154 protein-coding genes, 1 tRNA gene and 2 pseudogenes (2 of these 157 cut by a window edge) are annotated in these 230686 nt (G+C 74.1%); 69 read left to right on the top strand and 88 right to left on the bottom strand.

Translation table 11 applies throughout. The features are described 5' to 3' along the window. Positions 1-866, bottom strand: the 5' portion of a protein-coding gene (locus ACRAKJ_RS24595) for a carbohydrate-binding protein (RefSeq protein ID WP_438924776.1). The gene continues 103 nt to the left of window position 1, outside the view; only the first 866 of its 969 coding nucleotides appear in the window; it begins with the start codon at positions 864-866; its stop codon lies beyond the left edge, outside the window. A gap of 238 nt (positions 867-1104) precedes the next feature. Here ACRAKJ_RS24595 and ACRAKJ_RS24600 point away from each other — a divergent pair, with 238 nt between their 5' ends. From ACRAKJ_RS24600 to ACRAKJ_RS24630, 7 genes are all read left to right on the top strand, one after another. Further along, a complete protein-coding gene (locus ACRAKJ_RS24600) occupies positions 1105-2148 on the top strand; it encodes a methyltransferase (RefSeq protein WP_438924777.1) in 1044 nt (347 codons plus the stop codon). Between the two features lie 154 nt (positions 2149-2302). Beyond that, on the top strand, positions 2303-2941 hold the full coding sequence (locus tag ACRAKJ_RS24605) for a chemotaxis protein CheB (protein ID WP_438924778.1): 639 nt from the start codon (positions 2303-2305) through the stop codon (positions 2939-2941). Positions 2942-3045: 104 nt separating this feature from the next. Beyond that, on the top strand, positions 3046-3180 hold the full coding sequence (locus ACRAKJ_RS24610) for a hypothetical protein (RefSeq protein ID WP_447008680.1): 135 nt from the start codon (positions 3046-3048) through the stop codon (positions 3178-3180). Beyond that, entirely contained in the window at positions 3177-3923 is a 747-nt protein-coding gene (locus ACRAKJ_RS24615) for a hypothetical protein (protein WP_438924779.1), read from the top strand. The genes ACRAKJ_RS24610 and ACRAKJ_RS24615 overlap by 4 nt, the downstream gene beginning before the upstream one ends. A gap of 235 nt (positions 3924-4158) precedes the next feature. Continuing rightward, complete coding sequence (locus ACRAKJ_RS24620) at positions 4159-4707, top strand: galactose-binding domain-containing protein (protein WP_438924780.1); 549 nt, start codon at positions 4159-4161, stop codon at positions 4705-4707. A 111-nt stretch (positions 4708-4818) separates the two neighbouring features. Beyond that, the gene (locus tag ACRAKJ_RS24625) at positions 4819-5751 is read left to right on the top strand and encodes a DUF6461 domain-containing protein (protein WP_438924781.1); all 933 of its coding nucleotides are present in this window, start codon (positions 4819-4821) and stop codon (positions 5749-5751) included. 165 nt (positions 5752-5916) lie between these two features. Next, positions 5917-6933: a substrate-binding domain-containing protein gene (locus ACRAKJ_RS24630; RefSeq protein ID WP_438924782.1), complete on the top strand. Its 1017-nt coding sequence runs from the start codon at positions 5917-5919 to the stop codon at positions 6931-6933. A gap of 7 nt (positions 6934-6940) precedes the next feature. Here the strand turns inward: ACRAKJ_RS24630 and ACRAKJ_RS24635 are convergent, their stop codons facing one another. Next, positions 6941-9337 (bottom strand): glycoside hydrolase family 9 protein, encoded by a 2397-nt coding sequence (locus tag ACRAKJ_RS24635; RefSeq protein WP_438924783.1) that lies wholly within the window; start codon positions 9335-9337, stop codon positions 6941-6943. Positions 9338-9602: 265 nt separating this feature from the next. Here ACRAKJ_RS24635 and ACRAKJ_RS24640 point away from each other — a divergent pair, with 265 nt between their 5' ends. Then, positions 9603-12893, top strand: coding sequence for a S8 family serine peptidase (locus ACRAKJ_RS24640; RefSeq protein ID WP_447008681.1), 3291 nt, complete (start codon positions 9603-9605; stop codon positions 12891-12893). Positions 12894-13004: 111 nt separating this feature from the next. Here the strand turns inward: ACRAKJ_RS24640 and ACRAKJ_RS24645 are convergent, their stop codons facing one another. Together ACRAKJ_RS24645 and ACRAKJ_RS24650 are read right to left on the bottom strand one after the other, a co-directional pair. Further along, on the bottom strand, positions 13005-15695 hold the full coding sequence (locus tag ACRAKJ_RS24645) for an nSTAND1 domain-containing NTPase (protein WP_447008682.1): 2691 nt from the start codon (positions 15693-15695) through the stop codon (positions 13005-13007). Between the two features lie 121 nt (positions 15696-15816). Beyond that, positions 15817-16857 (bottom strand): substrate-binding domain-containing protein, encoded by a 1041-nt coding sequence (locus ACRAKJ_RS24650; RefSeq protein ID WP_438926780.1) that lies wholly within the window; start codon positions 16855-16857, stop codon positions 15817-15819. A 224-nt stretch (positions 16858-17081) separates the two neighbouring features. Here ACRAKJ_RS24650 and ACRAKJ_RS24655 point away from each other — a divergent pair, with 224 nt between their 5' ends. From ACRAKJ_RS24655 to ACRAKJ_RS24665, 3 genes are read left to right on the top strand one after another with little or no spacing between them, the layout of a single operon-like run. After that, on the top strand, positions 17082-18140 hold the full coding sequence (locus ACRAKJ_RS24655; RefSeq protein WP_438926781.1) for a substrate-binding domain-containing protein: 1059 nt from the start codon (positions 17082-17084) through the stop codon (positions 18138-18140). Between the two features lie 3 nt (positions 18141-18143). Next, entirely contained in the window at positions 18144-19169 is a 1026-nt protein-coding gene (locus ACRAKJ_RS24660) for an ABC transporter permease subunit (protein WP_438926782.1), read from the top strand. Further along, entirely contained in the window at positions 19166-19930 is a 765-nt protein-coding gene (locus ACRAKJ_RS24665; protein WP_438926783.1) for an ATP-binding cassette domain-containing protein, read from the top strand. Before ACRAKJ_RS24660 ends, ACRAKJ_RS24665 begins: the two co-directional genes overlap by 4 nt. A 497-nt stretch (positions 19931-20427) precedes the next feature. Here ACRAKJ_RS24665 and ACRAKJ_RS24670 read toward each other — a convergent pair. Together ACRAKJ_RS24670 and ACRAKJ_RS24675 are read right to left on the bottom strand one after the other, a co-directional pair. After that, positions 20428-20616, bottom strand: a pseudogene (locus ACRAKJ_RS24670) (hypothetical protein); the annotation flags it as partial. A 295-nt stretch (positions 20617-20911) separates the two neighbouring features. After that, entirely contained in the window at positions 20912-22420 is a 1509-nt protein-coding gene (locus ACRAKJ_RS24675; RefSeq protein WP_438923548.1) for an RICIN domain-containing protein, read from the bottom strand. A 410-nt stretch (positions 22421-22830) separates the two neighbouring features. Here ACRAKJ_RS24675 and ACRAKJ_RS24680 point away from each other — a divergent pair, with 410 nt between their 5' ends. The 6 genes from ACRAKJ_RS24680 (at position 22831) to ACRAKJ_RS24705 (ending at position 27963) form a co-directional block, all read left to right on the top strand. Next, the gene (locus ACRAKJ_RS24680) at positions 22831-23304 is read left to right on the top strand and encodes a GNAT family N-acetyltransferase (protein WP_438923549.1); all 474 of its coding nucleotides are present in this window, start codon (positions 22831-22833) and stop codon (positions 23302-23304) included. 29 nt (positions 23305-23333) lie between these two features. Continuing rightward, entirely contained in the window at positions 23334-23882 is a 549-nt protein-coding gene (locus ACRAKJ_RS24685; RefSeq protein ID WP_438923550.1) for a dihydrofolate reductase family protein, read from the top strand. A 4-nt stretch (positions 23883-23886) separates the two neighbouring features. Next, on the top strand, positions 23887-24696 hold the full coding sequence (locus ACRAKJ_RS24690) for an alpha/beta fold hydrolase (protein WP_438923551.1): 810 nt from the start codon (positions 23887-23889) through the stop codon (positions 24694-24696). Positions 24697-24887: 191 nt separating this feature from the next. Continuing rightward, positions 24888-25661 (top strand): IclR family transcriptional regulator domain-containing protein, encoded by a 774-nt coding sequence (locus tag ACRAKJ_RS24695; protein ID WP_438923552.1) that lies wholly within the window; start codon positions 24888-24890, stop codon positions 25659-25661. A gap of 88 nt (positions 25662-25749) precedes the next feature. Continuing rightward, positions 25750-26712: a 2Fe-2S iron-sulfur cluster-binding protein gene (locus ACRAKJ_RS24700; RefSeq protein ID WP_438923553.1), complete on the top strand. Its 963-nt coding sequence runs from the start codon at positions 25750-25752 to the stop codon at positions 26710-26712. An 18-nt stretch (positions 26713-26730) separates the two neighbouring features. Next, entirely contained in the window at positions 26731-27963 is a 1233-nt protein-coding gene (locus tag ACRAKJ_RS24705) for a cytochrome P450 (RefSeq protein ID WP_438923554.1), read from the top strand. A 119-nt stretch (positions 27964-28082) separates the two neighbouring features. On the opposite strand, the gene ACRAKJ_RS24710 is transcribed toward ACRAKJ_RS24705, so the two are convergent. The 3 genes from ACRAKJ_RS24710 to ACRAKJ_RS24720 all read right to left on the bottom strand — a co-directional run bounded on the left by ACRAKJ_RS24710 (position 28083) and on the right by ACRAKJ_RS24720 (position 31396). Continuing rightward, on the bottom strand, positions 28083-30392 hold the full coding sequence (locus ACRAKJ_RS24710) for a hypothetical protein (RefSeq protein WP_438923555.1): 2310 nt from the start codon (positions 30390-30392) through the stop codon (positions 28083-28085). Positions 30393-30414: 22 nt separating this feature from the next. After that, positions 30415-30486: transfer RNA gene (locus tag ACRAKJ_RS24715), tRNA-Arg, on the bottom strand. Positions 30487-30529: 43 nt separating this feature from the next. After that, positions 30530-31396 (bottom strand): MmyB family transcriptional regulator, encoded by an 867-nt coding sequence (locus ACRAKJ_RS24720; protein ID WP_438923556.1) that lies wholly within the window; start codon positions 31394-31396, stop codon positions 30530-30532. A gap of 192 nt (positions 31397-31588) precedes the next feature. On the opposite strand from ACRAKJ_RS24720, the gene ACRAKJ_RS24725 reads away from it, so the two are divergent. The 4 genes from ACRAKJ_RS24725 to ACRAKJ_RS24740 all read left to right on the top strand — a co-directional run bounded on the left by ACRAKJ_RS24725 (position 31589) and on the right by ACRAKJ_RS24740 (position 37324). After that, positions 31589-32590 (top strand): SDR family oxidoreductase, encoded by a 1002-nt coding sequence (locus tag ACRAKJ_RS24725; RefSeq protein ID WP_438923557.1) that lies wholly within the window; start codon positions 31589-31591, stop codon positions 32588-32590. A 446-nt stretch (positions 32591-33036) separates the two neighbouring features. After that, positions 33037-34437 (top strand): endo-1,4-beta-xylanase, encoded by a 1401-nt coding sequence (locus ACRAKJ_RS24730; protein WP_438923558.1) that lies wholly within the window; start codon positions 33037-33039, stop codon positions 34435-34437. A 142-nt stretch (positions 34438-34579) separates the two neighbouring features. Beyond that, positions 34580-34798: a hypothetical protein gene (locus ACRAKJ_RS24735; RefSeq protein WP_438923559.1), complete on the top strand. Its 219-nt coding sequence runs from the start codon at positions 34580-34582 to the stop codon at positions 34796-34798. 216 nt (positions 34799-35014) lie between these two features. After that, positions 35015-37324, top strand: a complete 2310-nt coding sequence (locus tag ACRAKJ_RS24740; protein ID WP_438923560.1) for an Orn/Lys/Arg family decarboxylase — start codon at positions 35015-35017, stop codon at positions 37322-37324. 70 nt (positions 37325-37394) lie between these two features. Here the strand turns inward: ACRAKJ_RS24740 and ACRAKJ_RS24745 are convergent, their stop codons facing one another. Continuing rightward, positions 37395-38780 carry a SpoIIE family protein phosphatase gene (locus ACRAKJ_RS24745; protein WP_438923561.1) on the bottom strand — a complete coding sequence of 462 codons (1386 nt, stop codon included), beginning with the start codon at positions 38778-38780 and terminating at the stop codon, positions 37395-37397. Between the two features lie 108 nt (positions 38781-38888). Further along, positions 38889-39593 carry a TetR family transcriptional regulator gene (locus tag ACRAKJ_RS24750; protein WP_438923562.1) on the bottom strand — a complete coding sequence of 235 codons (705 nt, stop codon included), beginning with the start codon at positions 39591-39593 and terminating at the stop codon, positions 38889-38891. A gap of 107 nt (positions 39594-39700) precedes the next feature. Here ACRAKJ_RS24750 and ACRAKJ_RS24755 point away from each other — a divergent pair, with 107 nt between their 5' ends. Further along, the gene (locus ACRAKJ_RS24755; RefSeq protein WP_438923563.1) at positions 39701-40078 is read left to right on the top strand and encodes a DUF4267 domain-containing protein; all 378 of its coding nucleotides are present in this window, start codon (positions 39701-39703) and stop codon (positions 40076-40078) included. Between the two features lie 17 nt (positions 40079-40095). Here the strand turns inward: ACRAKJ_RS24755 and ACRAKJ_RS24760 are convergent, their stop codons facing one another. The 15 genes from ACRAKJ_RS24760 to ACRAKJ_RS24830 all read right to left on the bottom strand — a co-directional run bounded on the left by ACRAKJ_RS24760 (position 40096) and on the right by ACRAKJ_RS24830 (position 55659). After that, complete coding sequence (locus ACRAKJ_RS24760) at positions 40096-41352, bottom strand: 3-deoxy-7-phosphoheptulonate synthase (RefSeq protein WP_438923582.1); 1257 nt, start codon at positions 41350-41352, stop codon at positions 40096-40098. Further along, positions 41352-42335, bottom strand: a complete 984-nt coding sequence (locus ACRAKJ_RS24765) for a TauD/TfdA family dioxygenase (RefSeq protein WP_438923564.1) — start codon at positions 42333-42335, stop codon at positions 41352-41354. The genes ACRAKJ_RS24760 and ACRAKJ_RS24765 overlap by 1 nt, the downstream gene beginning before the upstream one ends. A gap of 20 nt (positions 42336-42355) precedes the next feature. After that, on the bottom strand, positions 42356-43561 hold the full coding sequence (locus tag ACRAKJ_RS24770) for an ATP-grasp domain-containing protein (protein WP_438923565.1): 1206 nt from the start codon (positions 43559-43561) through the stop codon (positions 42356-42358). Positions 43562-43575: 14 nt separating this feature from the next. Then, the gene (locus tag ACRAKJ_RS24775; RefSeq protein ID WP_438923566.1) at positions 43576-44550 is read right to left on the bottom strand and encodes an EamA family transporter; all 975 of its coding nucleotides are present in this window, start codon (positions 44548-44550) and stop codon (positions 43576-43578) included. Continuing rightward, on the bottom strand, positions 44547-44714 hold the full coding sequence (locus tag ACRAKJ_RS24780; RefSeq protein ID WP_438923567.1) for a hypothetical protein: 168 nt from the start codon (positions 44712-44714) through the stop codon (positions 44547-44549). Before ACRAKJ_RS24780 ends, ACRAKJ_RS24775 begins: the two co-directional genes overlap by 4 nt. A 4-nt stretch (positions 44715-44718) precedes the next feature. Continuing rightward, on the bottom strand, positions 44719-45972 hold the full coding sequence (locus ACRAKJ_RS24785) for a DUF6421 family protein (RefSeq protein ID WP_438923568.1): 1254 nt from the start codon (positions 45970-45972) through the stop codon (positions 44719-44721). A gap of 23 nt (positions 45973-45995) precedes the next feature. Next, positions 45996-46886, bottom strand: coding sequence for a branched-chain amino acid aminotransferase (locus tag ACRAKJ_RS24790; protein ID WP_438923569.1), 891 nt, complete (start codon positions 46884-46886; stop codon positions 45996-45998). Next, positions 46883-47437: a hypothetical protein gene (locus tag ACRAKJ_RS24795; protein ID WP_438923570.1), complete on the bottom strand. Its 555-nt coding sequence runs from the start codon at positions 47435-47437 to the stop codon at positions 46883-46885. The genes ACRAKJ_RS24790 and ACRAKJ_RS24795 overlap by 4 nt, the downstream gene beginning before the upstream one ends. Before the next feature lie 947 nt (positions 47438-48384). Then, positions 48385-50607, bottom strand: coding sequence for a SpoIIE family protein phosphatase (locus tag ACRAKJ_RS24800; RefSeq protein ID WP_438923571.1), 2223 nt, complete (start codon positions 50605-50607; stop codon positions 48385-48387). A 248-nt stretch (positions 50608-50855) separates the two neighbouring features. Further along, entirely contained in the window at positions 50856-51584 is a 729-nt protein-coding gene (locus ACRAKJ_RS24805) for an ANTAR domain-containing protein (protein WP_438923572.1), read from the bottom strand. A gap of 53 nt (positions 51585-51637) precedes the next feature. Next, on the bottom strand, positions 51638-52366 hold the full coding sequence (locus tag ACRAKJ_RS24810; protein WP_438923573.1) for an ANTAR domain-containing protein: 729 nt from the start codon (positions 52364-52366) through the stop codon (positions 51638-51640). Positions 52367-52649: 283 nt separating this feature from the next. Beyond that, positions 52650-52880: a hypothetical protein gene (locus ACRAKJ_RS24815; protein WP_438923574.1), complete on the bottom strand. Its 231-nt coding sequence runs from the start codon at positions 52878-52880 to the stop codon at positions 52650-52652. A 283-nt stretch (positions 52881-53163) separates the two neighbouring features. Continuing rightward, positions 53164-53394, bottom strand: a complete 231-nt coding sequence (locus ACRAKJ_RS24820) for an RGCVC family protein (RefSeq protein ID WP_438923575.1) — start codon at positions 53392-53394, stop codon at positions 53164-53166. A 114-nt stretch (positions 53395-53508) separates the two neighbouring features. Beyond that, on the bottom strand, positions 53509-54537 hold the full coding sequence (locus ACRAKJ_RS24825) for a zinc-binding dehydrogenase (RefSeq protein WP_438923576.1): 1029 nt from the start codon (positions 54535-54537) through the stop codon (positions 53509-53511). Between the two features lie 126 nt (positions 54538-54663). Then, positions 54664-55659: a tetratricopeptide repeat protein gene (locus tag ACRAKJ_RS24830; RefSeq protein ID WP_438923577.1), complete on the bottom strand. Its 996-nt coding sequence runs from the start codon at positions 55657-55659 to the stop codon at positions 54664-54666. A gap of 316 nt (positions 55660-55975) precedes the next feature. Here ACRAKJ_RS24830 and ACRAKJ_RS24835 point away from each other — a divergent pair, with 316 nt between their 5' ends. Beyond that, the gene (locus ACRAKJ_RS24835; protein WP_438923578.1) at positions 55976-57181 is read left to right on the top strand and encodes a SpoIIE family protein phosphatase; all 1206 of its coding nucleotides are present in this window, start codon (positions 55976-55978) and stop codon (positions 57179-57181) included. A gap of 222 nt (positions 57182-57403) precedes the next feature. Continuing rightward, on the top strand, positions 57404-58177 hold the full coding sequence (locus ACRAKJ_RS24840) for a hypothetical protein (protein WP_438923579.1): 774 nt from the start codon (positions 57404-57406) through the stop codon (positions 58175-58177). A 113-nt stretch (positions 58178-58290) separates the two neighbouring features. Here ACRAKJ_RS24840 and ACRAKJ_RS24845 read toward each other — a convergent pair whose 3' ends face one another. Then, entirely contained in the window at positions 58291-58497 is a 207-nt protein-coding gene (locus tag ACRAKJ_RS24845) for a hypothetical protein (protein ID WP_447008683.1), read from the bottom strand. Next, positions 58494-61373 (bottom strand): nSTAND1 domain-containing NTPase, encoded by a 2880-nt coding sequence (locus ACRAKJ_RS24850; RefSeq protein ID WP_438923580.1) that lies wholly within the window; start codon positions 61371-61373, stop codon positions 58494-58496. Before ACRAKJ_RS24850 ends, ACRAKJ_RS24845 begins: the two co-directional genes overlap by 4 nt. 179 nt (positions 61374-61552) lie before the next feature. On the opposite strand from ACRAKJ_RS24850, the gene ACRAKJ_RS24855 reads away from it, so the two are divergent. From ACRAKJ_RS24855 to ACRAKJ_RS24865, 3 genes are all read left to right on the top strand, one after another. Further along, complete coding sequence (locus tag ACRAKJ_RS24855) at positions 61553-61948, top strand: hypothetical protein (RefSeq protein WP_447008684.1); 396 nt, start codon at positions 61553-61555, stop codon at positions 61946-61948. Positions 61949-62193: 245 nt separating this feature from the next. Beyond that, complete coding sequence (locus tag ACRAKJ_RS24860) at positions 62194-62751, top strand: AAA family ATPase (protein WP_438927008.1); 558 nt, start codon at positions 62194-62196, stop codon at positions 62749-62751. 447 nt (positions 62752-63198) lie between these two features. After that, complete coding sequence (locus ACRAKJ_RS24865) at positions 63199-63606, top strand: lipocalin-like domain-containing protein (protein ID WP_438927007.1); 408 nt, start codon at positions 63199-63201, stop codon at positions 63604-63606. Here ACRAKJ_RS24865 and ACRAKJ_RS24870 read toward each other — a convergent pair. Then, positions 63573-64790, bottom strand: a complete 1218-nt coding sequence (locus ACRAKJ_RS24870) for a pentapeptide repeat-containing protein (protein ID WP_438927006.1) — start codon at positions 64788-64790, stop codon at positions 63573-63575. The genes ACRAKJ_RS24865 and ACRAKJ_RS24870 overlap by 34 nt on opposite strands. Before the next feature lie 286 nt (positions 64791-65076). On the opposite strand from ACRAKJ_RS24870, the gene ACRAKJ_RS24875 reads away from it, so the two are divergent. Further along, positions 65077-66258 (top strand): PQQ-dependent sugar dehydrogenase, encoded by a 1182-nt coding sequence (locus ACRAKJ_RS24875; protein WP_447008685.1) that lies wholly within the window; start codon positions 65077-65079, stop codon positions 66256-66258. A gap of 176 nt (positions 66259-66434) precedes the next feature. Here ACRAKJ_RS24875 and ACRAKJ_RS24880 read toward each other — a convergent pair whose 3' ends face one another. From ACRAKJ_RS24880 to ACRAKJ_RS24940, 13 genes are all read right to left on the bottom strand, one after another. Next, a complete protein-coding gene (locus tag ACRAKJ_RS24880) occupies positions 66435-67418 on the bottom strand; it encodes a LysR family transcriptional regulator (protein ID WP_447008686.1) in 984 nt (327 codons plus the stop codon). 47 nt (positions 67419-67465) lie between these two features. Next, positions 67466-67921 carry a hypothetical protein gene (locus tag ACRAKJ_RS24885; protein ID WP_447008687.1) on the bottom strand — a complete coding sequence of 152 codons (456 nt, stop codon included), beginning with the start codon at positions 67919-67921 and terminating at the stop codon, positions 67466-67468. Between the two features lie 37 nt (positions 67922-67958). After that, complete coding sequence (locus tag ACRAKJ_RS24890) at positions 67959-68504, bottom strand: CGNR zinc finger domain-containing protein (RefSeq protein ID WP_447009108.1); 546 nt, start codon at positions 68502-68504, stop codon at positions 67959-67961. 67 nt (positions 68505-68571) lie between these two features. Beyond that, positions 68572-69867 (bottom strand): MFS transporter, encoded by a 1296-nt coding sequence (locus tag ACRAKJ_RS24895; protein WP_447008688.1) that lies wholly within the window; start codon positions 69865-69867, stop codon positions 68572-68574. A 163-nt stretch (positions 69868-70030) separates the two neighbouring features. After that, positions 70031-70456: a cupin domain-containing protein gene (locus ACRAKJ_RS24900; RefSeq protein ID WP_438919360.1), complete on the bottom strand. Its 426-nt coding sequence runs from the start codon at positions 70454-70456 to the stop codon at positions 70031-70033. Positions 70457-70517: 61 nt separating this feature from the next. Further along, positions 70518-72224 carry an AMP-binding protein gene (locus tag ACRAKJ_RS24905; protein ID WP_438919361.1) on the bottom strand — a complete coding sequence of 569 codons (1707 nt, stop codon included), beginning with the start codon at positions 72222-72224 and terminating at the stop codon, positions 70518-70520. 20 nt (positions 72225-72244) lie between these two features. Further along, positions 72245-74179 (bottom strand): FAD/NAD(P)-binding protein, encoded by a 1935-nt coding sequence (locus ACRAKJ_RS24910; RefSeq protein WP_438919362.1) that lies wholly within the window; start codon positions 74177-74179, stop codon positions 72245-72247. 163 nt (positions 74180-74342) lie between these two features. Beyond that, positions 74343-76583, bottom strand: a complete 2241-nt coding sequence (locus ACRAKJ_RS24915; RefSeq protein ID WP_438919363.1) for a hypothetical protein — start codon at positions 76581-76583, stop codon at positions 74343-74345. Next, positions 76580-77641 carry a TRAFAC clade GTPase domain-containing protein gene (locus ACRAKJ_RS24920; protein ID WP_438919364.1) on the bottom strand — a complete coding sequence of 354 codons (1062 nt, stop codon included), beginning with the start codon at positions 77639-77641 and terminating at the stop codon, positions 76580-76582. The genes ACRAKJ_RS24915 and ACRAKJ_RS24920 overlap by 4 nt, the downstream gene beginning before the upstream one ends. Positions 77642-77673: 32 nt before the next feature. Beyond that, positions 77674-78663: a hypothetical protein gene (locus ACRAKJ_RS24925; RefSeq protein ID WP_438919365.1), complete on the bottom strand. Its 990-nt coding sequence runs from the start codon at positions 78661-78663 to the stop codon at positions 77674-77676. Positions 78664-78672: 9 nt separating this feature from the next. Then, complete coding sequence (locus ACRAKJ_RS24930) at positions 78673-80868, bottom strand: hypothetical protein (protein ID WP_438919366.1); 2196 nt, start codon at positions 80866-80868, stop codon at positions 78673-78675. Next, positions 80865-84002, bottom strand: coding sequence for a tubulin-like doman-containing protein (locus ACRAKJ_RS24935; RefSeq protein WP_447008689.1), 3138 nt, complete (start codon positions 84000-84002; stop codon positions 80865-80867). Before ACRAKJ_RS24935 ends, ACRAKJ_RS24930 begins: the two co-directional genes overlap by 4 nt. A 107-nt stretch (positions 84003-84109) precedes the next feature. Further along, positions 84110-86491 (bottom strand): VWA domain-containing protein, encoded by a 2382-nt coding sequence (locus tag ACRAKJ_RS24940; protein ID WP_438919368.1) that lies wholly within the window; start codon positions 86489-86491, stop codon positions 84110-84112. A 433-nt stretch (positions 86492-86924) separates the two neighbouring features. On the opposite strand from ACRAKJ_RS24940, the gene ACRAKJ_RS24945 reads away from it, so the two are divergent. Beyond that, a complete protein-coding gene (locus ACRAKJ_RS24945; protein WP_438919369.1) occupies positions 86925-88109 on the top strand; it encodes a cytochrome P450 in 1185 nt (394 codons plus the stop codon). 27 nt (positions 88110-88136) lie between these two features. On the opposite strand, the gene ACRAKJ_RS24950 is transcribed toward ACRAKJ_RS24945, so the two are convergent. The 7 genes from ACRAKJ_RS24950 to ACRAKJ_RS24980 all read right to left on the bottom strand — a co-directional run bounded on the left by ACRAKJ_RS24950 (position 88137) and on the right by ACRAKJ_RS24980 (position 135621). After that, entirely contained in the window at positions 88137-90107 is a 1971-nt protein-coding gene (locus tag ACRAKJ_RS24950; protein WP_438919370.1) for a carbamoyltransferase C-terminal domain-containing protein, read from the bottom strand. Between the two features lie 82 nt (positions 90108-90189). Next, complete coding sequence (locus ACRAKJ_RS24955; protein WP_438919371.1) at positions 90190-91350, bottom strand: macrolide family glycosyltransferase; 1161 nt, start codon at positions 91348-91350, stop codon at positions 90190-90192. Position 91351: 1 nt separating this feature from the next. Beyond that, positions 91352-93595 carry a cytochrome P450 gene (locus ACRAKJ_RS24960; RefSeq protein WP_438919372.1) on the bottom strand — a complete coding sequence of 748 codons (2244 nt, stop codon included), beginning with the start codon at positions 93593-93595 and terminating at the stop codon, positions 91352-91354. Next, positions 93582-110726: an SDR family NAD(P)-dependent oxidoreductase gene (locus ACRAKJ_RS24965; RefSeq protein WP_438919373.1), complete on the bottom strand. Its 17145-nt coding sequence runs from the start codon at positions 110724-110726 to the stop codon at positions 93582-93584. Before ACRAKJ_RS24965 ends, ACRAKJ_RS24960 begins: the two co-directional genes overlap by 14 nt. 4 nt (positions 110727-110730) lie before the next feature. Beyond that, on the bottom strand, positions 110731-132924 hold the full coding sequence (locus tag ACRAKJ_RS24970; RefSeq protein WP_438919374.1) for an SDR family NAD(P)-dependent oxidoreductase: 22194 nt from the start codon (positions 132922-132924) through the stop codon (positions 110731-110733). Positions 132925-133211: 287 nt separating this feature from the next. After that, positions 133212-134243 (bottom strand): glycosyltransferase, encoded by a 1032-nt coding sequence (locus ACRAKJ_RS24975; RefSeq protein WP_438919375.1) that lies wholly within the window; start codon positions 134241-134243, stop codon positions 133212-133214. A 508-nt stretch (positions 134244-134751) separates the two neighbouring features. Continuing rightward, positions 134752-135621, bottom strand: coding sequence for a hypothetical protein (locus ACRAKJ_RS24980; RefSeq protein ID WP_438919376.1), 870 nt, complete (start codon positions 135619-135621; stop codon positions 134752-134754). Positions 135622-137271: 1650 nt separating this feature from the next. On the opposite strand from ACRAKJ_RS24980, the gene ACRAKJ_RS24985 reads away from it, so the two are divergent. Next, entirely contained in the window at positions 137272-138174 is a 903-nt protein-coding gene (locus ACRAKJ_RS24985; protein ID WP_438919437.1) for a fatty acid desaturase, read from the top strand. 71 nt (positions 138175-138245) lie between these two features. After that, the gene (locus tag ACRAKJ_RS24990) at positions 138246-138632 is read left to right on the top strand and encodes an HPF/RaiA family ribosome-associated protein (protein WP_438919377.1); all 387 of its coding nucleotides are present in this window, start codon (positions 138246-138248) and stop codon (positions 138630-138632) included. 66 nt (positions 138633-138698) lie between these two features. On the opposite strand, the gene ACRAKJ_RS24995 is transcribed toward ACRAKJ_RS24990, so the two are convergent. Next, entirely contained in the window at positions 138699-139025 is a 327-nt protein-coding gene (locus tag ACRAKJ_RS24995; RefSeq protein WP_438919378.1) for a hypothetical protein, read from the bottom strand. Between the two features lie 235 nt (positions 139026-139260). Here ACRAKJ_RS24995 and ACRAKJ_RS25000 point away from each other — a divergent pair, with 235 nt between their 5' ends. The 3 genes from ACRAKJ_RS25000 to ACRAKJ_RS25010 all read left to right on the top strand — a co-directional run bounded on the left by ACRAKJ_RS25000 (position 139261) and on the right by ACRAKJ_RS25010 (position 142325). After that, positions 139261-139635, top strand: coding sequence for a hypothetical protein (locus ACRAKJ_RS25000; RefSeq protein WP_438919379.1), 375 nt, complete (start codon positions 139261-139263; stop codon positions 139633-139635). Positions 139636-139861: 226 nt separating this feature from the next. After that, positions 139862-140890, top strand: coding sequence for an HflX-like GTP-binding protein (locus ACRAKJ_RS25005; protein ID WP_438919380.1), 1029 nt, complete (start codon positions 139862-139864; stop codon positions 140888-140890). Next, the gene (locus ACRAKJ_RS25010) at positions 140883-142325 is read left to right on the top strand and encodes a M20/M25/M40 family metallo-hydrolase (protein ID WP_438919381.1); all 1443 of its coding nucleotides are present in this window, start codon (positions 140883-140885) and stop codon (positions 142323-142325) included. The genes ACRAKJ_RS25005 and ACRAKJ_RS25010 overlap by 8 nt, the downstream gene beginning before the upstream one ends. Positions 142326-142675: 350 nt before the next feature. Here ACRAKJ_RS25010 and ACRAKJ_RS25015 read toward each other — a convergent pair whose 3' ends face one another. Beyond that, positions 142676-143449 carry an ANTAR domain-containing protein gene (locus ACRAKJ_RS25015; RefSeq protein ID WP_438919382.1) on the bottom strand — a complete coding sequence of 258 codons (774 nt, stop codon included), beginning with the start codon at positions 143447-143449 and terminating at the stop codon, positions 142676-142678. A 213-nt stretch (positions 143450-143662) separates the two neighbouring features. Here ACRAKJ_RS25015 and ACRAKJ_RS25020 point away from each other — a divergent pair, with 213 nt between their 5' ends. The 8 genes from ACRAKJ_RS25020 (at position 143663) to ACRAKJ_RS25055 (ending at position 150651) form a co-directional block, all read left to right on the top strand. Next, positions 143663-144094, top strand: coding sequence for a DUF6292 family protein (locus tag ACRAKJ_RS25020; protein ID WP_438919383.1), 432 nt, complete (start codon positions 143663-143665; stop codon positions 144092-144094). Between the two features lie 222 nt (positions 144095-144316). Beyond that, positions 144317-144541, top strand: a complete 225-nt coding sequence (locus ACRAKJ_RS25025; RefSeq protein WP_438919384.1) for a DUF2795 domain-containing protein — start codon at positions 144317-144319, stop codon at positions 144539-144541. A 245-nt stretch (positions 144542-144786) separates the two neighbouring features. Next, on the top strand, positions 144787-145317 hold the full coding sequence (locus tag ACRAKJ_RS25030; RefSeq protein ID WP_438919438.1) for a YbhB/YbcL family Raf kinase inhibitor-like protein: 531 nt from the start codon (positions 144787-144789) through the stop codon (positions 145315-145317). A 25-nt stretch (positions 145318-145342) separates the two neighbouring features. Next, positions 145343-145534 carry a hypothetical protein gene (locus ACRAKJ_RS25035; protein WP_438919385.1) on the top strand — a complete coding sequence of 64 codons (192 nt, stop codon included), beginning with the start codon at positions 145343-145345 and terminating at the stop codon, positions 145532-145534. Between the two features lie 109 nt (positions 145535-145643). Further along, entirely contained in the window at positions 145644-145883 is a 240-nt protein-coding gene (locus ACRAKJ_RS25040; RefSeq protein WP_438919386.1) for a hypothetical protein, read from the top strand. 264 nt (positions 145884-146147) lie between these two features. After that, positions 146148-148874: an AAA family ATPase gene (locus ACRAKJ_RS25045; protein WP_438919387.1), complete on the top strand. Its 2727-nt coding sequence runs from the start codon at positions 146148-146150 to the stop codon at positions 148872-148874. A 62-nt stretch (positions 148875-148936) separates the two neighbouring features. Next, the gene (locus ACRAKJ_RS25050) at positions 148937-149809 is read left to right on the top strand and encodes an alpha/beta fold hydrolase (RefSeq protein WP_438919388.1); all 873 of its coding nucleotides are present in this window, start codon (positions 148937-148939) and stop codon (positions 149807-149809) included. A gap of 8 nt (positions 149810-149817) precedes the next feature. Next, positions 149818-150651 (top strand): alpha/beta fold hydrolase, encoded by an 834-nt coding sequence (locus ACRAKJ_RS25055; RefSeq protein WP_438919389.1) that lies wholly within the window; start codon positions 149818-149820, stop codon positions 150649-150651. A 112-nt stretch (positions 150652-150763) separates the two neighbouring features. Here the strand turns inward: ACRAKJ_RS25055 and ACRAKJ_RS25060 are convergent, their stop codons facing one another. Together ACRAKJ_RS25060 and ACRAKJ_RS25065 are read right to left on the bottom strand one after the other, a co-directional pair. Continuing rightward, the gene (locus tag ACRAKJ_RS25060) at positions 150764-151024 is read right to left on the bottom strand and encodes an EF-hand domain-containing protein (RefSeq protein ID WP_438919390.1); all 261 of its coding nucleotides are present in this window, start codon (positions 151022-151024) and stop codon (positions 150764-150766) included. 602 nt (positions 151025-151626) lie between these two features. After that, entirely contained in the window at positions 151627-151860 is a 234-nt protein-coding gene (locus ACRAKJ_RS25065; RefSeq protein ID WP_438919391.1) for an MbtH family protein, read from the bottom strand. Positions 151861-152026: 166 nt separating this feature from the next. On the opposite strand from ACRAKJ_RS25065, the gene ACRAKJ_RS25070 reads away from it, so the two are divergent. From ACRAKJ_RS25070 to ACRAKJ_RS25120, 11 genes are all read left to right on the top strand, one after another. After that, a complete protein-coding gene (locus ACRAKJ_RS25070; RefSeq protein ID WP_438919392.1) occupies positions 152027-152593 on the top strand; it encodes an ATP-binding protein in 567 nt (188 codons plus the stop codon). Between the two features lie 238 nt (positions 152594-152831). After that, positions 152832-153542, top strand: coding sequence for a hypothetical protein (locus ACRAKJ_RS25075; protein ID WP_438919393.1), 711 nt, complete (start codon positions 152832-152834; stop codon positions 153540-153542). Positions 153543-153723: 181 nt separating this feature from the next. Beyond that, positions 153724-155571: a RiPP maturation radical SAM C-methyltransferase gene (locus ACRAKJ_RS25080; protein WP_438919394.1), complete on the top strand. Its 1848-nt coding sequence runs from the start codon at positions 153724-153726 to the stop codon at positions 155569-155571. Between the two features lie 29 nt (positions 155572-155600). Continuing rightward, entirely contained in the window at positions 155601-156179 is a 579-nt protein-coding gene (locus tag ACRAKJ_RS25085) for a DUF5825 family protein (protein WP_438919395.1), read from the top strand. A 24-nt stretch (positions 156180-156203) separates the two neighbouring features. Beyond that, positions 156204-157454 carry an MFS transporter gene (locus ACRAKJ_RS25090; RefSeq protein ID WP_438919396.1) on the top strand — a complete coding sequence of 417 codons (1251 nt, stop codon included), beginning with the start codon at positions 156204-156206 and terminating at the stop codon, positions 157452-157454. Then, positions 157441-158199, top strand: coding sequence for an SDR family oxidoreductase (locus ACRAKJ_RS25095; protein WP_438919397.1), 759 nt, complete (start codon positions 157441-157443; stop codon positions 158197-158199). The genes ACRAKJ_RS25090 and ACRAKJ_RS25095 overlap by 14 nt, the downstream gene beginning before the upstream one ends. A gap of 396 nt (positions 158200-158595) precedes the next feature. After that, positions 158596-159216 carry an ATP-binding cassette domain-containing protein gene (locus ACRAKJ_RS25100; RefSeq protein ID WP_438919398.1) on the top strand — a complete coding sequence of 207 codons (621 nt, stop codon included), beginning with the start codon at positions 158596-158598 and terminating at the stop codon, positions 159214-159216. After that, positions 159213-160634 (top strand): DUF6297 family protein, encoded by a 1422-nt coding sequence (locus tag ACRAKJ_RS25105; RefSeq protein ID WP_438919399.1) that lies wholly within the window; start codon positions 159213-159215, stop codon positions 160632-160634. Before ACRAKJ_RS25100 ends, ACRAKJ_RS25105 begins: the two co-directional genes overlap by 4 nt. A 735-nt stretch (positions 160635-161369) precedes the next feature. Further along, entirely contained in the window at positions 161370-161918 is a 549-nt protein-coding gene (locus tag ACRAKJ_RS25110) for a LuxR C-terminal-related transcriptional regulator (RefSeq protein ID WP_438919400.1), read from the top strand. Positions 161919-161921: 3 nt separating this feature from the next. Then, positions 161922-162815, top strand: a complete 894-nt coding sequence (locus ACRAKJ_RS25115; RefSeq protein ID WP_438919401.1) for an EamA family transporter — start codon at positions 161922-161924, stop codon at positions 162813-162815. Between the two features lie 11 nt (positions 162816-162826). After that, entirely contained in the window at positions 162827-164017 is a 1191-nt protein-coding gene (locus ACRAKJ_RS25120) for a cation:proton antiporter domain-containing protein (protein WP_438919402.1), read from the top strand. Here ACRAKJ_RS25120 and ACRAKJ_RS25125 read toward each other — a convergent pair. From ACRAKJ_RS25125 to ACRAKJ_RS25150, 6 genes are read right to left on the bottom strand one after another with little or no spacing between them, the layout of a single operon-like run. Then, the gene (locus ACRAKJ_RS25125; RefSeq protein ID WP_438919403.1) at positions 163995-164456 is read right to left on the bottom strand and encodes an aminoacyl-tRNA deacylase; all 462 of its coding nucleotides are present in this window, start codon (positions 164454-164456) and stop codon (positions 163995-163997) included. The two genes, ACRAKJ_RS25120 and ACRAKJ_RS25125, sit on opposite strands and share 23 nt — an antisense overlap. Next, complete coding sequence (locus tag ACRAKJ_RS25130; RefSeq protein ID WP_438919404.1) at positions 164453-164917, bottom strand: MaoC/PaaZ C-terminal domain-containing protein; 465 nt, start codon at positions 164915-164917, stop codon at positions 164453-164455. The genes ACRAKJ_RS25125 and ACRAKJ_RS25130 overlap by 4 nt, the downstream gene beginning before the upstream one ends. A 1-nt stretch (position 164918) precedes the next feature. Next, positions 164919-165863 (bottom strand): amidohydrolase family protein, encoded by a 945-nt coding sequence (locus ACRAKJ_RS25135; RefSeq protein ID WP_438919405.1) that lies wholly within the window; start codon positions 165861-165863, stop codon positions 164919-164921. Positions 165864-165872: 9 nt separating this feature from the next. Next, positions 165873-167240: a TrpB-like pyridoxal phosphate-dependent enzyme gene (locus ACRAKJ_RS25140; protein WP_438919406.1), complete on the bottom strand. Its 1368-nt coding sequence runs from the start codon at positions 167238-167240 to the stop codon at positions 165873-165875. A gap of 13 nt (positions 167241-167253) precedes the next feature. Beyond that, entirely contained in the window at positions 167254-168600 is a 1347-nt protein-coding gene (locus tag ACRAKJ_RS25145) for a tryptophan 7-halogenase (protein ID WP_438919407.1), read from the bottom strand. A 12-nt stretch (positions 168601-168612) separates the two neighbouring features. Beyond that, positions 168613-168879 (bottom strand): phosphopantetheine-binding protein, encoded by a 267-nt coding sequence (locus ACRAKJ_RS25150; protein WP_438919408.1) that lies wholly within the window; start codon positions 168877-168879, stop codon positions 168613-168615. 190 nt (positions 168880-169069) lie between these two features. Between ACRAKJ_RS25150 and ACRAKJ_RS25155 the strand changes: the two genes are divergently transcribed. Together ACRAKJ_RS25155 and ACRAKJ_RS25160 are read left to right on the top strand one after the other, a co-directional pair. After that, positions 169070-170194, top strand: a complete 1125-nt coding sequence (locus tag ACRAKJ_RS25155; RefSeq protein ID WP_438919409.1) for an acyl-CoA dehydrogenase family protein — start codon at positions 169070-169072, stop codon at positions 170192-170194. Further along, positions 170191-171648 carry an amino acid adenylation domain-containing protein gene (locus ACRAKJ_RS25160; protein ID WP_438919410.1) on the top strand — a complete coding sequence of 486 codons (1458 nt, stop codon included), beginning with the start codon at positions 170191-170193 and terminating at the stop codon, positions 171646-171648. Before ACRAKJ_RS25155 ends, ACRAKJ_RS25160 begins: the two co-directional genes overlap by 4 nt. A gap of 55 nt (positions 171649-171703) precedes the next feature. Here ACRAKJ_RS25160 and ACRAKJ_RS25165 read toward each other — a convergent pair whose 3' ends face one another. From ACRAKJ_RS25165 to ACRAKJ_RS25190, 6 genes are all read right to left on the bottom strand, one after another. Continuing rightward, positions 171704-172258, bottom strand: a complete 555-nt coding sequence (locus ACRAKJ_RS25165; protein WP_438919411.1) for a LuxR C-terminal-related transcriptional regulator — start codon at positions 172256-172258, stop codon at positions 171704-171706. Between the two features lie 59 nt (positions 172259-172317). Then, on the bottom strand, positions 172318-173481 hold the full coding sequence (locus tag ACRAKJ_RS25170) for a pyridoxal-phosphate dependent enzyme (RefSeq protein WP_438919412.1): 1164 nt from the start codon (positions 173479-173481) through the stop codon (positions 172318-172320). A gap of 102 nt (positions 173482-173583) precedes the next feature. Further along, positions 173584-175164: a tyrosine 2,3-aminomutase gene (gene cmdF, locus ACRAKJ_RS25175; protein ID WP_438919413.1), complete on the bottom strand. Its 1581-nt coding sequence runs from the start codon at positions 175162-175164 to the stop codon at positions 173584-173586. Continuing rightward, the gene (locus tag ACRAKJ_RS25180; RefSeq protein WP_438919414.1) at positions 175161-176831 is read right to left on the bottom strand and encodes an AMP-binding protein; all 1671 of its coding nucleotides are present in this window, start codon (positions 176829-176831) and stop codon (positions 175161-175163) included. Before ACRAKJ_RS25180 ends, cmdF begins: the two co-directional genes overlap by 4 nt. Continuing rightward, a complete protein-coding gene (locus ACRAKJ_RS25185) occupies positions 176828-177823 on the bottom strand; it encodes a ketoacyl-ACP synthase III family protein (RefSeq protein ID WP_438919415.1) in 996 nt (331 codons plus the stop codon). Before ACRAKJ_RS25185 ends, ACRAKJ_RS25180 begins: the two co-directional genes overlap by 4 nt. A gap of 10 nt (positions 177824-177833) precedes the next feature. Next, positions 177834-191306 (bottom strand): amino acid adenylation domain-containing protein, encoded by a 13473-nt coding sequence (locus ACRAKJ_RS25190; RefSeq protein ID WP_438919416.1) that lies wholly within the window; start codon positions 191304-191306, stop codon positions 177834-177836. Positions 191307-191542: 236 nt separating this feature from the next. Here ACRAKJ_RS25190 and ACRAKJ_RS25195 point away from each other — a divergent pair, with 236 nt between their 5' ends. From ACRAKJ_RS25195 to ACRAKJ_RS25210, 4 genes are read left to right on the top strand one after another with little or no spacing between them, the layout of a single operon-like run. Beyond that, positions 191543-193324, top strand: coding sequence for an amino acid adenylation domain-containing protein (locus ACRAKJ_RS25195; RefSeq protein ID WP_438919417.1), 1782 nt, complete (start codon positions 191543-191545; stop codon positions 193322-193324). Next, entirely contained in the window at positions 193321-195216 is a 1896-nt protein-coding gene (locus ACRAKJ_RS25200; protein WP_438919418.1) for a radical SAM protein, read from the top strand. Before ACRAKJ_RS25195 ends, ACRAKJ_RS25200 begins: the two co-directional genes overlap by 4 nt. Next, complete coding sequence (locus ACRAKJ_RS25205; protein ID WP_438919419.1) at positions 195216-196355, top strand: acyl-CoA dehydrogenase family protein; 1140 nt, start codon at positions 195216-195218, stop codon at positions 196353-196355. The genes ACRAKJ_RS25200 and ACRAKJ_RS25205 overlap by 1 nt, the downstream gene beginning before the upstream one ends. A 15-nt stretch (positions 196356-196370) precedes the next feature. Next, positions 196371-197324 carry an ornithine cyclodeaminase family protein gene (locus ACRAKJ_RS25210; protein ID WP_438919420.1) on the top strand — a complete coding sequence of 318 codons (954 nt, stop codon included), beginning with the start codon at positions 196371-196373 and terminating at the stop codon, positions 197322-197324. Positions 197325-197331: 7 nt separating this feature from the next. Here ACRAKJ_RS25210 and ACRAKJ_RS25215 read toward each other — a convergent pair whose 3' ends face one another. The 3 genes from ACRAKJ_RS25215 to ACRAKJ_RS25225 are packed head-to-tail and all read right to left on the bottom strand — an operon-like array spanning position 197332 to position 200223. Next, positions 197332-198180: a hypothetical protein gene (locus tag ACRAKJ_RS25215; protein ID WP_438919421.1), complete on the bottom strand. Its 849-nt coding sequence runs from the start codon at positions 198178-198180 to the stop codon at positions 197332-197334. Beyond that, positions 198177-199133 (bottom strand): fatty acid desaturase, encoded by a 957-nt coding sequence (locus ACRAKJ_RS25220; RefSeq protein WP_438919422.1) that lies wholly within the window; start codon positions 199131-199133, stop codon positions 198177-198179. The genes ACRAKJ_RS25215 and ACRAKJ_RS25220 overlap by 4 nt, the downstream gene beginning before the upstream one ends. A gap of 49 nt (positions 199134-199182) precedes the next feature. Continuing rightward, complete coding sequence (locus tag ACRAKJ_RS25225) at positions 199183-200223, bottom strand: amidinotransferase (RefSeq protein WP_438919423.1); 1041 nt, start codon at positions 200221-200223, stop codon at positions 199183-199185. 135 nt (positions 200224-200358) lie between these two features. Here ACRAKJ_RS25225 and ACRAKJ_RS25230 point away from each other — a divergent pair, with 135 nt between their 5' ends. Further along, entirely contained in the window at positions 200359-201243 is an 885-nt protein-coding gene (locus ACRAKJ_RS25230; protein ID WP_438919424.1) for a GNAT family N-acetyltransferase, read from the top strand. Then, positions 201240-201464: an MbtH family protein gene (locus ACRAKJ_RS25235; RefSeq protein ID WP_438919425.1), complete on the top strand. Its 225-nt coding sequence runs from the start codon at positions 201240-201242 to the stop codon at positions 201462-201464. Before ACRAKJ_RS25230 ends, ACRAKJ_RS25235 begins: the two co-directional genes overlap by 4 nt. 6 nt (positions 201465-201470) lie before the next feature. On the opposite strand, the gene ACRAKJ_RS25240 is transcribed toward ACRAKJ_RS25235, so the two are convergent. Genes ACRAKJ_RS25240 through ACRAKJ_RS25250 form a run of 3 tightly spaced genes read right to left on the bottom strand, consistent with a single transcriptional unit; the run spans position 201471 to position 203677 of the window. Next, on the bottom strand, positions 201471-202985 hold the full coding sequence (locus ACRAKJ_RS25240) for an AMP-binding protein (RefSeq protein WP_438919426.1): 1515 nt from the start codon (positions 202983-202985) through the stop codon (positions 201471-201473). A 43-nt stretch (positions 202986-203028) separates the two neighbouring features. After that, positions 203029-203328, bottom strand: coding sequence for a YciI family protein (locus tag ACRAKJ_RS25245; protein ID WP_438919427.1), 300 nt, complete (start codon positions 203326-203328; stop codon positions 203029-203031). A gap of 34 nt (positions 203329-203362) precedes the next feature. Continuing rightward, positions 203363-203677, bottom strand: a complete 315-nt coding sequence (locus ACRAKJ_RS25250; protein WP_438919428.1) for a hypothetical protein — start codon at positions 203675-203677, stop codon at positions 203363-203365. Between the two features lie 295 nt (positions 203678-203972). Between ACRAKJ_RS25250 and ACRAKJ_RS25255 the strand changes: the two genes are divergently transcribed. Beyond that, positions 203973-204779: a helix-turn-helix domain-containing protein gene (locus ACRAKJ_RS25255; protein ID WP_438919429.1), complete on the top strand. Its 807-nt coding sequence runs from the start codon at positions 203973-203975 to the stop codon at positions 204777-204779. Positions 204780-204807: 28 nt separating this feature from the next. Here ACRAKJ_RS25255 and ACRAKJ_RS25260 read toward each other — a convergent pair whose 3' ends face one another. From ACRAKJ_RS25260 to ACRAKJ_RS25280, 5 genes are all read right to left on the bottom strand, one after another. Further along, on the bottom strand, positions 204808-205371 hold the full coding sequence (locus ACRAKJ_RS25260) for a hypothetical protein (RefSeq protein WP_438919430.1): 564 nt from the start codon (positions 205369-205371) through the stop codon (positions 204808-204810). Between the two features lie 91 nt (positions 205372-205462). Then, positions 205463-207436: a hypothetical protein gene (locus ACRAKJ_RS25265; protein WP_438919431.1), complete on the bottom strand. Its 1974-nt coding sequence runs from the start codon at positions 207434-207436 to the stop codon at positions 205463-205465. Then, a complete protein-coding gene (locus ACRAKJ_RS25270) occupies positions 207433-208296 on the bottom strand; it encodes a phosphorylase family protein (RefSeq protein ID WP_438919432.1) in 864 nt (287 codons plus the stop codon). The genes ACRAKJ_RS25265 and ACRAKJ_RS25270 overlap by 4 nt, the downstream gene beginning before the upstream one ends. A gap of 128 nt (positions 208297-208424) precedes the next feature. After that, positions 208425-210449, bottom strand: coding sequence for a hypothetical protein (locus tag ACRAKJ_RS25275; protein ID WP_438919433.1), 2025 nt, complete (start codon positions 210447-210449; stop codon positions 208425-208427). After that, positions 210446-210568: a hypothetical protein gene (locus ACRAKJ_RS25280; RefSeq protein WP_438919434.1), complete on the bottom strand. Its 123-nt coding sequence runs from the start codon at positions 210566-210568 to the stop codon at positions 210446-210448. The genes ACRAKJ_RS25275 and ACRAKJ_RS25280 overlap by 4 nt, the downstream gene beginning before the upstream one ends. Before the next feature lie 306 nt (positions 210569-210874). Between ACRAKJ_RS25280 and ACRAKJ_RS25285 the strand changes: the two genes are divergently transcribed. Beyond that, a complete protein-coding gene (locus ACRAKJ_RS25285) occupies positions 210875-211609 on the top strand; it encodes an NUDIX domain-containing protein (protein ID WP_438919435.1) in 735 nt (244 codons plus the stop codon). Between the two features lie 19 nt (positions 211610-211628). Here ACRAKJ_RS25285 and ACRAKJ_RS25290 read toward each other — a convergent pair. From ACRAKJ_RS25290 to wecB, 8 genes and pseudogenes are all read right to left on the bottom strand, one after another. Next, a pseudogene (locus ACRAKJ_RS25290) lies at positions 211629-212048 on the bottom strand (NUDIX domain-containing protein); the annotation flags it as partial. A 107-nt stretch (positions 212049-212155) separates the two neighbouring features. Next, the gene (locus tag ACRAKJ_RS25295) at positions 212156-212857 is read right to left on the bottom strand and encodes an NUDIX domain-containing protein (RefSeq protein ID WP_438919436.1); all 702 of its coding nucleotides are present in this window, start codon (positions 212855-212857) and stop codon (positions 212156-212158) included. A 460-nt stretch (positions 212858-213317) separates the two neighbouring features. Next, positions 213318-214493 (bottom strand): zinc-dependent alcohol dehydrogenase, encoded by a 1176-nt coding sequence (locus ACRAKJ_RS25300; RefSeq protein WP_447008690.1) that lies wholly within the window; start codon positions 214491-214493, stop codon positions 213318-213320. Beyond that, complete coding sequence (locus tag ACRAKJ_RS25305; RefSeq protein WP_438926746.1) at positions 214490-215488, bottom strand: SRPBCC family protein; 999 nt, start codon at positions 215486-215488, stop codon at positions 214490-214492. Before ACRAKJ_RS25305 ends, ACRAKJ_RS25300 begins: the two co-directional genes overlap by 4 nt. Positions 215489-215745: 257 nt before the next feature. Further along, positions 215746-216972, bottom strand: coding sequence for an acyltransferase family protein (locus ACRAKJ_RS25310; RefSeq protein WP_438926745.1), 1227 nt, complete (start codon positions 216970-216972; stop codon positions 215746-215748). Between the two features lie 2 nt (positions 216973-216974). Then, complete coding sequence (locus tag ACRAKJ_RS25315) at positions 216975-218189, bottom strand: FG-GAP repeat domain-containing protein (RefSeq protein WP_438926744.1); 1215 nt, start codon at positions 218187-218189, stop codon at positions 216975-216977. Further along, complete coding sequence (locus tag ACRAKJ_RS25320; protein ID WP_438926743.1) at positions 218189-219004, bottom strand: hypothetical protein; 816 nt, start codon at positions 219002-219004, stop codon at positions 218189-218191. The genes ACRAKJ_RS25315 and ACRAKJ_RS25320 overlap by 1 nt, the downstream gene beginning before the upstream one ends. Then, a complete protein-coding gene (gene wecB, locus ACRAKJ_RS25325) occupies positions 219004-220173 on the bottom strand; it encodes a non-hydrolyzing UDP-N-acetylglucosamine 2-epimerase (RefSeq protein ID WP_438926742.1) in 1170 nt (389 codons plus the stop codon). The genes ACRAKJ_RS25320 and wecB overlap by 1 nt, the downstream gene beginning before the upstream one ends. Positions 220174-220428: 255 nt before the next feature. On the opposite strand from wecB, the gene ACRAKJ_RS25330 reads away from it, so the two are divergent. After that, a complete protein-coding gene (locus ACRAKJ_RS25330) occupies positions 220429-221322 on the top strand; it encodes an MmyB family transcriptional regulator (protein ID WP_438926741.1) in 894 nt (297 codons plus the stop codon). Between the two features lie 85 nt (positions 221323-221407). On the opposite strand, the gene ACRAKJ_RS25335 is transcribed toward ACRAKJ_RS25330, so the two are convergent. From ACRAKJ_RS25335 to ACRAKJ_RS25350, 4 genes are all read right to left on the bottom strand, one after another. Next, a complete protein-coding gene (locus tag ACRAKJ_RS25335) occupies positions 221408-222106 on the bottom strand; it encodes a hypothetical protein (RefSeq protein ID WP_438920827.1) in 699 nt (232 codons plus the stop codon). Further along, entirely contained in the window at positions 222103-223701 is a 1599-nt protein-coding gene (locus tag ACRAKJ_RS25340; protein ID WP_438920826.1) for an FAD-dependent oxidoreductase, read from the bottom strand. Before ACRAKJ_RS25340 ends, ACRAKJ_RS25335 begins: the two co-directional genes overlap by 4 nt. A 255-nt stretch (positions 223702-223956) precedes the next feature. Beyond that, positions 223957-225147: an MFS transporter gene (locus ACRAKJ_RS25345; RefSeq protein WP_438920825.1), complete on the bottom strand. Its 1191-nt coding sequence runs from the start codon at positions 225145-225147 to the stop codon at positions 223957-223959. Positions 225148-225259: 112 nt separating this feature from the next. Then, positions 225260-226057 (bottom strand): SDR family oxidoreductase, encoded by a 798-nt coding sequence (locus ACRAKJ_RS25350; RefSeq protein ID WP_438920824.1) that lies wholly within the window; start codon positions 226055-226057, stop codon positions 225260-225262. Positions 226058-226194: 137 nt separating this feature from the next. Here ACRAKJ_RS25350 and ACRAKJ_RS25355 point away from each other — a divergent pair, with 137 nt between their 5' ends. From ACRAKJ_RS25355 to ACRAKJ_RS25375, 5 genes are all read left to right on the top strand, one after another. Further along, on the top strand, positions 226195-227643 hold the full coding sequence (locus ACRAKJ_RS25355; RefSeq protein ID WP_438920823.1) for an MFS transporter: 1449 nt from the start codon (positions 226195-226197) through the stop codon (positions 227641-227643). After that, complete coding sequence (locus ACRAKJ_RS25360) at positions 227640-228443, top strand: alpha/beta hydrolase fold domain-containing protein (RefSeq protein WP_438920822.1); 804 nt, start codon at positions 227640-227642, stop codon at positions 228441-228443. The genes ACRAKJ_RS25355 and ACRAKJ_RS25360 overlap by 4 nt, the downstream gene beginning before the upstream one ends. Next, positions 228440-228931: a hypothetical protein gene (locus tag ACRAKJ_RS25365; protein WP_438920821.1), complete on the top strand. Its 492-nt coding sequence runs from the start codon at positions 228440-228442 to the stop codon at positions 228929-228931. The genes ACRAKJ_RS25360 and ACRAKJ_RS25365 overlap by 4 nt, the downstream gene beginning before the upstream one ends. Positions 228932-228936: 5 nt before the next feature. Further along, a complete protein-coding gene (locus tag ACRAKJ_RS25370) occupies positions 228937-229830 on the top strand; it encodes an MsnO8 family LLM class oxidoreductase (RefSeq protein ID WP_438920820.1) in 894 nt (297 codons plus the stop codon). Between the two features lie 209 nt (positions 229831-230039). Continuing rightward, positions 230040-230686, top strand: partial view of an ATP-binding cassette domain-containing protein gene (locus ACRAKJ_RS25375; RefSeq protein WP_438920819.1) — the 5' portion only. 283 nt of this gene lie beyond the right edge of the window; only the first 647 of its 930 coding nucleotides appear in the window; the start codon lies at positions 230040-230042; its stop codon lies beyond the right edge, outside the window.

Here is a 230686-nt window from a genome sequence, read left to right on the forward strand (position 1 = left end):
GAGTTGCTCGTGGTCAGCGCGCTCCACGTGCCGCCGACCTTGATCTGCATGTTGGCCGCGTGGTACTGGGTGCCGTAGGTCTCGGTGCAGTAGTGGCCCTGCCCCGTGGCGGCGTTGTACTCGGTGTAGACCTCGAACATGTTCCAGCCGCCGTGCGTCTCGCTCAGCTTGGCGGTGTCGGCGCTGGTGAACAGCGCGTCCCAGGACGAGGTCGTGTAGTTGTAGAGGTAGGCGGTCCACGAGTTGGTCACCGCGTTGGTCTGCACGTCGAGCACCGTGTAGGCGGGCAGGCCCTGGAACGGCGTGGTGTACGTGCTGGTGAAGCCGGAGTTGATCCAGGCGACCGCGGCGAAGCCGGGCGAGGCGGCGCACCAGTCCCACGCGCCGACGCCGTTGCCGCCCTGCCAGTAGAACGTGGTCACCTCGATGCAGGACTTCCCGCTCGGGACCAGCGTCGGGGCGTACACCACGTCGGGGTTGCCCGCCGGGATGCTGATGCCCGGGTTGACGGTGTGGGTGGCCTGCGCCCCGTCGGACGAGACGTTCGGGAACGCGCCCCAGACGACGTGCAGCGAACCGCTCCACGGCGTGATGGTCGAGGCGTCGGCGCCACCGCTCGGCACGAGGGCCCGGGACTCGCCGCGCTGGAGCACCTTCTCGCTGACCACCGGACCGGCCGCGGCCCGCGCGGCGTCACCGCGCAGCGCGGGCACGGCCCGGCCGCTGACCGGCGAGTCCGGCGACGGGGCCGCGACGACCGGTTCGTCCACTGTGGACGCGGAGGCGGGGTGGACCGGCGCGAGCAGCGCGCCGGCGGCGAGCAGCGCGACGGCTGCCCGGCGCAACAGGGGTGTTGCGGACGACATGGCCACGGTTTCCCTCTCATAAGGAGAACTGGCTCACCGCAGCAAGAAGCACGCGAGTGACGCACGTAAGTGCCCCCCAGGACACTGCGGTAACCGAAGCCTGCCGGGCCACCCGTGACCGCGGCTAGAGGTCAATCGGCCGCTTGTGACGGGCCGCCGCGGCACCGCGTCCGTACATGAGGGTGAACCTGGGGCACACCCCTCGCCATCACGGCGCGTGATCAATACGGTACTCCGGGTGGCGACCACCGAGCACTCCCCCGACCCCGCCGCACGCCCCGCGGAGAGCGACCCCCGCTTCGCCCTGATGGACCTCGCGCTGAGCTACCTGGTCCCCGCCGCGCTGCGCGCCGTCACGGCGCTGGGCGTGGCCGACCACCTGGCCGCGGGCCCGCTGCCCGTCGCCGACCTGGCCCGCGCGGCCGGCACCCACCCGCTCAACCTGCACCGGGCGTTGCGGCTGCTGGCCGCGCACGGGATCTTCACCGAGGACGACGCAGGCCGGTTCGCGCTCACCCCGGCGGCGGAGCTGCTGCGCACCGACGTGCCGGACTCGTTCGCCCCGGCCGTCCTGATGATCACCGACACGACGTTCTGGCGGCCCGCGGGCGAGCTGGAGGAGGCCGTGCGCACCGGCACGTCGGCGTTCGACCGGCTGTTCGGGGTGCCGTTCTTCGAGCACTTCGCCCGGGACCCCGCCACCGCCGCCGTCTTCCACGACGGCATGGCCTCGATGTCCGACCCGGAGAACCCCCTGGTGGCGCGGGCCTGCGACTTCCCGCCGGGCGCGGTGGTGGTCGACGTGGGCGGCGGCCACGGCGGACTGCTGCGAGCGGTGCTGCACGAGCACCCCACCGTGCGCGGCGTGCTGTTCGACCAGCCGCACGTGCTGGCGGGCCACCGGCTGACCGCCCTCGGCGCGGACCACCGCTGGGACCTGGCCGCGGGCGACTTCTTCACCGGGGCCCCGCCCGGCGACGCCTACCTGCTCAAGCGGGTCCTGCACGACTGGGACGACGAGCAGTGCGTCCGCATCCTCCGGCAGTGCCGGCGGGCGATGTCCGACGACGGCCGCGTCCTGGTGGTCGACGCGGTGGTCCCGCCCGGCAACGACCCCGACCCGGGCAAGGTCATCGACCTGCTCATGATGAGCGCGCTCACCGGGCGCGAACGCACCCGGGCCGACTTCGACGCCCTGTTCGCCCGCGCGGGCCTCCGCCTGACCCGCGTGCTGCCGACCGACACCAGGCTGTCGATCGTCGAGGGCGTGGCCGCGCCCTGAACCGCCCGTCCCCTGGCCCGACCACCGCGGGAGCGGCCGGCCCGCCGCCCGCGAACACCGGCACCCGCTCCACGTCACCCGTGCGGGCGATCCGGACACCGGTAGGGTGGGCGGATCGCGGAAAACCCGCGCCCGACCCGCGGCGGTGCCCCGGATGACCTTCGACGACACCGGACCCCCGGCGTGGTTCCCGGTGGTCGCCCTGGTCGCCTCGTCGGGCGGCCTGGACGCCCTGACGCGGGTGGTGGCGCCCCTGCCGGCCGACCTGCCCGCCGCGGTGCTCGTCGTGCAGCACCTGCACCCCGAGCGCACCAGCCTGCTCTCCCAGCTGCTCGACCGGCGCACCGCCCTCACCGTCGCCGCGGCCCGCGACGGCGACCTCCTCGTCCCCGGTCGGGTGCTGGTGGCGCCGGCGGGCCGGCACCTGCTGGTCACCTCCCCCACCAGGGTCGGCCTCATCGACTCCGGCGCGCTGCCGCCCGCCCGCCCCTCCGCCGACCTGTTCCTGGCCACCCTCGCGGTGACCTGCGGACCGCGCGTGCTCGCGGTCGTCCTCACCGGCACGGGCACCGACGCCCAGGCCGGCATCCGCGCCGTCGCCCACCGCGGGGGCACCGTGTACGCGCAGGACGAGGCGACCTCCGCGCACTTCGGCATGCCCTCCGCCGCCACCGCGACCGGGCTCGTCCACGCGGTGCTCCCGCTGGCCGCCATCGCCCCCGCCGTCGTGGCCCACGTGGACCGCCACCGGCACGGCGCCCCGCACCCGCTGGAACCGGACAGGGCGAACTGACCGTCCAGCACGAAAAATGCGGCCGAGCAGCCGCAGCGGTTCACCTGTTCGGGCGACAGATAGGGACCTTTGGCCCTCCACCACGCCTCCGCCGCGGCGGAAGCATGGGACCCGACACAGCCTACGAACGGTCGATCATGACGCTCACCGCCGCACCCGCCAGTCCCGCCCCCGTCACCCCGCCGCACCCGACGACGGGCGCGGCGGCGGTGGGTGCGCCGTCGTCGGGTGCCGCGTGATCGGCCGCCGCGCGTCGCTCCTGCGCCTGAAGTCGGCCCGGATCGGCGACGCCGTGCTGGTGCGCCCCGTCGGCAGGCTCGACCTGTCCACCTACGCGCACCTGCGCGACGGGCTGCTCAAGCACGCGGCGGACCAGCCGGCGGCCCTCCTCGTGGTGCTGGACGAGGACTTCGAGATCGGCAGCGACCCCCTCGCCACCGTGTTCGCCACCACGTGGATGCGGGTCGCCCGGTGGCCCGCCGTGCCGTTCGTGCTCGTGGCCCGGGAACGGGTCCACCGCGAGGTGCTGACCCGCACCGGCGTCGCCCGCTTCGTGCCGTACCACGAGGGGCTCGACCGGGCGCTGGCCGCCGTCAGGCAACTGCCGCTGCGGCACCGCGACGAGATCCAGCTCCCCGCCGCGCCGCTGGCGCGAGTGCTGGCGCGGTCGTTCGTCCGCGAGCGGTGCGGCGCGTGGCACCTGCCGCGCCTCACCACGTCCGCCGTCGCGCTGGCCGACGAACTCGTGGCCAACGCGCTGCTCCACACCGACAGCGCCCCGGTGCTGCGGATCGACCTGTTCCCCCGCCGGCTCACCGTGGCCGTGCACGACACCAGCCCGGTCCTGCCGCCCGCACCCGGGCCGGGCGCGGGCGCACGCGGCCTGGCGGTGGTCGAGGCGCTGAGCACCGCGTGGGGCAGCAACCACACCCTCGACGGCGGCAAGGTGGTGTGGGCGTCCCTGGCGGTACCGCCGAGGTGACGAACGGCGTCCCCACCCGCGCGGTGGGGAACCGGGCCGGCGGGCGCCGTTCGACGGGGCGCGTTCACCCGTCCACTCCGGACACCGCCGGAATACGGTTCCGCGACGGGCAACGGGCTGAGCGGGTGGTCGATCCGGCGGGCACCGAAACAGCGGTTGGCACCGGGTGATCGACGGAGAAGCGTTTGCCGGACCCGGCACCCACCGGTGCCGGCACGACCACGAGAGGAACCTCGTGAACGCGAAATCCGGTCTGTTCACCCGAAGAGTCGCCCGATCGGCCGCGACCGCCCTGAGCGCGGTGCTCGCGCTCTGCCTCGTCCCCGCCGCGACGGCCACCGCCGCCCCGGAGGGCACCAACTACGCCTGCGCCGGCACGACCGCCGCGTCGTCCACGTTCTCCGGCTACTCCACCGCCCGGGTCAACGACTGCGACACCAGCACCGCCCTCGGCGGCGCGCACAGCTGGGCGAACGCCAACGGTGCCGCCTACTACCCGCCGAACTACGCCCAGTGGGTGTTCGTGGCCCTGCCCACCGCGCAGACGATCAGCCGGGTCGTGGTCCACACGACGGCCGGCTACCCGCTGCGCGACTTCGACGTCCAGGTCCAGAACGAGCACGTGTTCGACACGTTGGCGACGATCAACTACAACACCGACACGGTCGTCACCGTCACCTTCCCGCCGCGCAGCGCGCGCGTCATCCGCATCCTCGGCAAGACCGGCCCGATCCACCAGCCCGGCTTCGTCCGGATCAACGAGCTCCAGGTCTTCGACTTCTGACCGGGCCGGGTCGGGCACCTCCACCGTCGCTGCTCGACCCGGCACCACCGCCCGCCGCGCGACCCGCGTGGGCTCGCACGCCTCCCGTCCGCGACCCGAGGGGTGTTCCGCGTGACCGGTGTCGACGACCTCTCCTGGGCGGACGCGCACCTCGGCCAGGAGCCGGGGCTCGGTGACATCTTCTGCCTGACCTTCATCCGGGGCGTCGACGGCCCCGAGGCGCTGCGGCGGATGGGCGGTCTGCCCGACACCGCGGCGGTCCGCACGCTGTCCGACCTCCACGAGCTGCACGACTTCGACACGGGCTACCCCACCGCGGCCTCGGCGCTGCCGCTGGGCACGTGGACCGTCGTGGTCGAGCCGAACGGCTTCGAGGGCTCGCACCGGCTCGACGGGCTGTCGCACGGGACCGAGGCGGTGTCCGTGCTGCGCCACGACTACGCCTCCGACTCGTTCGGGTACGCCGTGGACGGGGAGCTGGTCAGCGGGTTCGACCCGGTCGTCCCCGCGTACCGCCACGGCAGCGACCCCGACCTCCTGCTCCCCCACCTGCTCGACGCCGGGTTCGGCGCGGCGCACGAGGACGACGTCGACGACCCCATCGCCCGCTGCCCGCGGATCGCCGAGCTCATCACCGGCGTCCTGCCCTCGTTCGAGGCGCTCACCGGCCCGCTGCTCAGCGCGCACGTCGAGCCGTGGTTCGGCGACGCGCGCAGGCCCCCGGCGGGCCGCCCCGGTCACGACGGCCCCGTCGACGCCGTCGCCGAGGTGCGGCGGCTCACGACCCTGCACGACCTGACCGGCACGCCGGGCCTCGCCGACGCGCTCGCGGCGGCCTCGCGCGGCGAGCGCGTCGAGGTCTCGCCGGAGAGCCCGCTCGGCCTGCACGTCCGCGCCTGGGGCACCGAGTCCAGGCGGGCGAGCTGGTCGCTCAACGACCACCGGGCGCGGCACCGGATGACCGAGGCCGATGTCCGCCGTGCCCACGACCTCGGGTGGCTCGCGCAGGCCCTGGGCGACGCCCTCCAGCCTCCCCGGGACTGACCGCGGCGGACGGCCCCTTTCCGTCCGGTGTGGACTCACCACCCGGCCCGGACGTGGTCCGGCTCGCCCGGTCCCCTCGGCCGACCGCTGCGCCCCGGACCCGCCGGTGGACGGGCCGCCGGGCCATGATCCGTTGACCGGGTCGTTTCGCGTAGGCTGCCGTCCGTGGCGGTGGACGGGCGCGCGGGCGGTGAGGTGCGGGTCTCCTGGATCGCGGACCTGGCCGGGGTGTCCGCCTCGACCGTGTCGAAGGTGATCCACGGGCGACCGGGCGTGTCGGACGGGACGCGCCGGCGCATCGAGGAGCTGATCCGCGAGCACGGCTTCCAGAAGAACGAGAAGGTCGAGTCGGTCCCGATCGTCGAGGTGGTCTTCCAGTCCCTGGACAGCCTGTGGGCGTTGGAGATCATCCGCGGCGTCGAGGAGGCGGTCCGCCCGGACGGGCTGGCGGTGACGCTGACCGAGATGCAGGGCGGTCACACGCCGGAGAGCGCGTGGGCGCGGCAGATGCTGGCCCGCCGGCCGGTCGGCGTCATCGCGGTCTCCGCCGAGTTCAGCGAGGCCCAGTTGGCGCAGCTCGGCAGCCGCGCCATCCCGCTGGTCGCGCTCGACCCCACCGGGGAGCCGACCCACTCCATCCCGTCGGTGGGCGCGACGAACTGGAACGGCGGCCTGGTCGCCACCCGTCACCTGATCGGGCTGGGCCACCGCCGCATCGCCATGGTCAACGGCCCGTCGGAGTTCCTGTGCTGCCGGGCCCGCCTGGACGGCCACCGCGCCGCCCTCGACGCGGCCGGCGTGCCGCAGGACCGCAAGCTCGTGCGGACCGCGCCCCTCTACCACGACGGCGGGCGCGACGCGGCGCGCGAGCTGCTGCGCCTGCCCGACCGGCCCACCGCCGTGTTCGCCGCCAACGACCTGCAGGCCCTGGGCGTCTACGACGCCGCGCGCGAGGCGGGGTTGCGCGTCCCGCACGACCTGAGCGTGGTCGGCTTCGACGACCTGGCGTTCACCCAGTGGTCCGATCCACCGTTGACCACCGTGCGGCAGCCGCTGCGGCGGATGGGCGCGGAGGCCGCCGGGATGCTGCTGACCCTGGCGGCGGGCGGTGAGCCGGACAACGACCGCGTCGAACTGCCGACGAAGCTCGTCGTCCGGGGCAGCACCGCGCCGCCGCCGTGACGGGCGCTCAGCCCGCGCAGGTGTAGCCCGAGGGCAGCGCGGTGCTCCCGTCGGGGCGCGACGCCTGGAACCCGAACTCGGCCGTCGCCCCCGGTGCCAGCGACCGGGTGGCCCGCGCGGTCACGGCCTGGCCGCTCGTGGTCACCGCCGCGTTCCACGACCCAGTGACCGAGTGCCCGGACGGCAGGGTGAACGCCACCGACCACGTGATCGCCGACGCCCCGGTGTTGGTGACCCGCACCGGTTGCACGACGTAGCCGGTGCCCCACTGGCTCTGGGTCGTGGCGGTCACCGAGCACCCGGCCCCGCCCTGCACGGTGACCGAGACCTCGGCCGACGAGGGGGACGTGTTGCCCGCCGCGTCCCGCGCCCGCACCCGGTACCGGTGGGTGCCCGCGCCCGGGCCGCTGTCGGTGTAGGAGGTACCCGGCACCGCGGCGACCTGGGTGAACGCGCCGGACGTGCCGGTGGCGCGCAGGACGTCGTAGCCGGTCACGCCGACGTCGTCGGTCGAGGCGCCCCACGCCAGGGACACCGAGCCGCCCGAGACCGACGCGGTCAGGCCCGCCGGCGCGCCGGGCGGGGTGGTGTCCGCGGGCGAGCCTGCCCCGGCCTTCTCCGCCGCCCACGCCGACAGCCAGGCCAGCGCGGCGTTCCAGTTCAGCGCCACCTCGTTGACCGACCAGGCGTTGATGTCGTCCAGGTAGCACTTCTGGGGCTTGCAGCCCGCCAGCTGCTGCTGCGCGACCGGGTCCTGCAGGTCGGTGTTGGGGCCGCCCGCCAGCAGCCCCGGCGGCGGGGTCGGCAGCGACGCGTCCAGCTGGTTGGCCCAGAACCGGTGGTGCGAGTTGCGGGTGGCGCGCTCGCCGTAGCCGGTCACGTAGGAGTGGTTGAACGGGTTGCGCCCGAACAGGTAGTCCAGCGCCTGGTACACGCCCGCCCGGTACTCGGCCCGGCCGGTGAAGTCGTGCGCCAGCGCCAGCACGTTCGCCGCGTTGGCGACCACGCCGTTGGACCCCCAGTAGTAGCCGCTCGCCGGCGCCGGGTAGCCCTGGGTCGCCGCCTGGCCCAGCAGCCGGTCGCCGTAGGAGGCGAACGCCGCGCGGGTGGCCGCCACGTCCTGGGCGGGCAGGCCGTTGGGCACCAGGGCCAACGTCGTGTCCCCCAGCCCGGCGGTCCACCACCAGTCGAACCCGCCCTGCTCGAAGCCCCGGCCGCGGAACAGCGGCGACCCGGTCACGTCACCGCGGTAGCCACCGGCACCGGTGGTGGTGAACAGCTCGGCCGCGGCCCAGTAGAACTCGTCGGTCACGTTGTTGTCGACGTACGTGCCGCCGCCGTTGCCGTCGTTCGGGTCGGCGTAGCGCGCGGGGTCGGCCTTGGCCGCCGCGTAGGCGCGCTGCGCGGCGGTCAGGGCGCGGGAGGCGAAGTCGGCGTCGACGTCGCGCCACACCCGCGCGGCCTGCGCGGCCACGGCGGCCAGGTTCAGCGTCGAGGCGGTGGTGACGGCCGACAGCAGCCGGGGCTGCGGGTCCTGGTCGGGGCGCATCGGCAGGGCGGTCCAGTTCTCGTCGCTGACCTTGTGCCGCACCATGCCCGCGTCCGCGCGCCCCTGCGGCACCTGCATCCGCATCAGGAACTCGACGCCCCACCGTGCCTCGTCGAGGATGTCGGGCACGCCGTTGCCGCGTTCGGGGATCGCGAGCCTGCCGTCGCCGAGGGCCGCCCGGTCCGCGCCGGTCACGTGCAGGGTGCGCTCGTACTCGTTGATCAGCTGCCAGGCGGCGATGCCGGTGTCCACGCCGTACTTGCCGTGGTCGCCCGCGTCGTACCAGCCGCCCCGCACGTCGGAGGTGTAGCCGCACGACACCCGGCACGGCACCCCGTCGTCGCCCCTGTTCGGGGCGACGTTGAGGTGCCCGGCGGGCCGCGCGTACCGCGCGCCGACGTACTGCGCCTGGATCGGCGTGCCGCTGCGCTGGTGGTAGAAGAACGCCAGGGCGTCGTAGCGCAGGCGCTTGAGCGGGTCGGCCGAGATGTCGAACGGGGCGCTGTCCGCGCCCGCCACCGACAGCACGTAGCCGGCGCCGGGCACGTCGAACGACGAGAAGTCGACGACGTGCACGGTGTCGCCCGACAACTGGTCCGCGCCGCGCACGACGGTCCGCCCCGAGGCCACGGTCGCCCCGGAGGCGTTGCGCAGCGCCCAGGACGCGGGCGAGCCCGAGCTGGTGACCACCGTGGCCTGCTTCGGCAGGCCGGGCACGTAGGCCACCTGGTTGACCTTGACCGCGGGGCCGGCGTCGGGGGCCGCCAGGGCGGTGGGCGGGGCCAGGGCGGCGGCGGTCAGCGCCAGGGCCGCCGCGACCGCCACCCCCCGGCGGAGCTGGTGATGAGTGCGCACGGGCTGATCCTCCTTGGACCACGCCGCCACCCTGGCCGAAATGTTCTCGATCCAGAACGACAGTGTTGCGGACCGGGAGCGCTCCCAGAGGAGCGCCTTCGGCTTTGCATGGTGGCCTACCGGGAGCGTTCTGGTCAACGTTCTCTGCGGAGCGAGAAATTTTCGTGCGGTCGTGTTCACAAACCGGTGTTCAGTTCACGGAGACCGAACCTGAACACGCGCCGCACCGCTTGGCTGGGGACCGGACAGCGGACAGGGAGGTCCCGTGGCACGAAGATCGGTGGTGCTGGTGCTGACCGCGGTGCTGGCGGGTGCGGCGGCGCCGGGCACGGCGGCAGCGGGTATGGCGGCAGTGGGTATGGCGGCAGTGGGCACGACAGCGGAGTGGGCGGCGGCGGGCACGGCGGCGGCGGGCACGGCGGCGGCGGGCACGGCGGCGGCGGGCACGGCGGCGGCGGGCACGGCGGCGGCGGGCACGGCGGCGGCGGGCACGGCGGGCCGCGAGGCGTCGCCGGGCGACCGGAAGACCGTCACGCTCGTCACCGGCGACCGGGTCGTCCTCGACGGCGACCGGCTCGTCTCCATCACCCCCGGCCCGGCGCGGGAGGGCGTCCCGTTCCAGGTCACCCGGCACGCGGGCCGGCTGCGCGTGGTCCCCGCCGACGTGATCGGGCCACTGGCCGCGGGCCGGGTGGACCAGCGGCTGTTCGACGTCACCGGGCTGGTCGAGGCCGGGTACGACGACGGCCTGCGCGACACCGTGCCGGTGATCGTCACCGGCGGTCCCCCGCCGCCGGGCGCGCGGGTCGCCGGGGCGCTGCCCGCGGTGGACGCGGTGGCGGCCGAGGTGCCGAAGTCGACCGGGTGGCCGGAGCTGCCCGACGACGCCGGCAGGGTGTGGCTGGACGGGGTGGCCCGTCCGCTGCTGGACCGCAGCACCGCGCAGGTCGGGGCACCGGTGGCGTGGGCGGCGGCGCTGACCGGCGCGGGCGTGACCGTCGCGGTGGTCGACACGGGGGTGGAGGGCGACCACCCCGACCTGGTCGGGCGGGAGGTCGCCGCGCGGGACTTCACCCACGAGCAGGACGGCGTCGACCACTTCGGCCACGGCACGCACGTCGCGGCCACGATCGCGGGGCACCGCGCCCCCTACCGGGGTGTCGCGCCGGACGCGCGGCTGCTCGACGCCAAGGTGTGCGACCGCCGGGGGGCCTGCCCGGAGTCGGCGATCATCGAGGGGATGCGCTGGGCCGCGGAGCGGGGCGCGGCCGTGGTGAACATCAGCCTGGGCCTGACCGCGAGCGACGACGTCGACCCGGTGGAGGCCGCCGTGGACGCCCTGTCGGCGAGCCACGGCACGCTGTTCGTCGTCTCGGCGGGCAACGCCGGGGACGGCGCGGGCACCGTGCTCTCCCCCGGCACCGCCGACGCCGCGCTGACCGTGGGCGCGGTGGGGCGCGACGACTCGGCGGCGGAGTTCTCCAGCCGGGGGCCGAGGCCGGCCGACGGCGCGGTCAAGCCCGACATCACCGCGCCGGGCGTGGACGTCGTCGCGGCCAGGGCGGGCACCGGCGAACCGCTCGGCACACCGGTCGGTGAGCGGCACGCGGCCCTGTCCGGCACGTCGATGGCCTCGCCGCACGTGGCCGGCGCCGCCGCGCTGCTGGCGCAGCGGCACCCCGGGTGGAGCGGCGCGCGGCTCAAGGCGGCGCTGACCGCCTCGGCGCGGCCGAACCCGGCGCTGGGCGTGCACGTGCAGGGCTCGGGCCGGTTGGACATCGCGGCGGCGCTGACCGCGACGGTCACCAGCGAGCCGACGTCGGTCGTCCTCGGCCGGCAGGAGTGGCCGCACGACGACGACGTGCCCCTCGCGAAACCCCTGGTCTACCGCAACGACGGCGCGCAGCCGACCACGCTGGACCTGGCGGTGCGGGCGCACGGCCCGGACGGCGCGGAGCGCCCGGTGCTCTCGGTGTCCCCGGCGCGCGTCACAGTGCCGGCGGTCGGCACCGCCGAGGTCGTGGTGACGGGCGACGCGCGCCGGGAGGCCGCGGACGGCGCGTACTCGGGCTCGGTGGTGGCGACCGCGGGCGGCGCGGAGGTGCTGCGGACGCCGGTCGGGCTGGTCCGGGAGGCGGAGAGCCACCCGGTCACCTTCGAGCACCCCGGCGCGCCCGGCGACCGGCGGCCCACGACCCTGGTGAACGTGGTCACCGGCGCGCACACCTACGTGCGGGACGGCACCGCGCGGCTGCCCGGGGGCGACTACCTGGTGCAGTCGCTGCTCGGTCCGGAGGAGGGCCCGCACACCATCGTGACCCGCCCCGACCTGCGGGTGGAGGGGCCGGCGCACGTGGTCCTCGACGCGCGTCCGGCGGGGCCGCTGGAGGTCGTCGCGCCCGACCCGGCGGCGGTGCCCGGCGAGCACAGCGTGGTCGTCGAGCGCAGGCTCGGCACGGCCACCGCGAGCGCGGGCGTGCACCACCCCGGCGGTTTCCCGGCCGGGACGCGGATCGGCCACGCGGGACCGCCGCTGCCCGCCGGCGAGCTGGACGTGTTCGTGTCCGCGCGCTCCGAGGGCCCGTCCGGCTCCTACTGGCTGGGGTGGGCCGAGCGGGGCCGGGTGCCGGACGGGTTCGCGCGCGCACCGCGCGCGTCGGACCTGGCGAGGGTGCGCACGACGATCGCCGCGCGGCCCGCGGGCGGGCAGCGGGGTCTGCTCGGTCACGTGGTCTCGCCGTCCGGGACGGCGGGCCCGAGCTTCTTCGCGGACGTGACCTCCACGTCCGCGTTCACGAGGTACACGACACCGGACACCGCCTGGCGGGCGGTGTACTTCGACGACGGGGGCCTGATGAGCGCCGACGAGGAGCGGTACGGCGCGGGCCGGACCTACGACCGGTCGTTCGGCGCGCCCGTGATCGGCCCGGTGATGTACCCGGGCGCCTACCCGAACCTGACGCGCAGCGGGAACGAGGTGGCGGTGTCGCTGTCGCTGTTCGGCGACCGGGAGGGCAACGAGGGCTACTCCAGGACCACGTCCGCGCGGACCGCGCTGTACCGCGACGGGGAGCTGGTGGGCGAGAACGACAGCAGCGGGCACGGCGCGTTCGCGGTCCCGCCGGGTCCCGCCGTGTTCCGGGCGGTGACCGAGGTGACGCGCGCGCGGGAGGTCTCGGAGTTCAGCACGCGCATCTCGGTGGACTGGACGTTCCGCGCGGGCACGACCACCCGTGAGCGGCGGCTGCCGATGTCGGTGGTGCGGTTCACCCCGGAGCTGGACGGCACGGGCGGCGCGCCCGCGCACCGGCCGCTGCTGCTGCCCCTGGTGGTGGACCAGCAGCGGGGCGTGGACAACCCGCCGCTGCGCCGCCTGCACGTGGAGGTGTCCTACGACGACGGGGCGAGCTGGGGGCCGGTCCCGGTGCTGGGCCGGGCGGCGCTGGTGGGCAACCGGGCCGCGCCGGGGGCGTTCGCCTCGCTGCGCGTGCACGCCGCCGACGACCGGGGCGGCGAGCTGCGGCAGACCGTGATCCGCGCCTACCGGCTCGGCTGACGGCCGGCGGCAGGCGGTTGGCGGCAGGCGGTTGGCGGCAGGCGGTTGGCGACCTGCGGCAGGCGGGTCCGTGACGGGCGTCGGGCGGGGCGAGGGCCCGCCCGACGCCCGTCACGGGCACAGCGGTCGTTCGGGCACGTCGGGGAAGTGCTCCCCCCAGTCGACGCCGACCGGGTCGGCGCACACGTCGCGCACCGCGCGGTCGACGTCCACCGCGAGCCGCCACAGCGCGCCGTCGCGCAGGGTCAGCAGCAGCAGCTCACCGCTCGCGGCGTCGTAGCGCGCCCCGGCGAACTCCACCCCGGGCGCGCGCAGCGACAGCGGTTCCCGGTCACCGGTCAGGTCCCACAGCCGCACCGCGTCGCGGTGCACGGCGGTGAGGCTCCGCCCGTCGCGCGAGAACTCCACCACGGCCCCCTCCGGCACCTCGTCCGCCTCCACCGGCGTCCCGGCCCCGCCGTCGAGCACGGTGAGGCGCCCGCCGTCGAGGTCGGAGACGGCGAGCCGCCCGCCCGGCCCGACCGCGACCCCCAGGCGGGTGGAACGGCTCAGCACCGGCGTGGTCCGCCCGTCCAGGAACCGCACCTCCACGTCGCGGCGGTCGCCGTCGCGGCGCACCACGACCACGCCGGTCCCGTCGTCCAGCGGCACGGCGACCTCCACGCCGTCACCGGGCAGGCGGGTGCGGGTGGCGTCGCCGGGGCGCCAGTGGACCGCGGCGCCGTCCTCGACGGCGGCCATCAGGGTGCCCGCCGCGTCGATGCCGCCGGGGAACGGCGAGTCGGTCATGGCGGCGGTCCGGCGCGGCGCGTCGAGGTCGCCGAGGTCCCACACCTGGAACTCGCCGGGGCGGACCACGGCCAGCGCGGTGCGCTCGTCGGCGCTGAACAGCCCCAGGAAGCTCCCGGCCGGCAGCACGACCCGCCCCGCCGGCCGGTCCCCGTCCCAGAGGCGGTAGGCGGCGGCCCCGGCACCGGGTGCGAGCTCGTGGGTCACGGTGATCCCGCCGGGCACGCGCGCGTAGCCGTCGCCCAGGACGGTGGCGGTGCCCGCCGCGCGGGCCAGCAGGAGCGCGTCCCGCGCCTCGGTGGTGGGGGCGACGCGGTAGGCGGCCAGGGCGAGCGCCGCCGCCTCGCGCGGCCGGCCCAGCAGGGCCAGGGCGGTGTCGGCGGCGCGCAGCGACAGCGCCTGGTTGCGCTCGCGGGTGGCGGCGCGCTGCGCGGTGACCGCGTACGCGGCGGTGGCGGCGAGCAGCAGGACGAGCGCGGCGAGGCAGGCGACGAGCCGCCGCAGCCTGCGCACGCCCCGCCGGCGCGACGCCTCGCGGTCGCGGTCGGCGGCGAGGCCCGCCTCGACGAACTCGCGCTCGACCTCGTTGAGCCGGGGCAGCAGGCGGCGCGCCTGGTCGAGGTGCGCGCCGCGGTAGAGCGCGTCGGGGTCGCGGTCGTGGGCGCGCCAGGCGTCGGCGGCGCCGGTGAGCCTGCGGTGGGCGCGCAGCGCGTCGCGGTCCTCGGCGAGCCAGCCCGCCAGCCGGGGCCACGCGTGCAGCAGCGCCTCGTGGGTCAGCTCTACGGTGTCGCGGTCGACGGTGACCAGCCTGGCCGCCGCGAGCCGGTCGAGCAGCGCGTCGCCCGCGTCGAGTTCGGCGCGGACGACGCGGCGACGGGTGTCCTCGGTGCCGTCGCCGGGCGCCACCAGGCGCAGGAACACCTGCCGCGCCGCCTGCCTGTCCCGCTCGGGCAGCGCGTCGTGGACCTGCTCGGCGGTGCGCGCCAGGGCGTGCTCGACCCCGCCCGCGTCCTCGTAGCCGGCCAGCGTGAGCACCGCGCCGCGCCGCCGCCGCCACGTCTCCACCAGCACGTGCGAGACCAGCGGCAGCGCGCCCTGCCGGCCGGCGACGTCGGCGATCAGGCGCGCCACCAACGCGTTCTCCAGCGAGGCGCCCCGCCGGGCCGCGGGTTCGACGACCGCGCGGCGCAGCTGCTCGGCGGTCATCGGGCCGACGAGCGACTGCGAGCGGTGCAGCGCGTCGAGCAGCTCGGGGTGGCGGGCGCAGTGCCCGTAGAAGTCGGCCCGCACGCCGACGACGACCCGGGCGGCCCCGGCGGCGTGGGTGAGCGCCCGCACCAACCAGCGGCGGTCGTCCTCCCCGCAGAGGGTGAAGACCTCCTCGAACTGGTCGACCACGAGCAGCAGGTCGTCGGCGGCGTGGCGCAGCAGCACGCGCAGGTGGGCGGGGTCGGCGGCGAGTTCGGCGCGCACGTCGACCGGTGACCGGTCGCGGGCGAACGCCGCCGCCAGCTCGGTGATCGGGTCCGGGCCGGGCGTGACGACCACGTGCTCGCCCCACCGCGCCGCCAGGCCCGCGCGCAGCAGCGAGGACTTGCCCGCGCCGGACGCGCCGAACACCCCGACGAACGGCCGTTCCCGCACCAGTTCGAGCAGCCCGCCCACCTCGGCCTCGCGCCCGAAGAACCGCTCGGCGTCGGCGACCTGGTAGGCGGCCAGCCCCGCGTACGGGGCGTCGCCCCGGTCGGGTCCCCCGGCGGCCAGCTCCCGCCAGCGGGCGGTCCACTCCTCGACGTCTCCCCCGCAGGCCCGGACGAACGCCCGGGTCACCGCGAGGCTGGGCACCCTGCGCCCGGCCGCCGCCTCGGACAGCGCGGCGGGCGAGTAGTTCGCCAGGCGGCCGAGTTCGCGGTAGGACGGCGACCCGGCGACGTGCCGCAGCCGCCGCAGGTCCCCGGCGAACCGCAGCACCGGCGTGTCGTCCTCGACCAGCGGGCGTTCCAGGCGCGGCAACTCGGCTCTCCCTTCGACACCCCGATTCTCCCGGCGCGGATCGCGCGCGAGGGCCGCCGTACGGACGAGGCGGGTGCGGCACGTGGCCGTGCGGGTGTCCTCCGGGGAGAACGGCGACCCGTCACGCGCCCGCCCCGCGCGGGGGCAGTTCGCCCGAGCCGCGGCGGACGAGGGCGGCCGGGACGACGGCGTGCGTCGGCGGCGATTGGTCGCCCCCGATCCGGGCGAAGACGAGTTCCGCGGCCTTCCGCCCGAGCGCCGGGACGTCCTGGCGCAGGACGGTGACGCCGGGGTCGAGCATGTCGGCCAGCGGGAAGTCGTCGAAGCCGATCAGCGCGACCCGGCGGTGCAGGTCGCGGGCGCGCAGGGCGCGCATCGCGCCGACGGTGACCAGGTTCTGCGCGGTGAACAGCGCGGTCGGCGGCTCGTCGAGGTCGAACAGGGCGGCGGTGGCGGCGTCGGCGGCGTCGGGGCCGTGCAGGTCGGTGCGGACGAGTTCCCCGCGCAGCGTCAGACCCGCGTGGGCGATCCCCTCGACGTAGCCGGCGTGGCGCTCGCGGCTGGTCCACAGGGTCTGCCGGTCGCCGAGGAAGGCGATGTGCCGGTGGCCGTGACCGGCCAGGTGGAGCACGGCCTCCCGGGAGCTGCCGCGGTTGGTGGTGGTGACGCTGTCCGTGCCGTCGAACGTCGGCGGGCGGTCGACCAGCACCATCGGCGTGCCGCGCTCCCGTTCCTGCTGCAACGCGTCCTGGTGGCCGCCGGCGGCCATGACGACCATGCCGTCCACGCGGCGGGTGGCCAGGGAGGTGAGCAGTTCGCGCTGGAGGTCCGGGTCGTCCTCGCTGCTGCCGGCCAGCACCAGCACGCCGTCCTGCCGGGCCCGGTCCTCGACCGCGCGCAGCAGGGCGGCGTCGAACGGGTTGGACAGGTCCTCGAACAGCACGCCGATGGTGGCGCTGCGCCTGTCGGAGCGGCGCAGGCTGCTGGCGGTCAGGTTGGGCCGGTAGCCGAGGGCGCGCGCGGCGTCGCGGACGCGCTCGACGACCTCGGGACCGGCGCCGGGCAGGTCGTTGATCACCCGCGACACCGTCTTCGTGCTGACCCCCGCGAGCGCGGCGACGTCCCGCATGGTCGGCTCGCGCCGAGCACCCCGTGCATCCATGACCCTGCTCCATCCCGAGTAACGCTTGCGTAACGGCGGCTTGTCGTGACTTGGAGCACGAAGCTAGCGTCAACGATGACTCGGCAAAAGTCCTCCGCCCTCCCTCTACTCCTACCGAGGGCGAAAGCATGAGTTTTTCTGCTCGCGATAGAGCGTAATCGGGCCCGACGAGAAGCACGTCCCCGTCGAACACCCGTTACGTCAACGTTGACGTAGGAGGAGACATGACCGGAGGGGCGCGCAGGGGCGCCACGCGCACGGCCACGGCCCTGGTGTCGGTGTCGCTGCTGGCGCTGGTCACCGGGTGCGGGGACGGCGGCGACGCGGCCGGCGGCGGCACGCTCGTCGGGTTGGTGACCAAGACCGACACGAACCCGTTCTTCGTGAAGATGAAGGAGGGCGCGCAGCAGGCCGCGGACAGCACCGGCGTGACGGTGCAGTCGTTCGCGGGCAGGCAGGACGGCGACAACCAGTCGCAGGTCGACGCGATCGAGAACCTGGTCGGCGCGGGCGCGAAGGGCATCCTGATCACGCCCAACGACTCGAAGGGGATCGTGCCCTCGGTGGACAAGGCCCGCGCGGCCGGCCTGCTGGTCATCGCCCTGGACACCCAGCTCGAACCGGCCGACGCCGCCGACGCCACGTTCGCCACCGACAACTACCAGGCGGGCCGGCTGATCGGGCAGTGGGCGAAGGCGAAGTTCGAGGACGAGGGCAGGCAGGCGAAGATCGGGCTGCTGGACCTCAACCCCAACCAGGTGTCCGTGGACGTGCAGCGCGACCAGGGCTTCCTGGAGGGCTTCGGCGTGGACGTGGCGGACAGGACCCGCATCGGCGACGAGAGCGACCCGCGGATCGTGGGCCACGACGTCACCGACGGCGCGCCCGAGGGCGGCCGGACCGCGATGGAGAACCTGCTCCAGAAGGACCCCGGCATCAACCTCGTCTACACCGTCAACGAGCCCGCGGCGGCCGGCGCGCACGAGGCGCTGAAGGCGGCGGGCAAGGAGGAGGACGTCGTGGTCGTGTCGGTGGACGGCGGCTGCCCCGGCGTGGAGGACGTCGGGACCGGCGTCATCGGCGCCACCGCGCAGCAGTACCCGCTGAAGATGGCGCAGCTCGGCGTGGAGGCGATCGCGAAGTTCGCCCAGGACGGCACGAAACCGGAGAACACCGCCGGCAAGGACTTCGTGGACACCGGCGTCACGCTGATCACCGACCAGCCCGCGGCCGGGGTCGAGTCGAAGGACTCCGCCTGGGGCCTGCGGAACTGCTGGGGCTGAGCCATGTCCACCACGCTGCCCGGAGCACGCCCGCCGGTCGGTGGCGGGACCCGCCCGTCACCCCTGACCCGCCTCCAGCACCTGCTGCACGCCCGGGCCACCATCGGTCCCGCCGTGGTGCTGCTGGTCGCCGTCGTCGTGTTCGCCGTGCTCTCGCCCCGGTTCCTCACGCCGGGCAACATCTCCCTGGTGCTGCAACAGGTCGCGGTCATCGGCACCCTCGCCGTCGGCCAGACGATCGTCATCCTCACCGCGGGCATCGACCTGTCCTGCGGGGCGATCATGGTGCTCACCTCGATCGTGATGGCCAAGGTCGCCGCCGACACCGGGCTGCCCGGCCTGCCCGCGCTGCTGCTCGGCTTCGTCGTCGGCACGCTGTGCGGCCTGCTCAACGGGCTGCTGGTCACGCGGCTGAAGCTGCCGCCGTTCATCGTCACCCTGGGCACGCTCAACGTGTTCTTCGCGCTGAACCTCTGGTACTCCGGGAGCGCCACCACCCGCGGCACCGACATGCCCCCGCTGCTGCTGTGGACCGGTGAAACGATCACCGTCGGCGGCACCCGCGTCACCTACGGCTCCGTCATGGTGGTCGTCCTGGTCGCGGCGATGGCGTTCGCGCTGAAGAACACCGCCTGGGGCCGCCACGTCTACGCCACCGGCGACGACCTCGAAGCCGCCCGCCTGTCCGGCATCCGCACCGGCCGCGTGCTGCTGAGCGCGTACGCGACGGCGGGTCTGGTGTACGCACTGGCGGCGTGGGTGCTGATCGGCCGCATCGCCTCGGCCAGCCCGCAGGCCGGGCAGATGGACAACCTCGACTCGATCACCGCCGTGGTGATCGGCGGGACCAGCCTGTTCGGCGGCCGGGGCGCGATCGTCGGCTCGCTGATCGGCGCGCTGATCGTCGGCGTGTTCCGCAACGGCCTCGCGCTGGCCGGCGTGGACGTGCTGTGGCAGACCCTGGCCGTGGGCGTGCTGATCATCGTCGCGGTGTCGCTGGACCAGTGGATCAGGAAGGTGCAGCCGTGACGACACCGGTGGTGCAGGCCCGCGGCCTGGTCAAGCGCTACGGCCGGGTGACCGCCCTGGCGGGCTCCGACCTGGAGCTGCTGCCCGGCGAGGTCCTCGCCGTCATCGGCGACAACGGCGCGGGCAAGTCCAGCCTGATCAAGGCGCTGTCCGGGGCCCTCGTGCCGGACGAGGGCGAGATCCTGCTCGACGGCGAACCGGTGTCGTTCAGCTCGCCGATCGACGCGCGCGACGCGGGCATCGAGACCGTGCACCAGTCGCTCGCGGTCTCGCCGTCGCTGGACATCGCGGCCAACCTGTTCCTGGGCCGCGAACTCCGCCGCAAGGGCGTGCTCGGCACGGTGTTCCGGGTGCTCGACCGCAACGGGATGCGCGAGGAGGCGCGGCGGCAGCTCGACGCGCTGGGCATCATGACCATCCAGAACCCCGGTCAGGCGGTGGAGACGCTGTCCGGCGGGCAGCGCCAGGCCGTCGCCGTGGCCCGCGCCGCCGCGTTCGGCAGCCGGGTCGTGATCATGGACGAACCCACGGCGGCGCTGGGCGTGCGCGAGTCCCGCGCCGTGCTCGACCTCGTGCTCCGGGTGCGCGAGCGCGGCCTGCCGGTGATCCTGATCAGCCACAACATGCCGCACGTGTTCGAGGTCGCCGACCGCATCCACATCCAGCGCCTCGGCCGCCGCAGGGCCGTGGTCGACCCGAAGACCATCTCCATGTCCGACGCCGTCGCGATCATGACCGGCGCCGCGGAACCACCCGGGTAGGCCCCGTCCGTCCGGCGCACCGCGCGGTGCGCCGGACGAAGGCGCTCACGCCCCCCGGACCGACCCGGCGGCCTGTTCGAGCACCTGGAGCCGAGCACCGCCGCGCGGGGCAGCGTGCCGGGGTCCCGACCCTGCTCCACGCAGACCCGGTCCAGCAGCTCGACCTGGCGCCGGACCTCGGCGTGGGGCGTGCCCGCACAGGCGGCCGGGCCCTGGGCGACGTCCTGGGTGATCCACAGGTCGGCGAAGCGCGCCGTGCGCGGCCTTGGCGGAGGTGACGGGGTGGCGGAGGTGACGGGGTGGCGGAGGTGACGGGGTGGCGGAGGTGACGGGGTGGCGGAGGTGACGGGGTGGCGGAGGTGACGGGGTGGCGGAGGTGACGGGGTGGCGGAGGTGACGGGGTGGCGGAGGTGACGGGGTGGCGGAGGTGACGGGGTGGCGGAGGTGACGGGGTGGCGGAAGTTCGGCGCGGTCACCATGGCGCCCACCCCGATGCGCGAGGTGGCCGCCGCGACGGCCGCGAGCGTCGTGCACGCCTCGTGCCACACCGGTCGGCCGGCCAGGTTCAGGTGGTCGTACAGCCAACCCCGGCCGAGCCCCAGCTCCTCGGCCCGCAGCCACTCCTGCCGCATCACCGGCCACGGCGAGTCGGGCCACATGATCACATCGAGTTCCAGGCGGGGCATCGTCGCACGATCGGGTGATCCCACGGCGGTGGCCGCACCCGCCCCGTCCCGGCGGTGGGCGGTGTGGCGTGGACGGCGTCGCCCGGCGCGGTGACCCGACCCGCGGGCCACGGCGCGAGGTCCTCCGCGCGGGCGGGCATCCTCGCCACCTTCGACACCGAGCTCACCGACCTGCGCCCGCCGGAGCCGGTCCGGGCGTGCCACCGCCTCGCGCACCGGCGGGCCGGCACGCCGCCGGCACCGGGCACGGGCCCGGTGCCGGGGGCGTGGGACCGCGGTCGCCCCGGGAAGACCGTCAGACGGTCGTGCGCGACCACTGCTGGTTGGTGCCGGTGTTGCACGGGTACTGCTTGAGGACCGCGCCGTCCGCGGTCGAGGCGGCCGGCACGTCCACGCACTTGCCGCTGTGCCGGGCCCGGAGCTGGAAGTAGGAGCCGTTCGCGACCATCTGGAACTGCTGGTTGGCGCCGGTTCCGCAGGTGTACTGGACGAGTTCGGCGCCGTCCGCCGTCGAGGCGCTCACCACGTCGAGGCACTTGCCGCTGTGGCGGCTGACGACGCGCCAGTAGCCGCCGCCGGCGTCCTGGAACTGCCACTGCTGCCACGCGTTGCCGCCGTACGCGTACTGGACGACGCGCGCGCCGTTGTCGGCGTTGGGCTGCTGGACGTCCATGGCCTTGCCGCTGTGCCGCGCGTCGACCCGGTAGAACGTGACCGGCGGGTTCGTGGAGCCGTCACCCCAGGCGTACCGGAGCCGGTCGGCGCCGGAGGCGTTGCGGACGGTCAGGTTCAGGTCGGTGCCGCTGCCGCTCAGGGCGTACATCGAGTACCAGTCGTACCCGATGGTGCCCGGCTTGCCGCCGAGGGCGGGCCAGTAGGTGCCGCCCATCCGGTTGTCGCGCATGACCTGGGCCATCGCGCGGATGTGGCGCACGAAGTTGTCGGCGCTGTTCGCGTCGCCGTAGTCGAGGCCGGTGGACATCGGCGCGCCGAACTCGGTCGCCACCGCCCGGGACGCGCAGTTGCCCAGGCGCGCCTGGATGTGGGAGCGGAAGGCGTCGTAGGTCATCGGGCCGTAGAAGAAGGCGTAGTGGTGGAAGGACAGCAGCGTCGCGGCGAAGCGGCTGTCGTTGCAGACGTCCCGCAGGTCCTGGCTGAAGCCGGTGCCGCCGATGAGCACCCGGCCAGGCACCGCCGAGGTGTGCTGGGCCAGCCAGTTCGCCGCGACGGTGCGCCAGTCCGCCGAGCTGTAGCCGTGCGGCTCGTTCATCGGCTCGAAGTAGACGTTGCCGTTCGAGCCGTAGGCACCCACCACTGCGGCCCACATCGCGTTCCACGCGGCGGGGTTCGTGATCCTGCCGCCGGAGGCGGCACCGTCCTCCCAGTAGGCGAGGATGACCTTGAACCCCCGCTCGGTCGCGGCGTCGACGGCGCCCCGGTAGGCGTTCCACCAGGTCGTGTCGGCCACGGTGTGGGTGTTGACGGGCAGCCGGACGGTGTTGACCCCCAGGGTGGCGGCCATGTCGTCGTAGAGGGCGTTGGCCTTGGCCCGCACCGTCGCGTAGCTGTCGGACCGGTTCAGGCCCTGCACGACGAGCGCACCGGTGCTGAAGTTGTCGCCCAGCACGGCCCAGTTCATGCCGCGGAACTGGCTGGTGGCGGCGTTCGCGGGCGGCGCGGGGGCGACGAGCGCCGCCGCCGCGGCGAGCGCGGTCACCGCGAGGGCGAGGAGCGACCGGCGCGACGACCGGGTTCTCCCCGGTGACTCCGACGGGCGACCGCCGGGTGCCGTGATCAGTGTCATGGAACGTCCCATCACTGGGTTGCGCTGGAGTGTGAACGTGCACATGCGTCGGCGACCGCCCGGCGGGGGAGCCGTCGACGGCCGATCGGGACTTGTGTGTCCATTGAGGACGGAGTCGGTGGTCCTACCTCGGCGGCGGTTCATTCACGCCGCGGATCGACCCGGATCTCCCGTCGGGATCTCGCACGGGGACGTTCGCGAGAGGGTGAAGAGTTCATCGTTGATCTCCTCGGCAACCACAGATGTTTGCGTTAACATTCGCGGCCGTCCCAGTGTGCGAGCAAGTGCCGGCGGTGTCAAGGGCGCGGTCGAGGGCGCGGTCGAGGGCGCACCGGCCGGCCACGGCGGACCTGTCGGTCGCCACTGGTACGTTCCCGCGAGCCCGGGCGGACGAGGTCGAGGAGGACACCGTGGCAGAGGTGGCACTGCGGCCGGTCGAGGACGCCGACCTCGACGCGCTGTTCGAGCAGATGCGCGACCCCGAGTCGGTCCGGATGGCGGCCTTCACCGCCGAGGACCCCGACGACCGCGCCGCGTTCGACGCGCACATGGCCAAGGTGCGCGCCCTGCCCGACGGCGTGCTGCGCGCGGTGACCCTCGACGGCCGCCTCGTCGGCAGCATCGCCTCCTTCGTCGTGGACGGCGACACCGAGATCACCTACTGGGTCGACCGCGCGGTCTGGGGCCGGGGGGTCGCCGGCCGGGCGCTGGCCCTGTTCCTCGACGCGCTCGCGACCCGCCCCCTGCACGCCCGCGCCGCCAGTGACAACCTCGGGTCGCTCAAGGTCCTGCGCAGGGCGGGCTTCGCGGTCGTCGGCACCGAGACCTCCTACGCCTCCGCCCGGAACGCGGAGATCGAGGAAACCGTCCTGCGCCTCGACTGACACCGGCAGGTCACCCGTACCCTTGCCGGATGCGACCCCTCCGGTACTCCGTCAACGTCACCTTGGACGGGTGCTGCGACCACGAGGCGATCCCCGCGGACGAAGAGCTGCACCGCCACCACACCGCGAACCTCGACCGGGCCGACGCGCTCCTCTTCGGACGGGTGACCTACGGGATGATGGAGGCGGCGTGGCGACCGGCCGCGCCGGCGGGGACGAGGCCCGGGTGGGCGGAGCCCTTCGCCCGGACGATCGACGCGGCGCGGAAGCACGTCGTGTCGAGCACCCTGGAGCGGGTCGACTGGAACGCGGAACTCGTGCGCGGGGACCTGGGCGAGGCCGTCGAGCGGCTCAAGCGGGAACCGGGCAGGGGGTTGTTCGTCGGCGGCGTGCGACTCCCGCTGGCGTTGGCGGAGCTGGGGCTGATCGACGAGTACGAGTTCGTGGTGCACCCCCGGATCGCGGGACGCGGGCCGACGGTGTTCGCGGGGCTGTCGGAGCTGGTCGACCTGGCGCTCGTGGACCGGCTGGAGTTCGCCTCGGGGGCGGTGGCACTGCGGTACGAGCCGAGGAGGTAACCCGGTGACCGACTCCCCGACCGCAGCCGCGCCGGCGCGGACCGCCACCCTCGTCGTCGACGACGGCACCGTGATCGCCCACCACCACTGGGACCCCGACCCCGGTACCTCACCGCACCCCGTGCCGGTGGTGCTCCAGCACGGCTTCGCCGCCGACACGCTGGTCGACTGGGCCGGGCGCGGCACGGTCGCCGCCCTCACCGCCGCCGGGCGCACCGTCGTGGGGGTCGACGCGCGCGGCCACGGCCGGTCCGGGAAGTCGCCCGACCCCGGCCGCTACGGCGAACGGCGCATGGCCCGCGACCTGCGCGCCGTCATCGCCACCCTCGACGCCCCCGCCGTGGACCTCGTCGGCTACTCGATGGGCGCGGTCGTCGCGCTCCTCACGGCCGCCGGGGAACCCGCCGTGCGCAGGCTGGTCGTCGGCGGCGTCGGCGCCGCGGTCGTCGAACTCGGCGGCGTCGACACCCGGGTCCTGCCCGACACCGTCCTCGCCGAAGCGCTCCTCGCCGACGACCCCGCCGCCCTGCCGCCCGAGGTCGCGGGTGTGCGCGCGTTCGCCGAGGCGCTGGGGGCGGACCTGCCGTCCCTCGCCGCGCAGGCCCGTTCCGTGCACCGGGGCGTCATCAACCTCGCCGCCGTCACCGCCCCGACGCTCGTCCTCGCCGGCGACGACGACCCGCTCGCCGCACGTCCCCGGGTGCTCGCCGACGCCGTTCCCGACGCCCGGCTCCGCCTGGTGGCGGGCGACCACGGCAGCACGGGCGGCCACCCCGACTTCCGGGCGGCGATCGTCGACTTCCTGCGCGGCTGACGAACGGCACCGCCCGCCACCGCGCGGACCCGGCGACGCCCTCCACCATCGACGCGGTGGATACCCGGGGTCAGCAGAAGTGATTTCCGCGCGGCGGCGGTGATCCCGAGACTGGGGGTCAGTGGTGCCGGTCGCCGAGGACCGGCAGGCGCACCGGTCCCGCCGGTGCTCCCCGACCCGGGAGGACCGCCGTGAGGGGTGCCGACGGGGGGTCCGTGCTCTCCCGCGTGGTGCGGATCTTCGAGGCGTTCGACCAGGACCACCCCACCCTGCGGGTCACCGACGTCGCCCGCCGCGGCGGCCTGCACCTGGCGACCGCGTCCCGGCTGGTCGAGGAGCTGGTCCGCCTCGGTTGGCTGAGCCGCGACGAGCACCGCCGGGTCGGCGTCGGCGTGCGGATGTGGGAGCTGGCGGTCCGCGCCTGCCCCGCGTCGGGCCTGCGCGAGGCGGCGATGCCGTTCCTGGAGGACCTGCACGCCGTGGTCGGGCACCACGCGCAGCTGGCGGTGCCGGCCGACGGCGAGGCGTTGTTCGTCGAACGCCTGTCCGCGCCCGGCGCGGTCGCCGCGGTCACCCGGATCGCCGGCCGGCTGCCCCCGCACGCCTCGTCGGCGGGCCTGGTGCTGCTCGCCTTCGGACCGGTCGAGCGGCAGGAGCGGGTGCTGGCCGGTCCCCTGCGCCGCTACACCCCGCACACCGTGGTCGACCCGCGCCGGCTGCGCGCCCTGCTGGCGGCCGTGCGCCGCGACGGGTATGCCTTCTGCCCCGGGTTCATCGACGAGCACGCCACCGGCGCCGCCGTGCCGGTGCGGGACGCGACGGGCGCGGTCGTCGCCGCGCTGTCGGTGGTCGTGCCCAACGACGACGACGCCCGCACGGCCGTCCCGGTGCTGCGCGCGGCGGCGCGCGGGGTGTCGCGGGCGCTGGGCCAGCGGGCCCGCGGGAGGTTCCCTCTCGACCAGTGAGAGCGCCGTGGTGCCGCGGACCGCCGCGGCGGCACCCTCGGACCCCACCGGCAACCCCGAGCAGCCCGGGAACCCCCGAGGAGCATCGATGACGATGAACCCCGCCGAGAACGCGCTGGTCGAACTGGTCGTGGTGGACAAGTCGCCGGTCGCCGACGACGTCGTGGCGCTCACCCTGCGCGGCCCCGCGCGGGACCGCCTGCCGGAGTGGGCGCCGGGGGCGCACGTCGACCTGGTGCTGCCGGGCGGGCTGGTCCGCCAGTACTCGCTGTGCGGTGACCGGTGGGACCCGTACGACTACCGGGTGGCGGTGCTGCGCGACCCCGCGGGTCGCGGCGGTTCGGTGTTCGTGCACGACGGGCTGCGCGTCGGCGACCGGGTGTCGCTCGGCGGTCCCCGCAACAACTTCCGCCTGGTCCCGTCCCCGTCCTACCTGTTCGTCGCGGGCGGCATCGGCATCACCCCGCTGCTGCCGATGGTCCGGCAGGCCGAGCTGGTCGGCGCCGACTGGCGCCTGCTCTACGGCGGGCGCAGCCTGCGCGGCATGGCGTTCCTGCCCGAGCTGGCCGCCTACGGCGACAAGGTCGTCGTCGTGCCGCAGGACGTGCGCGGCCTGCCGGACCTGGCCGCCTGGCTGCCCTCCCCCGGTTCGGCCACCAAGGTCTACTGCTGCGGCCCGGCCGCGCTGCTGCGGGCGGTGGAGGGGTTGTGCGCCGAGCACCCGCCGGGTCAGGTGCGCACGGAGCGGTTCGTGCCCGAGGACCGGGGCGCGCCGGCGCGGGACGAGCCGTTCGAGGTCGAGCTGCGCCGCTCCGGCCGCAGCGTGGTCGTCGCGCCGGGGCAGTCGGTGCTCGACGCCCTGAACGGCGTCGGGGTCGCCGTGCTGTCCTCCTGCCGCCGGGGGACGTGCGGGACCTGCGAGACCACCGTCCTGGGCGGTGAGCCGGACCACCGCGACTCGATCCTCGACGACGCCGAGCGCGCCTCGGGCGACTGCCTGTTCCCGTGCGTGTCGCGGTCGCGCTCCGACCGCCTGGTCCTCGACCTCTGACCACGAAGGAGTGGTTCCGTGTCGACCTCCCCGACCTCCCCGACCTCCCCGCGCGTGCCGCACGCCCCGACCGTGCCGACCACCGACGCGGACCCGTTCTCCCCCGACGTGCTGGAGGAACCGACGGCGTTCCAGGCGTGGCTGCGCGACGCCGGGCCCGTCGTCCACCTCGACCGGTACGGCGTGCACGCGATGGGCCGCTACGAGCAGGTGCGCGCCGCGCTGGTCGACTGGCAGGGCTTCCGGTCCGCCGCCGGGGTCGGGTTGGGCGACTTCCGCCACGAGGGGCCGTGGCGCCCGCCGAGCCCGCTGCTGGAGGCCGACCCGCCGCACCACGACGCGCCCCGGGCGGTGCTGTCGGGGGTGCTGGGGCCGCGTGCGCTGCGGCGGTTGCGCGCCGAGTGGTTCGCCGACGCCCGGGACCTGGTCGACGAGGTCGTGGCCGAGGGCGAGTTCGACGCGGTCACGGGGCTGGCCCGGGCGTTCCCGCTGCGGGTGTTCCCGGACGCGGTCGGCATCCCGCGCGAGGGCCGGGAGAACCTGCTGCCCTACGGCGACCACCTGTTCAACGCCTTCGGGCCCCGCAACGACCTCGTGCTCGCGGGACTGCCGCGCATCGGCGGGCTCGCCGGCTGGGTCGACGCGCGGTGCGCCCGCGAGGTGCTGTCCGACGACGGGTTCGGCGCCGCGATCTGGGCCGCCGCCGACCACGGCGACATCACCCACGAGCAGGCCCCGCTGGTGGTGCGCTCGCTGCTCTCCGCCGGGGTCGACACCACGGTCCACGGGCTGGCGGCGGTGCTGCACGCCTTCGCGACGCACCCGGAGCAGTGGCGGCGGTTGCGCGCCGAACCGCACCTGACGCGGGTGGCGTTCGACGAGGCGGTGCGCTGGGGGTCGCCGGTGCAGACGTTCTTCCGCACGGCCACCCGGGACGTCGAGGTCGCGGGGACCGTCGTCCCCGAGGGCGGGAAGATCCTGTTGTCCCTCGGCGCGGCCAACCGCGACCCGCGCAGGTGGGCCGACCCGGACGCCTTCGACCTCTCCCGCGACCCGTCCGGCCACGTCGGTTTCGGCACGGGCCTGCACCAGTGCGTCGGGCAGCACGTCGCCCGCCTGGAGGCCGAAGCGCTGCTGACCGCGCTGGCGGCCCGGGTCGAGCGCCTGGAGGTCGCCGGGCCGACCAGGCGGCACCACAACAACACCCTGCGGGCTTGGGACTCCCTGCCCGTGCGGGTCCACCCCGCGTAGTGCGGCTCTGTGCCAGGACGCGCGCCGGTCGGGAGGCGCGGCGCGAGGAGGCGAAGAACCCCTTCGAGTGATCCCCGGGCGCCTGGGGACCCCGCGGTCGGGGTCAGCGGCGGTCGGGGTCAGCGGCGGTCGGGACGGGTCAGGAACGGGCTCGTGCCGTCGGTCCAGCCGAGGAACCGCACGCCCGTCCCGCCCAGTGCCGTCCCGTCCGCCGTGAAGCGGCCACCGCCGAGCACGTGCAGCAGACCGTCGACCGCCGGTTCGAGCACGGTGCCGCGCGCCTCGCCCGCCAGCCTCTCCGCGTGGGCGAGCCGCACGGCGGGCTCGCAGAAGCTGAGCAGGAACAGGGCCTGCCGCCACGCGTACGCCGCGTTCTTCACCTGGATGAGCGCCGCGTGCCGGTGGTCCGGGCGCTGGGCCAGCCTGCGGAGGGTCCACCCGAACGCCTGCCACGCCGACCGCGGCGCGTGCTCGCGCAGTTCGTCGGTCAGGTCCAGGCCGTCGACCAGCACGGCGAGGTTGTGCGTGGTGAGGACCTGGCTCTGCTCCAGCACCATGCCGTTCGCCGCGGTGGAGCCACCGGGGGTGCCCGCCCGCCGCCGGCACAGCGCGGTGAAGTCCTCGGCGGTCCGCTTGCCCCAGCGCAGGACCGCGCGCCGGGGTTCGGGCCAGTCCGCCGGCAGGTCGTAGTAGTCCGCGTAGGGCGTGCCGGCCAGCAGGCGGCTCGCCACCACGCCGGCGTCGCGCCACTTGGTGGTGAACGTGCCGGTGAAGATGTCCGCGGCCACCTCCTCCACGAGCGGCAGCGCCAGCCCGGCCTGCTCCGCCTGCGCCCTCAGCTCGGTCACCAGCGGGTTCGGCAGCAGGGCGTGCGGGAACGCGGTGAGGGCCAGCACGACGGTCTGCCGCAGGGCCCGGTGGGCGGCCTTGGTGTTGCTCGGTTCGGGCGAGCGGTAAAGGGCGAGCGCGTCCACCCAGGGCAGCTCGGTGAACCGCACCTGGTGCTCCAGGTTGAGCAGCAGCAGGCCGCGGCGACGCCGGAACGCGGTGTAGGTCCGCTCGTGCAGCCCCGCCACGACCGGGTCGTCGATCGCCGCGCTCAGCAGCCGCGCGGTGAGCTGCGGCAGCACCTTCGCGAGCGTCTCCCCCGACGTGAGCACGCCGAGGCGCACCAGCTCGTCCGCCGGCGCTTCGAGCGCCCGCGCCGCCTTGCGCACCAGGTGGTCGGGCATCGCGGTGCCGCCGGGGACCTCGGCGGTCGCCTCGGTCCCGGACACCGCGGCCGTCACGACGTCGAGCGACGGCAGGCCGCCGTCCGCCGGGTACCGGTCCAGCCTCGTGGCCAGCACGCCGGCGAGCGCGGCGTTCGTCGGCGCGGCGACGGTCGCCACGTGGGTGGCGCGCCACGCGGCGCGCCGCGCGGTCCCGGGGACGCCGCGGCGGCTCACCGTGCCCGCGATGACGCGGCGGACCCAGCCGGCCTCCCGCGCGGTGAGCGCGTCGCCGCCTTCCGGGCAGGACTCCAGCGCGCGGTGCAGCCGCGCGAAGTTGCTCTTCGGGTTGGTCTGCCTGCCCGAGGGCGCGTGGGTGCGGCACGTCTCGGCGAAGTCCGCGAGCCACTCGGCCCGGGACGCCGCCCAGTCGGCGGGCCACACCCGGCACGGCCGGCCGCCGCGCACGTCCCCGTCCTCCCCGAGGTGCGGCAGCTCGCCGTCGACGGTGCGGCACCACAGCGCGACCAGCCGCTCGTAGAGCGGGTCCCACACGGTCAGCGCGTCGCGCATCGCGGCGAGCTGCGCCGGCACCCGCACGGAGCGCAGCGACCCGACGACGTCCGCCACCGAACCGAGGCGGACGGCGGAGCCGGAGGGCCGGGCGACCGGTTCGAAGGGCGGCACCAGTCGCAGCCGGTGCATCAGCGGGCGCAGTTCGGCGACCAGGTCGAGGGCCTGTTCCGGGAAGCCCTTGTCCAGCAGCAGCGCCACGACGGGCAGTGCCGCGTCCTCCGGCACCTCGACCCGGTAGTGGCCGCGGCGGAGCACGTCCAGCAGCTCGGCCTGGCCGGCGTCCCCGAGGTACCAGAGGTTGAGCCGCTCCCGCCCGTTCCCGCCGGGCACGTCGTCCGGGAGGGAGGCGACGCGGGCCGCCTCGTCCTCGGACAGCGGCACCTCGGCCAGGTGGCGGCCGGTCGCGAACCCGCCGTGCGCGACCTCCGGCGTCACCCACGCCGGGGTGTCCGCGACCGGGGTGCGGGAGCCGATCGCGAGCGTGCCGTCGGCCATCCCGGTGACGACGTCCTCCCAGCGCCGCAGCGTGCGCAGCGCCCGCTCGCGGTCGGCCCCGGTGCTCGCCGAGGCCACCGCGTCCAGCGCCCGCGCCAGTCGGCCGGTCGCGTAGCCGGGTGAGGCGGTGCGGAACTCTTCGGGCATCACGGACTCCACGGTCGGTCGGCCGTGGAGGCGGGATTCGAACCCGCACCCTCCCCGACCGAAGCGGGGCGATCTGCCGTTGATCCACTCCACGAGTAGCCGGATCGTATCGACCGCGCGCCCCGGCCGCCCCCGGTTTACCGGTGGGGTTCGCCCAGCCGGTCCTCGTCGGGGTGCCGGGGGCCGAGGACGGAGAGGAGTTGCAGCTTGTCGTAGCTCTCACTGCCCGGGACGGCGGTGTGGACGAGGAGCAGGTGCCCCTGGACGGGGTCGAGGAGCGTCTGGCAGTTCAGTTCGAGGAAGCCGAGGTCGGGGTGCACGTAGCGCTTGACCTCGTTGTAGTGGATGCCGATCTCGTGCTCGTCCCAGACGGCGCGGAACTCCTCGCTCTCGGCGAGCAGCAGTTCCTGGAGGTAGGCGGCCCGTGAGCCGGGCCCGCCGAGCGTGACCATCTTGCGCAGCCCGGCGACGAAGACGCGCGAGTGCAGCGGGTGGTCGTCGGGGTGGTACAGCGCCCGGGTGGCCGGGTCGGTGAACCACCGGTAGCAGATGCTGCGGGCCGGGCCGGTGTAGCGGGTGGTGTCGCCGGTGAGCGCGACGCCGAGCCGGGTCTGCCGGAGCGTCTCGCCGAGTTCGGTGACGATCTCGGCGGGGGTGTCGGCGAGCCGGTCGAGGATGCGGAGCAGGCCGGGGCTGATGTGCTCGCTGGTCGTGCCCCGCGCGGGCGGGTTGTGGCCGGCGAGGCGGAACAGGTGGTCGCGTTCGTCGAGGGACAGGTGCAGCCCCTGCGCGATCGAGGCGATCATCTCCTCGGACGGGCGCGGTCCGCGTTCCCGCTCGATCCGGCTGTAGTAGTCGGTGGAGATGTGGCAGAGCACGGCGACCTCCTCCCGGCGCAGCCCCGCGGTCCTGCGCCGCGGTCCGCGCGGGAGACCGACGTCCTCCGGTTGGAGCGACTCGCGGCGGCGGCGCAGGAACCCGGCCAGCCCGGCTCGGTCGATCACGACTGCTCCCCCTCCGGCTCCGGTGCTGGTCACCATCCTGGCACCCGCGCCGGGCGGCTGCCTCGGACTGCCGATCCCCCCTTCCGGGGACGTGGCGGGGCCCGGTGGGCCTGGGATCGACAGGCCGTGGATGTCCCCCGCCGACCGGGCGCAACCTGGTCGCACCCCTCCCCGACGAACCAGGAGCCGCACGTGGCACGCACTCGACCGGACATCACCGTTCCCGACCTCTCCGGGAAGCTCGCCGTCGTCACCGGCGCCAGCGACGGCGTCGGACTGGCGCTGACGGCCCGCCTCGCCGCCGCCGGGGCGGAGGTCGTCATGCCCGTCCGCAACCCCCGCAAGGGCGAGGCGGCTATCGCCCGGATCACGCGGCAGCACCCCGGGGCGGTCCTGTCCCTGCGGGAGCTGGACCTGTCGTCGCTGGGCTCGGTCGCCGCGCTGGGGGCCGTGCTGCGCGCCGAGGACCGCCCGATCCACGTCCTCGTCAACAACGCCGGTGTGATGACCCCGCCCCAGCGGCAGACCACCGCCGACGGGTTCGAGCTCCAGTTCGGCAGCAACCACCTGGGGCACTTCGCCCTCGTCGCCCACCTGCTGCCCCTGCTGCGCGCGGGACGTGCGCGGGTGACATCGCAGCTCAGCATCGCCGCGAACCACTACGCCGTCAACTGGGACGACCTGAACTGGGAGCGGTCCTACCGGGGTGGCCGCGCGTACAGCCAGTCCAAGATCGCGCTCGGCCTGTTCGGGCTCGAACTGGACCGCCGCAGCCGGGCCGGCGGCTGGGGCGTCACGAGCAACCTCGCCCACCCCGGCATCGCCCCCACCAACCTCCTGGCCGCGCGACCCGAGGTCGACCGGGCGCGGGACACCGCCGGCGTGCTCCTCATCCGCGCCCTCTCCCGGCGCGGCATCCTGGTCGGGACGGTCGAGACCGCGCTGCTCCCGGCCCTGCTGGCCGCCACCTCGCCGGACGCGCGCGGTGCGCGCCTGTACGGCCCCGGCGGTCCCGGGCACCTGTCCGGCGCGCCGGCCGAACAGGCCCTGTACTCCCGGCTGCGCGGCGAGGAGGACGCCGAGCGGATCTGGCGGATCTCCGAGGAGCTGACCGGTGTCACCTTCCCCGCGGACGAGCCGACCCACCCCGCCGCGGGGGTGCCGTCCGGTCCGCGGGGCGACCTCGGCGCGTGATCGACGCGCCGGACCCGGGCACGGGCACGGGGCGCTGACGACCGCCCGGCCGGCAGCACCTCGTCCTGCCCGGGGCGGCGCGAACGACGACGTGGCGGCCGGGGCAGTCCGCCCGGGCGGCGTGCGCCGCGTCGTGCCGCCCCGGACGTGTTCGGCCGCCGCCCTGCCACCCCGGACCGCCGGCTGCCGCCGACGCGCCCCCGCACCGCTCTTTCATCCACATGCGACAGTGGAAGCTAAAGCTACCGCAAGGACTTTTAGCACCCGCGCGCGTTGACTGGCCGAACGGGGCGTGACTACATTGACTCGCTGATCAAAGTCTATCGGTCCCACTATCGAAACTTTCGACCTTCGGTGGACGTCCACCGCAGCGGCACCCGTCGCCACCGACGCCGGAGCCCCCGTGCGACGCGGCCGGTCCCGACACCGATGTCAGGAGACGACACATGTCAGCACCAGCAGGGCGTGCGCGCCGCGTCCTCGCCGTGACGGCCGCCGCCGTCGCGGGCACGCTCGCCGTCGGCCTGGCGGTCGCCGCGCCGTCCACCGCCGGGCCGGGTTCGACGCTCGGGCAGCTCGCCGCCGCCAAGGGCCGCTACTTCGGCTCGGCCACGGACAACCCGACGTTGACCAACGCCCCCTACACCGCGGTGCTGGGCAGCGAGTTCAACCAGATCACCGTCGGCAACACCCAGAAGTGGCAGTACACCGAACCCAGCCGCGGGCGGTTCGACTACACCCAGGCCGACCAGATCGTCGCCTTCGCCCAGGCGCACGACCAGATCGTGCGCGGCCACACCCTCGTGTGGCACAACCAGCTCCCCGACTGGGTCGCCGGCGTGCCCGCCGGCGAGCTGCTCGGCGTGATGCGCAACCACATCGCCAACGTGGCCGGCCACTACCGGGGCAAGGTCGTGCACTGGGACGTGGTCAACGAGGCGTTCGAGGAGGACGGCACCCGGCGGCAGTCGGTGTTCCAGCAGAAGCTCGGCGACGGCTACCTCGCCGAGGCGTTCAAGGCCGCCCGCGCCGCCGACCCGAACGCCAAGCTCTACTACAACGACTACAACATCGAGGGCATCGGCGCCAAGAGCGACGCCGTGTACGAGCTGGTGAAGTCGTTCAAGCAGCAGGGCGTCCCCATCGACGGCGTCGGCATGCAGGCCCACCTCGTCCTCGGCCAGGTGCCCGCCACCCTCCAGCAGAACATCAAGCGCTTCGCCGACCTCGGCGTCGACGTGGCCATCACCGAGCTCGACATCCGCATGCGCACGCCCCGCGACGCCGCCAAGGACGCCCAGCAGGCGCGGGACTACCGGGCCGTGGTCGACGCCTGCCTGGCCGTGACCCGCTGCGTCGGCATCACGGTGTGGGACTTCTCCGACGGCCACTCCTGGATCCCCTCGGTCTTCCCGGGCGAGGGCGCGGCCCTGATCTACGACGAGGGCTTCGCCAAGAAGCCCTCCTACTGGGCCGTTCACGAAGCACTCGGCGGCACCACGACCACCACCACGACGACGACCACCACGACCGGCGGGAACGGCAGCGGCTGCACCGCCACCTACCGCGTGACCGGCCAGTGGCACGGCGGCTACCAGGTTGAGGTCACCGTCCGCAACACCGGCACCACCGCCACGACCGGGTGGACCGTCAGGTGGGCCCTGGCCCCGGGGCAGACCGTGGGCAACGCGTGGAACGGCGTGGCCACCGTCACCGGCCAGGACGTGACCGTGCGCAACGCCGCCTACAACGGCAGGATCGCCGTCAACGCCACCACCGCGTTCGGCTTCACCGGCACCTCCACCGGCGCCAACCCCGTGCCCACCGTCACCTGCGCCACGACCTGACCGCTCGCGGACGACGCGACACCGTCCTTTCCGTCGATCGCGTGGAATGCCAAGCGATGCCCAAGTCCCTGTCGGACGGGCCCACCCCGGCGCACACTGGTGCCCCACCCGGACATCGACCGACGACGGCGAGGTGATGGCTGTGCCGACCTGGACCTGCGTCGTGGTCTTCTGCGCGGTCCTGCTGCTGGTGGCGCACCTGGTCCAACGGCGCGACCGCGCTCGACGGGCGGGGTTGGTGGCACCGGCCGACACCACGGGGCGGTCCGGTGCCGACACGACGGCACGGGCCCGGCTCGGCCCGCACGGTGCCGGCGACGGCTCCACGGCCGGCTCCCACGGCGGTGACGGCGGCAACTGACCCGCGTCCCGCGGGCTGCTCGCGATCAGGTGGAACCGGTCCGCCGCCGGGGGCACGTCGCCCCCGGTGGCGGCGGTCGCGAGTGGACGCACGCCGTCCCGATCGCGGCCGTCACACGGTCGGGTAAGGGGGGCTCCCCGTTCCGGTGACAGTGCGGTGGTGGGCCGCCGCGGCTTCCTACGCTCGACGGACACGCCGCGCGAGGGAGCTGATCCTGTGACCCGGTCCACCATCCTCATCGCCACCGAGCGACCGACCGAGGACAGCACCGTGCCGGCGGCGAAGGTCGCGCAGGTCTGCGCGCACCTGCGCGACTGCGGGTACGAGGTGATGGTCGTGCACTCCACCGCCGACGCCGCCTCCGCGATCACCGCCCAGGCCGACCTCACCGCCGCCGTGGTGAGCTGGGAACTGGTCGGCGGCCCGCTCCAGCCCCCCGCCGGCGGCCCGGCCGTCCCGGGCGGCGTGCTGCGGATGCTGCTGGACCGGTTCTCCTCGCGGCTGCCCGTGTTCCTGCTGACCACCGGCGACTACAGCGACGAGACGCCGCTGTGGGTCTCCGAGGTCGTCAACGGCTGGATCTGGCTGCTGGAGGACACGCCCGACTTCATCGCGGGCCGCGTCGACTTCGCCGCGCGCCAGTACCTCGACCACGTCCTGCCGCCGTTCTTCCGCGAACTGCGCCGGTTCGACGACACCCACCCGTACTCGTGGCACACCCCGGCCCACGCGGGCGGCATCGCGTTCCTCAAGTCGCCGGTCGGTCGGGCGTTCTTCGACTACTTCGGCGAACGCCTGTTCCGCACCGACATCTCGGTGTCCGTCGGCGAACTCGGCTCGCTGTTCGAGCACACCGGCCCGGTCGGCGAGGCCGAGCGCAACGCCGCGCGGATCTTCGGCGCCGACGAGACCTACTTCGTGCTGCACGGCACGTCGACGTCCAACCGGATGATCATCCACAGCGCGGTCGCCAACGACGAGATCACCCTGCTCGACCGCAACTGCCACAAGGCGATCAACCACGGCGTCGTCCTCACCGGCGCGCGCCCCGTCTACCTGGTGCCCACCCGCAACGGCTACGGGATCACCGGGCCCGTCCCGCCGCACCGGTTGACCGCGGACGCGGTGCGCGAGCAGGTCGGGCGCACCCCGATCGCGGCGGGCGCGGTGCGCCCGGACCCGTCGTACGCGGTCATCACGAACTCCACCTACGACGGCCTCTGCTACGACACCACCCGGGTGGCCGAACTGCTGGGCGCGTCCACCCGCACCCTGCACTTCGACGAGGCGTGGTTCGCCTACGGCCGGTTCAACCCGCTCTACGCGCGCCGCTACGGGATGGCGGTCGACGGCGACGGGACGCCGGACGGGCAGCGCCCGACCGTGTTCGCCACCCACTCGTCGCACAAGCTGCTGGCCGCGCTGTCCCAGTCCGCGATGATCCACGTGAAGTCCGGCGGGAAGGCGCCGTTCGACCGGTCCCGGTTCAACGAGACGTACATGATGCACGGCACCACGTCGCCGCTGTACCCGATGATCGCCTCGTGCGACGTGGCGGCGGGCATGATGGACGGCCCGGCCGGGAACTGGCTGACCACCGAGGCGATCACCGAGGCGGTCCGGTTCCGGCAGGCGATGATCCGGCTCGGCAGGCGGCTGGCCGAGGCGGGCGACCGGCCGCCGTGGTTCTTCGGCGTGTGGCAGCCGACCGAGGTCACCGACGAGCGCGTCCCGTTCCACGAGGCCCCGCTCGACCTGCTGCGCACCGACCCGGGCTGCTGGGCGCTGGAGCCGGGTGCCGAGTGGCACGGCTTCCCCGACCTGGAACCCGGTTTCTGCCTGCTCGACCCGGTCAAGGTGACCGTCACCTGCCCCGGCGTCGACGCGCTCGGCGGGGTGTCGGCGTTCGGCGTCCCGGCCCGGGTGGTGACGGCGTACCTGGAGACCCGGCGGATCGTGGTGGAGAAGACCGACGTCTACACGTTCCTGGTGCTGTTCTCCATGGGCATCACGAAGGGCAAGTGGGGCACGCTGCTCGACGCGCTCACCGACTTCAAGCAGCTCCACGACGACGGCGCCCCGCTGGGCGAGGTGCTGCCGGACCTGGTGAAGGCCCACCCCGCGCGGTACCGGGGGCTGACGCTGCCGCAGCTGTGCGCCGAGATGCACCACACCCTCGCCGACGCCAAGGTCGTGCAGCTGCTCAACGAGGCGTTCACCAGCCCCACGCCGCCCACGGCGGTGATGACGCCCGCCGAGGCGCACCAGCGCTTCATCCGCGGCGAGACCGAACTCGTCGCCCTGGACGCCCTGGCCGACCGCGTGGTCGCCACCCAGGTCACGACCACGCCGCCCGGCATCCCGGTGCTGGTGCCCGGCGAGCGCGTCGGCTCGCCCGACGGCGCGCTCCTCCGCTACCTGCGCGTGCTGGAGGCGTTCGACCGGCGGTTCCCGGGGTTCGCCAGCGAGACCCACGGCGTGCGCCACCAGGACGGCGGCTACTGGATCTCGTGCGTGACCGGGTAGCGGCGTCGGCGGAGGCCGTTCCGGGCGCGGCGGCGAGGCGGCGGTCGCGGTCCGCCGGTCGCCGGGCCGTTCACGGCGTGCGGTGACCGGGGTCCGGCGGGACGCGCAGCGCCAGCAGGGCGGTGTCGTCGTCGGGGCGGCCTCGGTCGTGCTCGGTGATGGCGTCGCCGAGGCGGGTGACGGTCTGCCGGGCGTCCATCCCGCGGCACTCGGCCAGGACCCGGGCGAGGGTGTCCTCGCCGAACTGGGGGCGTTCGCCGTCGCCGTCGCCGTCGACGGGTGGGCGGGCCTCGGTGGCGCCGTCGGTGTAGAGCAGCAGGGTGTCGCCGGGGGCGAGGCGGAAGCGGGTGTCGGTGAGGGTGGTCTCGCGCACGACGCCGAGCAGGGTGCCGGTGCGCCCGGCGGGCTGGACGCGGCCGTCGGCGCGGCGGATCAGCGCGGGCGGGTGCCCGGCGAGGGCCAGGCGGCCGGCGATGCCGCCGCGGGTGGCGTGGAAGGTGGCGTAGACGGCGGTGAGGAACCGGTCGCTGCGCTGGTCGAGCATGGCGGTGTTGAGCTTGGTGAGCACGGTGGCCGGGGACGCGTGCCGGGTGGCCTCGGCGCGCAGGGTGTAGCGGGCCAGCGCGGTGACCTTGGCGGCCTCGGTGCCGTGCCCGCACACGTCGCCCATCACGGTGGCCCACCACCGCCCGGTGGTGGGGAACAGGTCGTAGAAGTCGCCCACGACCCGGTCGCCGTACGCGGGCAGGTAGGAGGCGGCGACCTCCAGCCCCGGCACGGGGGTGAGGGTCGGGGGCAGCAGGCTGTCCTGGAGGCTGCGCGCGAGGTGGCTGGAGGCGGTCAGCGCGGTCCGGGCGGTGTCCAGGGCGGTACGGGCGGTGATCAGCGACTGGCGCAGGTTGAGCTCGTTGCCCACCGCCCGCGCGAGCGTGGCCAGGGTCTTGAGCTCCTCGGGCCGCCACCGGCGGGGCTCGTCGTCGATCACGCACATGCTGCCCAGCACCTCGCCGCCCGGTCCGAGCACCGGGTAGCCGGCCCACGCGCCGATGCTCATCGGCACCACCGAGGGGTGGTCGCGGGTGCGCGGGTCGGTCGCCGCGTCGTCGACCACGAACCGCTCACCGGCCAGGCCGACGAGGAAGTAGCAGAAGCTGTCCCGCACCGGGGTGTGGCGCTGCGCGGGGTCGCGCGGGGTCACCCCGACGCAGGACTTCCAGAACGAGCGCTGGTCGTCCACCAGCGTGATGAACGCCCGCGCGCAGCCGGTGGTGGCCGCCGCGATCTGCGCGAGGTCGTCGAACGCCTCCTCCGCCGCGGTGTCGAGCAGGCCGGTGGCCCGCACCGCGGCCAGCCGCGCCGGGTCCGACAGCGCCGCCGGCAAGCCGTCCTCCCGCAACCCCCCGGGGAAGCGCACACCGTTGACCACAGCCACGACGAACCCCTTCGTGACGACCACCGGTCATCCGTCCGGGGCACCCCTCGCCGGACCCGTGAAGACCGGCAGGTGCCCACCGTAGTCTCCCCGCCGGGCGAGGCGGTCCTCCCGCCCGGTCGGGTTCGGTCCCTACGGCGTGGCGGTTTCCGCCGGGGGGTCGGCGAACCGGGTGACGAGGAGGTCGATCCGCCCCTCCTGGCCGTCCGGGGGGATGCGGCCGCCGTCGGCCAGGACGGCCATGCCGTGCAGCGCGCTCCAGGTGACCTCGGCGAACAGTTCGCGCCGCGCGCCCGGCGGGAAGCAGTGGACGAACTCGTCGAACCCGGCCCGCATCGCGGGCGGCGTCCCGGCGCTCGCGAACCGCAGGTCGGTGGGCAGGACGAACATGGCCTGGTACAGGGCGGGGTGCCCGGTCGCGAACTCCAGGTAGGCGCGGCAGACGGCGCGCAGGGCCCGTCCGGCGTCTGCGGCGTCTAGGTCTGCGGGGTCGGCGTCTGGGGGGTCGGCGTCTGCGGCGGCGGAGTCGGGGTCGGCGTCTGCGGCGGCGGGGTCGGGGTCGGGGTCGGCGGGGTCGGGGTGGGCGGCGGCCTGCCGCGCGCGGCGCAGGTGGGCGGCGAGTTCGGCGAACCCCTCCAGCGCGACGGCGCCCACGATGGCGTCCTTGCCGCTGAAGTGGCTGTAGAGCACCGGCTGGCTGTACTCGACGCGGTCGGCCAACCGCCGGGTCGTCACCGACTCCCAGCCCTCGGTCTCCGCGAGTTCGCGCGCGGCCGTGACGATCAGCCGGTGGCGGTGGGCGCGTTCGCGTTCGCGGCGCTCGCTGATGGCGGACATGGCGGCATCATAGCAACGCTAGACATCCTGTCGGCGACAACGTAGCGTTGCTGTCGTTGCTAGCGCCGCTAGGAAGCGGTGCCGCCGTCCAGGGGGAGGACCCACTCGTGCTCACCACCACCGCCACCGCGCTCGCCTTGCTGATCGGCGCGGGCATCATCGTCATCGGCGTGCGCGCCCTCGTCGCGCCGCGGGCCGCGGCGGGCTTCGGCATCCCCGGCACGCCGACCGAGGACCGCACCTTCCGGGCGTGGCTGTCCGTCAAGGCGGTGCGCGACATCGCCTCGGGCGTCTTCGTCCTCGTCCTGGTGCTCGCGGCGACACCGCAGGTGCTGGGCTGGTTCATGCTGGCTGCCACCGGCATCCCCGTCGGCGACGCGCTGATCGTGCTGCGCAGCAAGGGACCGAGGGCGGTGGCCTACGGCGTCCACGGGGGCACCGCCGCCGTGATGCTGGTGATCGGCGTGCTGCTGCTCGTCGCGTGACCGGGCCCCGGTCGGCCTCAGCCCATCAGCACCTCCCCCGTCAGGAACGCCAGGTCCAGGGCTTGCGGGGTGTCCGGGTCACCACCGCGGTCGGTCGCGCCGGTCAGCTCGACGTGGATGCCGCCGGGGTGCGTGCCGAGGCGTCGGTGGACCTCGAAGAAGCCCTGCACCTCGTCCACGACCCGGTCGAAGCGGCTCGCGCCGGGCGCGTTGCGGCGCAGCGGGTCGCACTGCCACACCACGTCGTGCCCGGACGCGGTCACCGCCTCCACGATCGGCGGCAGGGCGGTGCGGACGCGGTCGCTGCCCATCCCGACCATCAGCGTCACCCTGCCCGCCCGGAACCGGGGGTCGAGGCGGGCGACGTACTCCGCGACCAGGTCCGGCGTCGCGGTCGGGCCGATCCCCACGCCGATCGGGTTCGCCAGCAGCTCGACGAAGGCGATGTGCGCGCCGTCGGGCCGGGCGGTGCGCTCCCCGATCCACAGGAAGTGCCCGGACAGGTCGTAGAGCCCCGTGCCCGTGCGCAGCATGGCGCGCTCGTAGTCCAGCACCAGCGCCTCGTGCGAGGTGTGGACCTCGGCCCCGCGCAGCGCCCCGGTGTCGACGCGGCACGCGCGCACGAACCCCAGGCCCGCGTCGACCTCGTCCGCCAGCGCCCCGTAGCGCACCCCCCAGCGGGAGGTGCGGACGAACTCGCGGTTCCACTCGTTCACCCGCGCCAGGTCGGCGAAGCCCGACCGGGTCAGGTCGCGCACGAGGGTCGTCGTGGAGCAGGCGTCCAGGTAGGTCCGGGCCATGCGCGCGGGGTCGGGTGACCGGTCCGCCGCCTGCCCGGCCGGGTCGGCGAGGGGTGGTCGCGGCCCGGCGTGCCGCCCCGCGAACCGGCCGACCTGCACCACGGGGAGACCCGACGCGTAGGTCAGGACCAGCGCCGCCTGCGCCAGGGTCCGCAGGTTCGCCGTGACCCGGGCTTCGGGGTCACCGGCACCGGGGTCACCGGCACCGGGGTCGGGTGCCTCCGCGCGGTCCTCGCCCTGGAGCAGGAACGCCTCGCCACGCGCCACCCGGGCGAGGTGCGCGCCGAGCCGGTCGACCTCGGCGGCCGGGACGACGGGCGGTGCGCTCGCCGGCATGTCGTGGACGGACCTGGCGTGCTCGTCGTCCGACCACCGGGGCTGCCGGGCGGCGGGCTTCGCCAACGCCGCCGACACGCCGGGGAACCCGGGCGCGTCCCGGTCCGGCAGGTCGACCAGCGTGCCCTGGTCCCGCATCACGTCAGCACGTTCCCGTTGCCCGGCCGCACGGCGCGCGAGCGGCGCAGGTCCAGGTGCACGAAGCCGCGCTGCAACCAGCGGTCCCGGCCGTCGTAGCGCGGGGTGAACGCCGACCGCCCGTGCAGGGTGATCCGGTTGTCCACCAGGGCCATCGTGCCGGGGGTCAGCACCAGGGAGGTGCTGACGGCGGCCAGCGCGTCCGCGAGGGCGTCCAGCGCGGTGCCGGCGGCCTGGTCGAGCGGGTGGGTGCTCGCGAAGTCGACCCGCACGTCCGGGTCCTCGACGTCGCCGACGAGCACCGCGTGGGCCTTGGCCGCGGCGCCGGCCGCGCCGAACGAGGCGGGCGCCTCGGTGACGTAGCGGTCCTCGGCGAGTACGGCCAGGGTCGCCTCGGGGAGCAGCCGGACCGCCTGCCGCACGCAGGCCGTTGCCAGCGCGGCGACGTTGTCGTGGTCGTTGCGCAGGCAGAACAGCGAGAGGTAGTCCGGCCGGAACGGGTGGAAGGCGTTCTCCACGTGCATCTGGAGCCGGGTCGACCCGGCGTTGCCCTGGAACTCCTCCCGACCGGGCACCGGGACGACGTCCTGGAGCAGCGCGCCGAACTTCTCCTCGCGGAACGAGACCAGCTCGCCGAGGTAGAGGTCGACCATGACGCTGACGGCCGCCGCTCCGGTCGCCTGCCGCTGCACGGAGTTCATCACGGTCGGCGTCGGCGGCAGCAGGTCGTCCGCCGCGATCGGCAGGTTGCCGATCACCAGGACCCCCGTGTCGCCGGGGTCGTTGCGGAAGGCCCGCAGCGCCTCCCGCAGGGCCGCCGGCAGGCGCGCCGACGTCCGGCGCGCGGCGGCCACCCACTCCGGCGCGTCGACGAGGCGGGGTTCGACCCGGCTCAGCCCGTCGGCCAGCTCCCCCACGAGTGCGCGGTCGGCCGCGGTCAGCACGATGCCGCGCACCGAGGACGCGTGCAGGTTCAACGTCATGATTTCCCCCCGGGTGTGGTTCAGTCGTGGTAGTGGATCGAGATCTTCTCGTCGAGGTGGTCGTCGAACGCGATCATCTCGGCCTCGCTGCCGTGCACCGACATCACGAACGCGGGCCTGCCGGAGAACTCCGGGTAGGGCCGGACGAGGTCGCCGGGGAACAGGAACCTGGGCGTCAGCTCGACGCAGTCCAGCTCCGCGACCTCGTCGAGACCGGCGATCTCCCGGATCACCCCGGCGCCGCCGCACGGCACGATGTAGTTGCTGGCGTAGCCGGTGATCCGCGGTTCGTCGGTGAGCCCCACCGGTTCCCGCCCCAGGGCGACGCGCAGCGCGTTGCCGATGAAGTCGATCCCGGTGCTGTGCCGGACGATGAAGTGCGACACCCCGGAGCCGCCGATCCTGGCGCCGACGTCGAACACGAACGGCGTCCCGTCGGAGCGGAGGCGCAGCTCGGAGTGCACCGGTCCGCTCTCGATCCCGAGCGCCTCGTTCACCAGGCCGATCTGCTCCACGACGGTCGACCGGACGTCCGGGGGCAGGTTCGCCGGGGCGCGGTAGACGCCTTCCTCGAAGTACGGTCCGCGCGGTTCGCCCTTGTAGCCGATGGAGTGGACGTAGGTCCGGCCCCGCCGGACGAAGCTCTCCACCGCGAACTCGGGGCCGTCGACGTACTCCTGGACGAGCAGGCCGCGCGCGGCGGACTCGGGCGGCAGGTCCCGCCGGGCCACCTCCTCCACCCGGAGCAGCTCCTCGGCGAGGTCGGCCGGGTCGTCCACCCGGACCACGCCCATGCTGCCGTACGCCGACGCGGGTTTGACCACCACGGGGAACCGGAGGTCCCCCAGCGGCGGGGGTTGGGCCGCGACGGGCACGGCGACCGACGCGGGCGTGTGGGCCCCCGCCGCGCGCAGGAGCCGGTGCACGCCCCGCTTGTCGGTGGCGTTCACCGCGGCCTCGGGCGAGATGCCCGGCAGCCCGAGCTCCGCCGCGATCACCGCGGTGATCGGCACCGCCGGGTCGTCCATCGTGAACACGCCGTCGAGCCGGTGCTCGTCGCGGTAGGACCGCAGCGCCCGCAGCGCGTCGGCCGGGTCGCCGAGCACGTCGCAGCGGAGGACGTCGACGACGCCGTCCGGCACGTCGTCGACGACCTCGCCGGGGCGGGGCACGAGGACGAATTCACAGCCGACCCGGTCGTGCGCCTCGAACACCCACGGCAGCACGGGCCGCGCGTGGATCAGTCCGATCCTCGGTCTGTCGATGACTTCTCCCCTTTCAGCGCACGGCCCTCGTCCGGCCGTCGAGTCGGGTCCCCCGAGCGGACCACGAGCAGCACGCCCGCGGCGGCGAGCGCGAACAGCGTCACCTCGAACACGGTGAACACCGGGGCCACGCCCAGGACCCATTCGGTGCTGCGCACCAGGAAGGGCAGGCACACGGCCGCCGACGCGGTGAACAGCGGCCCGCGCACCAGCACCAGTTCGTGCGAGAGGACGTACACGGGCGCGGTGAAGACCGCCCCGAGCAGGAACAGCGCCCCGAGCTGCGCCAGGGACAGGGACCAGAGGTCCTCGCCGATCAGCAGCGCGGTGGGGACCAGCATCAGGGTCGCCACCCCGGCGATCCCCGGCAGGGACGCGAGCGAGGGCAGGTCCCCCATCTCGGCCCGGTAGGCGAACCCGTAGAGCGAGTAGAAGAACGTCCCCGCCAGCGCCAGGCCGACGCCGAGCGCGATCGTCCAGCCGGTGGCCTGCGCCAGGCCGACCGGGACGCCGTGGCGCAGGCCGTAGACGACGGACGCCGCGACGGCGAGGACCGTCCCGACCCACTTGGTGGGCGTGGACCGCTCCCGGAACGCGGCCACGCCGATGACCAGGGTGAGGCAGGGCATGAGGCCGACCAGGATGCCGCTCGCGGACGCCCCGATCATCGTGATGGCGAAGACGGTGCACACCGAGTAGAGGAAGAACCCCAGCAGCGCCAGCTTGGCCAGCGCCACCGGTCGCCGCAGCGCGACGACGGACGCCTTCCGGTACCTGGCCTTGACCAGCACCAGGCCGATGACCACCGGCAGGGTGAACAGCGTGCGGACGCCGGCGACCGTCAACGGCGGCAGCTGCGCCAGCAGCCGTCCGGACATCACCCAGCCGCCGGTCAGCAGGGCCACCATGCCCACCGCCATGACCGGCACCCGGAGGGCCCGCCAGCTCACGACGCCCCGCGCCACTGGCCGCGGCACCACTGCCCGCCGTGCCGCGGCCCGCCCTGCCACTGGCCGCCGTGCCACTGCCCGCCCTGCCGCTGCCCGTCCTGCCGCCGGCCACCGCGCCGACACCGGACCCGCGCCGGGTCGGCCGCGCACCGTTCCACGCGCACCGGGTCAGAGCTCCCCTACGCCGAAGCTCAGCGCCGGGACCCGCTCGGCGGTGCCCCGGTAGCGCCGCAGCACCTCCTGCTCCTCGGTGAAGGCGAACTTGTCCTTGTCCGCGCCGGGTCGGAGGTAGCGCCGCACGAACTCCGTCGCCGTCGCCCGGTAGTCGTCGTCGTCCGTGACGGTCGCCTCGATCGACTCGATGGCGTCGACCAGGGCGCGCAGCGCCGCGTACACGTCGGGCATCGACATCCGGAGCTTCCCGTCGCCGGCCGGGGTGATCGCGCCGTGCTCGCTGAGCCAGGAGTACAGCAGCACCCCGGTGCCGGAGTCGAAGACCCGCTCCGCCTTGGGGTCGAGCGGGTAGCGGAACAGCCGTTCCAGCAGGATCATCTCGATCACCGCGTCACCGAACGGGACACCGCCCTCGGCGCAGGTGAGCAGGCTCTGGCTGTCGACCTTGATCTCCTCCAGCAGGCCGACGAACCAGTTGATCTTCACCTGGATGTGCTCGTCGAACGGCTTGAGGCCCTGGTGGTGGAAGTAGTCGTGCAGGTACCCCCACAGCGACCGGGCCTCGTAGACCTCCTCCGGCGTCAGCGCCCCGGACACCATCGGCAGCGAGTCGGCGGTGAGCAGCGCGCGGGCCGCGGGCACCGAGAACGCCTGGTAGATGCGGCGGAACTTGTTGAAGAAGAACATCGCGAACTCCTGCTTGTCCGGCTTGACCGCGGCCGGGATGTTCTCCGGGAAGAACACGATGCAGTTGCCCCTGCTGATGCCGTCGCTGCCGACGAGCAGCTGCACGGACTGGCAGATGTTCTTCGGGTGCGGGAACCGCTGCGACATCAGGGCCAGCGCCTCGGGTTCCTGCCGGCGCACGGCGAACGCCTCGAACCCGCGGCGGACGGGCGGTTCGGAGTTGGTCATCAGCAGCGGGCCGATGAACACGCCCAGCGCGCCGTCCGGCGCGGGCACGACGGCGTCGCGCACGCGGTCGAACAGGGGAACGGTGCCCAGCCCGGCGTCGAGCCACGCCCGCGTGTCCGCGGCGAACGCGGCGGCGGACCCGTCGTCGCCGATCCGGTCCAGCACGTCCACGGCGACGTCGAGCAGCTCCTCCACCAGCACGCGGTCGTGGTCGGTCGGGTCGGCGATCCGGCCGTCGAGCTTCTGGCGGACGCGGATCTCGTTGCAGAGCGGGATGACCCGCTGGGACAGCAGCTTGACGGCCTCGCGTTCGGCCGCCGACATCTCGATCATGCGTTCCCCCTGGGGTCGCTGGGTCAGACCGCCCCGGCGGTGACCCGCCGGTGGACGAGGTCGTCGTAGGCGTCGAGCAGGCGCGAGGCGACGGGCCCGACGCCGTACTCGCGGTGGTCCACCGACCGGACCGGCTGCACCTCGTAGGCGGTGCCGGTGACGAACACCTCGCTCGCCCGGTCGAGCGCCTCGGGCAGCAGGTGCCCGACCACGACCTCGATGCCCAGTCGCCGCGCGAGCGCCAGCACGGTCTGGCGGGTGATGCCGTCGAGCAGGCAGTCGCACGTCGGGGTGTGCAGGGCGCCGTCGACGACGAGGAACAGGTTGGCCCCCGTCGCCTCGGCGAGGTAGCCGCGGTAGTCCAGCAGCAGCGCGTCGTCGTACCCGGCGGCCTCCGCGGCCCGCCTGGCGAGCGTGCAGATCTGGTAGAGCCCGGCGGTCTTGGCCGCGGTGGGCGCCATCCTGGGCGACGGGCGCACCCACTCGCTGGTGCCGAGGGTGATGCCGTGCCGCTTGGCGTCCGGGGAGAACACGTGCGGCCACTCCCAGGCGGCGACGGCCACGTGCGCGGTCGCCCGCGGGGCGGTGATGCCCAGGCTGTCGCTCCCCAGCCAGGCGATCGGCCGGACGTAGCCCTGCTCGATGCCGTTGGCCTCGACGACCTGCGCCGTCGCCGCGTCCAGCTCGGGGACGCCGACGGGCAGGGTCAGGCCGATCTCGCGGGCGGAGGCGAGCAGTCGGGTGCTGTGCTCGGTGAGGCGGAAGACGACGCCGTCGTAGACGCGTTCGCCCTCGAACACGCTGCTGGCGTAGTGCAGGCCGTGGCTGAGCACGTGCAGCCGGGCGTCGCGCCACGGCACCAGGGCGCCGTCGAGCCAGATCCACCCGTCGCGGTCGTCGAGGCCGCCGCTCATCCCGCCGTCCCGACCGGGACGTGGATGGTGAAGCCCATCGGCACGGGGCCGTAGTCGCGCAGGACCACCAGGTCGTGCTCGCGCGCGGCGGGCAGGGTGGTGATGCAGCCGTCCGTGAGGCCGTTCGCGCAGTCCGAGGCGGCCTGGGCGTTGCTCGTGGTGATCACCCTCGTCATGCCCTCCGGCACCAGGTGCTGCGGCGCGGGGTGGGTGGAGACGGTGGCCGGTTCCCGCTGCTCGCGGGCGGCGAGGAGCATGTTGAACGTCGGCATGATGAACATGTCGGCGAGCACGAGCCGGTGCAGGTTGCTGAACACGAGCGTGTGCAGGTCCGGGTAGACGACGCAGCCGAGCAGCGCGTGCGTGCCGTCGTAGGACATCTCCTCGACGGCGGTCTCCAGGGTGCGGTGCAGCCGGACCTCGCCCTCCACCCCGCGGTTGGCCAGCCACACCCTGGCGGCCTGCTCGCAGTTCGTGCCCGCCGGGCCGAGCGTGTGGACTTCCGTGATCCTGGTCAGGGCGTTCTCCGTCGTGGTGGCCACAGACGTCATCGGCATTCCTTAGGGTGATTTAGCGCGGTACGCGCGGCGATCGGCCGCGTCGGACCACGGGTGCTCGATTCATCGACCGCTTTTCGGGCATACCGATCCGCCGCGCCCACGGAATCGCGGACAACGGCAATGGAGAGGGAAATGTCGGTTTTGCCCGGGAACTGTTCCGGCGCGTGCGCGCGAAACCGGGAAGCGGCACGGCGATCACCGCCGAACAGTTCGTGAACCGACACAACCCCGATGCGCGGGTCGTCCGGTCAGGATCGCGGAATACCTGCGGAAATCCGCACCCGGGAGCGCACGCGACCACCCGCGACGAGCTGACCAGGCACTACCCGACGCGCGGGCTGACCTCGACCTCGTCCGGGAAGGGCGCAGCACCCCGTTCGCAGGACCGGTATTCCGGCGACGAACGCACTCATCTGGTCTGACATGGACAACCGATACCCCCCAGGCCCGCCACCGCGGGCTGCCTCACACGAAAACGCCGGGAGATCGCGTCCACCCGGGGAAGGCGATCTCCGCTATTCACCGACTCGAACCGGACAACGAAGAGGATCGGACGCGGCCCCCGTACCGGTCCATGACGAACTCCCCCGCGACCCACTCTCCCAAAAGTTTCACACGAAGCCAATAGGCAATCGGGTGAACGCCGACCGGCCGCCCGATCACGGGCGGTGCCGTTGCGTGGTCGTGCGCGAGCGCCACCCTCGGGCTCGACGTCGCCCGGCCCGCCGCCGTTGCCGGTCGCGGGACGACGCACCCCTCACCGCGTGAATGGATCGCCGCCGGCCGGGTAGGCCTTTGCTCACCGCGGGGGCGTGCCGCCCGCGCGGGAGGGTCGTCCACGGGCGGCCCGGTCGAACCGGGCCGGATCGTTGAGCAGACAGCGCCGGCCCGGTTCGGTCCCGTCCCCGCCGGTCGGCCGGGCCGCGGGACCGGCGGCGTCAGGCCCCGGTAGCGGTGTCGGCCGGGACGGCGGGCTGCGCGGTCAGCACCAGGGCGGCCTGGTCGTCCTCGCCGACGTTGCCGGCGGTGAAGCGGGCGACCGCGTCGATCAGGCGGCCGAGGGTGTCGCCGGCGGTGGGGCGGGCGCAGCGGGCGAGGGCGGTGTCGAGCCCCTCGTCGTCGAACTGGGAGCCGTCGGGGGCGCGGGCCTCGGTGATGCCGTCGGTGACCAGGACCAGGCTGTCGCCGGGGTGCAGGTCGACCCGGTGCACGTGGAAGACGGGGTCGGGGTCGACGCCCAGCAGCATGCCGCGGGTGATCGAGGCGGTCACGGTGCCGTCGGCGCGCAGGACGCGGGGCGCGACGTGCCCGGCGCGGATGAGTTCCACGGCCAGGTGGCCGCCGCGGTTGGCCAGGTGGCCGTGGACGAGGGTGACGAAACCGGTGCCGTGCGCGCGGGGGCGTTCGACCAGGGCGGTGTTGACCGCCCGCACGACCTGGAGGGGGTCGGGCAGCACGCGGGCGATGGCGCGGGCGGTGTTGCGCACCAGGGCGGTGGTGGTGGCGGCCCGCGCGCCGCGCCCGCACACGTCGCCGATGAGGAACGCCCACCGCCCGTCCGGCAGCGGGAACACGTCGTAGAAGTCGCCGCCGACCTCCAGGCCCTCGCCCGCCGGGTGGTAGTGGGTGGCCACGTCGGCGCCCGGCACGGCGGGCAGCTCGGGCAGCAGCAGCCCGGCCTGGAGGTCGTGGGCGAGGCGGGCGCGCTGGGTGTACTGGCGGGCGTTGCGCGCGGCCAGCGAGGCGCGGGAGGCCAGCTCCCCGGCCAGGTGGACGGCGTGGCCGTCGAGCGCGGCCGTGCCGGTGGTGAACAGGGTCAGCGTGCCGAACGGGCGACCGCGGTCGGTCAGCGGGATGCACAGGTAGCCGGTGACGCCCAGTTCGGCCCACGGTCCCGGGCCGGTGGGCGCGCGGCGGGCGACCTCGGTGGTCGCGAGCGCCAGCACCCGGACCACCGCGTCGTCCCCGTCGTCGTGCACGGGCACGTGGGTGGCCAGCAGGTCGGCCTGCGCCGGGTCGACCGCGGCGGTGGCCAGCCGCCGGACGCGCCCGGACTCGACCACGTCGACCGCGCACAGCGGCGCGAGCTTCGGCACGCACAGCTCCGCCAGGCAGCGCAGGGTCTGGGTGTGGTCCAGGTCGCGCGACAGCGCGGTGCCGGCCTCCAGCAGGAAGGCCAGGTCGTCGCGGGCGGCCTTCTCCTTGGCCTCGGCGGCGGCCTTGGCCTGCTCGATGCGGTGGCGCTCGACGGCCAGCGCGGCGGTGTCGGCGAAGATGCGGGCCAGCGCCAGGTCGGAGTCCTGCGGGCGGCGCGGTGTGCGGTGGTACATCGCGAAGGTGCCCAGCAGGCGGCCGTCGCGGGCCAGGATCGGGGTGGACCAGCACGCCGCCAGCGAGGCGCGCGCGGCCAGCTCGCGGAAGTCGTCCCAGAACGGGTCGCTCGCGATGTCGGCGACGACGACCGGGCTGCGCCGGTGGGCCGCGGTGCCGCAGGAGCCCACGCCCTCGCCGGTGGCGATGCCGTCGATGGCCTCGTTGTAGAAGTCGGGCAGGCTCGGCGCGGCCCCGTGCCGCAGGCGCCGGCCGTCCTCGTCCGCCAGCAGCACCGACACCAGCGTGTCCGGGGTCAGCGCCTCGATCACCCGCGCCATGCCGTCGAGCACCTCGGACAGCGGGGCGTCGCGCGCGATCTGCTCCAGCAGCGCCCGGTGCTCGGCGGTCAGCCGCTGCGCGTGCTTGACCTGGGTGATCTCCACGCCCAGCACCGTCACGCCGGTGACGAGGCCGCCCTGGTCCAGCCGCGGCTCGTAGACGAAGTCGAAGAACGCCTCGCGCTCGCGGCCCGCCTGCCCGAGCACGATCCGCGCGTCGCGCGCCGAGTAGGGGCGCCCGGTGCGGTAGACGCCGTCGAGCAGCGCCAGGAAGCCCTGTTCGGCCAGCTCCGGCACCAACCGCCCGATGGGGACGCCGGTGCGCGCCCGGTCGCCGCCGCCGATGGCCTCGAAGAACGCGGCGTTGGCCGCCTCCACCATGTGCGCGGGTCCCGACAGCAGCGCGAACACGGCGGCGGACTGCCCGAACAGCGCCCGCACGTCGGAGGTGTCGCGTGGTCGGTCCCGCGCCGGGCCCGAACCGGCAACCGGATCGTTCTCGTGGACCATCGCCGTCTCCGCCCGTCCTCGCGCCCACGTCGTCGGTCCGGGCGGCCGTGCACCGACCATCATCCCCCACCCGGGGGACGGCGTCAGCGCGCGAGGCGCCGGCCACGTCGACGAAAACCGGGATGACCTGGTCCGACCCGGTGGCGGACAACGTCCTGGCCGGTCCCGGCGACACCCCCGACAGCCCCGGGGCGGCCCCGACAGCCCTGGGGCGGCCCCGCGAGCGCCGCGTTCGGCGCGCCCCCCGCTCAGCGCGACGAACGCGGCCGCGCGGCCGCGAGGTCGATGGTGCCCGCGATGACCTCCTGGGCGACGTGGCCGAGCTTGAGGTTGTGCCCGCGGGCGTGGCCGCGCAGCGCGGCGAAGGCGGCGTCCATGTCGACCCCGAGGCGTTCGGCGACCAGCCCCTTGGCCTGCTCCACGACCACCCGGCTGTTCAAGGCCGCCTGGAGCTGCTCGGTGAGCACCTGGTGGTGGTGGATCGAACGCTGTTGCAGCAGGCCGACGGTGGCGACGTCGACCAGCGCCGTGGCGGTCCGCAGGGCGGTGGCGTCCAGCTCGCCCACCCGGTCGCGGAACAGGTTCAGCGCGCCGATCACCTCGTTGCGCAGGCGCATGGGCACCGCGTCCACCGCGACGAACCCGGCGTCGGTCGCCGCCGCGGTGAACCTCGGCCACCGCTCCCCCGCGTTGAGCAGGTCGGGGTGGCCCACCCTGGTCCCCGTCGCGAACGCGTCGAGGCACGGTCCCTCGTCGTTCTGCAGCTGGAAGAGCTCCAGCAGCCGGACCTGCTCGTTGGACGTCGCGATCAGCTGGAGCCTGCCCCGCTGGTCGGCCAGCAGCAGCCCCGCCGCGTGCACGTCGAGCAGTTCCACGCACCGGTCCACGAGCATGTGCAGGAAGTCGATGACGTCGAAGTCGTCGACCAGGGTGTCGGCCAACTCGACGAACGTTTCGACGAGACGATCGCCGTCCATCGCAGCCACCTCCATCGGTGTGTTCGGGGTGCGGGGCCGCGCCCCACCCGTTGTCACGGTCGTCCGCCGTCGCGGTGGAACCGGCGCCGGCGCGCCACCACGTCGGCGGCCAGGTCGCTCAACGGCACCTGCTCGACGAACGCCCTGGCCCGCAGGGAGGCGAACGCGTCCGCCATGCCCACGCCCAGCTGCGCCGCCACCATGCCGGTGGCCTGGTGCACCTGCGGGTTGTGCAGCGGCAGGACGTCCCCGGCGGCACCGCCGGCCGCGCCCAGGCCGGCGTGCTCGTCCAGCAGCAGCCGCAGGGCCAGTTCCCCGAACGCCAGGGAGTCGGTCAGCGTCGCGGCGTCGAGGTGACCCCCCTCGACGCGGTACAGCAGCAGCACACCGACCCGGATCGCGCCCACGCACAACGGCAGGGCGAACAGCGACGCCGCCCCCGCGTCGACGGCCAGCGGCGCGAACACCGGCCACCGGGTCCGGCCGGACGGGGCGTCGAGGTCGGAGACGAGCGCCGGACCGCCCCCGCGCCAGACGTCCACGGCCGGTCCCTCCCCCACCGTCACCTGCAACTCGGCCAGCCTCTCCCCCAGGGCGTCCGTGGCGCACAGGACCTCCGGCCAGCCGGAGGTGTCCACGGTCAGCACGGCGCCGCTGACACCCAGCCGCTCCACCGCCGACCGGCAGAGAACGCCGACCGACACGGGCACGTCCAGTTCGGCGGCCCTCTCCGCGATCCAGCGGCTCACCAGCGCCAGGCGACTGGTGGTGTACCGGGCCATCCGGGGACCTCCCGTCACCTCGTCGCGCGGTGCGACCCGGACACCCCCGCACCGCGATCGGCCCACCCCGCGCACCGGGGACGCCGCGCCGGTCCGGTGACGTCCCCGATCCGCCGCGAGCGGTCCGGGGGTCAGCGGTGGACGGGTCAGCGGTGGACGGGACCCGGCCGCCGGCGGCGACTCGTGTCGAGCCGGACGCGCCTGCGCCACAGCGGGCCGCGGGGCACGGCGGTCGGCGGGTCGGGCGGGGGCGTGCCCGGTGACCGCGACCGGTCGGCGGCCGTCACGCGGGCGAGGTGGCGGTGGCGGCGCCCCGGTCGGGGGTCCGTGCCAGGAGGTCCTCGACGGTGGCGGTCGAGTCGGGGTCGGCGGCGGCGTGCATCGCGGTCGACCGCGGCCACCAGCCGCCGTCGACGCGGCCCCGCGCACCGGTGAGCGGTTTCACCGCCCACCGGCACGCGTGATCGCGTGCCGCGGTGGGACCGGTGGTGGAACCGGACTGGTTCGGGATCATCTCGGCGCTCCCGCCTCCGACCGGACCGGCCGGTCGGACTTCGTGGTGCGCCCAAGGCGACGCCGACTCGGACATCGGCGTTCAACGCGCCCTCGGTAATGCCACATTACACCGGAAATCCACCGGAAAACGCGCACGGCGGATTTCCGTGAATTCCCGCCGACGCGGTGGCGACTTCACCGGAGGCCCGTCGGGGCGGGATCGGGACGACGTCGCGCGGCGGCCCGGCGGACGTCCGTTCGGTCCGGCGGGCGGTCCGCGCCGGTCCCGTCGGTCCGCGGTGTCAGGCGCCGCCCGCGCGGTCGCTGATGTTGCCCACGACCGTCTTGCCGTAGGTCGCGCCGCTCGACTCGCCCGAGCACAGGCAGCCCCGGGACAGTCCACCCGCCTCGGTCGCGGAGCAGAACCGCCGCGCGAGCGGGTCGTGCGCGTCCACCGGGTGGTGGCACGCGGAGCAGGGCACCGGGGTGCCCGGCGTGGAGAGGTCGTCCGTCAGCAGTTCGGTCGTCGACATCGATCCGTCCTTCTCGTGGTCGGTACCACTGTTGTCCGGGACCCGGCAGGTCCACGCGTTCCCCTGGCGGGCCGGACGGGTTGGGCGGGCCGGCCGGCTGGCGGGCCCGCGGTCTCACACCACGACGACGGTCTTACCCCGGGAATGGCCGTCGACCACGTGCTGGACGGCCGCGGGGGTGTCGCTGAGCGGGTAGGTCCGGTCGACCGCGGGGGTGACCGCGCCGGACTCGACGAGCCCGGTGAGCGCGAGCAGGTCGCGGGCGTTCTCCGAGTTGACCAGACCGCGCAGCGTCTGGCCGGTGAACAGGGACAGCACGGGTGCGCGCAGGGTGCGGTCGAAACCGCCGAGCCACCGCCCACCGGTCTCGGAGCCGACGATGACCAGTCTCCCACGCGGGGTGAGGACGCGCCGGAGGTGGGTCAGCGAGCGGTGCCCGCCGATGTCGAGGACGACGTCGTAGCGCTTCCCGCCGGCGGTGATGTCCTCACGGGTGTGGTCGATGACGTGGTCCGCGCCCAGGGAGCGGACCAGGTCGGTCTTCGCCGTGCCGCACACGCCCGTGACGTGCGCGCCGAGCGCCTTGGCGATCTGCACGGCGAACGTGCCCACACCCCCCGAGGCGCCGATGACCAGCACGTCCTGCCCGGCCCGCACCCGCCCCGCGTCGCGCACGCCCTGCAGGGCCGTGAGCCCGGAGATGGGCGCGGCGGCGGCCTGCGCGAAGTCGAGGTTGGCCGGTTTCGGGGCGATCCTGTCCTGCCGCGCGACGGCGTACTCGGCGAAGCAGCCCTCGCCGATGCCGTAGACCTCCTGGCCCGGCCGCACGGCGGTCACGTCCGCGCCGACGGCCTCGACCAGCCCGGCGACCTCCCGGCCCCGCACCCGCGTCCTCGGCCTGCGGAACCCGTAGCCGAACAGCCGGATCGGGTAGGGCAGGCCCGCCATGATGTGCCAGGCGCCCCGGTCGACCCCGGCCGCGCGCACCCGCACCAGCACCTCGCCGGCGGCGATCCGGGGCCGGTCGACCTCCTCCGACCGCAGGACGTCCAGCGCCTCGCCGTACTCGTCCTGCACGATCGCGCGCATCCTCCGCGCCCCCGGTGGCGGTTGCGCCGGTCCGCCGTTCTGCTCGACTCCCATGATTTCCCCTTAAAATCGCGAGCGTACGCCTCTGCTCACGAATTCACACCGTTTCCTTGATCGCGGACAAATACCGCGCGAATGCGCGCTTTCCACGGGAATCACGCCGGGACGGTCGGGGCGCGGTCACCAGGGTCCCGAGGTCGGCTGCCGGAACGCGCGGATGCGGTCGGCCAGTGCGCGGGCACCGCGGTGGGAACGCCGCCGCTCGGCCTCGTTGCGCAGCGGCCGCAACCGCTCGGCGGTGCGGGCGGACACCAACCGCTCGCACAGGTCGACCGCGCGCCCGCCCGCCTCCACCGCGTCGTCCACCCGGTCGTCGAGCAGGTGGCACACGGCCAACGAGATCAGGCCGAACGCCCGGCCACGCGCCCTGTCGCCCCCGTAACCCGCCACCGCCGCGGCCAGCAGCGGCACCGCGAGGCGCGCGTACCGGGGGTCGACCACCACCGCCAGCTCGGTGCGCACCATCCCCGCCACCACCGAGAGGTCCGCGGAGGCGGCGGACAGCGGCCCCGTCGCACCCGGCGCCCCGGCGAGGTCGCCCTCGACCTCCGCGAGCAGGGCCACCGCCTTCGCCTCCTGCCCCAACCGCGCCCACGCCCACGCCGTGTTCACCCCGAGCAGGGCCGCCACCCGCGACGAACCGCCCGCCTGCGACGAGCCACCCGCCTCCGCCGCCAACCCGCCGAGCCGGAACTCCGCCAACGCCCGGGACGGCTCGCGGTGGTGCAACCACAACCGGCCCACCCGGCAGTACACCTCGGCCGTCAACGCCCCGTCCCCCACCGACGCCGCCAACGTCACCGCGGTGTTGAAGTACCCCAGGGCCGCGCCCACCATCCCGGTGTCGAACGCCGCCCACCCGGCCGCGCTGTGCAGGTCCGCCACCGCCGTGCGCAACCGCACCCCGTCGAGCCCGGGGGCGGAGAAGTCCAACAGCCCCAACGCGGAAGGCAGACGACCCACCGCCGCGTCCCGGGCGAGAGCGCCGCCGTACCGGCGGTCCAGGGCCCGCACCTCACCGGTGAACGCCTCCAGGCCCGCGACGGACGAGACGTCCGGTCCCGCCGGCGGCGCGCGGTGGGGACCACCGACGGCCTCGTGTGCGCGGTCGGGCACCTGCCACCTCCGGACGCCGAAGAAACGCGGTCTGCCGGGGGCCGGGGCAACCGCGACGATCCTGTCACGCTTCCCCGATCGGGGAAGCGCCGGGACCCGGGTGCCGCGACGGCGCGACCGTCTCCGGACCGGGGGTCGGCGTGCTCCCCGTGCCGGTCGACGCGGCCGGGCCGGAAGTACGCCGCCGGGCCGGGAACGCGCGATCCGCGACCCACCGGCGGCCCCGTCGTGCCCGGTCGGCGCGGGACGTGTGGTTGGGTGGACCCCCGAGTGGTCGGAGGTCGCCGTGGACGGTGACGTGGTCGGAGCGGATGACGTGCTAGCAGCAGCCGAGAGCGCACCCCCGGTGGAGTCGGTCGAGGTCGTCGCACGCGACCTCGCCAAGCGGTACGGCGCCTTCGACGTGTCGTTCCTGCTGGTCGACCTCGTCGACGAACAACTCGTGCGGCTGACCTCGACCGCACAGGCCCCCGACGGGCGGAGCGCGGAACGGGTCGACCTGCGCGGCAGCGCCTACGAGGAGGTCCTGCGCACCCAGCGGCCGTGGCAGGAGCACGACAGCGACGGGGCCCGGGTGGTGCTGCCGGTGACCAACCGCGGCGACTGCGTCGGCGTGCTGGAGGTGACCGTGCCCTCCCTGGACGAGAAGATGCTGGAACAGCTGGCCGAGGCCGCGCACGCACTGGCCTACGTCATCGTCACCGACCGCCGCTTCACCGACTACTACCACTCCGGCCGGCGCACCACGACCATGAGCCTGGCCGCCGAGATCCAGCACCAGCTGCTGCCCTCGGCCTCGTGCTGCGAAGCGGGCCAGTTCACCGTCGCCGCCGCCCTGGTGCCCGCCGACGACATCGGCGGCGACACCTACGACTACTCCCTGGACCGCGACACCCTGCACCTGTCGATCACCGACGCGGTCGGCCACGACGTCGCCTCGGCGCTGACCGCGACGCTGCTGGTCGGCGCGCTGCGCGGGGCCCGCCGGGCGGGCTGCGACCTGGCCGAGCAGGCCGAACGGGCCAACCAGGCGCTGCTGGACCACGGCCACGGGTCCTTGGCGACCGGGATGCTGCTGCGCGTGGACCTGCGCGGGGGCGAGGTGGACCTGGTCAACGCCGGCCACCCCGCCCCGCTGCTGCTGCGCGACGGCGTGGTGGAGCCGGTCGAGCTGGAGGTCGACCTGCTCTTCGGCGTCATCCCGTACCGGTACCGGGTGCAGCGGCTGGAGCTGCGCCCCGGCGACCGGCTGGTGCTGATCACCGACGGCATGTTCGAGCGCGACGCCGTCGACGCGGACCTGCCCGCGCTGATCCGCGACACCGGGGAACTGCACTCCCGGGAGGTCGTGCGCGCGGTGACCAGGGCGGTGCGGCGAGCCTGCGGCGACCACCTCCAGGACGACGCCACCGTGCTCTGCCTGGACTGGCACGGGACCGGCCGCACCGAACGCCAAGCGGACAACGGGGCCGACACCGACACCGCCTCGCCCGCCCGGGACGGCGAGGACGGAACTCGCTGACAGCCCGCACGGGCACGTCCGGCACGGGCACGTCCCGATCCGCCACCGCCCGCTCCCGGCTTAGCGCCGCCCGTTCCCGCTCCCGGCCCAGTGCCGCCCCCTCCCGGCCCGGTGCCGGTGGGTTCCGATCCGGCACTGCCGGGTTCCGACAATCGGGTGGGGTTCGCCGGAGTCCGCCGACGCGCCGTGCGCACGGCGGTCGGATGCGGTAGCGATGACGAGGTGGACCCGCCCCCTCCCGCCCAGAACGGCCCGCCCGTTCCCCGCGCGGGCCTGTCGTTGTCGGCCCGGTCGCACGGTGACGCGGTGTTGCTCTCCCCCACCGGCCGACTCGACCTGTCGACCTACGCACGGCTGCGCGACGGGCTGCTCAAGCACCTGGTCGACCAGCCACGCGCGGTGGTCGTCGGTCTCGGCCCCGAGCTCGACATCGGCAGCGACAGCCTGACCAGCGTGTTCGTCTCGGTCTGGACGCGCAGCCGGCCCTGGTCCGACACCCCGCTGCTGCTGGTCGCCACCACCGCCGGACACCGCAGCACGCTCGCCCGCAACGGCGTCCCCCGGTTCCTGCCCTGCTTCGACCGGTTGACCGCGGCCCTGGACGCCGTGGAGAACCCGCCACCGCGGCAACGGGACCAGGCGCAACTCCCCCTCGACGCCGACACCGAACACCTCGCCCGCGACTTCACCCGGCGCACCTGCCACCGGTGGCGGGGCCTGCACGACATCACGCCGCGCGCCGTGCTGCTGGCCGGCGAACTGACCGGCCTGGCACGGTCCACCGCGGCCTCCGGCACCACGCTGGTCCTGCTGCTGGAACGCCGACCCGCGCACCTCTCCATCACCGTGCGCTGCGTCGGCGCCACGTCGACCCACCCCGTCACCGCACCAGACCTGACCAGGGCACAACGGCTGAGCACCGCCCACGGCACGGTCCGCACCCCCGACGGCGCCGTCATCTGGGCCACCATCGGCCTCGACCGCCACCGGATCTGAACGCCGGCGCGAGCCGCGCGACAAGAGGGGGACGCGCCCCCGGTCAGCCCGTGCCGAAGACCGCGAAGGAGGCCCAGGGTGCCCGACGACCACCGTCCTCTGCCGCGGCCGGGTCAACTCGTCGGTGAGGATCGCCCCCGCCGTCTGCCGCACAACCGCTGCGCCACACCGAGATCGACCCCGACCACGTGTCGCTGCGTCTGCTGCCACAGCCCGTAGAACCCCAGCGCGCGGTAGTCGTCGCGGAACAACGGCACGCACCCGCGCCACACCCCGCGTTCATCGGTCGACCACACCTGCCGGATGCGCACCCGGATCACGCGCAGCCGGTCACCTTCGCCAACTCCGGCCGCGCGCACAGTTCCCCGACGACGCGTTCGGCGTCGGTGTCGAAGACGTGGAAGTAGCGGTACCGGCCGTCGGTCAGCACGACCGCCCTGCGGCTGTCGGTGGTGAACGACAGATCACGCACCCGGTCCGCGGAGAAGAGGTCCAGGGTCGAGGTCGCCGCGGCGTGGAGCCCGGTCAGGTCCCAGAAGGTCACCTCGCGGTCGTGCTGGACGGCCAGCACGCTCCCGTCACCGCTCAACGCGATCCTGTTGGTCACCTGGCTCAAGCCGGGAACCCTGGCCACCTCGCGCCCGTCGGCGACCCGGTAGACGGAAGCGTGGTCGCCGGCGTCGTCGTGCAGAGCCAGGAACCCGCCGTCCTGGCTGAACACCGGCGGCACGCCGGTGTGGAAGTGCGGGAACGCGACGCGTTCCCTCAGCGATCCGTCACCGCCGAGGTCCAGCAGTCGAGTGGTCGAACCAACGGGTCGCACCTCCTCTACGAGCACCACCGGGTCGGTCGGGCTGAACACCGCGTACCGGGCGGCGGGCAGGTCGGTCGACACCGGCCGGGCCGGGTCGGTGAGGTCCCACAGCGTGATCCGGTCCGTCTCCCGCCACTCCGGCAGCACGGCGGCACTCAGCGGCGTACCCAGCTCCAGGCCCCGGGTGAGCAGGAAACGACCGCTGTGGTCCAGGCCGATGGGCGACAACGGGCGCGGCAGCACCCCGACCTCGTGCGGCGCTTTCAGGTCGGTGAGGTCCCAGAGCCTGGTGCGACCGTCTTCGTCCGCGGTGACCAGGAGGCGTCCATCGCCGCTGAGGCTCCCGGTGCGGACCTCCGCGTCGAGGTGGCCCAGGCCGGTGAACGGCGTGGTCGAGGTGTCCCAGAGCCTGCGCCGGTCGTCCGCGTCCACGTGCAGGACCAACGACGAACTGAGGATCTTGCCGGTCTGGAAGACCCCGCCCTGCTCTTCGAGCGCCGTCAGCGCGCCCCGGCCGAGGTGGAACGCGGTCAACGCGGTGTAGGCGGTGAACAGGCCGGCCCTCGTCTCCAGGGTCTGGGCACCCAGGTAGGCGCGCACGCCCAGGCGCGCGGCTCCCGCCGGGTCATCGGGGGCCAGCGCCGACGCCATGGCCGCGTCGGTGAGCGCCTTGGCGTACGTCTCCCGCTCCCGGGCGGTCTGCTGCGCCCGCAGCGCCCACGTCGTCGTACCGGCCAGCACGAGCGTCACCGCGGTGAGCACCGCGGTGAGCCGCTGCAGTTGGCGCGCACGGCGCAGTTGCCCGGCACGCGCGGCGCGGTCCGCGGTGACGCCGGCGTCGAGGAACTCCTGTTCCAGCGCGCTGGGCAGACCACCCCGCTCGCGCCAGGCGACCGCCGCGTCGAGCTGGACACCACGCAGCAGCGCGCCGGGGTCCCGCCCCAACCCCGACCACGTGCGCGCGGCCTCGGCAAGCCTGCCGCGCAGGCGGATGTCCTCGCGGTCGTCGTCGAGCCAGGCCCGCAGCCTCGGCCAGGACCGGATCAGCGCCTCGTGCGCCATCTCCGCGGTGCCGCCGTCGCGGACGAGCAACCGCGCGGAGGTGAACGCGGTCAGCACCGCCACCAGGTCCGGGTCGTGCTCGACCTCGGCCACGTCGAGCCGCCGCCGGGTGTCCTCGGTGCCCTCGCCGAGCGCGACCAGCCTGCCGAACAAGGCGCGGGCGGCGGCCTGCCGGGCAGGGGACAGACTGCCGTGCACGTCCTCCGCGGTGCGGGCCACCGCACCGTCCAAGCCGCCCACCGACCGGAACCCCGCCAGCGTCAACAGGTGCCCGCTGCGACGCGCCCAGGTCTGCCGCAGCACGTGCGACAGCAGCGGCAGCACGGCGGGACGCCCGTGCGCCTGGGCCACCAGCTCGGCCAGCAGCGCCCCCTCCACCGCGCAGTCCCGCCGCTTGGCCGGGTGCACGATCGCCCGGCGCAGCTCGTCGGTGCTCATCGGCCCGACCACGACCTGACCGCCGGGCAGCGCCTCCAACAACGACGGGTGGGCGGCGCAGTGGGCGAAGAAGTCCGACCGCAGGCCCAGCACGACCCGGCACACGCTGTTCGCGGCCGACGCCGCGGTGATCAACCCCCCGACGAACACGTCGCGCTCCGCCGGGTCCGCGCAGAGGGTGAACACCTCCTCGAACTGGTCGACGACGACCACGACCTCGGCATCACCGTCTCGCGCGGCGGCCTGCAGGAGCAGGCGGTGCAGTCCGCGCCGGTCCTGCGCCCACTCCCGCGCGACCTGCCCCGCGGGCACCCCCAACAGCGGGGCGAGCGCCGCCGACGCCTGCTCGACCGGGTGCGGGCCCGGGGTGAGCACCAGCACCGGACGCCCGTCGAGCGCCGGCAGCACCCCGGCGCGCAACAACGAGGACTTCCCCGAACCGGACGCCCCGAAGACCACGACCACCCGCTGCCCGCGCAGTCGCTCCAAGGTCTGCGACACGAGCCGTTCACGACCGGCGAAAAGATCCGCCTCGTCCGGGGTGAACGCCCTCAGCCCGGGATAAGGAGCGACATCCGCGACATCAGGTGATTCGACGGGCAACGCCGGACGCGCGTTCAACTCCGCCGCGACGGAGTGCCACCGACGTTCCCACTCCTCTTCCTCCCCACCACACGCCCGCACGAAAGCGAGCGTCACCTCCAGGCTCGGCAACTTCCGCCCACCCGCCGCCTCGGAAAGCGTCGTGGCCGAGTAGTGCGCGACACGACCGAGTTTCCGATAAGAGGGCGACCCGGCGCGCACGCGAAGAAGGCGCAGGTCGACAGCGAATTGAGTCAGCGCGGAACCATCAGGCGACAACGGTTGTTCGACACGCGGCACGGCACATCCCCCATGACGTCGACCGCGGCCATTGTGCGGAGCTTTTTGTCAGGTGTCCAGTCGCCCGGCGCCTGACAACGCGCACGCCCTACACAGGTGGTGCGGACGTCCCGCAGATCGGGGGCGGGACGTCCGCACCACGATCGGAACCCGATTCGGAGGATCGAGTGACAACGAGGATGACCACCACCATCACGGCCCTCGCACTGGCGGCAGCCGGCGCGCTGGCCGCCGCCACGCCCGCGTCCGCGGCGGCGGAGGTGCCCACCCCGCTGCCCGGCGGCGTGCTGAGCATCTACGTCGACAACGTGAACACCACCGGCGTCATCCAGGTGCGGTTCCGGCGCACCGCGGTGGGCAACGTCACCGACCGGATCAACCTCGGGTGGGTGAGCCCCACCGGCCAGATGCACCTGGGACCGGCGTTCGTCAGGGTCGAGGTGGGGCAGGAGGCCGTCCACACCTGGCCGACGTGGATCGGCCCGGGGTGCAGCAAGCCCGTCATGGAGGTGAACACCGACAGCGACCCGGAACGGGAGTACCTGGTCGACAACACGAAATTCGCCTGCGTCTGACCGCAGTCGTCCGGTGGGGCGGTCGGGTGATTCCCACCCGACCGCCCCACCGGCTTCCGCACCTCTTCCACCCGACCGTCCGGGCACTCACCTGTTCGAGGATGGGCACAACCGGACGTCCTTGAACCAAGTGTGCATTTTTCGGTATACGATGAAGTTGCAGGATCAACAGCTGCAAGGAACAACGACCTCGGCCCACCCACGCGATCGGTGATGATGGGGCTTTCGCTCGATCGGGGAACGGGATGGGTCGACCAACGCTCTTCCTGATGGTGGGACTGCCGGCCACCGGGAAGACCAGCGCCGCGCGGCGCGTGGAGGTCGAGCGCAACGCGCTCCGCCTCACGAAGGACGAGTGGGTGAAGGCCCTCTACGGGCACGAGAACCCGCGATCGGCCTCCGACGTGATCGAGGGACGGCTCATCGGGATCGGGCTGCGCACCCTCGAACTCGGCGGCAACGTGGTGATCGACTACGGGCTGTGGGGTCGGGACGAGCGCTCTGCGCTGCGGCAGGCGGCGGCCGACCGCGGCGCGGACGTGGAGATGCACTACTTCGAGGTGTCCCCGGCCGAACAACGCAGACGACTCGACCGGCGTCAGGCCGACGAACCCGACACCACGTGGCCCATGTCCGACGAGGAACTCGCCGAGTGGGCCGGTGTCATCCAGGTCCCGACGCGGGGTGAGCTCGACGGCAGCGAACCCGTCGACGACCCACCGGCCGGGTTCGCGTCGTGGGACGACTGGCGCGCGCACCGCTGGCCGCCGACGCTCTCCCCTGGGGGCACCACCAGGGGATGACATCGTTTGCAACCCGAACCACCACGAACTTGTCGGGGTTGCAAACCAACTGAGGCTCCGTCGATCGACACCACCGGGCGAACGACGCCCCGCCCTCGGCACCAGCCGCCCACTCCGCCACGTCGGGCATCCCGGCCCTGGTCGATCCCGCGACCGACCTGGGCCGGCACGCGCCCGGCCCCCAGCCCACCTGGTTCGACTCGATCTACTTCACCGGCTCGGTGCGGGCGAACGGCCAGGAGTTCGGCCCCCAGGTCCACACGCGCATCCTCCCGAACAGGGACGAGGCCGCGTACCGCTGGACGTTCTCGGTGATCGACAAGACCACCGGGTGGTACCGGGACCACGACGCGATGGTCGAGCCGGAGGACTACCGGTGGAGCGAGGGGCAAGCTCGACATCGGGACACCGTGGCCGAGCTGGACAGGCGACGCCGTCCACCAGTCGGTGCGGGTCGAAACGCCTTGGGGTTCCCTCGACGTCCGGCTGACGCCCACCGGCCCCGCCCTGAACCACGCGTCGACCGGTGCCTTCGTCCTGGTCGACGGCGTGCCGAACCACGAGTTCGCGCTCCGGGAGGTCCGGACGTCCGGAACGCTCGTCCTCGACGGCCGGGAGCACCGCGTCGGGGGCACCTCCTGGCTGGACCGGCAGTGGGGCGAGATGCCGACTTCGCTCGCCCGGTGGACGTGGATGAACCTCGCCATGTGCTGTCACCGGGAACCCGGACCAGGAGATCGAGACCCCGACGGGAGCGGCTACCTGGAGGCCGCGGCGTCCTTCACCGGCAAGTACGACGGCAAGGACGTCCGCGGCGAGAACTACGTCGAGATGACCGGCGAGTGGAACTCCTGACCGCCGGGGGCACGCAGGCCGGTGGGCGGCGGGGTCGCCGGTGACCGGAGTCCGTGGATCTCCGGTGGTTGTGCCGGGTCGACCCTCGACAGGTCGACGACACCTCCGGCGAACACGGCGTCGTTGAGGGAGATACCGCCCCCGACGAACCGGGCACCGTCGAACGAGACGGTCCCACCGGCGAACGTCGCACCGTCGAACGACAAGCGCCCGATGATCGTGGCGTCGGCGAAGGTGACCAAGCCGGCGCCGGTGAACGTCGCGCCGGCGAAGTCGCCGCCGTCGAGAACGGCGCCGGTGAAGTCGAAGTCGTGGCCGCGCCAGGTACGCGGATCGTTGTCGGGCAGGTGGAGGTTGTCCCGGATGAGCCGGATGACGGCGAGCCGGACCTGCCGCTCCTGCCCCGTGGTCCTCTCTTCGTCGCGCGCGGCAGGAAGGGCATCGTGCGCGACACCGGCACCGGACGTGGGCGACCAGGGCTGCTGCCGCAGGTAGGCGCACAGCACGTCGATGCAGCCCTGCCGCCCCTCGGGCGCGTCGTTGGCCAGGGCCGCGAGCGCGTAGACACCGGCGGTGCGGACCGCGGCGCCGGGCGCTCCGAGCAACTCGGCGGCCTTGCCGAAGCGGTCGAGCAGCACCTTGGCGTCCTCGCGGTAGACCTCCACCTCGTTGAGGCGTTGCCGCCGGTAGGCGACGGCCAACGCCACCACCGCCCCGAGACCGCCCACGACCGCCAGCACGACCTTCACCGCGTCGAGCCGATCCTGGACGCTCCACCCCGCCGACGCACCGGGCGGCGGCGACTGGCCGGGCGCGCCGACGGGCGACCCTCCCAGCACACCCCACAGGAGCAGACCCACGACACCGGTCACCGCCACGGCCGATGCCAGCAGCAGCACCACGTGGACCGAAAGCGGAATCCCGGGCGCACGTGGACGACGCCCGAGGGTCATCCTCACCGTCCGACGCCGGCCACCCACCACCGATGCCACTGCCGCCAGCGCCAGGACCACCGTCGGCCAGAACCGGACGACGTGCCGTGCCGCCGACACCACCGCACCCGCCCACCAGCCGGGCGCCACGCTCACCACGGCGGCGACCAGCAGAACCGCCGTCAACGCCCGCCGCACGCGCGACGCCCGCGGGGACCCCAGCACCGCACGACTCACCTGCAATGAATCCATGCGGGACATCGTCGACCACCGGGGCTCTCGGCGGACCGGCGTTCTGCTGCTCCGACCGGAGGAGGGGTGAGACGGCGGCTGGTCGTCCTCGGGAAGCCGTTGTACGTTGGGAGCGCTCCCAGAACGTGTCTCCCACACCCTGCTCGAGGAGCCGACCATGTCGCGACAGCGTTGTCGCCCAGTAGTAAATGACCCAGTAGTAAATGACCCAGCAGTCAACGACTCGGCCGTCAACCGCCCGGCCGTCAACCGCCCGGCTGCCGGACCAGCCGCCAGACCGGCCAGGTTGCTCGTCCTGGCACTGGCCGCGGTCCTGTTGCCCTCGGTGTTGGTGAGCGGCAGCGCCGCGGCCGGCGCGTCCCCCACCCCTCCGGTGCCGCTCGCCGAGCTGACCGTGGTGTCCGAGCAGGTGGCGTCCGGTCTGCGGCGTCCCATCGCGGTCACCGGGCTGCCGGACGGCCGGATGCTCATCGCGGAGAAGGAGGGCACCGTCCGCGCCTACCACCCCGACACCGGGCTGGCGGCCGAGCCGGTGCTCGACCTGACCGGTCGGGTCGACCCGTCGGACAACGAGCGCGGCCTGCTCGGCATCACGCCCGCGCCGGACTTCGCCCGGACCGGAATCCTCTACGTGGCCTACACGAGCCTGCCGGCGGGCGCGCTGACCCTGGCGCGGGTGCCCCTCGGCGCGCCCGAGCGGCTGCGGGTGCTGCTGACCCAGGAGCACGCCGAGTACGGCAACCACAACGGCGGCCAGGTGGCGTTCGGCCGCGACGGCTACCTCTACTGGTCCCTCGGCGACGGCGGGCACGCGTACGACCCGTTCAAGGCCGGCCAGGACCTCGGCACCCTGCTCGGCAAGATCGTGCGGATCGACGTGAACCGCGCCTGCGGGACGAAGCCCTACTGCGTGCCCCCCACCAACCCGTTCGTCCGCGTGCCGGGCGCGCGGCCGGAGATCTGGCTCTACGGCCTGCGCAACCCGTGGCGGTTCTCCGTCGACCCGGTCGACGGCTCGCTGTGGATCGGCGACGTCGGGCAGGGCCTGGTCGAGGAGGTCAACCACATCCGCCCGTGGCAGGGCGGGGCGAACCTCGGCTGGTCCTGCCGGGAGGGCACCCCGGTGTTCGACCCGCAGCAGTGCCGGGAGGGCGGGCGGTACACCGACCCGGTCTTCGAGTACGACCACTACAACGACAACTGCTCGGTGACCGGCGGCGTGGTGTACCGGGGGTCCCGGACGCCGCAGGCGTGGGGCACCTACGTCGCGAGCGACTACTGCTCGACCCGGGTGTTCGCCGTGCGGCCCAGGTCCGGCGGCGGCTACGACTCCGCCGTGATCGGCCACCTCCCCACCCAGCCGAGCGCGATCGGCACCGACGCGCGCGGCGAGCTGTACGTGCTCAGCGACCTCCCGGGATACCTGAACCGGGTGCGGTTCGAGTGGGTCGCGCCGGCCTCCGGCTGAGCCCGTTCGAACCGCTGAACCCCCGGAAAAAACCGACAACCGCACGATTTCCGGGGACGGCCGCGTCCGGGCGGCCGTCCCCGGACGCCCGCGCCATCCCGGGCGAGGGCGATCCCGGGCGAGGGCGATCCCGGGCGAGGGCGATCCCGGCCTGGACGGACGCGTGCGCACCGCGGTCAGTGCACGGTGACGCGCAGGTCCGCCGGTTCGGCCGTGCCCCACTCGACGGCCACGCGGGTGAGCACGTCGTCCAGCGCCGTCGCCAGCGGCGAGTCGGCGCGGTCCTCGGGCCAGAGCACGTAGCTGCCGACGCCGACGGCGGGGGTCCAGCGCAGTTCGACCACGCTGCCCTGGTCGAGGAGGTCGGCCACGGCCACGCGCGGCAGCAGGGCGATGCCGAGGCCGGAGCGCACGGCGTTCTTCACGGCCTCGATCGTGCCGAACTGGAGCAGCACCGCGGCCTCGTCGGGCAGCGACGTGCGCAGCGCCGCGTGGTAGACGCAGTTCGCCTGGACGATCAGCACGGTGGCGCCGCGCAGGTCGTCGCCGGTGACCGCGTCGCGCCCGGCCAGCGGGTGGTCCGGCGGTGCCACCAGCACCACCGACTCGGACGCCAGCCGGCGCGCCGGGCCGCCGGGCGGGCCGGGGTCGAGCGCGTGCGTGAGGGCCACGTCGATGTCGCCCTTCGCCAGGGCCTCCACCATGCGGCCCGGCCCCTCGTGGAAGGCGCGCAGCACGAGCCGGACGTCGGGGTGGGCGGCGTGGAAGCGGCGGATGACGTCGGGCAGCCGGTAGGTGGTCATCGACTCGCTGGCGCCGATGGCGAACCGCCCGGTCAGCGGCGCCTCGGGGGCCAGCGCGGACAGGGCCTCCTCGGACAGGCGCAGCAGCCGGGTCGCGTAGGGCAGGAACCGCTCGCCGCCGGGCGTCAGGTGCACGCCGTCGCGCCGGCGCTCGAACAGGCGGGTGCGCAGCGCGGTTTCCAGGCTCTTGATCTGAGCGGTCACGGCCGATTGCGAGTAACCGAGCGCGACGGCCGCCCGGGTTATGCTCCCTAATTGCGAAACGGTCCGGAAGGCGTTCAGCTGCCTGATGTCCACGTCGGTCCCCCAGAAACCATTCGCGCACGTCTGCCGCCGCGTCGTGGAGCACATGATCATACAACCGCGCGGGCACCGGATGGGCCGGACGGGTGATTCGTTACACGTCACCGTGGGAATCCGAATCGGTATTGTCCTTCGCGATTGCCGTCGTCCTCGCCGCTTAGCCCCGGTGCACCGAACGGCGGTACCACCGGCCGCATCCCGCGTGCCGCCGCGGCGGCGACCAGCGGCGGGTCCGCGCAGGCGAAGGCGGTCACCGCGGTGCCGAGGCTGAGCGCGGTGGCGAGGTGGACGGCGCCGGCGGCGTCCACCTCGTCGGCCAGCGACGCGGCCACCTCGCGGATCAGGTCGGACACCTCCACGTCCACCACGGCGGGTGCGTCCAGCACGGCCCGCGCGCGGGCCAGGACGGTGGCGGACGGGGCCACCGCGTCGAGTTCGACCCTGGTCAGCTCGCTGGACAGGGCGATCCCGTCGTCGGCCTCCCGCAGCAGGGTCGCCACCGGGTCGCTCTCCCCGGCGGCGAGCCGGACGAGTGCCGAGGTGTGCAGGTAGATCACGGTCCCCCTTCTGCGGGTCGCCGGCGCGGTGTGCCGGTCACGGCCGGGTCGCGCGGTTCCGGTGCGCCGCGACGCGGGCGCGGTTGCCGCAGGTGGCCGACGAGCACCAGCGGCGTCGGCCGGCCCGCGAGGTGTCGACGAAGAACGTCCCGCAGACCTCGGCCTCGCACTGGTGCAGCTGGTGCCGCTCGGGGCCGGTGAGCAGGTCGACCAGGTCGCGCGCCAGCACGCCGACCACCTGGTCCGCCGTGCCCGGCGGGCGCACCCGGCGCGGGCCGTCGGCGCCGTAGTCGAGGGCGACCGGGACGGGTGGCCGGGCCGCGCACCGGTTGACCAGCTCCACGTCGGCGGTGCGGGGCGCGCCGCCGTTCGTGGCGTGCTCCAGCAGCCGGTAGGCGGCTTCGCGCAGCGCCCGGAACTCGCGCAGGTGCGCCTCGTCGGGGTCCGGCGCGCACGCCAGGTCGTGCCGGGCGAGCCAGCCGGCCAGGGCCGCCGGGTCGGCCAGGTCGTCCCGGGGCTCGCCGAGCCTGCTGCGCACGGTGCCGACGAGGGCGAGGGCGGGCCGGGGTGCTGTGCTGTTCAGGGTGGTGCCTTTCGTGGAGACGGTCGCGGCGCGCGACGTACCGTCGCGCGCCGTCCTGGCGTCCCGCTCAGCCGACCGGCTGCTCGCGGGGCATCAGCAGCGCCGAGGCTACCGCCGGCAGCGCGCCGACCAGCAGCATCACCACCGGCCACGACGAGACCGACAGCACCAGCGGGATGATCAGGGGCGTCACGAACGCGCCGCCGAAGACCATCGTGTTCTCCAGCCCGAGGGCCGTGCCGGAGCGCTCGGCGCCCGCCATCGTGGCGATCTCGGCGTAGTGCACGCCGTGCCAGCCGCAGGCGAGGAACCCGGCGGCGATGAACAGCCCGACGACCAGCCAGGTGGGCGTGATCTCGTGCAGCGCCACGCCGGCGAACGCCGCCGCGATGAGCCAGCTGTAGACGCGCACGAGGGTCCGGCGGTACCGGCCGCCGTGCTTGTCGGTCCACCGGCCGCTCCACACGCGTGACGCGCCGCCGAGGACCTGGACGACGACGAGCGCGACGACGACGCCGCCGATCGACAGGTCCAGCACGGAGGTGAGGAAGACGGTGCCGAAGGTCAGGACGGTGAACTGCGGCAGGTCGAGCAGGAACGCGGTGATGGCGACGCGCCAGATGTCCCAGCGCACCAGCGGGTTGGGCACGGTGGTGGCGGCGATGCCGCCGGAGTCCTTGGTGCGGGCGATGGGCGGCTCGTCCAGCCAGAGCACGACGGCGACGGTCGCGGCGAGCATGAACACCGTCAGGAACGCGAACACCCAGCGGAAACCGGCGCCGAGGGCGAGGGCCGGCATGATCGCCGCGCCGAGCGCGCCGCCCAGCGGCACGGCGGCCACCCGGAGGCTGATCGCGAACCCGCGCTTGTTCGGCGGGAACCAGCCCATCACCGCGCGGCCGGAGGCGCCGTTGACGCAGCCGCCGAGCGCGCCGGACAGGAACAGCACGGCGGCCAGCGCCCACGCGGCGGGGGCGACGCCCCCGCCGGGCACGAGGAACGCGGTGACCCAGGCGAGCGTGGCCGTGGTGCCGGACAGGCCGATGATCAGCACGTTCCGCTCGCCGATGCGGTCGGACAGGATGCCCCAGAACACGTCGGTGACGAAGATGCCCGCCGTCACCGCGGCCAGGACCAGGCCCAGTTCGGACAGCGAGTAGCCGTAGGCGGCGGCGAGGATCGAGCCGGAGGTGGGGATGCCCTGGAAGGCGGCGCTGAACGCGGCCTGGGCGAAGATCCCGATGCCCAGGATGCCCCAGCGGTAGCGGGGCGAGTGCCTCTTGCCGGTGCGGCCGACGACGGCGACGTCGGGTGTGGTGGGCGGTGGGGTCGGGTTGGGTCGGTCGTGCGTCTGCTGGGACATCGGGTTCTCCTGGTCGTGGCGAGCGGAACCGACGGCTCCGGGACGGCCCGGCCGACATGTAATGGGTTGAACGCGTTACATGATGGCCAATGGGGAGGCGCGGGGCAAGTGCCCCGCGCCTCGTGGACGAGGTGGTGCCGTGCGCGTCCGGCACGGCCCCCGGTCAGCCGGCCACGCCGGCGGAGGTACCGGCGGTGGAGGTACCGGCGGTGGCGGGCTCGATGCGGCGGGTGCCCTTCTCCCGGACGACCAGCGCGAAGCAGCCCGTCGGGGACGACACCTGGTGCACGCTCTCCGGCTTCTCGATGAACAGCGTCCCCGCCGGGTAGCGGTCGCCGTTGTCGTTGTGCAGCTCGCCCTCCAGGATCAGCAGCATCTCGTAGCCCAGGTGCTCGTGCAGGTCGCCGTGCGAGCCGGGCTTGAAGTGGGCGATGTACGCCTCGGCGCCCGCCGGGCCGGTCTCGGCCTGCGTGTAGAGCCACTCCACGTCCACCGCGTTGCGGCCGGGCTGCACGTACTCCTCCCACTTGATCTGGCCGTTGTGCAGGCCACCGGTGAACAGGGACGAGTAGACCTTGATGTCGCGCATGGCGGGTTCCCTTCGGGTTCGGTTCGGTCGAGGTGAGGGGTGAGGGGTGGGAGGGGTCGGGTCAGCCGATGCCGGGGGCCGCGGGCAGCGCGGCGTCCAGCAGCTCGTCGGCCAGGTACTCGGTGGAGCCGGGGAACGCCGTGCCGGCCGCGCGCTGCTCGTCGCGGGCCCGCAGCTCGGCGCGGCGGATCTTCCCCGAGGTCGTCTTGGGCAGCGCCGTGAACTCCAGGCGGCGCACCCACTGGTGCGGGGCGAGGTTCGCCCGCGCGTGGTCGAGGACGCGGCGCGCGGTCGCCTCGTCCGGGCTCTCGCCGGCCACCAGCGCCACGTACGCCTTGGGCACCACCAGGCCGACCGGGTCCGGCGCGGGCACCACGGCCGCCTCGGCGACCGCCTCGTGCTCCAGCAGCACGCTCTCCAGCTCGAACGGCGAGATCCGGTGGTCGTAGGACTTGAACACGTCGTCCGTGCGGCCCACGTAGTGCAGGTAGCCGTCCTCGTCGCGGCGGGCGATGTCGCCGGTGTGGTAGTAGCCGCCGGCGAAGGTCCGCGCGTTCTTCTCCTCGTCGTCGACGTAGCCGGGCATCACGCCGACCGGGCGCGGCGAGAGGTTCACGCACACCTCGCCCTCGTCGCCGACCTCGCCGGTCGTCGGGTCGACCAGCACGATGTCGTAGCCGGGCAGCGGCTTGCCCATCGACCCGGGCCGCACGGGCAGCGACGGGCTGTTGCCGATCTGCGCGGTCGTCTCGGTCTGGCCGTAGCCGTCGCGCACGGTCAGCCCCCACGCGGCGCGGACCTGCTCGATGACCTCCGGGTTCAGCGGCTCGCCCACGCTGCCCGCCTCGCGCAGCCGCACCGGCCACCGGGCCAGGTCGTCCTGGATGAGCATCCGCCACACCGTCGGCGGCGCGCAGAACGTCGTCACGCCGTGCCGCACCACCCGGTCGAGGAGGTCGCGGGCGTTGCCGGTGGTCACGCTCACCACGCTCGCCTCGGCGTTGAGCGGCACGAAGAACGAGCTCCACGCGTGCTTGGCCCAGCCGGGCGCCGACACGTTCAGGTGCACGTCGCCGGGGCGCACGCCGTTCCAGTACATGCCCGACAGGTGGCCGACCGGGTAGCTGACGTGCGTGTGGCGCACCAGCTTCGGCCGCGACGTCGTGCCGGAGGTGAAGTACAGGAACAGCGTCTCGTCGGCCTTGGTCGGCGCGTCGGGCGTGAACCCGGCGGGGGCCGAGCGCAGGTCGTCCAGGGCCAGCCAGCCCGGCACCCGGCCCGCGCAGACCCGCGTCACGTGCGGCGGCAGCCAGTCGAAGCCCTCCGCCAGCTCCGGCGTGGTCAGCACGTGCCGCACGTCCGCGCGCCGCACCCGGTCGAGCAGGTCCGCCGCCGACACGGTGGTGAACGTCGGCACCACCACCGCGCCCAGCTTCATCGCCGCGAGCAGCGACTCCCAGACCGCGAGCTGGTTGTCCAGCATCATCAGCAGCCGGTCGCCGCGGCGGACACCGGCCGCCCGCAGCCCGTTGGCCAGCCGGTCGGAGCGCTCGGACAGCTCGGCGTAGGACACGCGCTCCTCGACCCGGCCGCCCACGACGTGCAGCGCCGTGCGGTCGTTGCCCCGGGCCACCTGGTCGAACCAGTCCAGCGCCCAGTTGAACTCGTCGAACTCCGGCCAGGTGAACTCGGCGTGCGCCCGGTCGTGGTCTCCGCCCAGCTCCAGCAGCAGGTCGCGGGCGGCTCGGAACTTCTCGGTGGGGTTCATTCGGTGCTCCTCCCGGAGCGTCAGACGGCGACCGCGGGTGCGGCGGCGCGCGGGTGGGCGGACAGGACGACGGGGGCGGACGCGGGGCGGTGGCGCAGCACGTCCTCGGCGATGGCGTCGGCGTCGGCGTGGAACCCGGTCATCGGGCCCGGCCTGCCGTTGCCGATCTGGGTGAACCAGCGGGTGTTCTCGGTCGGCACGCCCAGCGCGTACAGGTCCGGGTCGGGGTTGCCCAGCGCGTCGACGACGTGGAACGGCTTGCGGGTGACCGCGACGCTGCCGGTGCGGAACCGCTCGCCGGTCGCGGCGTCGCTGTTGACGCACTCGGTGATCAGGCCCTGCGCGAGCAGGTCCCCGATCAGCGGGTCGGCGTCGGCGTCCAGGCGCGGTCGGGGGATGCGGGCGTCGACCAGCGTCGTCACCGCCCGGCGCGAGCCCTTGACCTTCGGCGACTCCAGGGTGAACCGGCCGGTCGCGTGGTCGACGCCGATCCTGGTGCCCGGCCCGACCACGGTCAGCAGCCCGGCCCGGACCAGCGCCACGGCCTGCGCGACGCGCAGCGCGGGCGGCCCGGCCGACACCATCGTGTTGATGGGGTTGAACCAGGACAGGAACGCCCGGTGCGACTCCGGGCGCAGCCCGGCGAAGTCCACCGCCTGCCGCAGCACCGCCCGCGTGTCGCGCAGGATGTCCAGCGACGCCTTCAGGGGGTTGTCCACGTTGCCCTGCCCCGCCTCGGCGATGTCGCGGTCGAGCAGGTCCAGCAGCTCGGCGTGGAACGCGTCCGGCGAGTCGAACTCCCGGTCGCCGAACGGCCGCGCCAGCCGTTCCAGGTCCGGCGGCGGCACGTCGCCCAGCCCCCACTCCCCCAGCAGGCCGTGGCGGTCCGCCGAGGTCAGGTGGAGGGCGGCGAACCGCTCGGCCGCCCCGTCGCCGAGCCGCCGGCGCACGTGCGCGGTGTAGTAGACGTGCTCGACCTCCAGCCGGAGCAGGGGCAGCACGTCGCGCACGAAGTCCAGCTGCGCGGACCCGGTGCGCCGCTGCGCCTCGCGGCGGGCCCGCAGCACGGCCGCCTCGGTCATGAACCCGGGCCGGTAGCGGTAGGAGGGCGCCTTCTGGTTGCGGCCCCGGGCGAGCATGACCAGGCCGCTGCGCGACCCGCCGACCAGGTGCGGTTCCCGGCCGCTGGGCAGGTAGGTGACGACGCCGCCCTCGTCGGTGAACCGGCCGCCACGCCCCTCGGTCAGCTCGGCCAGGACGTCGAAGAAGGTCAGCCCGAGCCCGATCACGCCCACCTGCTCGCCCGGCGCGACGGCGGACAGCGGCAGGTCGGCGGCCGAGTCGCCGCGCAGGTAGGTCAGGCCGGGCCGCTGCCGGGCGAAGGTCAGCAGCGCCCGCTCGTCACCGTCCGGCGCGACCCGGGGGTGGCCGGTGGTGAGCACGACCTTGTGCGCCGCGACGGTCGTGCCGCCGGAGCCGGTCACGGTGGTGAGGCCGTTCGCCCGGGCCACGCGGACCGCCGCCTCGGGCACGTGGACGACCTCGACGCCCAGCGGCGCGTTGGCGACCATCGCCTCGAACGCCATCCGCAGGTACTCGCCGTAGACCGGGCGCGGCCCGTAGTCGTCCGGCCCGATCCCCGACCAGCGGGGGTGGTCGCGCAGCCACTCGGCGAACGAGGGCCCCGCGCCGGCCCGCACCGGCCCGCCGTCCGGCCCCGAGGAGAACACGCTCACCTCGCCGGCGGCGGTGTTCATCAGGAACCACTCCGACTGGGTGGTCCGCCAGATCCGCCCGGCGCCCGGCTCACCGGGTTCGAACAAGTGGACCCGCACCAGCCCCTGGTGCGGTGCGCGACCGGCGCGCACGAGCAGTCGTTCCAGCACCGAAAGCCCGCGCGGCCCGGCGCCGACGATCGCCACCTCCACGTCGGTGCGCAGCACAGCGTCAGCCACGATAATCCTTCCCGAGACAATTTCGGAATGATTCCCGACCCATCCGGGGCGGCATTCCGTTCCTGCTACGGGAATGAACCTATGGCCGATTCCGCACACCGACAAGGATTGCGATGCACGACATTGTCGATGGTGCTATCGAGGTTTTAGCGGACCCCTTCGCTCAACGCGTCGGCCGCACGTCCTCCATGACCCACCCCGGGCGCTTGGCGATCGCCCGTTGGTCCCGTGCGTTCTCGTCGAGCTGCCGCACGTCGACCTCCGCCACCGCGGTGGCGACCAGTCTCGCGCCGGCCTGCGCCTGCCGGCCGGTGACCGCGGCACACCGCCACTCCCGGCCCGGGCCGTCGACGAGTTCGCACGGCTGCTGCGGGTACAGCTGTTCGCCGACCTGGAGGAACCCGTACACGCGGCTGTTCGCATCGGACGAACCGATCACGACGGTGCCGCTCGGAACCCCGGACTGCGGGGCGGCGGTCGTCTGCGCTGTCGTCTGCGCGGTGGCCGCCGGCGGCGGTTCAGCGGGCGGCGGTTCGGCGGGCGGGGCGGCGGTGGTCGACGGCACGGCGGTGGACGACGGAGGTTGCTCCGCGGCGGGCGCGAACGCGGCGTACCCGAGCAGGAACCCGATCAGGACCAACGACATGACCGCCACCGCGGTCGCGACGACCAGCCGCCGCTTGTTCCCGACCACCGGGCGGGCGCCGTGGACGCGCCCGGGCGGTACCGGACCGCGCAGCCGCCCCTGGCGCAGCCAGCGGTTGAAGGCTGCGTCCACGACCTCCTGCTCCCCGAGGGAACGAGCCCGCATCCCCAGCTCCACCGCGACCTGGTCGGAGCGGCAGCGGGCGATCAGGTCGAGGGCGTGCGGCCTCGCGGCCGGGTCGCGCAGGTCCTGGCAGCCTTGTCCGTACAGGGTTTCCAGGAACCTGCCCACCAGCTCGCTCGGCGTGGTGAACTCGACGAAGTCGGTGACCTTGTCGACGGTCCGCGGGTCGAAGTCCTTCCGCACGCGCGCCGTGATGTGGTCGTGGCGCAGCAGGGCGACCTCCGCCAACCACTCCTCCACGTTCCGCGACGCGCGCAAGGACTTCGACAGGTCCGCCTTGGGATCGGGGGTCCTCCGACCGTTGGCGTAGCTGGGCGCGGTCCGCCACACTTCCGCGCCCTGCCCGCTCCCCTGCCGCCCCGGCTCCTGGTGCCCCGGCTTGTGGTGCCCGGCTCCTTGCTGCCCCGCCCCTTGCTGCCCCAACTCTTGGTGCCCCGCTTCTTGCTGCCCCGGCTCTTGCTGCCCGAGCCCTTGCTGCCCCGGCTCTTGATGTTCGACCCTTTGGTGCCCGGGCCCTTGGTGCCCGGACCCTTGGTGCCCGGACCCTTGGTGCTCAGTGGCCCGCTGCCCGACCGCCTGGTCGCCTGGCGCGCGGGTGCCGGTGACCACGGGGGTCGATGCCCGGACGGGGTTCCGCTTCTCCACGCCGTACCCGCCCGGCGACTCGGCGACGGCATCCCCGAACCGGTCCGGGGCGTCCCCGTCCTGCGACTCGACCGCGGCGTGCCCTCCGCGGGGCTCCGCTGCGGCGTGCGCGCCGGAACCGGCGATGACGGTCACGTCGGGCCGCTGCCCACCGAACACCGCCGCCACCAGCTGTTCCGCACGCGCCCGGTTCGGACCGACCGGCGACGGCCGGTCGAAGTCCACGACGACCCGGTTGACCGCCCCCAGCGTCAGGTTGGTCGAAGGGAACAGGACCTGCACGAACCCGTGCAGGCTGTCGTCCTGGCGCTCGACGAACGTCGAGAACGACCAGTTCCCCGGCGACACCCCGACCAGGGCCTCGCGCAGCGCCCACACCACGGCCAAGCGCTCCCCGTCCGGGCACCCAAGGACGCTCAGCGGCGTCATCGGGTGCGCCAGCAGTGCCGCCACCACCGTGACCAGCCGGTCCCGCAGCCCCTGCGCGATGGGGCGCAGCGTCGTCGCCGGGTCGGGCACGTGCGTGAAGTACTCGGCGGCCAGGGGCGTCATCTGCGTCCCCTCCGCCCATTTGGCAAGCCACAGATCGCCTCCGGGCACGACACCCAGCCCCAGTGCCGTCGACGGGGTGAGCACGGTCGCCGGCCCGACGAGCGCGTGGGCGTTCTCCCGCCCGGACGACTTGCCCTGACCGACCCGCCGGACGACGGCCGCCTGCTGCTCACCGTCGAACACCAGGTACGACAACGCACTGGCGGGTACCTGCGTCCCGGCGACGGACGCGAGCCGCACGTGGTTGCGGAGCCGGGCCTCCCACTGGTTCGCCGCCTCGGTCGCGCCCCCGAACGAGTGGGCGAGCATCGTGTGCTTGCGCCGTGCGTCGGACCACCCGAAGAACACCTGGTGCACCGTGCCGTCGGGTGCGGTCATGGTCTTCCCACCTGCTCGGCTTCGGGACCGGTGATCATCCCGGTCATCGCGAGGATCGCCACCAACGGCTCCAGCACGCGGGTCGGGCGGAACCCGCGCGGGAAGTGCCTGTCCTGCCCGTCCCCCGAGGTGACGGGCACCGCGTCGCCGCCGCTCGCGGACACGAAGTGCAGCGTGCAGCGCGTGAACGCGGTGAACGGCCGCAGCGATGCGCCCGCCCCGACGTGGTGCAGGTACGCGTACACGTCCCGGCTCTCCTCCCTCATGCGCGCCGCGTCGAGCACGCGTTCGTCGCCTCGGTGCAGCCAGCGGTCGACCGGCGGCACGTACCGCAGCCGGTCGGACTTCGTCACCGCGATCACGGCCGGGACCTGCTCGCCGTGCGGCAGGGCCCGCAGGCTCTCCACGGCCAGCTGGAACGACTTGTTCTCGCTCTCCGGCGACGACTCCCCGGTCTCCAGCGGGTCCTCCCAGGCGTGCACGAAGATCACGGCGTTGGCGCTGAGGAGGAACCGGGTGGCGCGGTTGCGCGCCTCGGTGCTCTCCAGGTCCTCGCCTGCCGCGTCGAAGAACGTCACCGGCCGCTGCCTGCCGTCCCGGCCGCGCAGCAGCAGGATGTCGGCGGCCTCGATGATGCCGCTGCTGGTGCCCGGCAGCGTCCCGCCCTTCTCGAACGGCTTGACGAAGTTCTGCCGGAAGTAGTCGTGCCGACGCAGGTCCAGAGCGGACACGTCGATGCCGTACGCCGCCAGGCCCTCCTTGTTGGCCTGGCGGATCATCGCGGTCAGCAGGTGCGTCTTGCCCGAGAAGGGAGCACCGACGAGACCGACGACGAGCGGGGCGTCGTACTCGGCGTAGGTGGCGGGGAGGTAGTGCTCCTCCATGTCGTCCGACGGGTTGGGGCACAGCCGGTAGCCCTTGCGCGCGAGGCTCGCCCGCTTGGCCTCGGACAGCCGAGCGGTGTCCTCCACGTCGTAGCGCGCGTTCTGCTCGTCGAACACCCAGACCCGCGAGTCGTCGGGCCAGTCGTAGTCGTCGGCGCAGATGGGGCAGGACACGTGCCGAGGTCGTCCGTTCCGCCCGGGCGTGGTCACGTCGACATCACCTGCGCGACGAACGCCGAGGCGCTCAGCGCCAGCGGCCCCAGCGCCACCGGGCCGGACGAGGAGAACAGCCGCCGCCCGCGCCGGGGGCGGCCCGGCGGCGGCTGGTTCGGTGGCGGGGGTCCGGGGTCCCCCGCCTTGCCGGCGCTGACCTGCTCGAACAGCGCCCGTCCCGGGTGGAGCGCGGCGTCCGGGTCGGTCGTGCGGGGCAGCTGCACGTCGCCGTAGAGGGCGCTGAGCACGTCGACGGCGTGCGGTGCGGACTCGACGGGGTTGTCGAACACCGGGTCCAGCAGGTACCGCAGCCGTTCCGGGTCCCGGCTGCGGTCCGGGTGCCCGACGTCCGCCTGCGGACCGAGGTGTACCCGGCGCACGAGCCGCGCGGCGGCCACCACGTCGTCGCGGGCGTCGACCCGGTCCGCGCCGTTGAGCAGCGCCGCCGGTGACGCGCCGCGCCGGGGCTCGCCGACGCGCTGGGCGTGCTCGAAGTCCACGAGCTGCAACCGGCCGTCGTGCCAGCGCACGGTGTCCAGGGCCACCGCACCGTGCACGACCCCCGCCGCGGCCATGAGGTGCAGCGCGCGGAACAGCTCCTGCTCGAAGCGGCGGCGCTCCGGCTCGCCGAACCGGGACGACGCGCCGATCGCCGGCTCGTCGAGGTAGGCGCGCAGCAGCGCGAACGGCTCCTCGGCGTCCACGTTGTACGCCACCAGGCACGCCAGCTCGCGCGGGTAGTGGCCCACGTACACCTGTCCCAGCCTCGCGCCCGCGCGCACCTCGGCTTCGAGCAGGTCGTACCGGCGCGGGTCCCGGCCGCCGGCCGCGCGTGAGACGAACTTGCGCACGAACAACGCGTCTTGCACCCGGACCAGTCGTTGTTCCAGCGACGAGGCCGGGGTGACGAACTCGTTCACGTCCTCCACCACGACCTCGTGCAGCACACCGAACACGTCCCGGCAGCGCACGGACTCGTCCACCGTCCCCACCTACTCGCCTCCGCCCACGTCGTGCCGCACCGACTCCATCCGCAACGGCAGCAGGCGCATCGCGCCCACCAGCTCACCGCCGTGCCCCCACGTGACGGACGGGTCCGCGGCGAGCCCGCGGTCCGCGCCGTCGTCCCGCACGACCCGCCGCAGCCGCGCCGGCGCGAACCGCAGCAGGCCCGGTTCGGCGGACGTGCTGAGGTAGCCGAGCTGACCGCTGCGGCACAGCTGCGTCATCTCGCCGTCCGCCTCGGCCCGCAGCGCCGCCGACGCGGCGGGCGTCTCCGACCACACCCGGGCCATGAGCAGGTCCCTCGGCCCGTCGTCGCGGCTGAACGCGGTCGCGGTGAACACGCCGCGCCGGCGCACGTCGTCGGCGTACTCGTCGAGCAGCCGGTCCAGCCGTTGCTCGTAGACGCCCGGCGAGGTACGCAGGGCTGACGTGGCGGCAGGCCACGCGGGCTCCAGCGCCGACCGGCAGACGTCCACCAGGTCGGCGCGCACCACCGCGTACAGCTCTTGCGGCACCGGCCGCGCCACGCGCTCCACGTCATCCGGGCCCGCCCCGCCGCGCGGCACGGGGAAGAGGCGCTCCTCGGCCCCGCGCAGGGTGTCGACGATCTCCTCCAGGCCGGCCGCCACCTCGGCGGCGGCCGCGGCGATGGCCTTCCTCCGCCGCAGCGGCCGCCACTCCTTCGCCACGGCGTGCTCCGCCAGGAGCGTCAGGTCGGCCACGGCCTCGCGCATCGCCGCGAGCGCGAGCCGGTCGCGCCACCGCCGCACGGCCGACCGCCAGCTCAGCACCACCACCGCGCCGCTGAGCAGCACCGCGGCCCAGACCACCGCGTGGACGAGCCAGCCCGGGACGTCCAGGGGTGCCGCGTACGCGGCACCGACCGCACCGAGCACCACACCCGCGACGGCGACCACCCCGTACGTGAGCAGCGCCGGGGGCAGCGCCGCGCCGAGCCCGAACTCGCCCTCCGGTCCGGGTCGCCGGGCCAGCGTGAGCCAGCCGGCCCCGAACCACGCCCCGGCGAGCAGCGCCCCACCACCCCACCCCGCCCACCCGGGGCCCAACGCGAACGACACCAGCGCACAGGCGAGCAGGACCAGCGGCAGGCACCACACGCTCAGCGGCCACCGCTGGAACACAGGCATCGCCAGCCCGATCGGGCCCCGCCCGCGGGCGTCCTCCAGCGCCGCCGTGCAGCCCTGCGGGCCGCTGCGCGCGGACGTCATGCGCAGCTCGTGCGCCAACGCCGCCAACGCGACGCCGCCGTCGAGCTGGTCGTCCACCGCCCGCCGCAGGTCCGCGGCGATCTGCGCGCCCGCGGGCTCCACCGGCGGCGAGACGCCCATCGCGACCACGTCCTCCGTCGACGGGCGGCCGACCTGCACGTGGCTGTCGATCCTGGTGAGCAGCTCCACCAGCACCAGGCGGTAGTTCTCCACCGCCTGACCGGCCCACAACACGTGCCGGGCGATCTCCTCGCCGGGCCGCCCGCTGCCGAAGAGGGCCGCCGGCGTGCTCAGCGCGTGCGCCAGCTCGGCGACGTGGTTGAGGCGCTGGAGGACGTCCAGCTCCGACCTGTGGACGGGTCCGGCGAACACCGCGCCGTGCCCGGCCGGGGGCAGGTGCGCCGCCACGACCGCCGCGCCGATGTCGCGCCCCACGACGTCGTCCCGGGCGCACAGCGACCGGACGGCCGCGGCGCGGGCGGTGGCGAGCTCGACTTCGTCGGCCGCGCAGGACACCAGCCGTATCCCGGGGCTCACGGCGGCGCCGGCGAGCCCTTCCGCCACTTCCACCAGGCGGTCGAACAGCTCGGGTACCCGCAGTGCGGCCACCAGGTCGTCCAGGCCGCTGCCGGGGCGGTCGGGCGGGCGCGGCGCGGACCGGTCGCGCGCCCAGTCCACGCCCCGGGCGTCACCGACCCACAGCACGACCGCGTGCCGCAGCACCGGTGGCAGGGTGAGCGCCACGCCGTCGAGCCGGTGGTCTTCGTCGGGCTCGCCGACCGCAACGCAGACGACGGAGGTCACCATGTCCTCGCTGAGCAGGTCGAGGTAGAAGGGCGCGTGCTTGACCAGCGAGTTCGCGTGGTCGAGCACCACCACTCCGCCGGAGGGGTCGACCGGCTGTTCGGTGGACTCGTCGCGCAGGTCGAGCACGACCACCTCGGGGGTGTTCACGGCGTGAGGCCCCCGCCCAGCCCGTGCGCCACGTCGACCTCTTCGCGGAGGTCCCGCAGGCTCTTGGCGGTGTTGCCGACCTTCAGCTCCAGCGCGGTCACCAGGGTCTTCGACCAGAACTCGCGGATCACGGCGAGCTGCGGTTCGCGGCTGAGCACGCGGTGCTGCTCCGCTTCCTTGACCTTGAGCAGCTCCTGCTCGGCGAGGTCGACGACCGCCGCGAACTCCGGCGCCGGCGGGCGCGGCGACCGGTCGGCGTGCGCGGGCCTGGCCGACATCAGCCGGCCCGCCAGGCCGAGCCTGCTCAGGTTGTCGTCGGTGAGGACCCAGCGCTCGTAGGCCTGCAGGACGCTCGCCCACGACGACAGCGCCCCCAGCGGCGTCAGCTCCAGCTTCATGGACACGGCCTCGCGGCTGCCCAGCTCCACGGTGATGAAGTCGGGGCTCTCCGGCCGGCCGGTGACCACCACCTTGCCGTCCCACGCCGCGCACAGCAGCCGGTGCAGCACCTGCGCCCGGTCCCGCGGCGCCATCAGCAGGTAGTCGGTGTTCTGGCCGAGCCGCCGTCGCCATTCGAGCGTGTCCTGGGCCTGCGGGTCGCGCTGGGCGTCCGCCCACAGCCGGATCACCCGGCGCAGCTCCGGCACCTCCGTGACTCCCATCGAACTGCGGTTGAGGACCACGACCATCGCGTCCGCCTGCACCGCCCGGTACTGGGGCTCGCCCACCATGTCCTGCGGCAGCGCGATCTCGCGCCGCAGGAACCGCTCGACCTCGTCGTTCTCCTGCTTCGCCGGGTAGGTCACCAGGGCGGTGAGCGGCCCGTGCCCCTCGGGCGCGAACCCACCGGGCACCAGCTCCGCGAGCTTCTGCCGGAACCGGTTGAGGTCCGTCTCGTTGACGCTGTTGTCCCGCCTCTGCACGGCGTTGGCCATCAGGTCGTCCATGCGCGGCACCAGCGCCGGCCGGTCCCGGTCACCCGGGCGGATGCGCTCGGACACGGCCCGCTTGACCTGTCGGCGCACCTCGGCGACGGCGGCCTCCGGGTCGGTCACCCCCAGCTCGAACGCCGAGACCCACCCGTCCCGGCCGAGGACGAGGTTCAGCAGGTGCCCCTCGTGCGGGTGCTCGGGCAGCTGGGCCGCGTAGTCCTGTTTCAGCCGGGCCAGCACGGCCTGGTAGAAGCCCTCCAGGCCGCGGTCCTCCGGCGGCAGCAGGTAGGTGACGCCGACGCGCGGCTTGTAGAGGTCCTTGGAGCGCAGGTCGAACTGCTGCGGGTCGTTGCGGGCGTGCTCCTCGAACTGGTCGAGCACCAGCCTGAACTGCTTGTTGAACGAGTCCCACGGTCGCGACCACAGCCGCTTGCTGTCGTTCCACGCGCCGTTCCACTGACGACGCGTCTGCCACGCGTACCACTGGTCCTGGAGTTCCAGCACGTGCCGCACGGACTCGTCGGAGATGCGCAGGCGCTGGGTCACGCGGCGGCGCAGGTCCACCGGCAGCGGCGGCGTCGCGGGGTTCAGGCCGTGCGGCGCCGGCGGTGCCTGCCGCCAGGTCTCCAGCAGGGACACGAACCCCGCCCGGTCGAGCGGGTCGCTGAGGTCGTTGCTGCCGTAGATCGTGCGGTGCAGGCGGAAGAGGTCCACGTGGTGCAGCAGGTCCGAGGCCGCGGCACGGGGGTTGAACTCCTGCGCCAGCGTCGCGATCGGGCCGGCCAGGGCCTCGTGGCCCCGGTCGATGTTGTGCTTCATCGCTTCGGCGCGGTGGTTCAGCGCCTCGACCACGGCACCGAGCCCCACCGGGTTCCCCGGCGGCGGCACCCGCATCGGAGCGGCCTCCAGCAGCCGGTCGAGCCCCGCGGTGCTGACGAAGCTCCGGATGTGCGCCCGGTTGGACTCGGCCGCGCCGGGCGGCACCCGCAGCTCGTTGACCGCGTTTGCCAGCAGGTGCGAGCTGACCACCTCGGTCAGCTCCTGCAACGGTGTGGTGAGGGCCGCGACGGCGCTCGTCGTCACGCCCCGGCGACCGACACCCGTCTCGGCGATGGCGTTGCGGTCCACCTTGCTGTTGATGAACCCGTCCGCGAAGGACATGTACGGCCGGTTCGCGCCCTCCTCGTCGTCGTCCTGGTCCGTCGGACCGGCACCGATCAGCGAGGTCATCAGCGACACCATGGAGCGGTGCAGGTCGTCGCGCCGCACCCCACCCACCGGGCGGCCGAACAGGAACGCGGTCTGCACCGTGTTCGCCGCGAGCTGCACCTGGTCGAGCTTGTGGTGCGGGTAGCGCACGGAGACCGCGCCGTAGGCACCCACCGAGTCGAACTCCGTCACCGCGGCCTGCGCGTTCTGGTCGTCGACGAGGCGGAACAGGTCGACCAGCGCCGACCCCGCGTTGAGGTCGGCGGGCCGCCCACCGCCCTGGCCGTCGTCGAACGCCGACGGCATCAGCACCAGCGGGTAGATCTCCGCCTGCTTCTGCCCCTTGGCGATCATGTCGCCGATCAGGTGCAGGTAGTCGTAGTAGATGCCGCTGCCGGTGCCGCCGGCGACGGAGAACACCACGAACACGATCACCGAGTCGACGCGGTGCGTGCGCTGCCCGCTCACCTGGTACAGCTCGCCCGCGGACTGGTTGATGTCCGCCAGCGCCTTCTTGATCCCCAGCAGCGCGGTGTCCGGGTTGCGCCGGATCGTCTCGAACAGCACGCTGCGGCCCACCGTCGGCAGTTGCCCCGCGCCGCGGACGAGCGGGCCGATCATCGGGTCGCTCTCCCGGGACGGCAGCCAGCGGATGGCGTCCTCGTCACTGTGGATGCGCAGGCTCTGGGCGACGTCGGAGGAATTGGTCAGCTTCGCCGGCACGAGGTCCGCGAGCAGGTGCGTGGTCCGCTGGGCGGCCTTGTCGTGCTCACGACCCGGCACGACCTCGCGGCGCACCCGCTGCAGCTCGTTGGCGCTGAGGTCCGCGTAGACGAATTGGAGGCACGCGGGTAACTGGTAGGGCAGGAAATCCGGTGTCTGGATGTCCGCGAGCAACCGCGTCCCGTCCGGGCCGCACAGCTCCTCGCGCAGCCGCTTCTCGAACTCCGCGCCGGCCTTGCACCCGGTCCCGCCGAGTCCGACGAACAACATCGGTTGATAGATCTTCACTGCGCAACCGTCCTCACAACCGTTCGCACGAAGTTCGTGCGAACGCGGTCAACTCGGTGGATGGGTGGTGCCCCGGCGATCCCGCCGGCTCACCCGAACGGGTTGTTGGGGTCGACGTAGACGGTCCGGTCGTCGCCGTCGCGCGCCGGGCCGCCGTACGGATCGGGCCGGGCCCCGTTGCCGCCCGCGCCGGCCGACGGGTAGGGCGCGTCGCCCGACGACGCGAACGGGGCGGGCGCGCCACCGGGTGCGGGGGGCGTCGACGCGCCGTACGCGGGTGGTGCGGAGAGCAGGTCCGGCCCGCTGGACGGCGTGAACGGCCTGGGTGCCGCACCGGGCACGCCGCGCTCGTCCAGGACGACGATCGAGAGGTCCGGCGAGATCGAGTGCTGCTCGCCCGGGACCAGGTGGGCCGGTTGGCGCCCCGGTGCCCGCAGCACCAGGCCCCGGCCGTTCCGGCGCACCACGTACGCGCTCGACTCCCCGGCGCCGGCGTGCTGGAGCTGCGGTCCCGTGAAGTCCTCGTGCACCACGAACCCGAACGCCCGGGCCCTCGGGTCGCGCGGTTCCACGTCCGACGTCACCTCACCACCCCGCCAGAGCTGTGCGCGCAGGCCGTTGACCCGGCGGGTACGCGCCCGCGCCAGCAGCCACAGCAGCGCGGCGACCACCAGCGCCACCAGCACGACGGCGACCGCGATCAGCCACCACAGGTTCCGGTCGACCCACGTCGGCTTCGCGACGACCTCGACGCTGATCAGGCGCTGGTCCACGACCCGGGTCGGGTTGTCCTGGTCCACCAGCCGCACCGTGCCGCCCGTGCCGCCGAGCCGGGTGTCCTCCGCGAACCGCAAGGTGAACGGGGTCTCCGCCGTCCCGGGGGGCGCGTCCACCGACGCGGGCTCGACGGTCAGCGACGTGCCCGGGGTGAGGTCGGCGAGCTCCAGCCGCAGGCGCACGGGCGCGGTGGACCTGTTGGTCACCGAAACCCGGCCCGTCAGCGACCCGCCCTGCTCCACTTGGGCCGTGTTGCGGTCGAACAGGATCTGGTCCTGGACCGCCGAGAGCGCGCTCGCCACCCTGGTGTTGAGGACCAGCGTGTCGCCACCGACGCCGATCCCCGTCACGGAACCGGTGAACGCCAGGTCGCCCTTCGCGTCGTCGGGCACCGCGAGCTGCCCGGTGAAGGTGCCGTCACCCTCCGGGTCGGCGAGCCGCACGTCCCGCGCGGGAAAGCCCGAAGCGCCGGTGAGGGTCGTGACGAAGGTCAGCCCCTGCAACGCCTGCTGATCGGTCACCGCCCTGTCCCGCGCCCGGATCTGCATCATCACCTCCACCACCTGCCCGGCGGCGGGCTCCTGCGGCGTGGCGGTGAGCAGCGCCTTCACCACGGCCTGGTAGACGACCGTGGCGAAGACGTTCTCGGCGGGCACGGTCGCGGAGGAGACGCGTATGCGCCACGTCCCCGGCGTCGGACCGGTGATCAGCACGGACTCCGTGTCCGTCGACTGGCCGGCGAACTCGAAGCGGTCGCCGCCCTCCTCCGGCGCGGGGCGGGTGGCACCCGGTGCGAAGTACTCGACCTGCACGCCGGGGTGGCGCTTGTAGACCAGGATCGACGCGTCGGCGGCGATGGCCGGGATCTCGGCGGTCAGCTCGACCGAGCCGCCCGCCGGCACGTCCACCGGCGGGGTCGGCGTGATCTTCGCGCAACTGGCGGAGCTGAACGCCTCCGCGACGACCCTGGTCAGCTGCGCCGCGGGCACGACCTGCGCGCTGGGGTTGGCCGCGGCCGGCGTGCAGCTGCGTCCGCGCGCGAAGCCGCCCAGGGCGGCGGTGTCCGCTCTGCCGAACCCCAGCGGCCAGACCTGCGCCCCCGCCTTCTCCAACTCCCCGAGCACGTCCTGGGCGTTGGCCGCCGCCGCGGCGTTGCGCCGCTCGGCCGAGTCACCCCACTGCGGGCTGTTGGAGACGTCGAGCTTGCCGTCGGTCAGCAAGAACACGATCTTCTTCTCCGGACCGGGTTTCCGGACCGTGTCGAGGGCCTGCTGCAACGCGGCCGCGTGATCTGTGCCGGCGCCCTCCGCCTCCGTCCTCTTGTGCAGGCCGTCGATGCATTTCGCAATCGAGTCGCGGGACTGGGCGTCGGACAGGGCGGTGGGTGGACAAACGACGTCGACCGGGCTCTGCCCGGGCCGGTCGGAGCTGCCGAAACCGACCACCGACATCACGGAACCGGGCGAAAGCGTGCTGAACAGGATGGTTTTCGCGGCATCTCTCTCCTGGACGACATCACCGTCCTCCAGACTGCCGGACTCGTCCGCGAGCACGACCACCCGGAGTGGCGGCAACGCCGGCTGAGCCTCCTGAGCTGCGACTTCAACGCCGGTCACGACCGGCATCAGCGCCCCCAGCGCCGCCGCGGCGACAACGGCGACCCAGCGCCCCCGCCACTCCCCGAAAATTCCCATGGGTCCAGCCAATCCACGTCCGCACAACGCGCCACCACCTCTTCGGCAGCGCCAGGTTACCGCCAAATCGACGAAAGGCGGATAGTCGTTACACCGGATGACGACGAATCCGCAATTTGACGGAGTGCGTATCCCGATTGTTGCGGAAGTGCGAGGAACGCTCCCTATTCGTTGCCGGAACGAATTGATCACCAACAGCGCAGGTCATCGACTCGACGGCGACCCCACCGGTGAGCGGAAATCGGTCAACCGCTTGTGGGACGGCGAGCTCGGTCGAGTTCGAGGGTCACCACCGGTCCGTCCCGCGGCCCTCGTCCACCACGGCCGCCCGCGGGTCGTCGTGAACCCGTAGTGGCCTCGTCACCGTTCGTGGACCGCCACCCGGTCGGGTGCCTACTGTTCGGGCAGAGCATTCGCCTGACGGGGGTGTCGCGTGGCCGTGCTGCCGTACCCGTTCCACGAACCGGACGACCTCGGGATCAACGAGACCTACCTGCGGCTCCAGCGCGACGAGCCCGTGGCGCGCGTGCAACTGCCCCACGGCACCGAAGCGTGGCTCGCGACGCGGTACGCCGACGTCAGGACCGTGATGGGCGACCCGCGGTTCGTCCGGTCGCCGGTGATGGACGCCGACCGCGACCCGCCGCGCACCATGCCGGAGGTGCCGCGCTTCGGCACCATCCTGAGCATGGACCCGCCCGAGCACACCCGGTTGCGGCGCATCCTCGCGAAGGCGTTCACGGCCCGGCGCACGGCCCTGCTGCGGGAGCGCGCGCAGCAGATCGTGGACGGCCTGCTGGACGAGATGGAGGCGCACGGGTCGCCCGCCGACCTGGTCGGCGCGCTGGCGATGCCGACGGCGATCACGCTGATCAGCGAGATGCTGGGCGTGCCCGACCTGGACCGGGTGAAGTTCCGGGAGTGGTCGGACGCGGCGGTGGCGATCACGGCGTTCACCGTGCCGGAGATCGAGGCCGCGTTCGCGAACCTGCACGGCTACCTGCGCGAGCTGGTCGAGCTGAAGCGCCGTGACCCCGGTGACGACATGCTCACCACGCTGGTCACCGCGCACGACGAGGAGGACCGGCTCACCGAGGAGGAGCTGGTGTCGTTCGGCGTCACGCTGCTCATCGCGGGCCACGAGACCACCGGCAGCGAGATCTCCAACTTCACCTACCAGCTGCTCACCCACCCGGAGCGGCTGGCCGAGCTGCGGGCGGACCCCTCGCTGCTGCCCGCCGCGATCGAGGAGCTGCTGCGGATCACGAAGCTGTCCGGCTCCCCCGCGTTCCCCCGGTTCGCGACCGAGGACGTCGTGCTCAGCGGCGTGACGATCGCCAAGGGCGAGGCCGTCTTCGTGGACGGCCTGGTCGCCAACCGCGACGGGTCGGTGTTCCCCGACCCGCACGTGATCGACTTCCACCGGCCGTCGAACCCGCACTTCGCCTTCGGGCACGGCGTGCACCACTGCATCGGCGCGCCGCTGGCGCGGATGGAGCTCAACGTCGCCCTCGGCACGCTGCTCGCCCGCTACCCGGACCTCCGCCTCGCGGGGGAGGTCGAGTTCAAGCGGGGGCGGCTGGTCCGCGGCCCCCACCGCCTGCCGGTGGCGTGGTGACCGGCAGGCGGCCCCGTCGGGAACCGGTCAGCGGCCCCCGGGCGCGAGGGTGAAGAACCTCCGCTGCCACAGCGAGTGGACCTCGGCGCGCACCTCGTCGGTCAGCTCCCCCGCCAGCTCGGCGACGGTGGACTTGCCGTCCACGGCGGCGAGCAGGTCGAACACCGGGGGCGACAGCGCCGCCGACGGCCCGAACGAGTGGTCCAGGTAGATCTCGGCGGCGGCCTCCTCGCCGGGCCGCCAGTCCCGGCGCAGCCGGGTGTCCGGGCGGAACGCCGGCACCAGGTCGTCCACGGCGGTCGCGCGGCGGCGGACCAGGAAGTCCTCCACCACGAGCACGTCGATACCGGTGGTCAGGTAGCAGGTGAGGGCGTCGTGCACGGACTGCACGATCGGCTCGGCGTTGTTGTTGAACGACGTGTTGAGCAGCACGGGCGTGCCGGTCAGCTCGCCGAACCGGGTGATCAGCCGGTGGAAGCGCGCGTTGGCCCCCGGGGTGACCACCTGGACCCGCGCGGTGCCGTCCACGTGCGTCACGGCGCCGAGCTCGGCGCGCCGGGACTCCCGCACCCGCACCACGAACGACATGAAGCCGTGCTCGGCGGCGGTGTCGGTGAGGTCGAAGTAGGTCTGCGCCGCCTCCGGGGTGACGGCGGGCGCGAACGGCCGGAAGCTCTCCCGCTTCTTGACCATCGCGTTGATCCGGTCCCGGTTCTCCACCGGGCGGGCGTCGGCGAGGATGCTCCGGTTGCCCAGCGCGCGCGGGCCGAACTCGGAACGCCCGTGGGCCCAGCCGACCACCGCGCCGTCGGCGAGGAGCCGGGCCGTCGCCTCGACCACGTCCGCGGGCCGCTCGACGTCCACGAGCCCGCTCCACGCCCGCAGCTCCCGCTCGACCTCGTCCGGGTCGCCGAGGTCCGGGCCGAGGCTCGCGGCGGTCAGCCCGGCGACGCGGGTGTGCGGTGCGCCGAGGCGCCGGGCGGCGACGATGGCCGCGCCCTCCGCCGCGCCCGCGTCGTGCGACGACGGGTGCACGAAGACCTCGTCGAACAGGCCGGACCGCAGGATCGCGCCGTTGAGGCTGCTGTTGTGGGCGACGCCGCCGGTGAAGCACAGCCGCCGTGCGCCGGTCCGCCGCGCCCAGTGGCCGACGACGTGCAGTGCCAGGGTCTCCAGCGTCTCCTGGAGCCCGGCGGCGAAGTCGCGGTGCTCGTCCGTCACCGGCTCGCCGGCGCGGCGGGCGGGGAAGCCGTTGGCGTAGAACGGCTCCGCGGTGGGGTTGATGTCCGGGATGGAACCGGTCAGCTCGTAGTCCCCGTCCGGCAGCAGCCGGTAGAGGCTCCGGAACTGCTCGCGGTAGGTCGCCGGGTCGCCGTACGGGGCCAGGCCCATGACCTTGTACTCGTCGCCGAAGCCGTAGCCGACGTGCCCGATCGCGTCCTGGTAGAACAGGCCGAGCGACTGCGGGACCGAGTACGACCGAAGTTCGCGCACCTCCCCGCCCCCGGCGAGGTGGACGGTGGTGGAGACGGTCTCGCCGCGGCCGTCCATGACGACGACCAGCGCGTCGGCCATGCCCGAGCGGGCGAACGACGACCAGGCGTGCGCCAGGTGGTGACGGGTGAACAGCACGCGGTCCGGGTCGATCTCCCAGTCCAGCTCGGCGCGCAGCCGGTCGCGCAGCAGGTCGCGGCCGAAGCGGACCGGTTGGGCCGGGGAGGCGAGCTGGAAGTTGCGCAGGCCGAGGTCGACGAGGTCCTGGTCGAAGTAGTAGCCGACGGCGTCGACGTCCTGCGGTCGGGCGCCCGCGATGTCGAGGCAGGCGCGGATGGCGCCGGCCGGGAACCTGTTCGTCTTCTTGATCCGGTTGAACCGCTCCTCCTCGACCGCCGCGACGAGTTCGCCGTCGGCGACCAGGCAGGCGGCGGCGTCGTGCATGTAGGTGCGGAACAAGCCCGGTAACAGGTCGAAATGACCGCTGATGCCCAGGGTCAGCATGGTGTTCCCTCTCCGAGTGGTCGTGAGCCGGGTGGTCGGGCCGGTCGGTCGCCCGTCCGGGCGGACCCACCTGAAACACGCCCTAGCCGAGCAGTCCTTCCAGGACGTCCGCGGCGACGGGTGCGCCCGGGGTCGCGCGCAGCGCCGCGCCCAGCGCTTCGGCGGCGGGCCGGTGGGCGGTGGCCGCCGGGACCGCCGCGCGCAGGTCGGCCGCGGTGGGCGCGTCGAGCGCGATCCCCAGTCCCAGCTCCGCCGCGCGCGCGGCGACCGCCCGCTGCTCGGGGATGCGCGGCACCGCCACGACCGGCACGCCGTGGTACACCGCCTCCATCACGGAGTTCATCCCGGCGTGGGTGAGGAACACCGACGCGTGCCGCAGCACGGCCACCTGCGGGACGCGCGCGTGCACCGAGAAGTTCGGCGGCAGCGGCCCCAGCAGCGCCGGGTCCAGCGCGCCGACGGACATCACGACCTGCCAGCCGGTGTCGGCGAACGCCGTCACGCACGTCCGGTAGAACTCCGGTCGCGTGTTGAACACCGTGCCCAGGGAGATCAGCAGCACCGGCGCGTCGGACGCGGGCGACCACTCCTCCGCCACCTGCCAGGTGCCCGGGGTCGGCCCCACGAAGTGGAAGCGGTCGTCGAACGTGTCGGCCTCCAGCTGGAAGGAGCGCGGGATGAACACCAGGTTCGTCGGCGCGACGTGCCCGAACATCAGGTTCGGGTCCTCCAGGAACGTGAAGCCGGCCGCGAACGCCGCCATCTTCCCGACCGCCGCGGCCAGCGCCGGGTGGGCGTGGTCGAAGTCGGGCGGCAGGTACACCCGTGTCGCGGAGAACCGCTCGTTCTCCGCGAACGTGGGCACCAGCGCCACCTCGGGCACGCCCAGCAGGTTGGCCAGCATCCGCCCGGTGAAGGTCACCGAGTCGTAGCAGACCACGTCCGGCGGGTCGCCCCGGAAGTGCTCGGCCAGCACCGGGAACGACACCTCGGCGTCGGCGAGGAAGTGCTCCAGGGTGACCGCGAGCTGCTCGGCGGTGAACTCGCCCCGCTCGTCCATGTCCGGCGGCAGCTCCGAGGGCAGCACGACGGGCTTGGCGCCTGCGCGGGCCGGGCCCGACGCGGTGGCCGGGCCGGTCGCGTAGCTGACCCGGTGGCCGCGCCGGACGAGTTCCTCCACCAGCGGCAGCGTCGGGTTGACGTGCCCGGCGGCCGGTGCGCTGACGAACGCGAAGTGCGCCATCTCAGTCCTCCTCCAGGACGACGGGCAGCGTCTTGTGGCCGTTGGTGAAGAACGACCCGAGCGGCTCCAGCTCCTCCGACGGCACCGCGAGGCGCAGGCCGGGGAACCGGTCGAACAGGGCGCTCAGCGCGATCACGGCCTCCATCCGGGCCAGCGGCGAGCCCAGGCAGAAGTGCACGCCGTGGCCGAAGGCGAGGTGGTCACGCCGGGACGGCCGGGTGATGTCGAACTCCTCGGCGTTCGCGCCGTGCCGCGCCGGGTCCCGGCCGGCCGCGCCGAACGACACCAGGATCGCCTCGCCCCGGGCGATGCGGACGTCGTCGACCCGCACGTCCTCGACGGCGTAGCGCAGGGGCAGGTTGGGCACGGGTGCCTGCCAGCGCAGCGTCTCGTCCACCACGTCGTTCCAGGTGCTCGCGCCGGAGGTGACCAGGCCGAGCTGGGACGGGTGGGTGGCCAGCGCGTGGACGGCGTTGTCGAGGAGGTTGACCGTGGTCTCGAAGCCCGCGCTGATGGTCAGCAGCAGGGTGTCGAGCAGCTCCTGCTCGCCCAGGCGGTTGCCGTCCGCGTCGCGGGCGGCGATCAGGTCGGTGGTCATGTCGTCGCCGGGGTTGGCCCGCTTCTCCGCGACCAGGCCCTTGAGCAGCATGTACAGCTCGGCGGACGCGGCCTGCACGCCCTCGGGGTCGGCGTCCAGGCTGAACACCGCCTCGACGAGCCGGCGCAGGTCCTCGCCGGTCCGGGCGGACAGCCCGAACAGGCCGCCGATGACCCGGATCGGCAGCGGGAACGCGAACTCCGCGCGCAGGTCGACCGCCTGCCCGCGGGGCACGGCGGCCAGGCGGTCCACCAGTTCGGCGGTGATCGCCTCGACGCGGGGGCGCATGGCCTCGACGCGGCGCGCGGTGAACGCCTTGGCCACCAGCCCGCGCAGCCGGGAGTGGTCCGCGCCGTAGGCGGTGAACATGTTCTTCATCGCCACCCACAGGATCAGCGGCCAGTCGGGCGGGATCTCGCCGTTGCGCCACGCGGGCCAGTGCCGGTTGGCGTCCTTGGACACGTCCGGGTCCAGCAGCACCTCCTGCACGGCGTCGTGGCCGGTGACCGCCCACGCCCCGATGCCGCCGGGCAGCTCGACCGGGGTGGCGGGGCCCTGTTCGCGCAGGCGGGCCGCCTCGCCGAAGATGTCGGCGCCCGACGGGTCGATGGTGTACCGCTCGACCGGCGGGATCGGCGCGGACGCCTCGACGAACGTCGTGGTGCGGGCGGGCGGCTCGGTGACCTCCAGCAGGGTCGCGGTGAACCGGGAGCCCATGCCGAGGCCGACCACCATGATCGTGTCGCCGGGCGCGGTGTCGGGGTGGTTGAGCAGGTGGTCCACGCCCAGCAGCTGGTCGCACGGCCCGACGTGCCCGAGTTCGCGCAGGAACGGCCAGGTGGTGCGGTCCAGGGAGACGCCGAGCGGTTCCAGCACGACCACCTCCAGCTGCGCGAGCCCGAGGCCGGTGATCACGAACCGGGTGATGTCGGCCAGGGCGACGTTCGCCTCCTTCGCGGCCCGCTCGACCGCGCTCACCAGGGCCTCGCTCATCAGGGTCAGGTAGGGCGCGAGGCCGGTGACCTCGATGGGGGTGCGGTCGCGGTGGCCGAGCGGGTCCGGGATGGAGGGGACGGCCAGCACCTCCATCTGGGTGGCGGAGCTGTTGGCGGTGGCGACCAGGCGGGCCCGGCCGCCGTCGCGGGTGAGCACGGCCGACGCCGCGCCGTCGGCCAGGAAGATGCCGATGGTGGGCTGCCAGCGCTCCCAGCGCGGCGGCCGGAACCGGGAGGTCGCGGTGACCAGGGTGGCGGTGGCGGACCGGTCGGCCACCAGGTGCGCGGCGGCCGACTGGAGCGCGGCCGAGCCGCCGTTGCTGGTGGCCTCCACCTCGTAGACGAGGGCGTGGCCGAGGCCGAGGACGCGCTGGAGGTGGCACGAGGGCGCCATGTGGTCCTGGGAGTCCATCTGGGCGTAGGCGGCCATCGCGATGTCCGCGCCGGTCACGCCGGCCTGCCGCATCGCGTCCATCGCCGCCCGCACGGCCATGCCCTGCTCGGTGATGTCGTCGGACCGGGTGAAGGAGGTGAAGTCCGACAGCGCCAGCAGCCTCCGCATGGTGTCGGTGTCGGGCACGGCCTCGGCCGCGGGGGTGCGCGGCGGCAGGTGGTGGCCGGTACCGGCGATGAACACGTCATCCCAGATCATGGACGTCCCTTTCCCTGAGTTCGGACAACCCGGCCCCGTAGCCGCGGAAGTCCGTGAGCCAGCTGCTGACCGCCAGCGCGGTGGACGCGGAGTGCTGTTCCAGCACGGTGAAGTGGTCGCCGGCGACGACCACCGACTCCTGCCCGGCCGGCGGGCGTTCGTCGGCCGTGCCCACGTGCAGGACCGGTGTGGTGGACGGCTGCGGCGCCCACCGCGCGCCGAGGTCGAGGTAGCGGCCCATCGCGGCCAGCCGGCCGTCGTCCACCGGGTGGAGCTGGTGCGCGGGGTCGAGGACCCCGGCGAGCAGGGGCCGCGCGTCCGCGGTGGGCGTGATCAGCGCGATCGCGGCGGGGCCGCGGCCCCAGGTCTCCAGGCGACCGGCGACGGCGCGCGCGAGCCACGCCCCGACCGAGCGGCCGACCAGCGCGAACTCGCCCGGCACGACCCGGGTGACGGCGTCGGCCAGCGCGTCGACCAGCGCGTCGGCGTCGGCGGGCAGCGGGTCGCCCGTGAAGCCCGGCAGCGGCACGGCGGTCACGTCCCGCATCGCCTCCAGCGCGGCGGCGAACCTCGTGTACTCCTCGACGCCGGTGAAGGCCAGCGCGGAGGGCAGGCAGACCAGCGCGGGTGTCACGAACCCGGTGGTGAGCTTCACCGGGGTCACGTCGAGCCGGTCGGCGGGCGGGGCCAGCCGCGCGGCGGTGACCAGCAGGTCCAGGCCCTCGCGGGCGCGGTCCGCGTCGATCGCCCCGCGCAGCAGCGCCTCCACCGGGCCGGCGACCCGGTCGGCCGTGCCGCACAGCCGGCCGTAGAGGTGGTTGGTCAGCTGCGCGGGCGTCGGGAAGTCGAACACGACGGTCGCGGACAGCTGGAGGCCGGTGGCCGCGTTGAGCCGGTTGCGCAGCTCGATCGCGGTCAGCGAGTCGACGCCGTGGTCCCGGAACGCCTGTCCGGGGTCGGTGGTGAGCGGGGTGGCGTGGCCGAGGACGGCCGCGCTGTGCGCGTTGACCACGTCGAGCAGCAGCGCCCGCTGCGCGGGTTCGGGCAGCGCGGAGAGCCTGCCGAGCAGATCGGCGGGCACGGGCGTCGAGGGCTGCGCGCGCCGGGTCCGGCGCTGGTCGCGCAGCAGCGGCGTCCGCGCGGCCGGGTCGATGCGGGCGGGCACGAGCACCGGCGGTCCCGCCGCCACGCCGGCGTCGAACAGCGCCAGCGCCTGCTCGGTGGGCAGCGGCGTGAGGCCGGCGCGGCGCAGCCGGTGGCGGTCGGCCTCGGTGAGGGCGGCGGTGATGCCGCTGTCCTGCTCCCACTGGCCCCACGCCAGGGACACCGCGGGCAGGCCCAGCGCGTGCCGGTGGCGGGCCAGGGCGTCCAGGAACGAGTTGGCCGCCGCGTAGTTGGCCTGGCCGGGGCTGCCCAGCACCCCGGACGCGGAGGAGAACAGGACGAACGCATCCAGGTCGGCGGTCAGCTCGTGCAGGTGCCAGGCGGCGTCCACCTTGGGCCGCAGCACGTCGTGCAGCCGCTCGGGGGTCAGCGACGCGACCACGGCGTCGTCGACCACGCCGGCGGCGTGCACGACGACGCGCAGGTCCTCGACGGTGCCCAGCAGCGCGGCGAGGGCGTCCCGGTCGGAGACGTCGCACGCCGCCGCGGTGACGGTCGCGCCGAGGGCGGTCAGCTCGGCCACCAGTTCCGCCGCGCCGGGGGTGGCCCCGCCGCGCCGACCGGCCAGGACGACGTGCCGCACCTCGTGCGCGGTGACGAGGTGGCGGGCGGTCAGGCCGCCGAGGACGCCGAAGCCGCCGGTGACCAGGGCCGTGCCGCGCAGCCGTGCCGGGGTCGTCGCCGCGTGCCCGCGCAGCCGGGGGGCGAGGAGCGCGCCGTCCCGCAGGAGCAGGTGCGGTTCCCCCTGGGCGAACCCGGTGCGCACGGCGGCCGGGACGGCCTGCCCGGACGCCTCGGTGCCGTCGTGGTCGACCAGCAGGAACCGGTCGGGGTGCTCGTGCTGCGCGCTGCGCACCAGCCCCTGCGCCGCGGCCGACGCGAGGTCGTCGCCCCGGCCGACGAACACCAGGCGGGTGTCGTCGGCCAGTGCCGCCTGGACGTCGTGGAGGACCTGGCGGGTGACCGCGCGCGTCCGGTCGAGCTGGTCGCGGCCGTCGAGGGCGTCGGGGTCGCCTGGGACGTCGGGGGCGAGGTCGCGGAGCACCACCGCCGGGTCCGGGCCGTCCGCGGGCGGCAGCGGCGTCCAGTCGAGGGTGAACAGGGCGTCGGCGTGCCGGGTCGTGGCGAGGTCGGCCAGTTCGACCGGGCGCAGCACGAGGGAGTCGATCGCGGCGACCGGCGCGCCCGCGGTGTCGGTGACCCGCACCGCGTAGGTGTCCGGCGCGGTGGGCGACAGGGTGACGCGCAGCGCGGCGGCGGCGCCGGTGAACGACACGCCGGCGAACGAGAACGGCAGCCTGGCCAGGCTCTCGCCGGGGCCGTCGACCGCGGCGGTGATGCCGGTGAGCAGGGTGAGCGGCTGGATCGCCGCGTCCAGCAGCGCCGGGTGCAGGCCGTAGCCGGTCAGCTGCGCGGGGTCGGCGGGGAACTCGACCTCGGCGTGCAGGTCGTCGCCGTGCCGCCAGAGGGCGCGCAGCCCCTGGAACGTCGGCCCGTAGTCGTAGCCCTCGTCGGCCAGGGTGTCGTAGAGGCCCGCGGTGTCGACCGCGGTCGCGCCGGCCGGCGGCCAGCTCGCGGCGGCCGTCCCGGTGGTCGGGAGCGCGGTGGTCGGGAGCGCGGTGGTCGGGAGCGCGGTGGTCGGGAGCGCGGTGGTCGGGAGCGCGGTGGTCCCGGGGAGCAGGACGCCGGTGGCGTGGCGGGTCCACCGGTCGGGGTCGGCGGCGGTGCGGGAGTGCACGGCCACGGGGCGCTGCCCGGTGTCGGTGGGCGCGCCGACCGCGACCCGCACGTGCACGGCGTCGTGCAGCGGCAGCGGCGCTTCGAGGACGAGTTCGGCGAGCGCGGCGCAGTCGACGTGCCGACCCGCCTGGAGGGCCAGTTCCACGAACCCGGTGGCGGGCAGCAGGGGTGAGCCGAGCACGGTGTGCTCGGCCAGCCACGGGTGCGCGTCGCGGGACAGCGCGCCGACGAGCACCACGCCCTGCCCGTCGGGCAGCGGCACCGCGGCCCGCAGCAGCGGGTGGTCCAGGGGGTCCAGGCCGGCGCCCGCCGGGGCGGTGGGGACCAGCCAGAACCGGTCCCGCCGGAACGCGTAGGCCGGCAGGTCGAGGTGGGCGGGCGGGGTGGGCGGGCGCCAGTCGCCGCCCTGCTCCCAGACGCGGCCGAGGGCGGCGAGGAGGCGTTCCGGTTCGTCGTGGTCGCGGCGCATGACCGCGTCGGGCACCAGCGACGGGTGCGGGCCGATCTCCAGCAGCGCCGTGACGCCGCGGTCGCGCAGCCACCCCAGCGCCCGGTCGAACCGGACGGTGTCGCGGACCTGGCGCACCCAGTAGGCCGGGGTGGTCATGTCGGTGGGGTCGCCGGTCACCGTGGACACGACGGGGAGCGTGGGCGGGTGGTAGGTCAGGGTCTCGGCGACCTGGGCGAACTCGGCGAGCATCGGCTCCACCCGGGCCGAGTGGAACGCATGGCTCACGGTCAGCCGCCGGGTCTCGCGCCCGCGCTCCCGCCACCGCTCGACGATCCGCGACACCACGTGCTCGTCGCCGGAGACCACGACGGTGTCCGGCGCGTTGACCGCCGCGATGTCGACCTCGTCGCCGTCGGCGAGGACTTCGGCCTCCGAGGCGCGCAGGGACGCCATCGCCCCGCCCGGCGGCAGTTCCTGCATCAACCGTCCCCGTGCGGACACCAGCGTGCAGGCGTCCTCCAGGCTCAACACCCCGGCGATGTGCGCGGCGGCGATCTCCCCGATCGAATGCCCGACGAGGTAGTCCGGGCGCATCCCCAGCGACTCGACCAGCCGGTAGAGCGCCACCTCGATCGCGAACAACCCCGCCTGCGTGTACCGGGTCTGGTCGAGGTCCACCTCGTGCAGGTCCAGGTCGAGCCGGTCGCAGATCCCGGCCAGGACCCGGGCGAACACCGGGTGGGCCCGGGCGAGCCGGTCGCCCATGCCGCGCCACTGCGAGCCCTGGCCGGAGAAGACGAACGCGGTCCCGCCGGCCTGGGCCTTCGCGATCGGGGCCTCGGCGAGGGCGTCGAGGTCGGCGGCGAGCCGGTCCGGGTCGGTCAGCGCGACCCGGTACGGCAACCGCGCCCGCGACGCCAACGCCGCACCCACCGCCGGATCACCCACGAACCCCCGCAACCGCACCGCCTGCGCCCGCACCGCCTCCGAAGACTTCGCCGACAACAACCACGGCACCCACACCGGCGACACAACGGCCTCCGGCTCCGGCTCCGGCTGCTCCAGGATCACGTGGGCGTTGGTGCCGCTGATCCCGAACGCGGAGACGGCGGCCCGGCGGGGCCGGTCGTGCGCGGGCCACGGCGTGGTCTCGGTCAGCAGCCGGACGTGCTGCCAGTCCACGTGCGGGCTGGGCGCGTCGACGTGGAGGGTGCGCGGCAGGGTGCCGTGACGCATGGCCTCGATCATCTTGATCACACCGGCGACACCGGCCGCGGCCTGCGTGTGCCCGATGTTCGACTTCACCGACCCCAGCCAGAGCGGTTCGGCGCGGTCGGCGCCGTAGGTGGCGACCAGTGCCCGGGCCTCGATCGGGTCGCCCAGGGTGGTCCCGGTGCCGTGGGCCTCGACGGCGTCCACGTCGGACGGTTCCAGCCCCGCGTTGGCCAACGCCTGCCGGATGACCCGCTCCTGCGCCGGTCCGCTGGGCGCGGTGAGGCCGTTGGACGCGCCGTCCTGGTTCACCGCCGTGCCCGCCAGCACGGCCAGCACCCGGTGGCCGTTGCGGCGGGCGTCCGACAGCCGTTCCAGCAGCACCAGACCCGCGCCCTCGCCCCAGCTCGTGCCGTCCGCGCCGGCGGCGAAGGACTTGGCCCGGCCGTCGGCGGCCAGGCCGTGCTGGCGGGAGAACTCCACGAAGCTCGCCGGGGTCGCCATGACGGTGACCCCGCCGGCCAGGGCCAGGTCGCACTCCCCCGAGCGCAGCGCCTGCGCCGCCAGGTGCATCGCCACCAGCGACGACGAGCACGCCGTGTCCACCGACACCGCCGGGCCTTCGAGCCCCAGCAGGTAGGACACGCGGCCGGAGGTCACGCTGGTGGACGTGCCGGTGGCCAGGTAGCCCTCCGCGTCACGCGACACCTGGTCGACGCCTCCCGCGTACCCGGAGGTCCAGATGCCGGTGTAGACGCCCGTCCGGCTGCCGTGCAGGGCGGTCGGGTCGATGCCCGCGTGCTCGAACGTCTCCCACGCGGTTTCCAGCACCAAGCGCTGCTGCGGGTCCATCGCCAACGCCTCACGCGGCGAGATCCCGAAGAACCCGGCGTCGAAACCGGCCGCGTCCTCCAGGAACCCGCCCGACCGCGTGTAGCTGGTGCCGGGACCACCCTCCGGGTCGTACAACCCGGCCAGGTCCCAACCCCGGTCGGCCGGGAAGTCGCCGATGGCGTCCACACCCCCCGACACCACCCCCCACAGCTCCGCCGCCGAACCGACACCACCGGGGTAGCGGCAGCCCATGCCGACCACCACGACCGGGTCGGTGGTGGTGTGGTGGGCGACCGGCCGCTCGACGCGTCGTCGCGCGCCCGACAGGACTTCGAGCAGGTGCTCGGCCAGCCTGGTCGGCGTCGGGTGGTCGAACGTCAGGGTCGCCGACAGCCGGACGCCGAGCGCGGCGGACAGCCGGTTGCGCAGCTCGACGGCGGTCAGCGAGTCGAACCCGAGGTCCTTGAACGCCCGGTCGGCGTCGGTGGCGCCGGCGCGGCCCAGGACGGCCGCGCTGTGCGTGGTGATCAGCTCCAGCAGGGCGGCGCGCCGCTCGGCCTCGGGCAGCGCGGCCAGGTCGCCCGCCGCACCGGGGGTGGTGCGGGCGGGCCGGCGGGTCAGGGCGCGCAGCACCGGCCGGTCGCCCAGCGCGTGCACCCGGAGGCCGGCGGCGACCAGGGTCGGGTCCGGTGCGGTGAGCGCGGCGTCGAACAGCGCCAACGCGTGCTCGGTGGACAGCGGCACGACCCCCGACCGGGCGAGGCGGCGGCGGTCCGTCGTGGTCAGCGCGGCGGTCAGGCCGCTGCCCCGCGCCCACTGCCCCCACGCCACGGACACCGCGGCCAGCCCCTGCCGCCGTCGCCGTTCGGCCAGGCCGTCGAGGTAGGCGTTGGCGGCGGCGTAGTTGCCCTGGCCCGGGCTGCCCAGGACGCCGGCCGCGGAGGAGAACAGCACGAACGCCTTCACGTCGCCGACCAGCTCGTGCAGGTGCCGCGCCGCGTCGGCCTTCGGGCCGCGCACGGTCGCCAGGCGTTCGGGCGTGAGCGACTCGACCACGCCGTCGTCCAGCGCGCCGGCCGCGTGCACCACGGCGGTCAGGTCCGGGATGCCGGCCAGCAGCCCGGCGACCGCGTCCCGGTCCCCCACGTCGCAGGCGGCCGTGGTCACGTGCGCCCCGAGCCGTTCGAGGTCGTCGCGCAGCTCGGGGGCGTGCCCGGACCTGCTCGCCAGCACGAGCCGCCGCACGCCGTGCGCGGTGACCAGGTGGCGGGCGACGAGGCCGCCGAGCGTCCCGGTGCCGCCGGTGATCAGGACGGTGTCGTCCGGGCCGAGCGGGGCGGGGACGGTCAGCACGACCTTGCCGACGTGGGCGGCCCGGCTCATGTGCCGGAACGCCCGCGAGGCGTGCCGCAGGTCCCAGGCGGTGATCGGCGGCGTGCGCAGGTCGCCCGCCGCGAGCAGCCCGACGACCTCGGCCAGCACCTCGCCCAGCCGCTCGGGCCCCGCCTCGGCGAGGTCGAACGCCCGGTAGCCGGGGGTGTCGCGCGGGTCGGCCTTGCCCATGTCGACGAACCGCCCGCCCGGCGCGAGCAGGCGCAGCGAGGCGTCGGTGAACTCGCCGGTCAACGCGTTCAGCACGACGTCCGCGGGCGGGAAGCGCCGTTCGAAGTCCAGGGTGCGCGAGGAGGCGATGTGGTCGTCGTCCAACCCGAGGTCGCGCAGGGCGTCCCACTTGCCGGGGCTCGCCGTGGCGAACACCTCCGCGCCGGCCCGCCGCGCGAGCTGCACGGCGGCCATCCCGACGCCGCCCGCGCCGGAGTGGACGAGCACGCGGTCGCCGGCGCCCAGCCGCCCGAGGTCGAACAGCCCGTACCAGGCGGTCAGGAACGCCACGGGGACGGCGGCGGCCTGCGCGAACGACCAGTCGGCGGGCACCTCGGCGAGCACCCGGTGGTCGGCCACCGCGACGGCCCCGAACGCGCCGCGCAGCAGCCCCGTCACCCGGTCGCCGGGCCGGAACCGGGTGACCTCCGGGCCGACGTCGGTCACCACGCCGGCGCCCTCGCTGCCCAGCTCGGCCGACGTCGGGTAGGTGCCCAGGGCGATCAGCACGTCGCGGAAGTTCAGGCCCGCCGCGCGGACCGCGACGCGCACCTCGTGCGGCGCCAACGGCGTCCCGGGCACGTCGGCGAACGCGAGGTCGTCCAGGCTCCCGCTGTCGGCCCGCACCAGCGAGCCGGACACCAGGGGCTCCGGGGCGGTCCGGACCAGCCGGGGCACGTGCACCTCGCCCCGCCGCACCGCGAACCGGTCCTCGTCGTCGAGCACGAGCGGCGCGGAGTCGTCGGTGTCCACCAGCACCAGCCGGCCGGGGTGCTCGGCCTGCGCGGCGCGGACCAGGCCCCCCACGGCGGCGGCCTCGGGGTCGGTCGCGGCGTCGCGGGTGTGCACGACCAGGCGTTCGTCGCCGTCCTCGGCCAGGAACGCCTGCACCAGGGCCAGCGCCTCCGCGACCGACCGCGGTGACACGACCCGGGCGGGGGTGGTGCCGCCGTCGCGCGGGTGCCAGTCGAGGCGGAACAGGGCCTCGTCGGCGGGGCGGGCCACCGGGCGGGTGGTCATCGCGCCGATGGTGGCGACCGGCGCGCCGGTCTCGTCGGCCAGTGCGATGGCGTAGCCGTCGGCGGCGGTGCCCGACAGCCGCACCCGGGCGGTGGCCGCGCCGGGTCGGTGGACCGCGATCCCGGTGAGGGAGAACGGCAGCCGCACCTCGTCGGTGTCCCCGGCGAGCAGGGCCAGCGGTTGCAGCGCCGCGTCCAGCAGCGCGGGGTGCACGCCGTACCGGGCGGCGTCGGTGATCGAGGCGGGCAGCGCCACCTCGGCGAACACCTCGCCGCCCGACCGCCACACCGCGCGCACCCCCTGGAAGGCGGGGCCGTGCTCGTAGCCGGACAGGGCGTCGTGGAGGTCGCGCACGTCGACCGGTCGCGCGGCGGGCGGCCACGCGGGGAACGCCGGCGGCGCGGCGGGTTCGGCGGCGAGCGCGCCGACGGCGTGGCGCACCCACTCCTCCGCGCGGGAGCGGACCTCCACCGGTCGGCGGCCCGACCCGTCCGGGGCCCCCACCACGACCTGCACGCGCACCGCGCCGTCCGCCGGGAGCACCAGGGGCGCTTCCAGGACGAGTTCCTCGACCGACGACCAGCCGACGACACCGGCCGCGTGCGTCACCAGTTCGACGAACCCGGTGGCGGGCATCAGCACCCTGCCGAGCACGGCGTGGTCCGCCAGCCACGGGTGGGTGGCCAGCGACAGCGTGCCGGTGAGCACCGCGCCCTGCTCGCCGGGCAGCTCGACGACCGCGCCGAGCAGCGGGTGGTCGGCCGGGTCCAGGCCCGCGCCGGACACGTCGGCCGGACCACCCGCCGCCAGCCAGAACCGCTCGCGCTGGAACGGGTAGGTGGGCAGGTCGACCGGCGGGACGGGCGCGCCGCCCGGGTCCACGTCGCCCGGCTCCACGTCGACGCCGAGCACGAACAGCCGCGCGGCGGCGGCGAGGAAGTCGGGGCGGTCGCGGCGCAGCGTGCCGGCGGCGACGGCGTCCTGCTCCTCCAGCGCGGGCAGCAGCACGGGGTGCGGGCTGACCTCGACGAACACGTGCCCGGTCAACGCCCGCACGGCCCGGTCGAACCGCACGGGTTCGCGCAGGTTGCGGTACCAGTACTCGGCGTCGGCGGTCTCCACCGGTCCGTCGATCACCGTCGAGCGGAACGGGACCCGCGCTTCGAGTGGCGTGACGCCCGCCAGGTCGGCCAGCAGCCGTTCCCGGATCGCCTCCACCTGGGCCGAGTGCGCCGCGTAGTCCACCGGCAGCACCCGCGCCCGGACACCTCCGGCCTCGCACGCCGCCACGAGTTCGGCCAACGCGTCCGGCTCACCGGAGACGACCACGCTCGTCGGGGAGTTCACCACCGCCACCGACAGCCGATCACCCCACCGCGACAGCAGCTCGGAGTCCGCCGGCAAGCCGACCGAGACCATGCCGCCCAGACCCGAGATCGCCACCAGGGCCTTGCTGCGCAACGCGACCACCCGAGCCGCGTCGTCGAGCGACAACGCCCCAGCCACGTAGGCCGCCGCGATCTCGCCCTGCGAATGCCCCACCACCGCGTCCGGCTCGACACCACGCGACCGCCACAACGCGGCCAAGCCGACCATCATCGCGAACAACGCCGGCTGCACCACGTCCACGCGGTCCAACTCGCCGCCGTCGAGGACCTCCACCAGCGACCAGCCCACGTGCGGCGCGAGAGCCTGCGCACAGGCGTCGATCGCTTCCCGGAACACCGGCTCGGCCGCGTACAGCTCGCGCCCCATGCCGACCCACTGCGCGCCCTGACCGGGGAACACGAACACCGTCCGGCGCGGCGACCCGGCCACACCCGTCACCACGTCCGCCCCGAGGATCGCCGCACGGTGCGCGAACCGGGCACGACCGGCCAGGGCCTGACCGATCCCCACCACACCGGGACGATCGGCCGCGAACTCCCGCACCCGCCGCACCTGCTCCAGCAAAGCGGTCTCGCTCTTCGCCGACAACAGCCACAACGGGTGATCGGTGTCGGGTCCCGGTGCCTCCGGCACGTGCTCTAGGATGACGTGCGCGTTCGTGCCGCTGATCCCGAACGACGACACCGCCGCGCGGCGCGGGCGTCCGGTCTCGGGCCACGGCACGGCGTCGGCGAGCAGGCGCACGTTCCCCGCCGACCAGTCCACGTGCGGCGTCGGCTCGTCCACGTGCAGCGTCTTCGGCAGCACGCCGTGCCGCATCGCCTCGACGACCTTGATCACACCCGCCACACCCGCCGCGGCCTGGGTGTGACCGATGTTCGACTTGACCGACCCCAGCCACAACGGCTCCGCGCGGTCGGTCCCGTAGGTCGCCAGCAACGCCTGGGCCTCGATCGGGTCGCCCAGGGAGGTGCCGGTGCCGTGCGCCTCGACGAAGTCCACATCGGACGGAACGAGACCGGCGTTCGCCAGTGCTTGCCGGATCACCCGTTCCTGCGACGGGCCGTTGGGCGCGGTCAACCCGTTGGACGCGCCGTCCTGGTTCACCGCCGTGCCCGCCAGCACCGCCAGCACCCGGTGACCGCGCCGCCGCGCGTCCGACAGCCGTTCCAGCAGCACCAGCCCGGAGCCCTCGCCCCAGCCGGTGCCGTCGGCCGACGCGGAGAACGCCTTGCACCGGCCATCGGCCGACAGCCCGCGTTGCCGGGAGAACTCGGTGAACCCGACCGGTGTGGCCATGATCGTGACGCCGCCCGCCAGGGCCAGGTCGCACTCCCCCGAGCGCAGCGACTGCGCCGCGAGGTGCATCGCGACCAGCGACGACGAGCACGCGGTGTCGATGGAGACCGCGACGCCCTCCAGGCCGAGCAGGTAGGCGACCCGGCCGGACACCACGCTGGTCGCCGCGCCGGTGCCGTAGTAGCCCTCCACGTCGCCCTGGGCACCGAGGCCGTAGCCGGAGGACCACAGGCCGGTGAACACCCCGGTCCGGCTGCCGCGCAACGAGGTCGGGTCGATCCCGGCATGCTCGAACGTCTCCCACGCCGTCTCCAACAACACCCGCTGCTGCGGGTCCATCGCCAACGCCTCACGCGGCGAAATGCCGAAGAACTCCGCGTCGAAACCCGCCACATCCGACAGGAACCCACCCGAACGCGTGTAACTCGTCCCCGGATGATCCGGATCAGGGTGGAACAACCGCTCCACATCCCACCCACGATCAGACGGGAACCCGCCGATCGCGTCCACACCCCCCGACACCAACCGCCACAAACCCTCCGGCGACCCCACACCACCCGGCAGACGACACCCCATACCCACGATCACCACCGGGTCGTCGTCCACGGCTTCGGCGACCGCGGCGACTTCCCGGCGGGCACCGACGACCTCGTCGCGCAGGTGGTCGACCAGGCGTTCCGGGGTGGGGTGGTCGAAGACGAGCGTGGCGGGCAACCGCAGCCCGGTCGCCGACGCCAACCGGTTGCGCAGCTCCACCGCCGTCAGCGAGTCGAACCCGAGGTCCCGGAACGGCCGGCGGGCGTCCACGGCGTCGGGTGAGGCGTGGCCGAGCACCGTGGCGGTGGTGGCGGTGACGAGGTCGAGCAGCGCGGCCCGCCGCGCGGCCTCCGGCAGGGACCGCAGCCGGTCCGCGGTCGCACCGCGAACGGTGCGCCTGGCCCGGGGGCCGGTGACGCCCCGCAGGGCAGAGGGGCCGGCCGGGGTCCGGGCGGGGTTGAGCGTGATGGGCGCGACCACGGCCCGGTCGGTGGCCAGGGCCGCGTCGAACAGGTCGAGCGCGTGGTCGGTGCTCAGCGGGACGACGCCGGACCGGGCGAGGCGCTGCCGGTCGTGCTCGGACAGGTGGCCGGTCATCCCGCTGCTCTCGGCCCAGTACCCCCAGGCCAGCGACACGGCGGGCATCCCGAGCGAGCGCCGGTGCGCGGCCAGGCCGTCGAGGAACGCGTTCGCGGCGGCGTAGTGGGCCTGGCCGGGGCTGCCGAGCACCCCGGCGGCGGAGGAGAACAGCACGAACGCGTCCAGGTCGGCGGTCAGCTCGTGCAGGTGCCAGGCCGCCCGCGCCTTGGGTTCGAACACGCGGGCCACCTGCTCCGGTGTCACCGCGTCGACCACGGCGTCGTCGAGCACCCCGGCGGCGTGCACCACCACCCTCAGGTCGGGGACGGACGCCACCAACTCCGCGACCTGCGCACGATCCGACACGTCGCACGCCACCACCCGCACCTCGGCGTCCAACACCGGAACCGCACCACCACGACGACTCACCAGCACCAACCGCCGGACACCGTGCCGCTCGACCAAGTGCCGCGCCACCGCCAACCCCAGCGTCCCCGTACCACCGGTGATCAGCACCGTGCCCTCGGCGAGGTCGGCGGGCAGGTTCAGGACGATCTTGCCGACGTGCCGGGCCTGGCTCATGTGCCGGAACACGTCCACCGCGTCGCGGACGCCCCGGAGGTCGAGCGGCAGCGGGGTCAGCGTCCCGTCGGCGAGGGCGGCCACGGTGGCGGCCAGGATCTCGCCGAGCCGCGCCGGACCGGCGTCCGCGATGTCGAAGGCCGCGTAGGTGAGGTCGGGGTGGTCGGCGGCGTCGCGGATGTCGGTCTTGCCCATCTCCACGAACCGGCCGCCCGGCGCGAGCAGGCGCAACGACGCGTCGGTGAACTCACCCGCCAACGAGTTCAACACCACGTCCACACGCGGGAAACGCCCCTCGAACTCCACCGTCCGCGAGGAGGCGATGTGCCCGTCGTCCAGCCCCAAGCCGCGCAGCACGTCCCACTTGCCGGGGCTCGCCGTCGCGAACACCTCCGCGCCCAGGTGCCGCGCCAGCTGGATCGCGGCCATGCCGACGCCGCCGGTGCCGGCGTGGACGAGGACCCGGTCGCCGGGGCCCACCCGTCCCAGGTCCACCAGGCCGTACCACGCGGTCAGGAACACCACCGGCACGGCCGCCGCCTGGGCGAACGACCACCCGTCCGGGATCGGCGCCAGCAACCGGTGGTCCGCCACCGCACGCGGACCGAACGCACCCGGCACCAACCCGAACACCCGGTCACCGGGACGGAACGAAACGCCGGGGCCGACGTCGAGGACCACGCCCGCGCCCTCGCCGCCCATCAACGCCTCGCCGGGGTAGACGTCCAGCGCGATGAGCACGTCGCGGAAGTTCAGGCCCGCCGCGCGCAGCGCGATCCGCACCTGGCCGGGCTCCAGCGGGGTCTCCGGGAGCGGCACGAGCGCCAGGTCGTCGATGCTGCCGGTGCCGACGTCCTCCAGCCGCCAGGGGCCGTCCGGCGCGGCGAGCGCCCGTTCCACCCGGGTCAGGCGGGGGGCGAGCAGCACCCCGCGGCGCACCGCCGACTCGGTCTCGTCGGGCAGGCCGCCGTCCCACGACCCGTCGTCGTCGACCAGCGCGAACCGGCCGGGGTGCTCGGCCTGCGCCGAGCGGACCAGCCCCCACACGGCGGCGTGGGCGGGGTCGACCGCGTCGCCGGGCGCGGCGGCGACCGCGCCCCGGGTGACGACGGCCAGCGGCGCGTCACCCCGGTGCGCCCGGATCGCCGCCAGGACCTCCAGGGTGCCGCGCAGCGCGGCGTCGGCCGGGTCGCCGTCGTGCCGCCGCACGTGGTGCACCGCGTCCGCGGTGGTGTCGGCGTCCACGGGGTGCCAGGTGAGCTGGTGGAGGTCCGGTGCGTCGGTGGGCGCCCGCACCGACAGCGAGTCGATCGAGACGACCGGGTTGCCGTCGGGGTCGGCGGCGACGACCCGGTAGTGGTCGGGGCCGCCGGACACCCGCACCCGCAGCGCGGACGCGTCGGTGGGGCGCAGCACCACCCCGGAGAACGCGAACGGCAGCCGCGCCGGGCCGGTCGGGTCCACCAGCGCGACCGCGTGCAGGGCCGCGTCGAGCAGGGCGGGGTGCACCGCGAACCGGTCGCCGGCGGGGACCTCCACCTCCGCGTGCACCGCGTCGCCCGCGCGCCGGGCCGAGGTGACGCCCTGGAACGCGGGCCCGTAGTCGTAGCCCGAGGCGGCGAGGGTGTCGTAGAGGCCGGTCACGTCGAGCGGTTCGGCCCCCGGCGGCGGGACGACCAGCGTGGTGGACGGGGTGGTGGGCGGGGCGTCGCCGAGGGTGCCGGTGGCGTGCCGGACCCACTCCTCGCCCCGCGAGTGCACCGCGACCGGGCGACGGCCGGTCCCGTCGGGCGCTCCGACCAGGACCTGCAACCGCACGGTGTCGTGGTCGAGCACGAGCGGCGCTTCCAGCACGAGTTCGTGCACGGCGTCCGCGCCGACCACCCCGGCGGCGTGCGCGGCCATCTCCAGGAACGCGGTCCCGGGCAGCAGGACCCGGCCGCGCACCGCGTGGTCGGCCAGCCACGGGTGGGTGGACAGCGACACCGCGCCGGTCAGCGCCGCGCCGCCGTCGGGCAGCTCCACGGCCGTGGTCAGCACCGGGTGGTCGCCGGTCGCGGCGGCGCTCGGCCGCAGCCAGAACGGCTGCCGCTGGAACGGGTAGCCGGGCAGCGTCGCGGGGGTGGCGTCGGCCGGGAACAGCGGTCGCCAGTCCACGTCGACGCCGCGGACGTGCAGGCGGGCGAGGGCGGCGCGGAACTCCCGGGGTTGGTCCCGGCGCAGGGTGCCGGTGACCAGGACGTCCCGCCCGTCGGCGATCTCCTCGACCGCCGACGCCAGCACCGGGTGCGGGCCGACCTCCACGAACACGCCGTGGCCCGCGTCGAGCAGGGTCGTCACGGCGCGGTCGAACAGCACCGGTTCCCGCAGGTTGCGGTACCAGTACCCGGCGTCCAGCCGGTCGACGGGCCCGCCGGTGACCGTGGAGTGCAGCGGGATCGTCGCGGGGCGCGGGGTGATCCCGGCCAGGTCGCGCAGCAGCCGGTCGCGCACCGCCTCGACCTGGGCGGAGTGGGCGGCGTAGTCGACGGGCAGCGCGCGGGCGCGGATGTCGTCGGCGGCGCACGCCGCCAGCAGCTCGGCCAGGGCCGCGGTGTCGCCCGAGACGACGACCGAGCCGGGCGCGTTGACCACCGCCACGGTCAGCCGCCCGCCCCAGCGCTCCAGGCGGTCGGCGGCGCGGCGCGGGGACAGCGCCACGGAGGCCATGCCGCCGAGGCCGGCCAGCGGCACCAGGGCCTTCGCGCGCACGGCGACGACCCGCGCGGCGTCCTCCAGGGTCAGGACGCCCGCGACGTGCGCGGCGGCGATCTCGCCCTGGGAGTGGCCGACGACCGCGTCCGGCACCACGCCGAAGGACCGCCACAGCCCGGCCAGCGCCACCATCACGGCGAACAGCGCGGGCTGCACCACGTCGACCCGGTCCAGCGCCCCGCTCGCCGGCGCGGCACCGGTCAGGACCTCGACCAACGACCAGTCCACGTGCGGCTCCAGCGCCCGCGCGCAGGCGTCCACGTGCTCGCGGAACACCGGCTCGTCCGCGTAGAGCGCGCGGCCCATGCCGATCCACTGCGCGCCCTGGCCGGGGAAGACGAACGCGGTCTTGCCGGGCACGCCCACCTCGCCGGTGACCAGGCCGGGCGCGCTCGCGCCGCGGGCCAGCGCGGCCAGGCCGGCGGCGTGGTCGTCGAGGACGACGGCGCGGTGCTCGAAGCGGGTCCGCTCCAGCAGGGCGGTGCCGACGTCCGCGACCGGCGCGTCGACCGCGCCGAGGCGTTCCGCGAGCGCGGCGAGCGCCCGCGGGGTCCGGGCGGACACCAGCCACGGCACGCCGGTGTCCTCGGCGGTGCTCCCCGGCGCGGCCGGGACCTGTTCGAGCACGACGTGCGCGTTGGTGCCGCTGATCCCGAACGACGACACGCCGGCGCGGCGGGGGCGGTCGGTGGCCGGCCACGGGGTCGGCTCGGTGAGCAGGCGGACCCGCCCGGCGGTCCAGTCGACGTGGGTGGTGGGCCGGTCCACGTGCAGGCTGCGCGGGAGGGCGCCGTGCCGCATCGCCATGATCATCTTGATCACGCCGGCGACGCCGGCGGCGGCCTGGGTGTGGCCGATGTTCGACTTGACCGAGCCCAGCCACAGCGGTTCGGCGCGGTCCTGGCCGTAGGTCGCCAGCAGCGCCTGCGCCTCGATCGGGTCGCCCAGGGAGGTCCCGGTGCCGTGCGCCTCGACCGCGTCGACGTCGGCCGGTTCGAGCCGGGCGCTGCTCAACGCCTGGCGGATGACGCGTTCCTGCGCGGGGCCGTTGGGCGCGGCCAGGCCGTTGGAGGCGCCGTCCTGGTTCACCGCGCTGCCGCGCACGACCGCGAGCACGCGGTGCCCGTTGCGGCGGGCGTCGGACAGGCGTTCGAGCAGCAGCAGGCCCGCGCCCTCGCTCCAGCTCGTCCCGTCGGCGGCCTCGGCGAAGGACTTGACCCGGCCGTCCGGGGCGAGGCCGCGCTGCCGGGAGAACTCCGCGAAACCCGCCGGGGTCGCCATCACGGTCACCCCGCCGGCCAGCGCGAGCGTGCACTCGCCGGCGCGCAGGGCCTGCGCGGCGAGGTGGATCGCGACCAGCGACGAGGAGCAGGCCGTGTCCACCGACACCGCGGCGCCCTCCAGGCCGAGCAGGTAGGACACCCGGCCGGACGTGGCGCTGGTCGCGATCCCGGTGGCGAGGAACCCCTCCAGGTCCGGCGGCGGCTGGGCGGCGTAGCCGGAGGACCACACGCCGGTGAACACCGCGGTCCGGCTGCCGCGCAGCGAGGTCGGGTCGATGCCCGCGTGGTCGAAGGTCTCCCACGCCGTCTCCAACAACACCCGCTGCTGCGGGTCCATCGCCAGCGCCTCGCGCGGCGAGATGCCGAAGAACCCGGCGTCGAACCCGGCGGCGTCGTCGAGGAACCCGCCGTGCCGGGTGGAGGTGGTGCCCGGACCGCCGTCCGGGTCGTGGGTGATGTCCCAGCCTCGGTCGTCCGGGAACTCGCCGATGGCGTCCACGCCGTCGGACACCAGCCGCCACAGGTCCTCCGGCGAGGCCACGCCGCCGGGGTAGCGGCAGCCGATGCCGATGACGGCGATCGGCTCGCGGGCCGCCTCCTCCACCTCGGCCAGGCGCCTGCTCATCACCCGCAGGTCCGCCGTGGCGCGCTTGAGGTAGCCGCGGAGCTTGTCCTCGTCGGTCATGGCCCTACTCCCCCGCCTCGCGGTGCTCACCGGATCTGATGACCTGGGTCTTGCGGTGCTCGTCGTCGAGCAGGTCGAACAGCTCGCTGTCGGTGACGTCGTCGAGGTCGCCGTCGGCGCCGCCCGGGTCGTGCCCGGCCGTCCACGACGCGAGCAGCTCCGCCAGGCGCGCGGCGATCCCGTCGCGGTCGGCGCCCTCCCCGGCGCTGTCCAGGGTGGACTTCAGCCGGTCCAGCGCGGTCAGCACGGGGTCCGGCGCGGCGGCGTCCAGGCGGTCGCGCAGGTGCTCGGCGAGCCGTTCCGGGGTCGGGTGGTCGAAGACGAGCGTGGCGGGCAGCGCCAGCCCGGTCGCGGCGGTGAGCCGGTTGCGCAGCTCGACGGCGGTCAGCGAGTCGAACCCGAGGTCCGTGAACGCCTGGCGCGGGGCGACGGCGGCGGAGGAGGCGTGGCCGAGGACGTGGGCGACCGCGCGCAGCACCACGTCGCGCACGTCCCCGGTCGGGTTCGCCGCGCGGTGGCGCGGGCGGACCAGCGAGCGCAGCACCGCGGGCGGGTCGGTGAGGCGGCGCAGGGCCGGCGGGTCGAACCGGATCGGCACCAGCGCCGGTTCCCCGGCGGCCAGGGCGGCGTCGAACAACTCCAGGGCGGCGTCGGTGTCCAGCGGCGCCACGCCCGCGGCGGCGATCCGCCGCCGGTCGAGGTCGGTGAGCCCGTCGGTCATGCCGCCCCGCGCCCACTGGCCCCACGCGAGCGACACGGCGGGCAGGCCGCGGGCGTGCCGGTGCGCGGCCAGGCCGTCGAGGAACGCGTTCGCGGCGGCGTAGTTGGCCTGCCCCGGCCCGCCGAGCACCCCGGCGGCGGAGGAGAACAGCACGAACGCGTCCAGGTCGCCGGTCAGCTCGTGCAGGTGGCGGGCGGCGTCGGCCTTGGCCGCCCAGACCGCGGCGAACCGGTCGGCGTCCAGGGACTCGACCACGCCGTCGTCCAGCACGCCGGCCGCGTGCACGACGGCGGTGACCGGGTGCTCGGCGAGGAGCCGGGCCACGGCGGCGCGGTCGCCCACGTCGCAGGCGACGACCTCGGCACCCAGCTCGGCGGCGAGGTCGGCGGCGCCCGGCGCGGCCGGCCCGAGGCGGCTGACCAGCACGAGGCGGGTGACGCCGTGCCGGGCGGCGAGGTGGCGGGCGACCGTCGCGCCCAGGCCGCCCGTGCCGCCGGTGACGAGCACCGTGCCGCCGGGGTCGAACGCGGGCGGTGGGGCCGTGACCTCGGCGCGTTCGAGGCGGGGCACGTGGGTCCGCCCGGCGCGGACGGCCACCTCCGTCTCGTCGCCCGCGGCGGGCCGGGGGTCGGCGTCGGTGTCGGCCAGGGCGAACCGCCCGGGGTGCTCGGCGGCGGCGGAGCGGACCAGGCCCCACACGGCGGCGGCGCGCGGGTCGACGTCCTCGCCGTGCACCGACACCGCGTCGCGGGTGACCACCACCAGGCGGGCGTCCCCCGGTGCGGCCAGGAAGTCCTGCACGGCCCGCAACGCGTCCACCGGGTCGGTGGCGTGGTGGTAGCGGTCGGACTCCCGGACCCGCGGGGTGGGTGCCTCCGGCCAGGTGACCCGGTACAGGGCGTGGTCGCGCCGGGTGGCCGCCGGGGCGCGCAGGGTCAGGGACTCGACGTCGGCGACCGGTTCGCCGGACGGGCCGACGAGGCTGACGCGGTAGGTGTCGGGGCCGGTGGCGGCCAGCCGGGCGCGGACGGCGGAGCGGCCGGCCGCCCACACCGCGACCCCGGTGAACGAGAACGGCACCTTCGGGCGGTCGTCGGCGACCGTGACCGCCTGGAGGACGGCGTCCAGCAGCGCCGGGTGCAGCGCGAACCGGTCGGCGTCGACGGGCAGCTCGACCTCGGCGAACAGGTCGTCGCCCGCCCGGCCGACCGCGCGCAGGCCGCGGAAGGTCGGCCCGTACTCGAACCCGGCGTCGGCCAGGGCGTCGTGGAACCCGTCGAGGTCGACCGCGTCGCCGGTCCCGGTCCACGGCTCCGGCGGCGCGCTCCCCGCCGCCAGCGCGCCGGTGGCGTGCCGCACCCAGTCGCCGTCGGTCTTCGAGTGCACGGTGACGCCGCGCCGCCCGTCGACCGGCGGACCGACCGCGATGCGCACGTCGACCGGGCCGTCGAGCACCAGCGGGGCCTCCAGCACCAGTTCCGCGACCACCGGGCAGTCCACCTCCCGCCCCGCCCGCAGGGCCAGCTCCACGAACGCCGTGCCCGGCAGCAGCGCGGACCCGAGGACCCGGTGCTCGGCCAGCCACGGCTGGGCGGTCGGCGACAGCTGCCCGGTCAGCACGACGCCCTGGTCGTCGGGCAGCTCCACCACCGCGCCCAGCAGCGGGTGGTCGGCGGTGCCGAGCCCGGCGGCGGCGACGTCGGCGCTCCCGGTGGGCGTCAGCCAGAACCGCTCGTGCCGGAACGCGTAGGCGGGCAGTTCGGCGTGCCCGGTGGGCAGGGTCCACTCCGCGCCCTCGGCCCACGCCCGGCCCAGCGCGGCCAGGACGCGGTCCTCGTCGTCGCGCCGCATCACCGCGTTGGGCACCAGCGACGGGTGCGGGCCGATCTCCAGCAGCGCCGTGACGCCGTTGCCGCGCAACCAGTCCAGCGCGTCGCCGAACCTCACCGCCTCCCGCGCCTGGCGCACCCAGTAGGCCGGGGTGGTCATGTCGGTGGGGTCGCCGGTCACCGTGGACACGACGGGGAGCGTGGGCGGGTGGTAGGTCAGGGTTTCGGCGACCCGGGCGAACTCGGCGAGCATCGGCTCCACCCGGGCCGAGTGGAACGCGTGGCTCACGGCCAGCCGCCGGGTCCGCCGGCCCGGCCGCTCCCACCGGTCCGCGACCGCCAGGACCGCGTCCTCGTCACCGGAGACCACCACGGCGTCGGGGCCGTTGACCGCCGCGATCGTCACGCCCTCGGGCAGCGTCCCCGCGACCTCGGCCTCCGAGGCGCGCAGGGACGCCATCGCCCCGCCCGGCGGCAGTTCCTGCATCAACCGCCCTCGCGCGGACACCAGCGTGCAGGCGTCCTCCAGGCTCAACACCCCGGCCACGTGCGCGGCGGCGATCTCCCCGACCGAATGCCCCACCAGGTAGTCCGGGCGCATCCCCAGCGACTCGACCAGCCGGTAGAGCGCCACCTCGATCGCGAACAACCCCGCCTGCGTGTACCGCGTCTGGTCCAGGTCGACGTCCCACAGCCGCAGGTCGAGCCGGTCGCACACCTCGTCCAGGACCCGGGCGAACACCGGCTGGGCGTCGTGGAGGCGTCGCCCCATGCCGGACCACTGCGCCCCCTGGCCCGAGAACACGAACGCGGTCCTGCCGCCGCCCGTCTCGACCACCGCGTCACCCCGCGCCACGGCGTCGAGGTCGGCGGCGAGCCGGTCCGGGTCGGTCAGCGCGACCCGGTACGGCAACCGCGCCCGCGACGCCAACGCCGCACCCACCGCCGGATCACCCACGAACCCCCGCAACCGCACCGCCTGCGCCCGCACCGCCTCCGAAGACTTCGCCGACAACAACCACGGCACCCACACCGGCGACACAACGGCCTCCGGCTCCGGCTCCGGCTGCTCCAGGATCACGTGGGCGTTGGTGCCGCTGATCCCGAACGACGACACCCCCGCGCGGCGCGGACGCCCCGTCTCCGGCCACGGCGTCGCCTCGGTGAGCAGCCGCACGTCACCGCTCTCCCAGTCCACGTGCGTGGTGGGCCGGTCGACGTGGAGGGTGCGCGGCAGCGTGCCGTGACGCATGGCCTCGATCATCTTGATCACACCGGCGACACCGGCCGCGGCCTGCGTGTGCCCGATGTTCGACTTCACCGACCCCAGCCAGAGCGGTTCGGCGCGGTCGGCGCCGTAGGTCGCCAGGAGGGCTTGCGCCTCGATCGGGTCGCCCAGCGTCGTACCGGTCCCGTGCGCCTCGACGGCATCGACGTCGGACGGTCGCAGACCCGCGTTCGCCAACGCCTGCCGGATCACCCGCTCCTGCGACGGACCGTTGGGCGCGGTCAACCCGTTCGACGCCCCGTCCTGGTTCACCGCCGTGCCCGCCAGCACCGCCAACACCCGGTGACCGTTGCGGCGCGCGTCCGACAGCCGCTCCAGCAGCACCAGCCCCGAGCCTTCCGCCCAACCGGTGCCGTCGGCCGCGTCCGCGAACGACTTGACCCGCCCGTCCGGGGCCAGACCGCGTTGACGGGAGAACTCGACGAACCCGGACGGCGTCACCATCACCGTCACCCCGCCGGCCAGGGCCAGGTCGCACTCCCCCGACCGCAGCGCCTGCGCCGCCAGGTGCATCGCCACCAACGACGACGAACACGCCGTGTCCACCGACACCGCCGGACCTTCCAGCCCCAGCAGGTAGGACACCCGGCCCGAGGTCACGCTCGTGGCCGTACCGGTGGACAGGTAGCCCTCCAGGTCGGCGGCCTGCGCCCCGCCGCCGTAACCCGACGACCAGATGCCGGTGAACACGCCGGTCCGGCTGCCGCGCAACGAGGTCGGGTCGATCCCGGCGTGCTCGAACGCCTCCCACGCCGTCTCCAACAACACCCGCTGCTGCGGGTCCATCGCCAACGCCTCACGCGGCGAGATCCCGAAGAACCCGGCGTCGAACCCCGCCGCGTCACCCAGGAACCCGCCCGACCGCGTGTAACTCGTCCCCGGACCACCCTCCGGGTCGTACAACCCCGCCAGGTCCCAACCCCGGTCGGCAGGGAAATCGCCGATCGCGTCCACACCCCCCGACACCAACCCCCACAACTCCGCCGCCGAACCGACACCACCCGGGTACCGGCACCCCATCCCGACCACCACCACCGGGTCGCCCGTCACGGCCGCCGCGACCGGTTCCTCGACCCGGCGCTCCCGGCCCAGCAGGACCCGGCGCAGGTGCTCGGCCAGGGCGGCCGGGGTCGGGTGGTCGAACGTCACGGTCGCGGGCAGCGCCACGCCGAGCGCGGCGGACAGCCGGTTGCGCAGCTCGACGGCGGTCAGCGAGTCGAACCCGAGGTCCTTGAACGCCCGCTGCGGGGCGACGGCCCCGGACCGGCCCAGGACCACGGCGGTGTGCGAACCGACCAGGTCGAGCACCACGGCGTGCTGGTCGGCCTCGGGCAGCGACGCGAGCCGGCCCGCCCAGCCGGTGTCCGCGCCCCGGCGGGCGCGGCGGGTCAGCCCGCGCAGCGCCGGGGCCGTCAGGTCGAGGCGGGCGGGCACCAGCGCGGGACCGCCGTCGCCCAGGGCGGCGTCGAACAGCGCCAGCGCGTGCTCGGTGGACATCGGCACGACGCCGGAGCGTTCGAGGCGGGCCCGGTCGGCGTCGGTGAGGTGACCGGTCAGGCCGCTGTCCTGCGCCCACTGGCCCCACGCCAGCGACACGGCGGGCAGGCCCAGGGCGTGCCGGTGGGCCGCGAGCGCGTCCAGGAAGGCGTTGGCGGCGGCGTAGTTGGCCTGCCCCGGCCCGCCGAGCACCCCGGCCGCCGAGGAGAACAGCACGAACGCCTTCACGTCGCCGACCAGCTCGTGCAGGTGCCACGCGGCGTCGACCTTGGGCCGCAGCACGTCGTGCAGGCGCTGCGGGGTCAGCGAGGTCACCACGCCGTCGTCCAGCACGCCGGCCGCGTGCACCACGGCGGTCAGGTCGGGGATCTCCGCGAGCACGTCGGCGAGCGCGGCCCGGTCGGTCACGTCGCACGCGACGACGGACACGTCCGCGCCCTCGATCTCCACCGCACCACCCCGGCGGCCCAGCAGCACGAGCCGCCGGACGCCGTGCCGGGCCACCAGGTGCCGGGCCAGCAGCAGGCCCAGGGTGCCGGTGCCGCCGGTGATCAGCACGGTGCCGTCCGGGTCGAGGGTGCCGGGTTCGGCCGCCACGCGCGTGAGCCGGGCCGCGAGCACCGCGTCACCCCGGACCGCCGCCTGGAACTCGTCGGCGGGCACCAGGACCTCGCCGTCGTGGTCGACGTCGAGCAGCGCGAACCGACCCGGGTGCTCGGCCTCGGCGGCCCGGACCAGCCCCCACACCGACGCGGCGGCGAGGTCGCCCCCGTCCACCGCGCCGCGCGTGACGACGACGAGCCTGCCGTCCGCCGAGGTGCGCAGGAAGTCCTGGACGACGGCCAGGGTCTCCTCCACGAGGGTGTGCGCGGCCCGGACCGGATCGATCCCGGACGGGCTGACCACGTGGTGGACGACCGTGTGCGGGACGGCCGCGTGCGGGACGAGCGGCGCGGTGACGGGCACCCAGTCGAGGCGGAACAGGCGGTTGTCGCGCGCCCGGAAGTCCGCCGTCATCGGCCGCACGGTCAGCGCCTCCACCACGGCGACGGGTTCGCCCGCGTCGGTGGCCAGCACGACCCGGTAGGTGTCGCGCCCGGTCGGCGTGAGCCGGACCCGCACCGCGGACACGCCCGCTTTCAGCACCGCGACCCCCGCGAACGAGAACGGCACCGCACCGGCGGCGACCAGCGCGAGGGGCTGCAACGCGGCGTCGAACAGGGCCGGGTGGAGGTCGAACGCGTCATCGGCGGGCAAGGTGACCTCGGCGGGCAGCGCGACCTCGGCGAGCAGGTCGGCACCGTGCCGCCACACCGCGCGCACGCCCTCGAACGCCGGGCCGTACTCGTAGCCGCGAGCGGCGAGGTCGTCGTAGAAACCGGCGAGGTCGACGGGTTCGGCGTCCGACGGCCAGGTCCACGCCGGTGTCGCGGGCACCTCGACGCCGAGCGTGCCGCGAGCGTGCCGCACCCAGGTGTCGTCGGTGCGGGAGTGGATCGTGACCTCGTTCCCGTCGACCACGACCTGGACCGACACCGGACCCAGCACCAGCGGGGCCTCCAGCAGCAGTTCTTCCACCACGGGCCGGCCGACCTGGTCCCCGGCGCGCCGGGCCAGTTCCAGGAACCCGGTGCCGGGCAGCAGCACGGACCCGTGGACGGCGTGGTCGGCCAACCACGGCTGGGTGGCGGTGGACAGCCGCCCGGTGAGCACGACGCCCCGGCCGGCGGCGAGTTCCACGGCCGCGCCGAGCAGCGGGTGGTCGGTCGCGTCGAGCCCGGCCGCGACCACGTCGGCGGACCCCGCCGAGGCGTTCATCCAGTAGTGCTCGTGCTGGAACGGGTAGGTGGGCAGGTCCAGGTGTCCGGGGGGCGCGGGCCAGACGACGTCCACGCCGGCGACGAACAGCCGAGCGGCAGCGGTGTCGAAGTCACTGTGGTCGCGGCGCAGGGTGCCGGTGGCGAACGGGACGTCCAGCGCGGGCACCAGCACCGGGTGCGGGCTCACCTCCACGAAGACGTCGTGCCCTGCCGTCGTCAACGCCTCGACGGCCCGGTCGAACCGCACCGGTTCACGCAGGTTGCGGTACCAGTACTCGGCATCGACCATTCCCACCAGGCCATCGGTCACCGTGGAATAGAACGGAACCTGGGCGTCGAGTGGCCTGATGTCCGCCAGATCGGCCAGCAGACGTTCGCGAAGAGCCTCCACCTGCGCCGAATGCGCCGCGTAGCTCACCGGAATACGCCGAGCCCGCACGTCCTCCCGGCCGCAGACCTCCAACAACTCCGCCAACGCGCCAGGCTCACCCGACACGACCACGGCGGTGGACGAGTTGACCACCGCCACCGACAGCCGATCACCCCACCGCGACAGCAGCTCGGAGTCCGCCGGCAAGCCGACCGAGACCATGCCGCCCAGACCCGAGATCGCCACCAAAGCCTTGCTGCGCAACGCGACCACCCGAGCCGCGTCCTCCAACGACAACGCCCCAGCCACATAAGCCGCCGCGATCTCACCCTGCGAGTGACCCACCACCGCATCCGGCTCGACGCCGTAGGAACGCCACAACGCGGCCAAACCGACCATCACCGCGAACAACGCCGGCTGCACCACATCCACGCGGTCCAACTCGCCGCCGTCCAAGACCTCCACCAACGACCAGTCCACATGCGGCGCGAGAGCCTGCGCACACGCGTCGATCGCCTCCCGGAACACCGGCTCGACCACGTACAACTCACGACCCATGCCGACCCACTGCGCGCCCTGACCAGGGAACACGAACACCGTCCGGCGCGGCGACCCCGCCATACCGGTCACCACGTCCGACCCGAGGATCGCCGCACGATGCTCGAACCGCGCCCGACCGGCCAGGGCCTGACCGATCCCCGCCACCCCAGGCCGGGCCGCCGCGAACTCCCGCACCCGCCGCACCTGCTCCAGCAAAGCGGTCTCGCTCTTCGCCGACACCACCCAGGGCAGGTCCACGACGTCCACCGGAGCATCCGGTGCCTGTTCGAGGATGACGTGCGCGTTCGTGCCGCTGACCCCGAACGACGACACCCCCGCGCGGCGCGGACGACCCGTCCCCGGCCACGGCGTCGCCTCGGTGAGCAGCCGCACGTCTCCGGCCGACCAGTCCACGTGCGGCGTCGGCTCGTCCACGTGCAACGTCTTCGGCAGCACGCCGTGCCGCAACGCCATCACCATCTTGATCACACCGGCGACACCGGCGGCGGCCTGGGTGTGCCCGATGTTCGACTTGAGCGAGCCCAGCCACAACGGCTCCGCACGATCAGCCCCGTACGTGGCCAACAACGCCTGCGCCTCGATCGGGTCACCCAGCGTCGTGCCGGTCCCGTGCGCCTCCACCGCATCCACATCGGACGGTCGCAGACCGGCGTTCGCCAACGCCTGCCGGATCACCCGTTCCTGCGACGGGCCGTTGGGCGCGGTGAGGCCGTTCGACGCGCCGTCCTGGTTCACCGCCGATCCGGCGAACACCGCCAGCACCCGGTGACCGTTGCGGCGCGCGTCCGACAGCCGTTCCAGCAGCACCAGCCCGGAGCCCTCGCCCCAGCCGGTGCCGTCGGCCGACGCGGAGAACGCCTTGCACCGGCCATCGGCCGACAGCCCGCGCTGGCGCGAGAACTCGGTGAACCCCAACGGGTTCACGATCACCGTGACGCCACCGGCCAGCGCGAGATCGCACTCCCCCGACCGCAGCGCCTGCGCCGCCAGGTGCATCGCCACCAGCGACGACGAGCACGCGGAGTCCACCGACAGCGCCGGACCGCGCAGGCCCAGGTGGTAGGCGACCCGGCCGGACGTCACGCTCGGCGAGATGCCGGTGGCGAGGTAGCCCTCGGCGTCACGCGGCGCGAGGTCGGCGTTGCCCCCGTACCCGGAGGACCACAGCCCGGTGAACACCCCGGTCTGACTTCCCCGCAGCGAGGTCGGGTCGATCCCGGCGTGCTCGAACGTCTCCCACGCCGTCTCCAACAACACCCGCTGCTGCGGGTCCATCGCCAACGCCTCACGCGGCGAGATCCCGAAGAACTCCGCGTCGAACCCCGCCACATCCGACAGGAACCCACCCGAACGCGTATAACTCGTCCCCGGATGATCCGGATCAGGGTGGAACAACCGCTCCACATCCCACCCACGATCAGACGGGAACCCGCCGATCGCGTCCACACCCCCCGACACCAACCGCCACAAACCCTCCGGCGACCCCACACCACCCGGCAGACGACACCCCATACCCACGATCACCACCGGGTCGTCGTCCACCGCCTGGACCACCGGGGCGGCCACCTCGCGGCGGGTGCCCGCGACCCGGTCACGCAGGTGGTCGGCCAGCTCCTCGGGGGTCGGGTGGTCGAAGACCAGCGTGGCGGGCAACCGCAGCCCGGTCGCCGACGCCAACCGGTTGCGCAGCTCCACCGCCGTCAGCGAGTCGAAGCCCAGGTCCCGGAACGCCAGCCGGGGGGTGACCGCGGCGGCGTGGGTGTGCCCGAGCACGGCCGCGGTGTGGGTGGTGACCAGCGCCAGCAGGTCGGCCTCCGGCGCGGCGGGCGGCGGGAGGGCGCGGGTCGTGCGGGTGGTCAGGTGGGCGGTGGTCACGGCCGGTTCACCGCCGGCCAGGGCCGCGTCGAAGAGCGCGAGCGCCTGCGAGGTCGTCATCGGCGCGATGCCGGCGCGGGCGAAGCGCTCCTCGTCGGTCGCGGTGAGGTGCGCGGTCATCCCGCTGCTCTCGGCCCAGTACCCCCACGCCATCGACACGGCGGGCAGGCCGAGTGCGTGCCGGTGCCGGGCCAGGGCGTCGAGGTAGGAGTTGGCCGCCGCGTAGTTGGCCTGCCCGGGGGTGCCCAGCACGCCGGCGGCGGCGGAGAACAGCACGAACGCGTCCAGGTCGCCGGTCAGCTCGTGGAGGTGCCACGCGCCGTCCACCTTGGGCCGCAGCACCCCGGCCAGCCGCTCGGTGGTGAGCCCTTCCACCACGGCGTCGTCGAGCACCCCGGCGGCGTGCACCACCACCCTCAGGTCCGGGACGGACGCCACCAACTCCGCGACCTGCCCGCGATCCGACACGTCGCACGCCACCACCCGCACCTCGGCGTCCAACACCGGAACCGGACCACCACGACGGCTCACCAGCACCAACCGCCGGACACCGTGCCGCTCGACCAGGTGCCGCGCCACCGCCAACCCCAACGTCCCCGTACCACCGGTGATCAGCACCGTGCCCTCGGCGAGGTCGGGCACGGTGAGCACGAGCTTGCCGACGTGCCCGGCCCGGCTCATCAGCCGGAACGCGTCCGCCGCGCGCCGGAGGTCGGTGGTCGCGATCGGCGGCAGCCGGAACACGCCCTCGGCGAACAGCCGCAGCACTTCGGCCAGCACCTCGCCCAGGTGCGCGGGGTCGGCGTCGTTGAGGTCGAACGCCCGGTAGTTCACCCCTTCGGGGGTGCGGACGTCGGTCTTGCCCATCTCCACGAACCGGCCGCCCGGCGCGAGCAGCCGCAACGACGCGTCGGTGAACTCACCCGCCAACGAGTTCAACACCACGTCCACACCCGGGAAACGCCCCTCGAACTCCACCGTCCGCGACGAGGCGATGTGCCCGTCGTCCAACCCCAAGCCGCGCAGCACGTCCCACTTGCCGGGACTCGCCGTCGCGAACACCTCCGCACCCAGGTGCCGCGCCAACTGGATCGCCGCCACGCCGACGCCACCCGCGCCGGAGTGGATCAGCACGCGGTCACCGGCCCGCAGGCCACCGAGGTCGACCAGGCCGTGCCACGCCGTCAGGAAGGCCACCGGCACGGCCGCCGCCTGCCCGAACGACCACCCGTCCGGGACCGGCGCCAGCAACCGGTGGTCCGCCACCGCACGCGGACCGAACGCACCCGGCACCAACCCGAACACCCGATCACCGGGACGGAAGGGAACACCCGGACCGACGTCCAGGACCGTCCCGGCGGCCTCACCGCCCAGCGGTGCCGCGCCGGGGTACATCCCCAGCGCGATCAGCACGTCCCGGAAGTTCACCCCCGCCGCGCGCACCCGGACGCGCACCTGGCCCGGTTCCAGCGGCCCTTCGGCGACGTCGGCGAACACCAGGTCGTCCAGGCTGCCCGTGCCGGACTCGACCAGCCGCCACGGGCCGTCGAGCGACGGCGGGCGCGGGCTGAACGACGCCTGCCGGGGCACGAGGGCGGTGCCGCCGCGCAGGGCCAACTCCGGCTCGTCACCCGCCACCGCGGCGGCGGTCGCCGCCTGCTCGGGTGTCGCGTCGCCGTCCAACTCGACCAGCGCGAACCGCCCGGGGTGCTCGGCGGCGGCACTGCGGACCAAACCGCGCACCGCCGCGCCCGCCGGGTCCGCCGCGCGGACGGGCACCACCAGGCGGGCCGGGTCGTCGGAGCGCAGGTGGTCCTGCACCAGGGTCAGGGCCTGCCGGGTGAGGGCGTGCGCGGACCCGGCGTCGGCCGCCCCGGCGAGGACCGGCGCGAGCCGCACCGGCACGGGCGGGGCCTCGGCCGGCGGCACCCAGTCCGTCCGCAGCAGCGTGACCCGGGCGGCCGGGCGCACGGTCAGGGCGTCGATGGTCGCCACCGGCGCGTCCGCGAGGTCGGTCACGGTCGCGGTGAAGGTGTCCGGTCCGGTGCGCGCCAAGTGGACCCGGGCCACCGAGACGCCCAGCGCGTGCACGGCCACACCGGTCAAGGAGAACGGCAGTCGCACCCGGTGGTCAGGGTGCAGCAGGACGACCGGTTGCAGCGCCGCGTCCAGCAACGCCGGGTGCAGGCCGAACCCGGTGCCGTCGGGCACGTGCACCTCGGCGAACACCTCGTCGTCACCGTGCTCAAGCGTGCGGATGCCCCGGAACGCCGGGCCGTACTGGTAGCCGAGGGCGGAGAGGTGGTCGTAGAAGGCGTCCGGATCGACCTGCGCGCCGCCGGGCGTCCACGGGGACGCGGTGGCGGGACGACCCGGTTCCAGCGTCCCGGACGCGTGGCGGGTCCACTCGCCGTCGACCCGGGAGTGCACCGACACCGGCCGCCGGTCCGCGTCGTCCGGCGCGCCCACGGACACCTGGACGGGGGTGGGCCGGTCGGTCAGGACCAACGGCGCGTGCAGGACGAGGTCGGCCACGGCCGGGTGCCCCAGCGCGCGTCCGGCCGTGGTGACCAGCTCCACGAACGCCGTTCCGGGCAGCAGGACCGTGCCGTCGACCGCGTGGTCGGCCAGCCACGGGTGGGTGCGGGTGGACAGCCGACCGGTCAGCACCGCGCCCCCGTCCGGCAGCGGGACGAGGTCGTCGAGCAACGGGTGCCCGAGGCTGGACTCCGAAGCGGTGCTGGTGAGCCAGTACCGCGTGCGTCGGAACGGGTAGGTGGGCAGGGTGATCCGGCCCGGTGCCGCCGGGGGCAGGTCGTGGCCGCGCACGACCAGCGCCGCGAGGGCCGTGCGGAAGTCGCCGTGGTCGCGGCGCAGGGTGCCGGTGGCGAACGGGACGTCCAGCGCGGGCACCAGCACCGGGTGCGGGCTCACCTCCACGAACACGTCGTGCCCTGCCGTCGTCAACGCCTCGACGGCCCGGTCGAACCGCACCGGTTCACGCAGGTTGCGGTACCAGTACTCGGCATCGACCATTCCCACCAGGCCATCGGTCACCGTGGAATAGAACGGAACCTGCGCGGCGAGTGGCCTGATGTCCGCCAGATCGGCCAGCAGACGTTCGCGAAGAGCCTCCACCTGCGCCGAATGCGCCGCATAGCTCACCGGAATACGCCGAGCCCGCACGTCCTCCCGGCCGCAGACCTCCAACAACTCCGCCAACGCGCCAGGCTCACCCGACACGACCACGGCCGTAGACGAGTTGACCACCGCCACCGACAGCCGATCACCCCACCGCGACAACAACTCCGAGTCCGGCGGCACAGCCACCGACACCATCCCACCCAGACCGGAGATCGCCACCAAAGCCTTACTGCGCAACGCGACCACCCGCGCCGCGTCATCGAGCGACAACGCCCCAGCCACATAAGCCGCCGCGATCTCACCCTGCGAGTGACCCACCACCGCATCCGGCTCGACGCCGTAGGAACGCCACAACGCGGCCAAACCGACCATCACCGCGAACAACGCCGGCTGCACCACATCCACGCGGTCCAACTCGCCGCCGCCCAGGACCTCCACCAACGACCAGTCCACATGCGGCGCGAGAGCCTGCGCACAGGCGTCGATCGCCTCCCGGAACACCGGCTCGGCCGCGTACAACTCACGACCCATACCCACCCACTGAGCACCCTGACCCGGGAACACGAACACCGACTTGCCGAGCCCGGACGCCACCCCCGTCACCACGTCCGGCCCGAGGATCACCGCCCGGTGCTCGAACCGGGCACGCCCCGCCAGAGCCCGGCCGATCCCCACCACACCCGGATGAGCAGCCGCGAACTCCCGCACCCGCCGCACCTGCTCCAGCAACGCCGACTCGGTCTTCGCCGACACCAACCACAACGGGACGTCGACGGGTTCCGAGGACTCCGGCACGTGCTCCAGGATGACGTGCGCGTTCGTACCGCTGATCCCGAACGCGGACACCCCGGCCCGTCGTGGCCGCCCGGTCTCCGGCCACGGTGTCGCCTCGGCGAGCAGCCGCATGTTCCCCGCCGACCAGTCCACGTGCGGCGTCGGCTCGTCCACGTGCAACGTCTTCGGCAGCAGACCGTGCCGCATCGCCTCGACGACCTTGATCACACCCGCCACACCCGCCGCGGCCTGGGTGTGACCGATGTTCGACTTCACCGACCCCAACCACAACGGCTCCGCGCGGTCGGCCCCATACGTGGCCAACAACGCCTGCGCCTCGATCGGGTCACCCAGCGTCGTGCCGGTGCCGTGCGCCTCCACCACATCCACATCGGACGGCCGCAGACCCGCGTTCGCCAACGCCTGCCGGATCACCCGCTCCTGCGACGGACCGTTCGGAGCCGTCAACCCGTTCGACGCCCCGTCCTGGTTCACCGCCGTCCCCGCCAGCACCGCCAACACCCGGTGACCGCGCCGCCGCGCGTCCGACAGCCGTTCCACCAGCACCAGACCCGCCCCCTCGGCCCACCCGGCTCCGTCGGCCGCGGCGGCGAAGGACTTGCTGCGGCCGTCCGGCGCGCTCGCGCCCTGCCGGGACATCTCGGTGAACAGCGACGGGGTGGCGTTGATCGTCACGCCGCCGGCGAGGGCCAGGTCGCACTCCCCCGACCGCAGGGCCTGCGCCGCCAGGTGCAGTGCCACCAGCGACGACGAGCAGCCGGTGTCCAGCGACAGCGCGGGTCCTTCCAGGCCGAGCAGGTAGGCCAGGCGGCCGGAGCCGATGCTGGTCGCCGTGCCGGTGACCTGGTAGCCCTCCAGGTCGTCGGGGATCGGGCCGGTGGCGTACCCGGTGGACCAGATGCCGGTGAACACCCCGGTCCGGCTGCCGCGCAACGAGGTCGGGTCGATGCCCGCGTGCTCGAACGCCTCCCACGCCGTCTCCAACAACACCCGCTGCTGCGGGTCCATCGCCAACGCCTCACGCGGCGAGATCCCGAAGAACTCCGCGTCGAAACCGGCCGGGTCGGCGAGGAACCCGCCGTGCCGGGTGGTCGAGGTGCGCGGGCGGGTCGCGGTGGGGTCGTGGAGGCGTTCGAGGTCCCAGCCCCGGTCGTCGGGGAACGTGCCGATGGCGTCCGCGCCCTCGGACACGAGCCGCCACAGGTCGTCGGGCGACTCGACGCCGCCGGGGTAGCGGCAGCCCATGCCGACGATCGCGAGGGGTTCGTCGGTCGCGCTGGTCGGGGTGACGACCGCCGCGGTGCCCTCCCCGCGCAGGTGCGCGGCGAGGCGTTCGGGCGTGGGGTGGTCGAAGACGAGGGTGGCGGGCAGCGTGCGGCCCAGCGCCGCGCCGAGGCGGTTGCGCAGCTCCACCGCCGTGAGCGAGTCGAACCCGAGGTCCTTGAACGCCCGACCGGTGTCGACGACGTCCGGCGAGGCGTGCCCCAGCACGGCGGCCGTGTGCGTCCGGACCAGGGCGAGGACGTCGGTGCCCGGCCGCACGGCGACCGGCTCGGCGCGTTCCTCGCGGACCCGCGCCTCGGGCAGGTCGGCGAGCAGGGTGCCGGGCCGCTGCCTGGTGTAGGCGGGAGTGAACGCCGCCCAGTCCACGGGGGTGACCACCGCGTGCGGCACGTCCTGGTCGAGCACGGCGCGCAGCGCGGCGAGCGCACGCCCGGACGCCATCTCGCCCAGGCCGAGCAGCCGTCGTTGCCGCTGGACCGACTCCAGCGCGGCCATGCCGCCCTCGGCCCAGATGCCCCACGACACCGACGTGGTCGCCCGGCCCTGCGCGCGGTGCTGTGCGGCGAGGGCGTCGAGGTAGGTGTTCCCGGCCGCGTAGGCCGCGCCGTGGCCGTCGCCCCAGACCCCGGCCGTCGAGGAGAACAGCACGAGCGCGTCGAGGTCGGGCAGCAGGTCCGCCAGGTTGTTCGCACCGGTGACCTTGGCGTCGATCACGTCGGCGAACCCGGCCAGGTCGTCGTCCGCCAACCGGCTCGCCCTGATCGCGCCCGCCGTGTGGAACGCGGACCGGACCTCGCCGATCCCGTCGAGCAGGGCGGCGAGGGCGTCGCGGTCGGTCACGTCGCACGCGGCCACCGTGACGCGCGTCCCGGTCGCGGCCAGATCGGCGAGCAGGTCGGCCGCGCCGTCCGCGCCGCCGCGGCTGACCAGGACGAGGTGTTCCGCGCCCTGGGCGGCCAGCCACCGGGCCACCTGTGCGCCGAGTGCGCCCGTGCCGCCGGTGACCAGGGTGGTGCCCCCCGGTCGCCAGGTGCGGACCGGCGGGGTCGGGTGGGCGCGGCGGAGCCTGCGGGCGAAGACGCCGTCGTGACGGATCGAGAGCTGGTCCTCCGCGCCGGTGATCGCGGCGAGCAGCCGGCGCACGGAGACCGGGTCGGGGGTGTCCGGGACGTCGACCAGGCCACCCCAGCGGTCCGGGAACTCCAGCGCCGCCGAGAGGCCCACCCCCCACGCCAGCGCCTGTCGCGGGTGGTCGCCGAACGCGCCGCGCGTCACGCACCACAGGGGCGCGGACCGCCGCCGCACCGCCTCCAGGGTCCGGGCGAGCCCGGCGGGCACGGCCGGGTGGTCGGGGTGCGGTGAGTCGTCGAAGGCCAGGAAGGACAGCACCCCGTCCGCCTCGTCGGCCGGGTGGACGATCTCGACGCCGTTGTCCCGCAACGCCGCTACCGCGGCGTCGACCCACGGGTGGTGACCGTCGGGCGTGAGCACCGACCACCGCCCGGTCGGGGTTCCGGCGGGTGCCACGGGCGACCAGGCGACCTCGTACCGCCACGGGTCCGCCGGTGCCGCCGACGTGAGCCAGTGGGACTCGTGCTGGAAGGCGTAGGTGGGCAGGTCCACGCGGCCGGCGGGCGGCAGGGCGGACGTCCAGTCCACGTCCAGGCCCGCGACGAACAACCGTCCGGCCGCGGTGAGGAACTCCTCGTGCGCGCCCCGGTCGCGGCGCAGGGTGCCGGTGACGACCGCGGCGTCCAGCGCGGGCACCAGCACCGGGTGCGGGCTCACTTCGACGAAGACGTCGTGCCCGGACGCGGCCAGCGCTTCCACGGCCCGGTCGAACCGCACCGGTTCACGCAGGTTGCGGTACCAGTACTCGGCGTCGGCGGTCTCCACCAGTCCGTCGTCCACCGTGGAGCGGAACGGAACCCGAGCCTCCAACGGCCTGATGTCCGCCAGATCGGCCAACAACCGTTCCCGGACCGCCTCCACCTGGGCTGAGTGCGCCGCGTAGCTCACCGGAATGCGTCGAGCCCGCACGTCCTCCCGGTCGCAGACCTCCAACAACTCCGCCAACGCGTCCGGCTCACCCGACACGACCACGGCGGTGGACGAGTTCACCACCGCGACCGACAGCCGATCACCCCACCGCGACAGCAACTCCGAGTCCGCCGGCAAGCCGACCGAGACCATGCCGCCCAGACCCGAGATCGCCACCAAAGCCTTGCTGCGCAACGCGACCACCCGAGCCGCGTCCTCCAACGACAACGCCCCAGCCACATAAGCCGCCGCGATCTCACCCTGCGAGTGACCCACCACCGCATCCGGCTCGACGCCGTAGGAACGCCACAACGCGGCCAAACCGACCATCACCGCGAACAACGCCGGCTGCACCACGTCCACGCGGTCCAACTCGCCGCCGTCGAGGACCTCCACCAACGACCAGCCCACGTGCGGCGCAAGGGCTTGCGCACACGCGTCGATCGCCTCCCGGAACACCGGCTCGACCACGTACAACTCACGACCCATACCGACCCACTGCGCGCCCTGACCCGGGAACACGAACACCGTCCGACGCAGCGACCCCACCACGCCCGTCACCACGTCCGACCCCAGGACCGCCGCACGATGCGCGAACCGGGCACGCCGCGCCAAAGCCCGACCGATCCCCACCACACCGGGACGATCGGCCGCGAACTCCCGCACCCGCCGCACCTGCTCCAGCAACGCCGACTCGCTCTTCGCCGACACCAACCACAACGGGACGTCGACGACGGGTTCCGAGGACTCCGGGGACTCCGGCGCGTGCTCCAGGATGACGTGCGCGTTCGTACCGCTGATGCCGAACGCGGACACGGCGGCCCGGCGCGGCCGGCCGGTCTCCGGCCACGGTGTGGCCTCGGTGAGCAGGCGGACGTTCCCGGCCGTCCAGTCCACGTGCGGCGTCGGCTCGTCCACGTGCAGCGTGCGGGGTAGGACCCCGTGCCGCAGCGCCATCACCACCTTGATCACACCCGTGACACCGGCGGCGGCCTGGGTGTGGCCGATGTTCGACTTCACCGACCCCAGCCACAACGGCTCCGCGCGGTCCTGGCCGTAGGTGGTCAGCAGCGCGTGGGCCTCGATCGGGTCGCCGAGCGTCGTGCCCGTGCCGTGCGCCTCGACGGCGTCCACGTCGGACGGCCGCAGTCCGGCGTTCGCCAGCGCTTCGCGGATCACGCGCTCCTGCGAGGGCCCGTTGGGCGCGGTGAGGCCGTTGGACGCTCCGTCCTGGTTGACCGCGCTGCCCAGCACGACCGCCAGCACGCGGTGGCCGTTGCGCCGCGCGTCCGACAGGCGCTCCAGCAGCACCAGACCGGTTCCCTCGCTCCAGCTGGTGCCGTCGGCGGACGCGGAGAACGGCTTGCTGCGGCCGTCGGGCGCGAGCCCGCGTTGCCGGGAGAACTCGGTGAAGACGTCCGGGGTCGCCATGACCGTGACACCGCCCGCCAGGGCCAGGTCGCACTCCCCCGACCGCAGCGCCTGCGCCGCCAGGTGCATCGCCACCAGCGACGACGAGCACGCCGTGTCCACCGACAGCGCCGGACCGCGCAGGCCCAGGTGGTAGGCGACCCGGCCGGAGGTGACGCTGGTGGCCGTGCCGGTGATGAGGTAGCCCTCCACGTCCTCCGGTACGGGCGTGCCGACCGCGTAGCCCGAGGACCAGATGCCGGTGTAGACGCCCGTCCGGCTGCCGTGCAGGGCGGTCGGGTCGATGCCCGCGTGCTCGAACGTCTCCCACGCGGTTTCCAGCACCAGGCGCTGCTGCGGGTCCATCGCCAACGCCTCACGCGGCGAGATCCCGAAGAACCCGGCGTCGAACCCGGCCGCGTTGTCAAGGAACCCTCCCTTGCTCACGGCGCTGGTGCGGCCGCTGCGCAGTTCGGGGTCGTGGAGCCGGGCCAGGTCCCAGCCCCGGTCGGCGGGGAAGTCGCCGATCACGTCGCCTTCGCGCTCGACCAACCGCCACAGGTCCTCCGGCGAGCCGACCCCACCCGGTAACCGGCAGCCCATGCCGACGATGACGACCGGGTCGTCGTTCGGCGCGGTGACGGGTCCGGGTTCGTCGGCCCTGCCGCCGCGCAGGTGCGCCAGCAGGGCGGCGGGCGTCGGGTGGTCGTAGATGAGCCCGGACGGCAGCCGCAGGCCGAGCGCGCCGTTGACGCGGTCGCGCAGCTCGACGCCCATGACCGAGTCGAAACCCAACTCCTTGAAGGTGAGCGAGGGGTCGATGTCGGCGACGTCCGCGTGCCCGAGGACGGCCGCGATGGCGGCGGTCACCTGCTCGTCGGGATCGGCGCTCGGGTCAACGCCCGGGTGAACGCCCGGGTCGGTGTCCGGGTCGGCGCTCGGCCGGGCCGTCCGGGCCGCGCTCGGCTCGGTGGCCGGTGCCGCCGCCGGTTCGGGCGGCGCGGTGTCCAGCCAGTGACGGCGGCGTTGGAACGCGTAGGTGGGCAGGTCCACCGGCCTCGTCGTCACCGGGAAGGCGGCGGTGAGGTCGACGTGCCCGCCGGAGGCGAAGACCAGGCCCGCGGATGCCAGGAAGTCGCGGGTCCCGCCGTGGTCGCGGCGCAGCGTCCCGGTGACGACGCCCGCCCCCTCGATCGCGGGTGTCAACAGCGGGTGGGGGCTCACCTCGATGAACACGTCGTGGCCGGTGTCCAGCAGCGCGGCGGTCGCCAGGTCGAAGCGGACCGGGTCGCGCAGGTTGCGGTACCAGTAGTCGGCGTCCAGCCCCGCGGTGTCGAGGGGCCCACCGGTCACCGCCGAGCAGAACGGCACTTCGCCCGTCCGGGGGCGCACGTCCGCCAGATCGGCGAGCAACCGTTCCCGGACGGCGGACACCTGCGCCGAATGGGCGGCGTAATCGACCGGAACGGCGCGCGTCCGAATGCCCGCTTTCTCGCATTCCGCCGTCAACTCCGCCAACGCGGTCACCGAGCCGGACACGACGACCGAATCGGCGGAATTCACCACGGCGACCGTCAACCGGTTTTTCCAGGGCACCAGGAGCCGTTCGACTTCTTCCACCGGAAGTGTGACGGAAGTCATTCCACCTCGCCCGGCCAGCGTGGTAAGCGCGCGACTGCGCAAAGCCACGACTCGGGCCGCGTCGGCCAATGACAACGCGCCGGCGACGTGAGCGGCGGCGATCTCACCCTGTGAATGGCCGACCACCGCGTCGGGTTCGACGCCGTACGAACGCCACAGCGCGGCCAGCGAGACCGTCATCGCGAACAGGGCGGGCTGGACGACGTCCACGCGGTCCAGCGGGCCGTCGCGCAGGACGTCGACCAGGGACCAGTCGGTGTGCGGGGCGAGGGCCTCGGCGCACGCGTCGACCGCGGCGCGGAACACCGGTTCGGTCCCGTACAGCTCGCGACCCATGCCGACCCACTGCGCGCCCTGGCCGGGGAACACGAACACCGTGCGCCCCCGCCCCTCGGCGCGGCCGGTGACCAGCCCGGGTGCCTGGCGGCCTTCGGCGAGCGCGTCGAGCGCCCGGTCGCCGATCACCGCGGCGCGGTGCGCGAAGTGGGTGCGGGTGGTGGCCAAGGCGAGGCCGACCCCGGCGGGCGACAGCCCGGGGCGGGCGGCGAGGTGGTCGCGCAGGCGGGCGGCCTGGGCGCGCAACGCCTGCGGCGTCCGGCCCGACAGCACCCACGGGACCGCGGACGTCCCGGCCGCGTCGGGCGGCGCCCCCGCTCCCGGTGCGGCGGCCCCCGCTCCCGGTGCGGCGGCGACCGCTCCCGGTGCGGCGGCGACGATCACGTGGGCGTTGGTCCCACCCATGCCGAAGGACGACACACCGGCGACCAGCGGCCGGTCGGGGCGCGGCCACGCCGTCAGCTCGGTCGGCACGCGCAGCTTGAGCGCGTCGAACGGGATCGCGGGGTTGGGCGTGTCGTGGTGCAGGCTCGCGGGCAGCGCCCGGTGCCGGATGCTCAGCACGGTCTTGAGCAGGCCGACCACCCCGGCGGCGCCTTCGAGGTGGCCGACGTTGGTCTTCGCGGAGCCGACCAGCAGCTCGGTGGCCCGGCCGGCGTGGGCGGCGCCGAGACCGGCGGCCTCGACCGGGTCGCCCACGGGGGTGCCGGTCCCGTGCAGCTCGACGTACTGCACGTCGTCGGGCCGGACGCCCGCCCGGCTCAGCGCCTCCCGGACGACCTCGGCCTGGGCGTCGGCGCTGGGTACGGTGAGGCCGGGGGTCGCGCCGTCGTTGTTCACCGCGCTGCCGAGGATGACCGCGTGCACCGGGTCGCCGTCGGCGAGCGCCCCGGCCAGCGGTTTGAGCACGAGCACGCCACCACCCTCGCCGCGCGCGAACCCGTCGGCACCGGCGTCGAAGGTGCGGCCGCGGCCGTCCGGGGACAGCCCGCCGAACTCGACCGCGCTCGTCTCGCGGTCGGCGGTGAGGTTCAGGTTCACCCCGCCGACCAGCGCCAACCCGGTCTCGCCGCGCCGCAGGCTCTCGACCGCGAGGTGCACGGCGACCAGCGCGGAGGACTGCGCGGAGTCGACGGTCAGGCTGGGGCCCCGCAGGCCGAGGAAGTGCGACACGCGGTTGGCGATGACGCCCCGGTTCGTGCCGGTCGTGGTGTGCGGGGTGGGTCGGCTCAGCGCCGCGTAGTCGCCCCAGGTCGAGCCGATGAACACGCCGGTCCGGCCGCCGGCGAGCGTGCCGGGGACGACGCGCGCGTCCTCCAGCGCCTCCCACGCCAGCTCCAGCACCAGGCGCTGCTGCGGGTCCATCGCCGCCGCCTCGCGCGGTGAGATCCCGAAGAACGCCGCGTCGAACCCCGCCACGTCGTCGAGGAACCCCGCCGGCAGTCGCCCCGCGCGTCCCGGGGGCGGCGCGGTGACCGCGTCCCGCCCTTCCCGCAGCAACCGCCAGAAGGCGTCGGTGCCGGGCGCCTGCGGCAACCGGCAGGACATTCCGATGATCGCGATACGGCCATCTTCGGAAATCTCCATCGGGCCCTCCCCCACCGCACGCGCGAATGCGAGCCGTTCCGGACGAAATGAATGCGGTCCACGACGACCGCGGCTCGAAGAGTGGTTGCACGACAGCGAAATGAGCCGACCTGAACGTACCTCGGGTTCACGTGGCGCGGCTACGGCCGGCGCGCGTTCTCGGAATCACGCATCGGGTTCCCGATACTGCTCCTGGCACGCCGGCCGCGGTTCGGCTTCAATGTGGCCGACGCGTGCCGCACCGAGACGGTGATTACGGCAAATGCCGCTGTCGGTGACCTGGCCCGCTACTGGGAAAGTCCGGCTTCGGCCTCGGTCCGGTCGAACAGCTCGTCGTAGCGGCGGCGCAGTTCGTCGACCAGCACGGTCCGCCCGGCCCGGCTCAGCGCCGCGCACTCCCGCGCCACCGCGTCCGCGGTGGGCAGGTCGATCAGCCCGTGCACCACCAGCCGGTAGAGCGCCGGTTCGACGGAGTCGGCCTTCCGGCTGAAGTAGCGGAAGTTGACCAGCCACTCGGCCGGCTTGCCGGTGCCCGGGTGCACCTGGTGGTGGTTGACCGCCTCCCGGACGACCACCCGCGCGCCCGCTCGGACCAGCCGGTGGCTCAGGTCCGCGTCCTCCAGCCCCCAGCCGGTGAAGCCCTCGTCGAAGAGGCCGACCTCGACCACCTGCTCCCGCAGCGCGGACATGTTCCCGGTCGTGCCGAGCAGCCACGACAACGCGAAGTCCGCCGGGTCGGGGAAGACCTCCAGCACCGGCACGACGTGGTACTCCCACCAGGGCTCAGGCAGGCCGTAGGTGGCGAGCACCCGGTCCAGGTCGTGCTCCACGGCGTCGGCGTCGACGAGGGCGACCTCGCCGCCGAGCAGGTCCCGCGGCACCCCCGCGCACAACGCCATCAGCCTCTCGTCCGCGGGCAGCGCCGGGTGCCAGCGCGTCAGCACGCCGCCCTGCCGGCCCAGCACGAGCGGCGTCCCGCCGCCCTCGAACGCCTCGGCGTGCCGCGCCACGAAGTCCGGGGAGACGATCCTGTCGTCGTCGCAGAACACCACGACGTCACCCGCCGCCGCCCGGACGCCGGTGTTCCGGGCCGCCGAACGGCCCTTGTTGTCCTGCTGCACGTAGGTGATCGGCAGGCGCTCCGCGTACCGCCGCACCACGTGCGCGGTGTCGTCGGTGCTGCCGTCGTCGACGACGACCAGTTCGTAGTCCCGCACCGACTGGCCGGTGTAGGACGCCAACGTCAACTCCAGGTACCGCGCCTTGTTGAACGTCGGCACGACCACGCTCACCGCCGGTACCCCGGACACCTGCCCCATCGGCCTTCCCTCCACGACTCCCACGGCGACCACGAATCCACGGCGACCGCGGCGGGCGGGCAGCACCGCACGGGGCGTCGCGGTGCGACGGCGTGACGGCGTGGCCGGGTGCGGCGGACGGACGTGGCGGACGAGCGCGGCACGACGGGCGCGGGGGGAGCGCGCCACCACTCGTGCCACGTGCGGGCGGCCGAGCCGGTTCGCCGCCGGGACCCGGTGTTCCCGGTGAGCGGACGCGGACTTCCGACCGGACATCCCCCTGGTGCCGCGGATCAGCGCGACGACGCCGAATCTAACCGGGCCCCCCACCGCCTGCAAGCACTCCCGGCCCGCGTTCCCAGGGCACTGGGGGTTCCCGAACGAGCGGGACGCCGCCGCGCTCGTCCCGCACAACCCACGACCCCCGCCGGCGGGTGCCTGACGGGGGTCGTGCCGATCGGGTCCTGCTGTCGGAAGCCGAGCGGGGGAAGGGGACGGCGCCGAGGTGCTCTCGGTGCCGCCGGGGCGGTCAGCCGGTGCAGTTCGGGACCGCCGGAACGCTGCCCACGCAGTTGTCGGCGGTGTTGGCGGTGATGGGGGCGCTGGTGGTCGTCATGGTGCCGCCGCGGCGGTGGACGCCACCGGAGTTGCCCAGGGTCAGCAGCGCGTGGTTGTTCGTCACGGCGGTCTGGGTCAGGGTCGTGGCGGTCGAGTCGACCGCGGAGATGCCGCCGCCGCGGCCGGCGCTGTTGCCGGTGACGAACAGCGGGCTGCCGGAGACGCCGGTGACGGTCAGCGTGCCGCGCAGGCCGTTGTAGATGCCGCCGCCGTCGCCGAGCAGGGTGAGGTTGCCGGACACCGGGCTGTTGGTGAACGTGGCGGCGGGCGCGGTGCCGGACGGGGTGTCGGCGTTGGCGAGACCGCCGCCGTTGCCCGAGGCGGTGTTGCCGGTCAGGGTGCTGCCGGTGAGGGTGACCGCGCCGCGGTTGAGGATGCCGCCGCCGCTGCCCAGGACGTTGCCCCGGGTGAACGCGACCCCGGTGGTGAGGGTGAGGCTGCCGGTCGGCCCGACCTCGGCGATCCGGAACAGGCCCAGGCCCAGCAGCGAGGCGTTGGTGACGGTGGCCGGGCCGATCATCTCGATCGGGGTGGTGATCACCGGCAGGGCGTTCGACGCGCCGCCGTGGGCGGTGGTCATGCGGTAGGTGCAGCCGCCGGCCAGGACGAGGGTGTCCGAGGTGGGCGTGGAGTTGGCCAGGTTCACCGCCGCCACCAAGGCGTTCTCACCGCACGCCACCGGGATGGTGATGGCTTGCGCCGCGGAGGGGAAGGCGATGAGGCCCCCTGCCACGACCGCGGTGCCGAACAGGGCCTGGAAGATCGTGCGGCTACGACTCATGACTGTGTCATTTCCTGGAGCACGATGGCGGATGACCCCACGTGGCGCACCGGTGGTGTTCATCCGTGCAGCTGTTCGCCCGTGAAAAAGACCCTGGTCCGCGATCCGCCTCCGGTAACTGCGGGAGGTGTCGCGCCACCGGGGTCCGGGGTAACGGTTCCCAACCTACACCTTCGGCGGATCGGCCGATACCGCGGACGCCCGGATGGCCGTACGCGCTGAGGTTCCGGCGCGGGGCGCTCCGCGCGTCGCGGTGGACCCGGACCCCGGCACCCGGGCCCCGGTCGCGGGCAACGCGGGGGCTGCCGCGCGGATGAACCGGGGCCCGCTCCGACCCCGCCGTTCCGTGGGAGCATGGCTCGACAGGCGGGTTCGCCCCGGACCTCGGCGGACCACCACCCCACCCGGCTCCCCGGAGGTCCGTCATGCTCGAACCCGGCCACGACGTCCGAGCTGTGCCCGACCACCTCGTGCACGACCGCTTCCGGCCGGTGCGCGGACGAAGCCGTGGCACGGCTGCCGGTGGCCCTCGCGCTGCTGAGCCTCCCCACCAGTGACCGGGTCGACACCGCGCTCCGCACCGCGGTGGCGGACCTGCACAACCTGGCCGGCTGGGCGTGCTTCGACACCGGCCGGACCGGCGAGGCGCTCCGGCACTTCCGGACGGCGTTGGCGGTGGCCGCGGCGAACGGCGACGAGGCCCTGGTGTCGAACGTCCACTACCGGCTGGGACGGGTCCACCTGCACCACGACGCCCCGCGATCGGCCATGGCCGAGTTCCGGAACGCCGAACGGGCGGCTCGGGCGAGCGGTTCGGCGCTCGCCCTGGCGGTCGTCGCCGCGAACCACGCCTGGGCCCACGCCAGGACGGGCTCCGCGCACCAGGCGGTCGCGCTGATGGCCGAAGCGGCGGATCACCACGCACGAGCGCGGGACGACGGCCCGGCACCGGACTGGGCGCTCTTCTTCACCGACGTCGAACTCTCGGCGATCGGCGGCGTGGTCCACACCGAACTGGCGCAGGCCGGAAATCCCGGCGAGACCGGCGAGGCGGTCCGGCTGCTCACCGCGGCGGTGGACGGCTTCGGGGCGGACCGGGCGCGCAGCCGGGCGTTCAGCCTGGTCTCGCTCGCCGTCTGCCACCTGCTCGACGGCCAACTCGACAGCGGGACGCGACTGGGCGGGGAGGCGGTCGACCTGTGCCAGGCGTTGGCGTCGACCCGCACCACCACCAGGTTGCGCCCGCTGCGGGACGCGGCACGCCGGTACCCCGCGCACCGGGACGCCCGCGCCGGCGGAGCGGGTCGACCGGTTCCGGCCCGCCGGCACGGCCACCGGCTGGTCGGCCGCGGGCTTCCCGAACCGGTGAGCGCGGCCACGCGGCTCACCGTGATCGACCGCGGCGCCACCGGGTGCCTCCCCTGCCCCGTGCGCGGCCGGCGGACCGCCGGGAGATCAGCGGGCACACCGTGTCGCCACACCGGTTTGGCGCGACCACCCGCGGGTACCCGTGCCGATACGGCTCCCCGACCACGCGGAGCCCACACCGATCGCCCCGGCCCCCGGCGACGGAGAACGCAGGCCGTTCCCGGAGGTACGAGCGTGAGAGCCGAATCAGGCGTCGCCCGAGCAGTCACCGCGCCGCAGCCCATGGTGGCGGGTGAGAAGTCGCCGGGCGAGATGTTCCTGGTCAAGTTGTTCGCCGTGGTGCCGGCGCTGGCGCTGGCCGCGGCGGTCCCGCTGGCGTGGGGCTGGGGGCTCGGCTGGGTCGACGTCGGCCTCGCCGTCTTCTTCTACACCCTCACCTGCCTGGGGGTGACCGTCGGCTTCCACCGCTACTTCACCCACGGCGCCTTCAGGGCCAACCGCGCCCTGAGGATCGCGCTCGCGGTGACCGGCAGCATGGCCATGCAGGGCCCGGTCGTCGGCTGGGTCGCCGACCACCGCCGGCACCACGCCTACGCCGACCGGGAGGGCGACCCGCACTCCCCGTGGCTCTTCGGGACCTCGGCCCGTGGGCTGGCCAAGGGTTTCTGGCACGCCCACATGGGCTGGATGTTCCAGCGGGAGCTGACCAACGCCGCCCGCTTCGCCCCCGACCTGCTCGCCGACCCCGACATCCAGCGCGTCAACCGCTGGTTCGCCGGGCTGACCGCAGTGACGCTGCTCGCGCCCGCGCTCGCCGGGGGGCTGCTCACGTGGAGCTGGTGGGGCGCGTTGACCGCGTTCTTCTGGGCCGGCCTGGTGCGCGTCGCCGTGCTGCACCACGTCACCTGGTCGGTCAACTCGATCTGCCACATGATCGGCGACCGGCCCTTCACCGCACGCGACAGGTCCGCCAACTTCTGGCCGCTGGCGATCCTGTCGATGGGCGAGTCCTGGCACAACTCCCACCACGCCGACCCGACCTGCGCCCGCCACGGCGTGCGACGCGGTCAGGTCGACGTCTCGGCGCGGCTGATCTGGGTCTTCGGGAAGCTGGGCTGGGCCACCGGAATCCGCTGGCCCAGGCCGGAGCGGCTGGCCCGCACCCTCAAGTCCACCGCCCCCTGACGCCGGGGGTTCGCCCGGACCCGTTCCCCGAGCCGACACCGACCGCACTCCCACGGAGGACTGAGGAACACATGCCCGACATCCCCGAGAACGGTGGGGTCGTCGACCGACGCCTCCACCTCGCCACCGGGTTCTCCGCCTCCGAACGCGACTGGGTGTGCGAGCACCTGGCCTCGCTCGGTTCGCGGTTGCGCTCGTTCCGCGACGACCGGATCGAGCTGGAGATCAGCGTCAAGGACCGCGAGGGCGTCGAGCAACGGGTCACCCTGGAGTGCTGGATCAACCGGACCCCTCGGCTGCACCTCGTCGCCACGTCCTCGAAACGCGACCTGACCGCGGCGTTGGGCGAAGTCCGCGACGAACTGGTCCGGCAGGTGGACGAGGCCAAGACGCGCACCGAACCGCGCAGCAACCGCGCACTGAGGTCGGTACCCACGTTCCCCGAGCCCTTGCCGTAACGGGAAGGGGGGTGGCGTGTCGCCCGCGGCGATCGGGTTGGGCGACACGCCACTTCCCTCACCCGCTCAGCAGGCCTTGACCGAGACGGTGTGCACCTTCCCCGCCACGTTGAGCACGGTCACGTTGCGCGGCCCCGCCGGCACGCGCACCTGGTAGGTGCCCGCGGCGACCGGGTAGGAGTAGCGGCTGCCGGCGGGCGCCGCCGAGGTGCCGGCGATCATGGCGCCGCTGAGGCGGTGGACGGTGGTGACGACGGGACCGCCGCAGTTGTTGTAGATGCTGATGTACCCCGTGGACGCCGCCGTCGCCGGCGCCGCGGCGAGCACCGCGCCGGCGACCGCCAGACCGGCGGCGGCGATCCCCGCGGCGATCCTGCTGCTGGTGGTGGTCATCGGACACCCCTCCCTCGTGCATCGCCCCGCCGTGCGGCGAGGCCGCGCGACCCTACCGACCGCAGCGGCACCGCGGTGTGGGTCGAACGACCCCCTCGACGCACCCGCACGACGTGGTCGACTTCCCGGCGGGCGCAGCCGAACGTCCTCCCGGGACGACCGCTGGTCCCCGATCGCGAGCCGGGTACCCGGTCGCCACGTCGAGCAGGCGGCGTGTCGCGCACCAGGTCGTGAGGTGGTGCGGCCACCGGGCGTGTGGGCGATCTCGTGGATGGCGGACGGGCACGACACCGGGTGCCACCACCACTCCAGCGGTGCGGTGCACGTGGTGCGCGGCGTCATCCGGCACGAGCAGCTGCGACTGGGCGAACGGCCGACCGGCGACGTCGCGCCCGAGGGCCACGGCTTCCACTTCGACAACACCTTCATCCACCGGGTGCGCCGGGAACCGGGCGCCGGACCGACGGTGACCGTCCACGCGTACTCACCCCCGCTGTCGCACACCGGGCAGTACGCCGAGCACGAGGACGGCCTGCTGCACCGCACACCGACCTCGTCGGAGGAGCAGCTCGTCCCGCACGGGCGCCAGGGCACGCCCAGCGACTCCTGACCGGGCGGCCCCGCTGCCGGGTGGTTCCCGCGGAAGCCGCGTGGCACCGACCGGCGGTTCGTCCGCGCGCCCGGGAAGCGGGCCCCGGTCCGGCGCGACCACCACCGCCGTTGGATTCCCCGATCGGGGGACGCTCGGTCCGGCGGCACCGGTAACCCGCCGCACGGTGCGTGGACGCGGGAGGTTCGGGTAGCCGGTGGTCCCGCGACGGCGTGAGGAGGACGCGATGGCAGGAGCACGGCTGTCGGGCGAGGACACCGGCGAGCCGGACACCCCGAGGAAGGCGGTGCCGGTCGCGGTGCGCAAGGAGGAGACCGCGGGCGCACCGGAACTGTCGCTCGCCGAACTGCGGCGCTTGGCGGACACCGACGGCCTGGAGGTGGTGGAGGAGGTCGTGCAGTCGCGCGGCCGACCGGACCCGGCCACCTGCGTGGGTTCCGGCAAGGCCGAGGAGCTGGCCGCCACCGCGCGTCGGGCGCACGCCGACCTGGTCATCGCGGACGGGGAGCTGTCCCCGCGCCAGGCCCGGGCGCTGGAGGCGCGCGTCGGGCTCCGGGTGGTGGACCGCACGGCGTTGGTCCTGGACATCTTCGCCCGGCACGCCCGCGGCAGCGAGGGCCGCCTCCAGGTGGAGCCGGCCCGGATCGCCTACCACCTGCCGCGCCTGCGCGGTCAGGGCGAGGCGCTCCCGCGCATCCGCGGCGGCCGGGTGGCCGAGCCGGCCGGCAGGCGGGACCGCGCCCGTGCCCGCCGCGCCCACGACCGCGTCCCGTCGGTGGCGATCACCGGTTGCACCAACGCGGGCAAGTCCGCGCTGCTCAACCGGCTCTCCGGGGCCCGGGCCACCTCCGAGGACGTCCTGTTCGCGACCCCGGACCCCACCGTGCGCCGGATCGAGGTCGAGGGCGTGGCGTCGACCGTCGCCGACACCGTGGGTTTCGTCCGCCACCTGCTGCACCGGCTCGTCGACGCCTTCTCGTCGACGCTGGAGGAGGTCGGGCGGGCCGATCCGGCGCTGCACGAGATCGGCGCCGACGACGTGCCGGAACCGCTGGTGCTCAACAAGGTCGACGTCGCACCGCCGGACTGGGTGACCGCGCTGTGCCGTGCGCACCCCGGCGCGCACCCCGGCGCGCGGACCGTCTCCGCGTTGACCGGCGAGGGCGTGGCCGAGCTGCGCACCGATCCGGCCAGGTGCCCGGGCACCCGCGAAGCCCGTGGGACGACCGCGCGACAGGGGGGAACCGGTGGTTGACGAGGGGACGTCGCCCCGACCGGGCGAGGACGAGGGCGGCGGGACGACCGAGCGGGTGCACGGCTACCTGGCAGAGCACCGGGACCGGGTCGTCGAGGAGCTGACCGGCTGGGTGCGGGTGCGCTCGGTCGCGGGGGAGCCGGAGCACGACGTCGACCTGACCCGGTCGGCGAAGTGGCTCGCCGGGGCGTTGCGGGACACGGGTTTCCCCGTGGTCGAGGAGTGGGGGGCGACGGGCCGGCCCGCGGTGTACGCGGAGTGGTGCGAGGCGCCCGACGCGCCGACGGTCCTGGTCTACAGCCACCACGACGTGCGCGCCGCCAAGGACTGGCAGTGGGAGGAGACGCCGCCGTTCGAACCGACCCTGCGCGACGGCCGCCTCTACGGTCGGGGCACCTCCGACGCCAAGGGGCAGGTGCTGGCCCACCTGTGGGGCGTCCGGGCGCACCTGGCCGCCACCGGGCGCACCGCCCCGGCGGTGAACCTCAAGTTCCTGGTCGAGGGCGAGGAGGAGGCCGGGTCACCGCACTTCGCCCAGGTGATCGAGGAGCACCGCGATCGGCTCGACTGCGATCTGGTGGTCTTCTCCGACACCGTGCTGTGGCGGGCCGACCACCCGGCGATCTGCACCAGCGTGCGGGGCATGCTCGGCGCGCACCTGGAGGTGCGCGGTCCGCTGCGCGACGTGCACAGCGGCGCGGTGTCCGGACCGGCGCCCAACCCCGCCGAGAAGCTGTCCGGGCTGCTGGCGCGGCTGCACGACGAGAAGGGCCGCGTCACCCTGCCCGGGTTCTACGACGCCGTGGCCGAGGCCTCCGAGCGCACCAAGGCCGACCTGGCCGCGCTGCCGTTCAGCGACGACGACTGGCTCACCAGGTCGGACACCCGCAGCATCGGCGGTGAAGCGGGGTACACGGTGCTGGAACGGCTGTGGACCCGACCGGCCGTCGAGGTGCTCACCGTGGTCGCGGGCGACCCGGTCGGACCACCGACGGGCGCGATCCCCTCGGTCGCCGCCGCCGACCTGAGCATCCGCACCGTGCCGGACCAGACGGTCGCCGACGTGGCCGACCAACTGCGGCGCTGGGTGGCGGACAACATCGGCGACCGCGTCGACTACGAGCTGACGGTCTCGGAGGAGGCCGGCCAGGAGCCGTACCGCACCCCGGAGGACCACCCCGCGCTCGACGCGCTCGCGGCCGCCGTGCACGAGGGGTTCGGCTCACCGCCGGGCCGGATGGGCAACGCGGGCGGCGGGCCCGCCGAACTGCTCGCCCGCACCCTGGACGCGCCGGTGGTGTTCTTCGGCACCGGGCTGCCCGAGGACCGGTGGCACGACAGCGACGAACGGGTATCGGTCGACGTGCTGCTCGCCGGAGCCGCCACGCTGGCCCGCCTGTGGTCGCGGCTCGCGGCGCTGCACGAGCGCCGCTGACCGGTCCGGCACCCCCCGTGCGCCGTCCGCGGTCCGAGTGGGGTCGCGTGCGCCCGGGAGCGGTGTTCCGGTGGCCCGCGGGAGATCGCCGGAAGAAGAACGGCCTCCGGTCGCGCTGGGGGAGGCGGCGACCGGAGGCGGCAGCCCCTGGCCGCTCTGGGGGGAGGTGAGCGGTCGGGGCGGGTTGAGGGGTCGGCACGGCGGTCGCCTCTCGGCGAGTGGCTCGACGCGGCTCCAGCCGAACGGTGTTCCGCGAAGGCTCTGGGTGAGGCCCGGGGACACGGACCGCACCGACCACCCCGTACAACGGCACGGCACGTCCCGGTGTTCCCCTTCCGAAGTGCTCTGCCTCACCTGTCCGGGGCGACTCGACCGCCGCTGCCGATGATGTCGTCGACGAAGCGCTGGGCCAGGTCGCGGAGCTTGACGTTCTCGCGCTGGGAACGGTCGGCCGGCATCGCGAACGCCTCGTCCGCGCTGATCCGGTGCACCGCCATGACGATCCCCTTGGCCTGGTCGATGACCGCACGGCTGACCAACGCCTGGCCCAGCTCAGCCGCCTGCCGGCGGGCCCCCTGGTAGCGGCGGGCATTGCGCAGCGCCGCCTCCGCGGCGGTCGTGTACAGCTCCAGCACGGCCGCGTCGAGCTCTTCGAACCCGCGCTCCCGCCCGCCGTAGAGGTTGAGCGAACCCGTCCACTCCTCGTCGACGCGCAGCGGGGCCGACAGGTAGCAGGCGACGCCCGACCTCGCGGCCACCTCCGAGAACACCGGCCACCGGTGCGACGTCGCGCTCACCGTCGCCTGCACGACCCGGCCCGCCCGACCGGCCTCCAGGCAGGGCCCCTCGCCGGTGCGGTACTGCGCGGAGTCCACGTCCAACGCCCGCCGCCCGGTCGCCGCCGCGGTCGTCGGACCGTCCCGGCCCAGCAGGGTCACGCTCACCACGTCAGTCCCCGGGACCGCCCGGGCCACCTGCCGGCAGACCTGGTCCAGGACGGTCGACAACCGCTCCTCCTGGTCCAGGACCGCGGACAGCTCGGCCAACGCGCCCGTGACCTCGTCGAGCCGACGGGCCAACCCGCTCGCGACGTGACCACCGGCCTCATCCCACTGCCCGTCCATCGCCCAGCCTCCTCCGCACCGGTCACCGCCGGCCCGCTTCGCCCACCCACTCTTTCCCTCGCCCATCCCCGTCACACCTGCCGGCACGAACCTCCGGCGGTTTTCCGCGGCACCGGCGAACCGGGGGTTTCGCCGCTCCGTGCGGGGTACTGAACCAGTGCGTCGAGCAGCCGGCGCGTTCACCCGGTGGTTGAGCGAAGGCGGCGACGCAGGATGGAATCGCGGTTCAACGGCTTTGTGGTCAGGGCGCTCCACGGCTACGCGCGGTCGGTCACCCGGGAGTTGGGGCTCGCCCCCGAGCGGTCGTACGTGCAGGTCGAGGGGATCGCGACCGTGTTCCTGGAACTCGACCGGAGGCTGCCGGCCTTCCCGGACCGCGAGGCGGCGCTGCTGTGGGACGAGCGCAGCGGCTGGGCGGCGGCGGTGGAGACGCACAGCGGCGAGGACCTGATCGTCCAGTCGTGGTTCGGCTCGGACCTCCTCCCCGGGCCGCGGGCGGTGGCCCGTTGGGTCGACGCGCTGTTCCGGGGCGAACGGGGTGCCCGCACCGGGTACGGGCCGACCGGCGAGGCGCCGTCGGACCTGGCCGGTCGACTGGCGCCGTACGCCACCGCGACGCCGGGCCCGCTGCCCCGGGTCGCGTGAGCCGGTGGTCGACACCGAACACCGGGGACCGGGGAAGGACCGGGACCGGCGACGGACGACGCCGACCTGACCGGGTGGTGACCGGGTTGGGCGCCCCTGTGCCGGGTACGCGTTCGGCGAACCCGTCGCCCGGCCGGGTGCGCGACGCGCCACCCGGCCGCGACCACCCACACCCCGGCGCGGGACGGACCCGACCGGGACGAGGAACGCACGGAGGTCACGATGTCCGCGTACACCACTCGTGAACGGCTGGAGGAGTGCCTGGAACAGGTCGACTTCCCCGCGGGCAAGGACGAACTCGTGAACGCCGCGCAGGAGCGGGGCGACGAGGTCACGGCGCGGGCGCTGCGCGCGATCCCGCCGGTCGACTACGCCAACCCGGCCGAGGTCGTCGCCTCGGTCCGCTTCGACGACGACACCACCCGCGCCGACCCCAGCGGCCGTTGACCCCGTCCGGACCACGGAGGTCCCGGGCGGCACGGAGTCGAGTGGCGCGGTGGGCGACAGGACCTCATAGTCGGGTCACGCCGCGTTCCCGCCGTCCTCGGGACGTGGTCGAACGAGTGGAGGTGGAGTGCGACATGCCCGATCCCGGCAGCCACGCCTACGACGTCCGGCGCACTCGGCTGCGCGCCGACCTCGACGACCACGGGGTGCCCGACCAGCACGCCGACGCGGCGGCGAACGAGCGGTTGCAGCGCGACCACCCGCCGCGCCCGGCGGGTGAGCGGGCCGCGGGGCCGGCGGGCGGTGGCGGCGGTCCGGAGGCCGACGGCGGCCTGGGCCTGCGCAGCCCCGCGTTCAGCGACCACACCCTGATCCCCGACCGGTACTCCCGCGACGGCGGTGACACCTCGCCGCCGCTGGTGTGGTCGGACGTGCCGGCGGGCACGGAGGAGTTGGCGCTGCTGTGCGAGGACCCGGACGCTCCCGGTGGGACGTTCACGCACTGGGTGGTGACCGGCATCCCGGCCGACGCGACGTCCGTCGAGGAGGGGTCGGTCCCCGCCGGCGCGGTGGTCGGCCGCAACGGCTACGGCGAGCCCGGCTGGGGCGGTCCGCGGCCGCCGGTGGGCGACGAACCGCACCGCTGCTTCTTCCGCCTGTTCGCCGTGGACCGGCCGCTCGGGCTCGGCGAGGGCGTCACGGCGGACGACCTGCGCGCCGCGGTCGAGGGCCGGGTGCTGGCCGCCGGAACCCTGGTCGGCCTGTTCGGCCGCTGACCGGCACGTCCCGAGAGGAGTGGTGATGACCGAGGCGAACCCGACCGGCACGTCCTGGCGGGAGTGGCCGCGGTGGATCGGCGAGCAGGCCCGGGAGGTGGTCGAACTGGTCGAGGGCGGCGAGTCGGTGCGGGCCGTGGACGCCCTGGACCGGATCATCGCCGACCTCGACGACCGGCGGGCCCTCCTCGCCGATTCGGCCAACGCCCTGGACTGACCGCTCGCCGGTCACCCCGTCGTCGGACGCGCGGTTGGCGCGGTGGTGCGCGGGTACTCGACCGGGACGTCAAGCAGTCGGCGCTCCCCCAGCGTCGAAGGGCGACGTCATGGCCCACGCACACCTCCTCGACCGCGGCGCGGTCGTCACCTACCTCGATCCCGACGTGTTCGCCCCGTCCGCTTTCGGGCGCGGCGTCGTCGTGGGACCGGTGCTCGTCGATCCCTTCACCGAACGTGCCTGGGTGCCGGTGCTCCGGCCCGATCGCACCACCCTCGTGCTGGACATCGCGAACATCATCGAAGTGGTCCCCGGTCGCGGGAGGCGGGGCGACCCGAAGCCCGCCTGACCGCTCGGACCGGTGGCCCGCGGGTACCGGCGGCGTCGAGCGGGTCACGGGTCACCCGACGGCGGGCTCGTGGAGCGGCGTCCTTCGTGGAGCGGCGGCACGACGTGGCCCGGCTGTGAAGCTCACCACCTCCGCGGCCGATGGGTCCGCGCGATGTCCCAGCCGCTGCCCGAATATCCCCGTACGTTCGGGCAGCCTCACTTTCGCCCGGAGCGGCGCGCGTGCCATTGTGCGGCGGAATCGCACGAGGGGACGGAGCGGGGCATGCGACGACGGGCGCTGCTGGGGCGCGACGCGGAGCGCCGCGCGCTGGCCGACCTGGTCGAACAGGCCGCCTCCGGGGCGGGCGGCGCGGTGGTCGTCCTCGGCGCCCCCGGGATCGGCAAGTCGGCGCTGGTCGCCGAGGCGGCGGCGCGGGCCGCGGACCGCGGGACCCGGGTGGTCACGGCCGTGGGGGTGCAGTCCGAGGAGGACGTTCCCTGCGCCGGCCTGCACCAGCTGGTCCACCAGCTGCGGGACGGGATCGACGCGCTGCCCGGACCGCAACGCGCCGCGCTGCGCGCGGCCGTCGGGCTCGTGGACGAGGCCGTGCCCGACCTCTACCTCGTCGGCCTGGCCGCGCTGACGCTGCTGTCGGACGCGGCGGTGAGGGCGCCGCTGCTGGTGGTCGTCGAGGACGCCCACTGGATGGACCGGGCCAGCCTCGACGTGCTCGGGTTCGTCGCGCGGCGGATCGAGTCCGACCCCCTCGCCCTGGTCGCCGTCACCCGCGGCCTGGACGACCGGCTCGGGGGCGCCGGGCTGCCCGTGCTGCACCTGGACCCGTTGACGGACGAGGTGTCGGGCGAGCTGCTGGACGCGGTGGCCCCCGGCCTGGGGCAGCAGGTCCGGCGGCGGCTGCTGGCGGAGGCGGCCGGGAACCCGCTGGCGTTGACCGAGCTGCCGGTGGCGCTGCGGTCGATCGGCGGGGCGTACGCGCTCACCCCGGGCCCGCTGCCGCTGACCGAGCGGCTGGAGCGGACCTTCACGGCACGGGTCTCCCGCCTTCCGCCCGCCACCCGGGCGGTCCTCCTCCTCGCGGCCCTCAACGGTGACGGCACGATGGACGAGTGCCTCGCCGCCGCTTCCCTGGTGCTCGGGACGGCGGTCGACGTCGCCGCCCTCCAACCGGCGGTCGACGCGGGCCTGGTGGAGCCCTGGGGGCTGGTCTTCCGGCACCCGCTCGTCCGCTCGGCGATGCACCACGCCGCGACCGCCGCGGAACGGCAGGCCGCGCACGCCGCCCTCGCCTCCGGGCTCCGGGGGCAGCCCGACCGGCAGGCGTGGCACCGCGCCGCCGCCACCGCCGGGCCCGACGAGGACGCGGCGCGGGACCTGGACTCCACCGCCGGCCGGGCCCTGCGGCGGGGCGGTGTCGCCGCGGCCCTGGCCGCGCTGCGGCGGGCGGCGGAGCTGACCGCGGACCCGTCCGCCCGCGCGGACCGGCTGCTGCGCGCGGCCGAGCTCGCGCTGGAGTCGGGCCAGTGCGACGTCGCGGCGCGCCTGCTGGCCCGGGCGCGGTCGCTGGACCTCTCGGTCCGGGACCAGGGCCGGGCGGCCTGGGTCGGCATCGCCCTGGTCGAGGGGTCGGCGCGGGGCGAGGGCACCGCGACCGCCGAGCTGGCCGAGCTGGCCACCGGGATCGCCGCCGGTGGCGAGCCCGTGCTGGGGCTGCGCATGCTGTGGGGCGCGGTCCTGCACTGCTTCTGGGGGGAACCGGGTCCGGCCGCGCGCCGACGGGTCGCCGAGGCCGTCGACCGGATGCCCGTGGACGCGGACAACGCCGACCTGGTGGCCCTGCGGGCGTACTGCGCGCCGGTCGAGCGCGGGCGGGCCGTCCTCGAATGCCTGGCCGGTCAGCTGGAACGGTCCTCCGAGGACGCCGAAGGGGACCAGCTCCTGGGCGGTGCCGCGGTGACGGTGGGCGCTCCCGCCCTGGCGGGCCGGCTGACGGCGCGGTCGCTGGACGCCCTGCGGGCGCAGGGCCGCCTGTCGATGCTGGCCCGCGCCCTCTGCGTCCAGGCGGGGAGCGCCGCGCGCCTCGGTGACGTGCGCGCCGGTCACCTCGCCGCCGAGGAAGCCGCCGAGCTGGCCCGCGAGACCGGTCAACCCCTCGTGCACGCGATGGTGCACGCCATCCGCGCGCAGCTCGCCGCCGTCTGCGGCGACCCGGGGGCGGAGGCGTGGGCGGCGGAGGCGGAGCGCACCGCCCTCCCCGGCGGCGCGCGCCCCGCGCTGGCCATCGTCCAGATGGCACGCGGGCAGGCGGCCCTCTGCCAGGGGCGCTACGGCGACGCCTTCGGGCACCTGCACCGCGTCTTCGACCCGGCCGACCCCGCCTTCCACCCCTGGCTGCGCTTCTACGGGGTCGCCGAACTGGTCGAGGCGGGCGTGCGCAGCGAGTCGGCGGACGCGGCGCGGGACGTCCTGGCGGAACTGGCCCCGCTCGAAGAGCGCACCCCGTCCCCCGCCCTGCTCTGCGGGCTGCGCCTCGCCCGCGCCCTGCTCAGCCCGCCGGACGCCGCCGAGCCGCTCTACCGGGCGGCCCTCGGCGCCGTGCCCGTCGACTGGCCGTTCGAGCGGGCACGGGTGCAGCTCGCCCTGGGCGCGTGGCTGCGCCGGCACCGGCGGCCCGCCGAGTCCCGCGTCGTCCTCCAGGCCGCGCGCGAGGTCTTCGACGCGCTCGGCGCGTCGGCCTGGGCGGACCGGGCGCGCCAGGAGCTGCGCGCCGCGGGCACCTCCTCCCCCCGCCAGGACCCGGCCGCCGTCGACCGGCTCACGTCGACCGAGCTGCACGTCGCCCAGCTCGCCGCGCAGGGGCTGACGAACCGGGAGATCGGCGAGCGGCTGTACGTCTCGCCCAGGACGGTGAGCACCCACCTCCAGCGGATGTTCCCCAAACTGGGCGTGACGTCCCGCGGCGAGCTGGCCGCGGTGCTGCCGACACCGTGACGTACGCCGAAGACGTCGTCCGACGGACGCGACCGGTCCCGCCCGGTCCCTAGGTTCGTGCCGTGCCCGATCCGCACGCGGCGGACGGGCGGGAAGGCACCATGGGAACCATCACCGTCGGCACCGAGGGCTCGACCGGCGTCGAGCTGTACTACGAGGACCACGGCTCCGGCCAGCCGGTCGTCCTGATCCACGGCTACCCGCTGGACGGGCAGTCGTGGGAGAAGCAGACCGACGCGCTGGTCAAGGCCGGCTACCGGGTCGTCACCTACGACCGCCGGGGCTTCGGCCGGTCGAGCAGGACCATGACGGGCTACGACTACGACACCTTCGCCGGTGACCTGAACGAGGTGCTCACCCAGCTCGACCTGAGCGACGTCGTCCTCGTCGGCTTCTCGATGGGTTCGGGCGAGGTCGCCCGCTACCTCGGCACCCACGGCTCGCAGCGGGTGGCGAAGGCGGCGTTCCTCGGCGCGCTCCAGCCGTTCCTGCTCCAGGCGGAGGACAACCCGGCGGGCGTGCCGCAGTCGGTGTTCGACGGCATCGCCGAGCAGGCCGAGGCCGACCGCTACGCCTGGTACGAGAACTTCTTCGTCGACTTCTTCAACACCGACGAGACGCTCGGGTCCCGCCTCAGCGAGGCCGCGCTCCGGGCGAACTGGACCACCGCCATCGCCTCGGCGCCCGTGGCGGCGTACGCGTGCGTCCCGGCGTGGCTGACGGACTTCCGGGCCGACGTGGAGCGCATCGACGTGCCGTCGCTGATCCTGCACGGCACCGCCGACCGCATCCTGCCGATCGACGCCACCGCCCGCGAGTTCCGCCGCCGCCTGCCCGACGCGCGCTACGTCGAGGTCGACGGCGCCCCGCACGGCCTGCTGCTCACCCACGCGGCCGAGGTCAACGCCGCCCTGATCGCGTTCCTCGCGGACTGAGGACGGACATGCACACGCTCACGCACCGCGTCACCGCACGCACCACCGCCCTGCTGGCCGTGCTCGCCGCCGTCGCCGGGTTCGCCCTGCTCGGCACGTCGGACGCGGGGGCCTCCCACCCCGCGGCCCCCCACCCGGCAGCCGGGCGGAAGCCCACGATCGTCCTCGTCCACGGCGCCTTCGCGGACGGCTCCAGTTGGAACCCCGTCATCGAGCGGTTGCAGCGACGCGGCTTCACCGCCGTCGCCGCGGCCAACCCCCTGCGCGGGGTCCGCGCCGACGCCGATGCCCTCGACGCGCGCCTCGCCGGCGTCGACGGGCCCGTGGTGCTCGTCGGCCACTCCTACGGCGGTGCCGTCATCACCAACGTGAAGGCGCGTGCCCCGAAGGTGAAGGCGCTGGTGTACGTCGCCGCCTTCGCCCCCGCCGAGGGCGAGGCCGCGGCGCAGCTCGCCGGGAAGTACCCCGGCAGCACGCTGGGCGGGACGCTGGCACCGGTCCCGCTGCCCGACGGCTCGCAGGACCTGCACATCGCGCCCTCGCTCTTCCGGCAGCAGTTCGCGGCCGACGTCCCGGCGCGGGAGGCCGCCCTCATGGCGAGCACCCAGCGCCCCATCCGGGACGCCGCCCTGAACGAGGCGTCCGGCGCCCCCTCCTGGGCGGACACCCCCTCGTGGTTCCTGCTGGCCGGCGCCGACAAGAACATCCCCCTGCGGGCGCAGGAGTTCATGGCCGACCGGGCCGGCTCGCGCGCCACCGTGACCGTCAGGGGTGCCTCGCACGCCGTGGCGGTCTCGCGTCCGGACGCGGTCGTCGACCTCGTCGTCCGCGCCGCGGGCTGACCCCTCTCCCCCGGCCCCGCGATCGGCGGGGCCGGGGTGCGCCACGTGACGTGGAAGCGCCCGACGGCGGTCAGGTCCCCGGGCAGCCCGAGCACCGCGTGCGACTCCAGCGCTACCCGGTCGTCAGGGGACTGCCCGGCAGCCGGTTGCCGGGCGCTTCCGGGTCGGTGCCGAGGTAGAACTCCTCGATGGCCGTGCGGAACTCGGCGTGGCTGATGCTGCCGCTGCCGTCGCTGTCCAGCGCGCGCACGAGCGCGTTGACGATGCCCAGGACGAGGTGCTCGAAGTCGGGGTGCGTGAGCCGGCCGTCGTCGGTGTGGTCGAACCAGTCGAACAGGATGGTGAACTTCCGCTCGGTGATGTCGTGCGACACGGGTCGGCCTCGTCTCGGTGGATGGCGTTCGCGGGTTCTCGGCCCGGAGGAATTCGGTGCGAGAACCCGGTCCAGGGCCTGCCGAATACCGGGGACGAGGAAAACGCAGGAGGGCGATGCACCCGGGTCATCCGGCGTGGACCACGGTTCCCGGTGCTCGGCGACGATGCGGGCGATGTCCGAGGTCACCGGCTCCTCCGCCGACCCGAGGGGAAGCGGGGTCGCGAGGGCGTGCGGACCACCGGTGGACGGTCATCGGCCTGCGACCGGGACGTCGTTCCGCCCGGTGAACCGCGCACCGCGAATACGGGACCCGAATGCGTCCGACCGACCGGACACCCCCATCAGGGTCGTTGGACCCGTGTATTCACCAGAGCGCGCCGGGGTCGCGGTGTCGGTCACGGTGGCGGAGCGGCCTGCGGCACGGCGCACACCCGTCGGCACCCGCACCCGTTTCAGGTTCCACTGTGGACGGAGACGGCCGGTTCGGGGCCGGTCACCGCGATCCGTGCGAGCCGGGGCGCGCCCGGTCGTCTCGACAGGACGGCCGGCCGCGGCGGGCGCAGCGCGTCGCGGCCGCGGCGGTACCGGACGTGGTCGCGTCAGCCCGCCGCGCCGGCGGCCGTGCCGCCCGTCCGCGCGACCAGGCTGAGCGGGCGCATGTCGGTCCAGTTGGCCTCGACGTGGTCCAGGCACGCCTGCCGGGCGTCCGGGCCGAAGACGACCGCCCACCCCTGCGGCACCTCGGCGAAGGCCGGCCACAGGGAGTGCTGGCCCTCGTCGTTGGTGAGCACGTGGAACGTGCCGTTCTCGTCGTCGAAGGGGTTGGTCGCCATCGGGGAACTCCTCCTCGTTTTAGGTGAGCCTAACTTAACAAACCGGGCGGTAGAAGTGGTGATCGACCGTGCCGAACCCCCATTGGTACCCGACTCATCCACGACAGCGTTGGGCTGAACGGTGCAACCAGGTGTGAGGTGAGCGCGAACCGGGCAATCAGGGGCGATGATCGATCCCCGTTCCGACCCCACCCCCGCGTCCGGTCCCGACGGGCCCCGCGAGGGCCGCAGACCCGGTTCCGCCACCCCCGCCCCGGCCGTCCCGCCGGCGGGTCGCGATCGGGAGGCGACGGTTCCGCAGGAGGAGCGCGGCGCGGACGGCCACGCCAAAGCCGGCCGGACCACCGACCAGGTGCCGATCGACACCTCGGTGGTCTGCGACGACCTCGCCGCCGTGCGCCACCACATCGGCGAGGCGCTGCACGCGCACGACGAGGACTTCATCCTCGACGTGCAGTTGGTGGCCACGGAACTGGCGTCCAACGCCTGCGACCACGCCGACGACCCGAGGTACCTGCTCCTGCGCCGCGAGGTCCACCCGGACCGCGGCCCCGAACTGGTCGTCGAGGCCCGCGACGCCACCCCCGACCGCGACCCCGTCGTCGGCTCCTCCAGCGTCAACGCCACCAGGGGCAACGGCATGAAGATGGTCGAGACCATCTGCAACGACTGGGGCGTGCGCCACGAAGGCGACCTGAAAGTCGTGTGGGGCCGCATCCCGATCCCCCGCTGACCCACCGGCGGTGCGTCCCCCTTCGGTCGACCCGGACCAAGGGGTCCGCGCGCTATTCCACACGGGATGGGTCGAGGTCCGGCTTGTCGAGTGCAATTCCGCAGACCGATCGCCTTGACGACGTCGATGGGTGGTCGCTACTGTCGGAAACGGGTGAGCCACTCTGCGCAATTCAATTATCGGGGTGTCTGGGGGTCGTATGTCGCTGTTGCGCCCTGATGAGCTGTACACGGATGCGGTGGCGTACAAACTGTTCCGCTCGGCCCTCGAACAACTCCCCTGGAATGTCGGCGAAATCCTTTCCCGGAAGCCGGGCGAACGCGACGACCGGCGCGCCGAATTGGGGTGGCGACTCGCCTCGCGCAGTTACTACGCCGAACAGGCGGGACTGGTCACGGCGGCCGCCCTGGCCGCCGAGACCGACGACGTCGCCTACCGGTTCGACATGGCCGCCGCCGCCGCGGACGAGGCCCGGCACGCGGACGCCTTCCTGCGGTACGCCGAGCACGTCGGCGGGTCGGCGGAGAACTGCGTGGACGAGATCTCGCCGCTCGACGACCAGCTGACCAGCCTCCCCTACCTGGGCAAGGCCCTGGCCCACACGGTCCTGGAGGGCTTCGCGGCCGACGAGTTCCTGCTGCTGAAGCGGTACTTCCGGGACGACGGGCTCAGCGAGATCTACCACTACGTGCGCCGCGACGAAACGCGACACGTGGCCGTCGGCGTCAGCTACCTCGCCCGCGCGCTCCGCGACGAGCGCGTCCGCGAGGAGTACCGCGAGCACAGCCGGGAGTGGCTGGAGGTCTGCCGTCGGTACGCCGACGTGGAGGACCTCGCCGACATGATCGCCGGTCTCACCGGTCAGAACCCCGCCGTGCTCGCCCGCTGGTTCCGCACGCGCCACCGCAACAGGATGTCCGCGATGAACCTCGTCGTCGGAGGGGGGTGAGGAGATGAAGATCAAGCGCGTGCCGATCAAGGACAGGACCAGGGGCGTGTGCCGCTACGTGGTGCGCACCAGTCTGCCGAACAGCGAAACCCGCTGATCCGGCGTGAAGGGTGGGAGCACCCTTCACACCGGTGCTCCCACTTGCACCGAACACCAATCGGGCCGAGCGGAACGGAATGCGATGACGGACGACGTGCTGCTCGTCTCCATGCCCTGGCAAGCCCTCGAATCCCCGTCGCTCCCCTTGGGGCTGTTGCGCTCGGTGTGCCGGAGAGAAGGTCTTCCGGTGCCGGCTTCGTACCACGGCGGGGTGAAGTGGTGTGAGCACCTGATGACGGAGACCGACGAGGAGATCGGTGTGAAAGAATACACCGACATCGCCGAGAACGGGCTTTTCGACGGCATCGGCGACTGGGTGTTCACCGGTGTGCTGCACGGCGACCCGGATTTCGGGGTGCGTGACTTCGCGGAGTACGCGGCGGGGCGGCAGATCGACTTCCCCCTGGTGAGCCGGATGCGGGAGCACGCGGAGGCGTTCATCCACCGGACGGCCGACGACGTCCTGGCGACGCGGCCGAGGGTCGTCGGTTTCACCACCACCTTCATGCAGAACGTGCCCAGCCTGGCGCTGGCCAAGCGGCTCAAGGAGCTGGACCCCGGTCTGGTCGTCGTGTTCGGCGGCGGCAACTGCGACGGCGACATGGGTGTCGCGCTGCACCGGAACTTCGACTTCGTCGACTTCGTCGTCCGGGGCGAGGGCGAGCACGTGTTCCCGCAGCTGCTGCGGGCGCTCGACGGCGACGGCGACCTGGCCTCGGTGGCGGGGCTGTGCTGGCGCGAGGGCGGCGAGCGGCGGGTGAACGCGGCGACGGGCCGCCCGGTGCTGCCGGACGACCTGCCGGTGCCGGACTTCGACGACTGGTTCGAGGTCCTGGAGGGGTCACCGGTGTCGGCCTACGTCGAGCCGCAGCTGGTGGTGGAGACCTCGCGCGGCTGCTGGTGGGGCGAGAAGCACCACTGCACGTTCTGCGGGCTCAACGGGTCGCTGATGAAGTTCCGGGCGAAGACGGCGGAGCGGGCGATCGGCGAGATCACCGAGCTGGTCTCGCGGCACAAGGTGCTGGACATCATCACCGTCGACAACATCATCGACAACAGCTACTTCAACACCGTGCTGCCCGCGGTGGCGGAACTCGACTGGGACCTGAGGATCCACTACGAGGTCAAGTCCAACCTGACCACCGAGCAGATCGCCCGCTGCAAGGACGCGGGGATCGCGCACATCCAGCCCGGTATCGAGTCCCTCGCCTCGCCGGTGCTGCGCATCATGGACAAGGGCGTCTCGGGCGTCCGCAACGTCCGCACGCTGCGCGACTGCGAGTCGGCGAGCCTGACCGTGTCGTGGAACTGGCTCTACGGCTTCCCCGGCGAGCGGGCGTCGGACTACGCGCCGGTGGTGTCGCAGCTGCGCTCCCTGCACCACCTGCAACCGCCGGCGAACGCGGCGCGGATCCTGCTCGAGCGGTTCAGCCCCTACTTCGAGAACCCCGCGCTCGGCTTCCCGGAGCGGCGGCCCGCCCACCAGTACCGCTACCTCTACGACCTCCCCGACGAGGCCGTGCACGACATGGTGTACCTCTTCGACACGCCCGAGCAGGGGTTGACCGAGCAGGAGGTCGTGGACCTGCGCGAGGCGATCGGCGCCTGGATCAAGGCCTACCCGCACAGCACCCTCTCGGTCGTGGAGGACGGGGAAGGGCTCGTGCTCGCCGACCGGCGCGCCGGTTGGCCGGTCGCGGACCACCGCGTCGCCGAACCCGCCTTCGTGGCGGCCTACGGGCAGCTGGAGCACGGCCGGTCGTTGCCGGCGCTCGCGCGGCACCTGGTCGACGCGGGGCACGACGTCGACGAGCCGCGGCTGCGGGCCTGGGTCGACCGGATGGTCGGGCACGGGCTGCTGTTCACGGAGAACGGTCAGTACGTGGCGGTCGCGACCCGGCACACGCCGGTCAAGGTGATGACGAACTGACACCGCGGAGATCACCGGAAGGGGTTCGGATGGCCCACTCGCTCCCCGTGGCCGCACCAGCGCTGGCCGAGGTCCGCTCCCGCCTGCCGGAGCTGGCGCGCGCCGGCGTCCGGGACCTGGAGCTGACCGACCCGGTCGACGTGCTGCTGGACGGCCCGGAGTCGTCGCACGCGCTGCACCTGATCCGCGACGCCACCGGTTACGGCCTGCGGGTCGACTGGGCGCTGGGCGCGGCGCCCGAGGACACCGGGCACCTGCACCACCTGTTCCCGCCCTCGTCGTGGGTGCACGAGGGGTCGGCCGCGGTCGTGCGGGAGTGGCGGCAGTCGTACGACTTCGGCCAGTGCTTCTTCCGCATCGGACCGTCCTTCGTGACCGTCAAGGACGTCCGGCCGCACGTGGAGGGCGCCCGGATGGTCATCGAGGACCCGGACGCGGCCACGTTCGTCGCGCTCGCCGAGCACGGGGACACGACGAGCGCGGACGGGGAACACGCCGCCGCCGTCGCCGACCTGCGCGAAGCGGAGCTGTGCGTGGTGGGGGCCGGGGGCGTCCTGGTGCTGCCCTACCGCCTCCGCCGGTGGCCGGTACCCTTCTCCGCCATCTGATCCGCTCCGCCCGAGACGAGCCGCATGATCCCCCCTCTTCCCACCCTGGTCACCGCACGGGTGATCGGCCAGTTCGGTGACCGCTTCACCCTGCTCGCGCTGCCGATGTTCGCGATCTCCGAGGCGGGCGCGACGCCCGCCGAAGCGGCGCTGCTGTTCACCGCGTACGCGCTGCCCGGTGTCGCGGCGGCGTTGCTGGGCCCGTACTTCGACCGCAGCGACCGGCTCCGCTCCTGGTGCACGACGGCGGACCTGGCCCGGGGCGCGCTCCTGCTCGCCCTGGTGGTGCTCGCGCCGAACGCGGGGTCGCACGCGGGGTGGGTGCTGGTCCTGCTGCTGACGTTCGCCTGCGGCTGCTGGGCGGTCGTGTTCGACGTGGGGTTGCAGGGCTACCTGCCCCGCGCGATCCCGGCCGACCAGCTGCCCGCGGCCAACGGGTGGTTCGCCAGGGTCCAGGCCGTCGCCGACGTGGCGGGGCCGCCCGCCGCGGGCGCGGTGGTCGGTCTCGCCGGGGCGAACGTGGCGATCGCCGTCGACGCGGCCAGTTTCGTCGTGTCCGGCCTGCTGCTGCTCCTGCTGCGGGAACGGCCCGCACCGGTGAGCACGACGCGGGCGGCCACCCGTCTGGGTGAGTGGACGGCGGGGGTGCGGCACCTGCTGGCGGAGCCGCTGCTGAGGTCGGCGGTCGTGGTGATGCTGCTGCTCAACTTCGGCGGCGCGATGATCGGTGCGCTGTGGGTGGTCTACGCCACCGGGCCGTTGATGCTCGACCCCGCGACGCTCGGCGCGATCACCGCCGTCGGCGGGCTCAGCGCCCTCGCCGGCTCGGCGGTGGTGAGCCGGTTGTCCGACCGGTTCGGGCCCCGCAACAGCCTGGTGTTCGGGTTCGGCACCGCCTCGGTGGCGTTGTTCTTCATCCCCGCCGCCGCGTTGGGGATTCCCGTGGTGCTCCTCGCCGCGTTCCAGGTGCTGTTCTCCGCGAGCGCCGTGGTGGTCGCGGTCAACGCCGCGACCGTGCGCCAGCGGTGCACGCCCCCGGACCTCCAGGCGCGGGTGTTCGCGGCGATCCGCAGCTGCCAGGACGTGATCCTGCCGGCGGGCGGCGCCGTCGCGGCCCTGGTCGCCGCTGTGGCGACCACCCAGGTCGCCGTGCTGGTCGGCGCGGTCGTCGCAGCGGCGGCCATCCCGGCCGCGCTGCGGATCGCCCGGACCGGGGGCGCGGAGCGGGGCGAGGTCGTCCGGTCGTCCGAGGAGGGGCGCGGTGGTGGTGGCTGAGGGCGTGGTCGGCAAGCGGGTGCTGGTGACGGGCGGCACGACCGGGATCGGGTGGGCGACCGCCAGGGCGTTCCTCGCGTCGGGCGCCGAGGTGGTGGTGACCGGCAGGGACGCCGGACGGCTGGACCGCGCCGTCGAGGAGCTGGGCGGTGAGGTGCACGCGGTGCTCGCCGACCAGGCGGTCCTGGCGGACCTGGACCGGTTGGCGGTCGAGGTCCGCGACCGGGTCGGTCACCTCGACGTGCTGGTCGCCAACGCGGGCATCAGCCGGTCCGCGTTGCTGGGCGAGGTGACCCCCGAGGCGTTCGACGAAGAGGTCGCGGTCAACTTCCGCGGCACGTTCTTCACCGTGCAGCGACTGGCCCCGCTGCTCGCCGACGGCGCGTCGGTCGTCCTGGTGGGTTCCTGCCTCGACCAGCGCGGCGCGCTCGGGCAGAGCGTCTACGCGGCCACCAAGGCCGCGGTCGGCTCGTTGGCCAGGTCGTTCGCGGCGGAGCTGCGGGACCGGGGGATCCGGGTCAACAGCGTCGCGCCGGGTCCCACGTCCACCCCGATGTTCGACAAGTACGGCATCGAGCCGGGTGAGCTGGCGGCGATGAAGGAGGTCATCGCCCGCGACGTGCCACTGGGCCGGCTCGCCGATCCCGACGACATCGCGTCCGCCGTCCTCTTCCTGGCCTCCCCCGCCTCCTCGTACGTCACCGCCGAACAGCTGACCGCGGACGGCGGTTGGACCCGGCTGTAGGAGGGCCGCGCCGGGGGAACCGGCCGCGGCCCGTTCACGGGGTCGACGGGATCGGTGCGGCGGTTCGGGCGTCGCGTCCCCGGTCCTTTTGGGACGGTCGTGGGCGACGGACTTCACCGCGCTGCCGGAGGAGGTGGGTCGCGTCGTCCGGCGGCCACCCGTTCGAGGCGGCACTCCGGGCGCGGTCGCTGTCGGTGGTCACCGGACTCGGCCCCGGCGAGCCCGCGTTCGCCCGAGCAGTGGACGGGGAGCGCTGCCCCGCGCCGGTGGCGGCGGCGTGATCGGTCGGGAGCCGGGTCGCCCCGGTCCGGTGGTAGCTTCGCCGGACCGCCGCCCCGGACGTCCGCGGACGCCGCGACGGTGGTGGGAAAGCGATTACTCGGAGGTCGGGACGGCGTGCTGCTGAAGGTGGACGGGCTCGTCAAGGGGTTCGGCGAGCTGGTCGTGCTCGACGGCGTGGCTTTCGACCTGGACGCCGGTCGGGCCGCGGCCGTGGTGGGGCCGAACGGGGCGGGCAAGTCGACGTTGCTGCGGTGCGTGGTGGGCGCGGACGTCGCCGACGCGGGTCGGGTGCTGCTCGACGGCGTGGAGCTGGACGAGTCGGCGCCCGAGGTGCGGGCGGCGGTCGCGGCGGCGTTGGACGACGTGGCGTTCTTCCCCGACCTGTCGGTGGTGGAGCACCTGCGGCTGTACTCGTGGGCGCACCGCGCGGACGACCCGGACGCCGTGGTGGAGGCCGTGCTCGGCGAGCTGCGCCTGCTGGGTGCCGCCGACCAGTTGCCCGCGACGCTGTCCAGCGGTCAGCAGCGGCGCCTGGCGCTGGCGTCGTGCTTCGTGCGGCCGCGCCGGCTGCTGGTGCTGGACGAGCCGGAGCAGCGGCTCGACGTCGCCGGGCGGCGGTGGCTGGTGGACCGGCTCGTGGCGGAGAAGGAGGCGGGCACGGCGGTGCTGCTGGCCTCGCACGACGAGGAGCTGGTGACGAAGGTCGCCGACGTGCTCGTGGAGGTGGGCGGGTGAGCGCGTCACCCCTCGCACCGCCCCTCGCGCCGTCCGCCGCGTCGGTCAGGTCCGAGCTGCGGCGGTTGGGCCGGGTCCGCGACCCCAGGTCGTTCAGGCGGCGCGTGCTCGACTCCTCGGACGGGCTGTTCGGCGGCGCCATGGCGGTGGGGCTGGCCTGGGGCGGCCTGTCCGCGGTGCCCGACGCGGCCTCGGGGCTGCTCGCGTCCGGCGGCTCGACGCCGCTGCTGCTGGGCCCGGTGGCGCTGCTCGCGGTGGTGCTGGTGCTGAAGCTGCTGCTGGCGGTCGGGCCCGTCGCGGTGTCGTCGGCCGCCTCGTCGTGGCTGCTGGCGGCACCGGTGGACCGGCGGTCGTTGCTGCTCGGGCGGTTCGGCGCGGCGTTGGCGGCGGGCGCGGTCGGCGGCGGCCTGCTGTTCGCGGCGCTCGGGCCGTTCGCCGGGCGGGCGGCGGGTGTCGTCGCCGCGGCGGGGGTGCCGGTGGGGCTGCTGGTGGTGGGGGTGGCCGTGGTGCTGCAGCGCGACCCCGCGGCGGTGGTGTCGGCGCAGCGGTGGTCGCGGGTCGTCGTGGCGGTGGCCGTGGCGCTGGTGGCCGTCGTGCCGGCGCTGGGTCGCGGGTGGCTGCCCGCGGGGACGTGGTGGCCACCGGCCGCCGTCGTCGCGGTGGCGGCCGGCACGGTGGCGGTCGTCGTGGTGGCGGCCGTCGTGGCGACCGCGGTGGCGTGGCGGGGGTTGGGCGGGTTCACCCGCGCGGCGCTGACCGGTGGGACGCAACTGGTCGACGCGGCACGGGCGGCGGCGGTATGGCTGGACCCGGCGATGCTGGCCGACGTCCTCGCCGCCCGGCGGGCACGGGCGGTCGGGCGGGTGCGGTCCGGCGCCCTGCGCGGTGGGCGTGCGGCGGTGGTGCTGCGCGCCGAGCTGGTCCGGTTGCGGCGCGGCGGTGCCGCGGTGTCGACGTGGGCCGGGCTGGCGGTGGTGCCGTACGCGGCGGCGCAGGTGCTGCCCGGGGCCGCGGTGGGCGCGGTGCACCTGGTGGCGGCGTTCCTGGCGACCGAGCGGCTGGCGGCGGGGCTGCGCGCGGTGGCCCGGTCGGCGGCGCTGCGGCGGGCGCTCGGCGGGACCGACCGGGAGCAGCGGCTGCTGCACCTGGTGGTGCCCGCGTCGGGGGCGTTGGTGTGGTGCGCGGTGACGTTCCCGGCGTTGCCGGTGGCGGCGCCCGTGCTGGTGGTGGTGTCGGCGGTGGGCGCGGTGGCGGTGACCTACCGGATGGCGACGCGCCCGGACGTGGACTACGCCTCGGCGGGCGTGGTGGACACCCCGTACGGCCTCGTGCCCGTGAACGTCGTGCGGCAGGTGATGCGGGGCCCGGGTCTGCTGCTGGTGCTGGTCGTGGTGCAGGTCGCCGTCGTCACCGGGTAGGGCCCGACCGTTCGGCGGGTCGTCGTCGGCGGCGTGGTGGCGGCGGCGCTCTCGGTCACGCAGGCGGGCGGGGTCGTCGCTCCCGGTTTTCCGGCTATTCCACGTCATTTCGACATGACCGCGATCCTGCGCACCCGGCACGCGGGTTCGGGAGGCCGTATCCGGTCCTACGCCCAGGTCAGGGGGTCACCGGACGGTTCGGGGAATTTCGCGCCACGGTCCTGCGGACTACTCGTGACGACCGTTCGGCTCAATCTTTCCAAGTGGGTTGAGTTGATCGTGTGAAACGTGAACTATTGGTCCGGCATTGGGAGAATCGGTCCACCTCGGACAATCCTGGGGGCTTGGGGGGAACATGGCCGACGCGAGGACGCCTGTCGCATCGCCCGTGGCGCAGCGAGTGCGCTCGGTGATGCCGGGCATGGGGTGACCGCGATCCGGAGGGGTGCGGGAGCACGGTTCCGCTGATCGGCGACCCGTCGTCGGATCGGCGCGCCGGGCGGCGGCACGGTACCGGAACTGCGCGCGGCGATGGGGTGAAGCTGTTCGACCGGCGGCCCGGGGCGTTCCCCGGTGCGCACGCCACCCGTGGACGGCTGCGTCGCGCACACACCAGAATGGGGGCCTGAGTCCGTGAACGACGCATTCACCGACAGTCCTACCCGAGTCGTCCTGGCCGAGCGGAGGACGCTGTTCCGGATCGGAATGCGAAAAATCCTCGACGAGGCTCCCGGAATGGTGGTCACCCACCAGGTCGACACGTTCGACGGTCTTGCCAGGCACACCCGGGAACTGCCCGACGTGGTGGTGATCGGGTGCCTGGCGGACGTCCCGCGCGCACCGCTGGCCGTGCGCCGGTTCCTCGACAGCAGGCCCTCGGCGAACGTGCTGGTGGTGGACGACAACACCGCCCTGCCGGACGCGCCGCGCGTGGGCGTCCTGCCGTTGAGCTCCGGTCCGGACGAGTTCCTCAGCGCCATCCGGATGCTGGCCGCGGGGTACGCGTTCTACGCCGGGCCCGCGCCGCGCGCCGCCGAGCGCAGCGAGCCGCAGGTGGAGCGCATCACCCGCCGGGAAACCGACGTGCTGCGCCTGCTGGTGCACGGCCGGACCAACTCGGAGATGGCGCGGAACCTGTCGCTGACCGAGAGCACCGTCAAGTTCCACGTGCAGAACCTGCTCCGCAAGCTGCGCCTGCCCAACCGCGCCAGCGCCGTCGCCTACGCCTACGAGACGGGGCTGATCAACGTGGGTGAACTGTCCGACACCGTCCGGAGGCCGTGAACCTTGCCCAACCTGACCGACGTGCAACGCGGCGCCCTGGGTGCCGCGACCGCGATGTTCTGCGTGGGCACGCTGACCGGTGTCTCCCCCGCGCTGCACGACTACCCCGTCTACGGCGGGCAGGCCGTGCGCTACCTGGTCGGCGCGGTGCTGCTGCTCGCCGTGGCGCAGGTGTTCGGCAAGGGACCGGTGCGGCTCACCCGGCGCGAGGTGTTCTTCCTCGCGGCGCTCGCGCTGACCGGGCTGACCGCGTTCAACGTGCTGATCGTGGAGAGCACCCGGTTCGCGGACCCCGCGACCGTGGGCACCGTGGTGGCCGCCGTGCCGATCGTGCTGGCCCTGCTGGGGCCGGTGACGGAGGGCCGCAAACCCGCGCCCCGGGTGCTGACGGCATCCGTTGTGGTGGTCGCCGGGGTCGCGGTGACCAGCGGGTTCGGCGGCGGGTCGCCGCTGGGGCTGCTGCTGGCCCTGGGTGCGCTGGCGTGCGAGGCGGGGTTCTCCCTGTTGGCGCTGCCGGTGCTGGGCCGGCTCGGCGCGATCCGGGTGTCGGCGTACTCGGCGGCGATGGCCGTGCCGCAGCTGGTCGTGGTGGGGCTCGTCCTGGACGGACCGCACCTGGTGCGGGTGCCGACCGCCTCCGAGGCGCTCGCGCTGGGCTACCTGGCGGTGGTGGTCACGGTGTTCGCGTTCCTGTGCTGGTACACCTCGCTGCCGAGGCTCGGCGCCGACCGGGCCGGCCTGTTCTCCGGGTTCCTGCCGGTGGGCGCGGTGGTGTCCACGGTGGTGCTGGGCACCGGTCAGCCCCGGGTGGCCGACCTGGTCGGCGCGTGCCTGGTGCTGGTGGGGCTCGCGATCGGGCTGCGGCCCGCGCGCAGCGGGAAACCGGCACCGGTGTGAACTCCCACCAGGTGATCCAGCTCCTCCTCGCGCTGGCCGCGATCGTCGCGGTCGCCAAGGTGATGGGGTGGCTGGCGACGCGGCTCGCGCAGCCCGCCGTGGTCGGCGAGATCCTGGCGGGCGTGCTGATCGGGCCGACGCTGTTCGGCGGGGTGGTCTCGGACCTGGTGTTCCCGGCGGACATCCGGCCGATGCTGAGTTCGCTGGCCAACGTCGGGCTGGTCCTGTTCATGTTCCTGGTCGGCCTGGAGTTCAACCGGGACCTGCTGCGCGAGCGGTTCGGCACGATCGCGGCGCTGTCGCTGGGGTCCATGGTCACCCCGTTCCTGCTGGGGGTGCTGCTGGCGACCGTGCTGCGGCCCGACGACGACCGCCCGGCGTTCGCGCTCTACCTGGGCACGGCGATGGCCGTGACGGCGTTCCCGGTGCTGGCGCGGATGCTCGCCGACTGGGGCATGGGCCGCGACGGGGTCGGGGTGCTGGCGCTGGGCAGCGCCGCGCTGGGCGACCTGCTGGCGTGGTCGATGCTGGCGGTGACCATCGCGCTGCTCGGCTCGGGTGCGGGCGGGCAGTGGCGCCTGCCGCTGGTGCTGCTGCTGGTCCTGGTGAGCTTCCTGGTGGTGCGGCCCCTGCTGGCGCGGATCGCGGCCTCCGGGCGGGACGCGTTCGCGGTGGTGCTGATCGGCCTGCTCGGGTGGAGCGCGCTGACCGAGTGGATGGGGTTGCACTTCATCTTCGGCGCGTTCCTGTTCGGGCTCGTCATGCCGTCGGCGACGACCCTGCGGGCGGACGTGACGCTGCGCGTGGAGCAGGTCGGCAAGGTGCTGCTGCTGCCGGTCTACTTCGTGGTCGCCGGGTTCAACGTCGACCTGTCCCGCACCACCTGGTCGGGGTTCGCCGACTTCGGGCTGATCCTGCTGGTCGCGGTCGGCGGCAAGTTCGCCGGCGCGGTGGGCGCGGCCCGGTGGTGCGGGCTGGACTGGCGGGAGTCGGCGACGGTGGGCGCGCTGCTCAACACCAGGGGGTTGACCGAGCTGGTCATCCTCGGGATCGGCCTGCAACTGGGCCTGCTGGACCGCGACCTGTACTCGCAGCTGGTGCTGATGGCGGTGCTCACCACGATGATGACCGGGCCGCTGGTGAAGCTGCTGCGCCGGGGGGCCGCCCCGGTGGAGGTGGTCAGCTCGCCACGTCGGCGATGACCGGCCGCACCAGGTCGACCAGGCTCGCCGCGTCCACCTCGATGGTCTCGTCGTCCCGGCCGCTGCCGCAGTAGACCGTGCCCATGTCCGGCACCACCGTGTGGAACACGACCGTGCGGTCGGCGACCTCGGTCAGCGGGCTGATGCCGCCGGGGGCCATCCCCAGCTCGGCCAGGTCGTCCTCGCCGGCGCGGCGCAGCTTCGACCGCGGGACGCCCGCCGCCCTGGCGATCTTGCCGTAGCCCGCGGGGGTCAGCATCGGCAGGGACACCAGGACGAACCGGTCTCCCGTGCGGAACGCCAGCGTCTTGAGCAGCCGCTCGGCGGGCAGGTCCAGTTCGCGCTCGATGTCCTCGTACGTCCGGATCGGCGCGTGCGTGAAGGACGAGAAGGGCACACCGGCGGCTTCCAGGATGTGCGCGGGGGTCCGTCCGGTCATGGGCGCAGGGTATCGGAGCGGACCCCGTCCGCCGGCGCGCGGTGGCGCCGGCGCATCAGGCCGTGGAACACGAACCGCATCACCGGGTGCCCGGAGTCGGCGGTCAGCTCGCCGCGCTGGCGCACGATGCCGCAGTCCGCGCGGGTCAGCGAGGGGGTCGTGCCCAGCACGGTCATCCGCCCGACCAGCAGGTCGCCGGGCCGGACCGGCCGCAGCCAGCGCAGTTCGTCGATGCCCGGCGACACCTCCGCGGCCGATCCGCTGATCACCGAGTCGACGTAGAGCCGCATGAACGTGGCGGCCACCTGCCAGCCGCTCGCGATCACCGGCCCGCCCGCCGGGCCGAGGTGGATGGGCTGCGGGTCGTACTGGTGCGCGAACGAGCGGATCTCGGCCTCGGAGATCCGGCGGCTGCCCAGTTCGTGCACGTCGCCCACCCGGAAGTCCTCGAAGTACCGCACGTCACCTCCTCGCCGCCGCGCGCAGGCGGGGGAACAGCGCCAGCCCCGCCCCGCCGATGTCCGGCCGGTGCGCGGCCACCTCGCGCCGGGTCTGCCCGACCACCGGGCCGGTCATGAACGGGAAGTCCGTGCCGAACAGCACGTGCCCCGGCTCGGCGAGGGCGTCCACGCACGCCAGCGCGGCGGGCGCGGACGACTGCGCGGTCTCGTAGTACAGCCGGCCCAGCTCCTCCCCCACCGGGCCGTCCTGGCCGGGCAGCACCCAGGTGCGGGCCAGCTCCAGCCGTCCCGCCAGGAACGGGATGGTGCCGCCGCCGTGGGCCAGGACGAACCGGATGCGGGGGAAGCGGCGCAGCGCGCCGCGGAACAGCAGGTTGGCCACCGCCCGGGTGGTGTCCGCGACGAAGTCGACCAGCGGCGGCGGCACGGCGGCGGCGAAGTCGGGCGCGCCCGTGCAGGAGCACCGGTAGCCGGGGTTCGGGTGCACGAACACCACCGCGCGGCGCCGGTCCAGCTCCGCCAGCAGCGGGTCCAGGCCCGGGTCGCCGAGGACGGCGCCGTCGGCGAGGGAGGCGGGCAGCACCACGCCGTCCGCCCCCAGCACGTCGAACGCGTGCCCGACCTCGGCCAGCGCGGCGTCCAGGTCGGGCAGCGGCAGGGTGGCCAGCAGCCCGAACCGGTCGGGGTGCTCGCGCACCAGGTCCGCGGTCCACCCGTTGATCTGCCGCACCAGGTCCGCCGCGTCGGGCAGGACCAGCGCCGCGTCCGGCACCAGCACCGACAGCACGGCCGCGGCCAGGTCGTGCTCGGCCATCACCCGGAGGCTGTCGGCGGGGTCCCAGCGCGGCACCGGCACACCCGGCGCCATGTGCGTCACGCCGCGGGCGGCCAGCGCGTCGGCCAGCCGCCCGTGGTACGCGTGGTGGTGCACGTCGATCCAGTCCACCCCGGCGCCTCAGACCGTCCGGGCCGGGATCTTCGGCAGGTCGGCCAGCGCCGCGTCGACCTGCTCCTGCGGCACCTCGTAGTCCTCCAGCTGACCAGCCAGGAACGAGTCGAACGCGCCCATGTCGAAGTGGCCGTGCCCGGAGAACCCGAACAGGATGGTGCGGGCCTCCCCCGCCTCCTTGGCCGCGAGCGCCTCGGCGACCGCGCCGCGCAGCGCGTGCGACGACTCCGGCGCCATCACGAAGCCCTCGGCGCGGGCGAACCGCACGGCCTCGGTGAACACCTCGTTCTGGTTGTAGGCGACGGCTTCCACGAAACCCTCGTCGTGCAGCAGGCACAGCGTGGGCGCGTCGCCGTGGAAGCGCAGGCCGCCCGCGTGGATGGGCGGCGGCATGAAGCCGTGGCCCATCGTCTTCATGTGCAGCAGCGGGCCCAGGCCGGCGGTGTCCGGGTAGTCGTAGGCGTACCGGCCCCGGGTCAGGGTCGGGCACGCGGCGGGTTCGGCGGCGACGAACCGGGTGCCGCTGCGGGCGCCGGTCAGCGTGTCGGCCAGGAACGGGAACGTCAGGCCGGAGTAGTTCGACCCGCCGCCGACGCAGCCGACCACCACGTCCGGGTAGTCGCCCGCCATCTCCATCTGCCGCTTGGCCTCCAGGCCGATCACGGTCTGGTGCAGCACCACGTGGTTCATCGCCGAACCGAGGGCGAACTTGGTGTCGTCGTGGGCCAGCGCGTCCTCCACGGCCTCGCTGATGGCGATGCCCAGGCTGCCCGGCGACCCGGGGTCCTGCGCGAGGACGTCGCGGCCCGCCTGCGTGCGCGTGCTCGGCGAGGGGAACACCTCGCCGCCCCAGGTCTCCATCAGCGAGCGCCGGTGCGGCTTCTGCTGGTACGACGCCTTCACCATGTAGACGGTGACCTCGACGCCGAACAGGCTGCCCGCGAACGACAGCGCCGAACCCCACTGGCCCGCGCCGGTCTCCGTGGTCAGCCGCCGCACGCCCTGGCGGGCGTTGTAGAACACCTGCGGCACCGCGGTGTTCGGCTTGTGCGACCCGGCGGGCGACACGGCCTCGTACTTGAAGTAGATCTTCGCCGGGGTGTCGAGCGCCTTCTCCAGCCGGTCCGCGCGGTACAGCGGCGAGGGTCGCCAGATCCGGTAGACGTCCTGGACCTCCTCGGGGATGTCGATCCAGCGCTGCGGGCTGAACTCCTGCGCGATGACCTCGTCGGGCAGGAGGGGCTGGAGGTCGGCCGCGGTGATCGGTTCGCGGGTCACCGGGTGCAGCGGCGGCAGCAGCGGCTTGGGCAGGTCGGGCAGGACGTTGTACCACTGGGTGGGCATGTCGTCCTCGGACAGCAGGTACTTCTTCACGTCGTCGGTCCCCTCAGAACATCGGTGCCTGGCTCGGGGCGCGCAGGGTGCCCAGGTGCGGGTGCCACAGGTGGTCCGGGTTGTCCTCGACCTCGCGCGTGATGTCCCGCATGCGGGTCAGCGCGGCCGGTTCGCCGTCGCCGTCCCACACGTCGCCCTGGAGCATCCGCAGCACGTCCAGCCGGTAGCGGGGGTCGGCGACGAAGGCGGTGAACAGGATGTTGAGGCGGTAGTAGATCGAGATGAACTCGTACCAGTTGCTCACCGCCCGGCGCAGCTTGGTCTCGTAGCGGCCGAACGAGGGCTTGGTGAAGTCGCCGTGCTCGGCGGCTTCGAGGATGTCGTAGGACGCGATGCGGGCGCTGTTCATGGCGACGCTGACACCGCTGGAGAAGATCGGGTCCACGAACCGGGCCGCGTCGCCGACCATCAGCCAGCCGTCGCCGCAGACCTGCCTCATGGCGTAGCTGTAGTCGCCCTCGGGTTTGAACGGCCGGACCCGCTCGGCCTTGCGCAGCGCCTCGGCCAGCTCCGGCCGGGTCGCCACGGCCTCCTCGAAGAACGCCCCCCACTGCTGGTTCGCGGCGGTGAAGTGCTTCTTCTGGGTCACGACGCCGACGCTGGTGACGGTGTCGGTGATGGGGATCTGCCAGACCCAGGTGTCGGTGATCGGCAGGAAGTGGATGAAGATGAAGTCCGCCTGCTTGCGGTCCACCGCCAGCGCCGAGCGGTCCAGCCCGTCGAACCAGGTGTGGATGGCGTACTGGTTGAACACCGGGTCGGGCACCTTGAGCTTGAGCTGGCGGCCGAGCAGCGTGCTGCGACCGCTGGCGTCGACCACCAGGCGCACCCGGACGCCGACCTCGGTGCGGCCCAGGGTGAACACGATCCGCTTGACGTCCTCGTCCAGCTCCACCCGCTGCACGCGCACGCCCTCGTAGACCTTGGCGCCCTGGGACTCGCTGTGCTGCAGCAGCAGCAGGTCGAACTGGCCGCGGTCCACGTGGTAGGTGTAGTCCTGGTCGACGCCCCGCTGGTCGCGCTCGCGGAACTCGACCTCTGCGGCCTTGAACCCGTGCGAGAGCTTGAACCCGAGCGACGAGATGTCGTTGCTGGTGGCGGAGGTCCACGCCGCGCCGTACTTGCGCGGGAAACCGCCCTCGTCCACCTTGGCGAGCGCCCCGATGTCGGCCAGCACCGGGGTGGTGGCCGGGATCAGCGACTCGCCGACGTGCGGGCGGGGGAACAGCTCGCCCTCCAGCAGCACGACGGACATGCCCGCCCTGGCCAGGTAGGAGGCGATCGTGGAACCGGCGGGGCCGCCGCCGATGATGCCGATGTCGAAGTCAACGTCTGTCACGGTGCTCCCAGCTCAGACTCTGCGGACGTCGTTCTCCAGCTCCAGCACCAGTCGCGTGATGCTGTCCAGGTCGCGGAAGTTGCTCCCCACCATCCGTTCGGCCGGCACGTCGACCCCGAGCCGCTCACCGATGAAGACGACGAGGGCCGTCGTCGACAGGCTGTTGAGGATTCCCCACTCCAGCAGCGGGGTGTCCGGCAGGACCTCCACGCCGGCGGAGTCCAGCACCTTCTCCCGGATGAACTCCGTCAGCGTGCCGAGCACTTCAGCGTGTTCCATGCACATCTCCGTATCCGCGCCAGGCCACCGGATGTCCTTCGGATGCTATGAGCGGCGGAAACCGCTGTCTTCCGTCGTTGTGGCGGGCGGCAGCCGGCCGTTCGGCGGAGGCGGACCTGTCCGTGCGGCCAGTGCCGGGCCGCCCTTCCGGCGGAGGACATCCGGGGGCCGACTGCTTAGTGTCGATCGCGTGGACTTCGGATGGCACCTGGCCGAGCAGGCCGAGTTCGACCGCGTCCGCGCGGAGGTGGCCGCCTGGCCGGACGAGCGGCCGGCGGCGCTGACCCGGGAGCGGTGGCGGCGGTGCGGCGACGCCGGGCTGCTCGGCTACAGCGTGCCGGCCGACCTCGGCGGGTCCGGCCGCGGGTTCCTCGACACCGCGCGGGCCGCGGAGGCGTTCGGGCTGGGCTGCCCCGACATGGGGCTGGTGTTCGCGGCGCTGGCCCACCTGTTCGCGTGCGCCATGCCGATCGCCGAGCACGGCGACGAGCGGGTCCGCGAGCGGGTGCTGCCGCTGCTGGCCTCCGGCGAGTGGGTCGGCGCCAACGCGATCACCGAGCCGGACGCGGGGTCGGACGTCACGGCGCTGCGCGCGACCGCCCGCGCGGACGGCGACCACTACGTCCTGGACGGCGTGAAGTCGTACGTCAGCAACGCCCCCGAGGCCGACGTGTTCGTGGTCTACGCGTCCACCGCCCCGGAGTTCGGCCACCTGGGCGTGACCGGGTTCGTCGTGGAGCGGGACGCGCCCGGCCTGGTGGTGGAGCCGTTCGGGAAGTCCGTGCTGCCCACCTGCCCGGCCGGCGAGGTGCGCCTGGAGGGGTGCCGGGTGCCCGCGCACCACGTGCTGGGCGTGCCCGGTCAGGGCGCCGCCATCTTCCAGTCGTCCATGCGGTGGGAGCGGACCTGCCTGTTCGGCGCCTACCTGGGGCAGGCGGGGAGGCTGCTGGAGCGGTGCGTCGCGCACGCCCGGGAACGCCGCCAGTTCGGCAGGACCATCGGGAAGAACCAGGCCGTGTCGCACGCGGTCGCGCGGCTGCACGGCCGGGTGGAGGCGGCCCGGTTGCTGCTGTGGCGGGCGTGCTGGCTGCTGGACCGCGGCGAGCGGGCCGCGGCGGAGGTGGCCGGCGCGAAGCTCGCGATCAGCGAGGCGGCCGTGGACACGGCGGCGTTCGCGATGCGCCTCCTCGGCGGGGCCGGTACGCGGCTCGGGTCCGGGGTGGGCCAGGAGCTGCTGGACGCGGTGGCGGCGACCACGTTCTCCGGCACGTCGGAGATGCAGTTGGAGCAGATGGCCAAGGAGCTGGGACTGTGAGACTCCTGCACGACCTGGTCCGGGAGCACGCGTCGAGCACCGCGGTCGCCGTCTCGGCGGGCGACGGGGAGCTGACCTACGCCGAGCTGGACGCCGCGGCCGACGCGCTCGGCCACCGGCTGGCCGCGCTGGGCGTCGTGGCCGGCGACCGGGTCGCCCTGTGGCTGCCGAAGTCCACCACCGCGGTGGTCGCGACGCAGGCGGTGCTGCGGCTCGGCGCGGCCTACGTCCCGGTCGACCCGCTGAGCCCGGTGGACCGGGTCGTGCGGGTGCTCGGGGACTGCGCGCCCCGGGTCGTGGTCACCACGCCGGAGGGCGTGGAGGCGCTGGGCGGCGGGTTCACCGCGGTGTGCGTGACGCCCGCCGGCGAGCCGGCGGGACCGCTGCCGCGGGTGCCGGTGTCACCGGACGACCTGGCGTACGTCCTCTACACGTCCGGCTCCACCGGTGTCCCCAAGGGCGTCCGGATCTCGCACCGCAACGCGATGGCGTTCGTCGAGTGGGCGGCGGACGAGCTGGGGGCCGGGGCGGCGGACCGGTTCGCCAACCACGCGCCGCTGCACTTCGACCTGTCGGTGCTGGACCTGTACGTCGCGTTCCTGGCGGGCGCGTCGGTGCACCTCGTGCCGCAGGAGACCGCGTACGCGCCGCGCCTGCTGGTCGGCCTCCTCTCGGCACGGCGGATCACCGTCTGGTACTCCGTGCCGTCGGTGCTGGTGCTGATGGCGCGCGACGGCGGCCTGCTCACCGCCGACCTGCCGGAGCTGCGCGCCGTGCTGTTCGCCGGCGAGCCCTACCCCGTCGACCACCTGCGCGCGGTGCGCGCGGCCTTCCCCGAGGCCCGGCTGCTCAACCTGTACGGGCCGACCGAGACGAACGTGTGCACGTTCTACGAGGTGGCCGACGTCCCCGCCGACTGGACCCGCCCGGCGCCGATCGGCAGGGCCTGCTCGGGCGACCGGGTGTGGGCCGCCCGGGACGACGGGACCCCCGCCGAACCGGGCGAGGAGGGCGAACTGGTGGTCGACGGGCCGACCGTCATGCTGGGCTACCACGGCGCCGAGCCCCACCGCGGCCCGTACCGCACCGGGGACCGGGTCGTGCTGCGGGACGGGGAGTTCCACTACCTGGGTCGCCGGGACGACATGGTGAAGATCCGGGGCAACCGGGTCGAGCTGGGCGACGTGGAGGCCGCGCTCCAGTCCCACCCCGGGGTGAGCGAGGTGGCGGTGGCCGTCGTGGGGAGCGGCGTGGACGCCCGGCTGACGGCGTACGTGGTGCCCGCGGACGGCGGCGATTTCGGTCTGCTGGACGCGAAGCGGCACTGCGCGGCGCTGCTGCCCCGCACCATGATCGTGGACCGGCTGCACGTCCTGGCGAGCCTGCCGCGCACCCCCAACGGCAAGGTCGACCGCAGGGCGCTGACCGCCGACCCGGCGCGCCGGACGGGGTGACCCGCGCGGCCGTGGGCCCTCGGTGCGGACAGGCGGGCGGCACCGGCACGGCCCGTCAGGAACCGCCCACCCGGCTCTCCGCGCGGTCCGGGCCCCGGTCCTCCAGCACGCCCTCGTGGAGCGCGACGACGAGGGCCTCGCTGCGGCTGGACACGCCGAGCTTGGCGAACACGGAGGTGATGTGGTTCTTCACGGTCTTCTCCGAGATGCTCAGCCGGACCGCGATCAGCCGGTTGGACAGCGCGTGCGCGAGGAGGGCGAGCACCTCGTGCTCGCGGTCGGTGAGGCGGGCGCGCCGCCGGGGGACCCCCGACCGCTCCCCCGGCTCGGCGCTCGCGATCAGGGTGTTGGTGGCCAACCGCAGCTCGTCCGCCGCCCGGCTGGCGGCCGCGGCGTACTCGTCCATGAAGTCGAGGACCAGCGACGGCACGGTCCCCGCGGTTCCCCGTCCCTGCAACCACAGCACGACCGTTCTGAGCAGTTCGGCCTTCTCCGGGTCCTGGTCCGACGACCTCAGGGCGTAGCGGGCCAGCGCTTCCAGGTCGAGCCGGTCCAGACCGGCCATCTGCAACCACTGCGCGAACCGCTGTTCGACGACGACACCGGACATCCGACCTCCTGCTCGCCTCGGTCCACACCAGGACTCTCGCACGAAAGACCGGGCCGCGGTCACGCGAACGTGGCGGCCTGCCCGATCGAGCTGATGTTCACCAGGATCGACCTGCCCGGGGCGCGGCGCGCCTCGGTGATCACGGCGGCCAGCTGGTACCCGGTCTCCAGGGCCACCGCGTGCCCCTCGGTCCCGGCGAACAGCGCGGCGGCGGCCTGCGCCTGGCCGGTGCTGACGGCGGTGGTCCGGATCAGGCCCTCGGCGTGGCAGCGGGCGACCGGGGCCGCCACGATCGTGGACCCGAGGCCGCCGATGTAGTCGGAGCCGAGCAGCCGCTCCAGCCCGTACGTGTGCAGTTTCGGGTAGAAGCCCTGGTCGTCGATCGAGTACCGGCCCAGCACGCCCTTGCTGACGATCGGGCACAGCTCGGACTCGGCGCACACCACGTCGGGCCCGTCCACGCCGGCCAGGCGGTCGACGAGGTAGGTGCCCGAGATGCCGAGCAGGTTGGCCCCGCCGCCGCAGCTGCCCACCACCACGTCCGGCCGCAGGTCGCCGAGCTGTTCGCGCGCCTCCAGCCCGACGATCGTCTGCGGCAGGATGAAGTAGTTGTAGACGCTGCCGAACACGTACCGGGCGCCCGGCTGCCGCCGGGTGTGCTCGACCGCGTGGTTGGCGGAGAGCACGAGCGGGTCGAACCGGGCGTCGTCGTCGGGGCGGACCACCTCCACCCGGGCGCCGGCGGCCCGCATCAGCTCCGCGCGGTCGGGTCGCGCCCGCAGGCTGGCCTCGTCGATGAAGCACAGCACCTCCAGGTCGAACTCGGCCGCCGCCAGGGCCAGGGCGATCCCCCAGTTGCCGGTGGTCTCGGTGGTGATCCTCCCGATGCCGTCCCGCGCGCAGTGGTAGGCGACCCACAGGGCGCTGTTCGCCTTGTGGTTGCCCGAGGGCGTCGCCCCCTCGTCCTTGACGAACACCCGGCAGCCGTTGCCGACCGCCTCGGCGAACGCCCTCGCCTCGAACAGGGGGGTCGGGCGGTAACGGGCGAACCCCTCCCGCAGCGGTTCGGGCACGGGCACCAGGGGTTCGGTGGACAGCTCCAGCTCGGCGAGGGAGGGCGGCAGCACGGCGGCCAGCCGGTCCAGGGTGATCGGCTCCTCCGTCTCCGGGTCCAGCACCGCGCCCGGGCAGTGCGCGGACAGGTTCAGCAGCGCGTCGAACACGGCGTCTCCACGGGGTCGGTCGCGATCGGACGGGAAAGGTCGGGTCGGGTCGGGTCGGTCGGTCAGATCGGGGCAGATCGGGTCAGGTCAGATCGGGTCAGGTCAGGTCAGGTCCACGAACTTCCCGACGAGCTGCCGGCCCTCCTCGCCCAGCGCGAACTCCCTGACCCGGTCGACCAGCTGGTGGACCGGCACCTCGTCCCGGTAGGGGGTCACGTGCTCGGACAGCGCCGAGTGCCAGGCCGCCGCCGCCGGGCTGAGCCGCTGCGGGCCGAGCAGGTGGCTCGCCTGGAACAGGCAGCCGGCCAGCACGGCGAGCACGGTGCCGACGTTGTCGCACAGGGTCAGCGCCTTGCGCGCCGAGTTCAGGCTCATGCTCACGATGTCCTGGTTGCCGGCGTTGGAGGGCAGCGTCTTGACCGACGCGGGCGCGGCCAGGTCGAGGTTCTCGGCGGCGATGCTGGTGGCCAGGTACTGGGTCCCGCTCAGCCCGGAGGACAGCCCGCTGTTGTCGAGGGCGAGGAAGTCGGTCAGCTCCCCGTTGAGGTGGGGGTCGACCAGGCGGTTGACCTGCCGCTCGGCGAGCACGCCCAGCTCGGTCACCGCGATGCCGAGGTAGTCGCAGGCCATGCCGACGTACTGGCCGTGGAAGTTGCCGCCGTGGAAGGACTCCTCGGCCGTCTCGAAGATCAGCGGGTTGTCGTTGGAGGAGTTCAGCTCGCGGGTCAGCACGGTCCGGCAGTACCGCAGGGTGTCGTGGACCGGGCCGAGCACCTGGGGCACGCAGCGCAGCGTGTAGGCGGACTGGATGTAGACCCCGGCGTCGACGACGCCCCCGGCGTCCCGGGTGCGGGCGCTGATCTCGTTCATCAGGTCGACGTGCTCGCGGGTCAGGTCGCCGCCTTCGAGCAGTGCGCGCAGCGTCGCCGCCACGGCGATCTGGCCGGGGTGGCCCTTCAGCTCGTGGCCGCGGGCGGCGAACGCCCCCGTGCTGCCGCGCAGGCACTGCACGTACAGGCCGGAGAGGAACACCGCGAGCCGGAGCAGCCCCTCCGCCCGCACCAGCGCCACGGCGGCGGCCCCGGTGGACGCCGAGGTGCCGTTGATCAGCGCGAGCCCTTCCTTGAAGCCCAGGGTCACCGGCTCCAGGCCGAGTTCGGCGAGCACGTCGGCGCTGTCCCGCCGCACGCCGCCGTGCACCACCCGGCCCTCGCCGATGACCGGCAGCGCCATGTGGCACAGCGGGGAGATGTCGCCGCTGGCCCCCAGCGAGCCCTGCTGCGGGATCAGCGGGTGCACCCCGCGGTTGAGGAACTCCACCAGCATCCCCACCACGGCCGGGCCGGCCGCCGAGTAGCCGCGGACCAGGCAGTTCAGCCGGGCGGCCAGGATCGCCCGGGTCACCGGCTCGTCGAACACCGCGCCGACCCCGGTCGCGTGGTTGCGCAGCAGGTTCACCTGGAGCGCGGTCTGCCACTCCGGGCCGACCACCACGTGCGCCAGCTCGCCGAAGCCGGTGTTGACGCCGTAGACGGGCACCCGCTCCTCGCCCCAGCGCCGCACCCGGTCGAACGCGCCGCGCAGCGCCGCGGCGCTGTCCGCCGCCACCTCCACCCGCTCGCCGTCGAAGGCGATCGCGGACAGCTGTTCCGGGCTGAGGCCGTAGCCGTCGAGGACGATCATGGTTGCTCCTCCGTGGGCGTGCGCAGCGTGGTGAGGTAGGCGGCGAAGTCGGCGAACCGGGAGTGGTCGAACACCGCCCGCTGGGGCACGGCCAGGCCCAACCGGGCCCGCACCCGCGCCACCACCCGGGGGGCGAGCAGGGAGTGGCCGCCGACCCCGAAGAAGTCGTCGTCCACCCCGATCCCGGCGCGCCCGGTGACCTCCTGCCAGATGCTGGCCAGCTCCCGCTCCAGGTCACCGGTGGGCGGGCCGCCGGGGGACGCGGGCACGGGCGCGGGCAGCGCCGCCCGGTCCACCTTGCCGGTCGACGTGCGGGGCAGGTCGTCGAGCAGCACGTAGTGGGCGGGCACCATGACCGGCGGCAGCGCGCGCACCGCGTGGCGGCGCAGCGCGGTCACGTCCGGTCGGCGGCCGGGGCGCGCGGCGACGTAGGCCACGATCTCCGGCGCGACCCGCCCGGCGCCGTGCAGCCGCACCGCCACCTCGGCGACCCCCGGCGCGGTCGACAGGGCCGCCTCGACGTCGCCGAGCCGGACCCGCACGCCGCGGATCTTCACCTCGTCGTCCAGCCGGCCGACGAACACCAGCTCCCCGTCCGCGTCGTACCGCCCGAGGTCGCCGGTGCGGTACACCCGGACCGCCGGGTCGCCGCCCGGGTCGGGCAGGAAGCGTTGCGCCGTCTCCTCCTCCCGCCCCAGGTAGCCGTGCGCGAGGTACCGCGAGCGGACCAGGACCTCGGCGACCCCGGTGCCGTCCAGCAGGACGTCGCGGCCGGGCACGGGCCGCCCGACCGGCACCACCTCGCCGGTGAACCCGGCCGGCACGCGGTACCAGGTGGCGAGGGTGCACTCGGTGGGGCCGTAGAAGTTGCGGACCTCGGCGTTGGGCAGGTGCCGGGCGGCGGCCACGAGCAGGTCGGGCGGCAGCACCTCGCCGAACAGGCCCAGCGAGCCGACCCCGGGCAGCGGCCGGTCGGGGCGGGCGGCGAACAGGGCCCGGCACAGGCTGGGCACGGTGAGCAGGTGGCTGACCCGCTGCTCGGCGACCAGCTCGGCGATCCGGGCCGGGTCGCTCTTCTCCTCGGCGGACGGCACCACCAGGGTCGCCCCGGCGTGCAGCGCCGCGAGCACTTCGGCGTAGGCGGCGTCGTAGGTCATCGCGGCCCACTGCAGCACCCGGCTCCCCGGCGCCAGCGCCAGCTCCTCGGCGAACCAGCGGGCGAACTGGTCGAGGGCGGCGCGGGGTTGCACGATCCCCTTGGGGGTGCCGGTGGAGCCCGAGGTGTAGACCACGCAGCCGGTGTCCGCCGGCACCGTCCCCGGTCGGCCGCCGAGGCGGCGGGCGGCGGGTCTCCCGGCTTTCCAGACGAGGAGCGCCGCCGGCCGGCAGTCCCGCACCACCTGTTCGCGGCGCAGCGGCGGGTAGGCGGGGGTGAGCCACGCGAAGGGCACCTCGGCCCGCAGGGCGGCCACCAGCGCGATCACCGCCGGCAGGCCCTCGTCCACCTCCACGGCCAAGACCTCGCCGGGGGCCGGCCCCAGTGCCGACAACACCGCCGCGCACCGGTCCACCCGCTCCGCGAGCTCGCCGTAGGTGGTCACCCCCTCGGCGCTGTGCACGGCGGGCCGGGCGGGGTCGTGCCCGGCCAGCCGTTCCCAGGTGTTCACGGCACCCGCTCCGTCACCTCGACGACCGCCAGCGTGCAGGCGTACCCGCTGCCGCCGCCGACCAGCAGCACCGTGTCGCCGGGGCCCACGGCGCCCGTCGTCACCAGGTGGTGCAGGCCGACCAGGTTGTCGGCGGCGCCCAGGTGCCCGGTCGTCGCACCGAAGTCCCAGGTGGACAGTGCGTCGTCGATGCCGAGGATGCGGTGGAACAGGCCGAGGAGCACCGGTTGGGTGGCCACGACCGGCACCGCGCGGGTGATCCGGGCGGCGGTGGTGCCGGCCTCGTCCAGCACCTGCTCGAACGTCTCCGTGATCACGTCCCCGATCCGCTCCACGTGCTCGTGCACGGGCAGCACGTGGCCGTGGTACCGCTCGCGCGTCGCGGTGAAGTCCACCGGCCCGGCACCGGGCGGGAACCCGTCGCCGCGCGACTCCGCCTCCAGGCCGTTGTCGTACCCGGTGGCGATGGCGGTGATCCGGGCGAACCCGCCGTGCGCGCTCAGCAGCAGCGCGCCGGCACCGTCGCCGAACACCGCCTGGGAGTCGCAGTTCCACCGGTCGAAGCCCGCCGCGTCGAACCGGTCCGCCGCGGTGACCAGCACGTGGCCGCCACCGTCGGCGAGCAGCCGCGCGCCCAGCTCCACCGCGGCCAGGCCGCCGTTGCAGGACTGGAGCACGTCGTAGCCGGGGACACCGGCGCCGAGGGTGCGCGCCGCCACGTACGGCGCGGCGGACCAGTACCGGGCGCCCTGGGAGTCGAGGTAGGTGTGCAGCACCGCCCGCACCGGCGGCGGCGCACCGCCCAACGCCTCCTTCGCCGCCAGCACGGCCATCTCGGCCGCCACGTGCTCGTCGGCGACGCACACCGAGGTGATGCCGTCGGCGTCGGCCCGCTCGGCGGGGTACCAGCCCCGGGACACGGCGTCGGCCGTGCCGACCCGCGGGGGCAGGTGGGCGCCGAGGCCCGCGACGTACAGGTCGGGCGTTCGCATCCGGTCCCCCTCAGCGGAGTTTCGCGGCCAGGAGCGGCCCGATCCGGGCCAGTGCGCCGGGTCGGGTCATGAGGTGGTGCCTGCTGACGACGTCGTGGTCCTCGATGGCGCCGCCGACGTAGCGCCGCCACGCCTCGGGGGTGGCCACCCGCGGGTCCAGGGTGGACGTGAACAGCAGCAGGTCGCCGGGGAAGAGGTCCGGGACGTGCTCGGCGGCCAGCCGCGTGTTGTTCAGCGTGGTCTCGGCGATGGCCGTCACGTGCCGCTCGGACAGGCTCGCCAGCGCGCTGCCCCGGCCGCGCAGGATGGCCGTGAACTGCTCGAAGGTGACCGGGTCGTCGGTGTCCGGGGTGCCGTCCAGCTCGAACCGCACGGGCTCGTCCTCCCGCGGGGTGCCGAACAGCAGGAGCAGCAGGGCCAGGACGCTGCGTCCGCTGGGCACCGGTTTCTCGGGGAGGTCGCACACCGGGGTGGAGTCGAGCAGGGCCAGCGTGGCGGTCCGCTCCCCGCGCCGGTGCAGCTCGGTGGCCACGGCGTGCGCGACCAGACCGCCGAAGGACCAGCCGAGCAGGTGGTAGGGACCGGTCGGCTGCACCGCGCGGATCTCGTCGGCGTACTCGGCGGCCATCTGCCGCACCGAGGTCGGCAGGGGGCCGGTCCCGGCGAGGTTGCGGGCCTGCACCGCGTAGACCGGGCGGTCCGGGCCGAGGTGCCGGAGCAGGCCGCTGTAGGTCCAGCCCAGACCGCCGACCGGGTGGACGCAGAACAGCGGTTCCCGACCGCCCCGCGCCCGCAGGGGGAGGATCACGTCCAACGCCGCGGCGGGGTCGTCCACGTCCAGGCGGGTCGCCAGCTCGGCCGGGGTCGGGCGCTCGAACAGGGTGCGCAGCCCCGGTTCGACGCCCAGGGTCGCGCCGATGCGGGCGATCAGGCGGGTGGCCAGCAGGGAGTGCCCGCCCAGCGCGAAGAAGTCGTCGTCGATGCCGACCCCCGGCACGCCGAGGACTTCCGCGAACAGCCCGCAGAGCAGTTCCTCCTGCGGCGTGCGCGGCGCCCGGCCCCCGCCGGGGGCGAGGTCGGGCGCCGGCAGGGCGGCGCGGTCGAGCTTGCCGTTCACCGACAGCGGCAGGGCGTCGAGCGGCACGAACACCGACGGCACCAGGAACTCGGGCAGCCGGTCGCGCAGGAACCGCCGCAGCACCGGCCCGTCCACCGGCGGCACCACGTGGGCCACCAGCCGGTCCTCCCTCACCGTCACCACGGCCTGCTCCACGTCGGGGTGCTCGCGCAGCGCCGCCTCGACCTCGCCCGGCTCGACCCGGAAGCCGCGCACCTTCACCTGGTGGTCGGCCCGGCCCACGAACTCCAGCTCCCCGTCCGGGCGCCACCGCGCGAGGTCCCCGGTCCGGTACAGCCGGCTGCCCGGCGGGCCGGACACGTCCGCCACGAACCGTTCGGCCGTCAACGCGGGCCGGCGCAGGTAGCCCCGCGCCACGCCGGGGCCGCCGAGGTACAGCTCCCCCACCACGCCCGGCGGCACGGGACGCAGGCCGGCGTCGAGCACGTGCATCCGGGCGTTCGCCACCGGCCTGCCGAGCGGCGGCGGCAGCGGTGCGGTGCCGGGCAGCGGGCCGGTCGTGCCGGCGCAGGCGGTGCTCTCGGTGGGCCCGTAGGCGTTGATCACCCGGCGGCCGGTGGCCCAGGCCGCCACCAGCGCCGGCGGGGTGGCCTCCCCGCCGAGCACCAGGGTGCGCAGCGCCGGCAGGGGTCGCACGGGCACGGTGGTCAGCGTCGCGGTCGGGATGAACGCGTGGGTTATCCGCTGCTCGTCGAGCACCTCGGCGAGGGCGGAGCCGGCCAGCGGGACCGGCGGCGGGATCACCAGGGCGGCTCCGGCCGGGAACGCCATGAGCAGTTCGATGACCGACAGGTCGAAGCTGGGCGAGGAGAACTGGAGCACCCGGTCGCCCGGCCCGATCGCGTACCGCCCGGTCTGCGACGCGGCGAGGCTCGCCACACCGGCGTGCGTGGTGACCACCGCTTTCGGCTTCCCGGTCGAGCCGGAGGTGTAGATCACGTACGCGGAGTTGGTCGGCAGCACCGGGACCGCGGGGTTGTCGGCCGGACGTGTCGCGGCGTCGTCGGGGATCCCGGTCAGCACCAGCGCCGGTCGGGCGTCGGCGAGCATGAACGAGATCCGCTCGGCCGGGTAGTCCGGGTCCACCGGCAGGTACGCGCCGCCGGCCTTGACCACGGCCAGCAGGGCGATGACCAGCTCGGCGGACCGGCGCATCCGCAGCGCCACGACCCGTTCCGGGCCGATCCCCCGCTCGACCAGCAGCCGGGCCAGGCGGTTGGCCCGCTCGTCCACCTCCCCGTAGGTCAGTTCGACCCCGGCCTCGACGAGGGCCACGGCCTCGGCCGGCTGCCGCTCGAACAGGGTCGCCAGGGTCGCGGTCGGGACCGGGGTGGCGGTGTCGTCGTAGGCGCGCAGCCGTTCCCGCTCGTCGTCGGTGAGGACGTCGAACCGGCTGAGGGGGCGGTCGGGCGCCGCGGTCAACGCCCGCAGCAGGGTGGTCCAGCGGGTGACGAGGGTCTCCGCGCCGGAGCGGTCGAACAGGTCGGTGCTGTACTCGACGACACCGCGCACGCCCTCGGCCGCGCCGTCGGGGCCGCGCCGTTCCCAGAGGCTGAACGCGAGGTCGAACTCGGCGGTGGTCACGGGCGTCGGGACCTGGCCGACGTCGAGGCCGGGCAGGGACAGGTCCGGTCCCGGCGCGTTCTGCAACGCCAGCACGACCTGGACCAACGGGTGGTGGGACAGGGAGCGGGTGGGGTTGAGGGCTTCGACCAGGTACTCGAACGGCACGTCCTGGTGGGCGTAGGCGTCCAGCGCCGTTTCCCGGGCCCGCGTGACCAGCTCGGCGAAGGTCGGGTCGCCGGAGGTGTCGGTCCGCAGCACCAGGGTGTTGACGAAGAACCCGACCAGGTCGTCGAGGGCCTGGTCGGTGCGACCGGCGATCGGGCACCCCACCGGGATGTCGTCACCGGCGCCGAGCTTCGTGAACAGGGCGGCCAACCCCGCCTGCAGCACCATGAACACGCTCGCGCCGTGCCGCCGGGCCAGCGCCGCCAGGTCGCGGTGCAGGGCCGCGTCGAGGTGCACCGGCACGCCGTCACCGCGGTGGGAACTGACGGCCGGGCGGGGGCGGTCGGTGGGCAGCTCCAGCTGGTCGGGCAGCCCGGCCAGCGCCCCGGTCCAGTAGGCCAGCTGCTCCGCGAGCAGGCTGCTCTCGTCGGACTGGTCGCCCAGCAGGCCGCGCTGCCACAGCGTGTAGTCCGCGTACCGCACCGGGAGCGGGGCCCACTCGGGCGCCCGGTCCGCGCACCGGGCGGCGTAGGCCGTGGCCAGGTCGTGCGACAACGGGTGCATCGACCAGCCGTCGGCGGCGATGTGGTGCACCACCAGCGCCAGCACGTGCTCGTCCTCGGCCAGCTCGAACAACGTCGTCCGGATCGGCGGCTCCGTCGCCAGGTCGAACCGGTACCGCGTCGCCTCCTCCACCGCCGCCGACAGCTCGGGCTCGCCGATCCGGGTGGTCACCATCGAGGGGACGGTGTCGACGACCTGTTGGCGGGCGACCCCGTCCACCTCCGGGAACACGGTGCGGAGGCTGTCGTGGCGCGTCACCACGTCGGCGAGCGCGGCCCGCAGCGCGCCGCGGTCCAGCCGGCCGGACAGGCGCAGGGTGAGGCCGATGTTCTGGCTGACGCCCCCCAACCGGTGCAGGAACCAGAGCCGGTGCTGGGCGAAGGACAACGGCATGACAGCCGGGTGCTCCCCGGCGGTCAGCGGCGGCCGGGCCTCGTCCGCGCCGCGCACCAGCCGCGCCACGCCCGCGACCGTCGGGGTGTCGAACAGGGCGCGCAGGCCCACCTCCACGCCCAGGGTCGCCCGGACGCGGGCGATCAACCGCGTGGCCAGCAGGGAGTGCCCGCCCAGCGCGAAGAAGTCGTCGTCGACACCGACCCGGGCGACCCCCAGCACCTCGGCGAACAGCCCGCGGAGCAGTTCCTCCTGCGGGGTGCGCGGCGCGCGACCGCGTGCCGCGGCCGACTCCGGCACCGGCAGGGCGGTCCGGTCCAGCTTGCCGTTCACCGTGAGCGGCAGGCGGTCGAGCGGCACGAACACCGACGGCACCAGGAAGTCCGGCAGCCGGTCGCGGGCGAAGTCGCGCAGCACCTCGCCCCGTTCCGCCGTCACCACGTAGGCCACCAACCGGTCCTCACGCGCCAGCACGGCGACCTGCTCCACGCCGGGGTGCGCGCGCAGCACCGCCTCGACCTCCCCCGGCTCGACCCGGAAGCCGCGCACCTTCACCTGGTGGTCGACCCGGCCGACGAACTCCAGCTCGCCGCCGTGCCAGCGGACGAGGTCCCCCGTCCGGTACATCCGGCCGCCGGCCGGGTCGTGGGGGTCGGCCACGTACCGCTGGGCGGTCAGCCCCGGCCGGCGCAGGTACCCCCGGGACACGGACAGGCCGCTGACGTACAGCTCCCCCACCACGCCCGGCGGCACCGGCCGCAACGCGGGGTCCAGCACGTGCACGCGGGAGTTCGGCATGGGCCGGCCGATCGGTGCCGGCTGCGGGCAGTCGAGGTCCTCGGGCACCCGGTAGGTGGTGACGACGTGCGTCTCGGACGGGCCGTAGTGGTTGTGCAGCCGCCGGCCCGGGGCGCGGCGGAGGAACTCGCGCACCTCGTCGTCCAGGACCAGCGGCTCCCCGCCCTGCGCGATGTCCAGCAGGCGGGGCAGGCTCAGACCCTGCTCGTTGGCGGCCTGCGCGAGGCCGCGCAGCACCAGGTTCGGTGCGAACAGCTCCGTGACCCCGTGCCGGTCCAGCCACCCGGCCAGGAGGGCGGAGTCGTGCCGCACCTCGTCGGTCGGCACCACCAGCGCCTTCCCGTGCACCAGGGTGGACAGGACCTCCTGCACCGACACGTCGAAGCTGAGCGCGGTGAACTGCGCGGTGCGGGCCCCGGGACCGCCGGGGAAGGCCGTGCGGTGCCACAGCAGGAGGTTCAGCAGGCCACCGGCGGACATGACCACGGCCTTGGGGGTGCCGGTGGAGCCGGAGGTGTAGATCACGTACGCGGCGTTCGCGTGGTCCGCCCGCGGGCCGGGGTCGGTCTCCGGGCAGCGGGCGATCCCGGCGGCGGTCACGGGGTCGTCCACCACCAGCAGGGGCACGCCCGGCGGCGCGAAAGCGGCGTGGGTCAGCAACAGCGACGGCCGGGCGTCGGCGAGCATGAACGAGATCCGCTCGGCCGGGTACTCCGGGTCCACCGGCAGGCAGGCGGCGCCGGTCTTGAACACGGCCAGCAACGCGACGACCATCTCCGCCGACCGGGGCAGCGCCAGCGCCACGACCTGCTCGGGGCCGGCACCGCGGGCGACCAGGGCGTGCGCCAACCGGTTGACCCGGGCGTTGAGCTGGGCGTAGGTGACCGCGGTCTCCTCGAACACCACGGCCGGGGCGTCCGGGGTGGCCCGCACCCGGGCCTCGAACATCGCCGGCAGGCCGGTCGCGGGGACCGGCGCGTCGGTGTCGTTGCAGGCGTGCAACCAACGTCGTTCCTCGGCGCTGAGCACGTCGACCCGGCTGATCGGCACCCCGGGGTCCGCGACCGCCGCTTCCAGCACGCGCACCCAGCGGGCCACGAGGTCCTCGACGCCGGTCCGGTCGAACAGGTCCGCGGCGTACTCCAGGACCCCGCCGATGCCCCCGGCGACGCCGCCGGGGCCGCGCCGTTCGGTGAGGTCGAACGACAGGTCGAACTTGGCGGTGGTCGTGGGCGCGGGCACGAACCCGACGTCCAGGCCGGGCAGGGCGAAGTCGGTCTGCGGGGCGTTGTGCAGCGCCAGCACGACCTGGAAGAGGGGGTGCCGGGACAGGGAGCGGGCGGGGTTGAGGACCTCCACCAGGTACTCGAACGGCACGTCCTGGTGGGCGTAGGCGTCCAGGGCGGTCTCCCGGACCCGCTTGACCAGGTCGCCGAAGGCGGGGTCGCCGGAGGTGTCGGTCCGCAGCACCAGGGTGTTGACGAAGAACCCGACCAGGTCGTCCAACGCCTGGTCGGTGCGACCGGCGATCGGGCACCCCACCGGGATGTCCTCGCCGGCGCCCAGCTTGGTCAGCAGGGCGGCCAGCCCCGCCTGCAGCACCATGAACACGCTCGCCCCGCACCGGCGGGCCAGCTCCGCCAGTCCGGCGTGCAGCTCGGCGTCCAACCGGACGAGGACGTGGTCGCCGCGGTGCGAGGCGATCGCGGGACGCGGGCGGTCGGTGGGCAGCCGCAGCTGGTCGGGCAGCCCGGCCAGCGCCCGGGTCCAGTGGTCCAGCTGCTCGGCGAAGGCGCTGCCCCCGTCGGACCGGTCACCCAGCAGGCCGCGCTGCCACAGCGTGTAGTCCGCGTACTGCACCGGGAGCGGCGCCCACGACGGTCGCCGCCCCTGCCGCCGGGCCGCGTACGCCTGCGCCAGGTCCAGCGCCAGCGGGCTCAACGACCAGCCGTCGGCGGCGATGTGGTGCACCAGGATCAGCAGCACGTGCTCGTCGGGGGCCAGCTCGAACAGCTCGGTCCGGATCGGCAGCTCCGAGGCGAGGTCGAAGTGGTGCTCCACGGCCGCCGACAGCGCCGCCGGCAGGTCGTCGACCCGCGTGACGCCCAGGGTCGGGGCGCGGTCCAGGACTTCCTGGTGCGCCACGCCTTCCACCTGCGGGAAGACCGTGCGCAGGCTCTCGTGCCGCAGCACGACGTCGCGCAGCGCCGCCTGGAGCGCGCCGCGGTCCAGCTCGCCGACCAGGCGCAGGGCGAGCGACACGTTGTAGGTGGAGTTGGGGCCCTCCACCTGGTCCAGGAACCACAGCCGCTGCTGCGCGAACGACAACGGCACCGCGGCCGGTCGCTCCCCCGCCGTCAACGCCCGCCGGGCCCGGCCCACCCGGTCCAGGCCGGCCGCCAGACCGGCCACCGTCGGAACCTCGAACACGAGCCGCAGCCCCAGTTCCACGCCGAGGGTCGCACGCACGCGGGCCACCAGCCGGGTCGCCAGCAGCGAATGCCCGCCCAGCGCGAAGAAATCGTCGTCCACGCCGACCCGGGGCACGCCCAGCACCTCGGCGAACAGCCCGCACAGCACCTGCTCCTGCGGGGTCCGCGCCGCCCGGCCGACCGCGGGCGGCGCCTCCGGCACCGGCAGCGCGGCCCGGTCCAGCTTGCCGGCGGCGGTCAACGGCAGGCCCTCCAGCACCACGAACGCCGACGGCACCAGGTAGTCCGGCAACCGCTCCCGCAGGTACGCCCGCAGCACCTCCGGCTGCCGCGTCGTCACGACGTAGGCGACCAGGCGCTGATCCCCGGGGCGGTCCTCGCGCACCACCACCACGGCCTGGTCGACCCCGTCGTGCTCGCGCAGCACCGCCTCGACCTCGCCCGGCTCGACCCGGAACCCGCGCAGCTTGACCTGGTCGTCGGCCCGGCCCACGAACTCCAGCCCGCCGGCGCGCCACCGGACCAGGTCCCCGGTCCGGTACAGCCGGGTCCCCGGCGGGCCGAACGGGTCGGCCGTGAACCGCCCGGCCGTCAGCCCGGGTCGCCCCAGGTAGCCGCGTGCCAGCCCGACGCCGGCCACGTACAGCTCCCCCACCACCCCCGGGGGCACCGGTCGCAGCGCCGCGTCCAGCACGTGGGTCCGGGTGTTGGCCACCGGGCGGCCCAGCACGGGGTCGGGTGAGTCGCCCAGTGACGCGGTGAGCGAGTCCACGGCGCACTCGGTCGGGCCGTAGAAGTTGAACGCGAGCGTCCCCGGCCTCGCGCGCAGCTCCGACCAGAACTGCCCGGAGATGGCCTCGCCGCTCACCATGACCGTCACCGGGTGCCGGTCCGGCCCGTCGAGCAGCCCCTCGGCCACCAGGTGCCGCAGGTACGACGGCGTGGTGTCCAGGTAGTCGATGCGCCGCTCGGCGACGTGGCGCACGAACTCGCCGGGGTCGGACCAGGTGGCGTCGTCCACCACGTGCAGCTCGTGCCCGGCGAAGACCCACAGCAGCTGGTCCCAGGAGGCGTCGAACGACAGCGAGGAGGTCTGGGCGACGCGCAGCCGTCGACGGCCGGCCTTCGCCGCGGTCCGCGCGAACAGGTTCGCCCGGTGGTGGTGGAACAGGTTGGCGATGCCGCGGTGGGTGGCGACCACGGCCTTGGGCACGCCGGTGGAGCCGGAGGTGTGGATCACGTACGCCGGGTGCTCCGGGTGGACGGGCACCTCGAAGTCGGTGTCCGGGTACCCGACCGCCGCGGCCACCGCGGTGGCGGTCAGCACGCAGGCGGGCCGCACGCCGTCGAGCACGGCGTCGATCCGGGCGGGCGGGTCGCCGGGGTCGATCGGCACGTAGGCGCCACCGGCCTTGAGCACCGCCAGGATCGCCACGACCGCGTCGGCGGACCTCGGCAGGAGCAGTGCGACCAGTGACTCCGGACCGACCCCCCGGTCGGCGAGCAGCCGGGCCAGCCGGTTCGCGCGGGCGTTGAGCTGCGCGTAGGTGAGGGTGGTGTCACCGGAGACGACGGCGGTGTCGTCGGGGGTGCGCGCCGCCTGGGCCGCGAACAGGGCGGGCAGGGTGTCGGTCGGGACCGGGGCGGTGGTGTCGTTGTGGTCGGCCAGGTGGCGCAGTTCGTCCGCGCTCAGCACGTCGACCCGGCTGAGCGGGTCGTCCGGGGCGGCGACCGCCGCGGTCAGCAGGCGTCGCCACCGCGCGAGCAGCGTGGTCACGGTGGCCTCGTCGAACAGGTCCGTCGAGTACTCGACGGTGCCGACGACCCCCTCCGGGAAGCCGTCCGGACCGTGCTCCTCGGACAGGCTGAACGCCAGGTCGAACGCGCCGGTGACGGTCGGGGTCGGCAGCAGGTCGACGTCCAGGCCGGACAGCGCGAACCGGGCGCGCGGCGCGGTGTCCAGGGCGAGCATGACCTGGACCAACGGGTGGTGGGACAGGGAGCGGGTGGGGTTGAGGACCTCGACCAGGTACTCGAACGGCACGTCCTGGTGGGCGTAGGCGTCCAGCGCGGTCTCCCGGGCCCGCGTGACCAGCTCGGCGAAGGTCGGGTCGCCGGAGGTGTCGGTCCGCAGCACCAACGTGTTGACGAAGAACCCGACCAGGTCGTCCAGCGCCTGGTCGGTGCGACCGGCGATCGGGCTGCCCAGCGCGATGTCCTCGCCGGCGCCGAGCTTCGTGAACAGGGCGGCCAGCCCCGCCTGCAGCACCATGAACGCGGTCGCCCCGCACCGGCGGGCGAGGGCGACCAGGTCCCGGTGCAGCGACGCCTCCAGCCGGACCGGCACGCACTCGCCCCGGTAGGTCGACACGGCCGGGCGGGGGCGGTCCGCGGGCAGCTCCAGCTGGTCGGGCAGCCCGGCCAGCGCCCCGGTCCAGTAGGCCAACTGCGCCGCGGCCAGGCTGTCCTCGTCGGACTGGTCGCCCAGCAGGCCGCGCTGCCACAGCGTGTAGTCCGCGTACTGCACCGGGAGCGGCGACCACTCGGGGGCCCTCCCCCCGCACCGGGCGGCGTAGGCCGTGGCCAGGTCGCGGGACAGCGGGGACATCGACCAGCCGTCGGCCACGATGTGGTGCACCACCAGCAGCAGCACGTGCTCGTCGGCGGCCGACTCGAACAGCACCGTCCGGATCGGCAGTTCCGCGGCCAGGTCGAACCGGCGCCGCGTCACGCCCTCCACCGCGGCCGGCAGGTCGTCCACCGGCCTGACCTCCAGCGTCGCCACCGCGTCCACGACCTGCTGGTGCGGGACGCCGTCGACCTGCGGGAAAACCGTCCGCAGGCTCTCGTGGCGGGCCATCACGTCGGTCAGCGCGGCCCGCAGCGCCGAGAGGTCCGGCCGCCCGGAGAGCCGCAGCGCGAACGGGATGTTGTAGTTGGTGCTCCGGCCCTCCAGCTGGTCGAGGAACCACAACCGGTGCTGGGCGAACGACAGCGGCAGGACACCCGGGCGTTCGCCCGCGGTCAGGGCCGGGCGGACCGGACCGGCGGCGGCCAGGCAGCCGGCGACACCGGCCACCGTGGGCCGCTGGAACAGCACGCGCAGCGGCAGCTCCACGCCCAGCGTCGCCCTGATCCGGGCGACCAGCCGGGTGGTCATCAGCGAGTGGCCGCCCAGCGCGAAGAAATCGTCGTCCACCCCGACCCGGGGCAGGCCCAGCACCTCGGCGAACAGGTCGCACAGCACCTGTTCCCGGGGCGTGCGCGGCGGTCGGCCGAACTCGTCCGCCACGACGGCGGGCGTGTCCGGGCGGGGGGTGGCGAGCGGGGCGACGCCGAACCGGCGCAGCGGGCGGTCGGGGTCGGCGACGGCCTCGGCCAGCAGGCGTTGCCACCGGTGCACCAGCGCCTCGGCGGTGGCGTGCTCGAACAGGTCGGTGGCGTACTCCAGTACCCCGGTCAGCTCGGGCCGTTCGGTCAGCCGGAAGGCCAGGTCGAACTTGGCGGCGTTGCCCGGCGGGGGGAGCTGGTCGACGTCCAGCCCGGGCAGCGCGAACTCGGCCCGGGGGTCGTTGTCCAGCACCAGCATGACCTGGAACAACGGGTTGTGGGCGAGCGACCGCTCCGGGTTGAGCGCCTCGACCAGGCACTCGAACGGCAGGTCCTGGTGGGCGTAGGCGTCGAGCGCCGTCTCCCGGACCCGCGTGACCAGCTCGGCGAACGTGGGGTCGCCGGCGGTGCTCGTCCGCAGCACCAACGTGTTGACGAAGAACCCGACCAGGTCGTCCAACGCCTGGTCGGTGCGACCGGCGATCGCGCAGCCCACCGGGATGTCCTCACCGGCACCGAGCTTCGTGAACAGGGCGGCCAACCCCGCCTGCAACACCATGAACACGCTCGCCCCGAGCCGCCGGGCCAGCGCCGCCAGGTCCCGGTGCAGGGCCGGGTCGAACCGCATCCGCACGGTGCCGCCCCGGTAGGACGGGACGGCCGGGCGGGGCCGGTCGGCCGGCAGGCGCAGGCGGTCCGGCAGCCCGGCCAGCGCCCCGGTCCAGTACGCGAGCTGGGTGGCGAAGGGACTGGCCGGGTCGGACGGGTCGCCCAGCAGTTGCCGTTGCCACAGCGCGTAGTCCGCGTACTGCACCGGCAACGGCGCCCAGTCCGGCCGCGCGCCCCGGCGGCGCGTCGCGTAGGCGGCGGCGAGGTCCCGGGCCAGCGGGCGCACGGACCAGCCGTCGGCGGCGATGTGGTGCACCAGCAGCACCAGCACGTGCTCGTCCGGCGCGAGTTCGAGCAACGCCGTCCGCACCGGCGGTTCCGCCGCGAGGTCGAACCCGTGCCGCCCGATCGCCGTCAGCGCCGCGGCCAGGTCGTCGACCGGCCTGACCTCCACCGCCGCCACCGCGTCCAGGACCACCTGGCGGGGAACGCCCTCGACCTGCGGGAAGACCGTCCGCAGGCTCTCGTGGCGGGCCGTCACGTCGGTCAGCGCGGCCCGCAGCGCCGAGTGGTCGAGCGGACCGGACAGCCGCCAGGCCAGCAGGACGTTGTAGGTGGCGTTCGGCCCTTCGAGCTGGTCGAGGAACCACAGGCGGTGCTGGGCGAAGGACAGCGGGACCACGGGCGGGCGCGCGCCGGCGGTCGGCGCCGGTCGGGTCGGCCCGGTGGTGTCCACCGCGGTCGCGAGCCGGGCGACGGTCGGGTGGTCGAACAGCGTGCGCAGCGTCAGCTCGGCGCCCAGCTCGGTGCGGACCCGGGAGATCAGCCGGGTGGACAGCAGCGAATGACCGCCCAGCGCGAAGAAGTCGTCGTCCACCCCGACCCCGGGCAGGCCCAGCACCTCGGCGAACAGCCCGCACAGCGCCTCCTCCCGCGCCGTGGCCGGGCCGCGGCCGAGGACCGGGGGCGCGTCGGGCACGGGCAGCGCGGACGGGTCGACCTTGCCGTTGACCCCGATCGGCAGGCTGTCCAGCACGACGACGGCCGACGGCACCATGTACTCCGGCAACCGGCTCCGCGCGTGCTCCCGCACCTGCTCCGGCCGCACCCGCTCCCCCGCCGGCACCACGTACGCCACCAGGCGCTTGTCCTCCGGCCGGTCCTCCCGCACGACCACCGCGACCTGGCCGACAGCCCGGTGCTCGCCGAGCACCGCCTCGACCTCGGGCAGCTCGATGCGGAACCCGCGCACCTTGACCTGCCCGTCGGCCCGGCCGCGGAACTCGAACGCCGCGCCGCGCCGGGCGACCAGGTCCCCGGTCCGGTACATCCGGGAGCCGGGCGGTCCGTGGGGATCGGGCACGAACCGCACGGCGGTCAGCGCGGGCCGCCCCAGGTACCCCCGGGCCACGCCCGCGCCCGACACGTACAGCTCGCCCGTCCCGGCCGGCCGCAACCACTCGTCCAGCACCTGGACCCGGGTGTTGGGGACGGGTCCGGCGAGCACCGGCTCCGGCGACACCTCCAGCGAGGTGATGAGCGGGGCGATCGTGCACTCCGTCGGGCCGTACGCGTTGTAGGAGTTCAGGCCGTCCGCCGCCCGCAGCTCCGCCCACAGCCGCAGGGGCACCGGCTCGCCGCCCACCCCGACGGTGACCGGCCGCCAGGGGTGGGCCAGCAGGCCGTGGGCCAGCAGCAGCCCCGCGTACGAGGGCGTGCTGCCGATGTGGTCGACCCGGTGCCGGACGAGGTGGGCGACCGCCGCGCCCGGGTCCGCCCAGACGGCGTCGTCCACGACGTGCAGCTCGTGCCCGGCGAACATCGCGAACAGGTGGCTCCAGGACGCGTCGAAGGACAGCGAGGCCGTCAGCGCGACCCGCAGCGGTCGGTCGCCGACCGACCGCTGCGACATCGCGTAGGCGTTCTCCCGGTAGCCGTGGAAGCTGTTGAGCACGTTGCCGTGGCTGACGACCACGCCCTTGGGTCGCCCGGTGGACCCGGAGGTGTAGATGACGTACGCCGCCTGCGCCGGGTCCACCGGCGGGAGGTCGGCGTCCGGGGAGCCGTCGACCGCGGCGACGGTGACGGGGTCGTCGAGCACCACCACCGGGGTGCCGTTCCCGGCCGGCACCCGCGCCGCCGTGCCGCGGTCGGCGAGCAGCAGCACCGGTCCGGCGTCACCGAGCAGGTGGTCGACGCGGTCGGCGGGGTACCGCGGGTCGATCGCCAGGCAGGCGCCGCCCGCCTTCAGCACGGCCAGCAGCGCGACGACCGCCTCGGCCGACCGGGGGAGCATCAGCGCGACGACGCGTTCCGCGCCCACCCCCTCGGCGACGAGCAGGTGCGCGAGCCGGTTCGCCCGGGAGTCGAGTCGGCGGAAGGTGAGCGCGGTGTCCCCGGAGACGACCGCCACGGCCCCCGGTGTCGCACGCGCCTGCGCCTGGAACACCGCGACCAGGTCCGGGGCGGTCGGTCGCTCCCTCAGCACGAACAGCTCCGTTGCCAGATCGCCTGCACCCGACGGCCCCCTCACGCGGTGACGCGGACTTCCCGGCTCCCAGTCTTGGACCGGCGGAGCGGGGCGGACCATGGGACCTTGGTCCCGATCACCGGAAGACGAGCGCCGCTCACGACGACCGGTGGCGGGACGAAGGTCCCATGGTCACCCGCGCACGGTTCCTCGCAGACTCGACGGTGTCGCTCCACCACGCGAGGAGGCCCCGAGTGCTGGAGGAAAGCCAGAGCCCGCGAACGGACGGCGCCCGCCGCGCCACCGTCCCGGAACGGATCGCGGGGTGGGCGGCCCGCCGCCCGGCGGCGCTCGCCGTCGTGGACGAACGCACCTCGGTCACCTACGGCGAGTTCCAGCAGCGGGTGGACGTCCTGGCCGACCGGCTGCGCCGGCTCGGGGTCCGGCGGGACGAACGGGTCGCGGTGTACCTGGACCGCTCGGTGGACTGCGTGGTCGCCGCGGCGGCCGTGCTGGCGGCCGGCGCCGCGTACCTGGTGCTCGACGTCCGGCAGCCGGCCGCCTGGACCCGCCTGCTGCTCGACGACAGCGGGGCCCGGGTGGTGATCACCCACCCCGACCTGTGGGCCACCGGGGCGGTGGACGGGTTGTCGCCGGTGAACGTGACGACCGCGCGGCGCCCGCTGCTGGTCGGCGCACCGCCGCGGGCGCCCGAGCCCGTGCCGGACGACGCCGTGGCCTACCTCAACTACACCTCCGGCTCCTCCGGGGCGCCCAAGGGGGTGCTGGTCGGGCACGCCGGCCTGACCAACCTCGTGGACTGGTACCTCCGGCGCTACGGGGTGGGCCCGGGGGACCACCTCACCCAGCTGGCCCGCCCCTCGTTCGACGCCTTCGCGCTGGAGGTCTGGCCGTGCCTGGCGGCCGGGGCCGCGCTGCACGTCGTGGAGCCGGCCCTGCTGACCGCCCCGACCGAGCTGCTGGGGTGGCTGTGCCGCTCCGGGATCACCACCGCCTTCGTGCCCACACCGCTGGCCGAGGAGCTGCTGGAGCTGCCGTGGCCGGACGACGCCGCCCTGCGGGACGTGCTGGTCGGCGGCGACCGGCTCACCGCCCACCCGCGTGCGGGGCTGCCCTTCCGGCTGCACAACAACTACGGGCCGACCGAGTGCACGGTCGTGGCCACGTGCTGCGAGGTGCTCCCGGGCGGTCCGCCGGGCGAACCGCCGCCGATCGGCACACCGATACCGGGCGTGCTCGCCTACGTGCTGGACGAGCTGCGCCGGCCGGTCGCCGACGGCGAGCCGGGCGAGCTGCACCTCGGTGGCGTCGGCGTGGCCCGGGGGTACCTGGGCGAGCCGGAGCGCGACGGCTTCCGGGCCGACCCGTTCAGCGCGGTACCCGGGGCCCGCGCCTACGCCACCGGCGACCTGGTGCGCCGCGCGCCGGACGGGCAGCTGCACTTCCTCGGCCGGGTCGACGACCAGGTGCAGGTCCGGGGCATCCGGGTGGACCCCGGCGAGGTCGAGCCGGTGCTGCGGTCGCACCCGGACGTCGGCCGCGCGGTCGTCGTCGGTCGGGACCGGCAGCTGATCGCCTACGTCACCGCCGGCGACGGCCCGATGGACCCGGCGGCGCTGCGCCGCTTCCTCCAGGAGCGGTTGCCGGACTACCTGGTGCCGGCGGTGGTGGTGCCGACCGACGAGCTGCCCGTGACCGAGCACGGCAAGGTGGACCGGCGGGCCCTGGCCCGACTGCCGCTGCGCCCACCGGGGACCGAGCCGCCGCCGGAACCCGGGGACGACGTGGAACGCGCGTTGACGGAGGCGTGGCTGGAGGTCCTGGACGCCACCGAGGTCCACCCGCACGACAACTTCTTCGAGGTCGGCGGGGACTCGCTGCGGCTCAGCCGGCTGGTCAGCCGGTCGCGGCGCCGGGGGCTCGTCCTGCGCCCCGACGACGTCTACGACCACCCCGTGCTCGGGGACCTCGCGGCCGTGCTGCGGGGACGACGGCCCACGGCGGTGTCCTGGTGAGCAAGCGCGTCACCTTCGTGGAGCTCTCGGTCTACGACAACACGGTCCCGCTGGTGTCCGGCTACCTCCAGGCGTACGCGATGGAGGACCCGGTCGTCGCGGCGTCGGTGGACTTCCGGACCTACTCCCGCAGCCTGCGCCAGGACCCCGGGCTGATCCTCGCCGACCTGCTGGACCTGCGCAGCGACGTCTACGCGTTCAGCTGCTACATCTGGAACACCGGGCTGGTCCGGCGGCTGCTGGCGGGCCTGCTGGCCGCGCGGCCCGACGCCTGGTTCCTGCTCGGCGGGGCGCAGGTGATGAACCACGGCGCGGACTACATCCCGGCCGGCGCCGGCAACGTCGTGGTGTGCAACGGCGAGGGCGAGCAGCCCTGCTACGAGTTCCTCCGGCAGGTGCTCGTCGACGAGCCGGACCTCACCGAGGTCTCGGGCGTAACCTTCCGGAGCGCCGGCGGCGAGCTGGTGACCACCGACACCCCGCCGCGGCTGCGCACCCTCGACGACGTGCCGTCCCCGTTCGCCGCCGGTCTGTTCGACGGCCAGGACTACACGTTCACGGTGCTGGAGACCAACCGCGGCTGCCCGTTCCACTGCGGGTTCTGCTTCTGGGGCGCGGCGACGAACTCCAAGGTCTACAAGTTCGACGAGGAGCGGGTGCGCGGGGACATGCGGTGGATCGCCGAGCACGGCGTGGCCAGCGTCTTCATCGCCGACGCCAACTGGGGCCTGTCGCCCCGGGACGTGGAGCTGAGCAGGTACCTCGTGAGCTGCCGGCAGGAGTTCGGCTCCCCCACCTCGATGGTGCTGGCCGCCGCGAAGAACCGGCCGGAACGGGTCGCCGAGATCACCGAGATCCTGGTGCGCGGCGGCCTGGTCACCAGCCAGCCCATCTCGTTGCAGACGGTGAACACCGAGGCGCTGCGGCTGGTCGACCGGCAGAACATCCGGGAGGAGACCTACACCGAACTGCAGCGCAGCCTGAACGAGAAGGGGATCAGCTCCTTCATCGAGATGATCTGGCCGCTGCCCGGCGAGACGCTGGAGACCTTCAAGGCCGGGATCGCCCGGCTGTGCCGGCTGGAGGCGGACACCCTCACCGTCTACCCGCAGCTGCTGCTGCACAACACCGCGCTGCACGAGCAGCGGGAGGCGATGGGCATCGAGGTGGAGCGGGCGCCCGACCCCGTGGCGGAGGCCGACGTGGTGGTGGCGACCCGGTGGGTGGACCGGGCCGAGTGCGAGCGGGGAACCTGGTTCTACTACCTGGTGCAGAGCCTCTACAACGCCCGCGGCGCCTACCACCTCGCCCGGTACCTGGACCGCCGCGGCGTCCAGTCGTACGAGGACTTCTTCACCGCGGCGACGGACTTCTGGCAGCGGTCGGACAACGAGCTGTGCCGCTTCGTCGCGGACTCGGTGGCCACCGCCGACAACTACGACCTGCTCAACATCGGCAAGGCGGCGCACCTCGTGCTGCACTCGCACCGGCACACCTTCGACGCGCTGCTGCTGGACTTCGCCCGTTCCCAGCCGTGGTGGTCCGACGCGGGCGCCCGCTGCGCCACCGACCTGGACCTGGTGGCCCGGCCGTACATCTACCGCGAACCGGTCCGCGCCCCCGGCGTCGGGTTGACCGAGGCGACGCTGCTGGAGGTCGGCGGAACGAGGCTCGTGGTCTCGCTGCCCGCCGCGCTGGCGCACCTGCCGGTGGAGCTGGGGCTGGTGGCCGAGCCCACGACCGGGTTGTGCTTCGAGCACCCGCGCGAGGGCAAGGTACCGGTCCCCCGCCACCACACCGTCGAGCAGAGCGCGAGCTACTGCCACGTGATGATCCAGCGGCTGCGCACCCTGCTGCCGACCTGCCGGTCGGTGCGGCTGAGCGCGCGATGATGGAACGCGGCATCTTCACCGACGACCACCGGGCGTTCCGGGAGGTCGTCCGGGAGTTCGTCGCCCGCGAGGTCACGCCGAACCTGGCCCGGTGGGAACAGGCGGGTGTCGTGGACCGGGAGGTCTGGCTCGCGGCGGGGCGGCAGGGGCTGCTGGCCCCGGAGATCGACGTCGAGTACGGCGGCGGCGGGGTCCGGGACTACCGCTACCACGTGGTGCGGGGCGAGGAGATGGCCCGGGCCGGCACGCTGAGCCCGGCCTTCAACCTGCACAGCGAGGTCGTCGGCGGCTACCTGGACGACCTGGGCACGCCGGAGCAGAAGAGCCGCTGGCTGCCGGGGTTCTGCACGGGCGAGCTGATCTCCGCCATCGCCATCACCGAACCGGGCACCGGCAGCGACGTCGCGGCGATCACCACCACCGCGCACCGGGAGGGCGACCACTACCGGCTGCGGGGCGGCAAGACCTTCGTCACCCACGGCCTGCTGGCCGGGCTGGTCCTGGTGGCCGCGCTCGACCCGGCGGCCGGCCCCCGGTCGGCCAGCCTGCTGGTGCTGGAGCCGCCGCTGCCGGGGCTGACCGTGGGCGCGCCGCTGGCCAAGATCGGCCTGCACTCGCTGGACACCGTGGGGATGACCTTCGACGACGTGCTGGTGCCCCGGGCGAACCTGCTCGGCGAGGCCGGCGGGGGCTTCCGCCACCTGATGCGGTACCTGCCCCGGGAACGCCTGTCGGTGGCGGTCACCTCGCTCGCGCTGGCCGAGCAGGTGCTGGCCGAGACCCTGCGGTACTGCGGGATGCGGTCCGCGTTCGGCCGGCCGATCGGCCAGTTCCAGCACAACCGGTTCCGGCTGGCCGAGATGGCCACCGCGGTCCAGGTCGCCCGCGTCTTCACCGACCGGTGCGTGGTGGAGCACGACCGGGGCGAGCTGACCCCGGAGCAGGCGGCGATGGCGAAGTGGTGGAACACGGACCTGTGCGCCGACGTGGTGGACCGCTGCCTGCAACTGCACGGCGGCTACGGGTACGCCGCCGACTCCCTGGTCGGCCGGGCCTACGTGCAGGCCAGGGTGCAGGGCATCTACGCGGGCACCACCGAGATCATGAAGGAGATCATCGGCCGGTCCCTTCCGCTGTGACCACAGGAGGTGCACGTGAGGAACCTCGACGGGGACGCCGTCCGGGAGCTGCTGCCGATGAGCGCGGCCATCCCGTTGATGCGCGACGCGCTCCGCTCGTTCAGCGCCGGCCGGGTGAACCAGCCGGTGCGCACCGTGGTGCCCGGGGCCGGCGGCGACCTGCTCGCCGTGATGCCCGCCTTCGTCCCGTTCGGCGACGGGCGCGGCGTGTTCGGGGTGAAGGCCATCGCCGTCAAACCCGGCAACCCGGCCCGCTGCCTGGACCCGCACCCCGGGCTCGTCCTCGTGCTCGACCCCGACACCGCGGTACCGCTCGCCGTGGTCGACGGCACCAGCCTGACCGCGATCCGCACGGCCGCGGTGTCCGCGGTCGCCACCGACGCGCTCGCCCGCCCCGACGCCGGCGTCCTGGCGCTGCTCGGGTCCGGCACGCAGGCGCGGGCCCACCTGACGGCCCTCGCGCTGGTGCGGGACCTGCGGGAGGTCCGGGTGTGGAGCCGCGACCCGGACCGCGCCCGCGCCTTCGCGGAGTGGGCCGTCGGCCACCCGGTGGTGCGGGCCGCTTCGGTGGCCGAGGCCGTCGCCGGCGCCGACCTGATCTGCACCACCACGTCGAGCCCGACGCCGCTGCTGGGGGCCGGCGAGGTGGCGGCGGGCGCGCACGTCAACGCGGTCGGCGCGGTGTTCCCCGACCGCCGCGAGCTGGCCGGGGACCTGGTGGGACGGGCCCGCGTGTTCGTGGACAGCCGCGAGTCGGCCCTCGTCGAGTCCGGGGACCTGTTGTCGGCGATGGCGGAGGGCCACTTCGCGGCGTCGGACATCCGGGCCGAGATCGGCGAGGTGCTGCTGGGCGGGCACCCCGGTCGCGGCGGCGACGACGAGGTGACGGTGTTCGAGTCGCTGGGCCTCGCGGTCGAGGACGTCGTGGCCGCCCGGTACGTGTGCGAACGGGCCGCCGACCTCGGCTGACGGCCCGTCAGGTCCACCAGATCAGGTCACCGCGGTCGTCCACCCCGGTGAAGCAGGTCAGCAGCAGCCGCTCCCGGTCCCGGCCGGCGGGTCCGCCGCCCAGCACGGCGTGCACGAGGTTGCCGTTGACGACGCAGAGGTCACCGGTCTCCACCGGGACGACCGCGGACGGCACGCCGGCCAGCAGCTCGACCGGGTAGGGGAACCCGCTGTGCAGCAGTCCCAGCCGCTCCCGGGAGGTCTCGTCCGGCTCGACGTTCCACAGCTTGAGCTGCCCGGTGCCGTCGACGACCTGCGGGTAGGCGTTGACCGCCAGCACGCGGCGCAGCCGCTGGATCTCGAACCCGGCCTGGCGGGGGTCGCCGAGCTGGGCCAGGTCGTCGTGCGGTCGCAGCAGGAACTCCCCCTCCTGGTTCCAGCAGACGGCCTTCGAGTCCCCGGCCGGCATCCCGCGGTGCCGGGCCGCCCGTGCCGCCGGGACGACCCCGTGGGCCGCCAGCGAGGAGCGGAAGCCGGCGACGGGGTCGGTGGTCCCCCGGTAGAGGTCGCGCACCGCGCCCGCCGACCGCTCCACCGAGGCCAGGTACTCCTCGGTGGTGTTGTCGACGTGCGACGCGCCGACGATGTAGCCCTCGACCCCGCCGACCCCGTCGCCGTAGCGCGGCGTGCGGGACATCGCGGGCGACCAGAAGTTCGCGACGATGCGCGCGCAGTCCGCCGCGGGCAGGTACGAGCGGACCCGGTAGGCGGCGAGTTCGCCGCGCAGCACGCGCGACACGGCGTCGTGGTCCACGACCCGGGTGGTCTGGTGCACCCGGAACGAGGCGCGCGGCAGCGACCTGCCGGTGATGGTCACGGACGTCCTCCGTCCGCCCGGTCGCGGTGCAGCAGCGGCCGGCGGGCGTGCAGGAACCCCAGCATGGCGGGCAGCGGGCTGACGACCCGGGGCTGCGCGTCCAGCCGCGCCCGGTGCCGCCGCCGCACGGCCGGCAGCTGCGACCAGTGCGCGCCCGGGTTGAGGTGGTGCTCCTGGTGGTAGCCGTCGTTGAACGCGAGCAGGTTGTACAACCGGCCGTAGTGGCTGACCGAGTCGGCGGCCCGGTTGTGCGGGTCGGCGCCGTAGTGCCGGTAGTAGTTCTGCACGTTCACCATGACCAGCGCGAGGAAGTAGGCCGGCAGGTAGCCGAACAGGGTCCACCGCCAGGAGATCGCCGTGAGCGCGGCCAGCGACAGCCAGCACACCGCGCGGTCGACCCGGACTTGGCGGAGTTCCCGGCTGCGCCGGGGTTCCCGGCGCCAGGCCAGCGAGATCAGCGCGCGTTCACCGGCACCGGGCCCGGTCAGCCCCACGAGCAGCGGCAGCTCGCGGACGCGGTCGCGCAGCGACTGCACGGCCCCGCCGACCGCGTAGCGCAGCAGCGGCGCGTGCTCCCCGTTCTCGCCGCCCCGGTACGTGGAGGACAGGTCCCGCGTGTCGCCGCCCTCCCCCGGGGCGTCGTTGTTGTACCGGTGGTGGTTGCGCACGTGCATCAACCCGTACGCCTGCACGGACTGCCCGATGTCGACCGAGTTCAGCGCCGACGCCACCGCGTTCAGCCGGGCCGAGGCGAACCACGGCAGGTGGGTGAACAGGTGCGACACGACGATGATGTTGTACGCGGTCATCACGGCGAGCAGGCCGACGTGCGCCACGCGGGCCGGCCAGCCGGCCTGCTCCCAGGCGGCGGCGCACCAGAACAGGACCGCGAAGTGGGCGAGGCTGTAGGCCACCAGCAGGCCGTCCCGCGACGAGACCCTCCAGACGCGCATGGCACTCCCTCGTAAGCACCGACGGAGATCGGTTCGTGGTTCGGGGTGGTCAGAAGTAGGACTCCAGGGTGCCGCGCCGCCGCACGTCCAGCGTGGCGCAGTGGAACGAGCCGCCGAAGCTGTTGAAGTTGCGGAAGTCGCAGAGGACCGGGGTGAACCCGAACTCCTTCACGGCGGCGATCATCGGCTCGTCCTGCCGCTCCACCACCACCCGCTGCTCGTCCAGCACCAGGAGGTTCATGTTGATCCAGTTGCTGGTCAGGTACAGCGGGTGCGACGCGGGGATCACCGGTTTCGGCGCGGCCAGCACGTCCCAGTCCCGGAACTGGCGGGGCACCTCGGGCACCCGGTCGGCGTTGACCAGCAGCTTGCCGGGGGCCAGCGGGACCAGGGTGGCGTCGATGTGCATCGGGTGCGCGTCGGCGAACTCGACCACGTGCACCCGGTAGTCGTCCCCCAGGTGCCGGCGCAGCCACTCGATGCCGAAGTCGTTGGTGACGTTGCTGCGCTGGGCGAAGATGTCCCGCCCGCAGCGGACGAAGTCGGCGGCGTCGAACGTGGGCTCGAACTCGGTCACCACCAGCCGGACCGGGTCGGACTCGACCCAGTCCTGGTCGAACTGGTGGTCGGTCAGCTCCGGCTTCGGCGCCGCCGCCCACCGGGCGCCGCCGCGGAAGTACTCCTTGAGCAGCGGTCGGTAGGCCAGCGACTCGTAGTAGCGGGAGCGCCAGGCCATCGGGCACTCGATGATCTGCTCGCCGACCACCAGCAGCGAGTCCCTCGGCATCGCCGCGTACATGCCGGTGCTGGTCCAGTCGAGCGTCCGGTACGGCCGCCCCTGCGCGATGGGCTCGGGCCGGCGCACGGTCACGCCCTCGCACTCCAGGACGTGCGCGAACTCGTCGAGCTCCGCGGCCGCGGCCGCGACCCGCTCCGGCGGGAAGGGCCGGCCGGCCATCCGGCGGAACGTCTCGTGCTGGTCGGCCGGCAGCACCGGGGGCAGAGCGAGGTGCCAGCCGGGGAAGCAGGCGCCGTCGACGATGCCGACGATCACCTCCTCCAACGGGTCCCACTCCGTGTACGAACGCACGGGGCTCGGTGACGCGGCGGGGTGGGGCAACGGTTCCTCCTCACCGTGGGGTGCTCGTCCCGGACGGGCGGTGGGCTCGCGGACCGAGCCACCCGACCAGTGTGGTGCGGAATCCGGCGCGGCGACCATGGGACCTTGGTCCCGCAGAACTTCCGGGCCGGGTGCGGGAGGCTCGGCCGCATGGACTTCCTGCTCCAGCGGTGTTCCCCGGAGGACGTCGTGGACACCGACACCACCTACTTCGAGGCGGGCGCCGAAACACTGCCGGGCAACGGTTTCGCGCTCGTCCGGACCCCCGGTCTCGAACACCTCGCCGCGGGCTGCCTGGCCATCCGCGTCGACCTGCCCGCCGCGGAGCGGGACGCGCGCCGGTGGCGGCTCGGGTTCGAGGACGCCGTGCGCACCGCGGGCGGGCACCGCCACCGGCTCTACCTGACCGGTCGATCACCCGCCCTGGAGACCGAGCTGCTCACCCGCGGGTACGTGCGGCGGTTCGAGTCGATGCTCGTCCGCGACCCGGAACGCGCGCCCCGGGGGAGCACCCGGGTGCGGCTGCGCGAGATCACGTCGGCATCGGGCTGGGCCGAGAAGGTGCGCCTCGACGGCGAATCCACGCACGCCCCGGACGGCCACCCCGTCGACGCGCGGTCGTGGGCGGAGTACGAGCACGGGAAGTGGCGCAGCGGCGTCCTCCGCTGCTTCCTGGTCGACGGCGCGGACGGGACCTGCGGAACGACCGGGGTGGTGCGTTCGGCCGCGGTGGTCCGCGTCAAGAACCTGCTCCTGCGCCCCGGTTGGCGAGGGAGGGGGATCGCGACCGAGGTCGCGCTGGCCGTCCACGCCACCGCCTCCGCGACCGGGACGCCCACGGGCCTCTTCGCCGCCACCGGGGGCATCGCCGAACGCGCGTACCGGCGGGCCGGCTTCCGGCCGATCGGGACCGTCACCGAGTTCACCCGCGAACCGGTCGGGCAGGACGCCGCCGGGACCCCCGCGACCGACCGGAAGGGACGATCATGAGCGTCAACCCGTTCGACGACGAGAACGGCAGCTTCTACGTGCTCGTCAACGACGAGGGGCAGCACTCCCTGTGGCCGGCTTCCATCCCGGTCCCGCCCGGCTGGAGCGTCGGGTTCGGCGAGGACAGCCGGGCGGCGTGCCTGGACCACGTCGAGCGGAACTGGGTGGACATGAGGCCGAGGAGCCTCCAGGTCGCCATGGCGGACGACGTCGACCCGTGAGGTCGTTCACCGGCCGGCGAGCGACCGGCGCAGCAGGTCCTTGTCGGGCTTGCCCGCGTCGGTCAGCGGGAGCCCGTCCACCAGGTGCACCCGGTGCGGCGTGAACATGGTGCCCTGTTCGGCCGTGACGAAGGCGCGCACCTGTTCCGGTGCGACGCTGTGCCCCGGGCGCGCCACGACGGCGGCGTGCAGCGACTCCACCGCGTCCGCGTCGGTCACCCCGAACACCGCGACCTGGGCGATCGCCGGGTGCCGCGCCAGCAGCTCCTCCACCTCGGCCGGGTACACGTACCCGCCCTCCACGATCACCCTCTCCCCGATCCGGTCGCACAGGTGCAGGTAGCCCCGCTCGTCGAGGTAGCCGACGTCCCCGGTGCGCACCTCCCCGTCGCGCCACACCCGCGCGGTCAGCTCCGGGTTGCGCCAGTACCCCTTCGCGGCCGTCGGCGACCGCACGCAGACCTCCCCCGCCTGGCCGGTGGGCACCTCGTGGCCGTCCTGGTCGCGGATCGTCACCCGGGCCCCGGGCACCGGGCGTCCCGCGGTGGCGAGCAGCTCCGGTTCCAGGTGCTCCTCGGCGGACAGCTCGCAGATCACGCCCGCCTCGTTCTGCGAGTACACCTGCACCAGCACGGGACCGAGCAGTTCGACGGCCCGCGCGAGCCTGGTCGGTGACGCGGGGCAGCCGCCGTAGCTCACCGAGCGCAGGCTGGACAGGTCGTGGTCGCCCAACGCCGGGTGGTCGACGACCCGGTACAGCATCGGTGGCGGCAGGATCAGCTCGGTCACCCGGTGGGCGGCGACGTCGGCGAGCACCTTCGCGGGGTCGAAACCCCGGTGCAGCACCAGCCGACCGCCGAGGCCGAGCACGACCTCGGCGGACAGGCCGCCGGCGTGCGACAGCGCCGTGCAGAGCAGCAGCACCGTGTCCGCGTCGACCACCGCGCCCATGCGGTCGAAGAGGCTCGCCTGGGCCGCCCAGGTGACCTGGATCGCCTTGGGGACGCCGGTCGTGCCGCTGGTGTGCCGGACGTAGCAGACGTCCTCGGCGTCCACGTCGCTCGGCGTGACCGGATCGCCGGGGGCCTCGTCGGCCAGGGCCAGCACGTCCTCCCCCGCTCCCGTGGGGCCGAGGCCGAGCACGGTGGCGACCGGCGCCCGTCCGAGCAGCTCGGCGGCCCGCCCGGCCGACGCGGCGGGCACCACGAGCACGTCGGTGCCCACGGCGGCGACGACGGTCGCCTGCACGACCGCCGCCAGGCCGTTGCCGAGGTACGTGGTCCTCGCGCCGAGCAGGTTCGCCGCGTACTTGGCGGCCACGACCTCGACCCGGTTGTCGGACAGCAGGGTCACGCTCGACCCCCGCCGCACCCCCTTCGCCGCCAGCACGTGCGCGAACCGGTGGACGAGCGCCAGCAGGTCGCCGCGGCGGACCGCGGTCCCGTCGGGTTGGTGGCAGGCGACCCGCTCGGGTCGCCTGCCGAGGCTTTCCAGGACCGCGTGCGTGTAGTTGTGGTTCACCGGCCCGCGCCTTCCGGATCGGGACACCGTCCGCCGGACCGAGTCACCGCCGGTCGAGCCACAGCGTCCAGGGACGTACTTCCTTGATGCGCAGCACCCCGTTGAGCGCCCACGGGTCCTCGGCGAAGACGGACCGCACCTCGTCCTCGTCGGCCGCCACCACGGCGAGCAGCCCGACGTCCTCACCGCCGCCGTCGCCGATCGGGCCGCCGAGGATGATGACGTCGCGGTCGAACAGGTCGTCGGCGAAATCCGAGTGCCCGTCCCACTCGGCCTGCTCCCGGATGCCGCGGGCGGGGTCCCAGCGGGGTCCCTTCGCGGTCGTCACGGCGAAGACGGTCACGGTCATCTCCTCGTCCTGGTCGTGGCAGGGCGCACTACGGGTCGATCCCGAAGGACTTCAGCGGCAGCACGATGGTCTTGATCTCCCCGTGCACGACCCGCGAGAGGAAGGGGGAGGCCGCGATCGTCCGCCGGCAGACCTCCGCGGCGATCGCCCGGGTCTCCTCGCGGTTCCGGCTGACCCGGAACAGGGTCACGTACAGGCGGTCCCGCACGACCTGGGCGTGCACGCGCTCGATCGAGTCCTCGGGCGTCGCCGCGGCCCACGTCGCCTCCACGGTGGCGTTCTCCACCGAGGCGTCGTCGGTGTGCGAGCCGTGCAGCCGCAGCACCACCGTCGCGTGGTTCACGCGGCCCCGCCGGTGCTCGGCCCGGCGGGCACGGGTGCGAAAACCCGAATGATCTCCGACATGACGGGTTCGTCCCCAGGGGTAGTTCGGGTTCGATGCGCGAATCCTGCCCGGAAGTGCAGTGCCCGCCCGGGAACGCGCCACGACCCGGCAAGATCTGCTGCACTGGGGTCCGACCGGCTCGACCGGTTCGACCATCGGCGCTCTCCCTCTCCGTTGGGGGGTCCAAGCCTTCCTGCGACCGCACGCACCACCGTATGACCAGGCCGGGAACACCAACTAGGGCGAAGTTGACATGGACGAGTCGCACCTGCGCAGGTGGCGCCCCCCGCAGTTGGCGGGGGTCGAAGTGCTGTCCGGGCGCATCCCGAACTACACCCGCCCGCGGTTCACCCTGAGCAGCGGCTACACGATCAAGATCAGGCACGGCGACGCCCCGCCGCCGGTGCGGTACCGCGGCCGGGAGCAGGAGTCGGGCGCCGCGGGCGCGGTGACGGTGGTCGAGCCGGACGAGGTCGTGCAGGCGCTCGGCGGGAACGAGCCCAGGGCCGAGTTCGACCTGCTGCTGGTGGACGCCGAGCTGATGCCGCGCGCCGCCACCGGCCCGCCCAGGTTCCACCGGCTCGCCCACCCCGACCGCGGCCTGTTCGACGGCATCGCCGCACTGCACCGCGGTCTGGTCCACAGCACGGACCGGCTCGCCCTCCAGTCCGCCCTCACCATCCTGCTCGACGACCTGGTCACCCGGCACGCGACCGCTCCCGGCCCGGACGACCGCGCGCTCGGCCCCCCGGCGCTGCGGCGAGCCCGGGACGTCCTGCACGACCGGCTGGACGCCAACGTCAGCCTCGACGAACTCGCGGCCGTGGCCGGCTGCGGCAAGTACCACCTGGTCAGGAGCTTCCGCCAGGTCTACGGCGTCCCACCCCACCGCTACCGCACCCTGCTGCGGCTGGACCGGGCCACGACGATGCTGGCGAAGGGCCGTTCGGTGGCGGACGTGGCCGCCACCCTGGGCTACTGCGACCAGAGCCAGCTCAACCGGCACTTCCGGCAGGCGCTCGGCATGAGCGCGGGCGCCTACGCCAAGACCGTGCGCTAGCCGCCACCGACCGGTGGCGGCCGGCCGATCAGCTCTTGCCCCGGTCGCCTGCTCGTCGCCGCCGACCCGGGCAACGCGCCAGGTCGGCGGCGACGACGACGCGGGCGGTGAACGCCACGGTGGCCAGCGCCTCGACGATCGACACGGCGAGCAGGTCGGCGCGCACGTCGGCGGCCGTCCAGTAGAGCGCGGTCGAGAGCAGGGACGGGACCGCGAACACCAACAGGTCCACCGCCAGCTGCCCGGACTTGTCCAGCCGCCGCAACGGGGTGTCGCGGTGGACGGACTCCCAGGCGAGCACCGCGTCCTCCCGGCCCCCGGCCCCGACCAGCGCGGAGGCCAGGTGCCGGCGCAGGTAGTCGCCGATCGCCGACACTTTCTGGTCGTTGGTCAGGTAGGTCCAGCCCAGGACGAGGCACACCAGCGGCACGAGGAGGAGCAGGTGCGGCCGGGTGGGTGGTTGGACCACCAGTGCCAGTGTCGCCGTCAGCGTGGCCAACGCGGTGTAGGTCAGGCGGTCCCGCAGGGCGATCCGCGACTTCTGCTCGGCTTTCAGGGCCTCGTACTCGGCCAGCAGGAAGTCCTTGAGCACGTCTTCCGATGTGGTTCCACGGTTCCGGGTTCCGTTCATCCGCTTGTCGTCACTCCTCCGTCGGTCTCGCGCGTGCGAGGAGGTGTTCCCGTCAGTCCGACCACGTGTCCGCCCACAGGCTCCGGCGGTCGCGTTCGAGGTCGAGCCAGGCCGGCCCGTGGTGGGCCACGGCCTCCAGGACCGGGAGGGCCGCGTCCATCCCGGAGGTCGCCGCGGCGAGCCGCTCCAGCTCGGACTCGTCGTCGACCTCCGTGTCGCTCTCGACGTCGAGGCGTTCGCTGACCCTGAGGATCTCCGCGCCGTCGAGCAGGCGGAGCCGGAACTCGCGGTTGTGCACCTTCCGCGGGGGCTCGCCGGGGATCTTCCTGGCCGACCTCTCCCGCAGGCGCAGCGAGGCCGACGCGATGCGGTCGTAGCCGAAGACGTCCCAGTTCTCGTTCTTGACGTCGCCGGTGGTGAAGTCCAAGTACACGCGCGAGGCCCGGATGCCGTACTTGGTCAGCAGGATGACGGTGACCAGGTACGCCTCGTAGCGCGGCGGTCCGTGCACCACCGCCCCGCGCCGGGCCCCGGGGGCCGGTTGGTTGATGACGACGTGCGAGACGAGGTCCTGCTCGGCGATGTTGCCCGCGCGCAGTGCCGTGGCCTTGAGGTGCGCCTTGTCCAGTGCCAGCCAACGAGCCATCTCGCCGTCCGTCGGCCGGTCGTCCAGGTCCTTCCGCCACCGGCGGTACTCGGCCATCTCCTCGTCGAACAGCTCGTTGGCCTCCTTGACCGGGAGCAGGGCGGCACGGCCGGCCGCGACGACCTCCACCAGCGCGGGCAGGGCGAACCAGCCGCCCCCCGCGATCGGCACGACCTGCCAGTGCTGCGCCACCAGCAGCAGGAGGGCCAGGCCCACCAGCGCCGCCAGGGCGCCGGCAGCCTGCCACAGGCGGGCGCCGCCGGGTGCGGTGGGTTCCGGCTGGCCGTACGGGTCGTGGTGCGGCCACCGCCGGGCGACTCGCCGGGCGTGCCAGTCGAACAGCCACTTCAGCTGCTTGACGTCCTGCTGGTCGTGCCGGAGCTGGGTGTTGAACCGGTGCTTGAGGCGCGTGCGGTACCCGACGGCGTATCGCGGCCACTCCTTGGCGTACTCGGGGCGCGCGTCGCGGAAGCAGCGCTCGATGAGCTTGTCGACGTCCGTCGGTCCGGTCTGCTCGCCCTCCGAGGTGTCGCGCCGGAGGGCGAGGTCCAGCAGGCGCGTGGTGTGCTCGATGCCGTAGCGGGCCATCACGGCGCAGCCCGCCACCAACAGCAGCACACCCAGCCAGGAGACGAACGTCATCGAGCCGAAGAACAGGGTCGAGAACGACAGCAGTGCGACCGCACCCCCGACCACCGCCGGTTTGCGGTCCTTCGGCGCCGGGAGGAGCATCCGCCGCTCGTACCGGGTGGGCGGCACGGGATCGGGCTCGAAGAACTTCCGCGCCCGGCCGGAGCGGTTCCCGGAGGTGCGCTCGGTGCCGACCTGGTGCTTGCGCTCGGCGTTCAGCTGCCGCTCGACCATGCCGTCGACCAGCAGCGACAGGTGCCTGCTGATCTCGTCCTGCCGATCGGCGGGCAGCCTGCCGAAGGCGGACACCGCCGCGAACGAGCCGTCCGCCTCGTTCGTCCGGAGGTGGTCGAGGAGGCTCCGAACCACGCGGTGAGCCCGCTTCCACTTGTCCTCCGGCAAGGACTCGCAGAGCTTCCAGGCGTCGCGGATGCCGGTGGCCAGCTCCGCCGTGAGGTCGCTGGAGCTGCGCTCGCTGAGCACCGAGAGCACGTAGTAGTAGGCGCGTTCGGTCGACTGGTCGCCGTTGAAGACGAGAGCGCCGAACAGTTCCTCGGCGCGCCTCGGGACACCGCCGGCGAGGTAGGCGAGCGCGACCTCGTGCCTGCGCCCAGGGTTGTCGTTCTCGCCGATGTTGTAGATGGTGTCGTTGTGGTAGACGCTCTCCACGAGCACGCCGATCTGCTGGTCGACGTGGGCGTTGCCGGAGGCGACGTTCTGGTTGTCGACGTCGAGCAGGTCCCCGATCACCGGGACCTCCTGGTCGAGCCGAAGTTGACGCCGATCTGCTGCCCCACGCGGGCGTTGCCCCGCGCGGTGTTTTTGTTGTGCACGAACGGCATCGGGAGGGACGGCCCCTCATCGGTGGTGACGTCCTCGTCGGGTTCGAGCGCGGTGATCAGCGCGATGGCGAACGCCGCGGCGTTGCGCGCCGCGAGCCGCTGCCCGCCCGCGCGGTCCGCCTTGCCCTTCTCGCCGTTGGCGTGGTCGCTGATGCCGCGCACCGCCACCGCGTGCACCCGATCGCCCAGGTGGGCGGCGTGCGCGAACCCGGAGCCCTCCATGTCCACGGCCACCGCGTCGTTGTAGGAGGTGTGCAGCCTGCGGGCCAGCTCCGAGGTGCGGGAGTCGAGCACGACGTCACCCACGGCGATGGGCTCGAAGCAGGCGACCGGGGCGTCGCCCTCGGCCCGGTCGGGGAGGAACGCGTGCCAGGCGTTGCCGCGCACCAGCCTCCTGGCCTCCTGGTCGAGGCGGTGCGAGACGGACCAGGCGGAGGGGCGCACCAGGAACTCGTCGTCCTCGCTGCGCCCGCCCTGGTAGGAGTAGATCTTGGTGGCCACGACGACGTCGCCGATCGCCAGCCAGTCCCGCAGGCCGCCCGCGACGCCGACGAACACCATGGCGGTGGGCGCGAACTCGGTGTTGGCGCGCTCGGTCAACGTGGCCGCGGCGGTGGTGCCCGCCCCGGTCAGCGCCAGGGCGACGCGGTGCCCGGGGTGGCCGGCCACCGTGCCGACGTCGAACACGGTGCCGGACGGGTGCCGGTGCGGTCGCACGCCCTCCAGGTGCTCGAGCACGGCCGCGTGCTCCACGTTCAGCGCAGTCATGATCACGTTCACGGTTCTCCACTCCAGGGTTGTCGGGGCGCGAGGGGAACAAGCGCCTGCGCGGTGGGTCGCCGCGGTGGGTGACGGGTTCGCCGACCGGGCACCGCGGGACCCGGTCTGCGGCGGCATCAGCCCCCGACGGTGGTCTCGTCCCAGTCGCGCGCCCACTGCTCGCGGCGCTCGCGGTCGCGCAGGATCCAGTTCTCGCCCTCGGAGACGATCGACTCCAGGACCGGGATCGCCTTCCTGACGCCCGACGTCTCGTAGGCGACGTCGGCGAACTCCGCCGCGGCCTCCTCGTCGGACGGACGTTCCTCCAGGCAGTCCACTTTGAGCTTGATCTCCTGGCCGCTCATCAGGGCCATGCGGAACGTGCCGCTCTTCACGTTCTCCACCGCGGGATCGGCCGTGCCGTCGGTCGTGGTGCGCACGCCCCTCTCCTCCGTCCAGGCCGACGCGATCTTGTCGTAGCTGAAGACCTGGCGCGTTTCGTTGCGCGCCTCCCCGGTGTGCGCGTCGAGGTGGACCTTGAAGGCGCGCACACCGTGGTGGGTGAGCAGGAGGAGGTGGACGTTGTACGCCTCGTACCGGGGTGGTCCGTACTGCACCCTGCCGCGCCGGGCGAACGGTGCGCGTTCGGTCAGCACCAGCACCTCGACGACCTCCTGCCTCGGCAGTCGGGCTCGCTTGATCGCGTCGGACACCAGGTAGAACTTGTCGAGCGTGTACCACCAGGCGATCTGCGCGTCCTTCGGCCGGTCCCGGAGCGCGTCGACGAGGGCCAGGTGCTCGTCCAGCTCCTCGCGGTGGACGCGGGCCGCTTCGGCTTCGGCGGCCCGGTTGGCGTGCCGCGTCGCGGCCACGCGCACGCCGTGCTTGAGGACGAGCCGGCCGGTCGGCACCAGGACCAGGACGGCCGACAGCTCGCCGGCCAGCAGCGCGCCGCACGAGCCGGCCAGCGCGGCGACCACGCCGAGCCGGTAGCCCCACACCGCTTTGCGCACGTCCCGGTCGGCGGCCCCGCCTCCCCACGGCCACTGCGCGTACAGGCGTTCCGCGTGCCAGTCGACCAGCCACCTGACGTTGGCCGGGGTGATGTCCTCCGCGTGGTACGACCAGGTGATCCGCTTCTTCAGGTGCGTGCGGTGGCCCTTGGTACGGCGATCCCACTCCTCCGCGCCCGGGGTGCCCTTCTTCGGCCCGACCTTCCGGAAGCGGTGGTCGACCATGGCGCTGATGTCCCTGTCGAACCTGCCGGCCGGCTGGAAGTCGGGCGGTGCGGGCTGCTCCCGGTTCCCGAGCCGGGCCACGGCACCGCAGCGCAGCACCAGGTAGCCGCCCGCCGACAGCAGGAGCAGTTCGAGCAGCAGACCCGAGCGGAACGGTCCCGACACCAGCAGCAGGACCCCGAGGAGCACGCCCACCACGGCGACGGCGCTCCAGGCGCGGTCCTGCGCCCTGGGCTTGAGCAACGGCGGCAGGTACGGCTTCGGCTCGGCCGGATCGGGTTCGAAGAACTTCTCGGACTGGCTCCTGCGCTCCGGCACGGTGCGCTCCTTGAGCATCCGGGCCTTGAGGTCGGCCTCCCAGCCCTCGTCCCGCACGTCCTTGATGACCGCGTCCAGGTGGCGGAAGATCTCCTCCTGCCGCACCAGGGGGAGGACTTCGAGCAGGCCGAAGGCGTAGTCCCGCCCGCTGTCGGCCTCGCGGCGGTACACGCGGCGCGCCCAGCGCAGGAGTTCCCAGACCACGTCGAACGCGACCGACCACCTGTCGTGCGCCGCCGCGGAGCAGATCCGCCTCGCCTCCTTGAGCCGGTCGAGCAGCGTGCCCGTCAAGTCGACGAACGACCGCTCGCCCACCACGGCCAGGGCGTAGTGGTAGGCCCACTCGGTCGAGGTCCAGCCGCTGCGCAGCAGGTCGTCGAGGATCTCCTCCGCGCGCCGCGGCGCGCCGGCGTCGAGGAGGTTGCGGGCCACCTCCAGCTTGCGCTCGGGCGGATCGCCCTGGTTGACGTGGTAGGTGCGCTGGTCGTGGTGGATGGTCGTGTCGCCGACGTGCACGCCGATCTGCTGGTCGACGTGCGCGCCCTCCGAGGCCGAGTTCTGGTTCTCGACGTGCGGCACGTCCTGGTCGTCCGGTCCGGTGCTCACCGCCGGCCTCCCGTCCGCCCGGTCCCGAGGTCACCGGGTGCGGCGTTGTCGCGGACCACCGGCGACGCGGACGTCGCGGCGGGCGGCGGAGTGCGGTCGTCGATCAGGATCACGGTCATCTGGTCACCCCAAGGCGGTCCGCTGTCGCGGCTGCGCCGTCGTCGTGTGCTCGAGGTCTGCGGAGGGCGAGTTCCGCGGCACGGCCTGGTCGAACTCCCTGCGGCAGCAGTCATCGCAGGTGGTGTGGAGCCGGAGGGGAACGCGGCCCGAGGCCGCGGGTGGGGTAGACGGTAACGCGGTCCAGCATTTCTCGTCAACATGACGATAAAGAGGATCACGCGGGCCGCGCCCACTCCGAGTAGAATGTTGCAAGTGGACGGATGATCGTCCGGCGGTCGCCACCGCGGTCACTGAAAGCGACGATCATGGCCAACAGGACGTGGAAGATCCCCGAGATCGCGATCGCCGTCGATCTCGCCGTGCTCACCGTTCGGGAGGGCGCCCTCCAGGTCATGCTCGTCGAGCGCGGCATCGAGCCGTACCTCGGGAAGTTGGCCCTGCCCGGCGGTTTTCTCTTCGACGCGAACGAGGGCCTGGACGCCGCGGCGGAGCGCGAGCTCGCCGAGGAGACCGGCCTGGACGCGAACGGCCTGCACCTGGAGCAGCTCAGGACCTACGGTGCGCCCGACCGGGATCCGAGGCAGCGCGTGGTGACGGTCTGCTACCTCGCGTTCGTGCCCGGGCTGGCGGCGCCGACCGCGGGCGGTGACGCGCGGGCGGCCGGGTGGGTGCCCGCGGCGACCGCGCTGCACCCGGGCACCGAACTGGCGTTCGACCACAGGTCGATCATCGAGGACGCCGTCGAACGGGCCCGGGGCAAGTTGGAGTACACGACCCTGGCCGCCGCGTTCTGCGGGCCGGAGTTCACCGTCACCGAGCTGCGGCGGGTGTACGAGACGGTGTGGGGCGAGGCACTGGACCCCCGCAACTTCCACCGCAAGGTCACCGGGGCCGAGGGCTTCCTGGTCCCGACCGGGACTCAGACGACGCGGGACGGTGGACGTCCCGCCGCGCTCTACCGCCGCGGCCCGGCCGACGTGCTGCACCCGGCGATGCTGCGCCCGCCCTCCCCCAAGCCGGACACCAGCCGAACCTCCTGACGACCGCGTCCCGGACGATGTCGCGGTGGTCGAAGGCGACGCGCGCCGCCGCGGACAGGAACTCGGGCAGCGCCACCCAGCGGGCCGCGTGGGCGTCGCTGCCACCGACCACCGGCGGCGACCCGGCCAGATAACCGTGGAAGGCCACGCTCACCACGGGCCCGCGCGGGTCGCGGCCGGGCTCCCGGTAGCAGCCGAAACGCCTCAACCGGTCGCGGGCGACCTCGACGCCGGTCTCCTCGACCAGCTCCCGCACGGCCGCTTCCGGCACGCTCTCCCCCGGTTCCACGAAACCGCCGGGCAGCGCCAGGGCCGCGCGGAACGGCTCCTTGCCGCGCTCCACCGCCAGGACCGACAGCACGCCGTCCCGCCGGGTGAACAGCACCACGTCCGCCGTGAGCCTGCTGCCCGCAGGCCACGATCCCTCGTTGTCCGTCATGCCCCCAGGCTAGGTTATTGTCAACCTGACACCAAGTGGCCATGTGGGTGACTTCCGCTCCGTTGAGCCAATTGTCACAACAACAAAATTCGGCAGGCGGAACCCGCTCAAGAGGTGGTCGGGCGCGGACCCGTCATGGGCGGCGAGATCGCGGTGGCGCCCCCGGCCCGGTAGAGCGCCGCCGGACGACCGTTGGGGGTGGGGCGCTTGCCCCCCGTGGGCACGACGAAGCCGTCCGCCTCCGTGACCTTGCGGTAGAAGTTGGGCTTGTCCAGCTCCACGCCCCAGACCGCCTCGTACACCTCGCGCAGCTCACCGATGGTGAACTCCTCGCCGCAGAACGCGGTCGCGATCGTGCGGAACTGGAGCTGGGCGCGGGCCAGCTCCAGGGCGTCGCGCAGGATCTCGTCGTGGTCGAAGGCGAGCCCCGCCCGCTGCGCCCGCGCGACCGGGAGCCACTGCGCCGCCCGCGCGTCCGACCCGGCGCTCGGCAACGGCAGGTCGGGCGCGATCGCCAGGTAGGCGCAGGTCACGACGCGAGGGCTGCGCGGGTCGCGGTCCGGGGCGGAGTAGACGCCGACCTGCTGCAGGTGGAGCTTCTCGGCGTCGACGCCGGTCTCCTCGGCCAGCTCGCGCGCCGCCGTCTCGTCGAGGCTCTCGTCACCGCGGAGGAAGCCGCCGGGCAGCGCGAGCCGACCCGCGAACGGCTCGGTGCCGCGCTCGATCACCAGCACGCACAGCTCACCGTCCCGGATGGTCAGGATGACGAGGTCGGCGGTGAGCGTGACGGTCTGCCTGGGGCGGCTCATGCCGGCGAGGATACGAGCACGAGCACGGACGGCGCCTCTCCAGCGGCAGCCCGGATCGCGACCGGCCATTCCCGAACCGGGTGAGGCCCCGCGCCTGCGGCTCGCAGACCGTGGTCACGGTCGGGAGGACCCGGTGTCCACCGGGCTCGCGGCACTCCCGCCCCCGCCCCCGACCCCGACCGTCGAACCGAAGCGTTTCCGCGGGTGATCCCGCTCGTCGATTCCGCCTGACCGACGAGCGGGCCTGCCGCTGCCCGTCTACCTCGCAGGCGACGCGGTGGTCGTCCCTGCCTGACGGTCCGGCCGGGCGACCGCCTGCCCGACCTCTCCACGACGTCGGGCAACTCGTCGGTACCGAACTCGACCACCGGGCCGGACAGCTCCGGTTGCGCTCGGGCGATGCCACGGCGTCCGCCGCGTCCGGCCACCGCGGCAGCGCGGTGGCCGGACGCGGGTGGTGTCAGGGCTTGAGGACGACCTTCTCGCAGTCGTCCTGCTTGTTCTTGAAGATGTCGAAGCCGCGTTCCGCCTCGTCGAGCGGCAGGGTGTGGGTGATGATCCGGGTCGGGTCGATCTCCCCGCGCTCGATGCGCTCCAGCAGCGGCTTCATGTAGCGCTGCACGTGGCACTGCCCGGTCCGCAGGGTCAGCGACCGGTTCATCCACGCGCCGGCCGGGAACTTGTCCAGCAGGCCGCCGTACACGCCGATCACCGAGACCACGCCACCGCTGCGGCACGACAGGATGGCCTGGCGCAGCGCGTGCGGGCGTTCGGTCTCCGACCGCACGGCCTGCTTGACCTTGTCGTACGCGGAGATGTGCGCGCTGCCGTGACTGGCTTCCAGGCCCACCGCGTCGATGCACTTGTCCGGTCCGCGCCCGCCGGTCAGCTCCAGCAGCCGGGAGCGCACGTCGACCTCCTCGAAGTTCACCGTCGCGTACCCCGCCTGTTCCGCCATCCGCAGCCGGTAGGGCTCCTTGTCGATGGCGATGACCTGCGCGGCGCCGAGGACCCGGGCGCTGTCCATGGCGAACTGGCCGACCGGGCCCGCACCCCACACCGCCACCACGTCGCTGGGCCGGATGTCGCACATCTCGGCGCCCATGTAGCCGGTGGGCAGGATGTCGGAGAGGAACAGCACCTGCTCGTCGCTCAGGTCCGACTCGATCTTCAACGGGCCGACGTCGGCGAACGGCACCCGCGCGTACTGCGCCTGGCCGCCCGCGAAACCGCCGGTCAGGTGCGAGTAGCCGAAGATCCCCGCGACCGGGTGCCCGAACAGCTTCTCCGCGATCCCGGCGTTCGGGTTGGAGTTCTCGCAGCACGAGTACAGCTCGGCGGAGCAGGCCCCGCACGCGCCGCAGGCGATCGGGAACGGCACGACGACCCGGTCCCCGACGCGCAGCCGACCCGGGTCGACGCCCGGTCCGACCTCGACCACCTCGCCCATGAACTCGTGCCCGAGGACGTCGCCGTCCTGCATGGTGGGCACGTACCCGTCGACCAGGTGCAGGTCCGATCCGCAGATCGCGGTGGAGGTGACCCGGACGATGGCGTCGCGGCTGTTGAGGATCTTCGGGTCCGGCACGTCGCGGACCTCGACCTTGTTGCGGCCCGCCCAGGTGTTCGCCCTCACGCGCCCGCTCCCTTCTCCAGTTCGGCGTCCGACAGCGGCTGCGCCGGGTGCTGCGGGAACTCCGCGCGCGCCCGCTTGCCCCACGGGGCCCCGTCGGACCGGACGACCTCGCCGGTCTCCAGCACCTGCTTGAACCGGCGCAGGTCGTCGTCGAGCTGCTGGTGCGGTTCCTCGCCGAAGTACTTGGCGACCGCCTTGCCGACCGCGCCGCCCGGGATCTCGTACACCAGGACGACGTGCACCTCGGTGCTCGCACCGTCCGGGGCGGGCACGAACCAGACCGTGCCGGCGTTCGGCACGTCGGCCTTCCCGGTCGACCGCCACGCGATCTTCTCGCCGGGCGTCTCCTCGGTGATCTCCGCGTCCCACTCGACGTTCTTGCCGAACGGGGCGTCGGCGACCCAGTGGCTCGTCCGGCCACCGGTCTCCCGCACCTCTTCGAGGTGCGCCATGAACGTCGGGAGGTTCTCCAGGTCGCGCCAGAACGCGTAGACCTCCGAGGTGGGTTTGCGGATGGTCGTCGTCGCTGTCAACTCCACGGGTTCTCCTGTGCGTACGCCCCGCGCCGTCTGCACGGGGCTGGTGCGTGCCGCTCGGGTGGCCCGCACGGCGGTCATCAGGTCCAGCACCGTGATCCCGGCGACGGCGCCGGTGACCCCGACGAGCCGTCGTCGGCGGTGCCCGCCGCGGTGGGCGAGGGCCAGTCCCAGGGCGGTCAGGTCCATCGCGTCGCCCGCGACCCTGGTCCACGCCCACGCGCCCTTCCGCCGGCCGGCCAGGAGCCCGGCCGCGTGGACCAGCTCCCGCGCTCCGACGACCGGCACCACCGCCCGCGATCTCGCGGAGTCGTCCACGCCGCTGATCCGGCGCACCGCACCCGGTGCCGCCAGCTGCACCACGCCCAGGGCGAAGCTCAACCACCCCAGCCGCCGGCCCCGCTGCCGCACCTCGTCCTGCCTTCCCCGTCCTCTCGCCAGGCTCGCCGATCGGGTCATGGGCAGCCTCCGCATCCGGTCGCGCACTGTCGGACGTCCCGGTGCACGACGCCCCGGGACGCGACTGACACAGGCTCGGCTACCCGTGGGAAACCGGGTCAACCCACCGATCGACCACCGCGTGGGGACGGCACCCGGTCGTGACGGGCGCGATCACCGTGGGCGGTGGCGGACGCCGCGTGCGGCGTGACCCGGGGACCACCCCGAGGTCACGCCGCACGCCTGCCGGACCGTCGTCCCGCGACCCGGGCACCGGGTCAGGTGGTCTCCTTCACCGGCACGGCGACCGACTCGACAGCCGGCACCGCGACCGACTCGACAGCCGGCACGGCGACCGACTCGGCGGCCGGCACGCGGACGGGCCTGCGGCGCGGGCGGGCCCAGGCCCTCATCACGGGGCGTTCCACGAACGTGAACATGAGCCAGCCGACCAGCAGGGTCGCCGCGAAGAGCAGGACCGCCACGGCCACCGCGGTGGCCGTGCCGAACGGGCCCTCCGGCAGGAGCGTCCGGCCGTAGAAGATGACCACGCCCTGGCAGAGGTAGAAGCCGAACGACACCTCGCCCAACCAGACGGCGACCCTGCCGCGCATGCCGCTCGGCCTGTTGTCCACGTCCGCCGTCGCCCAGGCCAGGATGACCAGCGCGACCGGGACGATCGTCGCCACCACGAACCCGAAGGCGAACGGGAGCACGAGCGCCGCGGCGTACCCGACCGGGACGGACAGGGCGGCGGGCAGCAGGCCGACGTGCGGGACGCGGCCCTTGATCACCGCCCTGGCCAGCAGCATCCCCAGCACGAACTCGAAGAGCCTGGGCAGCGGGAAGATGTAGCCGAACCAGAACTGCGTGGTGGAGACGGGTGTGATCGGGGACTTCGGGGTGTCCGGGATCAAGGTCAGGTTCACCACCTGCACGGCCACCATCGCCACGACCGCCATCGCGGCCCAGAACCACAGCCGGTTGTCCGCGATCCGCCGCACCGGGCGGATGATCAGCGGGAACAGCAGGTAGAACAGCAGCTCGCTGCACAGCGTCCACGCGGGCGGGTTGACGTTGACGTACACCGCCGGGTCGGGCGAGAACGAGTGCAGCAGGAACAGGTTCGACAGCCAGCCCGACACCGGTGTCGTGGCCCCCGCGAAGAGCACCATCGCGGCGATGAACACCACGACGTGGTTCGGGAAGATCTTCAGCACCCGGCGCCGCCAGAAGGCGCGCATGGGCTCGCCCTCCACCGAGGACCAGGTGAGCACGAAACCGCTGAGCACGAAGAAGAACGACACGCCGAGGTAGCCGGCCTTGCTGAAGAACCACTCCAGCCCTTCGGCGAGGCCCTGGTCGCCGAAGGGGTTGACCGGGTCGTTCGGCGGGATCGGGGAGTTGAACAGGGTCAAGTGGAAGAAGAACACCAGCAGTGCCGCCGGGAAGCGCAGGCCGGTGAGCGACGGCAGGGGTGGCCGCCGGGTGTCGGGGGTGGACATCACTACCTCGGGATCTCGTTGCGGTAGACCATGATCTTGGCTTTCTCGGCCACGTAGTAGTTCTGCACGGAGTAGGCGATCGTGGCGAAGTCGAGGCGGCCGTCGCCGTTGAAGTCGGCGGTGGCGATGCGCGCGACCGACTCGTCGGCGACCCGCCACTTGGTCCAGACGCCGCGGGCGGCGTCGATGGCCTTGTAGTAGAAGACGCCCTGCCACGGCCACGGCCCGCGCAGCGCCACCAGGAACTCGTCGTCGCCGTCGCCGTCGAAGTCGGCGCACACGACCTGGTGACCGGGGCCCTCGCCGTTGTCGTTCGGGTCGCCGAAGACGTCGAGCAGGTGCCGCCGCCAGCCGCCCTCGCCGTCCTTGGTGTAGACCGCGACGGTGTTGCCGTGGAACGGTTCCAGCGCCGCCACGTACGCCATCGGGTCGCCGCCGAGGCCGCCCGCGTCGAGGTCGCCGCTGCCGCGGAACCCGGTCCGCTCGAACTGGGTCAGCTCGCCGGTGCCGACCAGCTCCTTGACCCAGCAGCGGCGCTCGGGGTCGTGGTGCAGCCACGTGACGCCCTCGTCGGAGGCCAGCAGCAGCGAGTCGAGGTCCGAGCCGGGGACGAGGCCCTTCTTCTTCTCCGCGCCGTGGATCATCCGGAACGAGTGGTCGTCGACCACGGTCATCGGCCACTCCTCGGCCGCGTGCACGTCGTCGGGCTGGGTGAACATCACCAGCGGCAGCACGGCGTGCACGTCGGCGGTGGCCACGATCGGCACGCCGATGACCTCCAGCCGCTCGGACTGGGTGAAGTGGCCGACCCGCAGCCGGTGCATGCCGGTCGCGCGCCCGATGTAGTGCCGCTTCCAGCGGGCGTCGGTCTTGTCCGCCGCGCCGGGGTTCTCCACCCAGTCGATCTTCCCGCCCCGCGGATCGGGGTCGACGATGGTGCCGATCGGCCCGTACAGCTCGTGGCAGACGACGATGTCGGGCAGGCCGTTGCCGCTGACGTCGGCGAAGTCGGCGCCCACGGGCATCCGGAACCCGTCGACGGCGAGCTTGCGCGGCCAGCCCGGCCGGTCCTGGTACCAGTAGATCTCGCCGAGGCGCAGGCCGTAGCCGAACAGGTCGGGCCGGCCGTCGCCGTCGATGTCCGCGGCCTCCAGCCAGTAGCCGTCGCGGAGCTGCTCGGCGACGACTTCGCCGGTGAACTTCGGTGGGGTGAGCATCATCGTCCTCCGGTCCGGTGGTACTCGACGGCCAGCCACACGCAGTCGGTGTCGGCGCGGTACTGGTGCCACGGGTAGGTGAAGCCCCCGTCGGGGCGGGTGCGGCAGAACGGCACGGGCGGGGTGTGCCCGGGGCCCATGAGCTGGTCCTCGTAGAGGGTGGCGTGGTCGTCGGCGCGGAACTTCTGCATCCGCCCGTGGCCGTGCACCTGGCTGTGGACCTCGATGAAGTCGTGCCGGTCGTGGATCGAGCAGTCGGTGCCGGCGGGGGCGAACCACAGGTTCACCCGGATCTCGAAGGTCCCGACGCCCTCGGGCCGCTCCTCGCCGAGCACCAGGGCGGCGTCGAACGCGGTGGTGCCGACGACGGCGCGAGGGCCCCGGTACAGGCCGGTCGTGCGGGGGAAGCCCGGCAGGACGTCGGCGAAGTGCTGCCAGCCGGGGGCGGTGGTGATCGCCGCGATGTCGTCCGCCGCGTCGTCGGGGACCCGCAGCAGGGCCACCCGGTCGGCGCGCACGACCGTCGAGTCGACCAGCACGGTGGAGGAGAACGGCGGCAGCGGGCGGGTGGGCGGTTCCCCGACCAGGGCGGGCGTGTGGGCGAGGTTCACCACGATCGTCCGGCCCGGGACCGCGAGCCCGGCGGCGTCGGTCACGACGGTGGTCTCCACGAACCCGTCGGCCAGGGCGACCGCCGTGACCGCGTTCGCGGCGACGGCGGCACGGGCGGACGCGGTGCCGGTGGGCGCGGACGCGGTGGGCGCGGACGCGGTGGGCATGGACGCGGCGGACGCGGTGCCGGTGGGCGCGGCCATCACGCCGCCATCGCTTCCGGCTCGACCTGGCGGCCGGGCACGAACGGCAGGACCGCCTGGCCGTCGCCGAAGTAGTGCGCCAGGGCGCCCACCACGCGCTCGGTGGCGTTGCCGTCGCCGTAGGGGTTGGCGGCCGACGCCATCAGCTCGCGCTGGGTCGGGTCGTCCAGCAGGCCCGTGACGTGCCGCACGACCTGCTCGCGGGTGCGGCCGACCAGGCGCGCGGTGCCCGAGGCCACCGCCTCCGGCCGCTCGGTGACGTCGCGCAGCACGAGCGTCGGCTTGCCCAGTGCCGGCCCCTCCTCCTCGGCGCCGCTGCTGTCGGACAGGATGAGGTCGCTGCGCCACATCAGGCGGCAGAACTCCAGGTACGGCAGCGGGTCCACGACGGTGATGTTGGGGACGCCGCCGATGAGCGGCAGCAGCCCTTCCCGCACGACCGGGTTGCGGTGCAGCGGGACGACGATCCGCACGTCCGGGCGCTCGGCGATGTCGCGCAGCGCCTGCCCGATCTGGGGCAGCATCCGCCAGGACTCGCGGCGGTGGGCGCTGGCGACGATGATCCGGCGCGGGTCGTCGTCGAGGTCGGCCAGGGCGGGGACGACGGCCGTCTGCGGTTGGCCGCTCGCCCAGCGCAGGGCGTCCACGACGGTGTTGCCGGTGACCACGATGCGCGACTCGCTCACGCCCTCGCGGATGAGGTTGGCGCTGTTGCCGGGGGTCGGGGCCAGGTGCAGGGCGGAGATCTGCGCGACCAGGCGCCGGTTGGCCTCCTCGGGGAACGGCGAGTGCAGGTTGCCGCTGCGCAGCCCGGCCTCGATGTGCACCACGGGCACGTGGTTGTGGAACGCGGCCAGCGCGCCGGCCAGGGTGGTGGCGGTGTCGCCGTGCACGAGGACGGCCTCGACCCGCTCCCGGGCCAGGTAGTCGGAGAGCCCGCTGAGCGCCCGGTGGGTGACCTGCGACAGCGTCTGCTTCGGGGCCATGACCCCCAGGTCGACGTCGGGCTGGATGCCGAACGCGTCGAGGGTCTCGTCGAGCATCTGCCGGTGCTGGCCGGTGGACAGCACGACGGGTGAGAAACGGGGGTCCTCGCGCAACATGCGGATGACCGGCGCACACTTGATGGCCTCGGGACGGGTACCGAGGACTACGGCTATGGAGCGCATGGCGTCCCTTCGATGTATTTCCTTCGACGTGGGGGTCTGGCTCGAATTCCGGCAACAATGCGCGATCGGTGATCCGATATTAGGGCTCGATCAGTGCCGGAAGGAACGGTGTTCAACCGACAACCCGTCGCCGGTTGCACGCGTCTTCATTCGGAGGAATACAGCGGATAAAAGTGCGCGGGGCACACGCAGGGTGGCACTGACAGGGTCAGGTTCACGCCACCGGAGGAGCCCCCGGTGCGGGACAATGGCGCCATGGACACGGAGTTGGGTGACTTCCTGCGTTCCCGCCGCGCCGCCCTGCGGCCGGAGGAGTTGGGCCTGGCCTCCTACGGCAGCCGTCGCGTGCCCGGGCTGCGGCGCGAGGAGCTGGCGCAGCTGGCCGGCGTCAGCGTGACCTACTACACCCGCCTGGAGCAGGGGCAGAGCCAGAACGTCTCGGACAACGTGCTCGACGCCATCGCACGGGCGTTGCGGTTGAACGACGACGAGGTCGCCCACCTGCGTGACCTGGCGAAACCCATCCGCCGCAAGCGCGCCAACCCCGCGCGGGCGGAGGCGGTGCGGACCTCGACGGCGCAGCTCATCAGCGCGATGGAGGGCGTGGCGGTGGTGGCGATGGACCGCCGCAGCGACGTGCTGGCCTGGAACGCCATGGGGCACCAGCTGCTCGCGCCGCACTACGCCGCGGACAGCCCGCGGTCCAGCGCCGAGCGCCCCAACCTGACCAGGATGCTGTTCCTCGACCAGGCCACCCGCGAGCTGTACGTCAACTGGGAGGACGAGGCGAAGCGGTCCGTCGCGTCGCTGCGCCTGGTCGCCGGCCGCCACCCGGACGACCGCCACCTGGCCGAGCTGATCGGCGAGCTGTGCATGAAGAGCCAGTTCTTCTCGGCCCTGTGGTCGCGCCACCCGGTGCTCAACTGCACGTTCGGCGTGAAGTACTTCGCGCACCCGCAGGTGGGCCGACTCGAATTGCAGTTCGAGGTGGTGCAGATGCCCGACGATTCGGCGCACCGAATTCTGATGTACAGCGCGGAACCGGGTACTCCCGCCGAGGCGGCGCTGCGCCTGCTGGGGCGCGGCCAGGCGGACGAGGCCGCCGTGCCGATCCCGAGGGTGGTCGAGCGCTCGCACCGCGACCGCTGACGACGTGGCCCGGGCCCGGCGGTTCCCGCGGGAACCGCCGGGCCCGGGCCGTGTCAGGCGCCGGCCGTGTCGGGCACCGACCGTGTCAGGCGCCGACCGCGCGCCGCCGGTGGTCGAGCTGCGTGGCGAGCTTCACCCACCCGCCCGCGCACTCCGCGGCCAGGTCGACCACGAGGTCCACGCAGTGCGCGGGCAGCGTCTCGGCCAGGCGCCGCCAGTCGCCCACGGCGGCGTGGGCGTCCAGCAGCCGCAGCAGCAGCCTGCCGTCCTGCGCCCCGCGCAGGGACGGGTCGTGGCGCAGGAGGGCGAGCGCCGCGCGGCTGTCCGAGGCCGGGGTGGTCCGCACCGCCCGCACGGGACCGCGGTCGGTGCGGCCCCGCGACGGCACGATCTCCTCACCGCGGCGCAGCCTCGTCCGCACGTCGCGCGCCGTGCCGACGGAGATCCCGGCGGCCCGCGCCACCTCGCGCAGCGTCGCCTTCGGGTAGCGGGTCAGGTAGCGGGCCGCCGCCTTGCGGCCGTCCGCGCAGCTCACCGGCCGCACCCGGCCGTCCCTGCCGATCCGGGCCGCGGCGGGTGTCCCCGTGCGGACCCGGATCGCCGCCACCGTGCCGGCGGACAGCCCCGTCGTCGCGGCCACGCCGCGGTCCGACGACTCCGGGCAGGAGCGGAGCATCTGCTCGGCCAGCGCGATCCGGTTGGCGAAGGTGAGGGGCGTGCCGTCCTCGTGGTACGGCCCGGCGGTCGTGGACGCGACGCCGGCCGGGCCCTGGACCGCGATCACGCCGGCGAGATCGACATCGAGTGGCGGAAGTAGTCCGTGGGGTCGTAACGGCGCTTGACCTCACGCAGTCGCGGGAAGTTCTCCTTGAAGTAGAGCTGTTCCCACGACACGCCCGAGCGGTTGTGCGCCGGGTCCGCCATGTCGTTGTCCGCGTAGTTGACGTAACAGCCGTCCGTCCGCTCGCCGGGCACCGGCACGCCGCCGGTCTCCGCGAAGAAATCGGAATAGAGGCCCCGCAGCCAGCCCAGGTAGAAATCGTCGTCCTCGGGCCGTTCCCAGAACGTCTGGAAGCACATCTTGTAGGTGGAGTTCCGCTGGGCGGTGGCGGTGGCGTCGGGGGCCACGGCGTTCACCCGGCCGCCGGAGGAGAACAGCACCAGCATCGTGTCCGGGTTCGTGAAATCCGGGCGGGTCATGTAGTCGTAGAGCGTGGTGATCTGCTCGGGCGTGAACGCGGCGAGCATGTACGCCGACTTGTGCGCCCCGCGCGAGGTCGGGTTGGTGATGGTCGGGTTGTTGGTGCCGACCAGGCGGGTGGCCTGGAGCCACGGCAGCTCGCGCGGCGCCTCGTACCCGGGCAGCGGCCCGATCTCGCCGATCGCCCGGTTCGCCGAGCGCGGCGTCACCCCCACGCCGGCGGTGATCGCGGCCAGGTAGTCCGACAGCAGCTGCCGCGCGCCCGGCACGGTGGCGTCGACCTGCGTGAACATCCCCAGCCCGCCGTGCGCCTTGGCGCTGACGTTGAACAGGCTGCTCAGGTGGACGAACGGCGAGTCCGGGGCCGAGTTGGCCAGGTGCCAGGAGTCGAAGTTGGAGATCAGCCGGGCGAACGACGTGCGGTCCATCTCGTCCCACGGGAACTCGATGGCGCTGACCAGCACCGTCGACGGCGGGCTGACGAGCTGGTCCTCCGGCTTCGTCCCGTGCGCGTCGGGCGAGCGGAACCAGTAGCGGGTGATCAGGCCGAAGCTGCCGCCGCCCCCGCCGGTGTGCGCCCACCACAGGTCGCGGTTGGGGTCGTCGGCCTCGCGGCTGGCGATGACGCGGCGGACCCGGCGGTGGCGGTCGACCACGACGACCTCGACGGCGTACAGGTGGTCCACGGTGAGGCCGTGTGCGCGGGAGAGCAGGCCGAAGCCGCCGCCCGAGACGTGGCCGGCGACGCCGACGCCGTAGCAGATCCCGCCGGGGACGGTGACGTTCCAGTTCTTGAACAGCGCCTCGTAGACGTTCACCAGGCGCGCGCCCGCCTCGACGACGAACGCGCGGCGCTCGGCGTCGTACGCGATGCCGGTCATGGGCGAGACGTCGAGGATGGCCTCGGTCTCGGAGTGGCAGACGTAGTCGGCGAAGCAGTGGCCGCCACCGCGCAGGGACACCCGCTTGCCCGCGGCCACGGCGTCGCGCACGGCGCGTTCGGCGTCCTGGGGGGAGGTGATCAGGCGCACGTAGTCGGGCTCGGCCACGTAGCGCTGGTTGTTGCCCGTGCGCAGTTCGGCGTAGCGCGGGTCGTCGGCGCGGATCGTGGGCCCGGCGGCTCGCGACGCGGCCTCCTCGGCCGGGGTCGCGGCCGAGGTGCCGGGTACGGCTGCCACGGCCCCTGCTCCGAGGGCGGCGGCAGCCCCCACTAACAACGAGCGGCGTGATGTGTTCGAGTTCCCCAGCATCGATGACTCATTTCTCAAGATATGACGGGATGTCATGAACCGGCACGTGGTACCGGACAATCGCGTAAACGATTCTTCGGGGCATTGCGTCGGTTCGTCAACAACTAACAGGTAAAGCTCGTGTTTCGCAAGGAGGCAACAAGGTGTCCCCCGGCTGCGAGTGCAAAGCGTTGCAGAACGGGCTCAAGCGGATATCGGCTGACCGGACCCGGCGGACGCGCCCTGTTGTCCCAAGCGCTTCCGGTCAACGGCCCCGGAAAGCACCGCCGCGCCCAATCCCGCGACGACCAGGGCCGCCCCGATCAAATTCGGTATCGCGTACCCGCCGCCCGCGTCGATCGCCACCCCGCTCAGCCACGCGCCCAGCGCGTTGCCCAGGTTGAACGCGGCGATGTTCGCCGCCGACGCCAGCGCCGGCGCGCCTTCGGCGGTGCGCATCACGCGCATCTGCAACGCGGGGACGGTGGCGAACCCCGTGACGCCCAGCAGGAACACCGCCACCGCGGCGGGCACGGGTGACGAGGTGGCGAAGAAGAAGGCCGTGAGCACCAGGGCGAGCAGCCCCAGCACGACGTAGGTGGTGGGCATCAGCGCCCGGTCGGCTGCCTTGCCGCCCACGAAGTTGCCCACGCACAGCCCGGCGCCGAACAGCACCAGCAACCACGCCACCGCACCGGGGGAAAAACCGGCCAGACCGGTCATCATGGGCGCGAGGTAGGTGAACGACGCGAAGACGCCCGCGAACCCCAGCGTCGTCGTCAGCAGGGACAACCACACCAGCGGCCGGGTGAACACGGCCAGCTCGCCGCGCAGGCCCGCGGTCGGCCGCGGTTGCCGCGGCACCAGCGCCGCGACGCCGACCAGGCCCACCACGCCGAGCGCGGTCACGGCCCAGAACGTCGAGCGCCAGCCGTGCGCCTGGCCGATGAACGCGCCCAGCGGCACGCCCAGCACGTTGGCCAGCGTGAGACCGGAGAACATCAGCGCGATGGCCCCCGCCTGCCGGTCCGGCCGGACCAGCGAGGCGGCCACCACCGAGCCGATGCCGAAGAACGCGCCGTGGCACAGCGCCGCCACCGCGCGCCCCACCATCAACATGGCGTAGTCCTCGGCCACCGCGCACAGCGCGTTGCCCAGGACGAACACGCCCATCAGCGCCAGCAGCACGGTCTTGCGCGGCAGGCGCGACCCCAGCGCGGTCATCAGCGGCGCGCCGACCACGACGCTCAGCGCGTAGCCGGAGACCAGCAGGCCGGCCGCCGGGATCGACACCCCCAGGTCGAGGGCGACCTCCGGCAGCAGGCCGACGATCACGAACTCCGTGGTGCCTATGCCGAACGCGCCCGCGGCGAGCGCGAGAAGAGCTGCGGACATGGCCGATCCCCCAGGGTGTGCGGCTCGGGACGGCGGTCGACTGGGCCGCCGGAGGTACCGGCGGGAACCCTCCCGCCGGGGACGACGGCGGGGACGGGCCCCGCCGGGGTGGTCAGACCTGGCGCAGCGCGCCGCCGTCGATCGTCCACTCCGCGCCGGTCACCTGGCGGGCCAGCGGGGACAGCAGGTAGGCGATCACCCCGGCGACCTCGTCGGCGTCGCCGACGCGTCCCGTGGGCAGGCCGCGCACGTCGCGCACGAAGTGCTCGACGGCCTCCTCCACGGGCAGCCCGAACCGCTCCCCCAGCTTCTCCGCGAAGCCGCCGGGGCGGTCCCACAGCCACGTCCTCGTGGGGCCGGGCGAGACCACGTTCGACCGCACGCCGCGCCGGCCGAACTCGGAGGCCAGCGACTTCGACACCGACAGCACGGCGGTCTTGGCCGCGGCGTAGTCGACCATCGGGTGCTCGGGGAACCGGGCCGCCTCGCTGGCCACGTGCACCAGCGCGCCGCCGTGCTCGACCAGCGCCGGCAGCGCCGCCCGGCTGAACCGCACCAGCGAGTGCAGGTTCAGCTCGAACGTCCACGCCCAGTCGTCGTCGGCGACGTCCAGGAACCCCGTCCGGGGCTCCACCCCGCCCGCGTTGTTGACCAGGCCGTCCAACCGCCCGTGCCGGGCCAGCACCTCGGCCACCGCCGCGGTCGCCGCGGCCGGGTCGGTGACGTCCGCCGCGATGTCGCCGTCGCGCACGGGCTTGCGCGACAGGCCCACCGCGATCGCGCCCTCCGCGTCGAGGACCCGCACGGTCGCCTCCCCGATGCCCGCCGACGCGCCGGTAACCAGGAACACCTTTCCAGCAAGGCGCAGGTCCATCCCCAGGTCCTCCAGTTCGGGAGTTGACCTGCCCATGGTCGCCGGCGACCGCCGGCTCCGCCTGTCCCCAGCAGTGCTACCCACGCCAGTGGTCGGCTCGCCAGGGTCCTGGTTGGTGCCCGTGCGCGCCGACATCGTGGGTCCCCACAACACCACGCACGAAGGGAACCGCGATGTCAACGGTCGAGAACACCGAGAGCACGGTGATCGGGGCGTCGCCGCCCGAGCGGATGGGCGGTCGCCAGCGGCTCGTCCTGGTCCTCCTGCTCACCGCGAGCTTCACGCTGGCGGTGGACTTCTCCATCCTCAACGTGGCGCTGCCCGCGATCGGCGCCGAGGTCGGCTTCTCGCTGGAGAACCTCCAGTGGGTCGCCACGTCGTTCGCGCTGTGCGCGGCGGGCTTCACCCTGCTGTTCGGGCGCGTCGCCGACCTCTTCGGGCGGCGGCGGCTGTTCCTGGGCGGCATGGCCCTGCTCGGGGTCGCGTCCCTGGCGGGCGGCCTCGCCCAGGACCCGACGCTGCTGCTGGTCGCCCGCGTCGCCCAGGGCCTCGCGACCGCCGCCGTCACCCCGGCCGCGCTGTCCCTGCTGACCACCTCGTTCCCCGAGGGCAAGCTGCGCGACCGCGCGCTGGGCCTCAACGGCGCGCTGATGGCGGCCGGGTTCACCACCGGCGCCATCCTCGGCGGCCTGCTCACCGACCTGCTCAGCTGGCGCTGGGCGTTCCTGATCAACGTGCCGGTCGCGGTGCTGGTGCTGGTCGTCGCGCCGATGGTGGTGAGCGAGAGCCGCCCCTCCGGGCGCGTCCGCCTGGACCTGCCGGGCGCCCTCACCGTCACCCTCGGCCTGCTGGCGATCGTCTTCGGGTTGACGCAGGCCGGCGAGCACGGCTGGACCAACCCGGTCGCGCTGGGCTCGCTCGTGGTGGGCGCCCTGCTGCTGGTGGCGTTCTGGGCGGTGGAGAAGCGCGTCGCGCAGCCGCTGGTGCCGGTCGCGATCCTCGGCCGCCGCAACGTCGGCTGGGGCAACGTCGCGGGCCTGCTGGCGTTCATCACCGAGACGTCGCTGGTGTTCCTGCTGACCCTGTACCTGCAGAAGGTCCTGGGCTTCACGCCGCTGGCGGCCGGCCTGTCGTTCGCCGTGCTCGGCATCGGCACCGTGATCGGCGGCGTGGTCGCGCCCAGGGTCATCGGCAGGCTCGGGTCCAGGAACACCATCATCGCCGGGTTCGCCTTCCAGGCCGCCTCGACGCTGCCCCTGGTCCTGCTCGGACCGACGTCCGGCTGGATGCCGCTGCTGCTGGTCCTCACCTTCACCGGCGGTGTCGCCAACCTGATCGCGATCGTCGGCTTCATGGTGACGGCCACCTCCGGGCTGCCCGACGCCGAGCAGGGCCTCGCGACCGGCCTGGCCACGATGAGCCAGCAGGTCGGCATCGCGATGGGCATCCCGATCATGAGCGCCATCGCCGCGGCCCGCGTCAACGCCCTCGGCGGGGAGACCGCGTCGTCGGTGCTCAGCGGTGTCGTCACCGCCATCTGGGTCAACGCCGCCCTGTGCGTGCTGGCGGCCGTGCTGATCGCGGCGTTCCTGCCGGCCCGCGCGACCGAGGAGGTCTCGTGACCCCAGGCGCCGCGGTGGCGTGGGGCGACACGATCGCCGCGGGCAGGCCGGTCCGGGTGTTCCGTCCCTCCGAGGGCGGGCGGGGCACCCTGGTCTGGGCGCACGGCGGCAGCTGGACCGGCGGCTCGGTGGCCGGGTGGCACGAGCCGTGCGCCGACGTGGCCGCGCTCGGCGGGTGGAACGTGGTCAGCGTCGGCTACCGCGTCGCCCCCGCCCACCCCCACCCGGCCCCGCTGTCCGACGTGGCCGCGGTGGTGCGCTGGGCGTCGGAGCGGATCGGCGGACCGGTCGCCGTCGGCGGGGACAGCGCGGGCGGGACGATCGCCGCCAGCGTGGCCCTCGCCCTGCGCGGCCTGGCCCACGCGCCGGTCGCGCAGCTGCTGGCCTACCCGCCACTGGACCCCGAGTGCGGCGCGTCCTCGTACCGGCGCGACGACTTCCCCAACCGCACCGACCTGCGCTCCTCCTGGCGGGCCTACCTGGGCCCGACCCCGCTGCTCGACCCGCCCGCGACCCCCTGGCACAGCGACGACCTCACCGGGTTGCCGTTCTCGGTCCTGCTCGTCGGCGACGGGGACCCCGTCGCCGACGACGTGCTGGAGTACGCGGCCAGGCTCACCGAGGCGGACGTCCCCACCCGGCTGCACGAGTTCACGCAGATGGGGCACGGGGAGTTCCTGCGCTCCGGCGACAGCCGCCTGCGCGCGGCGCTCGGGCAGGCCCTGCGCGACATCGCGACGCACGACATCGCTTCGAGCGGTGCCCGCACCGGCGCCGCCCCGACCGAGGAGCTCCCGTGACGACCGTTCACCACCACGCCCTGCTGCGGCACTTCGCGGACCTGCGCGACGGCGACCACGGCGGCGGCGCGGTGACCAGGCAGGAGAAGGAAAGGCTGTTCGCCGCCGCGGTGGACCTGCTCGACCCGGTCGCGCGCCGCGTCCTGGGCGAGCTGAACGCGGAGCTGCTGCTGGACACCGGCACCGTGTCCGGCACCGGCCTGATCGACTCCTCCGGCGGCGGCGTCCACGCCCTGTGGACGCTGTCGTGGGCCGAGCAGGTCGCCTCGGGCGTGGCGCCGGTCGTGCTGCGCGCCCACTACGGCAGCGGGTTCCACCACCCGCACCTCAGCGGCGGCACGGTCGGCGAGTGGCCGCTCAACGTGTTCGACGCCGACCAGGCCGAGGCCGAGGCGCCGACCCTGCGCGCCATCGCGTCGGCCGACCTGCACAACCTGGTGTTCCAGGCGGACTACCGGATCGTGCCGGCGACCACGGCGGGGAGGTAGCGCCCGTGCTGCTGTCGGTCCTCGACCAGTCCCCCGTGCCCGAGGGCGGCACCCGCGCCGAGGCGCTGCGGGCCACCGTCGACCTGGCGCGCGCCGTCGAACCCCTGGGCTACCACCGGTTCTGGGTCGCGGAGCACCACGGGTCGGCGGCGTTCGCCGGCACCGCGCCGGAGATCGCGATGGGCGGGGTGCTGGCGGCGACGTCGTCGATGCGCGTCGGCAGCGGGGGCGTGCTGCTGCCCCGGTACCAGCCGGCGAAGGTCGCCGAGGTGTTCTCGGTCCTGTCCGCCCTGCACCCCGGCCGCGTGGACCTGGGCGTCGGGCGGGCCGGTGGTCCCGCCGCCGACTTCCCGCGGAAGCTCGTGGAGCTGCTGGCGCGGCTGCCCGACGGCCCGCCGCTGTGGCTGCTCGGCGCCAGTACCGGGTCGGCGGCGACGGCCGCCGAGCTGGGCACCGCCTACTGCTTCGCCCACTTCCTCAACCCGGGACCCGGCGTGGGGGCGATGACCCGCTACCGCGCCGCCGCCCGTCCCCGCGGCGCGGTCGCCGTGCGGGTGCTGGTCGCCGACACCGAGGCGGAGGCGAGGCGGCTGTCCCTGGCACTGCTGCTGTGGCGCGCCCGCCGCGACCTCGGCCACGACGAGCCGATGCCCGACCCCGACCGGGTCGCCGCGCACGCGTGGTCGGACCTGGAACAGGACCGTGCCGCCCACAACGCGCACGCCCTGGTCAGCGGCACCCCCGAGCAGGTCCGCGGCAGCCTGGTCGAGCTGGCGGACGAGCACGGGGTGGACGAGCTGGTGGTGAACACCCCGACCCACGACCCGGCCGACCGCCTGCGGTCCTACCGGCTGCTCGCCGAGGTCGTGGCCGACCTCCCCGTCGTCGCCACCGGCTGACCGCGGGGTGCCGCTCGAAGGCGGGTGTCCCCCAGGCACCCGCCTTCGAGCCCTGTCCGGACCCGAGCGCGGACGCCGCCCCGGCGTGAACCCGGGCACGACCGACGGCGCGTCGACCGCACCGCGCCGACCACCCTTAGGGGTCGGGGGCCGTCGGGCTCAGGGGGCAGCCCGATGTGGCGACTGGACGGGCGGCCTAGGGTCCTCGTGTGCCACTCATCGAGACCACCGCGCTGGGAATGCGCTACGACGGCGGGGTGACCGCCCTGGCGGACCTGACGCTGGACGTCGAAGCGGGTGTCGTCGGCTTGGTCGGGGTCAACGGCGCGGGGAAGACCACGCTGATCAAGCTCGCGCTGGGGCTGCTCACGCCGACCAGCGGGCGGATCCGCGTGCTCGGCCTCGACCCGGTCGCGGACGGGGAGCGGGTCCGGGCGAAGGTCGGCTACATGCCCGAGCACGACTGCCTGCCGCCCGACATGATCGCCGCGGAGTTCGTCACGCACATGGCGCGGATCAGCGGCCTGCCCGCCGCGGCGGCGCGGGAGCGGGCCTCGGAGACGCTGCGGCACGTCGGGCTCTACGAGGAGCGCTACCGCCGGATCGGCGGGTACTCCACCGGCATGAAGCAGCGGGTCAAGCTCGCGCAGGCGCTGGTCCACGACCCCGAGCTGCTGCTCCTCGACGAACCCACCAACGGGCTCGACCCGGCGGGCAGGCGGGCGATGCTCGACCTGGTGCACCGCATCGGCACCGAGTTCGGCATCTCGGTGGTGGTCTGCTCCCACCTGCTCGGCGAGATCGAGCGGATCTGCACGTCGTTGGTCGCCATCGACGCGGGCACCCTCCTGCGCTC

The sequence above is a fragment of the Saccharothrix sp. DSM 118769 genome (assembly GCF_052936295.1).

Excerpts from the sequence above, each read along its gene's own strand:
- ACRAKJ_RS24605 (WP_438924778.1), top strand. The coding sequence starts at position 2,303 with ATGACCTTCGACGACACCGGACCCCCGGCGTGGTTCCCGGTGGTCGCC.
- ACRAKJ_RS24610 (WP_447008680.1), top strand. The coding sequence starts at position 3,046 with ATGGGACCCGACACAGCCTACGAACGGTCGATCATGACGCTCACCGCC.
- ACRAKJ_RS24650 (WP_438926780.1), bottom strand. The coding sequence starts at position 16,857 with ATGGATGCACGGGGTGCTCGGCGCGAGCCGACCATGCGGGACGTCGCC.
- ACRAKJ_RS24655 (WP_438926781.1), top strand. The coding sequence starts at position 17,082 with ATGACCGGAGGGGCGCGCAGGGGCGCCACGCGCACGGCCACGGCCCTG.
- ACRAKJ_RS24660 (WP_438926782.1), top strand. The coding sequence starts at position 18,144 with ATGTCCACCACGCTGCCCGGAGCACGCCCGCCGGTCGGTGGCGGGACC.
- ACRAKJ_RS24675 (WP_438923548.1), bottom strand. The coding sequence starts at position 22,420 with ATGACACTGATCACGGCACCCGGCGGTCGCCCGTCGGAGTCACCGGGG.
- ACRAKJ_RS24685 (WP_438923550.1), top strand. The coding sequence starts at position 23,334 with ATGCGACCCCTCCGGTACTCCGTCAACGTCACCTTGGACGGGTGCTGC.
- ACRAKJ_RS24700 (WP_438923553.1), top strand. The coding sequence starts at position 25,750 with ATGACGATGAACCCCGCCGAGAACGCGCTGGTCGAACTGGTCGTGGTG.
- ACRAKJ_RS24710 (WP_438923555.1), bottom strand. The coding sequence starts at position 30,392 with ATGCCCGAAGAGTTCCGCACCGCCTCACCCGGCTACGCGACCGGCCGA.
- ACRAKJ_RS24730 (WP_438923558.1), top strand. The coding sequence starts at position 33,037 with ATGTCAGCACCAGCAGGGCGTGCGCGCCGCGTCCTCGCCGTGACGGCC.
- ACRAKJ_RS24750 (WP_438923562.1), bottom strand. The coding sequence starts at position 39,593 with ATGTCCGCCATCAGCGAGCGCCGCGAACGCGAACGCGCCCACCGCCAC.
- ACRAKJ_RS24760 (WP_438923582.1), bottom strand. The coding sequence starts at position 41,352 with ATGCGGGACCAGGGCACGCTGGTCGACCTGCCGGACCGGGACGCGCCC.
- ACRAKJ_RS24765 (WP_438923564.1), bottom strand. The coding sequence starts at position 42,335 with ATGACGTTGAACCTGCACGCGTCCTCGGTGCGCGGCATCGTGCTGACC.
- ACRAKJ_RS24785 (WP_438923568.1), bottom strand. The coding sequence starts at position 45,972 with ATGATCGAGATGTCGGCGGCCGAACGCGAGGCCGTCAAGCTGCTGTCC.
- ACRAKJ_RS24790 (WP_438923569.1), bottom strand. The coding sequence starts at position 46,886 with ATGAGCGGCGGCCTCGACGACCGCGACGGGTGGATCTGGCTCGACGGC.
- ACRAKJ_RS24795 (WP_438923570.1), bottom strand. The coding sequence starts at position 47,437 with ATGACGTCTGTGGCCACCACGACGGAGAACGCCCTGACCAGGATCACG.
- ACRAKJ_RS24800 (WP_438923571.1), bottom strand. The coding sequence starts at position 50,607 with ATGGTCCACGAGAACGATCCGGTTGCCGGTTCGGGCCCGGCGCGGGAC.
- ACRAKJ_RS24805 (WP_438923572.1), bottom strand. The coding sequence starts at position 51,584 with ATGGACGGCGATCGTCTCGTCGAAACGTTCGTCGAGTTGGCCGACACC.
- ACRAKJ_RS24810 (WP_438923573.1), bottom strand. The coding sequence starts at position 52,366 with ATGGCCCGGTACACCACCAGTCGCCTGGCGCTGGTGAGCCGCTGGATC.
- ACRAKJ_RS24815 (WP_438923574.1), bottom strand. The coding sequence starts at position 52,880 with ATGATCCCGAACCAGTCCGGTTCCACCACCGGTCCCACCGCGGCACGC.
- ACRAKJ_RS24820 (WP_438923575.1), bottom strand. The coding sequence starts at position 53,394 with ATGTCGACGACCGAACTGCTGACGGACGACCTCTCCACGCCGGGCACC.
- ACRAKJ_RS24825 (WP_438923576.1), bottom strand. The coding sequence starts at position 54,537 with ATGGGAGTCGAGCAGAACGGCGGACCGGCGCAACCGCCACCGGGGGCG.
- ACRAKJ_RS24855 (WP_447008684.1), top strand. The coding sequence starts at position 61,553 with ATGACCACCACCATCACGGCCCTCGCACTGGCGGCAGCCGGCGCGCTG.
- ACRAKJ_RS24860 (WP_438927008.1), top strand. The coding sequence starts at position 62,194 with ATGGGTCGACCAACGCTCTTCCTGATGGTGGGACTGCCGGCCACCGGG.
- ACRAKJ_RS24870 (WP_438927006.1), bottom strand. The coding sequence starts at position 64,790 with ATGGATTCATTGCAGGTGAGTCGTGCGGTGCTGGGGTCCCCGCGGGCG.
- ACRAKJ_RS24880 (WP_447008686.1), bottom strand. The coding sequence starts at position 67,418 with ATGATCATGTGCTCCACGACGCGGCGGCAGACGTGCGCGAATGGTTTC.
- ACRAKJ_RS24895 (WP_447008688.1), bottom strand. The coding sequence starts at position 69,867 with ATGTCCCAGCAGACGCACGACCGACCCAACCCGACCCCACCGCCCACC.
- ACRAKJ_RS24900 (WP_438919360.1), bottom strand. The coding sequence starts at position 70,456 with ATGCGCGACATCAAGGTCTACTCGTCCCTGTTCACCGGTGGCCTGCAC.
- ACRAKJ_RS24905 (WP_438919361.1), bottom strand. The coding sequence starts at position 72,224 with ATGAACCCCACCGAGAAGTTCCGAGCCGCCCGCGACCTGCTGCTGGAG.
- ACRAKJ_RS24915 (WP_438919363.1), bottom strand. The coding sequence starts at position 76,583 with ATGACCGCACCCGACGGCACGGTGCACCAGGTGTTCTTCGGGTGGTCC.
- ACRAKJ_RS24935 (WP_447008689.1), bottom strand. The coding sequence starts at position 84,002 with ATGTTGTTCGTCGGACTCGGCGGGACCGGGTGCAAGGCCGGCGCGGAG.
- ACRAKJ_RS24940 (WP_438919368.1), bottom strand. The coding sequence starts at position 86,491 with ATGGGAATTTTCGGGGAGTGGCGGGGGCGCTGGGTCGCCGTTGTCGCC.
- ACRAKJ_RS24950 (WP_438919370.1), bottom strand. The coding sequence starts at position 90,107 with ATGCTGACCCTGGGCATCAGCGGTCATTTCGACCTGTTACCGGGCTTG.
- ACRAKJ_RS24955 (WP_438919371.1), bottom strand. The coding sequence starts at position 91,350 with ATGGCGCACTTCGCGTTCGTCAGCGCACCGGCCGCCGGGCACGTCAAC.
- ACRAKJ_RS24960 (WP_438919372.1), bottom strand. The coding sequence starts at position 93,595 with ATGATCTGGGATGACGTGTTCATCGCCGGTACCGGCCACCACCTGCCG.
- ACRAKJ_RS24965 (WP_438919373.1), bottom strand. The coding sequence starts at position 110,726 with ATGACCGACGAGGACAAGCTCCGCGGCTACCTCAAGCGCGCCACGGCG.
- ACRAKJ_RS24970 (WP_438919374.1), bottom strand. The coding sequence starts at position 132,924 with ATGGAGATTTCCGAAGATGGCCGTATCGCGATCATCGGAATGTCCTGC.
- ACRAKJ_RS24975 (WP_438919375.1), bottom strand. The coding sequence starts at position 134,243 with ATGGGGCAGGTGTCCGGGGTACCGGCGGTGAGCGTGGTCGTGCCGACG.
- ACRAKJ_RS24980 (WP_438919376.1), bottom strand. The coding sequence starts at position 135,621 with ATGAGTCGTAGCCGCACGATCTTCCAGGCCCTGTTCGGCACCGCGGTC.
- ACRAKJ_RS24985 (WP_438919437.1), top strand. The coding sequence starts at position 137,272 with ATGGTGGCGGGTGAGAAGTCGCCGGGCGAGATGTTCCTGGTCAAGTTG.
- ACRAKJ_RS24990 (WP_438919377.1), top strand. The coding sequence starts at position 138,246 with ATGCCCGACATCCCCGAGAACGGTGGGGTCGTCGACCGACGCCTCCAC.
- ACRAKJ_RS24995 (WP_438919378.1), bottom strand. The coding sequence starts at position 139,025 with ATGACCACCACCAGCAGCAGGATCGCCGCGGGGATCGCCGCCGCCGGT.
- ACRAKJ_RS25005 (WP_438919380.1), top strand. The coding sequence starts at position 139,862 with ATGGCAGGAGCACGGCTGTCGGGCGAGGACACCGGCGAGCCGGACACC.
- ACRAKJ_RS25015 (WP_438919382.1), bottom strand. The coding sequence starts at position 143,449 with ATGGACGGGCAGTGGGATGAGGCCGGTGGTCACGTCGCGAGCGGGTTG.
- ACRAKJ_RS25020 (WP_438919383.1), top strand. The coding sequence starts at position 143,663 with ATGGAATCGCGGTTCAACGGCTTTGTGGTCAGGGCGCTCCACGGCTAC.
- ACRAKJ_RS25025 (WP_438919384.1), top strand. The coding sequence starts at position 144,317 with ATGTCCGCGTACACCACTCGTGAACGGCTGGAGGAGTGCCTGGAACAG.
- ACRAKJ_RS25035 (WP_438919385.1), top strand. The coding sequence starts at position 145,343 with ATGACCGAGGCGAACCCGACCGGCACGTCCTGGCGGGAGTGGCCGCGG.
- ACRAKJ_RS25040 (WP_438919386.1), top strand. The coding sequence starts at position 145,644 with ATGGCCCACGCACACCTCCTCGACCGCGGCGCGGTCGTCACCTACCTC.
- ACRAKJ_RS25045 (WP_438919387.1), top strand. The coding sequence starts at position 146,148 with ATGCGACGACGGGCGCTGCTGGGGCGCGACGCGGAGCGCCGCGCGCTG.
- ACRAKJ_RS25055 (WP_438919389.1), top strand. The coding sequence starts at position 149,818 with ATGCACACGCTCACGCACCGCGTCACCGCACGCACCACCGCCCTGCTG.
- ACRAKJ_RS25065 (WP_438919391.1), bottom strand. The coding sequence starts at position 151,860 with ATGGCGACCAACCCCTTCGACGACGAGAACGGCACGTTCCACGTGCTC.
- ACRAKJ_RS25070 (WP_438919392.1), top strand. The coding sequence starts at position 152,027 with ATGATCGATCCCCGTTCCGACCCCACCCCCGCGTCCGGTCCCGACGGG.
- ACRAKJ_RS25080 (WP_438919394.1), top strand. The coding sequence starts at position 153,724 with ATGACGGACGACGTGCTGCTCGTCTCCATGCCCTGGCAAGCCCTCGAA.
- ACRAKJ_RS25085 (WP_438919395.1), top strand. The coding sequence starts at position 155,601 with ATGGCCCACTCGCTCCCCGTGGCCGCACCAGCGCTGGCCGAGGTCCGC.
- ACRAKJ_RS25090 (WP_438919396.1), top strand. The coding sequence starts at position 156,204 with ATGATCCCCCCTCTTCCCACCCTGGTCACCGCACGGGTGATCGGCCAG.
- ACRAKJ_RS25110 (WP_438919400.1), top strand. The coding sequence starts at position 161,370 with ATGGTGGTCACCCACCAGGTCGACACGTTCGACGGTCTTGCCAGGCAC.
- ACRAKJ_RS25125 (WP_438919403.1), bottom strand. The coding sequence starts at position 164,456 with ATGACCGGACGGACCCCCGCGCACATCCTGGAAGCCGCCGGTGTGCCC.
- ACRAKJ_RS25150 (WP_438919408.1), bottom strand. The coding sequence starts at position 168,879 with ATGGAACACGCTGAAGTGCTCGGCACGCTGACGGAGTTCATCCGGGAG.
- ACRAKJ_RS25165 (WP_438919411.1), bottom strand. The coding sequence starts at position 172,258 with ATGTCCGGTGTCGTCGTCGAACAGCGGTTCGCGCAGTGGTTGCAGATG.
- cmdF (WP_438919413.1), bottom strand. The coding sequence starts at position 175,164 with ATGATCGTCCTCGACGGCTACGGCCTCAGCCCGGAACAGCTGTCCGCG.
- ACRAKJ_RS25185 (WP_438919415.1), bottom strand. The coding sequence starts at position 177,823 with ATGCGAACGCCCGACCTGTACGTCGCGGGCCTCGGCGCCCACCTGCCC.
- ACRAKJ_RS25205 (WP_438919419.1), top strand. The coding sequence starts at position 195,216 with ATGGAACGCGGCATCTTCACCGACGACCACCGGGCGTTCCGGGAGGTC.
- ACRAKJ_RS25220 (WP_438919422.1), bottom strand. The coding sequence starts at position 199,133 with ATGCGCGTCTGGAGGGTCTCGTCGCGGGACGGCCTGCTGGTGGCCTAC.
- ACRAKJ_RS25235 (WP_438919425.1), top strand. The coding sequence starts at position 201,240 with ATGAGCGTCAACCCGTTCGACGACGAGAACGGCAGCTTCTACGTGCTC.
- ACRAKJ_RS25255 (WP_438919429.1), top strand. The coding sequence starts at position 203,973 with ATGGACGAGTCGCACCTGCGCAGGTGGCGCCCCCCGCAGTTGGCGGGG.
- ACRAKJ_RS25270 (WP_438919432.1), bottom strand. The coding sequence starts at position 208,296 with ATGACTGCGCTGAACGTGGAGCACGCGGCCGTGCTCGAGCACCTGGAG.
- ACRAKJ_RS25280 (WP_438919434.1), bottom strand. The coding sequence starts at position 210,568 with ATGACCGTGATCCTGATCGACGACCGCACTCCGCCGCCCGCCGCGACG.
- ACRAKJ_RS25285 (WP_438919435.1), top strand. The coding sequence starts at position 210,875 with ATGGCCAACAGGACGTGGAAGATCCCCGAGATCGCGATCGCCGTCGAT.
- ACRAKJ_RS25295 (WP_438919436.1), bottom strand. The coding sequence starts at position 212,857 with ATGAGCCGCCCCAGGCAGACCGTCACGCTCACCGCCGACCTCGTCATC.
- ACRAKJ_RS25305 (WP_438926746.1), bottom strand. The coding sequence starts at position 215,488 with ATGACCCGATCGGCGAGCCTGGCGAGAGGACGGGGAAGGCAGGACGAG.
- ACRAKJ_RS25310 (WP_438926745.1), bottom strand. The coding sequence starts at position 216,972 with ATGTCCACCCCCGACACCCGGCGGCCACCCCTGCCGTCGCTCACCGGC.
- ACRAKJ_RS25315 (WP_438926744.1), bottom strand. The coding sequence starts at position 218,189 with ATGCTCACCCCACCGAAGTTCACCGGCGAAGTCGTCGCCGAGCAGCTC.
- ACRAKJ_RS25320 (WP_438926743.1), bottom strand. The coding sequence starts at position 219,004 with ATGGCCGCGCCCACCGGCACCGCGTCCGCCGCGTCCATGCCCACCGCG.
- wecB (WP_438926742.1), bottom strand. The coding sequence starts at position 220,173 with ATGCGCTCCATAGCCGTAGTCCTCGGTACCCGTCCCGAGGCCATCAAG.
- ACRAKJ_RS25330 (WP_438926741.1), top strand. The coding sequence starts at position 220,429 with ATGGACACGGAGTTGGGTGACTTCCTGCGTTCCCGCCGCGCCGCCCTG.
- ACRAKJ_RS25345 (WP_438920825.1), bottom strand. The coding sequence starts at position 225,147 with ATGTCCGCAGCTCTTCTCGCGCTCGCCGCGGGCGCGTTCGGCATAGGC.
- ACRAKJ_RS25350 (WP_438920824.1), bottom strand. The coding sequence starts at position 226,057 with ATGGGCAGGTCAACTCCCGAACTGGAGGACCTGGGGATGGACCTGCGC.
- ACRAKJ_RS25355 (WP_438920823.1), top strand. The coding sequence starts at position 226,195 with ATGTCAACGGTCGAGAACACCGAGAGCACGGTGATCGGGGCGTCGCCG.